The organism is Paracoccus aminophilus JCM 7686 (assembly GCF_000444995.1).
GTDB lineage: Bacteria > Pseudomonadota > Alphaproteobacteria > Rhodobacterales > Rhodobacteraceae > Paracoccus > Paracoccus aminophilus.
Genome location: NC_022041.1, coordinates 1,262,537 through 1,485,834 on the forward strand (window position 1 = coordinate 1,262,537; position 223,298 = coordinate 1,485,834).

The window sequence follows — 223,298 nt, forward strand, 5'->3', positions numbered from 1 at the left end:
GATTTTCGCCGATTGGCCGGCGGATGCAATGCGATTATCGGGATGCGCCTCTCTATTTCTGCGCTTTTTTGACCGGCATTGGCCTTCTCTTTGGATAAGACGGGTTCTGGACGAGCCTGCCGGGCCTGTGGCAAGGAGCGTCAAGCGCAGGAGGTCCGCGCCCGATCCGGGGCGGCAAGGAGAGAGAATGCCATTTACGATCGCCATCGACGGTCCCGCGGCCTCCGGCAAGGGGACGATTGCCAGGGCGCTTGCGCGCCAGTTCGGCTTCGCCCATCTCGATACCGGGCTGCTCTATCGTGCGGTGGGGGTTCAGGGCGGCGATCCGGTTCAGGTGGCGCAGGCTTTGGTCGCGGCGGATCTCGACCGGGCCGATCTGCGTAGCGCCGAAGCGGGGCAGGCGGCGTCAAAGGTCGCGGCCATCCCCGAGGTTCGCGCGGCCTTGGTCGCCTTCCAGCGCCAGTTTGCCCGGCAGGAACCCGGCGCGGTGCTCGACGGGCGCGATATTGGCACGGTGATCTGCCCCAGCGCCGAGGTGAAGCTTTACGTCATCGCCAATGACGAGACCCGGGCGGCACGGCGTGCGGCCGAACTTGGTGCTTCTGTCGAGGACATGCTCGCCCAGATCCGCGAGCGCGATGCGCGCGATGCGGCCCGCGATGTAGCGCCGATGGTGCAGGCCGAGGATGCCATCCTGCTCGACACCTCTCATCTCTCGATCGACGAGGCGGTGGCGCAAGCGGTGGCTGCCGTTCAGGCGGCGCGCGGCTGAGGCTTGCGCCAATTCCAGCGGGCAGCGGCGGAAACTGTTGCCTTCTTGCGGATTTGGGGCTATATGCGCGCCAAGTCAATCGGCAACATGGTCATAACAGACCGCTTTTAAGTTGGGTCGGGCTCTATAGCTACGACCCTTCGTTCTGCCCGAGAGGCGAATAAAGACCGGCGGAGACAACCGCATGGCCAGTAAACACGTGCAAAGGAAAAACTGTTCGCATGAGCACTAAAGCTGCAATGGACGAATTTGAAGCCCTCTTGAAAGAGAGCTTCGAGATTGACACCCCCGAAGAGGGTTCGGTTGTCAAAGGCAAGGTCATCGCCATCGAGGCAGGCCAGGCCATCATCGACGTCGGCTACAAGATGGAAGGCCGCGTTGATCTGAAAGAATTCGCAAATCCCGGCGAAGAAGCGCAAATCGCTGTTGGCGACGAAGTCGAGGTCTATCTGGACCGCGTCGAGAACGCCCGCGGTGAAGCTTCGATCTCGCGCGAGAAAGCTCGCCGCGAAGAAGCTTGGGATCGTCTTGAGAAAGCCTATGCTGCTGAAGAGCGCGTCGATGGTGCGATCTTCGGTCGCGTCAAAGGCGGCTTCACGGTCGATCTGGGCGGCGCTGTTGCCTTCCTTCCGGGTTCGCAAGTCGACGTCCGTCCGGTGCGCGACGCTGGCCCGCTCATGGGTCTGAAGCAGCCGTTCCAGATCCTGAAAATGGACCGTCGCCGTGGCAACATCGTTGTGTCGCGCCGCGCGATCCTCGAAGAAAGCCGCGCCGAACAGCGTGCGGAAGTCATCGCGAACCTCACCGAAGGTCAGACCGTCGAGGGTGTTGTCAAGAACATCACCGAATACGGTGCCTTCGTTGATCTCGGCGGCGTTGACGGCCTGCTGCACGTCACCGACATGGCTTGGCGCCGCGTTAACCACCCGTCGGAGATCCTGTCGATCGGCGAGACCGTCAAGGTCCAGGTCGTCAAGATCAACAAAGACACCCACCGCATCAGCCTCGGCATGAAACAGCTGCAGGCCGATCCGTGGGATACGGTTGCCAACAAGTTCCCGATCGGCTCGGTCCATCAGGGCCGCGTGACCAACATCACCGACTACGGCGCGTTCGTCGAGCTGGAAGCTGGTGTCGAAGGTCTGGTCCACGTGTCCGAAATGTCCTGGACCAAGAAAAACGTGCACCCCGGCAAAATCGTGTCCACCTCGCAAGAGGTTGAGGTCATGGTTCTGGAAATCGACGAAGCCAAACGCCGCGTCTCGCTTGGTCTCAAGCAGACCCAGCGCAACCCGTGGGAAGTCTTCGCCGAAACTCATCCGGCCGGCACCCAGATCGAAGGCGAAGTCAAGAACATCACCGAATTCGGTCTGTTCATCGGCCTCGAAGGCGATATCGACGGCATGGTCCACCTCTCGGATATCTCGTGGGATGTCCGCGGCGAGGACGCGATCCAGGACTTCCGCAAGGGCGATATGGTGAAAGCCGTCGTTCAGGAAGTTGATGTCGAGAAAGAGCGCATCTCGCTCTCGATCAAGGCTCTGGAAAACGACACCATGTCGGAAGCCGTTGATGGCGTGAAACGTGGCGATGTCGTCACCGTCACCATCACCGCGATCGAAGAAGGTGGCGTTGAGGTCGAGTATAACGGCGTCAAGTCGTTCATCCGTCGCTCGGATCTCGCCCGCGACCGTCAGGACCAGCGCCCCGAGCGTTTCAACGTTGGCGACAATGTTGACGCCCGCGTCACCAACATCGACACCAAGACCCGTCGTCTGGGCCTGTCGATCAAGGCACGCGAGATCGCCGAAGAGAAAGAAGCCGTCGAACAGTATGGCTCGTCGGACTCGGGCGCCTCGCTTGGCGACATCCTCGGTGCGGCTCTGAAGAACCGCAACTGATGACCAACCGGGCCGGAGCCATTTGCGCAATCCGGCCCGAACAGAACAGGAAGCCCGCTCTGGACCTCGTGACCGGGGCGGGTTTCTTTTTTTTGCTTCAAAAGAGTGCGGTTGGCCCGGATCATCTGCAACTATATGATCCGTCGCACGTTCATAATGAGGCTCAATCGTGGCGGCCAACGGTCTCCACACTCCATTCGGTTCCAGTCACAGGGTAGAAGATGATCCGTTCTGAACTGATCCAGAAGATCTCCGAAGAAAATCCGCATCTGTTCCAGCGCGACGTCGAGCGCATTGTGAACACCGTCTTTGAAGAGGTCATCAGCGCCATGGCCCGGGGCGACCGGGTCGAGTTGCGCGGCTTTGGTGCTTTTTCCGTGAAGCAGCGGGAGGCCCGCACCGGACGCAACCCGCGAACGGGCGATTCCGTTAGCGTCGAGGAGAAGCATGTTCCCTTCTTCAAGACCGGCAAATTGCTTCGCGACCGGTTGAACGGTCTGACCGAATAGGTCAGATTGGCCGCGCAGTGATCTGAGGGATTTTCCATGCGCGTGTTACGGCTGGCTTTCGTGATTCTCCTGGCCATCGTCCTGATCGGGGTGGCTCTGGCCAACCGGCAGATGGTCACGGTCAATCTGTTTCCGGCGCAGTTCGGGCAATATCTGGGCGGGACCTGGTCGCTGACCATGCCCGCCTTTATTGCGTTTCTGCTGGTCGTCATGTTCGGCGTCGTGATCGGCCTGATCTGGGAATGGCTGCGCGAGGCGGGAATGCGCGCCGAACTGAGCCGGCGCGCCGCGGAACTCGCCCGGCTTGAGCGCGAGGTCGGCCATTTGCGCCCGGCGCGCGCCGGCAAGCAGGATGAGGTTCTGGCGATCCTCGACACGGCTTCGACCAAACCTGCGGGCGCAGGCTCGACGGCGGTTGTGCCTGCGGCGGGGCGCTGATGTCTGCTGCCGTCAAGATCTGCGGGCTGTCCGAGCCCGAGTCGATCCGCGCCGCGGCTGAAGCCGGGGCGCGCTATATCGGCTTTGTTTTCTTTGCGAAATCCCCCCGAGCCGTCACGCCCGAACGCGCGGCAGAGCTGGCCGAGGTCGTGCCGGTTGGCGTCGCCCGGGTCGGGCTTTTCGTCAATCCCGAGGATGCGCTTCTGACCGAGGTGCTGGCACAGGTGCCGCTCGACATTATCCAGCTTCACGGCACGGAAAGCCCCGCCCGCGTGGCAGAGGTCCGCGCGCTGACCGGGCTTCCGGTGATGAAGGCGGTGGGCGTCGCGGGGCGCGAGGATCTCGACCAGCTTTGGGATTACGGCCTTGTCGCCGATCTGCTGCTCGTCGACGCCAAGCCCGCGCCGGATGCGGATTTGCCCGGAGGCAATGGGCTTGCCTTTGACTGGCGGCTGCTGGTCGGGCGGCGCTGGCTCAAGCCCTGGCTGCTGGCTGGCGGGCTGACCCCGGACAATGTCGCCGAGGCGATCCGCTTGACCGGCGCGCAGGGCGTCGATGTCTCGTCCGGCGTCGAAAGCGCACCGGGGGTCAAGGATCTGGGTAAGATCCGCGCTTTTGTCGCGGCGGCGCAATCATGATCTGGCGCGAGGGAACCGAGGCTGATGTGCCCGCTGTCGTTGCGCTTTTGCTCGATGATGAGCTTGGCAAATGGCGCGAGAATGCCGATCCGAGCGTCTATCTTTCCGCCTTCCGCACCATGCAATCGGAAGGGGCCAATCATTTGATCGTCGGCGAAGAGGGCGGCGAGCTGATTGCTTGTTACCAGATCACCTTCATCGCCAGCCTCTCGCTTGGCGCGACCCGGCGTGGCCAGATCGAGGGTGTGCGTGTCGCAGCCTCTCGCCGGGGCCAACGTATCGGTGAGGCGCTGATGAAGGACGCTGAGGCGCGGGCCCGCGCGGCCGGTTGCGCGATCTTGCAGCTCACCACCAACAAGATCCGCACCGACGCCCATCGCTTCTATGAGCGGCTTGGCTTTACCCCTTCCCATATCGGATATAAGAAATCCCTCTAGGCAGGTGGCAGATGCCAAGCCCGGATTTTCAAGACAGGATGCGCCATGGCGGATGATCTCGCGAACAGCTTTATGACCGGACCCGATGAGCAGGGTCGTTTCGGTATTTTCGGCGGGCGCTTCGTCAGCGAAACCCTCATGCCGCTGATCCTCGATCTCGAAAAGGAATATGAAAAGGCCAAGACCGATCCGGCGTTCAAATCCGAGATGGAAGATCTCTGGACCCATTACGTCGGCCGTCCCTCGCCGCTCTATTTCGCACCGCGCCTGACCGAGCGTCTGAATGGCGCGAAGATCTATCTCAAGCGCGAAGAGCTGAACCATACAGGCAGCCACAAGATCAACAACGTGCTGGGCCAGATCCTGCTGGCGCGCCGCATGGGCAAGACCCGGATCATCGCGGAAACCGGCGCGGGCCAGCATGGCGTGGCGACGGCGACCGTCTGCGCGCGCTTCGGGCTGAAATGCATCGTCTATATGGGCGCGACCGATGTCGAGCGTCAGGCGCCGAACGTCTTCCGCATGCGGCTTCTGGGCGCGGAAGTCGTGCCGGTCACCTCGGGCCGCGGCACGCTGAAAGATGCGATGAACGACGCCTTGCGCGACTGGGTGACCAATGTCCGCGACACGTTCTATTGCATCGGCACGGTTGCAGGCCCGCATCCCTATCCGGCGATGGTGCGCGATTTCCAAGCCATCATCGGGCGCGAGACCAAGCAGCAGATCCTTGCGCAAGAGGGGCGTCTGCCCGACAGCGTCGTTGCGGCGATCGGCGGCGGCTCGAATGCGATGGGGCTTTTCCACCCCTTCCTCGATGACCGCTCGGTCCGCATCATCGGCGTCGAAGCGGGTGGTAAGGGCGTCGATGAGCGCATGGAGCATTGCGCCAGCCTGACCGGTGGGCGTCCGGGCGTCTTGCATGGCAACCGCACCTATCTGCTGCAAGATGCCGAGGGTCAGATCCTCGAGGGCCATTCGATTTCTGCTGGTCTCGATTATCCGGGCATCGGGCCAGAGCACGCCTGGCTCAAAGAGCAGGGCCGCGCCGAATATGTCAGCGCGACCGATACCGAGGCGCTCGGGGCCTTCCAGCTTCTGTGCGAGACCGAGGGCATCATTCCCGCGCTCGAACCCTGCCATGCGATTGGCTATGTCCAGAAACTCGCGCCGACCTTGCCGAAGGATCACCTGATGGTGGTCAACCTTTCGGGCCGGGGCGACAAGGATATCTTCACTGTTGCCAAGCACATGGGGGTTCAGATCACCACCTGAACCGGGGTCACGATTGGGTGACGGATGCAACCCACGCGGCGGGCTCCGAGTTGCTTCAATGTCTGAAGCAGAAGGAGACGAGCCATGCTGAAGTCACCTCTTAAAATCGCTGCTACAATTCTCAAAGTCGGCGCTCTCACCGGTCTTATGGCGGGGGCGGCCTTTGCCCAAAGCACCACCGTTACGACCGAGGGAAAGGCTCCGGAATCCTCGGTGCCGCTGGCCTATAAGGGCTTGAGCGACGTTCAGATTACGGATTTCCTGACCGCGCGCGGCGTGACCGATATCAGCGTCGCCCGGGACGCCGGCAAGATTGTCGCGACCGGCCATCGGGACGGCAATGCCATCGAGCTGATCTATAATGAAAAGACCGGCCAGCTGGTGACCGTTGACGGCAATTCGCCCTCGGCCGAGGCCCATGCCGATTTCATGGCTCTGGGCGAAGCGCCCGATCCGGCACGCGATCCGGCTGGCGGCTCTCACGATCCGATCAAGAACTGAGTGGACCGGGCGCCTTTGGCTTCACCAGAGCCAATCCGCCCTTGCGATCAGGCCGACGCCGCAAGCGTCGGCCTTACTTTTTCGTCAAAAGCCCGCCATCGCTCAGGATCTCTTCCAGATCGCCCCGGCCAAGATAGCCAAAGATCACCCGATCTCCGATGACGAAGCTCGGCGTGCCTGCAATCCCCAAAGCCTCGGCCAGAAAGTCCGAGCGCTCGAAATGGGCGTAGATCTCGGGACTGTCGATGTCCTGCATCATCTGGGGCAGATCGAGACCGACCGCCAGTGCCGCTCGCCGGATCGCGGGCTCCGAGGTCGGTCCGTAGGTCGCCATCAGCAGCGCGTGAAATTCGGGGTATTTTCCTTGCTTTTGCGCGGCCAGAGCCGCGGCCGCGGCAAGGGTCGACTCCTCGCCAAAGATCGGCCATTCGCGGATCACCAGCCGCAGCTCGGGATGGGCGCTCAGAAGCGCGTCAAGCTCGGGGGCATTCTTGCGGCAATAGCTGCAATTGTAATCGGTGAATTCGACGATGGTGATCGTGCCGTGGGGGTTGCCGATCACCGGCGCATCCGGGTCGTTGAAAAGCTGCTGCGAGAGGCCCGAGATCGCGACCTTCGCATCCGGTTCAGGCGATCCGCCCCAAAGACCGGCCACGGCACCGCCAGCGCAGGCCAGTAGCAAAAACAACGAGAGGGCGCGCAACATGATCAGCTCCTTGATCGCGCCAGCATCGCAGGGGCCCCGACCCGCCGCAAGGACCATCGTCAGATCGGGTCCAACGCCCATGCGGGCAGGCCAAGCCGTCATGAGACCGACATGCGCAAAGGATAGGAGGCCGCGATGACCTCTGTGACCCTTGATCAGCTTCGCTTGACTTTCGGCCAGACCCGCGCGCTGGACGGGGTGAGCCTGACCATTCCCTCGGGCTCTTTCGTGGCGCTGCTTGGGCCTTCGGGCTGTGGCAAGACCACGCTTTTGCGCCTGATCGCCGGGCTCGAACGGCCTGACAGCGGTGAGATCGCCATCGCCGGTCGCCGGGTTGCGGGGCGGGGGCAGTTCACCGAGCCGCAGGATCGCGGCCTTGGTATGGTCTTTCAATCCTATGCGCTCTGGCCGCATCTGACGGTGGCGGGCAATATCGGCTTTGGCCTCAACCGGCTGGCCCGAGCCGCGCGCGAGGAACGGATCGCCGAAGCTCTGGCGCTGGTCGGGCTGACCGGGCTCGCGGCGCGCAAACCGCATGAGCTCTCGGGCGGTCAGCGCCAGCGCGTCGCCTTGGCGCGCAGTCTCGCCGCGCGTCCGTGGCTTTTGCTGCTCGACGAGCCTCTGGCCAATCTCGATACCCATCTGCGCCAGACCATGCTGGCCGAGTTTCGCCGCATCCACAGCTCGACCGGCTGCACGATGATTTTCGTGACCCATGACCAGAACGAGGCCATGGCGGTGGCGGATTTGGTCGGGGTGATGGATCGCGGCAGGCTAGAACAATTCGCCCCGCCCGCCGCGCTTTTCGACCGTCCGGCCAGCCAGATGGTGGCGCGCTTTGTCGGCAATGGGCGGACCTTGCCGGTCGAGGTGCTGCGCCGCTCGGGTGAGATCTGCGAGATCACGCTCGGCGGCAGGGTGCTGCGCCTGCCGGGCGTGGCGCCGGTCGGGCCGGGCTGGCTCTGCCTGCATTCGCGCGATCTGGCGGCGCAAGGCGCACCGGGCGAGGGCTTTGACGCCGAAGTCATGGCGGCGCGGTTCGAAAACGGCTTTCACATCCTCGAAATCATCCCCGATCTCGTGCCCGAGGCCGAGCCGCTTGATCTGCGCGTAGACCGCCCGCTCGCACCGGGGGCGCGCATCCGCTTTGCTTTGACCGGCGGCTGGGTCATTCCGCGTGCAGGCGATGCGGCCCTCACGACCGCCGCGCGACCCTTTGCCGCGCCCGTCTGAGCCGCGCCGCGCGGGGCCGCACGCGGAACTGTCACAGAGCTGTCAGGCCCTTTCGCTAGTCAGGCCCAGCCCTAGTGCGGGTGGCCCCGTCCGGTTCGGACCCGGGCGCGATGTCGAAAGGAATTCTCAATGCGCGCAATCAGCTCTCTGGCCCTTGCTTTGGCCGCACTCGCCGGTCCGGCTTTCGCCGCGCCCTCGGGCACGATCACGGTCTATACCTCGCAGCCGCAGGACCAGATGGCGCAGGTCGTCGAGGCCTTCAACAAGGATTATCCCGAGGTGAAGGTCGAGATTTTCCGCTCGGGCACGACCGAGCTGATGTCGAAGCTTCAGGCCGAATTCGCGGCGGGCTCGACCCCGGCGGATATCGTCTTGCTGGCCGATGAGGCCGCGATGACCCAGCTGAAAACCGACGGCCGCCTTCAGCCCTATGCCGATGCGCCCGTCGCCGAGATCCCGGCCAATCTGGTCGATCCCGACAAGACGTTTTTCGGCACCAAGCTGCTGACCACCGGCATCGTCTACAACACCGATCTGGTCAAGGAGGCGCCCAAAAGCTGGACGGATCTCAAGGCCGCGGACAAGGCGAAATCGCTGATCATGCCGAGCCCGCTTTATTCGGGCGCGGCGGTGATCCATGTCGGCACCATCGTCCAGCAGCCCGAATTCGGCTGGGGCTATTACGAGGATCTCGCGGCCCATGGCGCGGTTGCCGGACAGGGCAATGGCACAGTGATCGAGGCGGTCGCGCGCGGCGAGAAAGCCTATGGCATCATCGTCGAATATATGGCGATGAACGCCAAGGCGAAGGGCTCGCCCGTTGATTTCGTCTGGCCCGAGGATGGCGTCTCGACCATCACCCAGCCGGTCGCCATCGTCAAAGGCACGGATAACGAAGAGGGCGCGCGCGCCTTTGTCGATTGGCAGCTCGGCAAATCGGCGCAAGAGCAATCGGTCGAGCAGGGTTATTTCCCGATCTTGAAGGGGATGGAGCGCCCGGCGGGCTATCCCGACCCGGAAACGCTGAAGGTTCTGCCGGTCGATGTGCCGAAGCTCATCGCGGAAGACACGGCCAATAAGGAAAAATTCTCTGATCTCTTCGGTGGCTGAGATCCGGCTGAAGCGGCATCTGAGGGGCGGCGATCTGGTGATCGTCGCCCTGATTGCCCTCTATCTGGCCGCAACCGGGCTTTGGCCGATGCTGCGGCTGTTGATCGAGGCCTTAGCGCCGGGGCCTCAGGGCGAGACCTTTGGCCTTGCGCGCGAGGTGCTGGAAAGCCCGGCCTTCCTCAAGGCGTTTAGAAATACCGTGACCGTCTCGGCAGGCTCGGTCCTTGTCTCGGCGGGGCTTGGGATGGCGCTGGCCTATGCTTCGGGGCTGATGCGGCTGCCGGGACAGGTGGCTTTGGGCTTTCTGGCGCTGTCACCGCTTCTCATTCCCTCGCAGATCATGGCTTTGGCCTGGATCCAGCTGGTGGGATCATCCTCGCCGCTGCTGGGCCCGCTTGGACTTGCGCCTGCAGCGGGCCAGCCCAATCCGCTTTATTCAGGCGCGGGCATCGCCTGGCTTTTGGGGATCGAGCATATGCCTTTGGTCTTCTTGGCCGTTCGCGCCAGTCTCATCGCCATCCCCGGCGATCTGATCGAGGCCGCGCGGATCTCGGGCGCAAGCGGCGCGCGGATCACCGGTCGGATCATCCTGCCCTTGACCCTTCCGGCGGCGGCCGCGGGCGCGATTCTGGCCTTTGCCTCGGCGGTCGGCAATTTCGGCGTGCCAGCGCTGCTGGGCATTCCCGGGCGGTTTCCGATGCTGACGACGCTGATTTATCAGCGGCTGAACGGCTTTGGGCCGGGGGTGATCGGCAAGGTCGCGGTGATGGCTCTGGTGCTGGTTGTGCTGGCGGGGGCGGCCTTGGCGCTGCGCAATCTCTTCCAGCGCCGCTTTGGCGTGCCGCTCCCTGCCGGCAAAGGCTTCGAGGGCTCTGCCCAGAGCCATCTGCGCTGGCCTGTCGCGGTTGCCGCTTGGCTGATCGTCGCGCTGCTGGCAATTCTGCCGATGATTGCGCTTGGGGTCACGGCGCTGTCGCCCGCGATTGGCGTGCGTTTCGCGCTTGAGACCGCGACCCTCGAAAACCTGCGCGCGGCCTTGGCCAATCCGGCGATCCGGCGGGCCTTTGCCAATTCGCTGATGCTTTCACTCGCGGCGGCGGGGTTCTCGGCGCTGGTGGCAATCGGCCTTGCTTGGTTTGCGGTGGTCGGCAAAAGCCGCTTTGCGCGCGGGCTGAACCTTGTGGCCGATGCGCCTTTCGTGGTGCCGGGCACGGTTCTGGCGCTGGCGATGATCCTCGTCTATCTGCCGCCTCTGCCGCTGATCGGCTCGATCTATGGCACGGCGGCGATCCTGCTCATCGCCTATCTGGGCCGCTTCCTGCCGCTGGTTTTGCGTCCCGTCGAGGCGGCGATGCGCGCGATGGACCCCTCGCTTGATGAGGCGGCGCGTATCCATGGCGCGCAGAGCCTGCGTCGTATCCTGCGGATCGCGGGCCCCATGGTCGCGCCCTCGGCGCTCGCCGGGGCGATGCTGATCGTGCTGACGGCGATCAACGAGCTGACGGTTTCCGCGCTTTTGTGGTCGGCGGGCCATGAGACGGTCGGCGTGATGATCTTTTCGCTGCAATACGAGGGCAATTCGACCGGAGCCGCCGCGCTTTCGGTCATCTCGGTCGCGCTGGTGGCCGTGCTGGCGCTGGTTACGGATCTGGCGGGCAGGCGCCTGCCGCCCGGAACTTTACCTTGGCGCGCAAGATGAAAAAGGGGCCCTAAGGCCCCTTTTTTACAGCATTTTCGCGTGACGGTTCACGTCCTTGTAAAGCAGATAGCGGAAATCCGAGGGCCCGCCCGCATAGCAGCATTGCGGGCAGAAGGCGCGCAGCCACATGAAATCGCCGGGACCGACCTCGACCCAATCCTGATTGAGCCGATAGACCGCCTTGCCTTCGATCACGAAGAGCCCGTGCTCCATGACATGGGTTTCCGCGAAGGGAATGGTCCCGCCCGGTTTCAGCGTGACGATGGTGATATGCATATCATGGCGGATGTCATTCGGGTCCATGAAGCGGGTCGTGGCCCAACGTCCCTCGGTCTCGGGCATGGCGATCGGCGCAATGTCTTTTTCATTGGCGATGATGACATCGGGCTTCTCGAGCCCCTCGACCGCCTGCCAGCGCTTGCGCCACCAGTGAAAGCGCGAGAGATCGGCGGCGTTCTTGACGGTCCAGGCCGTGCCTGCCGGGATATAGGCAAAGCCCCCCTCGGTCAGATGATGGGTCTGGCCCGCGATCTCGACATCAACCGCGCCATTGGTGACGAACAGCGCGGATTGAACGGTCGGATCCTCCTCGGGGCGGTCGGAACCGGCCTCGCCTTTCAGCTCGACGATATATTGGCTGAAGGTCTCGGCAAAACCCGAGAGCGGGCGCGCGATGATCCACATGCGCATATTCGTCCAGCCGGGCAGGAAGCTCGTGACGATGTCGCGCATGGTCGCGGCGGGAATGACGGCATAGGCCTCGGTGAAGACGGCGGTATCGACCGAGAGATCGCTTTGCGGCGGCAGACCGGCCAGAGGACCGGCATAGCTGCGCGGGGTTTTGCTGCTCATGTTGGCTCCTGAATTTCGGGGCGGGCTCTTGGGGGCGGGGCTCAGGTCCCGCCCAGCATCTGCTGGAGGCGCAATTCGCCGATGCGGCTGACCTGCCGCTCGGCCTCGGCGCGTTCGGTCGCGGTGTCGTTGTGGATGCGGGCTTGCATCGCCTCGGTGATCCCGGCCTTGTCGTAATCGCGCACGGCGATGATGAAGGGGAAGCCGTGGCGCGCGACATAGTCGGTGTTCAAACGCGTGAAGGTCGCGCGTTCCTCGTCGGTCAGCGCGTCGAGCCCGGCGCTCGCCTGTTCCGAGGTGCTCTCGGCGGTGAGCTGCTTGGCGGCGGCGAGCTTGCCCGCAAGATCGGGGTGCGCGTTCAGAACGCCCAGGCGTTCCGCATCGCTGGCCGAGCGGAAGATCTGTGCCATGCGCCGCGCCAACCCGGTCGCGGTATCATGGATCGCGCCCATCTCGCAGTCCCAGACCCGCTCGGCGATGAAGGGCGAATGCTCATAGATCGAGCCGAATTTCTGCACGAAATCGGCGCGGCTCATCTCCGAGGGGCGCTCTTTCGCCTGATAGGGATGGGTCTCGGCCCAGTGGCGCGCGATATCGAGCCGGGTCGCGAACCAGACGCCCTCATGGCTGCGGGCATGGTCAAGGAAACGCTGCAGCGCAATCGCACGGCCCGGACGGCCCATCAGACGGCAGTGGAGCCCGATCGACATCATCTTGGGCGCGCCCGCCTGACCCTCGGCATAAAGCACGTCGAAACTGTCGCGCAGATAGTCGAAGAACTCGACCCCGGTGCCAAAGCCCTGACCCGAAGAAAAGCGCATGTCATTGGCGTCCATCGTATAGGGCACCATGAGCTGCGGCTTGCCCTTGTGGACATGCCAATAGGGCAGGTCATCGGCAATCGTATCGGCGAGATAGGCAAATCCGCCTTCTTCGGCCCCAAGCGCCACCGTATTCATCGAGGTGCGGCCCTGATAAAAGCCATAGGGCCGCTCGCCGGTGATGCGGGTGTGCAGTTCAATCGCCTGCCGGATATGCTCGGCCTCGGTCTCTGCCGGAACGTCGCGGTAGTCGATCCATTTGAGCCCATGGGTCGCGATTTCCCAGCCCGCGCGCTGCATGGCGGCGACTTGCTCGGGCCCGCGTTCAAGGGCCGTTGCGACGCCGTAAACCGTGACCGGCACGTCCTTGAGCATCCGGTAAAGCCGCCAGAAGCCCGCGCGCGCGCCATAATCGTAGATCGATTCCATATTCCAGTGACGCTTACCCGGCCAAGGCTGGGCGCCGATGATCTCGGACAGGAAGGCCTCTGAAGCCGCATCGCCATGTTCGATGCTGTTCTCGCCGCCTTCTTCGTAATTCATCACGATCTGCACGGCGATCTTCGCGCCGCCGGGCCATTTGGGATCGGGGGTATGCTCTCCGTATCCAATCATGTCGCGGCTGTAGCGCATCCGGGAATCCTTTTTGGAAATCGGCCGAAGCCCGGCCCTTGCAGATGAGGAACCACTTTGCCGGGAGGACAGCAAGTCGTCAAAATGAAATTCTGTGTTAAGGATTTGTATAAAATCAACCATGACCGAGGCGGGCGGTCAAGCCTGTCGCGAATCGACTTGCGCTCTGGCAGAGCGGTGTCGCGTTGGAGTTGCGCTGGCGGAGGGGCGACAGAGGCGCCTTCGAATTTTATCGCAGACATATTTGTATTATTGGTGGCAGACTGAAACGGAGCCGATCAACTGCCCGAAGGGCAGGACGGCGCGATACCGCCATTTTCTACCAGTTCTTAAGTTAGCCTTAAGTTTTTCGATAAAGTCGCCGGAGGTCCGGCCCGATAAGTTCCACGCAGCTCACCTTGGGGAGAGGTGGTGCCAAAGGGGGGAGATCACTTTGCAACCAACACAGAGCGCTCAAGGACAGTTGACGCGGCCCGAGGACGAGAGGCTCGGCCTTTTTGCCAATCTCGCTTATGGGATGCAGCATATCCTGACCATGTATGGCGGCATTGTCGCCGTGCCGCTGATCGTCGGTCAGGCCGCAGGGATGAGCCCGGCGGATATTGGGCTGTTGATCACGGCCTCGCTGTTTGCCGGAGGCGTCGCGACCATCCTGCAGACCATGGGCCTGCCGTTCTTCGGCTGCCAATTGCCGCTGGTTCAGGGGGTTTCCTTCGCAGGCGTCGCGACGATGATCGCGATTTCCGGGACTGGCGGGATCGAGGCGGTCTTTGGCGCGGTCATTCTGGCCTCGCTGATGGGGCTTTTGATCACGCCGGTCTTCTCGCGCATCACCCGCTTTTTCCCGCCACTCGTTGCGGGCATCGTCATCACCACGATCGGGCTGACGCTGATGCCCGTCGCGGGCGGCTGGGCCATGGGCGGAGACCGCAATGCCGCCGATTTCGGCAGTCAGGCCAATGTGCTGCTGGCCGGGGTGACGCTGGTGATCGTGCTGTTGCTGAGCAAAGTCGGCAATGCGGCGATCTCGCGGCTCTCGATCCTGCTGGCGCTGGTGATCGGCACTGCGATTGCCTATGCGGCGGGCATGACCGATTTTTCGCGGGTGAGCGACGGTCCGGTCTTTGCTCTGCCCAAGATCTTTGAATTCGGCTATCCGACCTTTGGCGTCGCGGCGACGATCTCCATGTTCATCGTCATTCTGGTGACGCTGGTTGAAACCTCGGCCGATATTTTCGCGGTCGGAGAGATCGTCGGGACCAAGGTCGATTCGCGCCGTCTGGGCGACGGGCTGCGCGCCGATATGCTCTCGAGCATGCTCGCGCCCTTTGTCGGCTCGTTCACGCAAAGCGCCTTCGCCCAGAACGTCGGGCTGGTTGCAGTCACCGGGATCCGCAGCCGCTATGTCGTGGCGACGGGCGGGCTCATCCTGATCGCGCTCGGGCTGTTGCCGATCATGGGACGCGTCGTCGCCGCCATCCCGAGCCCGGTTCTCGGCGGCGCGGGCATCGTCTTGTTCGGCACGGTCGCGGCCAGCGGCATCCGCACGCTGTCGCGGGTCGATTACGTCAACAACATGAACCTGATCATCGTCGCGACCTCGATCGGCTTTGGCACGATCCCGATCGTGATCCCGCAATTCTACCACCATTTCCCGGCCTGGGTTGAGACGATCTTCCATTCGGGCATCAGCTCTTCGGCGATTATGGCGATCACGCTGAACCTGCTGTTCAACCATCTCAAGCTCGGGAATTCGGATCAGCCTTCGGTCTTTGGCGCGGCTTCCGAGCGGACGATCCGTTATGCCGATATCGCCCAGCTGGAGGAGGGCGATTATTTCGCGAATGGCAAACTGTACAATGCCGATGGAAAAGAGGTGCCGCTGGCGGGATCTGGCGGACACTGAACCTCGGCTGGTTCGACGATTGTGGGCGCGCCTGTCGCAAGGGCGCGCCTTTTGCGTCCGGATCTGGCCGGTCAGTCGAGGCAGGCTTTGATTTGCTCGCCCAGCCAGCGCAAAGCCGGATCGCTGCGCCGCCTGCGATGTTGGATCTGGGTGAAGGCGATCTCGGGCAGGGCCAGCGGCGGCTCGGTGATGACCAGCCCGGGCGCCACAGTCGAGAGGCTGCGGCGCGCGACGGTCAGGATCAGATCGGTTCCGGCGATGACTTCGGGCGCGACGCTCCAATGCGGCAGGATCAGTGCGATTTTGCGGGCCTGACCGTGGTGGCGCAGCGCAAGGTCAAGCTCGGTCGCGGCCTCGCCATGAACCGCGACAAGGACATGGGGCGCCGACCAGTAAAGCGCGGCGCTCAGCCCGAGATAGGGTTGGGGCTGATGGCGCGGATCAAGCAGGCAGGCATAACGGTCGGTGAAAAGCGGCGCCGCATCGATCTGGGCGGGCAGGGTCGGGAAGACCCCAAGCGCCAGATCGACCTCGCCGTCGAGCACCGCGGCCACCATCGCCTCGCGGCTGCGCTGGGTCACGATCAGCTCGACCCCCGGCGCGATCTGGCGCAGATGGCGCATCAGCTTGGGCAAAAGCGCATGAGCGCCGTAATCCGACAAAGCGAGGCGGAAGACGTGGCGCGCCTCGGGCGCGAAATCTCCATCACCAAGCAGCGCCCGGATCTGGATCATCGCCTCGCCAAGCGGTCCGGTCAGCTCGAGCGCGCGCAGCGTCGGCACCATCCGACCGGCCTCGCGGGTGAACAAGGGATCGTCCAGAAGCTTGCGCAGCCGCGCCAAAGCATGGCTGACGGCAGGCTGGCTCATATTCAGCCGCGCCGCCGCACGGGACAGATGCTGTTCCGAGAGCAGCGCATCGAGCACGACAAGCAGGTTGAGATCGACGGCGCGCAGATTGGGGCTTTGGGTCATGGCCGCATCATGGCGCAGCGCGCGGGAAAATCAAATCCGGGCCGATGCGCGCGGGGCTGAGATAGCGGGTTTGGGCGCGCCGTTCTGTGGCCCAGGATAGAGGCGGCTTGGCGGAGGGCCCTTTCCCTGACGCGCGGCTCAACGAGGCGGGGAGAGATGGCAAAGAGGGGGCGCGATCTTCGCCCTGAAGAGCCTCGACAAAGCGCTCTTGCGTGACCGGCGGAGGGGCCGCCCGCCAGCACACTGCGGTCCCTTGCGAGGTCACCCATGCGACCGGCCCTTTGATCCCCAAGCCTTGAGGCACGAAGCAGATCGTCAATCTTTTGCATTTTCTTTTTATAATGGTTTCAGACCGCTCTGCCTTATTGCCGCGCCCTGAAACTCGTGCGAAGGCTCGGGAAAGAGTGGCACATCCGGCCGCCGCTCTGGCCCGCGCCGAGGGAAACGCCCAAGGCCAGTCAGGCGCGCGCCGGTCTTTCTGGCAGCTTCGACATGCAGGCGGATATCAGCAGGGACGGCCGGGCGCCTTGGGGCGCCTTGCTCGGGGTGAATGCGGCGATCGGGGCCTTCGGCTTTTCGCAAGGGCTTAGCTATCCTTTGTTCACGCTGCTGATGCAGCAACAAGGCATGTCGCCCGCCGCCATCGGCGCTTCGGCGGCGATGATGCCGCTTGGGCTGATCCTGTCGGCGAGCCTCGTACCGAGCTTGGTGCGCCTCTTCGGGATGCGGCAGCTCGCGGTCGGCTGCGCACTGGCGGCCGCGCTCTGCTTTTTCCTGATCGGGGTTTTTCAGAGCTGGGTCGGCTGGTTCGTGCTGCGCTTCCTCCTTGGGATCATCATCAACCCGCTTTATGTGCTCGGCGAGGTCTGGGCGCTGTCGCTGGCCCCCCCGGCGCGGCGCGGGCGCATGATGGGCGTCTTCAACACGGTGATGAGCGCGGCCTATGCCTCGGGCCCGCTGGCCCTCGCGATGATCGGGGTCGAGGGCTGGACGCCGTTTCTTGTGGGCGTCGGTGGCTTTTGTCTGGCAAGCGTCGGGCTCGCGCTGGTGTCGCGCCGTCTGCCGGTCCTGAGCTTCGATCAAGATGAGAGCGGCACGAACAAGGGCGTCTTCGCTTTCTGGACCGTCGCGCCCGCGCTGTTGACCGCCGTCTGTGTCTCGGCGGCGAGCTTGCAGGCGAATGTCGCCTTGCTTCCGGTTTTTGGCGCAGGCTACGGGCTTTCAGAGCTGACGCTGCCGCGTCTGGTCACGGCGCTGTCGGTTGGCAATATCTTCATCCAGCTTCCTCTGGGCATTGCCGCCGAACGGATCGGCCCGCGCTTCATGATTATCTTTTGCGCCAGCATGACGGTGGTTGCGGCGGTGCTTTTGCCCTCCTTCATCCTGACCCCGGCGGTCTGGCCGCTGCTGATGCTGCTCGGGGGGATGAGCTACGGCGTCTATACGATGGCGTTGATCGAGCTTGGCAACCGCTTCCACGGTCAGATGCTGGTCGCGGGCAATGCGGCTTTCGCGATGATGTGGGGCATGGGCGGGATGCTGGGCGCGCCCGGGGCGGGCGTGCTCATGCAGGCAATTGGCCCGGTCGGGCTGCCGGTCGTGATTACCGTGCTGATGAGCGTGTTGATCACGCTGGCGATCCTGCGCAAGATCCAACGCGAGCTGCGCTGACAAGGGCGGGCTCGGCAAGGACCGCCGCGCGGGGCTCGACCGTCTCTAGTTCGGGCTCGATTTCCGCAGCGAGTCCGTTCGCGGCAAGAATGCGCTCGGCCAAAGCCGCCGCTTGTATCCGCTGCTCGGGGATCGAGCTGGATTCCCACGCAACACCCCGCAAAGGATGGCCGATCGCCAAGAGATCCGGCTGCACCCTGCCGTCTTGCGCAATCACCTGCCCCTCGGGCGTCGCGTCGATGCCAAAGCCGGTGTCATGGGCGCGCACCAGACCCGAGGCCAACAACTGTCGCACAAGCGGCGCCTCGACACGGCGCCAGTCATGTTCTTGATGGCCCCGGCAATCGATCACCGCATCGACCTCAAGCACTTCGGGCGTGGTCCCGCCACGCGGGCGCAGGTGGGCGGTCAGCCTTGCGCCAGAGCTCAGGTCAAGAAGACGTGCGGCCCGCGAGCTGAACCGACCCTCGGTGCGGGCACGCTCCAGCGCCGCAAAAGAGGGCGGCGCGGCGCGGTGGAGCGTCACATCCCAAAGCGCGCGCAGATGGCGGATGAAGCGCAGCCGCTCGGCGCGGGGCGCGTTCAGCCAAAGCGGCAGGATATGCTCGCGCACGGCCGGGGCCAAAGCCTGCCAGTCGCCACCTGCCGCGCGCAGCGCCTTGCGCTCGCGATTGACCGCGCGCAGCAGTGCCGTCGCCGTGCGGGGCAGAGCTTCGGGGTCAAGAAAGGGCGGCCAAGGTTCGGGCACGCGACGGGGCTCGATCAAATGGCCACGCCGCGAAATGGCATGATAGCGCCCGCGTAATCCGCGCGCCTCAAGGCTTGCCACCATATCGATCATCGAAAGCGAGGCCCCGATCAGCAGGACATCTTTCGCCCCGACCACCGGATCAAGAACGCCTGACTGCCAAGGATTGCGGATATAGCGTGGATCATCGATGGGCGCGGCGGGTGCGGCGAAGGGAAAGACCCCGGTCGCCAACACGACCCGGTCGACGAGAAAACGCGCGCCGCTGTCGGTTTCGGCCTCGAAAGCCGCACCGCGCCGGCGCAGGGCGACGATTTCACTGCGCAGATGGGTGACCTCGGTGTCGGGCCGGGCGGTCAGTGCCGCGCGGGCGAATTCTTGCGCGACATAGGTGCCGAAAATCCGGCGCGGGATGAAGACCTCGCTCAGATCGCCCTCGGGCGGGGTCCAGTCGCCGTCGCGGCCATGCGCGCGCACCCATTCGGCGAGATGGTCGGGCGCGCTGTCGGGATAGAGCGAGAAATGCCCGGCCGGGCCATTGACCAGATGCACGCTGTCGTGACTGTCATAGGCGACACCCCGGCCGATCTCGGCGCGCGGCTCGGCGATGGTGAGCTGAAGATGGGGCGCCTTCTCAAGCAACCGGATCGCCAGCGCTGCCCCGGCAAAGCCGCCGCCGATGATGAGGATATGGGGCCCGCGCGGGGCGGCATTGATCGGCAGGGCATAGGTCATGTGCACTCTTTCGCGATGGGTCGGGGCGCGCCATCAGGCGGCATAGGTCCAGCTTGGCACTGCCGCCGTCTCTACCCGCAGCCATTTCAGCAATTGGGTGATTGGGGGCAGATGCGCGGGATGATCGGGGGTGACGAAGTAATAGGCCTTGGCCAGAGGCCAGGGCTCGCCAAAGGGCATGATCAGCCGTCCGCTGGCGAGATCAGCCTCGGCCAAACGCAGCTTGCCCAAAGCGATCCCCTTGCCCGCCGCCGCCGCTTCGAGCACCAGCGAGGATTGCTGAAGCCGGATGCCCACCCGCGCGGTTTCACTGGCGCGCAGCCCGTGGCTTTGCAGCCATTTTTCCCAATCGGGGCCAGTGGCATCCTGCTCGGGACCGGTTTCATGGAGCAGGGGGACAGGATCGGCCAAGGCCTGGGGGCCTCGGTCGAGAAGGGCGTGATCTTGCGCGAATTCGGGGCTGCACAAAGGTACCAAAGCCTCGGACATCAGATAATGCGCGGCAAGGCCGGGATAGGTGCCGTTGCCATAGCGGATCGCGCAATCGAGACGGCCCTCGCTGAAACTGGCCAGACTGGCCGAGGCTTCGATGATCAGCTCAAGCCCGGGCACGGCCTCATGAAGCGCATCAAGGCGCGGCATCAGCCATTTCATCGCGAAACTTGGCGGCACCGAAATCCGCAGGGCCGGGCTGGTGGTGCCGAGATCCGACAGCGCAGTGACCATCGAGGAAAAGGCCTCGGTCAGCCCGGGCAGGACGGTCAGGCCAAGCGCGGTCAGCTCGAGCCGCCCACGTCGGCGCAGAAACAGCGGGCCGCCGAGATGGTCTTCGAGCAGGCGCACCTGCTGACCGATCGCCGCCGCCGAGACATGCAGCTCTGCCGCCGCCGCGCCGAAGCTTTGCTGACGAGCCGAGACCACGAAAGCGCGCAAAGCGTTGAGCGGCGGCAAGCGGGCAATTGTCACGCGGCTGGCAGATCCGGACGCTCTCTCCGGCATGGGCTGACCTTTCCTGATGGCCTTGAACCTGATGTCTTTGGCGGGAAAACGCGGGCGGCAGAGCTCAGTAGGAAGCGCTCTACCCGCGCGATAATAGGGAAAAGCTAGGGGGTGGCGGGCTCTTTGCCCATTCCAAAGAAGCTGCGGAAAGAGGAAACGCCGCCCATGGATCCCGGTCTTGGGAGAATTACTCTATTAGACGAGTCGTGTATTTCTCGGCGCGCAAAGGCTTAGGTCGAATCGCGCGCTCTCAGCCCTTTGGCTTTTCGGAAGCGGCAATCGCTTTGGCCAGAGTGTCACGCTCGGGGCAGCCGGTCGGGCAGAAGAGATCGAGCATCCCGAGATTGGCCTTCGCGCCCGCGAGATCTCCGGTCTGAAGAAAGAGCTCGCCCTGATATTCAAGCGCGCCGCGATGGCTGGGGTCATAATAAAGCGCCTCGCGGTACCAGCGCGCCGAATCCTCGAGGCGGTCGAGCTTGCGGGTCGTATAGCCGAGCAGATTGTAAAGATCGGCGTGTTTGACGGTCTGCGAGAGCTCGGCCAGTCCCGTCAGCGCAGTTTCATAATCGCCGGAATAGATCTGGGCGCGGATCTGGGAGAGATCGGGCAGTTTGGTCGAGGGCGGTGTGTCCACCGCCCCCGCCACTGTCGCCCAGAAAAGAGCGATGCCAAAGGCCAGAGCCCTCATGCGACCTCCAACTCATATTCGCCCATCAGCGAGAGGATCTGGCGCTTGATAGCGATGAAATCCTGACCGGCGCGGTCGCGGGTGCGCGGCAGATCGACGGCGATTTCATCGACGATCCGGCCGGGGTCTGAATTCATCACGACTACCCGATCCGACAGGAAAATCGCCTCATCGACATCATGGGTGACAAGGATCATGGTCACGCCCTCGGCCCGCCAGATCCGCACCAGCTCTTCTTGCAGCCTGATCCGGGTCAGCGCATCGAGCGCGCCCAGCGGCTCGTCCAGCAGCAGAAGGCGCGGGCGGGTCACCAGCCCGCGCGCAATCGCGCCGCGCTGGGCCATGCCGCCCGACAGTTGGTGCGGATAGACCTTCTCGAACCCATGCAGCCCGACCAGACGGATGTGATCGCGCACCGTCTCGCGCCGTGCCTCGCGCGAGAGGCCAGAGTTTTCCAGCGCCAGCGCGACATTGCCCTCCAGCGTCAGCCAGGGCAGCAGACGGTGGTCCTGAAAAACGATGCCGCGATCGAGGCTCGTGCCCGCAATGCGCTCGCCATCCAGCAGGATATCGCCGGAATAGTCGCGATCCAGCCCAAGGATCAGTCGCAAAAGTGTCGACTTGCCGCAGCCCGAGGGGCCGACAATGGAAATGAACTCGCCCGGTTTCACATGCAGGTTGACATGGGACAGCGCGTCGAAGCGGCGCCCGTTAACCTCATATTGCTTTGCGACGTCACGAATATCGAGCGTGCCAACATCGGTGGTCATCATCATTCTCCTTGTCCGGCCTTAACCGTCGAAACCTTGTTTCCAGCGCAGGATGTAGCGCTGAAGCTGGAACATCAGGCGGTCGATGGCGAAGCCGACCAGACCGATGATGACCATGCAGACGACCAGTTGATCGGTCAGCAAAAGCCCCTGTGCGCGGAAGATGAGAAAGCCGATGCCCTCAAGTCCCGAAAGCCCCTCGGCCACCACGACCAGCGCCCAGGCGAGCCCCGCCGAATAGCGAAGGGACACCATGATCGAGGGCACCGCCGAGGGCAGAAGCACGCGCCGGATCAGCTGCCAGCGGTTCAGGGTCAGGACTTCGGCCAGCTCGATATAGCGTTTCTCGGCATTGCGAATGCCTTGCAGCGTGTTGAGAAACACCGGGAAGAAGACCGATTTCGCGATCACCACCACCTTCGCTGGCGCGCCAATCCCGAGCCAGAGCACGATCAGCGGCAGCCAGGCGATACCCGGGATATGGCGGATCGTGTCGAAGGTCGGGCCGAAGAACTCCTCGACCCGACGCGAGAGGCCTGCGGCGACGCCCAGGATCAGCGCCAGCACCGAGCCATAGACGAAGGCCTGCGCCACGATCGAGATCGAGACCACGAAATCGCGCGACAGGTTTTGCTTGGTCAGCATGGTCCAGAAGGCTTTGACCGTGGCCAGCGGCGAGGGCAGAAAGACCGGCGCGATCCAGGCGAGCGAGCTCGCGACCTGCCAGAGCGCCAGAATGGAGAGCGGCAAGATCAGCCCGATCAGCGTATCCTTGCCCGGATTGGGCCGCAGCCGCGCCAAAAGCTGACTGGTCCAAGTCGTGGGCGGGCCGGTCTCGATATTCGGAGAGGTGGTCATGTCATGATCCCTGACAGATGTCGCCCGTCCCGCAATCCCGCGCGGACAGGCGGCAATGTGGTTCAGTTGTAGACGGAATATTCGCCGCCCGCGAAGAAGCGCCCGTCGACGAAATCCTTGATTTGGGCGGAGCTGAGCTTGCGGTCGGTCAGGATGTCGTCGCCCTGATCGACATACCAGGCCTGGAAGCGCTCGATATTGTCACGCGCGCTGTCGGCATCGGTCTCGCCCTTCATGAACTCGAAGGTCGAGGGATCGGTGATCTGAAATTTCGCGATCTCGATTGGCACGCGGGTGCCTTCGGCGATCAGCTCTGAGGCTTCGTCGATATTGGCCGCGATCCAGGCCTTGGTGCGCTCATGCGCGATCAGGAAGGCATGGACCGCCTCGGGGTATTCGTTGACGAAATCGCGCATCGCGAAATAGGACACGCGGCCCGCGCCATTGACGTAAACCCCGTCATCGGGCGAGCGGCCGATGATCTTGACCTCACCCGACAGATAAAGCGCGGCGGCATTGTTGACGGCCAGATGCGCGGCGGTCGCGTCGATTGCGCCCGACAGCAGCGCGGCATTGGTCGCAGCCGAGTTGTCGATCGACTGATAGCGAACCTTGCCCGGTTTCTCGCGGCTGTCCAAAGGCAGACCCGCCTTGGCCAAGGCCTCGAACGGCGAGGTGAAATAGCACGAGATCCGCGACGAGCCGAAAAGCTTGCCCTCAAGGTCGGCAATGGAATTGATCTTGTCGTTATTGGCGCGGGCGAGGATCGGCGTGCGGTATTTGTCCGAAGGCTCGGACAGCCAGACGATCACCGCATCAAGGCCGTTCGCCTTGTGGATCGTGGCGGGATAGACCATGCGCTGCGCAATCGCGATGCCGCCATTGTTGAGCGCGGCGGATTCGGCGCCGACCAGCTCGGCGGTGCCAGAGGCGATCAGGTTGACCTTGGTCACGCCGATCTTGTCGAATTCCTCTTTCAGAAAGCCCTTCTCCTGCGCGACAACCGTCCAGGGTCGCAGTTGCAGGTTGATCGAGGTCAGGGGCTCTTTCGCCGCAGCGGGCGCAATGGCCGTCGCGGCGGCAAGGCTTGCGGCCAGCACGGTGCTGCGGGCAAGATTTCGCAGGTTGTAGGACACGAGACGACTCCGTGAGGGTGGGTTCACGAATATCTATCGGTCGAGTCGTCTTTTAAGATCAATCGCCCCGGCGGTCCGCATTTATTTGCCGCGCGGAAAGATATTCTTGCGCTGGCAAAAGCCATTGGCCGCAATGGCGCGGGGCAGGGCGAGAGCGTCGCACGACGCCGCCGGATTGGAATAATCTTCGCGATTTTGTGATCGAGGCCGGTTCCGAAAGAATTTCTTCCGCTTTCGTGAAGGTTTTATGCGTTTTCGGCTGGGCGGGCTTCTCGTTAGGCCGAGGGGACAACAGCAATTCCGGCTCCCTTATGTCCTCTCGCGCCCCTCTGATCCGACCGCTCGGCCTTGCCGTCGCCCTGTGCCTCGGCGCGCCTGCGCTCGCGGCAGAGCCGGGGACGAGCGCGCCGAATGAGGCGCTGCGCGTGGCGCTGCCGCCCGGTCCACCGGAGCCTGTGGGCGTCGAGGCGCGCGCCTATACCGAGGACGGGATTGCCCCGGCCTTTGCTCGCGATCTGGCCAAAGCTTTGGGGCGCAAGCTGCAATCCGTCCCGGTTTCTGAGGCACATCTGCGCCTCTCGCACGGGGCGAGCGAAGGCCTTGCGACCGGCTATCGCTCTGGCCTCAGCGTCGCGATGCGCAGCGATACCGATATTCGCAGCTGGGATCAGATCAAGGGCCGCACGGTTTGCTTTACCGAAACCAACAGCGCCGCGCGTCAGGTGATCCTGGATCGCGGTGCCGTCCCGATGCCGCAGCGCGCGCCCGCTTTGTCGCTGGTCAAGCTCCGCACCGGCGATTGCGATGCGGCTTTGCATGAGGCGGTGCTGCTCGACCGACTGTTCGCTCTGCCCGATTGGCAAAAATTTTCGGCGAGCTTGCCGCCGTTGGACGCGCGCCCTCTGGTCCTGACCGCGATCACACCCGAGGTCACGCCGCAGCTTTCCGAGGCGCTGACCAAGGTTAGCTCCGACAAAGCATGGCAGGCCCGGACCGAGAAATGGGCGCGCAATGTCGCCTTCGAGGTCTGGCTGGAACAGGATGCGCCCGATTGCCACTGACCTTTCGCCCCCTGATCGCTGCGCTTGCGTTCAGCCTTGCCCTTGCCGGGGCGGCCCCCGCGCAAGAGATCGGCGCGGATTTCTCGCTGCCCGCAACTGATGGGCGCCGCCTCGATCCCGAGGCCCTTCGCGGCAAGCCCTATCTCTTGTTCTTCGGCTTCACCCATTGCCCGGAAATCTGCCCGATGGCGCTTTCGGAAATCGCGCTTCGGCTGGATGAGCTTGGCCTTGAGGGCGATCGGCTCACGCCGATCTTTGTCACCGTCGATCCGGCGCGCGATACGCTCGCGCATCTGCGTGACTATCTCGGCTGGTTCGACCCGCGCCTGATCGGCCTTTCGGGTAGTGCTGCCGAGACCGAGGCCATCGCCCGCAGTTTTCGCGCCACCTATCGCAAGGTCCCGACCGAGGGCGGCGATTACACCATGGACCACAGCGCCGCGATTTATCTGATCGACGGCGCGGGGGAATTCTTCGGCCATATCGACTACCGCGACCCTCCCGAGAGCCAGCTTGCCGCTTTGCGCGCGCTCCTCGCGGCTGAAAAGGACAATCACCATGATTAGACAGCTTTGGACCGGCCTGGCCTTCGTGACCCTGATGGCGGGGGCGGCCTGGCCCGCCGCGCGCATCGAGATCGGCCAGCCCTGGTCGCCCGCCACGCCGCCCGCGGCCAAGGTCGGCGCGGGATATGGCACGATCACCAATCACGGCGCGGCGGCCGATCGGCTGCTTGGCGGCTCTAGCCCGATTGCGACCCGCGTCGAGATCCATGAGCTGCGCCAGAATGGCGATACGGCCGAGATGCGGCTGATCGAGAATGGCATCGAGATTGCGCCCGGCGGCACGCTCGAGCTGCAACCGGGCGCCTATCATCTGATGCTGATCGGGCTGAGCGCGCCTTTGACGGCAGGTGATCGCATTCCGGTGACGCTGGAATTCGAAAAGGCCGGTCCAATCGAGGCGGAATTCGCGATCCGCCCGGCGGGCAAGCAGGGCGCGGGCGGGCATCATGACGCGGCGGGCGCGCATCAGCATTAGGGCGGCGCTGGCGGGGCTTGCCTGCGTCGCGGCCCTTGCAGGCGCGGCGCGGCCCGAGGATCTGCGCGTGGTCTATGCCCGAGCGCAGGCCGATTGGCCCGCCTCGGCCCAAGCTATGGGACAGCCGCCGGGCGATCTCGCGCCGTCGGCCCTGTTGCCGCCACCTGATCCGGGGCTTGCCGCTTTGGGACGGGCGTTTTTTCACGACCGCCGCCTTTCGGCATCTGGGGCAACCTCCTGCGCCGATTGCCACCAGCCCGCGCATGGCCTGTCAGAGCCGCGCCCTTCGGTGCCGGGCGTCGGGCGCAAGACACCCAGCCTTCACGCGGTGATCCATCGCCGCTCATGGGGGTGGGACGGGCGTCACAAAACGCTGCGCGCGGCGCTGCTTGCTCCGCTGACCCATCCCGCAGAGATGGGGAATGCCGATCTGGAGGCGCTCATTCGTCGCGTCGAGCCCGACTATGGCGCAGAGCTCACGGCAGAACTCACGGCGGTTTTCGGGGATGCCAAGCTGAGCTCTAGCCGCCTTGCCGATGCTGTGGCGGCATGGCTTCAAAATCAGGACCTCCCATCGCGCCTCGACCGCTTTCTGACGGGCGAGGGCGAGCTCACCGATCAGGAGTTGCTGGGCCTTCATCTGTTTCGCACCAAGGCACGTTGCGTGATCTGTCACCACGGCCCGACGTTGAGCGATGAGCGCTTTCATAACCTCGGCCTCTCGTCCTTCGGCGAGGCCTCGCAGGATCTCGGGCGTTGGCGGGCCACGCAGGCCCCGGAGGATACCGGGCGGTTTCGCACCGCATCCTTGCGCGGGATCGCGGCCCGCGCGCCCTATATGCACAGCGGCCATTTCGCGACTTTAGCGGGGGTGGTGCGCTTTTATGCGCGCGGCGGCGGCGAGGTCCGGGCGCGCGGGGCGGCTGAGGCCGCGCGTCCGCTTTTTGCTGAGGCTGCCCGTCTTGCGCCCGAACTCCAGCCCCTCGATCTGAGCGAGTCCGAAATTGCCGCTCTGGTGGCGTTTCTGCAGGCGCTTTAGGTCTTTGGAGGCGCTTTTGCGCGCATGACGCGTGAGCGGTGCCCGAAGGGCGCCTGATTTAATGAGAGAAGAGAGGGAAATGGCTCCGGCGGTAGGGATCGAACCTACGACCAATTGATTAACAGTCAACTGCTCTACCGCTGAGCTACGCCGGAACATTTTTTGCCGTGAAAGGCGCGGTGTTTACATGGCTCCGGCGGTAGGGATCGAACCTACGACCAATTGATTAACAGTCAACTGCTCTACCGCTGAGCTACGCCGGATCATGTGAGGGGTGTATAGCCAGAGCTTCCGGTCTCGTCCAGAGGGGTTTGTCATTTTTTTGTCGACTTGGCTATTTCAGGTAAAATCTTGAATCCTCAGAGATTTCGTCATCATGTCTGACCGCGCCAAGCTCGTCCAAGGCGATGAGATGGGCAAGCACGTTGCGGCTGGCCGCATGAATCAGCGTGGGCCCCACGTCATAGATGCGCGCCGCCAGCTCGCGGGCATTTCCGGGCGCGCTCGCAAGCGCCTCGAGAATTTGGCGGGTGCGGTCGCGGCGATGGGCGACGAGCTCGGCGAGCCGCGCCGCGGGGGCCTCGATCGGTGCGCCATGGGCGGGATAAAGCCGCGCCGCGCCAAGGCATTGCAGACGCGCCATCGAGCGGAAGTAATCGGTCAGATCGCCATCGGGGGGCGAAATCAGCGTCGAGGACCAGCCGAGCACGAGATCGCCGCAAAAGATGTCCGAGCCCTGTTGGAAGCTCAGATGATTGCCGAAATGGCCGGGGGTGTGGCGCGCGGTGAGGCTCCATTCGCCCGTCGCGACGGTCTCGCCATCGGCCAGCAGGATGTCGGGCGTGAAAGCTGCATCCACGCCCTCGCCACCGCCCGCATAGCCCGCGGCGACGATCCGGCTCATGGCGGGGGAGCGTCCGGCGCCCGAGGGGCCAAAGGCCAGCACCGGCGCACCGGTCACGTGCGCCAGCGGACGGGCGAGCGGCGAGTGGTCGAGATGGGAATGGGTCACGAAAATATGGGTGATGCGCCCATCTGCCGCCGCTGCAAGGATCGCGTCGAGGTGCTCGGGAAGGTCGGGGCCGGGGTCGATGACGGCAAATTCACGGTCGCCGAGCAGGAATGTGTTGGTCCCCGGACCGGTGAGCGGTGAGGGGTTTGGCGCAAGGATGACCCTGGGGGCTTTTTCGAGAGCTGTCATGGCGCTAGCCTAGGGCGGAACGACAGGGGTTTCCATGAATTTCGACTGGCTCAAAAGACTGATGCCACGCGGGCTTTACGGGCGGGCGGCGCTGATTCTCTTTCTGCCGGTCGTCGTGGTGACGGCGGTGGTGACGGTGATGTTTCTTCAGCGCCATTTCGAGGATGTGACGCGGCAGATGACCTCGGGCCTCTCGCCCGAACTGGCGCTGATCTCGGCGCGGATCGAGGATGCGCCCGATCTCGCCACCGCGATTGCAGATGGCGAAGAGGTGGCGGCACCGCTGGGGCTGACGCTTGCCTTGCCGGTGGCGGTGCCGGGAGAGGACGGGCGCGGCGCGTTCGATCTTTCGGGACGGGTGGTGATCGCGACGCTTCATGATCTGCTGCCCGAAGTGCGCGCGGTCGATCTCTTGGACGGCAAGAATGTGATCGTGACGCTTGAGAGCCGGTTCGGCCCCTATGAGGTTAGCTTTTCGCGCCGCCGGGTTTCTGCCTCGAACCCGCACCAGCTTTTGGTGCTGATGGTCGGGACCTCGATCCTGATGTCGGTGATCGCCTCGATCTTTCTGCGCAATCAGCTGCGTCCGATCCGCCGGCTTGCGGGCGTCGCCGAGGATTACGGCAAGGGGCGGATCCTGCCCTACCGGCCCTCGGGGGCGATCGAGGTGCGCAAGGCCGGGCAGGCCTTTCTCGACATGCGCTCGCGGATTGAGCGGCAAAACGAGCAGCGCGGCCAGATGCTCTCGGGGATCAGCCACGATCTGCGCACGCCATTGACCCGGCTGCGGCTGGGGCTGTCGATGCTCTCGACCGATTACCCGCCCGAGCGTGACGAGATCGAGGGGCTGGAAAGCGATGTCGCGGCGATGGGGGTGATGGTCGATGCCTTTCTCGCCCATGCCCGCAGCGTGGCGCAAGATACGCCCCCGACCGAGATGGTCGCGCTGGATTTCGTGCGCCGCATTGTGGCCGACGCCCGGCGCGGCGGGCTTGCGGTCGAGATCGGGCTGTTTGATGGTGATCCCGAGGGGCTGGTGACCTTCCGCCCCGATTCCCTGCGCCGTGCCGTTGAAAACCTGATCGGTAATGCCGCGCGCTATGGCGATCATGTCGTGGTCGATGCGGCCTTGGGGCCGAGCTTCTTTCGGATCTCGGTCGAGGATGACGGCCCGGGCATCCCGCTCGAGCGGCGCGACGAGGCGTTGCGCCCCTTCACCCGGCTCGATCCGGCGCGCAACCAGAACAAGGGCGAGGGCGTCGGTCTGGGGCTGGCGATTGCCACCGATATCGCGCGCTCGCATGGCGGACAGCTGCGGCTGGTCGATGGCGATCGGCTGGGCGGTTTGCGCGCTGAGATTGTGCTGCCGCGCTGAGCGCGCAGTTGCGGGACCGCGCCGTTCTGGATAAGCCTTGCCAAAGCACAGAGAAAGAAAGGACGTTCCGATGCGCGCATTCGTATTCCCGGGACAGGGCGCACAAGTGATCGGCATGGGGCGCGACCTGGCCGAAGCCTATCCCGCCGCCCGCGAGGTCTTTGACGAGGTCGATGAGGCGCTCGGCGAAAAGCTGTCGGATCTGATCTGGAACGGCGATATCGAGACCCTGACGCTGACCCAAAACGCTCAGCCCGCGCTGATGGCGACCTCGCTTGCGGCCTTCCGTGCGCTCGAGGCCGAGGGCTTCGGGATCAAGGATGCGGATTATGTCGCGGGTCACTCCCTGGGCGAATATTCGGCGCTTTGCGCGGCGGGCGCCCTGACGCTCTCGGATACGGCGCGTCTGTTGCGCCTGCGCGGACAGGCCATGCAAGAGGCGGTGCCGGTCGGGCAGGGCGCGATGGCCGCAATCCTCGGGCTCGATTTCGCGGCGGTCGAGCAGATTGCGCGCGACGCGGCCGAAGACGAGGTCTGTCAGGCGGCCAATGACAATGATCCCGCGCAGGTGGTGATCTCGGGCCATAAGGCCGCAGTCGAGCGCGCCGCAGTTTTGGCCAAGGAGCGCGGCGCGAAACGCGCGCTGATGCTGCCGGTCTCGGCGCCGTTCCATTCTGCCTTGATGCAGCCGGCTGCCGCCGTCATGGCCGAGGCTCTGGCAGGCGTCGAGATTGGCGCTCCGGCAGTGCCGCTCATCGCCAATGTGCTGGCCGAGCCGGTGGTTGAGCCCGGGCTCATCCGCCGCTTGCTGGTCGAGCAGGTCACGGGCTCGGTGCGCTGGCGCGAGAGCGTGCTGTTCCTGCAGGGCGCGGGCGTCACCGAATATTGGGAGATTGGCGCGGGCAAGGCGCTGTCGGGCATGATCAAGCGCATCGACAAGGAGGCCGTGGCCAAAAACGTCGCGACCCCCGCCGATCTTGCGGCATTGAAGGGCTGAGGCTCGGGGCCGGGGTTTGCTTCCGGTCGAGGCCGGGGGCGCTGCCCCCGGACCCCCGGGATATTTGGACATGAAAGACGGAGAGACAATGTTTGATCTGACGGGCAAGAGGGCGCTGATCACCGGCGCGTCTGGTGGCATCGGCGGGGCGATTGCCGAGGTTCTGCACGGGGCGGGCGCGGAGGTCACGCTCTCGGGCACGCGGGAGGCGCCGTTGCGCGAGCTTGCTGACAAGCTTGGCGCGCGCGCTCATGTCGCAGTTGCGAATCTTTCCGATGCTGCGGCGGTCGAGGCTTTGCCGAAGACCGCGGCCGAGCTGATGGGCGGGGTCGATATTCTGGTCAACAATGCCGGGATCACCCGCGACAACCTGTTCATGCGCATGTCCGATGAGGAATGGGCGCAGGTGATCGAGGTCAATCTGACCTCGAGCTTCCGGCTCTGCCGGGCGGTTCTGCGCGGCATGATGAAGGCGCGTTGGGGGCGGATCGTGAATATCTCCTCGATCGTCGGCGCGACCGGAAACCCGGGGCAGGGCAATTATGCTGCTGCCAAGGCCGGTCTGGTCGGCATGTCGAAAAGCCTTGCTTTTGAAGTGATTAGCCGCGGGATTACCGTGAACTGCGTCGCGCCGGGCTTTGTCGAGACCGCCATGACTGGCAAGCTCACTGACGAGCAGAAAGCCCGGATCCTGACCCAGGTTCCGGCTGGGCGTATGGGCACCTCCGAAGAGATTGCCGCCGCCGCGCTTTATCTGGCGAGCCCGGAGGCTGGCTATGTCACTGGCACAACCCTGCATGTGAATGGCGGCATGGCGATGCTCTGAGCATCGGCGGATTTTGGTTTAACCAGTTGCAAGATCACAGGCTCGTGCTATATCCCGCGAACAAGCCGCAGGGAGAACCGCCTTCGGCTGTCGCCGGTATTGATCTGGCAACATCATGGGCGGATGCCCGCGAAAGTGAGGAAGAGATATGAGCGATATCGCTGATCGCGTGAAAAAGATCGTCGTCGAGCATCTGGGCGTCGACGAGGACAAGGTGACGGAATCGGCTTCCTTCATCGATGATCTGGGTGCGGATTCGCTCGACACCGTCGAGCTGGTCATGGCCTTCGAAGAAGAATTCGGGATCGAAATTCCGGATGACGCTGCCGAGACCATCCAGACCTTTGGTGACGCCGTGAACTTCATTCAGGGCGCGGTCTGATCTTTTCGGACTGACGGACTTTTGCGGCGCCTTCCCCAGCGGGAGGCGCCGTATTCATTTTCCGGCCCCGTTGGCGCGCGCTTTTTCGCGCCTTCTTTTCGCCGCAGTGCCGGGTCGCGATTGGACTTGGCGGGGAGATGTCCTAAATTCAGGGCATGACCCAAAGCTCTCCTCGATTCATTCACCTGCGCACCCATTCCGAGCATTCGCTTCTGGAGGGCGCGATCCATGCGGCCAAGCTGCCCGCGCTTGCGGCCGAGATGGGGATGCCGGCGGTCGCGTTGACCGACAGCAATGCGCTTTTCGCGGGGCTCGAGTTTTCGGTCAAATCGCAGGACAAGGGCGTGCAGCCGATCATCGGCTGTCAGGTCAGCGTCGTGACCGAGAAAGTGACCGGGCCGATCGTGCTTTTGGCGCAGAACCGGGCGGGCTGGCTCAATCTGATGAGCCTTTCGACGGTGCTTTACATGCGCGAGGGCACGGCACCGGTCCACGTCACTCTGGCCGAGCTGGAAAGCCGGACAGAGGGGCTGATCTGTCTGACCGGCGGGGCGCTTGGGCCCTTGGGCCAATTGGTCGGCCAGGGGCTTTTGCCCGAGGCGCGCGCTTTCGTCGAAGAGCTCAAGCGTTTTTACCCCGACCGGCTTTATGTCGAGCTGCAACGCCATCGCGACGGCTCGGGCCAACCCGTGGCTGAAGAGGTCTCGGCCGAGGGGGGCATGATTGATCTGGCCTATGCGCTCGATCTGCCATTGGTCGCGACGAATGATGTCTATTTCCCGAAGCCCGATCTTTACGACGCCCATGATGCGCTGATCTGCATCGCCGAGCGCGCCTATGTCGATCAGACCCAGCCGCGCCGCCGTCTGACGCCGTCCCATTACTTCAAATCCTCCGAGGAAATGGCCGCGCTTTTCGCCGATCTGCCCGAGGCGATCGAGAATACCGTGGAAATCGCGCGGCGCTGCTCTTTTGCCGTGGCCAAGCACAAGCCGATCCTGCCGCGCTTTGCCGATGACGAGGTGGTCGAGCTTCGGCGTCAGGCCGAGGAGGGGCTGGCGCGGCGCTTGGCGGTCATTCCTCATTCGACCACGGTCGAGGAATATGAAAAGCGCCTGCAATTCGAGCTCGATATCATCGAGCAGATGGGTTTTCCCGGCTATTTCCTGATCGTTGCCGATTTTATCAAATGGGCCAAGGATCACGGCATTCCAGTCGGGCCGGGCCGGGGGTCGGGTGCGGGCTCGCTCGTCGCCTATGCGCTGACCATTACCGATATCGATCCCTTGCGCTATTCGCTGCTCTTTGAGCGCTTCCTCAACCCCGAGCGGGTCTCGATGCCGGACTTCGACATCGACTTCTGCATGGATCGCCGCGAAGAGGTCATTCGCTACGTTCAGGACCGCTATGGCCGCGACAAGGTCGGCCAGATCATCACCTTCGGTGCGCTTTTGTCGAAAGCCGCGGTACGCGACGTGGGCCGCGTGCTGCAATTGCCCTTCGGTCAGGTCGATCGTCTGTCGAAGATGATCCCGGTTGAGGGAGTGAAGCCGGTTTCGGTGACGAAGGCGCTGGCCGATGAGCCGCGTCTGCGCGAGGCGGCGAAGGAAGAGGTCGTCGCGCGGCTGCTCGATTATGCGGCCAAGCTCGAAGGGCTTTACCGCAACGCCTCGACCCATGCCGCGGGGGTGGTGATCTCGCCCGATCCGCTCGATCAGCTGGTGCCGATCTACCGCGATCCGGCCTCGGACATGCCCGCGACCCAGTTCAATATGAAATGGGTCGAGCAGGCCGGTCTGGTCAAATTCGACTTTCTTGGCCTGAAGACACTGACCGTCATCCAAAACGCCGTCGATCTGATCCGGGGCGGTGGACGACATCTGCATATCGCGCCCGATGGCCGCACGCTTTATGCGCCGCCCGAGACCGAGATCGACGAAATCAACGCGATCCCGCTGGATGACGCGCCGACCTATGAGCTCTTCTCGGCGGCGCGCACGGTTGCGGTCTTTCAGGTGGAAAGCTCGGGCATGATGGATGCGCTGCGGCGCATGCGCCCGACCTGTATCGAGGATATCGTGGCCCTCGTGGCGCTTTACCGCCCCGGCCCGATGGAGAATATCCCGACCTATTGCGATGTGAAGAACGGCGTTAAACCGCTGGAATCCTTGCATCCGACGATTGATCCGATCCTGTCCGAGACGCAGGGCATCATCGTCTATCAGGAACAGGTGATGCAGATCGCGCAGGTCATGGCGGGTTATTCGCTTGGCGGCGCCGACCTGTTGCGCCGCGCCATGGGCAAGAAGATCGCCGAGGAAATGGCCAAGGAGCGCCCGAAATTCGTCGAGGGCTGCAAGGCGCAGGGGATTGATGCCAAGAAATCGGGCGAGGTTTTCGACCTGCTCGAAAAATTCGCGAATTACGGCTTCAACAAATCTCACGCCGCCGCCTATGCCGTGGTCAGCTATCAGACGGCTTGGCTCAAGGCGAACCATCCGGTCGAGTTCATGGCTGCGGTGATGAACTGCGATATCCATCTGACCGACAAACTTGCGATCTATAAGCGCGAGACCGACCGGATGGGGATCGAGATGGTGCCGCCTTGCGTGAACCGCTCGCTTGCCACCTATAGCGTGAAAGAGGGGCGCATCCATTATGCGCTCGGCGCGCTCAAAGGTGTCGGTGGCGAGGCGATGAATCTGATCGTCAAGGCGCGGGGCGAGACGCCCTTCCGCGATATGGTCGATTTTGCACGCCGGGTTGATATGAAGCGTGTGGGCAAGCGGCCGCTCGAAACTTTGGCGCGGGCCGGGGCTTTCGATCAGCTCGATCCGAACCGCTCGAAAGTGCTGCGTGCGCTTGACGGGCTGGTCGCTTGGTCGGCGGCGGTGCAAGAGGCCGCGCAATCGAACCAGAGCTCGCTGTTCGGGGGCGGCGAGGATCTGCCGCCGCCGCGCGCCGTCACCGCGCCTTTGTGGCTGCCGACCGAGAAACTGGCCGAGGAACATGCGGCGGTCGGCTTCTATCTCTCGGGCCATCCGCTCGACGATTATCAGACCGCGCTCAAGCGCAAGAATGTTTCGACCTTGGCCGAGATCACGCTGGCGGCGCAGGATGGCGCGATGGTTGCCTCGATTGCGGGCACGGTCTCGAGCCGGCAAGAGAAGAAATCGGCCAAGGGCACGCGCTACGCCTTTGTCAGCCTGTCGGACCCGACCGGGCTTTACGAGGTCACGGTCTTTTCCGACACGCTCGACGCGCATCGGCAGGATCTTGAACCGGGCGCCAATGTCGTCTTGCAGGTGCAGGTCGAGCCCTCGGGCGAATTGGTCAAGCTTTTGGCGCGCGGCGTCACGCCGCTCGAAGCCGCGATTGCCGATGCCGGGGCCGACCGTCTGGCGATCACGATTGCCGATCTTCATCCGGTTCCCGAGATCGCGGCCGCCCTGCAACGCATTCTGAGCGAGGTCAAAGCGCCCGCGCGGGCCCGCGGTCCGATCAGTCTGCGATTCCGTGACGGCGACGATTTGGTCGATGTCGAGATCGCTGCGGATGCCCCGCTCACAACCCCCGCGCGACAGGCCCTAAGGGCAATTCCCGGCGTGCTCGAAATCGTCGACGAATAAGTTCAGTCGCAGACAAATTAGACTTGGAATCGCCCTGAACTCTCTGCTTAATGCCGCCAACCCATCTTCTGTTGGAGGTTTTCGATGCGGTTTCCGAACATTGCGCAAAACGTGCTGCCCGGCTTTGACGGGGCGGTCACGCGCTATGTCTCGCCCGAGGTGCAGGACAAATCTTGGTTCACACCGCACAAGTCGGTGATCTTCGTCAACGGGATGGACAACGATCCGAACGACCATATGACCAGCGCGAACAACCTCTCGCTGATGCTTGGTTGCCCGGTGATCGGGGTCTATAACAAGAAGGGCGGTTTCTGGCCCGATGTCTGGCAATGCATCACCGACAAGGCCAGTCTGACCGGCGTTCAGACCGGCAATGCCAATTATAACCAGCGTGGGTTCGAGCTTTACGAGGCGCTTTATCAGGCGCAAAAGCGGAAGAACGTCATGCTGACCAAGGAAGATTTCACCTATGATCTTCTGAGCAGCAACGCCGCCTCGCAGGCGCTGTTCGCTTTGCTCGCTGCGCCGGGCGGTATGCTCGGGACGCCGCTTTACTGTCACAGCCAGGGCAATCTGATCGGCTCGAACGCGCTGTCGGCGGTCACGCTGGTCAAGGGCGCAGGCTCGGTTCAGGGGCTTGAGGTCTTCAGCTTCGGCTCTCCGGCGCGCGGCTGGCCCTCGGGGATCAAACGCGTCAACAACGCCTATACCTTCGATTTCGTCAGCATCCTTGATCTTACCGCCGATTGGTCGAGCTCGAAGGTTGGCTTCAAAGTCGCGCATGGCTTTGACAATTACATCGCCCAAGACGGTGAATTCGTCGTCAACCGCTTCCGCACCGGCGGCTGGGGCATGACCTTCAATATGGATGAGAAGGGGCTGGCCAAGTTCTGCGTGACGCTTGGCAACAACACCCGCCGCCTGCGCTCGATCTTCGACCGGCTGGAGAAGGCGCATTGGAGCGACAGCGACGATGTCGCGGTGGCTTATGTGAACCTGCTCAGCGACGACCAGCTTGCCGGTCTTCAGCGCACCGATCCGGTTTTCGTCGGCCAGCTGATCCGTCTGCTGAACGCGGGCTATACCGCCTCGGACGAAAAAGCCGCGATCCGGCGGTTGCAACATGCCCAAAGCGTTCCCGAGCCCGGCGTGCGCGTCTGATCCTTCTCGACCCGCTCGACATAAAAAAGCCCCGCGAAAGCGGGGCTTTTCTTTGATCGGGTCGCGCTTAGTTGCGCGCTTTGTCGACCATTTTGCCTTTCGAGATCCACGGCATCATTGCGCGCAGTTTCTCGCCGACTTTCTCGATCTGGTGCTCGTCGTTGATACGACGGGTCGCTTTGAACGAGGGCTGGCCGACAGCGTTTTCCAGCATGAAGTCGCGAACGAATTTGCCGGTCTGGATGTCGGTGAGGACCGCTTTCATGCGGGCTTTGGTCTCGTCGTAGGGCAGAATGCGCGGGCCCGAAACATATTCGCCGTATTCGGCGGTGTTCGAGATCGAGTAGTTCATGTTGGCGATGCCGCCTTCATAGATCAGGTCGACGATCAGCTTCACTTCGTGCAGGCATTCGAAATAGGCCATTTCCGGCTCGTAGCCAGCTTCGACCAGGGTTTCAAAGCCCATGCGGATCAGTTCGACCAGACCGCCGCAGAGAACGGCTTGTTCGCCGAAGAGGTCGGTTTCGCATTCCTGACGGAAGTTGGTCTCGATGATGCCCGAGCGGCCGCCACCGATGGCCGAGCAATAGGACAATGCGAGGTCCTGAGCTTTGCCGGTTGCGTCGTGGTGGACTGCGAAGAGGCAGGGCACGCCGCCGCCTTTGGTGTATTCGCCGCGCACGGTGTGGCCCGGGCCTTTGGGAGCCATCATGATGATGTCGACGCCCGGCTTCGGCTCGATCAGGCCGAAGTGGATGTTCAGGCCGTGAGCGAAGGCAATCGCGGCGCCTTCACGGATGTTGTCATGGACGTATTTCTTGTAGGTCTCGGCCTGCAGTTCGTCGGGCATGGTGAACATGATCAGGTCGGCCCAAGCAGCGGCTTCGGCGATGCCCATGACTTTCAGGCCTTCCGCTTCGGCTTTCTTGGCCGAGGCCGAGCCCTCGCGCAGGGCGACGACGACGTTTTTCGCACCCGAATCGCGCAGGTTCAGCGCATGGGCATGGCCCTGGCTGCCGTAGCCGAGCATGGCCACTTTTTTGTCTTTGATCAGGTTCACATCGCAATCGCGATCGTAGTAAACGCGCATCGGGGCGTCCTTTCATGTTTGCTGCATCGGTTTTAGCGAAGAATTTTCTCGCGTTCTGTTCATTTTTCGCGAATATTGCAGATAAATCGAAAAAATCATAACCAACTATCGAGAAATATCGAATAGTCATGCTTGATGAGACGGATCGCCGTATTTTGCGCCATTTGCTCGCCGATCCCGAGGCGCCCAATACGCTGCTTGCCGAACGGGCAGGGGTGACGGGGGCAAGCCTGTGGCGCCGGATGGAAAAGATGCGGGCCGAGGGCGTGATCCGCGCCATTCGCGGGCGCATCGACTGGCGCGCGCTTGGCTATGGTGTCGAGGTGAGCCTGCGCTTCACGCTCGACAAGACCGTCCCCCATGCCTTCGACGCCTTCACCGCCGCCGCGCGCGAGGTGCCCGAGGTGATCGAAATCCAGACCTTCCTCGGCTCGGTCGATCTGCGGCTGTCGGTGATTGCGCGCGACATGGGCCATTGGCAGCAGATCTACCGCGAAAAGATCCTGACCTTGCCCCATGTCGCCGACAGCGATGCGCTGATGCTGGTCTCGACCATCAAATCGACGCAGGAGATGCCGCTGTGAGCGTGGAAACCGATAGCACCGATCTCGCGATCCTGAAGCTTCTGGCCGAGGATGCGACGCGGGGGGCTGCCGAAATCGGGCGGGCGCTTGGCCTGACCCAGCCCGCCGTCTGGCGCCGCATTCGCCGCCTGACCGAGGCTGGCGTCATGGCCGGGCGCCGGATCGAGGTCGATCAGACGGCGGCTGGTTTCGGCGTCACGATCTTTCTGGGCATTCGGCTGGCGGCCAAAGGTCGCACCAGCATGGAGGATTTCGAGCGCGGCGTCACTGCGATCCCTGAGGTGCAGGTCGTTCAGCATGTGCTTGGGCAATTCGACTATCGCCTGCGCGTCGTCGCCCGCGACATTGCCGATTTCGAGCGCATCTTGCGTCGTCGGATCATGACCTTGCCCGGCATCGGTCAGGTCGAGGCCAATGTCATGCTGTCCGAAGAGCGCAGGCTCGGCCCGCTTTAGCCTTCACGGCGTTGTTGCCTTGCCTTTCGCTTGCGCGCACGCCAATCAGACAAAGACTTGCAAGAGGTGTCCGATGGCCAGCACGCCCCCGTTCTCGCGCTATGAATTCATGATCGCCTGGCGCTATTTGCGGGCGCGCCGTGCCGAAGGCGGGGTCAGTGTGATGACCTGGATCAGCCTGATCGGCATCACTCTGGGCGTCATGGCGCTGATCGCGACATTGGCGGTCCGCTCTGGCTTTCGCGAGGAGTTCGTCGATACGATCCTTGGCGCCAACGCCGATACCTCGCTCTATTATGCGCCGACCTATGTCATCAATGATCTGACGGATGAGACCTATTCGGTGCCCGGCACGATCTCGGATTACGACGCTTTGGCGAGCAAGGTCGCGGCGCTGCCCGGGGTCGAGCGCGCGACGGCGATCGTGCGTGGACAGGCGATGGTCAGCAATGGCGACCGGATGAATGCGGCTGAGATTTACGGCGTAACCTACGACGATATCAAGAAAATATCTCGGATTACCGATCCTGAAACCTCGCAAGGCAGCCTCGAGAACTTTGAGCACGGCATTGCCATCGGCGTCGGTATTGCGCGCGAGCTGGGGGTCAGTCTGGGCGACAAGATCCAGCTGATTTCGCCCAATGGCGCCAAGACGCCGGTCGGCGTGACGCCGCGGATCTCGACCTATGAGGTCACCTATATCTTCTCGGCCGGGCGCTATGACATCGACCGCACGCGCATCTATATGCCGCTGGCCGAAGCGCAAAGCTATTTCAACCGCGAGGGCGTCGCCGATGAGATCGAGGTCTATGTCAAAGACCCCGAGAAAGTTGACGACTGGACCCAGCCGCTGTTGAAGATCGGTGGCGAGAATGCGCAGGTCTGGACTTGGAAGGATTCCTCAGGTTCCTTCCTCAAGGCTTTGGATATGGAGGATAATGTTATGTTCATCATCCTCTCCATCCTCGTGCTGATCGCCTCGATGAACATCACCTCTGGACTGATCATGCTGGTCAAGAACAAGGGCCGCGACATCGGGATCTTGCGCACGATGGGGCTGACCGAGGGCGCGATCCTGCGCGTCTTCTTCCTCTGCGGCGCTTTTACCGGCGTGATCGGCACGATTGCCGGTGTGGCGCTTGGCGTACTCTTCGCGCTCAATGTCGATCACATCATGGCCTTCGTGAACTTCCTCTCGGGCGGCGGCGCCTGGGATCCCTCGGTGCGCGGCATTTATGAGCTGCCCGCGAAGCTTCGCGGCATCGACATCGCCAAGGCAGTCGGCCTTTCGCTGGCTTTGTCCTTCATCGTCACGATTTTCCCGGCGCGCCGTGCGGCTCGCATGAACCCGGTAGAGGCGCTGCGTTATGAATGATGTTCTCCGTCTGGAAAATATTTCAAAGACTTACGGCAAGGACGGCACGGCTGCCGTGCCGGTGCTCAAGGACCTGAACCTGCGCGTCGGCGCGGGCGAGGTTGTGGCGCTGGTCGCGCCCTCGGGTGCGGGGAAATCGACGCTTCTTCATATTGCGGGGCTGCTCGATACGCCGGATTCCGGTCGCGTTCTGCTCAAGGGGCGCGATCTGACGGGGCTTTCAGACAAGCTGCGCACCGCGGCGCGGCGCGAAGAGCTGGGTTTCGTTTACCAGTTCCACCATCTTCTCCCGGAGTTCACGGCGGAAGAGAATATTGTTCTTCCCCAATTGGCTAATGGCGTTTCCGAGAAAATTTCGAAGGAACGTGCGCGGGATCTTCTTGGGCGCGTCGGGCTCACGCATCGCGCCGATCACCGTCCGGCCCAGCTCTCGGGAGGAGAGCAACAGCGCGTCGCTTTCTGCCGCGCGCTTGCCAATGGTCCGGCGCTTCTGCTGGCCGATGAGCCGACCGGAAACCTTGATCCGGGCACGTCGGATCGGGTCTTCGACGTGCTGGTGTCGCTGGTGCGCGAAACCGGGCTTGCCGCGCTGATCGCGACGCATAACCTGCAACTGGCCGAAAGGATGGACCGGATCATCCGGCTGGGCGAAGGCGCCCGCGCAGAGATGTGACAGGCGCGCGGAAATCCGCAAATGCCCGCCAAATCTGCGTGTGAAACCCGCTCGATCCGCTTAGACCTGAAAGACGTTTCGTCCTGACGGGGAATGCATCAGATGAAAGCTCTCGCCCTGATTTGCGCTTGCGCGGTGGCAGGTCCGCCTTTGGCCGATCCGCTGGAAAGCTTCGGGACCGGGATGAAATATGGCTTGCCGCTTGCTGCGGCTGTCTGTGCTGCGGATCAACATCGGCTTAAGGATTTCGCGGTGCGGGGTGCGGTGCAGGCGGGCGTGGTGCTCGCGCTGAAATATTACTTCGAAGATGCGCCAATCGGGCGGCGTCCGACTGGCGCGGGCGGCGGCTTCCCCTCGGGCCATACTGCTGCGGCGGCCTTCGGCGCGGCGGATCTCGCGGGCAAATGCTTTGACGACAAGCCTTGGGCGGGCGCGCTCGCCTATGGCGCGGCGGGGCTGACCGGTTACAGCCGCATCCATGCCGGGGAACATACGCCCGAGCAGGTCTGGGCTGGCGCGCTGATCGGCTTTTCGCTCGGCGCGGCAAGCTTCGGCATCGGCAAGGATGGTGCGGATTTCAACGTGGGCTTGAAGTTCTGACGCCTCGCAAATGCCGATAGGGAACGGCAGATCGCTAAGATGATCACGATCTCGTCATTGACTTAAAACCCGACCCCATACAACTTTTCCGCGAGAGATGATTTGTATGAGGAATTAGATGCGTTATTCGGTGCTTCCCATCGTGTTCGGACTCGCGATCGGAGTTTCTGCATGTACACAGACCCAGATCCAGCCCATGAGCAAGGATACCTTCAAGGTTGCGACACATGCCGCGCCAGCTTGTGGGCCATCTGGCGCACGAAACGTTGCGTTCAAAAGTGCCGCCATCGAAGTGATCCGCAAGGGCGGCGATAAGTTCGTCATTCTGGGCGATCAGACCGATAGCGGCGTTTCGGGCGATATTTTCACCGGATTCCATCAGAACTACTCGCAAGGCATGGTTGTCCGGATGATCGCCGAAGGCTCTGCGGAAGCCAAATCTGCCCTTTCGGCGCGTGAAACGCTTGGCGCGGACTGGAAGAACGCCGTGGCCAAAGGGGCGCCGACGACCTGCAGTTGAGCGGGAGGATTTAATCGGGCGGCCTTCAGATGGAGTGCCAGCTACGCTTGCTCAGGCCGCCCGCGTTCCCATCAAAATCACCGCCATGCCGACCAGACAAATCGCCCCGCCAAGCAGATCCCACCGCGAGGGGATTTGACCTTCGGCGAGCCAGAGCCAGCCGACGGACGCCGCGATATAGACGCCGCCGTAGGCGGCATAGGCGCGACCAGCAAAGCCTGTATCGACCCGGGTCAAGAGCCAGGCAAAGAAGGCGAGCGAGATCATTCCGGGCAGCAACCACCACACTGAGCGCCCCAGACGCAGCCAGGCCCAGAAAGCAAAGCAGCCCGCGATTTCGGCGAGTGCGGCGACAAGGTAAAGCAGGATCGCGTTCGCGACGGCCATGTCAGTTTTTTCCTTCCATGCCGCTCCAACGGTCGATCTCTTCGGCGACCAATGCCTGAAGTTCCCAGATATAGCCGTCGTGGATACCAGCTTCCTCAAGGCTTTGCGCCGTGCGCAGCAGATATTCCGAGCCAGAGCCCGCCGCGCCATTGGCATGGGCCAACCGGCGGGCTTGCTCCTCGATCGGCAGATCGGTGAGCGTTACATCGACGGGATCGGCGTAGAAGGTCAGGGCCTCGCGCTCCATGCCGCCGGTCTCGACCTCGATCCAGCGGAAATTCGCGGCAAGCTCATGAGCGACCAGCTCGCGACGCAGGACAGCGCGCAGGGCCTCGGCCGTGGTCGCGGGCGCGATTTCCAAAAGCACGCCCTCACAGCTTCCGCCCGAGGCGAGCGCGAGCATGAGCCCGGGCTGCTCGGGTGAGCCACGAAAGTGCTCGAGGTCGATCGAAAATTGCCGGTGCCAGTTGCGCGCGGTCGCGCGCCGCCGCGCCGCAACCGGAAAGCCGGGGTTCCAGATCAGCGAGCCATAGGCAAAGATCTCGACGGGCGCGGGGCGGCCCGCGGTCAGGCGCTGCGCCAGCCGGTCGAGATCGTCATCGTCCATCAGACGCCAGTCTGGATTGTGGCGCGGCCCGTCGACCAGACGCGTAACCCGGCGAACATGGTCCTCGGTCAGACGCAACGGGCCTTGGGGTTTGAGCGCGTCCTTGTCAGACATCCAGCTCTTCGGCATCTGCGAACTGGGCGTTCTCCTGAATATATTGGAAACGCAATTCGGGTTTCTTGCCCATCAGCCGCTCGACCAGATCGCCGGTCTCGCCGCCTTCCTCGTCGTCGATCGAGACCCGGATCAGCTTGCGCGTCTTCGGGTTCATCGTCGTGTCCTTGAGGTCCTTGGCATCCATTTCGCCCAGACCTTTGAAGCGCTGCACGTCGATCTTGCCCTTGCCACCGATGCCCTTGGCCATCAGCAGCTCCTTCTCGGCATCATCCGAGACATAGATCCGATGCGCGCCTTGGGTCAGGCGGTAAAGCGGCGGGCAGGCGAGATAGAGGTGGCCCTTGTCGATCAGCGGCCGCATCTGGGTGAAGAAGAAGGTCATCAAAAGCGAGGCGATATGGGCGCCGTCGACATCGGCATCGGTCATGATGATGATCTTGTCGTAGCGCAGATCATCGACGTTGAACTTTGTGCCCATATTGACGCCAAGCGCCTGACAGAGATCGGCAATTTCCTGGTTCGAGCCCAGTTTCGACGAGGCCGCGCCGAGCACGTTCAGGATCTTGCCCTTGAGCGGCAAAAGCGCCTGAGAGGTGCGCTCGCGCGCCATTTTGGCGCTGCCACCGGCCGAGTCACCCTCGACGATGAAGAGCTCGGTGCCCTCGCGGTTGGTGGCCGAGCAATCGACCAGCTTGCCGGGCAGGCGCAGCTTTTTGGTGGCGGTCTTGCGGGCGGTTTCCTTTTCCTGCTTGCGGCGCAGGCGTTCCTCGGCGCGGAGGATCAGGAAATCGAGGATCGAGCCTGCGGATTTGGTATCCGCCGCCAGCCAGTTGTCAAAGTGATCGCGCACCGCGCCTTCGACCAGACGCTGCGCCTCGACGGTGGCCAGCCGGTCCTTGGTCTGGCCGACGAATTCCGGCTCGCGGATGAAGCAGGACACGAGCGCGCAGCCCCCGGTCAGCAGATCCTCGCGCGTGATATTCGCGGCCTTCTTGTTGTTGATGAGCTCGCCATAAGCGCGCACGCCCTTGAGGATCGCCGACCAGAAGCCCGCCTCATGCGTGCCGCCCTCGGGGGTCGGGACGGTGTTACAATAGCTCTGGATGAAGCCATCGCGCGCGGGCGTCCAGTTGATCGCCCAATCGACCTTGCCGGGCGTGTTGAACTTCTCGGTGAAATCGACCGAGCCCGCGAAGGGGCGGTCGGCATAGGTCGAGGATTTGCCAAGCGTCTCGGTCAGGTAATCGGCCAGACCGCCGGGGAAGTGGAAAACCGCTTCCATCGGGGTTTCGCCGTCGTCGATCTCGGATTTCCAGCGGATCTCGACGCCCGAGAACAGATAGGCCTTGGATTTGACCATTTTCATCATCCGCGCCGGTTTGAAGCGGTGCGAATGGAAGATCTGCTCATCGGCGTGGAAGGTCACCGTGGTGCCACGCCGGTTCGGCGCCGCGCCGATCTTGGTGACCGGGCCTTGCGGGATGCCTCGCGAAAAACGCTGCTCCCAAAGCTCTTTGTTGCGCGCGACCTGCACCACCATCAGATCCGACAGCGCGTTGACAACCGAGGCGCCGACGCCGTGCAGGCCGCCCGAGGTCTGATAGGCATCGCCCGAGAATTTGCCGCCCGCGTGGAGCGTGCACAAAATCACCTCGAGCGCGGATTTGCCCGGGAATTTCGGATGGGGATCAATCGGGATGCCGCGGCCATTGTCGCGCACGACAACGCTGTAATCGGCCAGCAGCTCGACCTCGATGCGGCTGGCGTGACCCGCGACGGCTTCATCCATCGAGTTGTCGAGGATCTCGGCGACAAGGTGGTGCAGCGCGCGCTCATCGGTGCCGCCGATATACATGCCCGGCCGCTTGCGGACAGGTTCGAGCCCTTCAAGCACCTCGATCGAGGAGGCGGAATAGGCGTCGCTTGCCGTTTCGCTGGAGGGGAAAAGGTCTTCGGCCATCGGATCACTGCTCTTGTTCTGATTTCGGGCTTATCTCACGCGAGCCGCCCCGGGGGCAAGAGCTTGGGGCGGCCTCTGGGCAATCCCCAAGCTATTGGCTTATTCGGGCTCGGCCTGCCGTTCGGCCCACATCTTGAGATAGGCCGGACGCGTCTGACAGTGCGCAAGCCAGGCCTTGGTCGCGGGGAATTCGTCGAAGAGCGGGGCATAGCCCTGGGCATAGCGCAGGATCTCGGCGGCATTGAGGTCGGCCACGGTAAAGCGGTTGCCGACCAGCCATTCATGCTGGGCGAGATGGGTCTCGAAGACCCGCATGGGGCGGATCAGCCGCTCGGCGGCTTGGGCCACGAGATCCTGATCCTCGCCGGGCTGCGCCTGACCGGGCCGGTGCAGCATCAGCAGCGTCAGCGCATCGGGCTCGATCCAGGTGCCGGCATAGAAGGACCATTGCAGCACCAGCCCTTCCTCGGCGAGATCGGCCGGGCCGAAGGGCAGGCCGTATTTGCGCGCCAAATAGAGCGTGCAGGCAAGAGATTCGGTCAGGATGAGATCGCCGTCCTGCAGCACCGGGATCGCGCCTGCGGGCGAGAGCTTCAAGAACTCGGGGCTCTGGGTGTTCAGTGGCGCATCCGGCGCGTCTGGCCAGGGCAGGCGATAGGCCTGAATGACCGGGATCTGGCGGAAATCCACGCCGATTTCGTGGCAAAGCCAGATGAGCCGCGAGGTGCGCGAGCGGGTAACGCCGTGAATGGTCAGCATGAAACCTCCTGAGTCGCAGCCAGATTCTGTCATGCCCGCGCGCATGGCAAGGGGGCTGAGGGGGCTCTGCGTGTCGGGGCTGCGCCTGCAAAGGCCTCGCAGCGCCCTATTGCGGCAGGTGCCCGATCAGAAAGGCCATCATATTGCCGCCCATGACCTTGGCAATCTGGTTGTCGCTCAGGCCTTCGTCAAGCAGCGCCTGCGTCAGCACGTCGAGATGCGCGGCATCGAAAGGCGCATCGACCGAGCCGTCGAAATCAGAGCCGAGCGCGACGTGATCTTCGCCGAGCAGCCGGATGGCGGCGGCGATGGAATGGGCGATATCGGCGGGGCGGCGACCGCAATTCACATCTGCCCAATAGCCGATCCCGACAATTCCGCCTTTCTGGGCAATGCCTTGCAAAAGCGCGTCGTCGATATTGCGATGGCTGCCGCATTGGCTGTGAATGCCGGTATGCGACAGGATCGGCGTGACATGCGGCATGGCCAGAACGTCGCGAACCACCTGCGGTGAGGCATGGGCGAGATCGACGATCATGTCGCGATCGGCCATTTCGGAGATCACCTCGCGCCCGAAAGGCGTCAGGCCCGCGCCCGCTCCGGCGCCGCCTTCGCCATGCAGGCTGCCGCCGAGCTCATTGTCGAAGAAATGGGTGACGCCAATAATGCGAAAGCCCGCGTCATACATCAGCCGCAGGTTCTCGATCTGGCCTTCCAGCGGATGGCCGCCCTCGGAGGCCAAGATTGCGCCAACGGTTTTCGCGCCCTGCGCACGCGCCGCCAGCAGCGCCTGCAGATCGGCGCGGCTGCGGATGACGCGCAGCTCGTCGGGGGCGGCGGCCGCATAGGCATTGAGCCGCGCCGCCTGATCGAGCGCCCGGGCGCGCAGGCTGAACCAGGTCTGCGGCGGGCGCAGCTGGCCGATCACCAGAGGGGTGATGTTGTCGGGCGCCGAGGCGCTGTTGTGGTCGTAATTCTGGCCGCGCGGGCTTTTGGTCACGGTGGCAAAGACCTGCACCGCGACATTGCCCGCGATCAGGCGTGGCACATCGACATGACCGTAGCTCGCCCGGTCAAGCAGATCGCGGTCCCAGAGCAGGGAATCGGCATGAAGATCGCCGATGATCAGATGTTTGTGCAGCTCCTCGGCCTCGGGGCTGACCGGCCAGGTGCCGTCGGGAGCGGTCACGACATTGCGGCTGCGCTCGACCAGGGCAGGGCCCCAGATGACCACGGCCGCCGCGGCGAGAAGGACAAGCAAAAGCAGGATCAGAACAAAGCGGCCGATGATTTTCATGCATCCCCCCTGAGGTCGCGGAGCAGGAGGTCGCGGCGCAGGATATGCTGGGGCCCGCGCGAGCCTCCGTAATAGATCTCTCCCAGATCGGCGAAACCGGCCTTGAGATAGGCGGCGCGGCCACTGGGGTTGAGCAGGTTCACGGTCAGAACGATCTGGCGCATGTCCGGATAATGCAGACGCGCATGATCGGGCAAAGCGCACATCGCCGAGGTGCCATAGCCCTTGCCCTGATGGGTCTCGTCGATCAGGACGCCACGCAGGCCGAGCTGGGTCTCGGTCGCGAAATCGTGGCGCTGATGGTAAAACGGATCGAGTTTGAACATGCCGATGAGGTCATCATCGGCATGGATCGCGTGAAAGCTGATCCCCGGCGTCGGATCGAGGATCATGGTCGCGCCGTGATCGGCATATTGGCCCGGTTTCTGGCGCAGCTTGTTCAGCTGCGCCAGATCGGTGTCACCAAGGCGCGTGAGGCGGATCACGCCTCCATGGCCTCCAGCTCGTCGATGAAGCCCTCGATCATCGAAAGCCCCTTGTCCCAGAAGGCCGGGTCCGAGGCGTCAAGGCCGAAGGGCGCGAGAAGCTCGGTGTGGTGCTTCGAGCCCCCGGCTTTCAGCAGGTCGAAATATTTCGACTGGAAGTCCGGCAGACCGCCCTCATAGGCCGCATAAAGCGCGTTCACCAAGCCGTCGCCGAAGGCATAGGCATAGACGTAGAAGGGCGAGTGGACGAAATGGGGCACATAGCTCCAGAAGGTCTCGTAGCCCGGCATGAATTCAAAGGCATCGCCCAGGGATTCGCCCTGAACCGACATCCAGAGCGCGTTGATATCCTCGGGCGTCAATTCGCCCTCGGCGCGCGCGGCATGAAGCTTGCATTCAAAGTCATAGAAGGCGATCTGGCGCACGACCGTGTTGATCATATCCTCGACCTTGCCCGCCAAGAGCGCCTTGCGCTGGACGGGATCGGTGGTCTTGGCCAGAAGTGCGCGGAAGGTCAGCATCTCGCCAAAGACTGAAGCGGTCTCGGCCAGCGTCAGGGGGGTCGAAGCCAGAAGCTCGCCCTGACCTGCGGCCAGACGCTGGTGGACGCCGTGGCCAAGCTCATGGGCCAAGGTCATCACGTCGCGCGGCTTGCCCAGATAGTTCAGAAGCACATAGGGATGGACCGTGACCACTGCCGGATGGGCAAAGGCGCCGGGCGCTTTGCCGGGCTTTACGCCCGCATCAATCCAGCCCTTGTCGAAGAAAGGCTTCGCCAGCGCGGCAAGCTCGGGCGAGAAACCGGCATAGGCGTCCAGAACCGTCGCCTCGGCCTCGGCCCAGTCGATGGTGCGCGGGGTTTCGGTCGGCAGGGGCGCGTTGCGGTCCCAGACCTGCAGCTTGTCGAGCCCGAGCCATTTCGCCTTCAGGCGATAATAGCGATGCGACAGGCGCGGATAGGCCTTGGTCACGGCATTGCGCAACGCCTCGACGACCTCGGGCTCGACATCATTGGACAGATGGCGCGCCGCCTGCGGCGACGGCATCTTGCGCCATTTGTCCTCGATTGCCTTTTCCTTAGCGAGCGTGTTGTGGACGCGGGCGAAGAGCTTGACGTTTTTCTCAAAGACTTTGGCCAAAGCCTTGGCGCCGATCTCGCGGCGGGCGCGGTCGTGGTCGGTCAGAAGGTTCAGCGTCGCTTCCAGACCCATTTCCTCGCCATCGACATCGAAGGTCAGCGCGGCAGTGGTCTCGTCGAAGAGCCGGTTCCAAGCAGCGGCGCCGACGACCGAGTTGTCATGCAGGAATTTTTCCAGCTCGTCCGAGAGCTGATAGGGACGCATCGCGCGCATCCGGTCAAAGACCGGGCGGTAGCGCTTGGGACCATCTTCGGCCGAGAACAGCTCGTCATAGGTCGCATCGGTGATGCGGTTGAATTCGAGCGAGAAGAACACGAGCGGCGTGGTGAAATTGGTGATCTTTTCCTGAAGATCGCCCAGCATCTTGGCACGCTCGCCATCGACGGTGTTCTGGTAATAGCGCAGCCCGGCATAGGACATGATCCGCCCGGCCAGCACGCTGATATGTTCATAGCGCTCGATACAGTCGCGCATCTGCGCCGGCGTCAGCTTGGCGAGACGACCTTCGTAATCGGCGGCAAAGCTCGCGGTCTCTTTTTCGAGCAGATCAATGTCGCGGGTCAGTTCCGGGGCATCCGGCGCGGGGTAGAGATCGCTCAGATCCCAATCAGGGAGCTTGCCGAGATCTGCAGCATCGGCAAGACCGGCGTCCTTGGCGCGAAGCAAAGCGGGCTGGAACAGCGGGAGGGGCGAGGCGGAAAACGTCATCTCTGGTCCTTTCATTTGACCAAGATTTGACCTTTCCCGCGCCGCTCTTCAACCCACTGAACGGAAATGGCGGATGGTTGCGTTAATGAACTGGCGCCGGATCGGCGCGCGCTCCATCAGGGGCTCGTGTTTCGAGCCGGTCAGCTCGACCAGTTCACAATCGTGCCAGCCCTCAAGACGGCGCCGGATCGCGGGGATCGAGACGACGCGGTCGGTCTGGCCAATGCCGATCAGCGTGGGCTGGACGGGCAGCGGCATGGCGAGGATATGATCGCATTCGCGCATTGCGGCCATCAGCCATTCGTTGCTGACCCCGCCCAAGGTCACCTCGGGCCAAGAGTTGGCCTCGGCGACCATGCGACCCCAGCGCACCCCGTCCGCGGTCAGCGGGTTTTTCTGGAAAGACGAGCGGAGCGTGAACGAGGTGTCATTGCCTGAGCCCGGGCAGATCCGCCCGCCGCGCCCCAGACGGTTGCCGCTCGATGCCAGCGCCGCGACGACGAAGCGCGGCACCGGGCCGAAATTGATCCCCCACATCGGCGCGGAAAAGACCGCCGAGGCGACCGGCATTTCGGAAATCAGCGAGGTATAGCCGATCGTGCCGCCCATCGAATGGGCAAGGAGATGCCAAGGTTGGGGCAGGTCGAGCGTATCAGCCGCGACCACCAGCTCCAGCACATCGCGCTGATATTCAGCAAAATCATGGATATAGCTTGGCCGCGGGTCTTCCTGCAGCCGGTCCGACAGGCCCTGACCGCGCCAGTCGATCGACAAGACGTCATAGCCCGCTTCATTCAGCTCGAGCGCGACGGCATTGTATTTCTCAAGATATTCAGAGCGGCCCTGAAACAGAAAGACCGTGCCAAGACCAACGTCCGAGGGCCAATGCGCGGCCCTCAGACGCACCCCATCCTCCGAGCGCAGCCAGAAGGCGCGCACTCGGGGAACAGGATCGCCCGGCAGTGTGTTGAACGGCGCAGGCGTCACGGAAGGCTCAGGACAGCAGCGTGCCCAGCTTCATCGCGACTCCCATCGAGCCGTCGATTTTGAGCTTGCCGGTCATGAAAGCCATGGTCGGGTTGACCGAACCGTCGAGCAGACCTTCGAAGGTCTCGCGGTTGGCGGTCAGCGTGACCTCGGTCTCTTCGTCGCCCGCGCGCACGCCATTGGCGTCGATCACGATGGCGCCTTCGTCTTCGATGACAAATTTCGCGGTCGAATCAAAATTCTGAACCTTTTTCGACAGGGCATCGACGGCGGCGTCCACAACCTTGCTCATATGCGTATTCCTTATTGGCTTTCACTGGAATTCGATCAGGTGACCGTATAGATAAGCTATATGCGCCTGATCGCTTTCAAAATCCACCGTGCCCTGACGGCCATGACCGCCGCAAGTCTGATTCTCGGCTTTACCGGGACAATGTCGCTGCCGGTTCACGCGCAGGGGGCAGGCGGAGGCGAGGGCGGATCACAGGTTCCGGCTTTGCCCGGCCTTCCGAATGGCAACGCCCCAGAGGGGAATGCGCCGGATGGGGCCGCTCCGAAAGGCGCCCTGCCGGATGGAGCTGCGCCTGATGCCTCGGGCACGGCAAGCGCGGATGATGTCGCCGCCGATCCAACCGAACCGGCCCCGACGGTCGAGGATATGGACCAGCTTTTCGCCGAGCTGGCCGAGCCGACAGGCGAGACCTGGCGGCGTGCGGAATCCGATATCTTGCGGATCTGGTCGCGCTCGGGCTCTTCGTCGATGGACCTGCTCTACAAGCGTGGCGAAGAGGCGCTCGATGCGGGCGATTTGCCCGCAGCCATCGGCCATCTGACGGCGCTGACCGATCATGCGCCCGATTTCGCCGCAGGCTGGCATCTGCGCGCCGTGGCCTATTATCTCGACGGTGAATTCGGGCCAGCGATTGCGGATCTCGCGACGACGCTGAAGCTCGAGCCGCGCCATTTCGGCGCGCTGACCCAGCTTGGCTCGATGCTGGAAGAGGTCGGCGACGACCAGCGCGCGCTTGAGGCCTATCGCTCGAGCCTCAAGATCAACCCGCATCAACAAGAGGCCGTGGACGCGGTCTCGCGCATTGAACAGAAGCTCGCGGGTACGGACGCCTAACATGCAAAATTCATCGCGGGTGACCGCTGTGCTGGGGCCGACCAACACCGGCAAGACCCACTATGCCATCGAGCGTATGCTCGCCCATCGCACCGGGGTCATTGGCCTGCCGCTGCGCCTGCTGGCGCGTGAGGTCTATGACCGCATCGTCAAGCAGCGCGGGCCGCGTGCGGTGGCGCTGGTCACCGGCGAAGAGCGGATCGTGCCCGACAAGGTGCAATATTGGGTGGCCACGACCGAGGCTATGCCGGATGTCGGGGCCGATTTCGTGGCCATCGACGAGATCCAGCTTTGCGCCGATCCCGAACGGGGCCATGTCTTCACCGACCGGCTTTTGCATATGCGCGGCCTTCACGAGACGCTGCTGCTGGGCTCGGATACGATGCGGCCTGCGATTGCCGCGCTTGTGCCCGGCGTGCAGTTCATCCGGCGCGAGCGGTTTTCGACCCTGACCTGGGCGGGCTCGAAAAAGCTCTCGCGGATGCCGTCACGCTCGGCGGTGGTCGGGTTCTCGGTCGATAACGTCTATGCCATGGCCGAGCTCTTGCGCCGCCAGAAGGGCGGGGCTGCGGTGGTCATGGGGGCGCTCTCGCCCCGGACGCGCAATGCGCAGGTCGAGATGTATCAAAACGGCGAGGTCGATTTTCTCGTCGCCACCGATGCGATCGGCATGGGGCTGAACCTCGACATCCATCACGTCGCTTTCTCGAATACCGAGAAATTCGACGGCCGCCGCACCCGCCCGCTTTTCCCCCATGAGCTCGGCCAGATCGCCGGGCGCGCTGGGCGTCATACCGCCGCCGGAACCTTCGGCGTTACCGGCGAGGCCGAGGTGCTCGAACCCGGGCTGATCGACGCAATCGAGAATCACCGCTTCGCGCCGATCTCGCGCTTGATGTGGCGAAATGGCGCGCTCGAATTCGGAACCGTTGAACGGCTGATCACCTCGCTTGAAGAACCCGCCTCATCCGAATGGCTGATGCGCGGGCGCGAGGCGGATGATTTGCGCGCGCTCAAAGCCTTGCGCGACATGCCTGAAATCAGCGACCGCCTGACCCATGCAAAGGACGTGCGCCTGCTCTGGGATGTGTGCCGAGTGCCCGATTTCCGGGGGATTTCGACGAATGAGCATGCGACGCTGCTCAGTCGGCTCTTCGGTTTCCTGCAGAGCGGCGGCATCCCCAACGACTGGCTTGCGCGCCAGATTGAGCGTATCGACAAGCCTCAAGGCGATATTGACGCGCTCTCCAAACGTTTGGCATTCATTCGCACATGGACCTATGTGGCTCAAAGAACGGGCTGGGTTCGGGACGAAAGCCATTGGCGCGCCGAGACTCGCGCTGTAGAAGACCGATTGTCGGATGCGCTGCACGCGGCGCTGACGCAGAGATTCGTGGACCGGCGCACATCAGTGCTGTTGCGCCGGCTCAAGCAGAAGGAGAGCCTTTTGGCCGAGGTGAACGATAAGGGCGAAGTGACGGTTGAAGGCGAATTCGCCGGCCGTCTCGAGGGATTCCGCTTTCATGCAGATCCCTCTGCTTCGGGTGACGAGGCGCGGACACTGACCCGCGCCGCATATGAGGCGCTCAAGCCTGAATTCCATCTGCGTGCGGATCGCTTTTATAATGCGCCCGACACCGAGCTCGATTTTACCGAGCAGGGTGGCCTGATGTGGGGCAGCTCCGCGCTTGGCAAGCTGGTGAAGGGGAGCGATCCTCTGAAACCGGGCGTCGAGGCTTTCGTCGATGAGGAAGCCGGGACGGATATCGCCGAGAAGGTGAAGCGCCGTCTTCAGCATTTCATCGACCGCAAGGTCGCGACCGGTTTCGAGGCGCTGCTGGCGCTGAAAAACGACGAAACGCTGACCGGGCTCGCCCGTGGCTTTGCTTTCCGTCTGGTCGAGGCGCTTGGCGTCTTGCCGCGCGAGCAGGTGGCGACCGAGGTCAAGGATCTCGATCAGGAAGCCCGCAGCGTTTTGCGCAAGCATGGCGTCCGCTTTGGTCAATATACGATCTTCCAGCCCGCGCTCTTGAAGCCCGCGCCGACGCGTCTGCGTCTGGTGCTTTGGGGGCTCGACAAGGATCTGTCGGAATTCCCCGAAAGCCCGCCGCCCGGGCTGGTCACCATTCCGAACATTCCGGATGTGCCCAAAGGCTATTACACGCTCTCGGGTTATCACCCGGCGGGCGAACGGGCGATCCGCATCGATATGCTGGAGCGTCTGGCCGATCTTCTGCGCGGGCAAGACAGCCGTGCGGGCTTTGAGGCAACGCCTGACATGCTCTCGATCACCGGGATGACGCTAGAGCAATTCTCGGGTCTGATGGGTGGCCTTGGCTATAAGGCCGAGAAGGGCGAACGCGCCAAGGCGCGCGCCGAGGCTCCGGTCCTCGTGCCTTCGATCGACCCCGAGGCGGCCGCTTCGGACAATCCGCTGACCGAAGAGGAAAGCGTGCTCGAAGCCGAAACGCGCGCCAAATGGGAGGCCGAGCAGGCCGCTCGCAAAGAGGCCGAGGCTGCGGCGCAGGCCGACGAGACCGGGGAAGCTCCGGAAGCACCGGCTGCTGAGGCCGAGGTCTTCTACACCTTCACCTGGGCTCCGCGTCCGCGTGGCGGCAACAACCGCCGGCCGAATCATGGGCAAAACCATGGTCAGCAGGGTCAGGAGCAGCAGGGTGATCGTCCGAACCGTGGTCCGCGTCGCGGCCCGCAAGGCGATGGTCAGGCTCAGGGCGAGCGGGGCGAACGTTCCGGCGGCAAGCCCCGTCATGCAGGCGGCAACAACCGTCGTCGTGACGAGGATGGCGAGGATGGTCGCAACAAGGGTGGCAAACCGCGCCATCCCAAAGGCGGCAACAAGGGGCATGAAGGCGCGAAATCCTTCTCGGCCCGTCCGCCGCGCGCCGAAAAGCCGATGGATCCCGACAGCCCGTTTGCGGTTCTGGCCGCGCTTAAAAACAAGTCGTGAGCGATAACGGAGCCGCGCTGACCATCCGCCTTGACCGGTGGTTGCACCATGCGCGGCTCTTTCGCACCCGAACGCTCGCGTCCGAGGCCATCTCGGGCGGGGGCATCCGATTAAACAGCCAACCCTGCCGCAAACCCGCCCAGACAGTTCGCCCCGGCGATCTGGTCACGGTCGCGGCGCATGGCAAGGTCCGGACATTGCGGGTTCTGGATCTCGGCGAAAGACGGGGACCGGCCGTGCAAGCTGCCGGACTCTATGAGGAAATTGATCCGTGATTCTCTGCGGATCGCGAGGATCGCCGCAGGGCAGCGCCGCGCAGGAAATTTGTTCTGCCAGCGTGACCGCCAAAGAACCAACATTCCTCGAAGCCCGCCAAGCCCCGGATCCCGGTCTTTTCCCGGGCATCGGTCTTGAATGATCTACCCACCGGGCGTAACTAGCCGGGCAGGAAACAGGAATTTAGCGCTATGACCTATGTCGTCACTGAAAATTGCATCATGTGCAAATTCACCGATTGTGTGGAAGTCTGTCCTGTGGACTGTTTCTACGAGGGTGAGAATACCCTGGTGATCCACCCCGATGAATGCATCGATTGCGGCGTCTGCGAGCCCGAATGCCCCGCCGATGCCATCCGTCCGGACACCGAGCCGGATATGGAGAAATGGGTCGAGTTCAACCGCAAATACTCGGAACTCTGGCCGGTGATCACGCGCAAGAAAGATCCGATGCCGGGTTATGATGACATGGACGGCAAGCCGGGCAAGCTGGAGCAATACTTCTCGGAAGCGCCGGGCGAGGGCGATTGATTCCATCACCTTTTCGCGTGCGGATGGAATGACGACGGATTTTCACCGCGGCGATATGTGATCTAATGGCCTGACTTCCAAGGACATTTCCTTGGGCAGAGAGGATATCGCCGCGCTGCCGCATAGCGCTATCTTCCGGGCAATTTTTGTGATATAAAGATGACATATTTCAGAATGAGCGGCCAACCTAGCGGCTGACCGTTCATTCTTTGCGTCAGGTCTCTCGCTGTCTGCCCAGGGAGAGCTCACCGGAAATGGATCACGCCCGGCGGGGAGAAGCTCTCTCTTCAGGGTGGTTTGTGCGGTTCTGTATCCGCCATTAGAGGAAGCCAAATGTCGAAATCGAAGAAGTCTGAGTTCCGCCCTGATGATTTTGTCGTTTATCCGACCCATGGCGTGGGCCGGATTGTCTCGATCGAAGAGCAGGAAGTGGCGGGCCTTCGGCTGGAAATGTTCGTGATTTCCTTTGAAAAGGACAAGATGACGCTTCGCGTCCCGACCGCGCGCGCCTCGGAAATCGGGATGCGTGGCCTGTCGACGCCCGATCTGATCGACCGTGCGCTCGAGACGCTGAAGGGCAAGGCCCGCGTCAAGCGCGCTATGTGGTCGCGTCGCGCGCAGGAATATGAACAAAAGATCAACTCGGGCGATCTGATGTCGATTGCCGAGGTCGTGCGCGACCTGCATCGCAGCGACGATCAGCGTGAGCAATCCTATTCCGAGCGTCAGCTTTATGAAGCGGCACTTGATCGTCTGACCCGCGAAGTCGCGGCCGTCAGCGGCATTGACGAAGCCGGTGCGCAAAAGCGTGTCGAAGAGGTTCTGGTCTCGCGCGCAGCCGCCTGATCGACCGAGCCTTTGCCCCGGCAGGGGCGAGCATGAAAAAGGGCGCCTCTTGGGCGCCCTTTCTGTTTTCGGGATCCGCAGCGATCAAGCCAAAGCGGCCAAGATACGCGCCCAGCTGCGCGCGCCTTTGGCGAAGCTTTCGACATCGTATTTCTCATTCGGAGAATGGATGCGGTCATCGTCTTTGGCAAAGCCGATTAGCATTGTATCCATCTTGAGGATCTGCTGGAAATCGCCCGCAATCGGGATCGAGCCACCCGCGCCGATATAGGCGGCATCGCGGCCCCATTCCTCGGTTAGCGCCTGTTTGGCGGCGGCAAAGGCCGGATCTGAGATGTTCATATGGCTCGCCGGACTGCCGCCATGCGATTTATAGCTGATCTCGCAATCGGCCGGGATAAAGCCCGCCATATAGGCGCGGAAGGCCTTCTGGATCTTGTCGGGGTCCTGTTGACCAACCAGTCGGAAGCTCACTTTGGCATTGGCCTCGCCCGGCAGGACGGTCTTGAAGCCCTCGCCGGTATAGCCGCCCGACATGCCGTTGATTTCAAAGGTCGGCTGGCTCCAGATCATCTCAAGCCCGCCGCGGCCCTTTTCGCCGATCGGATCTTTCAGCCCGACACCGCCGAGGAATTCCGCCGGATCGAAGCCAAGCGAGTCCCAGTCACGGCGCAGCGCCTCGGGCAGCTCGGCAACGCCGTCATAAAAGCCGGGCAGGGTGATGCGGCCATTGGCATCCTTGAGGCCCGCGAAGGCATTACATAGGATTTGCAAGGGGTTGGCGGCAAGACCTCCGAAAGAACCCGAATGCAGATCGCGGTCGGCGGCGCGCAAAGTGATCTCTTCGCCGTAAAGGCCACGGAGCTGCGTGGTGATCGCCGGGCGGCCATCCGAATAGCGGCTGGTGTCGCAGATCGCGGCGATATCGGCGTGAAGCTCGGCGGCATTGTCATGCAGGAAGGGGCGCAGGCTCGGCGAGCCGGATTCCTCTTCGCCCTCAAACAGCAGCACAAGACCCGGCGGCAGCTCGCCATTCACGGCTTTCCAGGCACGGCAGGCCTCGACAAAGGTCATGAGCTGGCCCTTGTCATCGGACGAGCCACGTCCGCGGATGACCTCGCCGGCAGGTGTGTCTTCGAGACGCGGCTCGAAAGGCGGATTGTCCCACAGGTTCAGCGGGTCGACGGGCTGGACATCGTAATGGCCGTAAAACAGCAGCTTGCGCCCCGAACCGGGCTGGGAATGGGCCACGACCATCGGATGGCCGGGGGTGTCGCGGATCGAGGCGTCAAATCCGAGCTCGACCAGATCGCGGCACAGCCATTCCGCCGCGCGACGCACGTCGGGCGCGAAGGCGGGGTCGGTCGAAATCGAGGGGATGCGCAGGAATTCGAGAAGCCGGTCAAGGGCTTGGGGCAGTCCTGCATCGAGCTTTTCGAGCACATGTTCGAGGGAGGGTGCGGGTGCCATTTTTCAGCCTTTTCTGAGTGTTTTCATAGGGAATATTCATGCTCCCAATGTCGGATTGCGACAATTTTACACTGTCCTTTCCCCGCCTTGAGCTTTATCAAAGCGGGACTCGCGAGATCGGACCATGATCTCCCCAGCGTGTAAGTTCAAGCAAGGCAAGGGACCAAGCGATGGATTATTCTGCCGCCCTCGATCAGGCGATCAGCAAGCTTCATGAAGAAGGCCGCTATCGCACGTTCATTGATATCGAGCGGCGCAAAGGTGTCTATCCTCAAGCCATCTGGACCCGTCCGGACGGCAGCGAGCGCGAGATCACCGTATGGTGCGGCAATGATTATCTCGGCATGGGCCAGCACCCGGTGGTGCTTTCGGCGATGCATGAAGCTTTGGAATCGACCGGTGCCGGTTCGGGTGGCACGCGCAATATTTCCGGCACGACGGTCTATCACCGCCGCCTCGAAACCGAGCTTGCCGATCTGCACCAGCAGGAAGCGGCGCTTGTGTTCTCGAGCGCCTATGCGGCGAATGACTCGACGCTCTCGACGCTGCGCAAGCTCTTCCCGGGGCTGATCATTTACTCTGACGCGCTGAACCATGCCTCGATGATCGAGGGGATCAAGCGTTTCGACGGGCCGAAGCGGATTTTCCGCCACAATGATCCCGCCCATCTGCGCGAGCTGCTGGCGAGCGACGATCCGGCGGCCCCTAAATTGATCGCATTTGAATCGATCTATTCGATGGATGGCGACTTTGCCCCGATCGGCGCGATCTGCGATCTGGCTGATGAATTCAACGCGCTGACCTATCTCGACGAGGTCCATGCGGTCGGCATGTATGGCCGTCGCGGGGGTGGCGTGGCCGAGCGCGACGGGCTTTGCGCGCGCATCGACATTTTCAACGGCACGCTCGGCAAGGCTTTTGGCGTCTTTGGCGGCTATATCGCGGGCTCGGCCAAGATGATGGATGCGATCCGCTCCTATGCGCCGGGCTTCATCTTTACGACCTCGCTGCCGCCTGCGGTGGCTGCGGGTGCGGCGGCCTCGATTGCCTTCCTCAAAACCGAGGCAGGGCAGGAATTGCGTGACAAACAGCAGCTTTACGCGCGCATCCTCAAAATGCGCCTGCGTTCGCTCGGGATGCCGATCACCGATCATGGCAGCCATATCGTTCCGGTCCATATCGGCCATCCGAAACACTGCAAGGCGCTGTCGGATATGCTGCTCGAACAGTATGGCATCTATGTCCAGCCGATTAACTTCCCGACGGTCCCGCGCGGCACCGAACGGCTGCGCTTCACGCCCTCACCTGTCCATGATCCCAAGCAGATAGACCATCTCGTTAAGGCGATGGATGACCTGTGGTCGCAATGCTCATTAAACCGCTCATCCGCCGTCGCTTGATTGCTTTCTAAGTGAATCGCTCTCGCAGCCGTGATAGTCATGGAATAAGTAGCAGAGAGACAACGTCGATTCGCGCAAACAAAGATCGACAGCATAGGGCAGGCACAAATGATCGGGCTGAGGGAAGCAACCCCGGCAGGAATTGAGGATACCCCGGTAGTTTCTCCGCCGGGGTACGAGGATACTGACGACATCCGTCTGGGCGATTTGATGAGGGGCGAGCGTGCGACCCTTGGAAAATCCCTTCTCGATGTGCAGCGTGAGCTGCGGATCCGCGCCTCTTTCGTTGCCGCAATCGAAAACTGCGATACCTCGGCTTTTGACGCTCCGAGCTTCATTCCGGGTTATGTGCGGTCCTATGCGCGCTATCTGGGCATGGACCCGGATTGGACATTCCAGCGCTTTTGCACCGAATCGGGCTTTCGCCCCGCGCATGGCCTGAACCCGGCTGCCTCGGGCGCGAAGCCGCAGCGCCGTCCTTCGGACCCGGCCGAGGCTTTGGCCAATCCCCATGCGCTCTTCCTGCCGCAGCAGAAAAGCTTCTGGTCCTCGGTCGAGCCGCGCGCGATCGGTTCCGTGATGGTCATGGTGATGCTTGCTTGCGGGCTGGGCTATGGCGGCTGGTCGGTGCTGCAAGAGGTGCAGAAGGTCAATCTGACGCCGGGCGATCATGCGCCGGGCGTGATTGCGTCGCTCGATCCGGTTCAGGACGCCTCGCAGCCTGACAATATTGATACGGCTGGTGTGAACCTGCCGCAGCCCGAGGGTCTGGATCGGATCTATCGCCCGCAAGTGCTCGAGGTTCCTGTGCTGACCGCACGCGACGGGCCGATTGCCGCGATTGATCCCGGTCTGACCGCATCGGGCAGCGTTGCCAGCGTCGTGGCTCAGGTCGCGCCGGCGCCTGCTGGGGTGATGCCCGCAGGGGTGGTGCAGGGCCCGATTCAGGCTGGCACTCTGCCGCTGCAGACCGCTGCGTTGACGCCCGGCGTCGCGGGGCCGGTGCTGCCGGAACAAAACGGCGTGCGCACGGTGGCCCCCGATCAGGCCGAGGTCGAGCTTTTGGCGACCCGCCCGGCCTGGGTGCGTGTGACCTCAGCGGACGGCACGGTGCTTTTGGAAAAGACCATGGATGCGGGTGAGCGTTTTGCTCTGCCGAAGCTCGAAGAGCCGCCGATCTTGCGGGCCGGGAATTCGGGCGCGGTTTATTTCGCGGTCAATGGCAAGACCTATGGCCCGGCGGCCAAAGGCGCGCAGGTCGTGAAGAATGTCGTGCTTTCCGCCGATTCCCTGACCGAGAAATTCGCCTTTGCCGATGTGACCAAGGATCCGCAGCTGGCTGAAATGGTTGCGCTCGCCTCGGCCGAGACGCCGCGCGCGGACAGCACCGAGACGGTTGCGGGCGGACGCTCGGAATAAGATGATCGCCACGCTGCGAACGCAAGCGTGAACTTTTGACTGCCGCCCCGGCTTGCTTGCCTCGGGCGGCAGGTCTATTTCATAGCCAAGCGAAAGAGCAGGCTCATGACCCATAATCCGATCCGCCCCTGGCGCAATGTCGAACGCCGCAAATCCCGTCAGATCATGGTCGGCAAGGTGCCGGTCGGTGGCGATGCGCCGATTTCAGTTCAGACCATGACCAACACGGACACCTCTGACGTGCGCGCGACGCTGGATCAGATCATCCGCGCCGCCGATGTCGGGGCCGATATCGTCCGGGTCTCGACCCCGGATGAGGCCTCGACGCAAGCCCTGCGGGAAATCGTGCGCGAAAGCCCGGTGCCGATCGTCGCCGACATCCATTTCCACTACAAACGCGCGATCGAGGCCGCCGAGGCGGGCGCGGCCTGTCTGCGCATCAACCCCGGCAATATCGGCGATGCCAAGCGGGTGCGGGAAGTGGTGAAAGCGGCCAAGGATCATGGCTGCTCGATCCGGATCGGCGTCAATGCGGGCTCGCTCGAAAAGCACCTTCTGGAGAAATATGGCGAGCCCTGTCCGGCGGCCATGGTCGAAAGCGGGCTCGATCACATCAAGCTTTTGCAAGACAACGACTTCCACGAGTTCAAGATTTCGGTGAAAGCCTCGGACGTCTTCCTGTCGGCGGCTGCCTATCAAGAGCTCGCCGATGCGACCGATGCGCCGATCCATCTCGGCATCACCGAAGCGGGCGGGTTGATTTCCGGCACGGTCAAATCGGCGATCGGGCTTGGCAATCTTCTGTGGATGGGGATTGGCGATACGATCCGGGTCTCGCTCTCGGCCGATCCGGTCGAAGAGGTCAAGGTCGGCTTCGAGATCCTGAAATCGCTTGGCCTGCGCACGCGCGGCGTTCAGATCATTTCCTGCCCAAGCTGCGCGCGTCAGGGCTTTGACGTGATCCGCACGGTCGAGGCTTTGGAAAAGCGGCTTGAGCATATCAAGATGCCGATGAGCCTGTCGATCATCGGCTGTGTCGTGAACGGCCCGGGCGAGGCTCTGATGACCGATATCGGTTTCACCGGCGGCGGCGCGGGCTCGGGCATGGTCTATCTTGCGGGCAAGCAGGACCATAAGATGTCAAACGAACAGATGGTCGACCATATCGTCGGTCTGGTCGAAGAGCGCGCGGCCAAGCTGGAGGCCGAGCAAGCAGAGACTGAAGCGGCGGAGTGATCCGCCGCTGTTGCGGGCCTCAGCTCTTGGCGCAACCGCCGGTAAAGACCGCCGAGGTCATCTTGCCATGGGTCAGCGCGTGAAAGCTGATCGCGAAAGCGCCGTTTTGGTTCAGCGTCACGAATGTATCGCCGCTGTAACCTTCCTTCCGCGTGGTTCCTTGTGAAAACCAGTTCGTGTGATCCGCATCCGAGCCCACCAGCTGCAAGGGCTGATCGGGGCTGTTCTTGGCGGTGAGCAGGCCCTTGCCTGCTGTGCGATCGAGCGACAGCGCAAAGCCCTCATGCGCGGGCAGCACCTTGCATTCGGTGCCGGAGCAGAGCTCATCGAGCTTGCAGCTCCAGCTTTCCGCCGCGGCCAGCCCGGCAGAGAGCAGGATCGCGGTAAGACTGATCGGCAGGGTCAGGGCTTTCATGATCTCTCCTTGAACGGGCAGAAGGGCGGGGCGCGCTTGCGCGCGCCTTTGCGTTCCTGCGATCAGCCCTGTTCGGCTTGCGATTTGCGCGCGGCCTCGACAGCGCCCGACATGCCATCGGGCGGCACACCGCGTAGCATCTCCGGGCCGATGATGAAGGTCGGCGTGCCCATGATCGCCATTTTCTCGGCGAGCTGGTGGTTCGAGCGGATGACGGCGGTCACCTCTTCGGTGTTCATGCGGTTGATGATCGGCTGCGGATCGAGACCAAGATCGGTCGCGACCTTGGTCAGGCTTTCCAGATTGACCGGCCCGCGCAAAGCCATCAGCTCGTCATGCGCCTTCTTATAGGCCTCCGGCCCCGAGACCTGCTGGACCGAGATGGCAAAGCGCGCGGCAATGTCACTTTCCTGCCCGAGGATCGGGAATTCCTTGAGGATGAACTTGATTTTGCCGTCCGATTTGATCAGCGCCTCGACATCCGGGTTCACCTTCTTGCAGAAGCCGCATTTGTAATCGACGAATTCGACCATGGTGATATCGCCGTCGAGATTGCCGCCGACCCAGCTATGGCCATCGTCAAAGATCTCGGCCTTGTTGTTCGCGACCATGATCTTGTCGTTCTGACCTTCCTGAGCGACACGGCGGGCCTCAAGTTCGTTGATCGATTCAACCAAAACCTCTGGATTGGCCATCAGGTAATCGCGGATGGCGGTGCCGAAGGCTTCCTTTTCCGCAGGCGACATCTTGGCCGGATCGAAGGCGGCGGCGGGCAGGGCGGTCGCGGCGCAAAGGGCGGCTGCGGTCAGAATGGCTTTCATAAGCTTTGGTTCCTCACTGGTTACCCGGAATTTGCCCGGCATGGCGCGGGGTTTCAAGCACACCTCTGCGTGATCTTTGGTCGCGGACCCGCGATTGCTTGACCCGGCTGGCCTCAGTTGGGATATGACGCTGAAAAGCGAAGGACAGGCCATGAGACAGTCGCAGCGCGGACAGGTTGATCCATTCATCGTCATGGATGTGATGGAGGCGGCGCGCAAAGCCGAGGCTGCGGGACGCTCGATCATCCATATGGAGGTCGGCCAGCCTGCGACGGCGGCGCCTCTGGGTGCCCGCAAGGCGCTGGCGGGCGCGCTCGATGCGCCGCTTGGCTATACGGTCGCGCTTGGTCTGCCCGAGCTGCGTCAGGGCATCGCGGGTCTCTACCGGCGCTGGTATGGCGTCGATCTGAACCCCGAGCGGGTGGTGGTGACGCCGGGCTCGTCGGGGGCCTTCATCCTGGCCTTTTCGGCGCTCTTTGACGCCGGCGACCGCGTCGCCTTGGGAGAGCCCGGCTATCCGAGCTATCGCCAGATCCTGCGCGCCATGTCGGTCGAGCCGGTCGCCTTCCAGACCCGCGCCGAGAACCGCTATCAGCCGCGCCCGGAAGAGCTTCCCAGCGATGTGCAGGGCCTGATCCTCGCCTCGCCGGGCAATCCGTCGGGGACGGTGCTCAAGAAGGACGAGCTTGCGGCGCTGACCGCGCGGGCGTCAGAGCTTGGCATGGCGGTGATCTCGGACGAGATCTACCACGGGCTGAGCTATGGCGCGCGCTGCCATTCGGCGCTTGAGGTCACCGATGATGTCTATGTCATCAACTCGTTTTCGAAATATTTCTCGATGACCGGCTGGCGGCTTGGCTGGATGGTGGTTCCCGAGGACCATATCCGCACGATCGAGCGCATTGCCCAGAATATGTTCATCTGCCCCCCTCATGCGAGCCAGATCGCCGCTTTGGCCGCGCTCGACTGCCATGACGAGGCCGAGGCCAATCTCGCGGTCTATGCCGAAAACCGCCGCGTGATGCTTGAGGAGCTGCCCAAGGCCGGTTTCACCAAAATCGCGCCGCCGGAAGGGGCTTTCTATATCTATGCCGATGTCAGCGATCTGACCGAGGACAGTCTCGCCTTCGCGGCCGAGATCCTCGAGAAAGCCGGGGTTGCGGTGACGCCGGGGCTCGATTTCGACCGGCGGCGCGGCGCGCAGGCCTTGCGCTTCAGCTATGCGCGCTCGACCGAGGAAGTGGCCGAGGGGCTGCGCCGGCTCAGGACCTTCATGGCGGAGCGGGGGTGATGCGGCGCTTCCTTCACGCCATCGGGCTTCTTCTCGCGCTCGCGCTGCCGCTGGCCGCGCAAGAGGTTCCGGCCGAGCCCGGCGCTGCGAAAATCAGCGTGAGCCAAAGCGCGATTGCCGCTGAGGGGCGTGATCGCGGCAAGCCGCGTCCGCTGGATATCACCGTCGCAACCAGTCGCGCCGTGCCGTTCCGCACCTATTTCCTCGCCGATCCACCGCGTCTGGTGGTCGATTTCCGCGATCTCGATTTTCGCGGCGCCAAGCCCGAGACCATGCCCGGGGCCGATCAGGTGCCGGGTCTGCGCTGGGGCAATTTCCGCGAAGGCTGGTCGCGGCTCGTGGTCGAGCTGGCCGGGCCCTATGCGATGAAAAACGCGCTGCAATCGGCCGAGAACGGCGCTTCGGCGCTGCATCTGCGCATCGAGCCGGTCAAGGACAAGGATTTCGTCGTGCGCCCCGATGCGCTGGCGGCGCTGTGGGATCTGCCGCAAAGCACCGTGCCCCCGGCCAAGCCGCGCGCGGCGACTGAGGCCTCGACGCGCCCGCTGCGCATTGCGATTGATCCGGGCCATGGCGGCATCGACCCCGGCGCGCAGGTCGGTGCAATCAGCGAAGCAGCGGTGATGCTTGGCTTCACGCGCGAGCTGACCGAGGTGCTTCAGGCCTCGGGCTTTGAGGTCATCCCGACCCGCATCGACGATTCCTTCGTGCCGCTGGAACGGCGCATGACCAAGGCGCGAGCCGCCGGGGCGGATCTCTTCCTGTCGTTTCATGCCGATGCGCTGCCTGCCGGGCAGGCGGCGGGGGCCACGATCTATATCTGGAACAGCGATGCCAATGACCGCGCGGCCGATGAGCTGGCCTCGCGCCATGACCGCGACGATATCCTCTCGGGCGTCGATCTGACCGGCACCGATGACGAGGTCGCGCAGGTCCTGATGGATCTGGCGCGGACCGAAAATCACCCGCGCTCGGAAAGCTTTGCCAAGATGCTGGCGGCGGAGCTCTCGCAGCAGGGCTTCGACATGCATCGCCGCCCGGTCCGGGGCGCGGCATTCTCGGTGCTGAAATCGCCCGACATCCCCTCGGTCCTGATCGAGCTTGGCTTTCTGACCGATGCCAGCGATCGCGCCAATCTCTTTGATCCCGATTGGCGGGGACGGATGTCACAATCCATCGCGCGGGCCATCGGCATCTGGTCGAAGGATGAGGCGAAACGCGCCGAACTGCTGAGAAAGTAGTGCAAGCTTGCTTTGACGCGGCGGGGTGCCGCGTCTATAGAGGCCCACGCAAATCCAGAGGCTGGCCCGTTGCTGCGTTTCCTGATGTCCTTCTTCGGCGCGATCTTTTCCCTGATCGTGACCGCCCTCGTTTTCATCGCGCTGACCGTGGGCGGCGTGCTCTGGATCTATTCGCACGATCTGCCGAGTTATGAGCAATTGGCGCAATATGCGCCAAAAACCGTGAGCCGGATCTATTCGGGCGAGGGCCAGCTCATCGACGAATTCGCCGAAGAGCGTCGCATCTTCGTGCCGATCGACGAGATCCCGCCGCTGGTCAAACAGGCCTTCATCTCGGCCGAAGACAAGAATTTCTACACCCATCACGGATTCGATCCGCGCGGAATCGGGTCGGCGGCGCTGGACTTTCTCAAGGGCTCGCGGCTGCGCGGCGGCTCGACCATTCCCCAGCAGGTCGCCAAGAACTTCCTTCTCTCGGGCGAGCGCTCGATCGAGCGCAAGGTCAAGGAGCTGATCCTTGCGACCCGTCTGGTGCAGGCTTTGCCCAAGGACCGGCTGCTCGAACTTTACCTCAACGAGATCTATCTCGGGCAGAACTCTTACGGCGTGGCCTCGGCGGCGCTGACCTATTTCAACAAATCGCTGGACGAGCTGAGCCCGGCTGAAGCCGCGATGCTGGCCTCGATGCCGCGCGAGCCTGCGCGCTCGCATCCGGTGCGCGATCACGACAAGCTTCTGCGCCGCCGCAATGAGGTGCTGCGCGAGATGTCGGAAAACGGCTATATCACCAAGGCGACCTATGAGGCCGAGGTGCAGACGCCGATCCGCTCGGTTCAGGGTGGCGATTACCCGAACTTCCGCACGACGCTGCCGCCGCGCGATTACTTCACCGACGAGATCCGCCGCCAGCTTTCGCGCGAATTCGGCGAGGAGGAATTCTTCAGCGGCGGTCTGACCATCCGCGCCACCGTCGATCCGCAATTGCAGACGGTCGCGGCCAAGGCGCTGCAAAAGGCGCTGGAGCAATATGACCGCAACCGCGGCATCTGGCGCGGCACCCGCAAGACGCTGCCGCTGGAAACGCTGTCGGATGAAGAGGCCTGGCGCGCGGCTCTGCGCGACACGCAAGTGCCGCGCGATATCGTCGGCTGGTCGCCGGCGGTGGTGCTGGCGCTGACGGCCTCGGATGCCCGCATCGGCATCGAGGGTGTCGAGACCAGCGCCGAGGGCGAATGGATCCCGGCGAAGGATGTGCAATGGGCGCGCAAGCGGCTTGAGAACGGCAAGCTCGGCAACAAGGCCAAGGTCGCCTCGGATCTGCTCGCCGTCGGCGATGTGGTTCTCGTGCGCAAGATGACCGACGACAAGACCGGCGCCTTCCTGCGCTGGACCCTGCGTCAGGTGCCCGAGATCGAGGGCGGTTTCATGGCGATGGACGTCAAGACCGGCCGGGTTCTGGCGATGCAGGGCGGGTTCTCCTACCAATCCTCAGTCTTTAACCGCGCCACGCAGGCGCAGCGCCAGCCGGGGTCGAGCTTCAAGCCCTTCGTCTATGCGGCTGCGCTCGACAATGGTTATACGCCTGCGACGATCATCGTCGACGAGCCGATTGCGGTGAACACGCCGCAGGGGCTGTGGACGCCGAAGAACTCCTCGGGCAAATTCTATGGCCCGACGCCGATGCGGATCGGGATCGAGCAATCGCGCAACCTGATGACCATCCGGATCGCGCAAGACATCGGCATGGATCTGGTCGCGAAATATGCCGAGGCCTTCGGGGCCTATGACAAATTCGGCCATTTCCTCGCCAACAGCCTTGGCGCGCAGGAAACCACTCTGTTCAAGATGGTCGCGGCCTATGCGATGTTTGCCAATGGCGGCATGAAGGTCGAGCCGACGCTGGTCGACCGCGTGCAGGACCGCCGTGGCCGCACCGTCTATCGCCACGATCAGCGCCAATGCGAGACCTGCGGCCAGCCGAACTGGCCCGCCAATACCGGACCGCTGATTGCCGCGAATGGCGTGCGTGTGCTTGATGCGATCACCGCCTATCAGGTCACCTCGATGATGGAGGGCGTGGTCAAGCGCGGCTCGGGGCGCGGTGTCAACCTGCCGGTGCCGATCGCAGGCAAGACCGGCACGACCAATGACGCCAAGGATGTGTGGTTCATCGGCTTTTCCTCGAATATCGTCGCGGGCTGCTATCTGGGCTATGACCAGCCGCGCACGCTTGGCGGCAATGCTTTTGGCGGCACGCTCTGCGTTCCAGTCTTCCAAGAGTTCATGCAACAGGCGATCAAGGAATATGGCGGCACGGCCTTCCAGGTGCCGCCGGGCGGCCATTTCGTCAACGTCGACCGCTTCACCGGTGCCCGTCTGGGCCCGGATGCCAAAGGCGCCAATGTGATCGCCGAATATTTCCGCAATGGCTCGGAAAACAGCGACAAGGTCATCGACGGCGGCTTTGGCCGGGTCGATCCGAACACCTTGCCGCTTTACTCGATGGGCTCTGACAAGGGGCAGGAGGTCACGACCTCGACCGGCCAGAAGAAGGTGATCCCGAAAAAGGCCGATTTCGGCACGCTCTCCTCGGGCGGGCTTTACTGACGGGTTTCTTGGCCGGGCGGGGTTCTTGCCGAACCCGCTTGCGCAGGTTATCTGAACGCTCTGACTGACAAGGACCACATCATGCGCGCCGAAACTCTGGCCACTCTCGAGACGATCCGCAAATCGCTGAAGCTTCTCGCGCAGCGGCTGGATTGGGAAACCGCCCCGCATCGTCTCGAAGAGATGAATGCGATGATCGAGGATGGCGATCTGTGGTCCGATCCGGCGCGGGCGCAAAAGCTGATGCGCGATCGTCAGAAGCTCTCGGATGCGGTCGGCACCTATAAGATGATCGAGACCGGTCTGAAGGACAATGTCGATCTGATCGAGCTTGGCGAGGCCGAGGGCGATCAAGAGATCATTGCCGAGGCCGAGGCCACTCTGAAGGAGCTGGCCACCGTCGCGGCGCAGAAAGAGCTTGAGGCTTTGCTGAATGGCGAGGCCGATGGCAATGACACCTTCCTCGAAATCAACGCGGGCGCGGGCGGCACGGAAAGCTGTGACTGGGCCTCGATGCTGGCGCGGATGTATGTCCGTTGGGCCGAGAAGAAGGGCTATGATGTCGAGCTGATGTCCGAAACTTCGGGCGATGAGGCGGGCATTCGTTCCGCCGCCTATAAGATCACCGGCCCGAATGCCTATGGCTGGCTCAAGTCGGAATCGGGCGTTCATCGTCTGGTCCGGATCTCGCCCTATGACAGCGCCGCGCGCCGCCATACCTCGTTTAGCTCGGTCTGGGTCTATCCGGTGGTGGACGACAATATCGAGATCACGGTTCCGGATAACGAAATCCGCATCGACACCTATCGCTCGTCGGGCGCGGGCGGGCAGCACGTCAACACCACCGACTCGGCAGTGCGGATCACCCACTTGCCGACCGGGATCGTCGTGACCTCCTCGGAAAAGTCGCAGCACCAGAACCGCGCCAACGCCATGGCCGCGCTGAAATCGCGCCTCTACCAGATGGAGCTTGACCGCCGCAACGCCGCGATCAACGCCGCCCATGAAGCCAAGGGCGATGCTGGCTGGGGCAACCAGATCCGGTCCTATGTGCTTCATCCCTATCAGATGGTGAAGGATCTGCGCACCGGCCATGAAACCTCGGACACGCAGGGCGTGCTCGATGGGGATATCGACGGCTTCATGGCGGCGACGCTGGCGATGGATGTGGCGGGTAAATCGCGCGCCGAGGCCAATGCCGAGGACTGATCCGCACGCTTTCGCCAATTGATCCGCGCCACTGAACCCCGCCTCTGGCGGGGTTTTTGCTGCACTGCAGTGAACCGCGGCAAGTCTGCGGCGTTCGCTTCAAAGCAAACGCTTGCACGGCGGCGAAGGAGCGACGGATGGTCAGACGCATAAACCTAGCCCTGCAAGGGGGCGGCGCGCATGGCGCTTTTGCCTGGGGCGTGCTGGACCGCCTGCTCGAAGAGGACGAGATCGAGATCGCGGCGATCAGCGGCACCTCGGCGGGTGCGCTCAACGGGGCGGGGCTCAAAGCCGGGCTCTCGATCGGCGGCATCGAGGGGCGGCGCGCGGCGCGCGAAAACCTCGATTACATCTGGGGTCAGGTCGGCGAGGCCAGCGACAATCTCTTCATGCGCTGGGTCTATAGCGTCTTTCCGACCCCGCGCCATGTCCGGCGCCTGACCGAGTTCTTTTCGCCTGCCGCCTGGCTTGATCAGGTGACGCGGCTGGTCAGTCCCTATGATCTCGGCCCGTTTTACAGCAATCCCCTGACCGCGATCATCCGCGATATGCCGCATCCGAAGCTTGACCGCCCGGGCGGGCCCGAACTGTTCGTCTCGGCCACCAACGTCCGCACCGGCCGCATCCGGGTCTTTCGAGACGGTGAAATCACGATTTCCACGATCCTCGCCTCGGCCTGCCTGCCAACGATCTACAAGGCGATCGAGATCCACGATCCGACCACGGGCCGGCGCGAGGCCTATTGGGACGGCGGCTATAGCGGCAATCCGGCGCTGTTTCCGCTCTATCGCCCCGAGCTGCCGCGCGACATCGTCATAGTCGCGATCAATCCGATGACCCGCCACAAGCTGCCGCGGACGCCCGGTTCGATTCAGGATCGCATCAACGAAATCAGCTTTAACACCGCGCTGATGAGCGAGTTGCGCGCGATCAAATTCGTCAAAAGCCTTCATGCCGAAAAGCGGATGGAGGGGCGCGAGATGAAGAACCTCCTGATCCATATGATCAAGGACGAGCGGCTGATGAATGCGCTTGGGGCATCGACCAAGATGATGCCGGGGCCGGGACTTCTGGCCAAAATGCGCGAGGCGGGGCGGGCTGCGGCGGGGCGCTGGATCGCGGAAGGCCTCGATTGCGTCGGCGATCGCGACAGCTACGATCTGTCGTCGCTTTTCTCGCTCGAAGTCGGATAGACCAGCCCCGCCGAGATCACCAGCTTGGCCGCATCCTCGACGCTCATGTCCAGAAAGATCAGCTCGCGCTCGGCGACATAGATCAGAAAACCGGTGGTGGCGTTCGGCGTATTGGGCAGAAAGACCGAGAGAATGCGGTCGTCGATCCCATCGATATCGGTCAACTCGGCCCGCGCCGGGCCCGAGACCAGCCCGATCCGATAGGCACCCCGACGCGGATATTCGACCAGACAGGCGCGCTCGAACTTCTCGTCTCCGGGCGTCAGGATGGTTTCCGAGATCTGTTTCAGCCCGCCATAGATGCTGCGCACGATCGGCATACGGTCAACGATGGCCTCGGCATTGCGGATCATCGCGCGCCCGATATAGCCGCGCGCCAGCCAGCCGATCAGCATGGTGAAGGTGACGATAATGACGACGCCCAGCCCGCGCGGATTGACGCCCAGCCAATTGTCGGGGCGCCAGCGCAGCGGAATGAAGGGCATGACCCAGCCGTCAATCCAGCCGGTCAGCCACCAGATCAGCCAGAAGGTGACGCCGATCGGCACCAGCACCATGGCGCCGGTGAAGAAGGAGGAGCGCAGGCTCGCCAACACCCCGGTCGGGCTCCGGCGCTTGCGACGCCGGGGCGGGGCCAGATGAGGCAGCTCGTGTTTCGGACCTTTGCGTACCATGCCCTATGGTTAGAGGGCATTTGTAACGATTCAACCGCTTATGCGGTCTCGGCCTTGGCAATTTCCGCGGCGAGCCGCGCATTGTTCAACACAAGCGCAATATTGGCCTGAAGCGAGCGGCCCTTGGTCAGCTCGAAAATGCGCTGGAGCAAGAAGGGGGTGACCGCTTTGGCCGCGATCTTTTGCGTCTCGGCTTGGGCGAGGGCTTGCTCGACCACCGGGACCATCGTGGCGCGCGGGATCTCATCGGCTTCGGGGATCGGATTGACGATGAGCTGGCCGCCAACCAGACCAAGCTCGCGCCGCATCCGGGCGGCGGCGGCGATTTGGGCCGGGTCGTCAAAGCGCAGGGGCGCCTTCAGCCCGGAATCGCGCGACCAGAAGGCGGGCAGGGCGTCCTGACCGTAGGCGATGACCGGAACGCCAAGGGTTTCAAGGACTTCCAGCGTCTTTGCCAGATCGAGGATTGCCTTTGCACCCGCGCAAACCACCGTGACCGGGGTCAGAGCGAGCTCTTGCAGATCGGCGGAAATGTCGAAGCTGAATTCCGCCCCGCGATGGACGCCGCCAATGCCGCCCGTCGCAAAGACCCGGATCCCGGCCAGAGCGGCGGCGATCATCGTCGCGGCCACCGTGGTCGCGCCGGTGCGCTTGGCGACAAGGCAGGCGGCGAGATCGGCGCGCGAGAGTTTCATCACCTCGGCGGAAGGCGTCTCGGCCAGCGTCTCCAACTGATCGGTCTCAAGCCCGATATGGATGCGCCCGCCCATGACGGCGATGGTGGCGGGCACTGCGCCCGCAGCGCGCACCGTTGCCTCGACAGACCGCGCAACCTCAAGATTTTGCGGATAAGGCATGCCATGGGTGATAATCGTCGATTCCAGCGCGACAATCGGCTGGCCTGCGGCTTTGGCCGCGGCGACTTCCTTGGAATAGCTGAGGGGCAGGTCGGTCATGACGGGTCCTTTCCAGAAACATAATCGGCCGCGGCTGCGGTGGCGGTGACAAGAGCAAGATCGCGCGGCGCTCCGGCGCTTTCGGCTTTGACATGGGCGGCCAAAAGCCAGTCGCCTGCGCCGGTCAGTCGGCGGATCTCTACCGGATGCGGTGTGGCTGAATGGGTCGGCGCGGCGCGCATCGCCTCGGAGGCGGGATGGGGCCCGTCGGTCACGATCACCCGCTCGGCGCCGCGCGCAATCACTGCCTCGGCGGCCTCGGCGCTGGAGGCGGCGGGGCGCCCGGCGATGGCCTCGGCCTCGGCGCGGTTGAGATAAAAGAGCGTCCGGGGCCGCGTCAGCAGCGGGTCCAGCCGTGCCACTTTCGAGGGGCTGGCCGGGACGATCCGCAACACCGCCGCCTGAAGCGCGGGATCGCTGGCAAAGCCCGCGAGGACTTCGGCGGGCGGATTGCTGTCGAGGATGATCATGCCCTCGAACGGCGCCTTGGCCGATCCGAGCCGCCCGTCGCGCAAAGGAGCCAGTATCGCCTCACCCGCCGCTTCAAGCGCGCGGGCATCGGCGACGGCGGCGACGAGATTCAGGCTGTCCTCGATCGCCATATAGATGTCGGTTCCATCGCAATCACGGTGCAGATAGCGGCAAACGACGCCCTGCCGCTCAGCCTCGCGCACCAGCATATCGCCCGAGGAATCGCGCCCGACCGCGCCGAGAATGGCGGGGGAGAGCCCGTTTTTCGCCAAAGCCAGCGCGACATTCAGGGCGACTCCGCCCGGGCGCTGCACGATGATACCGGCATGATCGCCGCCCAGCTCTTGGCGCACCGGGCTGCGTCCGATCACATCCCAGAGCATGGCGCCGAGGCAGAGAATGCGGGGCCGTAACGTCATCGGAGGGCTCGCAGCGGTCACGTTATGCCCTTTGCATCGCATGGCGGACGGGCTTTGTCGATCGATTTGCCGTTTGCCCGGGCAGAGTTGCGGCACGCCGGGCAGGGCGATGAAAGGACTTCCCCGACCACAGCCGGGGAAATCCGGCAGATCTTATTTCTCGACCTGCATCGGCGCATCCCAGGCCTTCAGTTCGGATTTGCGCCAAGTGCCATAGGCCGAGTTCGGCAGCACGATCCAGTCGCGCCCGAAATGCTCGGCCTGTTCGGCCACGAGCTCGCGTTGCTTGTCGACCGGGACCTTGCTCACGAAATCCTCCGAGAAGTCATGCAAGGTGTCGCCGAGTTGCAGGACGACCTTGTAATCCTTCTGCACGGCGGCGCGACGCTCTTGCTTGGGCGGGCCGAGCAGCAGGACGGTGTCGTTCGAGACCTTGGGCAGACCCAGCTTTTCCAGCGTGGCGAGGGTCTGCGGCTTGTTCTCGTCATAGCGATCCGAGATGTAATAGATCGCGACGCCTTTCTCATCGGCATATTTGAAGAACTCAAGCGCGCCGGGGATCAAAGCCGGGTCGCCATCACGCTCCCAATGCTTCCAGGTGTCCCAGGTGGTGAAGTCGTGGCAAGCTTGCATGTCGCGCACGAGAAGGGCGCTGTTGTCGATGACGGTCTCGTCGAGATCGGTGATGACGGCGAGTTTTTCGTCCGGCTTGGCGGCGGCGAGCGCCTCGTCGAGCCGGATCCGGGCAAGCGCATAGGCCTGACGCTGGATCGCATCGACCTCGGCGGATTGCTGTTGATAGCGTAGTCCCATGGCATAGGCTTCCTGCGCGCAGAGCGTTTTGGCTTCCTCGGCCTGAGCCCCTGTCGCGCAAAGCGCCAGGACCGTGCAGGACAGCAATACGCCCTTGAGATTGGTTCTGATCACGTCGGTCTCCTCCCGTTTTTGCGTTGAAGCGGCCTCCTCCAGACCGCTTTCGCAAATGAGCACTATTCTGATTGACCAATCAATCAATTTCCGGTGGCCGGTTGTGGATCGTGTGATCTTGGTTGCGATCAAGGCCTTGCAGAAGGGCTTTGCCTTGAGGGAAAGGCCGTCATGGCCGGTTGGACGCGCGCCAAAGCGCAGAATCAGAAAGGGCCGGGGAAGCCCCAGCCCTTCTGGTCTTTGGCAGGTTTGGCAGGTTTGGCTTGCCTTACTGAACCAGGGCCTTGCCGTTTTGCGCGTGACGCACGGCAAGTTTGCGGCCCATTCGACCCGAGGCGAGCAGGCGCGCGCCGGTCGCAACCTCGCCCGGCGTGCGATGACGCAGCTCGGGGAAAAGCTGGAAGATCTCTTCGCAGGCCGCCGAGCCAAGTGACTTCAGAGCCTCGTCGCCGGTGTAGAGCGATTCCGTCTCCGCGCCATTCGACAGGACGATCTCGTGCTGATCGAAGAGGAAGTGGAAATACTCGACTTCGATCTGGTCCTCGACGATGTCGATCCCCTCGATCTGCAGCAGTTGTTTGGCTGCCACGAGGATTTCCTCGGCACCGAACATCTTGAGTGCGATGCGCGAGCGCACGAGAATGCGGTGTTGCGGCGAGACCAGCAGATCCTGCGTCGGTGAGTTCGCGCCAAGAGCACCGGCGCGGATGCGGATCGGGCGGATCGCTTCATTTTGCGCCAAAACGGTGCTGTCCAAGTGACGCGAGCCGATCCAGCGGATGGGCTGAAGCCCGTTGTCCTTGGTCCAGACCTGCACGCCCTCGATCAGATCCTCGACCGGCATGGAACCGAATTCGGTCTCTATCAGCGTGCCGCGCGCAAAGCAGGGGAAGCAATGCGGCGTGGTGTGGATCCCGGTTTCGCAAGGGTCGTAATTCCCGGGATTGTCCGAGAAGGTGACCGAGACGATCGGGTATTTATAGACATCAAGCTCCCATTGCGTGGTTTTGTCATTGTCCGGCGGCGGCAGCAGAAAAACATTGCCGTCGGAATCCTGCATGACATGCAGCGATTGCGTCACAGTATAAAGATTGCCGTCCGGAAGCTGAATCGTGATCGCGCAATTCGAGACCGTAAAGGAGGTGTTCACCGTGTAATCGGCGGAAACCCCATCGGTCGTGTAGCTGATCGTTTCCGGGCCACCCGAGGGAATGAAGCCGTCGCCATTGGTGTCATTCAGCGTGACGGCGGTCATATTTTGGAACAGCGGCTGGTCAGCCGAGCCGAAGCTTTTCCCGGCGGTTACCTCGACCGCAGCATCGGGTCCTTCGGTTGATTTGTCCGGATCCATATTCGGCATTTTGCCGAGAGAGATCATGCGCTCAATCGAGAAGACGGGCGTATCTGCCATATCGTTACCCACACATCAGAAACCGCGAAAAAACAGATGCGGTTATCGGTTCGCCGACTGATGTATGGGAGCAGGGCTGTCGCTGAACACAGCGCATCCCTCATGCCAAAACATGGCAAAATCAACTCTTTAACATCACTACGACAGCGGCACAGACAACGTGCCGATAGGGAAAGACTGCCGTCAGTTGCAGGGTTCCACAAGATTTAAATTTTTCGTGGAATTTTTCGCTGCGCAGTAGTGCAAAGATGCCGCATCACCTGATTGTAGCAGATTCGCGAAGCTTTTCTTACGCTTGGGCGCGTTAATTAAGATGCTCTTCCTTGAGTTGATGTCGCGGTTTGGTCACGCGCCTAACAAAAAAGACAGATCATCGCGCCGGTGAACGACAAATTCTGAGCTTTTAAAGATGGTTAATGGTCGCGCTCGCGCGTGGTCTTTGATCGCAGTTTAACGATTCTTCGCCGATGATTCGCGACCACCGACAACCTGAGCGGTGCGAATTGATAGGCCTCAAGGGCATTTGTTCCGTCGCTTCCGGCCCGATCCAACCCATAGGGAAAAAAATCGCGCCGTTTGCCAGCCCGGATGCGAACAGCAGCCTTGCTGCGACTCGGCAAGGATCTAGCCGCGCGATCATTCCCTTCTCGAACCTTCCAGCGAGAGGGCAGGATCTGCTCTGTGCGGCGATGAATTCGAAAGAGGCGCTCCCTCGACAAATGCTTAAACGTCTATCAACATTGTAGACGATTAGAGGTGAGCAATGACGCAGTTCCGTTCTTCCCGTTCCGAAATGTCCCTTGGCCTGTTCCTGCTGGGCGCGGGCCATCACATCGCCGCCTGGCGGCTGCCCGAAGCGCCGCCCAACGCGGCGGTGTCTTTCCCGCATTATCAAGCGATTGCGGCCGAGGCTGAGGCCGCGAAATTCGACGCGATCTTCTTTGCCGATTCCGCTTCGGTGCGCGATTTCGGGATTTCGCCGATTGATCGCGACGAGCGCTCGATCCGGCTGGAGCCGCTGACGCTGCTCTCGGCGCTCGCGGTCTCGACCGACCGGATCGGGCTGATCGCCACCGCCTCGACCACCTATAACGAGCCCTATAACCTCGCCCGCCGCTTTGCCTCCCTCGATCTTCTCAGCGGCGGGCGCGCGGGCTGGAATCTTGTCACCTCGGCCAATGCGCAGGACGGGCCGAACTTCTCGCTCGAGGCTCATCCCGAACATGGCGTGCGCTATGATCGGGCGCATGAATTCGAAGAGGTGGTGCGTGGTCTGTGGCACAGCTGGGAGGGCGAGGATGCTTTCCCGCTCGACAAGACGGGCGGCCAGATCTTCCGCCCCGAGGCGCTGCACCCGCTGAACCACAAGGGCGCGCATTTCGCGGTGCGCGGCCCGCTGTCGGTGCCGCCCTCGGCGCAGGGCCATCCGGTCATCATTCAGGCCGGGGCGTCCGAGGCCGGGCGCGACACCGCCGCGCGCACCGCCGAGGTGGTTTTCGCCGCGCATCAAAGCTTTGACGAGGCTTTCGCCTTTTATCAGGACGTGAAGCGCCGCTTGGCGGCTTACGGTCGCGCGCCTGAGGATCTGAAGATCCTGCCCGGCGTCTCGCCCTTCATCGGGCGCACGCGGGCCGAGGCGCAGGCGAGCTTTGATGAGTTGCAGGATCTTGTGACGCCTGAGGTCGGGTTGAAGCTTTTGCAGCCCTTCGCAGGCGGGCTCGACCTGCGCGATTACGATCTCGACGGGCCGCTGCCCGATCTGCCGGTGACGACCAATGCCATCGGTCGCCAAAAGTTGCTGGTCGATCTGGCGCGGCGCGAAAACCTGACGATCCGCCAACTTTACCTGCATATCGCCGGGGCGCGCGGCCATTGGCAGCTGATCGGGACGGCCTCGGAGATCGCGGGCGAGCTGGAGCATTATTTCAAAAACGGAGCGGCGGATGGGTTCAACATCATGCCGCCCGCGCTGCAGCGCTCGCTTGGCCCGATCACCGAGCTTTTGCTGCCCGAACTGCGCCGCCGTGGCCTCTTCCGCAAGGATTACACCGGCACGACCCTGCGCGAGCATCTGGGCCTTCGTCGCCCGGACTTGCCCGCTTTCCCCCAATTCGCCGCCTGAGAGGGACCATGACCCGTCGCAAACTCGCCCTTGGGGCCTTCCTTCATCCCTCCGGCCACCATGTCGCCGCCTGGCGCCACCCCGACGCGCGCCACGACGCCGGGATCAATCTGCGAAACTATATCCGGCTGGCCCGCGTGGCGGAGGCTGCGAAATTCGATCTGGTCTTTCTGGCCGATCAGATCGCCGTGCCTTCGGCCAATCTCGACTATGTCAGCCGCACCACCCGTGCGACCTATTTCGAGCCGCTGACGCTGATCTCGGCGCTGGCGGCGGCGACCGAGACGATCGGGCTGGTGGCGACGGTCTCGACCAGTTTCAACAGCCCCTATAATCTCGCGCGCTATTTCGCCTCGCTCGATCAGATCTCGGGCGGGCGGGCGGGGTGGAACCTTGTCACCTCGGGCTCGACGCTAGAGGGCGAGAATTTCGGCTCGGGCGAGGGCTATTACAACCACGCCAACCGCTACCGCCAAGCCGCCGAATTCGCCGATCTGGTGCGCGGGCTCTGGGACACGTTCGACGAGGGCGCGGTTCTGGATGATCGCGCCAGCGGGCAATATCTCGACGCGCGCAAGGTTCATGCGCTTGGCCATGCGGGCGAATTCTTCCGCGTGAAGGGCCCGCTTTCGGTGCCGCGCTCGGCGCAGGGCCAGCCGGTTCTGGTGCAGGCGGGCTCGTCTGACGCCGGTCGCGATCTGGCGGCGCGCTCGGCTGAGGTGATCTTCACCGCCCAGCCGACTTTGGCGCAGGCGCAGGAGTTCTACGGCGATGTGAAAACCCGCGCGCGCGCCTATGGTCGCGATCCCGAAAGCATCCGCATCCTGCCCGGCGTCTTCCCGGTCGTCGGGCGCAGCGAAGAGGAAGCGCGCGAGAAATTCCAGACCTTGCAGGATCTGGTCTCGCCCGAGGTTGGACGGGAATATCTGTCGATCCATCTCGGCGGGATTGATCTTTCTGCCTACGGCGACAGCGATCCGGTGCCGCAGATCGAGGTTTCGGGTCGCGGCCATGTCTCGCGCCCGCTTTTGCTTTTGCAAAAGGCACGCGAGCGCAATCTGACGATCCGCGAACTTTACCTCGAAATCGCAGGCGCGCGCGGGCATTGGCAGATCGTGGGCACGCCGCAGTCGATTGCCGATGAGCTCGAAGCCTATTTCACCCAAGGCGGCGCGGACGGCTTCAATATCATGCCGCCCTCGCCAACCGGGCTTGATGATTTCGTCGAGCTGGTTCTGCCCGAACTCCGCCGCCGTGGTCTGGTGCGCGACGATTACGAGGCCCGCACCCTGCGCGGCCATCTCGGCCTGACCCCGCCGGAAAACCGCTTTGCCGCGGCGGCCAAAGGTCAATTTCACCCACATACCGAAAAGGAAAGCGCATGAAGCTTTTTCCGCTCTCTTTCGCGGCGCTGGCGACGGCTGCGCTGCTCGCGCTGCCGGTTCAGGCCGAGCCGATCACCCTGAGCTGGGGCATTCCGGCCGAGGCCTCGGATATTCTGACTGCGAACACGACCTCGGGCACGGCGCAGCTTTTGGGCACCAAGGTCTTTGACGGGCTCCTGAGCTACAACGACGATCTGACGCCGAAGCCGCAGCTTGCGACCGTTTGGGATGTCAGCCCCGACGGCCTGACCTATCGCTTCACCCTGCGCGAGGGGGTGAAGTTCCATGACGGCACCCCGCTGACGCCGCAGGATGTCGCCTTCTCGATTAATTATCTCAAGGCCAACCACCCGCGCGGCAATGTCACCTTCAGCACGGTCGAGCGGATCGAGACGCCCGATGCCCATACGGTCGTCCTGCATCTGACCAAGCCGACGCCCTTCCTTCTGTCGGCGCTGGCTTCGGCAGAATCGCCGATCCTGCCCGAACATGTCTTTGCCGATGTGAAGCCCGGCCTGCCGCCGCCGGATGACAAGCTGATCGGCACCGGCCCCTATCGCTTCGTCAAATGGCAGCGTGGTGATTACATTATTTTCGAGAAAAACCCCGATTATTGGGACAAGGGCAAACCGGAGGTTGATCGTCTGGTCGGGCGCTTCATCACCGATGCCGCCAGCCGCAGCGCGGCTTTCGAGACCGGCGAAATCGCCTTTGGCGAGATCAATCCCGCCGAGGCGCAGCGCTTCAAGGATCAGCCGGGCTTTCAGGTGATCGAGCTGCCCAAGGCCTATAATGGCTCTCACGCGCAGCTTGCCTTCAACCTCGACCGCGAGCTTCCCCGCGACATCCACGTCCGCGAGGCCGTCTCGCATGCGATCGACGTGCCGCGCATTTTGGACACGGTCTATTATGGTGCGGGCACCGTCTCGCCGACCCCGATCATCCCCTCGAAAGGGATCTATCACGACGCGGATCTGGGGCCGTTTGACTATGACCCGAAAAAGGCCGAGGCGATCCTTGATGCGGCGGGCTATAAGCCCGGCCCCGACGGGTTCCGCTTCAAGATCGAGCTGGCGCTGAACGGCTATCACGATCCCCGCCTGGGCAGCTTCATCCAGCAATCCCTGCGCGAGATCGGCATTGACGCTTCGCTGCGCCTGAACGATCCGGCCGCCTATATCAAGCGCGTCTATACCGACCGTGACTTTGACTTCGCGATTGATTTCCTTGGCAATTACTTCGATCCGGCGGTGGGCGTGCAGCGCGTCTTCTGGTCGAAGTCGATCCGTCCCGGCGTGCCGTTCGTCAACCCATCGCATTACAGCAACCCCGAGGTTGACCGCCTGCTCGAAGCTGCCGCCGACGAGCCTGATCAGGCCAAACGGGTCGAACTCTACCGCCAGTTCCAAGAGATCATCCGCAAGGACCTTCCGGTCATCGACCTCCTGGACCCGCCGACCTTCTATCTCGTCTCGGACAAGGTCACCGGGCTTTTCAACAGCGCGCAGGCCCAATCCGGCAATTTCGCCGATCTGAAGCTCGCCACGCCCGGCAAGTCGTAAGCGAAGGACGCAGATATGGCCCATTTCATCGACGCTTTGCCGCCCACCCCGCGCTATGAGGCGATTGCCGGCCCCTTCCGCCCCTTTCTCGAAAGGGTCCGCGCCGAGGCGGTTCTACGCGAAGACAGCCACCGCCTGCTGCATCCCGAGATCGCCGAGGCGAACCGCCTTGGCCTGACCCGGCTGCGTCTGTCCGAGGCGCAGGGCGGGCTCGGGCTCGATCTGGTCGAATTTTTCGCCGTGGTGATCGAGCTTGGCGCGGCGGATCCGAACCTCGCCAATGCGTTGCGCGCACAGGCCGGCACGATTGAAGAGGTCGTGACCCAGCCAGATGGCGAATGGAGCGATTTCGTCATCGCCGAGCTCGGCTCGGGCAAGCTTGCGGGCAGCGGCGCGTCAGAAGTCGGCGGCGCGACCAACCGCAGCTATGAGACTGAGCTGCGCCCCGATGGCGCGGGCTATCTCCTCAATGGCCGGAAATATTACACGACTGGCGGGCTTTACGCGCAATATCTCAACACCTTCGCACTGACCCCCGAGGGCAAGACCGTGGCGATGATGGTGCCGACGGATGCGCCCGGCGTCACCGTGCTCGATGATTGGGACGGTTTCGGACAGCAGCTTTCGGCCTCGGGCACGGCGATTTTCGAAAATGTCCATGTCAGGCCCGAATGGGTGCGGCCCTTCCCGGACCGCTTCCCCCATGCGCTCGGCTTCTTCCAGCTTTACCATATCGCGACGCTCGCCGGGATCGCGCGCACGATTGCGCAAGAGACCTCGGATCTCGTGACCGCCCGGACGCGCAGCTATCTTGGCCGTTCGAATACCGAGCGCAGCGCCGATGATCCGCAGGTGCTGCAGGTGCTCGGACGGCTCGCCTCGATTGCTTATGTCACCCGCGCGGCGGTTCTGCAGGCCGCGACCGGCTTGCAGGCGGTTTACGCCGAAAGCCTGACCACCACCGATCCCGCCCGCCGCGATGCCTTAAGCGGAATCGGCGAATTGCATGTCAGCCAGACCGTGACCGTCGTCACCGATCTGGTCTTGGAGGCCGCGACCGTGCTCTTTGACACGCTTGGCGCTTCGGCGGCCAAGAAGGGCTACGGGCTCGACCGGCATTGGCGCAATGCGCGTACGCTGGCATCGCACAATCCCCGCATTTTCCACGACCGCAACATCGGCACCTATGCCGCGCGCGGTGTGCTTCCTGAAACCTTCCTGCCGCGCGCGAGCGATCCGGCGGTTCGCAAATTCCCCGTCGTCGCCAATGGCTAAGGCCGGGCGCGTCTCTTGAAAGCTCACGACATGACCCATTCCCTCTCGACCCCCTCGCGCCGCCAGTTCCTGCTTTCGGCCAGCGCCTTGGCTGCCGGTTCGCTGGCCGCATCGGTGCTGCCGCAAAAGCTGTGGGCGGCGAGCAACAAGACCGTGATCCTCGCGATCTCGGCCGAACCGCCCGCGCTTTCGGCGCTGGCCCATACGGCGGGGCCGATTGTCTCGGTCTCGGCCAAGGTGACCGAGGGGCTTCTGGCCTATGATTTCGACCTGAAGCCGGTGCCGCAGCTCGCGACCGCGTGGAGCGTCAGCGATGACGGGCTGACCTATGATTTCACCTTGCGCGAGGGCGTGAAATGGCACGACGGCCAGCCCTTCACCGCCGAGGATGTCGCCTGGTCGATCAAGACGATCAAGGAGGTCCACCCGCGCGGGCGCAACACGTTCCTCAACCTCGAGAGCATTGAGGTGGTCGATCCGCTTCATGTCCGGCTGCATCTGAAAAAACCTGCGCCTTTCCTGCTGGGCGCCTTGTCGGCCACGGAAACCGCGATTGTGCCCAAGCATATCTATGACGGCACCGATCCGCTGACCAATCCCGCGCAGGGCGCGCCGATCGGGACCGGGCCCTTCCGCTTCAAGGAATGGGCGAAGGGCAGCCATGTCGCCTATGAGCGCAATCCTGACTATTGGAACCCCGGCGAGCCCAAGGCCGATCAGCTGATCGTGCGCTTCATCACCGATCCGAATGCGCGCGGGATCGCGCTGGAAACCGGCGAGATCCATGCCGCGCCGAGCTCTCCGGTGCCTTTGTCCGAGGTCGAGCGTTACCGCGCTTTGCCAAACCTCGCCTTTGAAACGCGCGGCTATGAGGTCCAGAATGGCGTCGTCCGGCTGGAGTTCAACCTCGAGGATCCGGTCTTCAAGGATATCCGCGTGCGCCGCGCCGTCGCCCATGCGATCAACCGCGACGAGGTGCTCCAACTTGCGCATTTCGGCTATGGCGTGCCGCTCTACACGCCGGTCAACCCGAACCTCAAAAACTTCTTCGCCCCCGATCTGAAAAGCTATCCCTATGATCTGGACGCGGCGGGCAAGCTGCTCGATGAGGCGGGCTATCCGGCCGATGCCAATGGCGAGCGGCTGCGCGTGACGCTCGATCCGATGCTGCTCGACGATTTCTATAAGCGTGGCGGTGATTACATCAAACAGGCGCTCGATCGCATCGGCATCAAGGTCGATATCCGCAATCAGGATTATGCGACCTATGTGAAGCGCATCTATACCGACCGCGATTTCCAGTTCACCTATAACGGCATGTCGAACCTCTTTGACCCGACGGTCGGGGTGCAACGGCTTTATTGGTCGAAGAACTTCAAGCGCGGCGTGCCTTTCTCGAACGGCTCGGGCTACAGCAATCCGCAGGTCGATGCCTGGCTGGAAGAGGCCTCGGAAAGCACCGATCAGGCCCATCGCGGCGATCTCTGGCGCTTGATTCAGGCGCAGCTGCAAGAGGATGTGCCCTCGATCTATACGGTCGCGCCAAGCTATCACACCTTCGCTAACCGCGCGCTTGTGGGCCATACCGTCGATTCCGCCGGTCTGAACGCCAATCTGGCGCAGATCGAGCTCACGAGCTGAGGAGGGCGCGATGACGTTGCAATATGCCCCGTCCGAGGTGAGGCCGCATTTTCCCTCACCTGCGGATTTCCCCAAAAGTCCGCTCGCACGCGCATTGCGCCAGCCGGTCCTGCTGGGCCTCTTCCTGCCGGTGCAGGCAGGCGGCTGGACGGATTCGACCCTGCCGCGCAGCACGGATTGGAGCTTTGACTACAACCGCGCCTTGGTGCTCGAGGCCGAACGGCAGGGCTTCGATCTTGTTTTTGCGCTCAGCCAATGGCTGCCCAAGGGCGGCTATAGCGAGGTACTGAACGGCCAAGCCCTCGACAGCTTCATGGCGACGGCGGCGCTCAGTTCAGTCACCGAGCGGATCATCCTGATCTCGACGATCCATGTCCTCTACGGGCCGTGGCATCCTTTGCATCTCGCGAAATATGGCGCGACGCTTGACCATATCAGCAAAGGCCGCTGGGGGATCAATGTGGTGACCGGCCACCGGGCGGTCGAGCATGAGATGTTCGGCTGGGAGCGGATCGAGCATGACCGCCGCTATGATCTTGCCGCCGAATTTCTGGAAACCGTCGAGCATCTGTGGACCGAGACCGAGAATTATTCCTATTCCGGCGCGCGCTGGCAGATGAAGGACGCCTTCGTGACGCCAAAGCCGCTCTATGGGCGGCCGATTCTGGTGAATGCGAGCGGCTCGGCGCCGGGGATCGAACTGGCGGCGCGCTATTCGGATATCATGTTCATCGCCTCTCCGGGCGGGGCGGATATCGCCTCGGCGCTGGAAACCTTGCCCGCCCATACCGCGCGGGTGAAGGCGGCGGCGCGGGCGCAGGGGCGCGAGATCCGGACGCTGCTCAATCCCCTGATCATCAGCCGTGACACCGAGGCCGAGGCTTACGCCTATGCCGATGCGATCCTTGCGCAGCACAGCCAGAACGGGCCGATGGGGCGCGGGAAGTTCGACAGCGATGCGCAGGCGTGGTCACAGCATGGCAAGAAGCCCGACCCCTATGCCAAGGTCGGCGGCAATGTCTATCTGATCGGCACGCCCGAACAGATCGTCGAGCGGCTGTTGCAATTGCGCGCGGCGGGCGTTGATGGCTTCCAGCTGTCGTTTTACGACTTCGCCCCGGATCTCGCCTATTTCGGCGAGCGGATCCTGCCCTTGATGAAGGCCGCCGGTCTGCGCCACGATCTGCCCTGACCCGCGACGGAACAGCGGAAACGAAAAGCCCTGCCAGATCGCTCTGGCAGGGCCTTTTGTTGTCAGCTTTGGGGCCGGTGGCCTTAGTCGCGGTTGCCCATGAACTGCAGCAGGAACATGAACAGGTTCAGGAAGTCGAGGTAGAGCTGCAGCGCGCCCATGATCGCGGCTTTGCCGAGGAAGTCACGGTCCGAATTCGCCATCGACAGATAGGTGTTCTTGATGTTCTGGGTATCGAAGGCGGTGAGGCCTGCGAAGATCAGAACGCCGAGCGCCGAAATCGCGAACTGCATCGCGCTCGATTTCAGGAAGAAGTTCACGATCGAGGCAATGACGATGCCGATCAGGCCCATCATCAGGAAGGTGCCCATGCCCGACAGATCACGCTTGGTAGTGTAGCCGTAAAGCGACAGGCCAGCAAAGGCGATAGCGGTGACCAGGAAGGTCTGGATGATCGAGAACGAGGTATAGGCCACAAAGATCCAGCTGATCGACACGCCCATGATGGCGGCGAAAACATAGAACATGGCGGTCGCGGCTTGCACCGAGAGACGGTTCAGCGCGGCGCCAAAGGCAAAGACCATCAAGAGGGGCGCGAACATCACGACCCACTTCAGCGGCGACAGGTAAAGCGTCCGACCGAACTCGGTCAGCGTGCCATTGGGCGCGATGGCAAGCTGCGACATCGCCCAAGCGGCGACGGCGGTAACCAGCATCCCGACGGCCATCAGACCGTAGACCTTGTTCATATAGGCGCGCAGGCCTTCGTCCACAGCAGCCGAACGCGTCGCGGACCCGGCCGTGCGGATGGTGTTGTAGTCTGACATAAAATGTCTCCCCGGTCAGAATTCGCGGTGCGCCGGGGTGGCTCACCGTTCCGCTCAAATATCGGGATTTCGCGGCTTCATTTCAATGCCGAAGCGCGCGAAGGCCCGAAGCAGGCAGGGAAATTCAGATCTCGACGATGACCTTGCCGATGGATTTGCGACTTTCCAGCAAATCATAGGCTTCGGGCAGCCGATCGAGCGGGTAGGAGGCGCCGGTGTGGGGGTGCAGCAGGCCCTTTTCCACCAGATCGAAAAGCTGCGTCATACTGTCGCGTAAGAGCTCTGGCGCCAGTTTGAGATAGCCGCCCCAGTAAAAACCATGAATCGCGATATTCTTGACCAGCGCATGGTTGAGCGGCAGTTTCGGCGGCTTTCCTCCGGCAAAGCCGATGACGAGAAAGCGCCCGCCGGGGCGCAAGGCCGCGAAAGCCGCCTCGCCGGGGGCATCCCCGACCGGATCATAGACGACATCGACGCCACCAAGCGCACGAAGCGCCGCCTTGAGATCGGGACAGGTCGCGCTGTCGATCAGCTCATGGGCGCCGGCTGCCGCAGCCGCTTCAAGCTTGTCCGCGCCGCGCGCGATCGCAATGACGCGCGCGCCAAGCGCAGCGCCGATCTCGACCGCCGTCAGCCCGACTCCGCCCGCCGCGCCCAGAACCGCAAGGGTCTCGCCTGCGCGAAGTCCGGCCCGCGCGGTCAGCGCGAGATGGCTGGTGCCGTAAGCGATCTGAAAGCCTGCGGCCGCGGCATAGGAGAGGCGCGCCGGGATCGGCAGGCAGTCGCTGGCGCGGAAGATGCCATATTCGGCCATCGTGCCCTGAGCCGAGATCGCGACGCGCGTGCCGGGGGCGAGATCCACGTCCTCGCCTGCCGCAATCACCTCGCCCGCGCCCTCAAGGCCGGGCACGAAGGGCAGGGGCGGGGTTTCCTGATAGCTGCCACCCGCCATCAACAGATCGGCGAAGTTGAGCGCCGCCGCCTTCATCTGGACGAGCACCTCCTTCGGGCCGGGGGTGCGGGCAGGCAGTGAAGCCGCGACAGGCCGCGCTCCTGCCGTTTCGATTCGCATCGCAGACCAGTTCTTGGGCATCACTTCTCCACTTTTTCGGGGGTTATGTACGTTAAGCTCTTGGCAAGCTCGGCAACACTTGTACAAATTGAGTATATCTTCGCCATGGAAGTGGCGAGTTTCGTTTTTTTGGTGAAACTTTCCTGCGTTGCGAACGTTTGGGTTGAGACGTGAGCAGACTGTTTGAGTGAGGTGCTGAAATGAAGCATAATGTGGACCTGCATGTGGGTAAGCGTATCCGCCACCGCCGCTGGATGATTGGTATGACCCAGCAGCAACTTGCCGAGAAGGTTGGTATCAAGTTCCAGCAGATCCAGAAATACGAAACCGGTATGAACCGGGTTTCTGCTTCGCGCCTTTGGGATATTGCACAAGCCGTTGACGTACCGGTCAGCTTTTTCTTCGATGGTTTGATCGAAGCGCGGACCCGCGACGAGGTCGAGGGGGATATCCTCGCCGATAAAGAAGCACTGCAGCTGGTGCGGGCCTATTATGCCATGCCCGAAGCACAGCGCCGCCAGATTTTTGAGCTTGCTCGCGTTCTTTCCGACGCCGCCTGACTTTCCTTGCCGCGTCAGGCAGTTTATGGCTGTCGCGTCCGGAACTTTCGGAGGCAGCCATGACCGACGCAGAACAGATTATCGCTACGGCGCATCGTTTGGCAGATGCGGCGCGGCGCGAGACGCTTGGCCTGTTCCGCTCGCCCTCCCTTCGCCCGGATAACAAATCCCTTCAGGGCTTTGATCCCGTGACCGAAGCGGACCGGGCGAGTGAGCGTGCCATGCGTGCGCTTCTGGATGAATTGCGTCCCGAAGACGCGATTCTCGGCGAGGAATATGGCCCGAAATCCGGTAGTTCTGGACTGACTTGGGTGCTCGATCCCATTGACGGCACCCGGGCGTTCATGTCCGGGGCGCCAAGCTGGGGCGTGCTGATCGCGCTTTGCGACGACAGCGGGCCGCGCTACGGCATTATCGACCAGCCCTATATCGGTGAGCGGTTCGAAGGCGGTTTCGGTCGGGCGCGCATGGTCGGGCCTCGGGGCGAAACCGCGCTTGGCGTGCGCAAGGGTGTCGCTCTGGCACAAGCAACGCTGATGTCGACCTATCCCGAGGTCGGCAGCCCGGAAGAGCGCGAGGCCTTTGGCCGCGTTGCCAAAGAGGTTCGGCTGACGCGCTACGGGCTTGATTGCTATGCCTATGCGTTGCTGGCTGCAGGGCAGATCGATCTGGTGATCGAGGCGGGGCTTCAGCCCTATGACGTTTGCGCGCCGATCGCGGTCATCGAGGCCGCGGGCGGCATCGTCACCGACTGGCAGGGCGGTCCGGCCCATCAGGGCGGTCGCATTCTTGCGGCGGCAACGCCCGAGCTTCACGCCGAAGCGCTTCAGTTTCTCCGAAGCTGATCTCCAGAAAACCGAGAAGGACGGCCCAATTGCCGGGCCAGCGGGCGGCGATTATGCTTTCCGCAGGACAGACCCATCCGCGCGACAGGAAGACCCAGATGAGCAACATCCGCGAGGCTGACACTCCCATTCAAGACGACGAGTTCAAGCCGTCACAGGATGTTATCGACCAGATCACCCAGGCGATCGACGACGGCGACAGCGCGGCGCTGGATATGCTGCTCGAACCGCTGCATGCGGCAGATGTCGCCGATCTCATCGAACAGCTGAACCCCGCGCGGCGGCGGACCTTTCTCGGCCTCTATTCCGGTGAGATCGACGGCGAGATTCTCTCTGAAATCGACGAGTCGATCCGCGAAGAGGTCGTCGATGCCTTGCCCCATGAGGTGCTGGCCGAGGCGGTGCGCGAAATGGACAGCGACGATGTCGTTGACCTGATCGAAGACCTCGAAGAGCCCGAGCAGCAGGCGGTTCTGGCCGCGCTCGACGATTCCGACCGGGCGGCGGTCGAGCAATCGCTGAATTACCCCGAACATTCGGCCGGGCGTCTGATGCAATCGGAAACCGTGACCGCGCCCGAACATTGGACCGTGGGCGACGCCATCGCCTTCCTGCGCAGCGAAGACTGGCTGCCCGATCAGTTCTATCACGTCATTCTGGTCGATCCGCGGATGCATCCAACCGGCTATGTCACGCTTGGCAAGATCCTGTCCTCGCGCCCGCAGGTGCCGCTTCGCGAAATCACCGAGGACAGTTTCCGCACGATTTCCGCGCGTCAGGACGAAGGCGATGTCGCCTATGCTTTCAACAAATATCACCTGATCTCGGCGCCGGTGGTCGATGACAGCGACCGGCTCGTGGGCGTCATCACCATCGACGACGCCATGTCGGTGCTTGATGAAGAGCATGAAGAGGACTTCCTGCGCATGGCGCGGGTGAGCGATGAAAGCCATGTCTCGGACGGGCCTTTCGAGACCGCGCGCCAGCGCCTGCCTTGGCTCATCATCAACCTCTTCACCGCGTCGATCTCCGCTTTGGTGATCTCGCGTTTCGAGGCCACGTTGAGCACGCTGGTCATTCTTGCGGCGCTGATGCCGATTGTCGCCTCGACCGGGGGGATTGCCGGGACGCAATCGCTGGCCGTCGCGGTCCGGGCGCTGGCGACGCGCGAGCTGACCAGCGCCAATGCGCGGCGCGTCGTCTTCCGCGAACTGGGTGCGGGGCTCTTGAACGGGATCGGCCTTGCGACCATCCTCTGTCTTGCTGGCACCTTCCTGCTTGGTAGCTTCCAGATCGGGCTGGTTCTCGGCATGGCCATGATCGCCAATCAGATCGTTGCGGCAATGGGGGGCGTGCTGGTGCCGCTGTCCCTGAGCCGCCTCGGGCTTGATCCGGCGCTGGCTTCGGGGACCTTTGTGACAACCATGACCGATGACATGGGCTTTTTCGCCTTCCTCGGTCTCGCTTCGTGGATCTTGATGTGAGCGTTGATTTAAAACAGGAATTGCGCCGTCAGGCTTTGCAGGCCCGCCGTGCTGGCGGAGATGCGGCCGCGCTGACCCGCAACCTTGGCAAGGTGCTGGCGCCCCATCGCGGCGCGGTGGTCGCGGGCTATTGGCCCATTCGCGATGAGGCTGATCCGCGCCCGGCGCTTGAAGGCCATGACGGCCCGCTTTGCTTGCCGGTCGTGCTGGCCCCGGCAACGCCCTTGCTCTTTCGCGAATGGGACGGCACCGAAGAGACGCTCGACACCGGCAGCTTCGGCACGCGCCACCCCAAGCCGGAGCTCAGCGAAATGCGCCCCGATGTCGTCATCGTGCCGCTTGCGGGCTTTGACCGGCAGGGCAATCGATTGGGTTATGGTGGCGGCTTTTATGACCGCACCCTGGCCGAGTTGCGCCGCTCTGGGCCGGTGATTGCTATCGCCTGCGCCTTCGCCGGGCAGGAGCTCGCGCTGATTCCAGCCGAGCCCACCGACGAGCCTTTGGATCTGATCGTCACCGACCGCGAAATCCTTGTCCCGACACGGGGATGAGCGATTTTTTTCCTGAGAACGTGGCGCGAACATCTGCGGGATTCGGTCTGTGGATAACTCTGTGGAAACCGTGTGAATGCCGCGAAAGAAACCCCGCTGAAATCTCACAAATCGGGTAAAAGTTCGAAGATTAATGAGACGTTAACCAAGGTTTAGAGCCCTTCCGGGCGGCTTTGACGGGCAGCATGACGCTGGGATGTCAAACGATAAAATTGGTTGCAACAGGGTTTTTCCCACGTCAGTTTGTGGATCCATAAAGTAGCGCTACCAGATCTTGTGGATCTCCCAAGGGAGGCTCGATCCGGTCAGACGCGGGGACAGTGAACAACTGCATGACAGAGAGAGGGCGCGAGGAGATCGCGACGCCGCCGCCTTTCGCGGAGGGCGCCTTTCGCTGCATGGCTGGGGAGATTGAGGATGCAGATCGCGCGGCGCTTCACGACGACAGAAAGCGGTGCTTACGGCGAGATCGCCTTTGGCTCGACCACGAGCGAGATCCGCAACCCGGACGGCCAGATCGTCTTTCGCAATGACGCGGTCGAGGTGCCCGAGGGCTGGAGCCAGGTCGCCTCGGATGTGATCGCGCAGAAATATTTCCGCAGATCGGGCGTGCCCGCCCGGCTCAAACGCGTGTCCGAGCCGGATGTGCCGGAGTTTCTCTGGCGCTCGGTCGCTGATGAGGCGGCCCTCGCCGATCTGCCCGAACCCGCGCGTTTCGGGGCCGAGACCTCGGCCCGACAGGTCTTTGACCGATTGGCCGGAACCTGGGCCTATTGGGGCTGGAAGGGGGGGTATTTTTCTGATGAAGAAAGCGCCCGCGCCTATCTTGATGAGATGCGGTTCATTTTGGCCCGGCAGATGGGCGCGCCGAACTCTCCGCAATGGTTCAACACCGGGCTGCATTGGGCCTATGGGATCGACGGGCCGTCGCAGGGGCATTTCCGGGTCGATTTCCGCAGCGGCGAAATGCTGCGCTCGACCAGCGCCTATGAGCATCCCCAGCCCCATGCCTGCTTCATCCAATCGGTCAGCGATGATCTGGTGAACGAGGGCGGGATCATGGATCTTTGGGTCCGTGAGGCGCGGCTTTTCAAATATGGTTCGGGGACGGGGACGAATTTCTCGAACCTGCGCGGCGAGGGCGAGCGGCTGTCGGGGGGCGGAAAATCCTCGGGGCTGATGGGCTTTCTGCGCATCGGTGATCGTGCGGCGGGGGCGATCAAATCGGGCGGCACCACGCGGCGCGCGGCCAAGATGGTGATCTGCGATCTCGACCATCCCGATATCGAGGATTTCATCAATTGGAAGGTGATCGAGGAGCAGAAGGTCGCGAGCCTTGTCGCGGGATCGAAGGCGCATGAAGAGCGGCTGAATGCGATCTTTGCCGCGATCCGCGATTTCACTGGCGCGCCGGAACTGGCGGTGGAGCCGCGCGAGAATGCTTTGCTGCGCGTGGCAATCCGCAGCGCGAAAAAGGCGATGATCCCGGAAACCTATATCAACCGGGTTCTGCAATATGCGCGTCAAGGCTTTGAGTCTATTGAGTTTCCGGTCTATGATACCGACTGGGATTCAGAGGCTTACCGCACAGTCTCGGGCCAGAATTCCAACAATTCGGTTCGAGTGACCGATGCTTTCCTGACGGCCGTGCGCGAGGATGGTGACTGGGCCTTGCTGCGGCGCACAGATGGCGGGGTCGCCAAGCGGGTGAAGGCGCGCGACCTCTGGGATCAGATTGGCCATGCCGCCTGGGCCTGCGCCGATCCGGGCGTGCAGTTTCACGACACGATCAACGCCTGGCACACCTGTCCGGCGGGTGGCGCGATCCGGGGCTCGAACCCCTGCTCGGAATATATGTTCCTCGATGACACCGCCTGCAATCTCGCCTCGATGAACCTTCTGAGCTTCTGGCGCGCCGGAGCCTTTGACGCCGATGCCTATGTCCATGCCGTGCGGCTCTGGACGGTGACGCTGGAGATTGCGGTGCTGATGGCGCAATTCCCCTCGAAGGAGATCGCGCAGCGCAGCTATGATTATCGCACCCTCGGCCTTGGCTATGCCAATATCGGTGGGCTCTTGATGAGCATGGGGCTGAGTTATGACAGCGACGAGGGCCGGGCGCTCTGCGGGGCTTTGAGCGCGATCATGACCGGGGTCAGCTATGCGACTTCGGCCGAGATGGCGGCGGAGCTCGGGCCCTTCCCGCGCTACAAGACCAATGCGGAGGACATGCTGCGGGTGATCCGCAATCACCGCGCGGCGGCTTTGGGGACGGGCGATTATCTCGGCGTGAATGTCGCGCCGGTCGCGCTCGATGCCGCGAATTGCCCGGACAAGCGGCTGGTTGCCTTGGCGCGCGAGGCCTGGGATGAGGCGCTGGCGCTTGGCGAGGCGCATGGCTACCGCAATGCGCAGGTCTCGGTGATCGCGCCGACCGGCACCATCGGGCTGGTGATGGATTGCGACACCACCGGGATCGAGCCTGATTTCGCGCTGGTCAAGTTCAAGAAGCTGGCGGGCGGGGGCTATTTCAAGATCATCAACCGCTCGGTTCCGGCGGCGCTGGAGACTTTGGGCTATGGCTCGGCCGAGATCGAAGAGATCATCGCCTTTGCCGTCGGCCATGCGAGCCTTGGCAATTGTCCGGGCATTAACCACGCGGCGCTGGTCGGACATGGCTTCGGCCCGCGCGAGATCGAGAAGATCGAGGCGGCGCTGCCTGCGGCCTTCGACATCCGCTTCGTCTTCAACCAATGGACGCTTGGAGAGGCGTTTTGCCGCGAAACTCTGGGGATTCCTGCGGCAAAGCTCGCCGATCCGGGCTTTGATCTGCTGCGCCATCTTGGCTTCACCAAGGCCCAGATCGAGGCGGCCAATGCCCATATTTGCGGAACCATGACGCTCGAGGGCGCGCCCCATCTCAAGCCCGCCGATTACGCGATTTTCGATTGCGCCAATATTTGTGGCAAGACCGGGACGCGCTTTTTGTCGGTCGAAAGCCATATCCGCATGATGGCGGCGGCGCAGAGCTTCATTTCGGGCGCGATCTCGAAGACGATCAATATGCCCAATGATGCGACGATCGCCGAGGCGCTCGCAGCCTATGAGCTGAGCTGGTCGCTGGGGATCAAGGCCAATGCGCTTTACCGCGACGGCTCGAAACTCTCCCAGCCCTTGGCCTCGGCATTGGTCGAGGATGACGAGGAGGCCGAAGAGCTGCTGACGCAGGGTTCGCCGGTCGAGAAGGCCACGGTTCTGGCGGAAAAGATCGTCGAGAAGATCATCGTCAAGGAAATCGTGCGCAGCCACCGCGAGCGGCTGCCGCAGCGGCGCAAGGGCTATACCCAGAAGGCGGTGATCGGCGGGCACAAGGTCTATCTGCGCACCGGCGAATATAACGATGGCACGCTTGGCGAGATCTTCATCGACATGCACAAGGAGGGCGCGGGCTTTCGGGCGATGATGAACAATTTCGCCATCGCGGTCTCGGTCGGCCTGCAATATGGCGTGCCGCTTGAGGAATTCGTCGAGGCCTTCACCTTCACGCGGTTCGAGCCGGCGGGGATGGTGCAGGGCAATGACTCGATCAAGAATGCGACCTCGATCCTCGATTATGTCTTCCGCGAGCTGGCGGTGAGCTATCTCGACCGAACGGATCTCGCCCATGTGAAACCCGAAGGCGCGAGCTTCGACACGCTTGGCGGCGGCGAAAGCGAGGGGCGTGCCAATGTTGCGGCAGTGGGGGAGAGCGGGTCGCGCTCGCTTGATATGCTCCGCCAGATCAGCTCGACCGGCTATTTGCGCAAGCGCGTGCCGCAAGAGCTGATGGTGCTGCAAGGCGGAGTGTCGGCGCTTTCACCGGGGGGCGCGGCATCCGAGGGGCTCGCGACAGGCGGGTTTGGCGAGACCGCCACCAGCGCGATTGCCCTTGACGTGCGGGCGCGCGCCAAGCTGCAGGGCTATGAGGGCGATCCTTGCGGCGAATGCGGGAATTACACGCTGGTGCGCAATGGAACCTGCATGAAATGCAACACCTGCGGTGGAACCAGCGGGTGTAGCTGAAACGGAATGGTGAACGGGTGCGCTCGTTCTCAGCGCTGAGATGGCCCAGGCAAAAAGCGATACCGGGCAGTCAACGAAGGAGCCTGATCAGCGAAACTCTCCCCCTGCCTTCGGGCGGGGGTTTTTTCTTTTGTAACCCTCTGCGCGGGCCGCGCCGGAGGCCCATGCGATGCGATTGCCCTGGAGTTGGAAAAAAGAGCTAAGTTTGGTAAAATGCTGGTTAAGCTCTCTTTATGCGCGAAATGCTTACCGCTATATTTCAACCTCTAGTTCGGCAGATTGATCGGAGCTTTCGCCTCCATGAGTGTTTTTTCACAGGATATGTCTGCCCGCAGCCCCACCGACGGCGGCATCTCTGTTGAAATCTGCATTCCGATCTATCGCGACGATCCCTCCGCACTGATTGCCCAGCTTTCGCGGCTGCGAGGTGCCGATGAGGCGATGCTGCGGATCTATGATGACGGCTCTGCTGACCCGGCGCTCACGGCGCGGATCGAGCAGGCGCTGCGCGCCTTTCCCGGGCAGACCGCTCTGATGACGGTGCCACAAAATCTGGGCCGGGCGGCGGCGCGCAATGCGCTGATGGCGGCGGCGCATTCGGATTGGCTTTTGTTTCTCGACGGCGATATGCGCATCGATCGCGAGGATTTTCTGCGCGTCTATCAGCAAGCTGCGCGCGCTGAAGGGCGACCCTGCTGTATTGTCGGCGGCTTCGGGGTTGATCGCCTGGCGGTGACCCGGGCGACGCGGCTTCATGCGCTGCAATCGGTGCGCTCGGAATGTCTGGACGCGGCGCGGCGGCGCGCGGATCCGGGGCGCTATGTCTTTACCGCGAACATCTTCTTTCACCGCCAGCTTTGCCGAGATGTGCCCTTCAACAATCGGTTCAGCGGCTGGGGCTGGGAGGATGTCGATTGGGGACTGAGCGTGGCCGATCATTACCCGATCCGCCATATCGACAATCCCGCCGTCCATCTTGGGCTCGATGAGGATGCGGCGCTTTTGGGGAAATACGAGGGCTCGGGCGGGAATTTCCTGCTTATGCTTGACGAGCATCCCGACAGCGTGCGGCGGATGCCGGTCTATCGCATGGCGCGCGCGCTGTCGCGGCTGCCGTTCCGGCGGAGCCTAACCTGGGCGATGCGGCGCGCGGTGCTCTCGGGGCGGCCGGTCCTGCCCGCGCGGTTGCGGCTGGTGGCGCTGAAGCTCTTCCGGGTGTCGGTCTATGCGCAGGCGCTTCATGCCCGAGACCACTGAGGGCTATGCTCCGGCGCGGTCCTTGGCGGCGCGGCTGCGGCGACGCTGGACCAATGTGCGCCGGGTTGCGCCGCTGACCGAACGGCGCGGCTTCCAGCTCTCGATCAGCTTTGACGATGTCCCGGACAGCGCTGCGACTTTAGGGGCCGAGGTTCTGGCGCGGCACGGGGTGCAGGCGAGCTGGTATATCGCGACCGGGCTTTTGGGGCAGGACAGTCCAAGCGGGCGTATTCTTGAGCCCAGGCGCATCCGCGAGCTGGCGGCGACGGGGCAAGAGATTGCGCTGCATGGTCATGCCCATCTCGACATGGACCGCGCGGGCCCCGAGGCTGCGCTTGCGGATCTGCAGCGAAACCGCAGGGAGCTTGAGGATATTCTCGGCACCGCACCGAGCCCGCATCTGGCCTATCCTTACGGCGAAACCAGCCTTGGGCTGAAGCGCGCGCTGCTGGGCGAAGTCGTCAGCGCGCGCGGCGTGCTTGCGGGCGTCAACTGCAAGGGCACCGACCGGATGCAGCTCGCGGCCTTCGATCTGCGCCCCGATCCGGCCCGGATCGCGCGGGCGCGTCAGGCGATGGCAGAGGCCGCGACGACGGGCGGCTGGGTGATCCTCTTTGCTCATGATGTCGCGCCCGAGCCCAGCCCCTATGGCATCACCCCCGAAACACTCTCGACGCTTCTGGCCGAGGCGCTCGCGCAGGGAGCCGAGATCCTGCCGGTCGGCGCGGTGCTGGGGCTGCGCTGAACCGCCGCTCCAGCCGCGCCCTGCGCCCGCAGGGCCAAGGGCGACGATCTGCCGCAAAGCGCCGCCGCGCCCCGCAAAAGCTGCGGTTTTGCGCGTCTCACCGGCGCTGTGACCTCAGGGCATGGGCCGCATCCCTTGGCTCTGGGGTTGTTTCCAGACGCGTGCGGAGTCATGGCTGAAGCCAACGCGACCATTGGCCTTCGGAGACAGATGGACAATCTCGAGGAAATGCGGCGGATCACCGCTCGGACGGCGCGCAAGAACCTTGCCTTGCTGATCCGGCTGCGCTGGATCGCCATCCTCGGCCAGATTGCCGCCATTGCCGTAACCCATAGCCTGCTTGACCTGAGCCTGCCGCTGGGGCGGATGATCCCGGTCAGCATGGCGCTGGTGGTGCTCAATCTGATTTCGGTCTGGTGGCTGCGCCATCAACGCGAGATCGGCAATCGGCTGATCCTGTGGTCGCTGCTGCTTGATGTCGCGGCGCTGACGATCCTGCTTTATCTTAGCGGCGGGGCGTCGAACCCCTTCGTGACGCTCTTCATCCTTCAGGTTATCCTTGGCGTCGTGCTGCTGCCGCCGGGGCTGGCCTTCATCGTCATGCTGGCGACCGTAGCGGCCTTCTTCTGGCTGTTGGGCAATGGTCGGCCGCTGATCCTGCCGATGCCTGCACGCGGGCTCGAGCCGAGCTTCATGGATCTGCATCTGCAGGGGATGTTTCTGGGCTTCGTCATGGCGGCGGGGCTCCTCTTCCGGTTCATGCTGAGCATCAGCGAGAACCTGCGTCAGCGCGACAATCAGATCGCGCATCTGCGCCGCCAGCTGATTGAAGAGGACCATCTCGTCCGTCTGGGCCTTCTGGCAAGCGGCGCGGCCCATGAGATCGGCACGCCGCTGACGACGGTCGCGGTGACGCTGGACGACTGGCAAACTCAGGGCCTGCCGCCCGAGGATGAGCTGCGGCTGGAAACCGCGCGGATGCTGGGCGAGGTGGCGCGCTGCCGGGCGATCGTCTCGGATATGCTGATGTCGTCGGGACAAGAGCGGCTGGACGAGGCCGGACCCGAGCTGATCGAGGATTTCCTCGAAGATCTGGTCGCCGATTGGCAGGCCTCCGATCCGACGCTTGCTGTGACGATCGAGGCCGATGAGGCCGAAAGCGTTCTGATCCTCGCCGATCCAATGCTGGAAAACGCTTTGCGCAATCTGCTGGATAATGCGGTCGAGGCCGGTGCGCGCCGGTTGACCATCTCCGCCCGTCCTTTGGGCGACGATCGCGTCCAGCTGCGGCTCGCCGATGACGGGCCGGGCTTTCCGCCTGAAATCATCGGCGCGCCCGGCCATCCGTTTCAATCGAGCCACGAGGATCCAGGGAGGGGACTCGGGCTTTTTCTGGTCAGCAATGTCATGCGCCGCATTGGCGGGGCGATGTCGCTTGAAAACCCGGCGTCGGGAGGGGCCGCCATTACTCTGGAGATCCAGTCGCTATGACCGATCCACACCCCGATCCGCTTTCGGGCGCGCAATCCCGCCCCGAAAAGACCATGCTGATCGTCGAGGATGACGCGCCTCTGGCCGAGACACTGGTCGCGGCCTTTCGGCGGCGCGGCTATCGCTGCCGTCACGCCCGCTCTGTCGAAGAGGCGATTGAATTGGCCTCTGCCGAAGTGCCGGGCTTTGCCGTGATCGATCTGAAGCTGCCGGGGCGCTCGGGGCTTGATTGCGTGCGCGCCTTCGCTTTGCTTGATCCGGTGCCGCTGATGGTGGTGCTGACCGGCTATGCCAGCATTGCGACCGCCGTCGAGGCGATCAAACTGGGCGCGCGGCACTATCTGGCGAAACCCTCGACCGCCTCCGAGATCGAGGCGGCTTTCGCGCGCGAGGAAGGCGATGCGACCGTGCCTCTGACCGCGCGGCGGGCGAGCCTGCGCACCCATGAATGGGAGCATATCCAGCAAGTCCTGCGCGAGGTCGATTTCAATATCTCCGAGGCCGCACGCCGCCTTGGGATGCACCGCCGCACCTTGGCGCGCAAATTGGCCAAGCAGCAGGTGAACTAAGACTCAGTGCGGCGCGCTGGGCCGTGAACTGGGCTGCCGGGCCTGCCAGATCAGAACGGCACCAAGGCCCGCAGCCAAGGCAAACCAGGTCAGCGCGTAGTTGAGGTGGTGGTTCGGGAAGCTGACCACCGTCAGACCGGCAATCGGCAGGCCCGTCGCGCCGCCAGTTGGGGCGCTTTCGTCGATGAAATAGGGTGCGACCGGGCCGAGGCCTTGCTTGGCGGCCATTGCGGCGACATCGCGGGAAAACCAGCGGTTTTCCTCGGGGCGGTTGCTGCGCAAGAAACCTCCGCCGGGCTGGCTCAGCCGCAAAAGCCCGGTCAGCGTGACCTCACCCGCGGGCGCGGGCCAAAGCGCGGGGTCGCGTTTGTCTTCGGGGATAAAGCCGCGGTTGATGTAAAGCGGCGCGCCGTTGTCAGGCCCAAAGGGCGTCATCACCCAAAAGCCGCGCCCTTCGATGGTGACGGCCTGAACCAGAACGTCCGTGCCGGGCAGGAACCGCCCCGAGACGGTGACGCGGCGGTATTCATCGGTATTGGCGCTGAGGCTTGGCCAGTCGCCGGGGCCGGGTGCCGGGGTTGGGGCGGCGGTAAGCCCCGCCTCGACCCGGGCAATCAGCGCGGTCTTCCACTGGAGCCGCTGGACCTGCCAGATGCCAAGCGCGATCAGCGCCAGCACGCCCAAAAGCCCGAGGGCGAAGAAGAAAGGGCCGGGTCGGCGGCCCTTGCTGGTGTTTGTCTCGCTCACGTTTCGCCTGTGCTTATGAGCCGAAGCCGCTCAGGGCCTCATGGTTCATCTGCGGCATCATATTGGTGTTCATGTTATACATGACCCAAAGCGAGCCCGCGAGCATGATGACCACGACGACGATGGTGAAGATCGTCGCGATGAAGTTCCAGCCCTCATCCGAGCGCGTGTTCATATGCAGGAAATAGACCATGTGAACCAGCACCTGCACGAAGGCGCACAGAAGCACGATGGTGATGGTGACGGCGCGGCTCTCGATCGCACCGCTCATCACCAGCGCGAAGGGAATGGCGGTCAGCACGACCGAGAGGATGAAGCCGCGCAGATAGCTGGCGTAGCTCCCGTGGTCATGGCCGCCGCCGTGCCCGTGATCGTGATCATGCGCGTGACCATGGATATCGTGGCTATGGTCCGACATCAGATGACCCCCAGAAGATAGACGAAGGTGAAGACGCCGATCCAGATGACGTCGAGGAAGTGCCAGAACATGCTCAGGCAGGTCATGCGGCGCATGATCGGGCCGGTGGCGCCATAGCGCTTGATCTGGACCATCATCGTGACCAGCCAGATCGAGCCGAAGGTCACATGCAGACCATGGGTGCCGACCAGCGCGAAGAAGGCCGAGAGGAACGCCGAGCGCTGCGGACCGGCGCCCAGATGGATCAGGTGGTGGAACTCGTAAAGCTCGACCGCAAGGAAGGCCAGACCGAAGGCGAGCGTCACCGCAAGCCAACCAAGCGCCGGGCCCTGCCGTTTGGCGTAAAGCGCGAGCATGGCGAAACCGAAGGTGATCGACGAGAGCAGCAGGAAGGCGGTGTTGACCGCCACCAGCCCGAGGTCAAAGAGCTCCTTCGGGCCGGGTCCTGCGGCAAAGCTGCGCCCCAAGACGCCATAGCCCGCGAACAGCACCGCGAACATCAGGCAGTCGCTCATCAGATAGACCCAGAAGCCGAGGCCGGTCGAGGCCCCTTCCTCATGGTGATGGGGCTTGGTGTCCCAGTAGGTCGCTTCCAATGGATTGGGAGATGCGTTGGTCATCGTGCTCATATCTCTCAGACCCCCGCAGCGGCGATATTGGCGTCGCGACGTGCTTCGGTCTCGGCGACCTCGGCGGCCGGGATGTGGTAGTCGCGGTCAAAGTTGAACGTGTGCCAGATCGCATAAGCCACCATGGCGATGAACGAGACCCCGGCCAGCCACCAGATCCACCAGATCATGGCAAAGCCGCAAAGCGTCGCCAAAGCCGAGAGGATGACGCCAGCGCCCGTGCCTCTGGGCATATGGATCGGGATATACGCGGCCTGGGGACGTGCGACGCCTTCCTCTTTCATCTCGGTCCAGGCGTCATGGCCATGCACGATCGGGGTGAAGGCGAAGTTGTAGTCGGCCGGCGGAGACGAGGTCGCCCATTCGAGCGTGCGCCCGTCCCACGGGTCTCCGGTCAGGTCGCGGTTCTGGTTGCGGCGCAGGATCGAGACGCCGAACTGGATGAACATCGCGGCAATGCCGATCGCGATCAGCACCGCGCCAATGGCGGCGATGATGAACCAGATCTTGAGATCGGGATCGTCGAAGACGCGCATCCGGCGGGTCACGCCCATCAGGCCCAGCACATAGAGCGGCGCGAAGGCGGTCCAGAAGCCGACGACCCAGAACCAGAACGAGACCTTGCCCCAGAAGACATCAAGCTTGTAGCCGAACGCCTTGGGCCACCAGTAGTTGATCGCGGCAAAGATCCCGAAGAGCACGCCGCCGATGATCACGTTATGGAAATGCGCGATCAGGAAGAGCGAGTTGTGCAGCAGGAAGTCCGCCGGCGGCAGTGCGAGCAGCACGCCCGTCATCCCGCCAAGCGTGAAGGTCAGCATGAAGGCGATGGTCCACATCATCGGCAGCTCATAGCGCACCCGGCCCTGATAGATCGTGAAGAGCCAGTTGAAGAGCTTCGCCCCGGTCGGGACTGAGATGATCATCGTGGTGATGCCGAAGAACGCATTGACCGAGGCACCCGAACCCATGGTGAAGAAGTGGTGCAGCCAGACGAGGTAGCTCAGGATGGTGATACAGACCGTGGCATAGACCATCGAGCTATAGCCAAAGAGCTTCTTGCCCGAGAAGGTCGCGGTGACCTCTGAGAAGACGCCGAAGAGCGGCAGAACAAGGATATAGACCTCGGGGTGACCCCAGATCCAGATCAGGTTGATATAGAGCATGGCGTTGCCGCCAAGGTCATTGGTGAAGAAGTTGGTGCCGATATAGCGATCAAGCGTCAGCAGGATCAGCGTCATCGTCAGGATCGGGAAGGAGGCGACAATCAGGATGTTGGCACAAAGCGAGGTCCAGGTGAAGACCGGCATCCGCATCAGGGTCATGCCCGGCGCGCGCATCTTGATGATGGTCACCAGCAGGTTGATGCCCGACAGCGTCGTGCCGACCCCTGCGACCTGGAGGCCCCAGATGTAGTAATCGACCCCGACCCAGGGGCTCGCGGCAATCCCCGACAGCGGCGGGAAGGCCAGCCAGCCGGTCTGAGCATATTCGCCAAGGAAGAGCGAGACCATGGTCAGCACCGCGCCGCCCGTCGTCATCCAGAACGAGAAGTTGTTCAGGAAGGGGAAAGACACATCGCGCGCGCCGATCTGCAGAGGGACAACGAAGTTCATCAGCCCGGTGATGAAGGGCATGGCGACGAAGAAGATCATGATCACGCCATGGGCGCTGAAGATCTGGTCGTAATGGTGGGCGTTGAGATAGCCCTCGGAACCGCCAAAGGCCCAGACCTGCTGAAGCCGCATCATGATCGCATCGGCAAAGCCGCGCACGAACATGATCAGGCCGAGCACCATATACATGATGCCGATCTTCTTGTGGTCGACGCTCGTGAACCACTCATGCCAGAGATAGCCCCAGAGGCGGTATTTCGTCAGGAGCGCCAGCACGACGAGGCCGCCAAGGACGACCCCCGCGAAGGTCGCCCAGACGATGGGTTCCTGCGGAATGGCGCTCCAGTTGAGGCGACCAAGCAGGGGGGAGGTGGAATAGTCGATATCGGCCATTGTCCCTGTCCGTTACAGGTTGGTTTCGCTGGCCGCAGACGGCAGCATTCTAGTGATCCGCGTGCCCCAGTCAGGGCTGAACGGGCTTGAGGGTGGGTTCATGCCCTGACCACGCAAGGGGGTGGGATCGCCCGGCTGGACGGTGGACCATTGCGGGCGGTTGCCAAACATCTGGGCAAGCTCTTCAGGCGTGCAAAAGCCGGTGACGAGGAAGGGCTGCCAGCCCAGCACCGGCTCGCGCGCGGCAGTGCGGGCATTCGGCCCCTCGGGCAGCGGCTGGAGGTTGGTCGTCCCGGCAAGGCCAATCCCGCCCTTGGCGTCCAGCGCCATCATCTCTGCCATGCAGATCTTGCCCGGCTCGACGCAGAGGTTGACGATGCGGTCGTAAAGCTGGGGGTCAACCGTGGCGAAACGGCGCGGCGGCACGTTCTCGGAGGGACGCTCCAGCGCCAGATATTCCTGACGGTCGAGATTGCTCTCGCCCGTGCGAGTGGTCTCGATCCAGTCATCGAAGCCCTTGGCGTTATAGACATGGGTCTGGAAATGCATTCCCGAGAAGCCCGCGCCCGAATAATGCGAGGCGATGCCCTTATAGGTGCCTTCTTCGTTGATAACGCCGTTCAGCGTCGTCTCCATCCCCGGCATGGCATAGATCATCCCCGCCATGGTGGGCAGATAGAAGGCATTCATCACCGAAGAGGCCGTCAGGCGGAAGCGGACCGGGCGGTCAACGGGCAGGGCAAGCTCATTGACCGAAGCCACGCCCTGTTCCGGGTAGATGAAGAGCCATTTCCAATCGAGCGCGACAACCTCGACCTCAAGCGGCTTTTGGCCATCAAGCGGCCTCTCGGCCGAGATCCGGCCAAGCGGGCGATAGGGGTCGGTCAAGTGGGTGCTGACCCAGGTCAGCGCACCAAGCGCCACGATGATGAGCACCGGAAAGCCCCAGATCGCCAATTCAAGCTTGGTCGAGTGGTCCCAGTTCGGCCGATAGGCCGCGCGTGTGTTCGAGGCGCGGTAACGCCAGGCAAACCAGCAGATCATGATCATCACCGGAATGATGATGATCAGCATGAGCAGGGTGGCAATGATCAGGATATCGCGCTGCTGAAGCGCGACATCGCCTGCGGGCGCAAGCACATCGGTCTTGCACGCGGACAGGAAAATGACGGGGATCAGCCACGCGAGCGGCCTGAGCAAAGGAGCTTTCTTCATGGTGTTCATTCGTCGCGACGCGATGCCCGATCGCTCGAGGAAAGGGGGATTCGTGGGCGAGGGGACCCTACAACCCTTCCCAAACCGGCCAACATTGGACAATTTGTCCAATGTCAGACCCGGTCCGGGACATGGCAGATAGCTCGCGTTCCGGGCTGAAACAGGCCCGACTTCCCTGCATTTTCGAATGAAGTCGCCGATGGAAACCACCCCTGCCGCTACCGCCAGCCGCCGTGCCTCTCGGGACGAGCACCATGATGTTTCTCCTTCCGATCTCGCGGTCGGAGTCATCATCGGAAGGACATCGGAGTTTTTCGATTTCTTCGCCTTCGCCATTGCCGCCGTCTTGGTCTTCCCGACCCGGCTTTTCCCCTTTCTGCCGTCATTGCAGGGGGTTTTGTGGTCTTTCGTGCTGCTCGCCGTGGCCTTTGTCGCGCGCCCCTTCGGCATGGCTTTGTTCAGCCGGATCGACCGCCGCGTCGGGCGTCTGCCCAAGCTGACCATCGCGCTTTTCCTGATGGGGACCTGCACCGTCGGCATGGGCCTGGCACCAACCTGGCAATCGGCGGGTTGGGGCGCCATCGTGGTGATGACGCTGTTGCGAATCGGGCAGGGGATCGCGCTGGGCGGGGCCTGGGACGGGCTGGCCTCGCTGCTGGCGGTCTCGGTTTCGCGTGAGCGGCGCGGGTTCTACGCCATGATCCCGCAGATCGGCGCGCCGATCGGGCTGGCGGTGGCCGCGCTGCTTTTCGCTTTCCTTGTCGCGACGCTCTCGGCGCAGGATTTCCTGGAATGGGGCTGGCGCTATCCCTTCTTCGTGGCTTTCGCGTTGAACGTCGTCGCCCTTTTCGCTCGGCTGCGCATCGTTGCCGCCCCCGAGATCGAGCGGCTTTTCGAGGAAAACGAGCTCAAGGCGACCTCGCTGCGCGCGACGGTTGCCAAGGATGGTCGTGGAATTCTCGTCGGGATCTTCGTGCCCCTCGCGACCTTTGCGATGTTTCACATGGTCACGGTCTTCCCGCTGTCCTGGATCTATCTCTACACCCGTGAATCGCTCGACAGCTTCCTGATCCTCGAGGCGATTGGCGCGGGCGTCTGCCTTGTCTCGTTGCTGCTGTCGGGCCTGCTGGCCGACCGGATCGGGCGTCATCGGATCCTGCTCGCCTCGGCGATTGCCATCGGGATCTTTGCGCTGGCCGCGCCGCAGCTTCTGTCGATGGGCCGCGGGGGCGAGGTCGCTTACATGCTGATCGGCTTCACCATCCTTGGCTTCAGCTTCGCGCTGTCTTCGGGCGCAATCGCCTCGCTTTTCGATCACCGCAACCGCTACACCGCGTCGGCGCTGGTCTCGTCGCTGTCGTGGATGTTTGGCGCGGGCTTTGCGCCACTGACGGCACTGCTGCTTTCAAGCTCGCTTGGGCTTTGGGCGGCGGGGCTCTACCTGCTGTCGGGCGCGGTCGCGACCGTTATCGCCTTGATCTTCCTGCGCCAATTGCGCGCACCCGGCCGGATCTGAACGCGCGCTTTGACGACAAACTGACAGAAGAGACCGGCCCGGATCAACCGCGCCGGTCTTTTTATTTGAAATGCTCCTTAACGCTTTGCTTTCTCATCGAATTATCTCGACAAAATCGTTGCCTTTGACCTAGGTCCGCGCAGAGTTGTCGCGTTCATCTTCAAAGGGAATTCGACGTGAATAGCATTTTCGTCCCGATTATGATCGCGGCCTGCCTGTTTGTCAGCGCGGCCAATGCCGAGAATCGTGTCATCACCTTCACCAACAACACCCAGACCTCGGTCGAGGCGCTTTATGGCTCGACCGTCGAGGTTGATAGCTGGCAAGAGGATCTCTTGGGCGACACGACCCTTGCCGCAGGCGAGGCGATTGATGTCGATTTCGACGATGGCAGCGGCGATTGTCGGTTCGATTTCAAAGCCTTGTTCAGCGACCATACGGATGGCTATCTCAAGGATGTCGATGTCTGCGAGGTCGGGACAATCTCGATCGAGTGAGCGGCGAAAGGGCATGGGCTCCGGCAGACCGCGATCCGCGCAATGGGGGAAATTGCCTTTCGGGAAATAATCTGACCATTTAGTCGGATCCATCGTTACTTTCTTGCTTCGCATATACCCCGCTGCTATGCAGCATGAAGCAGGACAGAGAGGATGCGATGGTGCTGGACAATTTTCCACGCGGAACAATCGTGATCGAGGATCTTGAGATCGGCATGAGCCGTCATCTGCATAAAGTGGTGACGGATCGCGATATCGAGCTGTTTGCCGAGGTTTCGACCGACCGCAATCCGGTGCATCTCGACGAAGATTATGCGCGCGACACCATGTTTCAAGGCCGGATCGCGCATGGGATGCTGACGGCAGGGCTGATCTCTGCTGTCATCGGCGAGCAGCTTCCCGGCCACGGCACGGTCTATCTCGGCCAGTCGCTCAAATTCATGGCGCCGGTGCGCCCGGGCGATCTGGTTCGCGCCGAAGTGACCGTCGAAGCGATTGACCATCAGAAGCGTCGGGTTACGCTTGCAACCCGCTGCTACGTCGGCGATACCGTCGTGCTGAAAGGTGAGGCGATCGTTCTGGCGCCAAGCCGGAAGTTCGACTGACAGGGCCCGAGACGGCCCACCGGGGGCCAGATTGCGCATCCATACCGATTGGAAAGGTTTGCCTGCGGAGGCGCGTGGCGCCACCGTCGCCATGGGCAACTTCGACGGAGTACATCTGGGCCATCGCTCGGTGATCGACCGGGCGCGCTCTGCCGCGGCAGCACCGCTTGGTGTCGTCCTGTTCGAGCCGCATCCACGCGAATTCTTTGCTCCCGAGGCTCCGGCCTTCCGCCTGATGAACCCCGAAGCGCGCGCGAACCGCTTGGCGCGGCTTGGGGTCGAGCATCTTTATCAGCTTCCCTTCGGCGCGGTTTTGGCCGGTCTTTCGCCGGAAACCTTCGCCCGCGATGTGCTGGTTGACGGGCTGGGCGTCGCCCATGTCACCGTTGGCGAGGATTTCCGTTTCGGTCACAAACGCGCGGGCGATGCCGAGACCCTGCGCAAGCTGGGTGTCGAACTTGGCTTCGGGGTGACGATCTCTCCGCTGATCGGGGATTGCGATCGCTACAGCTCGACCGCGATCCGTCTGGCGCTCAGCGAGGGGCGCCCCCGGGATGCTGCGCGGATGCTGGGCCATTGGCACCGGATCGAGGGCGAGGTGCTGCATGGCGACGCCCGTGGCCGCGAACTGGGCTTTCCGACCGCGAATATGGCGATCGACCGACTGCATCCGCCGAAATTCGGCGTCTATGCGGTTCTGGTCGATGTGCTGAGCGGCCCGTTCAAGGGCAGCTATCGCGGTGTTTCGAGCATTGGCGTGCGACCAATGTTCGGCGAAAATATTCCCAATCTTGAGACGTTTATCTTCGACTTCTCAGGCAGTCTCTATGGAGAACATCTCTCGGTGGCGCTGGTCGAGTATCTGCGCCCCGAGCTCAAGTTCGACGATCTTGACGCCCTGATCGCGCAGATGAACCTCGACAGCGCCGAGGCGCGCGCGATTTTGGCGGATGGCTGATGCGCAAGGACTTCTGGACGCTGCCGCTTGGTGACTTGGCCCGTGATGAATGGGAAGCGCTCTGTGATGGCTGCGGCAAATGCTGCCTCAACAAGATCGAATTCGAGGATACGGGCGAGCTTGCTTTCACCAAGGTCGCTTGCAAGCTTCTCGACGGGCACAGCTGCCAATGTTCGAACTATGCCGACCGTCACCGCTATGTGCCCGATTGCGTGGTGCTGACGCCGAAAAAGCTGGACGAAATCGCCTGGTGGCTGCCCGCGACCTGCGCCTATCGGCTGCGCGCCGAGGGCAAGCCGCTGTTTGATTGGCATTATCTGATTTCGGGCGACCGCGAGTCGATCCACCGCGCCGGCGCTTCTGTCCGCGACTGGACCGTCAGCGAGGTCACGGTCTCGGAAGATGATTGGGAAGATTACATTATTGAGGATCTGTCATGAATTTCGCTTCGGACAACACCGGCCGCGTTCATCCGAAGGTCATGGCAGCTCTGGCTGCTGCGAATGAGGGCAATCTGCCGTCTTACGGCACCGATGCGATCACCCGCGCGGCGCAGGATCGGCTGCGCGATGTGCTGGACGCGCCGGATGCGGCGGTTCATTTCGTCTCGACCGGCACGGCGGCCAATGCGCTGTCGCTCTCGCTGATGGCACCGGGTTGGGGGCGCGTCTTCTGCCATGAAAGCGCCCATATCCAGACCAGCGAAACCGGCGCGCCCGAGTTCTTCATGGGCGGCGGCAAGCTGCTTTTGGTCGAAGGCGAGGGCGGAAAGATGACGCCCGAGAGCTTCGCCGAGGCGCTGAAACGCGCCGGAGGCGACTCGGTCCATGCCGGGCAAAATGCCGGGCTGTCGCTGACCAATGCCACCGAATGGGGTCGGGTCTATCAAGCCTCCGAGGTCGCGGCCTTGGCCGCTGCCGCACGCGAGATCGGCCTCCCGGTCCATATGGACGGGGCGCGGTTTGCCAATGCGGTCGCGGGCCAGAACGCGTCGCCCGCCGAGATGACCTGGCGCGCCGGGGTCGATATCCTGTCCTTCGGCGGGACCAAGAACGGCTGCATGGGCGCGGAGGCCGTCGTGCTGTTCGATCCCGAGAAGTCGATGGAATTCGAATATCGGCGCAAGCGTGGCGGTCATCTCTTCTCGAAACACCGCTATCTGGCGGCACAGATGCTCGCGCTGCTTGACGGTGGACTATGGCTTGAAATCGCGGGTCATGCCAATACCATGGCGCGCGAATTGGCGAATGGGCTTTCCGGGATCGCCGGGGTGACGCTCGACCAACCCGTTGAATCAAATGGTGTCTTTGCGAATTTCCCGGTCGAGATGATCGAGCGTCTGGCCGAGGCCGGGGCCAGCTTCCATTACTGGCCGAACGAGCCCGAGGGCGAGGAAAGCCATGCCTCGCTGCGCTTCATCTGCGGCTGGGATACCCGCCCCGAAGAGGTCGAGGCGGTTCTGTCACTGCTCCGTCAGGGCTAAGGCCAGCAGGTCGAGCGCATGAGCGACAGTGGCGGCGCGGATCCCCGCGCGGCCAAGATCGCCGAAGTCAACCAGCTCCGTGCGCGTGCCCTGCGCATCCGAGATCCCGAAACAGACGCGGCCCACCGGCTTTTCGGGCGAGCCGCCGCCCGGGCCCGCGACGCCCGTGACCGAGACCGTAAGCCCAGCGCGCGAATGCTTGCGCGCGCCTGCGGCCATTTCGGCGGCGGTTTCCTCGCTGACCGCACCAAAGCGCTCGAGCGTCTCGGCGCGCACGCCGATCATCTCCATCTTGGCCGCGTTGGAATAGGTGACAAAGCCACGGTCAACGACATCGGAAGAGCCTGCGATCTCGGTCAGCGCGCCGACGATCAGCCCGCCGGTGCAGCTTTCCGCCGTGGCGATCATCACGCCCTTGCGGCGCGCAAGCTCTAGAACCGTTTCCGCGTTCATGTCGATCCTCAGCCCATCAGGAAGCCGTGTGCAGCACCCGCGGCCAGCATCGTCGCGATCCCGGCGAAAAGTCCAGCCCAAAGGTCATCGATCATAATGCCGTCGGCATCCCCGCGACGATCAGCCCGGCCGACGAGCCAGGGTTTCCAGATGTCGAAGAGGCGGAAGAAGATGAAGGCGGCGAGCCAGCCCGGATAGGGGAAGACATCCGAGGGCAGGCCCATGAGCCAGAAGCCCGCCGAGGGGAAACAAAGCGCCAGCCATTGGCCCGCGACCTCGTCGATGACGAATTCACGCGGGTCCTTGTCGGCATGGCCGACGACGGCGTGCCGCACCGACCAAAAGCCGAGGATCGTCACCAGAACGGTCGCCGCCGCCAGCAGTGGGAAATGACCAAGCCAATGCAGGCCGACGCCGACCGCGACGGCGACAGCCGAGGCCCAGGTGCCCGAGGCCGGGCGCAGATAGCCGAGGCCAAAAACGGTTGCGATCTGTTTGTGCATGGTTCAGCCTATCACAAGAGTTGCCGTTGCGATCGAGGCGATGCCTTCGCTGCGGCCGGTGAAACCCAGACGCTCCGAGGTCGTGGCCTTGACGCTGATGCGGTCGGGTTCAAGGCCCATGATCTCGGCAAGGCGCTGCTGCATCGCGCTTGCATGGGGCCCGATTTTCGGGAATTCGCAGATCAGCGTGACATCGGCATTGGCAAGGCGAAAGCCTTTTTCTGCCGCAAGATCAACCGCATGTTTGAGAAAGATCGAACTGTCCGCACCTTTCCACTTCGCATCGGAAGGTGGGAAGTGGCGGCCGATATCGCCCTCGGCCAAGGCGCCATAGATCGCATCGGTCAGCGCATGCATCCCGACATCGGCGTCGGAATGGCCGACGAGGCCCTTGTCATGGGCGATCTGCACGCCGCAAAGCCAGAGATGAGTGCCGGGGCCGAAAGCATGGACATCAAAGCCATTGCCAAGGCGGATATCGGTGATCGACATATCCTGTTCCAGAATTTTTTCGGCCCGGGCAAAGTCCTGCGGCCAGGTGAGTTTGAGATTGGTTTCGCTGCCCTCGGTCACGGTGACGACAAGACCGGCGCGGCGTGCGAGCTCGACATCATCGGCTGCGCCCTCTGGCGCGGCGCGATGGGCCGCGAGAATGGCGTCAAGCGCGAAGCCCTGCGGGGTCTGGGCGCGATAGAGCCCTTCGCGGTCGGCGGTGCCGGTGACCTTGCCGTCTTCGGCGCGCCACAAGGCATCGGTCACCGCAAGGGCAGGTGCGGCGGCGCGCGCACCCTCTTGCAGCGCGGTGACCACGCCCGCGATGACCTCGGGCGAGACCAGAGGTCGGGCGCCGTCGTGGATCAGCACATGGGTGACGCCGCTGCCCGCGAGGCTTTCAAGGCCCGCGCGCACACTTTCCGAGCGTGTGCCCCCCCCTGCAATCAGGGTGACGGCGCCGCCAAATTCGCGCAGGCCGCGGGCCATATCCTCAGGGTGAAGCGTGAGAATGATTCTAGAAAATCCGTGGAATGCTTTGATAGTGCGTGACAATACGCTTTCACCAGCCAAGGCCCTCCATTGTTTGGGAAGGCCGCTGCCAGCGCGTGTGCCGCGACCTGCGGCGGTGATAAGGACGGCGAATGTATCCGGGATCTGCATGGCGTATGATTAGGCGAGCCGCGCGCGCAAGGCAATTGCTGGCGGTGTCGCAGCGCGCACAGCCCCACGAGATCGCCAACGGCTGCGCTTCAAGGTGGCGTGAAGGGGCCATGACCCTTATAAGATCAGAAAAATTTCCCGGAGAGCCCCATGACCGCGACCCCCGTTTTTGATCCTGCCAAGGATGCCGCCGCCATTGCTGCGACCAAGCTGGTCCAGCCCGGAATGAAGCTTGGTCTTGGCACCGGATCGACGGCGGTGGTCTTCGTGCACCGGCTGGCCGAGCGAGTGAAGGCCGAGGGCTTTGCCTTGCGCTGCGCCTCGACCTCGAAAGCGACGGCGGAGCTTGCGCAATCGCTGGGGCTCAGCATCGAGACGCTGGACGAGATCGGCTGGCTCGATCTAACCATCGACGGCGCCGACGAGGTCGATCCGGCGCTCAATCTGATCAAAGGGGGCGGGGCCGCCCATCTGCGCGAAAAGATCGTGGCGACGGCCTCGGACCGCATGGTGGTGATTGCGGACGACTCGAAAGTGGTCGATCAGCTCGGCCGCTTCCCGCTGCCGGTCGAGGTCATTCCCTTCGGTTGGGAAGCGACGCGCCTGCTGATCGAGCGCGGTCTGGCCGGGCTTGGCTATGGCGGCCGTCCGGTCGAGCGCCGTGAAAAGGGCGGCGCGCCGGTGCTGACCGACGAGGGGAATTATGTCCTTGATCTCAAGCTTGAAGCCATCTCCGACGCGCCGGCGTTAGCGATGATGTTATCCTCTGTCGCCGGGGTGGTTGAACACGGGCTTTTCCTGAATATCTGCTCTATGGCCATCATTGGGCAAAAGGATGGCACTGTCGTCGAGTTGGGTGGTGAGGACAAAGCATGACCTTCGATTATGATCTCTTCGTCATCGGGGGCGGGTCCGGGGGCGCGCGCGCCTCGCGGATTTCAGCCGGAGAATATGGCGCGCGGGTGGCCGTCGCCGAGGAAAGCCGTATGGGGGGCACTTGCGTCATCCGCGGCTGCGTCCCCAAGAAGCTGATGATCTATGGCTCGCAGATGCCGAAAGAGATCGAAGAGGCGCGGGGCTATGGCTGGGTCGATGCCAGCGTCGGGCCCTTTGATTGGCCGATGTTCCGCGACAAGCTGAACCGCGAGCTTAACCGGCTTGAGGCCGCCTATACCAACGGCATGGTCAATGCCGGGGTCGATACCTACAAAAGCCGCGCGCGCATCGTCGACCCCCATACGGTCGAGCTGTCCGATGGCACGCGCTATACCACGAAGCATATTTTGATCGCGGTCGGCGGTCGTCCGGCGCTGCCGGGGATTGAGGGGGAAGAGCATGGGCTCATCTCGGACGATCTGTTCCAGCTTGAACGCCTGCCGGGCAAGGTTCTGCTGGTGGGCGGCGGCTATATCGCCTGCGAATTCGCGACCATTCTGAACGGCTTTGGCTGCAAGACCATCCTCGCCTATCGCGGCGATGCCCTGCTGCGCGGCTTTGACGAAGAGATGCGCGACCATGTTTCGAGCCAGGTCGTCAATTCGGGGATCGAGCTGCGCGTGCAAGTGACGCCGAAGCGTCTGGAAAAGGTCGGCGAGCGTGTGCTCGTGACCTTTGACGACGACCAGCAGGAAGAATTCGACGACGTGATCTTCGCGACGGGTCGCAAGCCCTACACGTGGGATCTTGGGCTCGAGAATGTCGGGGTCAAGCTGGGCCCGAATGGCCAGATCCTTGTCGATGAATGGTCGCAGACCTCGGTGCCCTCGATCTATGCGGTTGGCGATGTCACCGATCTCGTCAATCTGACGCCGGTCGCGATCCGGGCGGGGCACAATTTCGCCGATACCGTTTTTGGCGGCAAACCGAAGCCCTGCGATTTCTCGCAGGTGCCGAGCGCCGTCTACACCCGTCCGCATGAGCTGGCGACCATTGGCCTGACCGAAGAGCAGGCGGCGGCGCGCGGTCAGGTCGACATTTATTCCGGTGGCTTCCGCCCGATGCGCTCGCTTTTCGCGGGCTCCGAGGCGCGCTCGGTGATGAAGCTGATCGTTGACGTTGAAACCGATCTCGTGCTCGGTTGCCATATCTTTGGCCCGGATGCGGGCGAGATGTTGCAGATGGTCGCCGTGGCGATGGGCATGGGCGCAACCAAGGCTGATTTCGATCGCGCGGTGGCGATCCATCCGACGGTTGCCGAAGAGCTGGTGACGATGCGAAAACCGGTGCGCCGGGTCGGCGAGGCCAAGCCTGCGACCCTTCGGCACAGTGCGGTTTCTTGACATTCCGCGCATAAGCTCCAGTTTCTAAGACGAAGAAGATCGAAGGTTGAACGAGGCGAGGCGTATGGCAGCACAGGGCCCTTGGGGCGGTGGCGGAGACAATGGCAAGGGCGGCGACAAGAAGCCGCCTCAATCCGGGCCTCAGCGCCCCTGGGGGGAAGCGGGCGGCAATGATGATCGCAACCGTCAGCAACCGCCGGGTGGACCGCGCCGTGGTGAACAGATCCCCGAGATCGAAGAGCTGGTGCGCAAAGGTCAGGATCGCCTTCGCGTGCTGATGGGCGGTCGCGGCGGCTCGGGTGGTCCGGGCGGCGGCGGTCCGCGCGGGCAGGGGCCGCGTTTCTCGCTGGGTCGCGGCACTTGGGCAATCATCGGCATCGGTGCCGTGGCTGTCTGGGCGTTTTCGAGCTTCTATCAGGTCACGACCGGCGAACAATCGGTCGAGCTGTTGTTCGGCAAACCGGTCTCGATCGGCACGGAAGGTCTGAACTTCGCGCCTTGGCCGGCGGTGCGCGCCGAGGTGGTCAACGTCACCGGCGAGCGCGTGACCGAGATCGGCACCGGCAAGGCCGGACCGCTCGACAGCGGGCTGATGCTGACGCGCGACCAGAATATCGTCGATATGGAATATCAGGTGGTTTGGAACGTCTCTGACCCCGAGAAATTCCTGTTCAACCTCGCAGATCCGCGCGACACCATCCGCGCCGTCGCGGAATCGGCGATGCGCGACATCGTTGCCCGCTCTGAGCTGGCGCCGATCCTGAACCGCGACCGCGGCGCGATCGCCAGCGATCTGACCATGCAGATCCAGCAGACGCTCGATGCCTATGACGCGGGCATCCATGTGCTGCGCGTCAACCTCGACCGCGCCGATCCGCCGTCCGAAGTGATCGACAGCTTCCGTGAAGTGCAGGCCGCGCAGCAAGAGCGTGACCGGCTGGAAAAAGAGGCCGACGCCTATGCCAACCGCGTTCTCGCAAGCGCGCGTGGTGAATCTGCGGCGATGATCGAACGCGCCGAGGCCTATCGCGCCGAAGCCGTGAACAGCGCTCAGGGTGAGGCTGCGCGCTTCAACTCGGTCTATGACGAATATGTCAAAGCGCCGGAAGTCACCCGCCGCCGGATGTATATCGAAACCATGGAAAAGGTCCTCGGCGGCGCCAGCAAGATCATTCTTGACGGCAAGGCCTCGGAATCGGGGGTTGTTCCCTACCTTCCGCTCGATCAACTGCGGAAACTGCCCGTCCCGGGCTCTGATCAGGCCGGAGGGACCAACTGATGAAACGTGCACTTTCCGTTCTTGCTCTGCCGATTCTGGTCGTCGTGGCAGTCGTCGTCATGGCGTCGGTCTATATCGTCGATGTCCGCGAAAAGGTTCTGGTGCTGCGCTTCGGCGAGGTGGTCGAGGTTCGCGAACAGCCCGGCCTTTATGTCAAAGTGCCGCTGATCGACGATGTCATGCGCTATGACGCGCGTATTCTCGGCCTGCCGACCAAGCCGATGGAGGTCACGCCGCTCGATGACCGCCGTCTTGTGGTCGATGCCTTCGCGCGCTGGCAGATCGTCGATGTCGGCCGCTTCCGCCGCGCCACCGGCAATGGCGGGATCGATCTGGCGCAGACCCGGCTTGAGCCGATCGTGACCAATGCGATTCGTCAGGTGCTGGGTTCGGTGCCCTCGACCACGGTTCTGTCGAATGACCGGACCGGTCTGATGAACCAGATTCGCGACAAGGCCCGCTCTGAGGCCGAAGATCTTGGCGTGCGCATCATCGACGTGCGTCTCACCCGGACCGATCTGCCCGCCCAAAACCTCAACGCGACTTATGCGCGGATGCGGGCCGAACGTGAGCGTGAAGCCGCTGACGAAATCGCGCGCGGCGGTGAGGCGGCGCAGCGCGTTCGCGCAGCCGCCGACCGGACTGTGGTCGAGCTGACCTCGGAAGCGCGCAAGAAATCCGAAGTGGTTCGCGGTGAGGCCGATGCCCGACGCAACGCCATCTTTGCCGATGCTTTCGGTCGCGACCCCGAGTTCTTCGCCTTCACCCGCTCGATGACTGCCTTCGAGCGTGCGCTGAAATCGGAGAACAGCTCGATGGTGATCACGCCGGATGGTGAGTTCTTCGATTATTTTCGCAATGACGGGGCTGATCGCGCCAATCCGAACCCCAATCCGCGCCCGGCCGCTTCGACCGCGCTGGACACGGCTCCGACGACCGAAGGCGCTGACGCTCTGGCCCCGCCGGTGACCGACCGCGAGGGCAAGCCCTTGGGAGCGGACGCTGGTGTGACCCTGACGCCGATGCCGGAAGAGCTGGCAACGCCGCCGCAGGCGCCTGCGGTCGTCGCCCCCGGAGGGGCTGCGGCTCCGGCCAACTAAGCTCACGGAAGAGCGATCCTTTGTGAGAACAACTTTAAGCCGATCCCGGAACCTGGGGTCGGCTTTTCCGTTTCCTCTCGGGCTGGTCACGATCAGTTCACTGTCCGAGAGGGTGATTTATTTGCAACGGCGCGGATTTATCCTTTCATCGCACATATGTGGCTGACAGCTTTCGGGCTGACAGTCGAACCCCATGGAGCGGATCCTCATGAAGACATTTTCCCCCCGCTATCTCCTGACCGCGTCGAGCGTCGTTCTGGCGCTGGCGCTGAGCCCGGTGATCGCGCAGGAAGCGGCGAGCCATGCGCAAGGCGCCGCGAATGACAACAGCTCGCTCACGGACAAGGCGAGCCATCCGGTCCTGACAAGCTTCGCGGATCTGGTCGAGCAGGTCAGCCCGGCCGTGGTCAATATCACCACCACCGCGACTGTCGCCGCTCCGGCCGGCGGCAATCCCTTCTTCCCCGAGGGCAGCCCGTTTTCCGACCTCTTCCGTGACTTCGGCTTCCCGGGGCCGGATGGACGTGGTGGGCGACCGCAGGCCGAGCAGAAATCAAATGCGCTCGGCTCGGGTTTCGTCGTTTCGGCCGATGGGCTGATCGTGACGAACAACCACGTCATCGACGGCGCTGATGAGATCGAGGTCGAGTTCTATTCGGGCAAGCGCCTGCCGGCGAAGGTCGTGGGCAAGGATGACAAGACCGACATCGCCGTGCTCAAGGTCGAAAGCCCGGACAAACTGCCCTTCGTCAAATTTGGTGACAGCGACAAGGCGCGGGTCGGCGACCTGGTGCTGGCGCTCGGCAACCCGCTTGGGCAGGGCTTCTCGGCGACGACCGGGATCGTCTCGGCGCGCAACCGCGCTTTGACCGGCAGCTATGACGATTTCATCCAGACCGATGCGGCAATCAACCGGGGCAACTCCGGCGGCCCGCTTTTCAATATGGATGGCGAGGTCATTGGCGTGAACACGGCGATTTTGTCGCCGAATGGCGGCTCGATCGGGATTGGCTTCTCGATGGCGTCGAATGTCGTGGCCAAGGTCGTGCAGCAGCTTGAACAGTTCGGTGAGACCCGGCGCGGCTGGCTTGGCGTCAAAATTCAGGACGTGACGCCGGATATCGCCGATTCTTTGGGGCTGGCGGCGCAAAGCGGCGCACTGGTGACCGATGTTCCGGCAGGCCCGGCTGCGGATGCCGGAATGAAAGCGGGCGATATCATCACCAAATTCGCGGGTGGCGATGTCAAGGATATCCGCGAGTTGCTGCGCCATGTCGCCGATGCGCCGGTTGGCGAGAAGGTCGATGTGACCGTGCTGCGCGAGGGCAAGCCGGTCGACTTGCAGGTGACGCTTGGGCGGCGCGAGCTGGCCGAGGGTGGTCCGACGGCCAGCACCACGGTCGATTCGGCCAAGGCCAGCGCCTCGGATCTGCTCGGAATGACGGTCGCGCCGCTCACGCCCGAAATCGCGGCTGAACTTGGCGTGTCGAAGGACATGAAGGGTCTTGTCGTGCAATCGGTCGATTCGACGGGTGCGGCGTCTGACAAGGGGCTGGCTGCGGGCGATGTCATCACCGAAGCGGGCCAGCAGCCGGTCGCGTCTTTGGACGATCTGCAAAGCCAGATCTCGCAAGCGAAAGAGGCGGGCCGCAAGTCGATCCTGATTCTTGTGCGTCGCGCGGGTGAGCCGCGCTTTGTCGCGCTTTCGATCGACAGCGCCAAGTAATCGCGTTGCGCAGCCCGGTTCCGCAGATGCGGAGCTGGGCGACAGATCATCTGCGGATATGAAAAAGGGGCGCCCGACGGCGCCCCTTTCGCATCTTATCGCATGATTTACTGCGCGGCGGGTGCAGCCGGTGCGGCCGGAGCAGTTGCTTCCAGCTCTTTCATGATCGCGGTCACGGCATCCATGCCCGCGGTGAAGCCGGTGAGCGAGAGGTTCAGCTTGACGACCTGATCGGGCGGAGCACCGAAGGGCGAAACCGTGACCGTGGCGCCTTTGCCTTTTTTGAGCGTCGCAAGCTCGGCATCGTTCACGCCGACGCGGGCAATACAGCCCATCTGCGCGCAAACCATGAAGGGATAGGCCTGCGGCTTGTTCGCATCGACTTGAAGCACCAGACCGTGCTGGAGATCGGTTTCCAGCGGCGCAACCAAGGTGATGATGGCCGAAACTTTGCCCGAAACCGGCACGACCGAGGCCTCGGCCACGGCGCCGCCGTCCGAATCCTTCAGAAGCTGATAGAGCTCGCAGGGGTCTTTCCCATCGGGCGTCTTGATGCAGCGCAGGGCCCAGTCGCCATGGGTGGTCTTGACATAGGTCTGGCCGATCTGAGCGTCAGCGGCGCTGGTCGGAATCGCCGGCGCTGCCGGAGCAGCTGCCGCAGGGGCGGCCGGAGCAGCGGCAGCCGGAGCGGCTGCGGCAGGTGCGGCTTCGGTCGTCGCCGGAGCCGGGGTGGTTTCAGCAGGGGCGGCCGCTGCCGGAGCCTCAGGGGTGGCGGCAGGTGCGGTGGTGTCCTGAGCGAACGCCATTCCCGCGCTGCTGGCGATGGAGAAAACCGCTGCGATCAGCGCGGGGGAAGTCCTGTAAACCATGGTCCTCTTCCTTTGGTTTTTGCTCTTGCTCCGCTCCTAGCACGGCCCAAGAGCCTTGTCAGGGCAGAACGGCGCGGCTGCCTTCACAGATTCGCGCCGTTTCTGTCACGGGGCGCACGGAAACGCGGCCGCACAGGTGAATCTCGCAAAGGTCGGAAAAAGTTCCAAAAGATAAGGTCCAGCATTTCTGCTGGACCTTGTTTCAACCATCCCTGCCGGACTTGCCGGTCATTATTCATCAAAAGCTAGTTTCGTGTCGTGAAACCGTCAACTATCTGATTGGTTAGGTGCGCGGATGCCCGGTTGAGAGAAAAAAAGTCGCGCCCGAAGGCGCGACAGTCCAACAGGGAGGAAGTATCGCACCACATCACAAGGGTGCGATGGGACCAGATTGGCACAGATTGGTAAAGTTTGTATTGTCCAGTCTCTCTCTCTGCGCTTTTTTGCCGATCCGAGGTGCATAAATGCTCAAGGCCATCAATCTTGAAGAAGGAACCGTCTTTGTCGGAGGTGGGGGCGAGGGCTATCACAGCCCGCAAACGCTGCTCTTGAAATATGCCAACCGGCACGGGCTGATCGCGGGCGCAACCGGCACGGGCAAGACCGTGACGCTGCAAACTTTGGCCGAATCCTTTTCGCTCGCCGGGGTGCCGGTCTTTCTGGCCGATGTGAAGGGCGATCTCGCGGGGCTGAGCCAGATCGGCGGCGGGGATGCGAAGCTCGCGGCGAGCTTTCAAAGCCGCGCCGAGACCATCGGCTGCGAGATGGAGTATCAGGCCTTTCCGGTGACTTTCTGGGATGTCTGGGGCGAGGAGGGCCATCCCGTCCGCACCACGCCGACCGAAATGGGGCCCTTGCTGCTCTCGCGGCTGATGGGGCTGACCGATGCGCAGGAAGGGGTCCTGAACATCGCGTTCCGCGCCGCCGATGAGCAGGGGCTCGCGCTTCTCGATCTGAAGGACCTGCAATCCATGCTGGTCTGGGTCGGTCAGAACGCCAAAGAGCTGAGCCTGAAATACGGCAATGTCTCGACGGCCTCGGTTGGCGCCATCCAGCGCTCGCTGCTGGTGCTCGAAAACGAAGGCGGCCAGCTTTTGTTCGGTGAACCTGCGCTGGCGCTGGCCGATTTGATCCGGACCGATGGGGCGGGCCGCGGGATGATCAATATTCTCGCCGCCGAGCGGATGATGAATGCGCCGACGCTTTATGCGACCTTCCTGCTTTGGCTGATGTCCGAACTTTTCGAGCAGCTGCCCGAGGTCGGCGATCCTGACAAACCGAAGATCGCCTTTTTCTTCGACGAGGCGCATCTGCTGTTCAACAACGCCTCGCCCGCGCTGATCGCGAAGATCGAGCAGGTGGCGCGGCTGATCCGCTCAAAAGGGGTCAGCGTCTGGTTTATCTCGCAAAATCCGGCGGATTTGCCCGATCAGGTGCTGAGCCAGCTTGGCAACCGCGTCCAGCACGCGCTGCGCGCCTTTACCGCCAAGGATCAGAAAGCCTTGCGGATGGCGGCGGAAAACTATCGCCCGAACCCAGCCTTCGATACCGCCGCGGCGATCCAGCATGTCGGGACGGGCGAGGCGGTGACTTCGTTTCTGGAACCCAAAGGGGTTCCGGGCATTGTCGAGCGCACGCTGATCCGCCCGCCCTATGCGCGGTTGGGCACGATCACGGACGCCGAGCGCGCGGCGATTCTGGCGGCCTCGCCGATGGCGGCGAAATACGATCAGACGATCGACCGCGATTCCGCCTATGAGATTCTGGCGCGGCGCGCCCAGTCGGGGAGCGCAATGGGCACCTCTGCGGACGGCACGGGCCAAACTGGTGATGCGAGCGCCGGTCAAGGCGAGTTCAATCGCGGTCGCCGTTACGAGCCCGCCGGTCATTCCAGCGCAACGACAAGCGCCACGAAAGGCTCGACGCAAAGCGCGACGCGCGGCAGGCAGAGCGATTCCATCATCACCACCTTCGGCAAAAGCCTTGCACGACAGGCGGGCGCCGAGGCGGGGCGGATGCTCAGGGGTGCGCTCGGGACGTTTTTGCGGGGAAAATAAGCGTTGGGGCGGTCTCGGCTGCGAGCTCGCCCCGCTCCGCAAGAATCGCGATCAGGATCAGGATATGGCGGCGGAGTTGATAATCCGCCGCGCCGCTCTGACGCGCGCGATCCAGGCGCTGCTCTTCGGGATAAAGCCGGGCCAGGTTGGCCTTGGGCGAGGGGATATCCTCGCCCGGCAACAGGCGGCGCAGATCGCGGTTGCGCCGCCACAGGGGCAGGCCGTGGCGGGCGGTCTCGACCAGCAGCCGGGGCCGTCGCAGCGGGCGGGCAAACAGTTTCAGGCAAAGCGGATTGGTCTCGGGCATCACGCTCATCATGACCTCGTGGCTTGGGATGTCCGGCCAGTTAAGCGTGAGGTGGCGGGCGTTGCGCGGAAGGGGGCCGCAGCGCACGCAACGGCAGCAAGTCTTTAGGGTTTGTTAGGAATTGTTACGCAATTCGTAATGAGTTCCCGAGTGAACGGAACTCACGTTTTTAACCCGACAGAGACCGCTGCCACGGTCTCATGCAGGCCGGAAAAGGAATTTATCATGACAATACTGCCGGGCGATTTTGCCGCAGACACAAGTGCCTCCGGAATGCTCGTCGGACATGGCGCCGTGCCTGCGCCTGATATGGCCGGGCCGGTGAGCGCGATCCCCCATCTCGACGATTTGACCTATTATCTGCGCCATATCGAAGGTGGGGAAACCATTCGGGCCTTGGCGCGCGAGGCGGGCTGCCATGCCTCGACCATTTTGCGCCGTATTCGCCGAATCGAAGAGCGGCGCGATGATCCGGTCGTTGATCAGGCGCTGGAAAAGGCGCTGCACCAGCCGAATGCTGATCGCCAAGAGCCGCTCAAGCGGCGCGAGACCGAGCAATTGCGCCGGATTTTGCGTCGTCTGAGCGAAGCGCGTGCGGTGCTGATCGTCGCCGAGGGGATGGATAAGGCGATTGTCGCGCGTGACGAGATCCGGACCGCGATCCTTGACCGCAACCTTGCCGAGAAGATGGCGATGAACGGCTGGATCACGCTGAAGGCGCGGGGGCGGATGAGCCATTATGTGATCTCGACGGCCGGGCGCGAGGTGCTGAAGGCGGCAATTGGCGGGCATCAGGCGCGGGGGCTGCCCCGTCGCGCCGATTTCGACGAGGCGGTTCCGGTCGGTCAACCCGAGTCCGCCCCTCAGGCTGAGGGGGAGGACGAACAGCGTGCGGCGCAGCGTCTTTGGGGCGAACGCGTGCTCGAAGACCCCGAAGACGGCACCCGCCGCCGCTTTCGCGTCAACCTCGCCGAAAGCCCGCTGCGCCTGCTGGGCCGCCGCCTTGACGCCGATGGCCGACCGTTTCTGGCACCAGAGCTGATCGCGGCGGGCGAGCGCCTGCGCGATGATTTCGAGCTTGCCCAGCTTGGCCCACGCGTCGCCCAGAACTGGGACAGTTTTCTGACGGCGGGGACGCAAAGCTCCTCCTTCGGCCGGGGGTTCGGCGGCGGCTCGGACAGCGCGCGCAATCGGGTCGCCGCTGCCCTGCGCGAGCTGGGTCCGGGGATGGGCGACCTTTGCCTGCGGGTCTGCTGCTATCTCGAAGGGATCGAAACCACCGAGCGGCGCCTGGGTTGGTCGGCGCGTTCGGGCAAAATCGTACTTCGTCTCGCGCTCATCCGGTTGGACATGCATTACCGCAAGGAATATGGCGACGGCCTGCCGCTGATCGGGTGACCTGCAAGCCCGCGCGCGTCAGGCGGCGTTCTTGGCCGGATTATCGCGCAACCAGTCCAGGATCGACTGCGGTGAAGTCGCGCCATAGGGATCACTTGGGCAATCGTCGACCCGACCGGGCTCCTCGAACCAGGCCTCGATCACGCCGTCATTGACGATCGCGGCATAACGCCAGCTGCGGGCGCCAAAGCCGAGATTGTCCTTGCGCACCAACATGCCCATGCGCTCGGTGAACTCCCCCGAGCCATCCGGGATCACCTGGACCATATCGAGATCAAGGCTTTTGGCCCATTGGTTCATGACGAAGCTGTCATTGACCGAGATGCAGTAGATCTCATCAAGGCCAAGTGCCTTGAGACCGACTGCTGCGGCCTCAAAGCCGGGAAGCTGATAGGTCGTGCAGGTGGGCGTAAAAGCGCCCGGCAGCGAAAAAAGCAGCACGCGGCGGTGCTTGAAATAATCGTCGCTGGTCATCGGTTGCCAGCGATAGGGATTCGGACCGGGCAGTGAGTCGTCACGCACCCGGGTTTGGAAGGTAACAAACGGAACGGTTTCGCCGGTTTTCATCACTAATACTTTCGTCACATGGTCGGGCCCCGCGGTGGGGGCCGAAGATCCTGAGGAATGTCTTCATTCTGTCGTGGTGGCGGCGTTGATCAAGCGAAGAGAAGGTTCTAAGTTAATCGGAAATTATCCGAGGGAATTGCCATGGCCGACCTGCCACCCCAGCTGCGTCACCCTGAAAAGGCTCACCGACCGGATCAGGCCCAGCCCAAGAAGCCGTCCTGGATCCGCGTCAAGGCGCCGACGAGCGAGGGCTATAAGCAAACCCGCGACATCCTGCGCGAAAACCGTCTGTCCACCGTCTGCGAAGAGGCCGGTTGCCCCAACGTCGGCGAATGCTGGAGCCAGGGTCACGCCACCATGATGATCATGGGCGAGATCTGCACGCGCGGCTGTTCGTTCTGCAACGTCCAGACCGGCAAACCGAATGCGCTCGATGTCTTCGAGCCGGGCCGCGTCGCTCATGCCGTCCAAAAGCTCGGGCTGAACCATGTCGTGCTGACCTCGGTCGACCGCGACGATCTTGACGATGGCGGGGCCGAGCATTTCGCCCAGACCATCCGCGCGATCCGCCACCGCTCGCCGAAATCGACGATCGAGGTCCTGACCCCCGACTTTCTGAAATCAAAGCCGGGCGCGCTCGAAACCGTCGTCGAAGCGCGGCCCGATGTCTTCAACCACAACCTCGAAACCGTGCCGGGGCTTTATCCCACGGTCCGTCCGGGCGCGCGCTATTTCCATTCGCTGCGGCTGTTGCAGCGCGTGAAAGAGCTTGATCCGGCGATGTTCACCAAATCCGGAATCATGGTTGGGCTGGGCGAGGACCGTCAGGGCGTCTTGCAGGTCATGGACGATATGCGCGCTGCCGATATCGATTTCATGACCATCGGCCAATATCTTCAGCCGACGCCGAAACACCACCGCGTCGATCGTTTCGTCACGCCCGAAGAGTTCGAAAGCTATCAGCGCGCTGCCTTTGGCAAGGGTTTCCTGATGGTCTCGGCGACGCCGCTCACGCGGTCGAGCTATCATGCCGGCGACGATTTCGCGCAACTGCGCGATGCCCGGTTGAAAAAACTCGGTCTCGCCTGAGGAAGCTCAGCAAAGGGCTTGCCGAGCGCGGGGAAGCCCGTTATTTGCAAGCCATTGCACGCGCCACACTTTACGGCTCGGGCAAGCGCAAGCTCGGTTGAGTTTGGGGATATGGTGGAATGGTAGACACGGCAGACTCAAAATCTGCTGGCGCAAGCCGTATCGGTTCGAGTCCGATTATCCCTACCACATCAGACAAGTCGCAGAAGCACGGGGCCTCGGTCCCGTGTTCTTCTTTGCGGGGCAGGCTTTGGTCTGGCAGGTCCAAGCTTTGGACAATCCCGGACGCCAGTGATTGCAACCGCGCGGCGGCAGGAGCATTCTTTCGGACAAGATGAAGGAGCCTCTGATGACGATGTCTCACGCCTTGCGCAATCTGGTCCCGATTGATCTGCCGATTTTTCAAGCGCCCATGGCCGGGGTCTCCACGCCGGCACTTGCGGCGGCGGTTTCCGAGGCAGGCGGGCTTGGCGCGCTGGGGCTGGGTGCCTCAAATGTTGCGGCGGCGGGCACGGCCATCGCCGAGCTGAAGGCCCGGACGCAGGCGCCTTTCAACGTCAATTTCTTCTGCCACGAACCCGCCCGCCGCGATGCGGCGCTCGAGGCGCGCTGGATCGCGCGCATGGCGCCGCTCTTTGCCGATTATGGCGCGGTGCCGCCAGCGGCGCTGGCCGAGATCTATGAGAGCTTTCGCAGCACCGATGCCTTCCTCGAGCTTGTGCTCGCGACGCGCCCGGCGGTTGTGAGCTTCCATTTCGGTCTGCCCTTGCCCCATCAGATTGCGGCGATGCGGGGGGCGGGGCTGGTCATTCTTGTCAGCGCCACCTCACTGGCCGAGGCGCGCGCGATTGTCGCGGCGGGGTGTCATGGCGTGATCGCGCAGGGTTGGGAGGCTGGGGGGCATCGCGGCATCTTCGACCCCAATGGGCCGGATGAGCGGCTGTCCTGCGCCGATCTGACCCGGCTCTTGGTGCGTGAGATCTCGGTGCCGGTAATCGCGGCGGGAGGCATTATGGACGGCGCCGATATCCGTCGCGCCTTGGCTAATGGCGCGGCGGCGGCGCAGCTCGGGACGGCCTTTGTCGGCTGCCCTGAAAGCGCGGCTGATGCGGCCTATCGCGCGCGGATGGCCTCGGGGGGCGAGACGGTGATGACGCGGGTGATCTCGGGGCGTCCGGCGCGCTGTCTGACCAATCGTTTCACGGCTTGGGGCGAGGATGTCGCCGCGAGCGAGGTCGCCTCTTACCCCTGCGCTTACGATCTTGGCAAAAGCCTGAATGCGGCGGCGAAGGCGCAGGGCGAAAGCGGCTTTGGCGCGCAATGGTCGGGCACGCAGGCCGCGCGGGCGGGCAGCCGCCCTGCGGCGGAGCTGATGGCCGAACTCGGGCGTGAGCTGGCCGAAGCAGAGGCATCGGCGCGCCCGTAATCGCGGAGGAAGCGGAGTACTTCGGGCCGCGTAATCCGGGGACAAGAGATGAGCCATTCGGGCATAAGGCCGAAGCGTGAAGAAATTGTCTCGGAACTGTCATTCCTGACGCCTGATGGGGTTGCAGCCGCCGAAAAGCTTGTCTAGAAGCACCCTCAGTTGGGGCGTGGCCAAGTGGTAAGGCATCGGTTTTTGGTACCGTGTACCGTAGGTTCGAATCCTACCGCCCCAGCCAAATTTCTGAAAAACTGAACCAAGACAATCTGTTGACGCAGAGCCGGACCTGCTGGCCCGGGCTGTTCCGTTTGTCTTGATCTGTCCGCGAGACGCGTTGGGGCCTGCAAAGGCAAACGCCGGGCATCTCTCCCGGCGTCTTTTCATTGACCGCTCAGAATGAAATCGGCGCAGCGTTCGCCGATCATGATTGTCGGCGCATTGGTATTGCCGCTGACCAGCGCGGGCATGACCGAGCAATCCGCGATCCGCAGTCCTTTCATGCCCCGCAGCCTCAGTGTCGGATCGACGACCGCGAGATCATCGACCCCCATCTTCGCGGTGCAAGAGGGGTGGAAGACGGTCTTGGCAAAGCGGCGGCAATGCGCCTCGAGCCCCTCGGGCGTGTCACCGGCGGGGCCGGGCGCGAGCTCCTCGGTCAGAAGACTCGCCAAGGCAGGCGCCCGCAGGATGCGACGGCAGAGCGAGACCCCGCGCATCATGGTCTGGATGTCGTGATCGGTCGAGAGATTGTTGGCATGAAGAACCGGCAAAGCGCGCGGATCGGCACTGTGCAGGGTGACCACGCCGCGAGAGGTCGGGCGCAGACAGCAGGGGTTCAGCGAAATCCCATGCTGCTGGGGCGGCGCGCGGTCGGCATCACCGACCAGCACTGGCACGACATGGATCTGGACATCCGGGCGGCCCGTGCCCGCGGTATCCAGAAAACCGCCCGATTCAATCACATTCGAGGCGAGAATCCCGGTCCGCGTCAGCAGATATTGCGCCATCAGCCGGACCGCGCGCAGCCCGCGATCCGCGCCGTAAAGGCTGATCGGATCGCGCAGCCCGCCATAGACCGAAGCCGCGATATGGTCCTGATAATTCCGGCCAACCCCGTCGAGCCGATGGCTCTGCGCGATCCCATGCGGGGCCAAAGCCTCCTCCGGGCCGATCCCCGACAGCATCAGGATTTTCGGCGTCCCGAGCCCACCCGCCGAGAGAATGACCTCATGGCGCGCGGTAAAGCTCTGGACCTGACCATTGCTCATGCGGACCTCGACGCCGTAAACGCGGTCGCTCTCGATCAGCAGACGCTGGACCTCGGCGCCATGGCGCAAGGTCAGGCGCGGGTTCTTGCGGATCGGGCCGAGATAGGTCACCGCCGTCGATGCGCGCCGCCCGTTCTGCGTGGTCGATTGGAAAAAGCCCACGCCCTCTTGTTTCGCCCCGTTGAAATCCTGCGTCAGCGGCAGGCCCGCCTGTTGCGCCGCGCGCAGGAACGCATAGGCTAAGGGATGGCGATGCGCGGGGTCCGAGACGGTCAGGGGGCCTTCCGTGCCGTGGAACTCATCGGCAAGACGGCAATTCGCCTCGGCCTTGCGGAAATAGGGCAGGACATCGGCATAGGACCAGCCGGTTGCGCCGAGACCTGCCCAGCCGTCGTAATCCTGCGCATCGCCGCGAATATAGATCATCGCATTGACCGAGGACGAGCCGCCAAGCGTGCGCCCCTGCGGCACGTTCATCACCCGTCCCAAAGCGCCGGGCTCGGGCTCGGTCGCATAGGGCCAGGTGCGCTGCGAGCCGATGACGCGCACGAAAGTGCCGGGGATATGGACGAAGGGGGTGCGATCGCTCGGGCCTGCTTCGAGCAGCAGGACCGAGCGTCCGGCATCGACCAGACGGCGCGTGACAACCGCGCCGCCCGAGCCTGCGCCGATCACGATATGATCGAAGCTCTCCATCCGCTCAACCGTTCAGCTGCGAGACGAATTTGGTGGTGAGATAGGCCTGAATGCCTTCCGAACCGCCCTCTGATCCATGGCCCGAATCCTTGACGCCGCCGAACGGGGTCTCAGGCGCGGCAAGGCCGAAATGGTTGAGCGAGAGCATCCCGGTCTCGATCCCGCGCACCATCGCATGCGTGCGCTCGGTGCGATGGGAAAAGCCGAAAGCGGCCAGACCGAAGGGCAGGCGGTTCGCTTCCGCAATCGCCTCGGAGAGATCGGAGAAGCGGTTCAGGATCGCGATCGGACCGAAGGGCTCTTCGTTCATGATCCGCGCCGAGACCGGCACATCCGCCAAAACCGTTGGCTGGAAGAAGAAGCCGGTATTGCCGTGGCGCGCGCCGCCGGTCAGCAGCCGCGCGCCTTGCGCGACCGCATCATCGACCAGCGCCTGCATCGCATCGAGCCTCCTCGCATGGGCAAGCGGGCCCATGGTCACGCCCTCTTGCGTGCCCTCGCCAAGCGTGAGGCTTTGCGCGGCCGCGACAAAGGCCTCGGCAAAACCGTCAAAGGCGGCCTCTTGGATCAGGAAGCGCGTGGGCGAGGCGCAGACCTGCCCGGCATTGCGGAATTTCAGCCCGGCGCCGAGGGCCGCGGCCTTGGCGATGTCATAATCGTCGCAGACGATATAGGGGGCGTGACCGCCGAGCTCCATCGTCGTGCGCTTGAGATGGCGCGCGGCCATGGCGCCGAGATGCTGGCCGACTTGCACCGAGCCCGTGAACGAGACCTTGCGGATCACCGGCGAGGGGATCAGATGCGCGGAGATCTCGGCGGGCACACCAAAGACGAGGTTCAGCGCCCCCGCAGGCACGCCCGCCTCCTCAAAGCATTTGACCAGGATGATGATGCAAGAGGGGGTTTCCTCGGGTGCTTTGGCGATGATCGTGCAGCCCGCCGCCAGCGCGCCCGCGATCTTGCGCACGATCTGGCCGATCGGGAAGTTCCACGGGCTGAAGGCCGCGACCGGGCCGACGGGTTCGAGGATGGTGCTTTGCATGACTTCGGGCTGGCGGGTCGGGATGACGCGGCCATAGGTGCGGCGCGCTTCCTCGGCATACCAGTCGATGTGATCGCCCGCGCCGCCTGCTTCCATCCGCGCCTCGGCCAAAGGCTTGCCCTGTTCGCGCGTCATCGCCTGCGCCATCTCCTCGGCGCGCGCACGGGCCAAGGCGGCTGCGCGCTTCAGGATCGCCGCGCGCTCATAGGCCGAGGTTCGCGACCACGGGCCAAAGGCGCGCGCCGCTGCGGCCAGCGCGGCGTCGAGATCGGCGGCTTCGGCCAAAGCCACCTCGCCGATCTGCGCGCCGGTGGCGGGGTTCAGCACCGCGCCGCGACGATTGCCCGAACCGGCGGTCCAGTGGCCGTCGATGAACAGGGAGGGGCTAGGGGAAATCTCTGGGGAATTGCTCATGGGAAGGCTCCGGGCAATAGGGGGAGGAGGCGCGGCCACGACAGGCCGTACCGAGAGGAGATGGCGAATTTTGAGGAAAAGCGCGCCGCAGCGGGCGCGGGTCAGATCCGTGCCGGATCAGACTTCGGGCAGGGGTGCATATTCGGGCCGCGCCGGGGTGAAGACGTCGATATTGATGACCTCTTCATCGCCGACAACGACCGCATGATGCATGACATCGCCGGGGATGGTGACAATGCCGCCCGGGCCAAGGCGCACGATCTGATCGCCGATGTGAAAATCCGCCGTGCCCGAGACGATATAGGCAATCTGCTCGTTCGGATGTTTGTGCGGGCGCGGCTCATGGCCGGGCTGCAGGCGATGGAGCGCCAGCGTCGCGCCTGCGCCGGAAAAGGCCTTTTGCTCGACGCCCTTGCGGATTTCCTTCCATTCGAGGGTCGACCAGTCGATCTGATGGATGTTCATTCTTGTTCCTTTCAACTGTCGCGGCTGGCGGCCATGAGCCTGCGCGCGCCGCCTTGAAGCAGCCCCTGATCCGAGCCGCAGACGAAAACGGAAATGCCGCGCGCCCGCATCGGTGCGATCTGCGCGGGATCGCCGACGAAAAGCCCGGCCGCCTTGCCATGGTGCTGCGCGGCAGCGGCGACCTGATCGATGGCGGCCTGCATTTCGGGCGCATCGCCCGTGCACCCGAGCGAGAGCGCGAGATCCTGCGGGCCGATGAACAGGACATCGACCTCGGGCACGGCGGCGATCTCGTCGAGATGGGGGAGCGCCGCGGCATCCTCGATCTGGGCGAGAAAGACCGTCTCGGCGTCCGAGCGCGCGCGGTAATCGGCGGGGTTCATCCGGCCGTAATTCCCGGCGCGACCCGAGGGCGAAAAGCCGCGTCCGCGCGCATATTTCATTGCCTCGGCCACCGTCACCGCCTCGCGCGCGCTGCGGATATGGGGGACCATGACACCCGCGCAGCCCAGATCGAGCGCGGGCCAGATTGCGGGCCCTGCCGCATGGCTCGCGCGGATCAGGACCGGCAACCCGCTCGCCCGGCCCGCCAGCGCGATCAAATCGAGCGCCTCGATCCCGATGGGCGCATGTTCCTGATCGACGACGACGAAATCGACGCCGCCGCGCCCGAGAAGTTCGGTGACCTGCGGGCTCGGGGTCTTCTGGAACGGGCCGACGACCAGCTCGCCCGCCAGAATGCGCGCGCGCAGGCTCATGCGTCGAGCCCGGCGAGTTGGGCCGCATTGGTCGCGGTCATCAGCCGGATCTCGTCATCGCTGTGACCGAGCCCGATCAGCACCTCGATGATCTGGCGGAAGCCCTCGACCGGGGTCGGGTTGTTCTTCTGGCCAAGATCCGAGCCAAAGAGCGTGTTTTCCACGCCCGCCGCCGCAATCACCTCGCGCAGATGGTCAGTGTCGAAGATGTGGAAGGTAGAGGGCACGAACATGCAGATCGAATGTTCCATCTTCACGCCCATGGCGACGAGCTGGCGGATATCCTCCATCGAGCCCTCGTTGACATAGGTCGGATGGTTCAGAAAAAGCCGCGTGACGCCGCGCGCGCGCGCCTCTTCATAGAAGGGAAAGCATTCGCTGATATGGTGGTGACCCGCCGAGACGACCGCGTCATTTTCCGCGATCAGATCAAGAATCTCTTTGACCTCATCAAGCACCGCACCCTTGTCATCGACCAGAACCGTCGGAATAGCGGCGACGGTCTTTTTCGAATTGACCGGGAATTTGTTCTTGAAATCGGCCTCTTTGGCCTCGTGATCCATATGGTTCTTGGCATGGGCCGTCGCCATCCAGACCACGCGCGCGCCCTGTTTGAGCGCATAATCCACTGCCGAAGGGTTCAGCCCGCCGACGGGATTGTTCAGAACGATCGCGCCGATCGCCTGCGTCGTAAAGCCCATATTATCGTTGATCAGCCGGGTGACCGGCATGGTCGGGTAGTAGTGATCCTTGATCAGGACCGCGCGCATTCCCGCCTCATTGGCTTCGCGCACCACCTCGATATGATCGACCTTGCGCGGGTGAAGCGAGGGGCCGGGATGGGTGTGCAGATCGACCGCGCCTTTCATCAGCGCGTCGATGCGGGGGGTAAGATCGGTCATCAGAGGTCTCCGGTCAGAAGGTCGGTCCGGGCGTCGGGCAGCGCCGGGGGGATGAAGTTGCGCCATTGCGCATCGAGTTTCGGCATATCGGCAAAGCGCTTGCGGGCATCCGCCGCGCGGCCGGTGATTTCGGTGACGGTGACGTTTTTCTCGGCGCAATAGGCCTCGAGGCTTTCGACGGCCCCCGAGAGGACCGACCAGCCGCGCAGCATGACCGCTGACGAGAGGCCGACCGCCGAGGCCCCGGCGAGCACCATCCGCGCGACATCCGCGCCGTTTGTCGCGCCATTGATGCCGATGAGGGAGGCCTCGGGCCCGAGGAGCGCGCGCGTGGTCGCCAGCCAATGGCAGGTCAGCGGCAGGTTCCAAAAGCCGCCAACCCCGCAACTGGTCGAAAGGATCGGCGCCATCGTCTCGAGATCGGGGACCAGCCCAAGCGCGCGTCCCGCCATGACGACGCTTTCGGCCCCGGCCGCGAAGGCTGCGCGTGCAAGCTCGGGCACGCGCTCGCTTTGGCCGGTGATCTTGATCCAGACCGGGATCTTCACCGCCGCGACCATCATCGCGGTCAGGGCACCGACGCGCTCGGGCGAGAGCTCGGTTGCCACGGCACCCTTGGCGGCTTGGCTCGCATAGGGCGTGCCGATGTTGAATTCGAGCACGCGAAAGCCCGCCGCCTCGATCTGGCGGGCCATCTCGACCGCCGGTTCGGGGGCGGCAAGGATCAGCGAGGGCACATAGAGGCAGTCATGCGCCCGCGCGAAACGGTCCATCTCGACCGATTGCGCCAGCCAATCGGCAAAGCCCAAAGGATGAAGCCCCGAGCGGGTCAGCACCGTCGCCGGGGGCGCGTCAGCCCCCCAGGGCATGGGCCGCCAATCAGGCCCGAGTGCGACATATTCGGCGCGGGTCAGCTGATCCTTGGCCGCCTCGGATTCATTGGTCGATTTGCCGACCACCGCCCCCGCACCGGCCAAAATGGCCGAGCGGATGCCCTCTGCGTCAATCAGATGCTCGCCCGCCGCCGCAATCACCGGGTTTTTCAAACGCAACCGCCCGATCCGGGTTTCTAGTTTGCTCATCGGATTATCCCAAAAGGCTCGGCAGGAAGAGGACGACCTGCGGGAAGAGCGTGATGATGGCCAAGACGATCAGAGCAAGGCCCAGCATCGGCAAAGCGTGCAGCGCGATCTTTTCCATCGGTCTTCGGGTGACACCCGCAATGACGAAGAGACAAAGCCCGACCGGCGGCGTGACAAAGCCGATCAGCACGTTGAAGACCACCATGATTCCCAGATGCACCGGGTCCATGCCAAGGGTCGTGCCAATGGCGGTGAGCGCGGGGACGGTCAGGATCAGGACGCCGATCGTGTCGAGAAACATCCCCAGAACCAGCAGGATGATATTGACCATCAAGAGGATCACCAGCGGATTGTCCGAGATCGCGGTCAATCCGGCGACGGCCTTTTGCGGCAATTGCTCGACCGCGAAGATGAAGGCCACGACGTTCGCCATGCCGATCAGGACATAGATCGCCGAGCTCAGGATCGCGGTGTTGACCAGCGCTTTCTTGAGGAAGGGCCAGGTCAGCGCGCGATAGATGAAGCCCGCGACCAGCAGCGCATAGATCGCGGCAATGGCGGCGGCCTCGGTCGGGGTGAAGATCCCGCCACGGATGCCGACGACGATGATCACCGGCAGAAGCATGACCGGAAGCGCCTGATAGGCCGAGCGCAGGATCTCGGACAGAGGCATTGGGGCCGCGCGAGGATAGTTGCGTTTGCGCGCGATATAGATCGCATAAAGCGACAAAACGATCGCGAGCATGATGCCGGGAATGACGCCCGCGATCAGCAGCGCTGAAATCGAGGTGCCCGACAGCGCGCCATAAATGATCATCGCGATCGAAGGCGGCACCAGCGGCGCCATCAGCGACGAAACCGCGATCAGTGCCGCCGAATAATCGACATCATAGCCCTGACGTTTCATGTCCGGCACGAGCACGGTGCCAAGGGCCGCCGCATCCGCCGCCGCTGAACCAGTGACGCCGCCAAAGAGGAACGCGCCCCAGACCGCCGTCAGCGAAAGGCCGCCCCGGAACCGGCCGACGACCGAATTCGCGAGCCCAACGAGCTTTCGCGTCAACCCGCCGACATCCATGATATTGCCGGCGAGAATGAAAAGCGGGATCGCCAGCAGCACGAAGAGATCCATGCCCGCGATCATCCTCTGGGGCAGGGTGATCAGGAAGCGGGTCTGCTCGGTCGCCACGAAATAGCCAAGCGCGCTTGCGCCCAGCACGAAGGCGATGGGCATGCCGATCAGCAGGAAAAAGAAGAAGAAGGCGCCAAGCCAGATCATTCGTGGATCTCCGGCACTTCGGGCTCTTGAATGCCCAGAATTTCAACAAGGACGATATGGACCGCCAGCAGGACCGCGCCGACAACGATCGAGACGTTCACCCAAAAGAGCGAAAAGCCGAGCGTCGGCGAGAGTTGGAGCTGGGTCTTGATCGCGAATTTCCAGCCATACCAAGCGATTGCGCCCAGAAAGGCCAGCATGCCCGCCGCCGAGATCAGATCGCAGATCCGCCGAGCGAGCGGCGGAAGCGTCTCGACCAGAAAGCGCATGCCGAGAAACTGGCGGCGCGAATAGGCAAGCCCGGCGCCCAGCATGACGATCCAGATCATCGTCAGCCGCATGAGCTCTTCGGACCAAACCAGCGAATTGCCCGCGACATAGCGAAACCAGACCTGAAGCCCGCCGAGCACCGCGACCAGCGAGATCCCGAGCAGGCTGATGGTCTCAATCAGGGCGACATAGCCCTGCCAAAGCCGTTTCATGCTGCTGTCCCGATCATTGCTGCGCGGAAAGCTCGGTCGCTTCATCGGCGAAGGCCGCGATCAGCGGATCTTTCGCTTTGTAGCGATCGACGAGCGGAGCGAAGACGGCCTTCATCTCGGCATTGAATTCCGGGGTGGGCGTGATCACCGGGATATGGTGCTCGGCCAGATTGGCCTTGATCTTGTCGTCAAGCTCGGCGACGGCCATGACCTGCGGTTCGATAGTCTCGGCGGCGGCTTGGCGCATGGCTTGCTGCTGCTCCTCGTCCAGACCGTTGAAGACATCCTTGTTGACCAGCAGGAACGAGGGCCAGAAGTAATGCCCGGTCAGCGTGACCCCTTTGGCGACTTCATAGAATTTCTCGGAAGCGATCGAGGAGAGGTTGATCTCGACCGCATCAAGCGCCCCGGTTTCCAAGGCGGAATAGACCTCGCCATAGGCCATCGGCGTCGGATTGGTGCCAAGCTCTTTCCAGATATCGATGAAGAGCGGGACCGGCGCGACGCGGGTCTTGAGCCCTTTGAAATCCGCGATTTTCTCGACCGGGGCCTTGACGGTCAGGAAATGGCGCTGCCCACCGTCGTAAAGGCCAAGCGCGATCATGTCGTGATCTTCGAGCCTGTCCATGATCGCGCGGGCCGAGGGCGATTTGGCGAGTTTTGCGAAAGCGGCGTAATCGGGAATGATGCCGGGAAGCTGGAACGCATCGACCGCGGGGATCATCGTGGCGAGCGCCGAGGACGAGTTCACCGTCATGTCGATGGTGCCCATCTCGACGCCTTCCATCAGCTCTTTCACATCGCCGAGCTGGCGCGCCGGGAAAATCTCGATCTTCACATCACCGTTGGAAATCCGCTCGACCGCCTCTTTGAAGCGCACTGCGGTGTCGTGGTTCGGATGGGCCTCAAAGACGGCATGACCCAGACGCAGGGTCACCGGGGCTGCTTCCGCACCAAGGGCGGCCAGGCTGAGAACAGCGGCCAGCGCAAAGGAATATTTCATTTCTCTCCTCCCGTTGTTCTCCACACGAGAACACTGTTCTCTATAATCTTGATGTGCTAATCAAAGTCAATTGCAAGATGTGTGTTCTGCTTGGGGGAAGAGTTATGGCGGGATCTGAAGGGGTTAAGGCGGCGGACATGTGTCTGCGCATTCTGGAATATGTGGCCTTCTCGCCCGAGCCGGGGGGCGTGACCCAGATCGCCGATTCGGCGGGACTCGCCAAAAGCGCGGCCTTCAAGCATTTGCAGACGCTGATGGATCACGGGTTTGTGACGCAAGATCTGGTGACCAGCCGTTACCGGCTTGGCCCCAAGGCCTGGCTGATCGGGCAGCAGGCGCAAAGCCTGAATGACTTCACCGCGATCGCGCTTCCGTTCATGCTGGCGGCGCGCAATGAAACCGGGCTCGCCGTGGTGATGTCGACGCCGATGCCCGGTGCGGCCTTCGTGACGTTGACCTGCGCCAGCACCCATCAGATCGAGATCGGGGTCCGCACCGGCAGCCAGCTTGCGCTGCATGGCTCGGCGCAGGGCAAGATCTTCCTCGCCTTTGGCGCGCCGCAACAGCTTGAAGATCTGCGCGTGACACCGCTGACGGCGGTGACGCCCCATACGATCACCGATTGGAATGTGCTGGCCGCAGAGGTCGCGGCGGCGCGCAAGGCGGGCTTTGCCTCGGCCCCGCAGGAGGCGCTTTTGGGCATCAACACCATGGCCGCGCCGGTTTTCAACTACGATGGCAAGCTGATCGCCAGCGTGGCGTTCGTGGGCTCGATCCAGCATATCCCGACCGATCCCGATCCGGTGCTGGTCCAGCGCCTGAAGACCCTGACGCAAGACATTTCGCGCGCGCTTGGTGCTCAGGGCTGAGGAGGGCTGGGCGAAAGTCACGGGCGGTGGCCTGCCCAGTGGAGGGGCGTGCCGCTTGTCCGCGTGCATCTGAGCTTGGGATAAGATCAGGCTGGCGCAGCGCGAAAGGGCTGCTATTCTTGCACATCCTTCGCCGCGAATCCCATGATCCGGGGTGGGGGAAATGACGAGGTGAGCAAGGAAGCCAGCGGGAACAACAGGCGAACCGGAGACCATTGAACCGGTGCTGCAGGTTTCCTATCTAAGCATCCAGCAGGGATTGAATGCTGCCGCTTCCGGGGCTTTGATCCTTGGCGAGAAAGGACTGATTTTATGAACCAAATCGCTCATGAGACCCATCCCGTCCTGCCGCTTCGGGACATTGTGGTCTTTCCGCATATGATCGTGCCGCTGTTCGTCGGTCGCGAGAAATCCGTGCGTGCGCTCGAAGCGGTGATGGAACAGGACCGTCCGATCCTTCTGGCGGCCCAAAAGGACGCCACCGTCGATGAACCGGCAACGGACGGAATTTTCGAAACCGGCGTTCTTGCGAATGTCCTGCAGCTGCTGAAGCTTCCCGACGGGACCGTGAAGGTTCTGGTCGAGGGACGCGAGCGTGTGCGCATCACGAAATATATCGAGAACGAGAGCTATTTCGAAGCCAGCTCCGAGCCGCTCTCGGAAGTGCCCGGTGACGCTCAAAGCCTTGAAGCCCTGACCCGCACCGTCGCCGAGGAATTCGAGCGCTATGTCAAAGTGCGCAAGAATATCCCCGAAGAGGTGATCAACGCAGTTAGCGAGACCCGCGATCCGGCGCGTCTGGCCGATCTGGTCAGCGGTCATTTGGGCATTGATGTGACGAAGAAACAGGATCTCCTCGAGACCCTGAACGTCGCTGAACGTCTGGAAAAGGTCTATGGCCTGATGCAGGGCGAAATGTCCGTGCTGCAGGTCGAGAAGAAGATCAAATCCCGCGTCAAGAACCAGATGGAGAAGACGCAGCGCGAGTATTATCTGAATGAGCAGATGAAGGCCATTCAGAAGGAACTCGGCGAGGGCGAAGACGGCGGCAACGAGATCACAGAGCTTGAGGAAAAGATCGCTGCGACCAAATTCAGCAAGGAAGCCCGTGAAAAGGCCGATGCCGAGCTGAAAAAGCTGAAGTCGATGTCGCCGATGTCGGCCGAGGCCACGGTCTCGCGCAACTATCTCGACTGGCTGCTCAGCCTGCCGTGGGGCGTGAAGTCGCGCACCCGCAAGGATCTGAACAAGGCCGAAGAGGTGCTCGACGCCGATCATTATGGGCTTGAAAAAGTCAAAGAGCGGATCGTCGAATATCTGGCTGTCCAGAACCGTTCGGCCAAGCTGAAAGGCCCGATCCTCTGCCTCGTCGGTCCTCCGGGCGTGGGTAAAACCTCGCTGGGTCGCTCGGTCGCGAAAGCGACGGGTCGCGAATTCATCCGCATCTCGCTTGGCGGCGTGCGCGACGAATCCGAGATCCGCGGTCACCGTCGGACCTATATCGGTTCGATGCCCGGCAAGATCATCCAGGCGCTGAAAAAGGCCAAGACCACGAACCCGCTCATCCTGCTCGACGAAATCGACAAGATGGGGCAGGACTTCCGTGGCGATCCGGCTTCGGCCATGCTCGAGGTGCTTGATCCGGAACAAAACTCGACTTTCGTCGACCACTATCTTGAGGTGGAATACGATCTGTCGAACGTGATGTTCCTGACCACGGCCAACAGCTACAACATGCCGGGCCCGCTGCTCGACCGGATGGAGATCATTTCTCTCGCCGGCTACACCGAGGACGAAAAGCGCGAGATCGCGCGCCAACACCTGCTGTCCAAGCAGATCGAGGCGAACGGGCTGCGCAAAGGCGAATTCTCGGTAAGTGACGAAGCGCTGACCCATATGATCCGCTATTACACGCGGGAAGCCGGGGTGCGCTCGCTTGAGCGGGAGATCGCGAAACTGGCCCGTAAGGCTGTGACCGAGATCCTGAAAGGGACGGTCAAATCGGTCGAGGTCGATCCGGCGAAGGTCGAGGAATATCTCGGCGTGCGTCGCTTCCGCTACGGTCTGGCCGAGAAGGAAGATCAGGTCGGTGTCGTCACTGGTCTCGCCTGGACGCAAGTCGGGGGTGACCTGTTGCAGATCGAGGCTTTGAAGCTCCCGGGGAAAGGTCGCATGAAAACGACCGGTAAACTCGGCGAGGTGATGAAGGAATCGATCGAGGCGGCGTCCAGCTTCGTGCGCTCGATTGCTCCGGAAATCGGGGTGAAGCCCACGAAATTCGAGAGTGTGGACATTCACGTCCACGTCCCCGAAGGCGCGACCCCGAAAGACGGGCCTTCGGCCGGTCTTGCGATGGTGACCTCGATCGTCTCGGTGCTGACGCAGATCCCGGTCCGCAAGGACATCGCCATGACCGGCGAGGTGACCTTGCGCGGCAATGCGCTGGCCATCGGCGGCTTGAAAGAGAAGCTTCTGGCGGCTTTGCGCGGCGGCATCAAAACCGTGCTGATCCCGGCCGATAACGAAAAGGACCTGGCCGATATCCCGGCCAATGTGAAGGAAGGGCTCAAAATCATTCCGGTCAGCCATGTGCGTGAGGTTCTGCAACACGCTCTGGTCCGGATGCCCGAGCCGATCGAATGGGACGAAGCGGCAGAAGAAGCTGCCGAGGCCAGCCGCCTTGCCGCGCTTCGCGGTGAAAGCACCGGCGCGGCCGTGGCGCACTGATCGCGTTCTGGTTCGATGATAAAAACAAGGGAAGCGCGCGGGGGAAACTCCGCGCGCTTTTCATTTGGTCACCTTGGGCGCTTTGGTTGGGGCCGGGGCGAATTTAGTCACATCCCGATGACAGTTTTCCTCTTGCAGCCCCGGGCCGCGCCAGCTATCTAGCCCGCGTGGGGCGATTAGCTCAGCGGTAGAGCGCTTCGTTCACATCGAAGATGTCAGCGGTTCAAATCCGTTATCGCCCACCATTTCCTTCCGCAATTCCAATTGGTTATGGCATAATCTGCGCCTCTTACGAAGCGTGCCGCGGTCCGCTGAACCCAAGAGCGCGACCTGAGCTTTACGTAATCCAGCACTTTGGCGGCTTTCTTCAGGTGGTTCGGCGCGAACCGGCCATAGGGAGCAGAGGTGATTGCCGTGGCGCGGATTCGCCAGCAACCCTCTGCCTTCGGCAGGCTACTCGGAAGTGTTGCTGCGCTAGTGAAATCGCCTACCTGTCCGCCCGATCCGGCGCATTACCGGATTGCCGTGGCTTTTCGTCAGCTTGGAGGCTCAGGAAGCATGGGGGCGTTTCCTCGGAAAGGGTGATCCTATCTTGCTGGTATGGCCAGATAGATAGTCTCCGGGGCGCCAGATAGTTACGGAGCATTGCTGCTGAGTTCGGTCGCTATGCTGCCAGCCCCTCTTCGGGTTGATCTCATACGACGCGTTTGGTCTCGACCACGCCGAACGCGTTGAAACGCTCAATGAATGCGACACGGATAGAGACACCGACGATCAATGCGTCAGTGCAGATCTTCCAACTCGTTCTGCGGCAGCGACCAGCGTCAGGCTTGGTCCGACGCTCCAATTGCCTCACGGCTCCACGCTGGGATCTCGCTGCTAGGGGGCCTTTGCAAATCGCAACGATGCGAGACAGAGCCGCCTTTCAAGACCCCGCGTGACTCCCCGCCGCAACGGAGGCCTGCAGCCGGGCCGGAGCGCCGTCGCGCAAATCGACCGCCGTCGGCGCTGCAACGCAAATCTGAATGGTCGGATAGGAACGGAAAAATTGGTCGGATCGCACCGGCCATCGCCATGCGAAAGGCTTGGCGAAGGCGCTCCGGCCCGGCGCGCCGCCAATGGAGATAGAGACATGACGGGTTTGGCTGATTGGGCGGGTGTTCCCCGGCCCGAACGGAAAGTGCTCGAGGGGCAATATGTTTGGCTCGAGCCCTTCGATGCGGACAAGCATACGGCAGAGCTTTTCGCGGCTTCGAGCGGCGCAGGCACGGAAGACCGCTTCCGTTACCTCTTCGAAGAGGCTCCGGCCGACCTTGCGGAGATGGCCGCTTGGGGGGCGAAAGCGGCCCAAAGCACCGATCCACTTTTCTTCGCGGTCATCGACAAGAAGACCGGGCGCGTCGCGGGGCGTCAGACGCTGATGCGGATCGACACGACCCATGGCGTGATCGAGATCGGCCATATCTACTGGGGACCGGCGATCGCCCGCACACAGGCAGCGACCGAGGCGCTGTTTCTCTTCGCGGATTACTGCTTCGGCCTCGGCTATCGGCGGTTCGAGTGGAAATGCAACGATCAGAACGAGCCCTCGAAGCGGGCCGCAGCGCGGTTCGGCTTCACCTATGAAGGGCGGTTCAGGCAGCATATGGTCACGAAGGGCGCGAACCGGGACACGGCTTGGTTCGCGATCATCGACCAGGACTGGCCGCGACTGCGCGCCGCCTATCAGCACTGGCTCGAGCCCGCCAATTTCGACGAGACCGGACAGCAGCGCTCCAGATTAGCGACTGGCGCGTGAGCGACGCGCCGTTGCGGGGGGCGCTGCCCTCCGCCGCCATGTCGGCCAGGGCCGCCTTGCTTTCTGGTCGCATTGCTTTCTTGGCTCAACTCTGCTGCGACGAATTTCAGCCTGCGGCGGGCATAGACCTTCCGCGTGCTGTCCTTTCTAGACGCGGGTGATCTGCGTTCCCCGGCGCGGCAATCTCCACCTCTTCGCGTCATTGCGGATGCGCCTATCCCGGGCGAGCGGCCGACCGCAGCGGATCAGGTCGGCTTCGCGCTCGCCTTCGCGGCAGCGGTGATCGCGCTGACGCCAATGGAACGCAAGGCCGTATAGGAGCCAAGATCTCCGACCCGCGTCGGAAACTCGAACGGTTCAGAGAGCTGCATCAAGGCGAGGACGCCTTTGTTCTCCCAATCCGTGGGATGTGGGGTCCGCATGGCTGCTGACCGGCCTCGGCTTTGAGGCGCTGGCCACCACCAGCGTCGGCTATGAGTTCTCGGAGGGGGCGGCGCGATGCGCTTCTCGGTCTTGGCCGAGCGGAGATGCCGGGGCCGAGGTGGCGGCCGTCAGGGGCGGTGACATAGTGGCAAGCCGGATCTGACGAAAGCGTCGGGGTCAGGGCGCGGGTCTTCGCGCTCGCCATAGTGAAATCGCAAGACTGGCCGTGAGCTTTCGAGCGGTGCCAAAAAGCTGAGCCAGCCAATCCTGTAATGAAGATGGCACGACTAGCGCAACAACTCGCGGAACAGCTTTTCCAGCTTGCGGACGCCGCTTTCCAGCTCGGCCGGGGTGAAGGCGGCGAAGCCGAGCAGGAAGCCCGATCTCGCGCGCTCGGTGGCGTGAAGCCGGGTCAGCCCGGTCAGGCTGAGACCGACGCGCGCGGCGGCCTCGATGACGCGGACTTCGGGCAGATCGCAGGTCAGCAGGCACGGCATCTGAAGGCCGCCGACCGGCACGCGCGGCTCGACATATCCGGCGAGATGCTTCTCGGCCAGACGCACTAGCACTTGCAGGCGTTCGGCATAGATATTGCGCATCAGGCGGACATGGGCGCCGAAATGCCCGCCCTCCATGAACCGCGCCAACGTGAGCTGCGCGATCGAGGCGCTATGGCCGTCTTGCAGGGACCGCGCGATGGTGAAGGGCTGCACGAGTTCGGGGGGCAGGATCAGATAGGCGATCCTGAGACCGGGAAAGAGCGATTTGGTGAAGGTGCCGATATAGATCGTCCGGTCATTGCCATCGAGCCCCTGAACGCAGGCGGTGGGCTTGCCGGAATAATGGAACTCGCTGTCATAATCGTCCTCCATGATCCAGCCGCCCTGACGTTCGGCCCATTCGATCAAGGCAAGGCGGCGATCCAACGCCAGCGTGGCGCCCGTCGGAAACTGATGCGAGGGCGTCAGCGAGACGACCCGCGCCTGAACGGGGCTATCGAACATCTGGCCGACGAGAATGCCTTGCCGATCCAGCGCGATCGGCACCGGAACCGCACCAGCAGTCTCGAAAGCCTGCCGGGCACCGTGATAGCCGGGGTCCTCGACGAAGATCGGGTCGCCCTGATCGAGCAGCATCGCGGCGCAAAGCGACATTGCCTGTTGCGAGCTGGTGACGACCAGCACACGATCCGCGCTTGCCCGCGCCCCGCGTTCCAGATTGACGTAATCCGCAATCGCCTGTCGCAGTGGCTCTGCGCCTTGCGGATCGCTGTGGGCAAGCGCGCGGGTCCCGTATTCCTTCAGGACCTGCCGCTCGAGCTTCTCCCAAAGCTGGATCGGGAAGTTCCGGGTTTCCGGCACGCCTTGGGTGAAAGTGCTCGGGGGGCTGGTGCTGCGCAGGCCACCGCCCGCGACCATCGCCAGACCGCGCTTGCTCAGGCGCGGCGTAAGTGCCGTGCGGCTCGCCGGTCGCCGAGGCTTGCGATCGGCTGGCAGGAAACCCGAGAGCTCGGCCACGAAACTGCCGCTGCCGACCTTGCGCTCGATAAAGCCCTCGGAGTGAAGCTGGCCATAGGCGGCCTCGACCGTATCACGCGAAACCTCGAGCGACTGGGCAAGCACGCGCGTCGCGGGCAACGGCTTGCCTGCGCTGAGCGCGCCATCGAGGATCAGCTGGCGGATGGCGCGCTGGATCCGCGCATGAAGCGGCAGCGCGGCGAGATCGGGCCGGTTCAGCCAGGTCTTGACGGTTTCAAGTTGGGTGTGGCGAAACAAATGGTCTGCCTCTTGCCGAAAACTGGCCTGTCGAATTCCGCCATTCTAGACTAAAAGCCGCGAGACGTAAGGGCTCGGGCCGGGCAGGGGAAACGACGTGTCTTTCGAACTGATTGCTCTGCTTGTGGCTGGCGCGGCGGCGGGCGGGTTCATCAATGGACTGGCCGGTTTCGGGACTGCGCTGATGGCGCTTGGTCTCTGGCTTCAGATCCTGCCGCCCTGGCAGGCGGTGGCAATCGCGGCGGCCATGTCGGTGATCAGCGGGGTCCAGAGCATCTGGCTGATCCGCAAGGAGATGCGGTCCGGCATCCGGCGCGTGCCGCGCTTCCTCTTACCTGCGCTGATCGGCATTCCCCTCGGCGCCGCGGTGCTCGAACGGATCGATCCAACGCCGCTGAAGATCGCCCTTGCGGGATTCATGCTGCTTTACGGGCTTTTCTTCATGGCGCGGCGCGCTCTTCCGACCCTGCGACGGGAGCGGCCGCTTGCCGATGGGCTGGTCGGTTTCCTCGGAGGCTTTCTCGGCGGAGCCGCCTCGCTGTCTGGCGCGCTGCCGACGATGTGGTGCGCGATGCATCCTTGGAGCAAGGGCGAAACCAGCGCCGTCTTGCAGCCCTATAATGTGGTGATCCTCGGGCTGTCGACGGCGGTCTTTGCCTGGCGCGGGTATTACACGCGCGAGACGCTGCTTCTGATGGCGATTGCGCTGCCCGCGACGCTGATCTCCTCGCAGATCGGCACCTTGGTGTTTCGCAGGCTCAGCGATGCGGCGTTTCGCAGGCTGCTGATCTGGCTGCTCTTCGGCGCTGGCCTCTTGCTGGCGATCCGCGAGGCTTTCTGAGCGCAGCTTGGGCCGGTGCGCGGCGCCTGCGCAATGGTATGGCCATGATCGCTCAAATGGCCGGGTCCGCCGCGCCATTTCTCGGCTAGGTCCGGTCCGAGCCTTCGGCCCCGTGCCGCCCTTCCGAGAGATCCGTTTGCCATGTCCGCGAATAACCCTGCCCATAGTCCTGCCGCGCCGCTGCGCGCCAATGATCTGATCCATCCCATCGTCGCCGGACTGATCTCCGTCATCGTCAATTATGGCGGCACCTTCATTCTCGTCTTTCAGGCCGCGCGGATCGCGGGCCTCAGCGCCGCAGAGACTGCCTCTTGGGTGTGGTCGGTCTCGATCGGGGTCGGCGTGACCGGGCTGATCCTGAGCTGGCGTTACCGCGAGCCGATCATTACCGCATGGTCTACGCCCGGCGCTGCCTTTCTCGTCGCGACGCTTGGCACCACGAGTTATCCCGAGGCGATCGGCGCCTATATGCTCTCGGCTGCGGCCTTCGTCCTGCTCGGCGTCTCGGGCTATTTCGAGAAGGTCATCCGCCTGATCCCCGCAGCCATCGCCTCGGCTTTGCTGGCGGGCATCTTGCTGAATTTCGGGATCGGCGCCTTTGGCGGGGCGAGCACCGAGCCGCTGCTCGTCGGCCTGCTGGTCCTCTCCTATCTGCTGCTCAAGCGTTTCACCGCGCGCTATGCCGTGGTCGGCATTCTGATCATCGGCCTCGCCTGGCTTTTGCTGCGCGGCGAGGCGGGTCTTGCGGGGCTCGAGCTGAAACTGGCAGCCCCGGTCTTCACCTGGCCGGTCTTTTCGCTCAATGCTAGCCTCAGCATCGCGCTGCCGCTGTTTCTGATCACGCTCACCGGGCAATATATGCCGGGGATGCTGGTTCTGCGCAACGACGGGTTCAAGACGAGCGCCAATCCGATCGTCACGCTGACCGGGCTTGGCTCGCTGATCATGGCGCCGTTCGGCTCGCATGCCTTCAACGTCGCCGCAATCACCGCGGCCATCGTGACCGGGCCAGAGGCCCATGAGGACCGCTCGAAGCGCTGGATCGGCGGGATTGCGGCGGGGGTCTTCTACATCCTCGTCGGCGTGTTCGGCGTCACCTTGGCCGCGATCTTTATGGCCTTCCCCGCGAGCTTCATCACCACGCTCGCAGGGCTGGCGCTGCTTGGGACGATCGGCGGTAGTCTCGCAACTGCGCTGGCGGATCCCGCATCACGCGAGGCGGCGCTCATCACCTTCCTCGCCTCGGCCGCCAATATCCGAATGTTGGGCATCGGCGGCGCATTCTGGGGGCTGGTGATCGGCCTCATCGCCTATGTCGCGCTGCGGCAGGGGCCGCGGAGGACATGAGGGCTCGGGGTCTCAGGTCGCGCGGGGCAGGGAGCCCGCGCGGTACCCGCCGACGCGGCGAGGATCGTCAGGCCGAAAGCTCACGTCGGACGATCTTTGCCCCGGCGCTCAATGCCGCCAGCTTCCCGCTCGCCACGGTCCGCGACAGCGGCGCCATGCCGCAATTGGTGCAGGGGTAGAGCTTGTCGGCATCCACGAATTGCAACGCCTTTCGCAAAACATCGGCCACCTCTTCGGGCGTTTCGATGGTATCGGTCGCCACATCAATTGCCCCCACCATGACTTTCTTGCCGCGGAGAAGTTCAATCAGATCCATTGGCACACGGGAGTGCTGGCACTCGAGTGAAATTAGGTCGAGGGATGATTTCTGGAGCTTGGGGAAAATCTCCTCATATTGCCGCCACTCTGCGCCAAGGGTTTTCTTCCAATCTGTATTGGCCTTGATGCCATAGCCATAGCAGATATGAACGGCGGTCTGGCAGTTGAGGCCCTCGACCGCCCGTTCCAAAGCGGCGATCCCCCAATCATTCACTTCGTCGAAGAAGACATTGAAGGCCGGTTCGTCAAACTGGATGATGTCGACACCTGTAGCCTCAAGCTCTTTGGCTTCTTGATTGAGGATTTTCGCAAATTCCCAGGCGAGTTTCTCGCGGCTTTTGTAATGACCATCGTAAAGCGTGTCGATCATGGTCATCGGACCGGGCAGCGCCCATTTGATCGGCTGATCGGTCAGTCCACGCAGAAATTTGGCATCCTCGATAAAGACAGATTTGGGGCGAGAGACGGCTCCGACGACCGAGGGCACGCTCGCGTCATAACGATTGCGGATCCGGACGGTCTCGCGTTTCTCGAAATCCACGCCATCGAGATGCTCGATAAAGGTCGTGACGAAATGCTGACGCGTTTGTTCGCCGTCGCTGACAATATCGATGCCCGCCTGTTGCTGATCGCTCAGGGTGACGCGCAGGGCATCCTGTTTTCCTTCAATCAGCTCGTCGCCCTGAAGCTTCCACGGCGACCAGAGGGTTTCAGGCTGGGCGAGCCAAACCGGCTTGGGAAGGCTTCCGGCGGTCGAAGTGGGCAAAAGCTTATTCATGGTAATGTGACCTTGCATCGTCGTTGATCAGGCAGAGTATTGGGAGGACCATTTCTCGAGAATTTCTCGATATGGCTCAATGAAAGTGTCGCGTGCGCGTTGTCCTTGCTCGATCGCCAGCCGGCTGCGCTCATCGCGATCATAAGCGATCTGCGTCAGGGAATAATCCTGATGTTTCAAGCTTGGTTGGTAGGTTTTTCCAGCGATGGAATTGGCATTGTAGATTTCTGGGCGGTAGATCCTTTGAAAGGTTTCCATCGTGCTGATCGTGCCAATCAGTTCGAGACATGAGTAATCACTCAGCAGATCACCGGTAAAATAGAACGCCAAGGGGGCGACACTGTTTGGAGGCATGAAGTAGCGCACCTGCAAGCCCATCTTTTCAAAGTAAAGATCAGTCGCAGAGAAGGCATCCTGCCGATATTCAACGCCCAGAACGGGATGCGTGTTTTCGGTTCTCTGATAGGTTTTGCTGCTGGACACGCTCAGGCAGATGACCGGAAGCTTTTTGAAGGTCTCTTTATAGGCAGGAGACTTCAGAAAGAACCGGAAGAGATTCCCATGCAGATCACCGAAATGCGCTGGCGCGCTGAAACTTGATCGCCCGTCATTGTGCTGCGGTAGCAGGATACTGAAATCATAATCGCGGACATAGGACGAGAAATTATTCCCCGCAATTCCTTCGATGCGCTGGCCGTTTTTCCGATCAAGGATCGTCGGTTTCAAGATTTCGATCAGGGGGAAAGCCTCGGCGCTTTTGTTATCTCCGATGCTGATTTCCGCAGAGATGATCTCCAATTCGACCGAATAGCGGTCGTTTCCCGGATTGTCCCAATGCGCCAGAGCATTGAAGCGGTTGTCGATCATTTTGAAGGTGTTGCGCAGGTTTTCCTCGCGCCTGCTGCCTCGGGCGAGATTGGCAAAGTTGGTCGTGGTGCGCGTGTTCTCGGCCGGGCGATAATTCTCGTCGAACCGCGTGCTTTTGAGCGAATAGGTGAGGTCTGTTCTCATCCTGACATGCCTTCTGAGCGGCCTGAATCGACAGGCCGTGAAAACGAAATGACTCCCCGTGACGGAGTCACGAGGCGGCGATGTCACCTTGCGGATGGCCGCTCCCGACTGCCCACCGCAGCCGGAACAGGTGAGTGATCGAGGCAGGTTTCCTGACTTGCGGGTCGTCACCTAGTCTGGCCTTCCCGACGCGAACTCCGCGCCAGTGGCATGTCAGACAGGCTCGCCGCCTACAGTTGCGGGGGCAGTTCCGGATTCGGCGACAGCCTGACCGGATTCCCTTTTATCCGGGGCTTCCCCCGGCACCTTGATCCGATGGCAAGATCGGCCGGATGGGGGACGATGTCAACGCGGCTGGATCGTCGGAATATTCATGTTGAATATGAAGAATATGAGGGTTTGAGCAGTTCGCTGTGGCCTGATTACGGCATCGATTTCGATCTGCTGGCGGGCGGGCAAGCACGGGGTTTCGGGGAGCACAACGGGTTGCCTTGCTTCGACGTAGACCACATTGCCCTCGCCGCAACTGCGTCATTCCTGCATTCAAAGCCACGGCTCTAAAGCCCAAAAGCAGGAGGAACGCCTCCCGCCGTCAGTGTGGGAGGATGGTTTCTGCAGCGGCCTTATAGCCTTCCGCGCCATCGACGGTCTTCACGCCCGCAAGCCAAGTCTGGAGAAGTTCAGGCCGCTTGGCGATCAGATCCTTGGCCACATCCGAGGGGTCCGCACCGTCTTCGGTGATCGCGTTCATCCCGGTGTTTTCATAGGCGAGATCGAATTTCAGATTGTCGAGCAGCTTTGCCACATTGGGGCACTCTTGTGCGTAACCGGTGCGGGTAATGGTCCTGACGGTGGCGCCGCCAAAGTTCGGGCCATATTCCTCATCACCTCCGCTGAGATAGCTCAGCTTGTATTTGATGTTCATCGGATGGGGCTCCCAGCCAAGGAAGACGATCCAGTCACCGCGTCGCGTCAAACGATCCACCTGTGCGAGCGTCGCGGCTTCGCTCGATTCGACCAGCTCCCAATCGCCTAAGCCGTGGCGTCCGGCCTCGATCATCTCGAGCAAGGGTTTGTTGGCCCCGGCCTCGATACCGTAGATCTTCGACCCGAACTTGTCGGCGTGCTTGGCCAGATCGTCAAACGAGGTGACGCCCGCCTCGGCGACATAACTCGGAACCGCGAGGGTGAATTTGGCGCCGGTCAGATTCGTCGACAGCACCGCGACATCGCCATTGTCGAAATAGGATTTGAACTCAGTGCTTTGGGCAGGCAACCAGTTGCCGAGGAACACATCGACCTGATCGCTTTTCAGCGCCTCATAGGTCAGGTTGAGGCTGAGATAGATCTGCTCGGGTATATAGCCCAAAGCCTTCAGCAGCAGCGAGGCGGTGGCATTGGTCAGCGCGAGATCCGTCCAGCCAAGATCGGCGAGACGAACAGTCTGGCAGGCTTCCGCCTCGGCAGCCGCGCCAGCGTGGGGCGCGAGCAGCAGCAGGGCGAGGCTGGCGGAGAGGAGGTGCGATTTCATCTGCGTCTCAGTTTTTTATTGAACACGCCAACAAGAATAATTACTTTGTTGACGTGTTCAATAAAAAAATCCCAGACGGTCGAAACAGAGAGATGTGATGCCAAAACTTGGAATGCAGACGATACGACAGCAGCAGATCATCGCGGCAGCGATCGAGACGATCCATGAGCGCGGGATCGAGCAAAGCTCGATCCGGCAGATCGGCAGCCGAGCCGGCATCTCGCCGAGCCTGATCACGCATTATTTCGGCAGCAGGGACGAGCTCTACACGCTGGTTCTGCGCCATCTGAACCGCGAGCTGTCCCGCGCGACTGTGCGCAATCTGCGCAAGGCCTCGACCCCGATGGAGCGGCTCATGGCCATCGCCTCGGCGCAGTTCGACCCCGAGCAATTCCAGCCTGCCGTCGCCAGCACATGGTTTGCGCTCTGGGCCGCGCTGCGCGGCAATGCCGAGATGCTGCGCTTCCAGACGATCTATCACCGTCGGCTGGCCAGCAATATCGCGCATTGCCTCCGTCCGCTCATTCCGGCGGAGGATATTGATTTCGCGGTGAACTGCCTGTCGGCCATGATCGATGGTCTCTGGGTCGGGGCCGCGCAACCGACCGGCCATATCACCACAGAGACCGCGCTGCCGATCTTTCAGAAATACGTCTTGCAGCTGGTCGGCCAGCTCTCGCGGCGGGAGGCGAGGACATGGAACTGACGGAATATGCCGCAGCGGATGGCGTCGGTCTGGCGAGGCTGATTGCGGCTCGGGAGGTCTCGGCCCGTGAGGTCATCGAGGCCGCCATTGCCATGATCGAGGCACGCAACCCGGAACTCAATGCGGTGATCGCGACCAATTTCGAGGCGGCTCTGGCAGGTTGCGACAGCCTCCCCGGCGGCGTTCTGAGCGGCGTGCCGTTCCTGCTGAAGGACGCGAACCTTTATTCGTGCGACATGCCCACCACCTTCGGATCGGCTTTCTTCAAGGGGGATGCGCCGCGCCCTGACAGCCTCATGGTTGAGCGCTGGCGGACTGCAGGGTTGGCGATTCTGGGCAAGACGAATACGCCGGAATTCGCGGCGGAATTCGTGACCGAGCCACGCGCCTATGGCGTCACCCACAACCCCCATCGCCCCGGCATGACGGTCGGTGGCAGCAGCGGCGGGGCCGCCGCGGCGGTGGCCTCGGGTATGGTGCCGATCGCCCATGCGACCGATCTCGGCGGGTCGATCCGCATTCCGGCGGCCTGCACCGGCGTCTTCGGCTTCAAGCCGACGGCAGGGCTGAACCCGGTCGGGCCCTATTTCGACGCGATCGCGGGCGGGTTGAATTCCGATCACGTCATCACCCGCACGGTCCGAGACAGCGCGGCCTCGCTCGATATCACAGCGAATGGCGGCGGCTCGTTTCTCAACGCCCTGCGCAACCCGGTGCGATTTCGCATCGGCGTCGCGGACAAAGACCCAAGTGGTCGGGCGCCGGGTGCGACGGAGCGCGCAGCGGTCCATCGCGCGGCCGCGCTGCTGGCAGAGCTTGGCCACGAGATCGTCCCCTATGAATACCCGGGCGCACTCTCGACGGATTGGTTCGACTATCTGTGGATTTTCGACATTGTCTCGCTGGTCGAGCAGCGTGCGCGCGCGCTTGGCCGTGATCCCGAGCGCGACGAATTGGAGCCGCTGACCTGGCATCTGATGGGAAAGGCGGCGCAGGGCGGGCGCGCGGCATATCAATCCGCACAGACCGCGCGCGCCGCCTATAACAGGGCCTATCTGGGCTCGCTGGACCAGCTCGACCTGATCCTGACGCCAAGCCTCGCCAGCGCGCCTCCGGCCGAAGGAACCCTGTCCTATGTCAGTTTCGCCAATGTCGATGACTGGAACGACGCGGGCTACGGCTTTGCGCCCTATTCGATCCCCTCGAATATCTCGGGGCAGCCTTCTGCATCATGTCCGTGGTTTCGCGATGAGGACGGGCTGTCGGTTGGCGTGCAGTTGAGCGGAAAGCCGGGAGCCGATCTCGCCGTGCTGCAAACCTGCGCGCAGGTCGAGGAAGCCATGTCCTAGGTTTGGGGTTGCCGGGCAGGGCCACGGGCGTCGTCTGCGATCCTAAGCGCCGTGTTCTCCGCTAGAATAAGGACTGCATCATCTCGACGCCTTGCTTTTCAACCCCCACGCGCAACGCAATGGCTGCATGTCCTTGAAGGCAAGGTCCATCAGAGTGTTTCCATTTCAAGGGGCTAGCGCCCGAACGGGCCGATGCCGCGTTGCTTCAGACCGGCTTTCCTGTGCCACGCAACCTCGGCCTCAGTTCGAGGGTGGCGTTTGGGCACAGGCCGCGATGCTCCAGTCTTTGGCGATGACGCAGACCGCGCCATGTTTTCCGATCTCCATCGCCGAGACGCCGATCGGCTCGGCCCCGGCGGTTGTGCTGGCCATGGCCGTCCGGCAGGCCGCCGCATAGCCGGGGTTTGCGGAATAGGCCTTGCAGTCGTCGAACATGCCGAAGTCATATTTCAGCCGGTCCGCGGCGTATGCGTCGCTGGTCGCAGCCCCTTGCGGCGCGGCGAGAATGAAGGGCGTGATCTTCTCGACCGCGCCGCTCTCGCCTTTGAAAAGCCCAGAGACTTCCGGATGAGTTTTCTCCAGCGAGCCGACAAGCTTTTCGGAATTGCCCAAGGTCATGCCTTCGGCGGTGAAGTCGGGGCAATCCTCGTTCCAATGATCTGCAATCGTGCAGCCCTTCACCTCTTCGCGCCGGGCGGGCAAAAACCGGTCGCCGTCGGCGTCAAGCCATTCGATATGACAGGCGGTGCCCTGATCGCCACTGTGATCGGGCAGATCTTCGAACGGGCAGATTGCAAAGGCCATTTCTTGTGTCGTGGCCGCGAGCGGGAAAACATAGATCTCGGTGCTTGGATTGGCGGGGCCGGGATAATAGAGCCCCCGCATCCTGGACTCATCGGCGCCGATATAGCCCCCGGCCAAAGCGGCCCCAGCGAGGCATGTCGGGACGGCGAATGCCGCGAGAAAACGAACCATCATCTCAGCAGATCCTGTGGTGCATGTTGAGCAAAAGGCTGAGCGCGATCGATTGAGCAGCCTTGTCGAACATATTGTGCCCCGCTGGCAAAGCGGGCATCTCGCGCCGCAAATTGGCCTTTTTCCAAGCCTCTTTCTCAGTAGCGCCCGCAGGTTCGGGCGGGATGCCCCAGCGCGTACGGCTCGCGCCAATCTCTGCATTATATCCGGCGGTGTTCCACAAGCGGTCCCCGGATTCGACATTGATGAAATCGGCCTCCAGATAGATCGGCACGATCTGCTTTTTCTTGGGATCATTCGTGCCCAGATTGAAGGGGCTGATGTTGGCGAGCTGGCGCGCGCTCTCACCTTGCGCGGAGACGGCGGTCGGAGAGTTTTCGGCGGTTTGCAGGGTTGTCGCCAGATTCTTGCTGATGATGGCGCCAACAATCCGCGCATTTTGCACGGTCTTTGGCGGGGAATCCTTGTGGCCGCTATAAAGCAGCGTCGGCCCCCGCGACCCGGCTGATGAGGCCGCCGATTTGGGATAGCTGCCGCCCAAAAGCTTGCTGTCGATAGAGGTGAGGGTGACACTGCGTTTTTCGTCGACCACGCCTTTGACGCGGGTGATGTCGAGATGGACATGGGTGGTGCCGGGTGCCGCGTCGAAATGGCAGCAAAAGAAGAAATCGGCCCCCTTGTCACGAGCAACGCCAGCGCGGTCGGCCCCGGTCATATTGACATATTCATCCTCTTTCGTGAGGTGAACCTCGATGCTCTTGATGCTGGGTTGGGCCGCGAGGATGGTCCCCTTCATCGCATTCATATGATCGCGCACGAGCGGGATCAGCCGGTGGGTCATGGTCTTTTCAAGCGTATTGCTGACCGCGCCGAGGGCATTGTTCCACGAGAGGCCGCCAAGATCGAACATATTGTCATATTGCGCTTGGGTCATCTTGCCCGCCGCAACCGCGTCCTTATAGGGCTTGAGCTGCGCCGCCGTGGCGAAGGACGCCTTGGCCGCGCGTCCGCCATGGCCCGGATCCAGCACGAAGATAACCTTGGTCGAACAGGACGCGGTTGCCGAGACCTCGGTCGCGGGTTGCGCGCCGGAGGCGGCTTGGGCCTTTTGCCCTGCGGCCGAGGCGGTGGCCGGGGCCTGCGCGAGGGCGGCTGACGCGCCATTGACCTCGCTCTGGCAGGACGACGCGCCGAGCTCGCTGGGAACCACAACCGTATCGCCGGATTTGAGACCGCCCGGCAGGTCATCGGTGGCAAGGTTATAGGTCTTGCCGCCCCGCTCAACCCGCAGCGCCTGCCAGTTCGAGCCGCCGCCGGGAATGCCGCAGGACTGGGCGATTTTCCAAAGGCTGTCGCTGGGTCCAACGGAAATCTTGGTATCAGCCATCGAGTTGGCTCCCTATTTCGGGCAGATCACCGCGCGCCAAAGCGTCGGGGATCCAGGAAAACAAAGGATTGCGATCAAAGCCATAGCCCAGATAATGGGTGCAAATCAGCCAGTCGCGGAGGAAGGCACCGCTTTGCCCGGTCAGTCTCGGGTCGCGTTCGGCGGCGGAGAGCGCGGCATGGACGCGCGATGCGCCAAGCGCCTGAAACCGCCGGTGGTTGGCCGCGCGACAGATCTCGAACGCGGCGGGCAGAGGGGCAGGGTCGCCCGAAGCTCTCGTGGCCTGACAAGCCGCGCCAAAGCCCGGCGCCACGCCGTCTTTGCTTGCGCAAAGCCCCTCGGCGACCATCAGATCGGTGCTGCGAAACATGCGGTTCAGCCCGACATTCGGATGGACGCCCGCGTGGTTCCAGAGCATGTCGGCCCGGATGTCTTCGTAAAGGGGATCGCGGTCGAAAAAGAGGCCAAGATGCAGCGCGAGAAAGCTGTAGGTCACGATCTCGCCGCGCAGTTCGAAGCCCGCCGCTTCCGATCCCTCCATGGCTCGGCGAAAGAAGGCGCGCGTCTTCTCGGGGCCGCAGAGCGGGGGGATCTTGTCCAAAGAGGCGTCGAATATCTCTGCGACCTCGGCAACGAAGCTCTCGCGGTAGTTGGAATGGACCTGAGACAGATCAAATCGTGACATCGTTACAATACCTTACCGAGGACGCCTGATGTTGGGACCGGTGACAATCAGCCGTGCGGGATGGGGCAGGGGTTGGCGAATAGAGCGGTCGATCGCAAGAAGCAGGGGCTGCGCGATTGCGACACAGGCGGGATCGTAGAACCGGAAATAGAACCATTTTCCGGATTCGTCCTGGATCCGCGTGAATTTGCGGACATACCGCCAAAGCGCCTCCAGCGAGGCGCGCGAGCGGATATAGATGCCCGGCGCCTTATCCCAAAGCTGCCAATGCGCGGTCCCGCTGGTGAAGAGATGGCGGCAAAAATTGGCGTCCTCCTTCAGCTGCACAATCCAGGGCGCGACGTCTTTCAGCTCTTTGTAAGCGGTCCCGCGAAACAGACAGCGATGGGGGAGCCCGGACGCCTCGAGCATCGCGGGAAGCTCCGGCACCTTGGCACCGTCCAGAATCGCATAGGTTTGCACGGGCTGGCTCTGCTGCGCCTCGTCGAGGTCCGGCTCTCGCGCGGGATGGTCATCGAACAAAATCTCGCGCAGCACGTCCGGCACGGTCTTTTTCACGGCTAGGGCACGCTGATCGTCGAGCGGCTCGACCCCTTCGATGATCTCGATGGTCAAGGAGGCGCCCCCCGCAGCTTCCGGCGGCCGCGCATCGCGGACGGTCCAGATATCGTCTTGCTGTTCGGAGCCCCAAGGCAAGTGCAATTCTGAACTCCGACGCCAGCAACAAGGAAGCCATATAAACCTGTAATGTCTATGATTAACCTGTTTGATCGGGCAGGCAACCCGGCACATGAGCCGCGCCCGGATCTTTGGACGGTTTCTGGGCTTTTAGTTCTTTCGCTTGCCCCGGCTCACCGGTCGAAATCAACCGCAGCGAGCGATGTTGTGGGCGCGATCACTCTGACATTGATCCAACACCCGACGCTCGTCAGACATGAAGATCTGGTCTCGGATGCCGCCGTATTTCGCCTCCATCAGGGCGCTGCGCCGTCCGGCGAGGGTCAGCTTCTCGGTCAAGACAGGCGAGATTGCAAGCGCGCCGACCAATCCGCCCGTCTTCGCGGCATCCGCTTCGGCAATGATCTGGTTGTGCTTTTCGATCGCGGCGCTGATCCGGCGACCCGCGCTGGATCCGGAGGTCGCACCGGAACGGAACCAGCGCAGGTCCATCCCGCGTTGCGCCGGATTGGCATCCACATGATCTGCACATCTGATGGATGCAGCGCTGGAAGCAGATACCGCGGACCTCGTCAGCCCACCCAAGCAACGAGATGTGTGCATGACCGCCTGGTCCCGTGGTCTGCCCTGAGGACGAGCATTTACGAGGTCCGGGAGGGGCGGCCGCTTCGGGAATCCGGCCGCTTTGCCCTTGGCGGAGTTGACCGCCTGCGGCCCGGCGACTGTCTCAGTTTCCGCCCATCGTGACGCAGAAACGGCGGGTCGAGATCGGGTTCAGCCAGCAGCGGCTCTGCGCGTCGCTAACCGGATTATCCGTCCTGACCTCGTTCAGCCGCCAGATTCCGTCCCGGAGGTAGGTCACGCTGCGATCGCCGTCCGGCCAGACATAGACATTGAGCCCGATCTGCTCGCGCGCCTCCTGCATGTCCGGCGCGGCCTGATAGAAGATGAAGCTGCGGCAGGGTTTCTCGGAGGTGATCTCTCCGGTCGCGGTGCGGACCTGACAGGTTGCAGGGTCAAAGGGCAGATCGCCGGTGCTCCAGTCCTCCAAGAGCTGTTTATTCGCCGTGCAGGCTTGCGCGATCTTGTCCATGCAGCCCATGTCAAAGGCACGCGAGGCTTCGGAGAGGATCAGCGGCGGGGTCGGCTCCTCGCCATCTTCGCGATGGGCGAAGGCCAGAGGCTCGGCGGGTTCCTCGCCGCGTCGGACGGTGTCGATCAGCATCCGGCCATAATTCAGACAGGCTTCGCCATCGGTCGTGTGGACGCGGTGATGGAAGCAGCCGCGCTGATAGGCGGCGAGCGCGCGGGCAGGATCGGCGGGCTGACCCAATCCGGCGGAGAGGATATTTCCGGCGAGCTTGCAGCCGTAGGGGGCGACCGAAGCATCTGCCCCGTCGCAGGCGAACTCCGCCCAACGCAGGGCCTCGGGCAAGCGCTGCTCTTGGGAGAGCGCCAGTTTCGCCGCATCATAGCAGGCCCATCCGTCCTCGGTGGTCCCGCTCGAGATCAGCGCCTCGCAGGCCTGAGCCCGGACTTGAAGCGCCGCTTCAGGGTCTCCCGAGCCTGCCACCGCATCCGCAAGCCGGGCGCAGGTATTGCCGTCCTCCGCCGCGTCGCGCCCGGTGGGGCATCCCATGCGGAGCGCGGAGAGATAGGCATCAGTGTCGTTGCGGGCGGGAATGGATGTGGCTTGGGTTTCCAGATTGTCTGGGCCATAGATCTGAGCCAGCGCCCCGCAGCCCTTGAGATTGGCAGGGGAGCAGGCCTCTTTCAGCATGGCCTCGACCGTGTCCAGACCATCCGGTGCCTTGAGATCGGCATAGAGATGCAGGGCCTGAATGCAATCCTGATAAGAGCCGCCCTCGGGCGCTCGACAGGATTGCGCCATCGCGTCATATCTTGCGCGCAGGGCCGGACGCGCCTCGGCCACAGACGGATCAAGCGCCGCGCCAAGGCTTTCGCAGATGCTGTCCTTGTTCTCTTGTCCGTCACAAAGCGCAATGGCGCGGGCGGCTGCGGCCTGCCGCTCGGCGACGGGCCAAAACGCTGGCAGTTTGGACAGGGTGGCGCAAGCTTCCGGATCGCCCGCCGCACAACCGCTGGTCAGAAACGCGCTCGCCTGCGCGATGCGCGTTGCCCCCCGAGACTTTGGGTCGCCGTAGGTCAGGAAATCGCGGTAAAGGTAATAGGCGGGCGCGCAGCTGCGCTGATTGGGGGCGAGCGGACCTTGGGTGCAGATCCCGGCCTCGATCCCGGCCACAGCAAAGCGCTCATCCGGTGTTGGGCCGTCGTCCCGCGCCGAGGTGACAGCGGCGAACCCGTCTTGCAAGCTCTCGCAGATCCAGCCGATGCCTTGCTGACAGGCGGTCAGGTTGGCGGCAAAATTCGAGGCGGCCTCGACCAGCGTGGGGCTGCGATCCGGTGCGGTGCCTCGCGCCTGCAGGATGCAGCCGACCGGATCCCGCGCATCGCAGAGCTGTTTGGCAAGCTCGGTCGTCACCTGATCGCGTGCCGGTGCATGGCCGGAAAGCACCTGCTCCCGCGCCAGTTCGAGCGTATTGTCCTGCCGGTTGATCGCGAGTTTGCAGCCCTCGAGATCCTCGGCCATGCAACCCAGAAGGGCATAGCGGGTGACCACCGCCGGTCCGCGACCCTCCCCGTCCGGCGCGTCATAGATCGTCTTGGCAAATTCCGTGCAGGCCGCGCCGAGGCCCAGATCGCAGGCCTGTTTCATCCCGTCGGCCTTGCTTGCCTGTCGGGCTTCGGCCAGCAAGGCGGCAGCATCCGGCACGCCCGCGTGATCTGCCGGGGCAAAGCCCGCGCCCGCAGGCACCAGCACCTCGCTGAAATCGGCCCCCGAAACACAGGCGCTCCCTTTCGGCAACTGGTCCGAGAGGCGAAGGGCCCGCTCGCTCGCCCCGGTGCTGAGAAGGCCCAAAACCAGCGCATAGCCGCCCGCGCGCAGCCGATAGGCTGAAGCCGAGGGCGCAAACCCCGGAAGCGACGCGCGCAGATCGGCCAGCCCCTGCAGGCTCTCCGCATAGCCCGCGACGAGATGGCAGGTGTTGGGCGGCGCAAGGTAGCTCTGGATCGGCGCGCCGTTGGGGTGCGACGCGCCGGGGGGGCAGAAATGCCGGACCTGATTGATCGGCAGATACCCCAAAGCCCGCTCACGGCCTTTGCCGGTCGCATAATCCAAGCTGAACCATGCCGCGCCATCCGGCCCGAAGGTCACATCGCGCAAGACCACCGTCTCGCCCGCCGCCAGCTCCCGCGACGGCGCCCCGGCGGGCGCCTTGTAGATCGGTTGCGTCGCGCAGATATGGCGGGTTTCCAGCGATTGATGCGGGGGAAGATCTAGTGCCTGAGCCTGGGCTTGCGCAGCGGCTCCCAGTCCAAAGAGGAGCAGAGCAAGGGCGTGCAGGGTGATCTTGATCATCAGAACTCACCGGGGGTTAGATCTCGGGACCACGGTGCGGCACCGCTTGCGGCTATCTTGCAGGATCAAGCCGGAGGCGGCCAGATGCCAAGCGCATAGATCTGGCGTTTGGCGGGCTCTGGGCGAGCGACCGCCGCATGTCTCGGGCGAGGCCCCGGGGGCCGTTCCAGTGTCGCCGCCGCCCATTGCAAACGATGCGCGCCGTGGCGCCGCAGGTTCTGGTGCTTTCGCCGCTTTGATCGAGGGCATCGCGGCGCGGTCTGGGGCCGCTACTCCAGAATGAGATCCACCTCATCGAGGACTTCGCCATTCGGGAGATGGCAATAGACCTCGTCCGGCTGCACCTCCAACCGCCCCTCCAAGCGGGCGCAATCCTCGCGATCATGGTCAAGGGCTGTCATTTGGGGTTGAGGCTCGCCGCAGGCTGCGAGGATCAGGAGGGCAGGAAGGGCGAGGAGTGATTTCATCAGGGTCTCTCAGCTAGGATCGTCTGCGATGAGCTCTGGATGAAATAGACAAGATGACGGCAGACTTCGTCAAGGATCCGGCGCAGGGACATCGCGCTTCGCCAAGGGTGCGCGAAATCGGCTGCCGGACGGCGCGAGATCCAAGATCACCGCGCCGTTTTGCCCGCGCAGCCTAAGCCGAATAGATGTCGATCATGCGCTCGACGTTTTCCTTCACGGCCCCGAGTTTGACATGGACCATGTCATCTTCCCAAGTGGCGTCGGGATCCGAGACGGAGATGCTTTCGTAGCTTGGGTAATAGTCCGCACGGTCGAATTTATTGACCACCGCTTCGGCCGCAACGCGCAGCACGGATTTCGAATAGCAATTTGCCGTCAGCACGTCATCGGGGGCAAAGGTGCGCTGAAGCGGAATGGGAGAGACGGTCACCATGATATTGGTGTCCGCGCCGCCATGTTCGCGGATCAGCTCGACGGTTTTCGTTGCGCAATTGATCGCGTCGATCGGATCGAGGATCTCGAAATCAAACCGCTCCTGATGGGCACTGATCATCGACGGATAGGGCGTGGCGTTGAGGTAATTCTGGTTCGCGCGGTCCCACCATGCCTCGATCAAGCCGAATGTGATGATCACAAGTCCGGCGTCCTTGATCGCGGTCCGGTAGAGATCGCGCACCTCTTGCCGCCGCGCCAATGCGCGCTCCAGCGACACCGGCTTGTTCGAGTGACATTGGCCGTCGATCCACCCGCCTTGAACCTCGATCAGATATTCCGAGCCGTCGGTATCCCCAAAGGCAAAGGCAATTTCCTGCAACATGGATTGCGGCGTGTATTTGTTCAGAAAACCCGATTGCTGCTGGGTGACGCCGTAGAGCTCTTCCTTCGGAAGGCGGTATTCGAAGGCCGGAACCGAATAGCCACGGTTTTTCAGCGCGCTTTCGATGTTTCGCGCAAAGCAGGACCCGATGGTGAACACCGGCTGGTCGGGCTTGATCTTGAAGCTCGGACGAAGCTTCGGGAGAATGATGTCGCCGCGACGGACCTCGCTGCCGCGTTCCGGCCATTTCGACGCCCCGTTTTCCCGAGTGCAGCGAAATGCCTGAGATTGCGGAATCCTTACGGTCATGGGGTCAAGTCCTCACTCGAATCGTCACTTCGAGGCAGTCTATGTCCGACCTAAGCCACTGTGAAGTCTATGAATGTTACCCAAGGTTGAATTAATCTCAACGATTTGTCGCTTTGGGTGTGAAGTGGCTATTTAAGCTTGAGCCATCAGGCCAATCGCGCCGGTCGCTGGCGCATGGCCATCTGCGTCCCATGGCGCTTGGCCGGGCCATGCCTCGGGGATCATCGCAATGAAGCGCCGCACCTTGGACGAGACATGGCGGCGGATCGGATAGACGGCGCAGATCGGCGCCTCCTCGCGCGTGAGCTCTTGCAAGACCGGGATCAGGCAGCCTTTCGGGCTTTGATTGCGCTCGGCCAAAGTCACCTCGGCATCATCCACCTCGCACAGGATGCGCAGGGCGTGACCCTCGAAAAGCCGCCCCTCTTCGGTGAGGGTGATGCTGCGCGTGGTGCGGCGGATCAGCCTTGTGGCAACGGTCGTTTCCAACCGCGTGATGCATTTGCCTACCGCCGAGCGGGTCAGGTCGAGCTTTTCGGCGGCTTGAGTGAAGCTTGCGGTATCGGCCAGGCGAACGAAGGCCAGCACATCGCCAAAGTGATCGAGCATCGGGTCCAATTCGTCCCATCTGTTGCGCAGATCCGCCATCTTTATCCCGGATATGGAGCGAGTAGATAAATAGGGCCCGAACAGAGCGGCAGGCCACGGCCCGCCCGATCCGAAGGCGCATGTCATGGAAACCGATCCAGAAACACCGGCCCCGCGGGGCGGCAGTCGTCGCGTAAGCGGTGTAAAGACCATAGGTTTTAATAGATGAATGGCTTAGTGATGCGGCGATCACCCGAGAAAAGGAGGTGATCATGCTGGACGACGAAGTTCCGAAGAAGGTCGAAACAGTCTGGAGCATTGCACCTTGGGCGCAATTGAGATTAGCTGCCGCGCGTCTGGTGCCCGTTGCAAACCAACGTGGATAATCGGGAACACGGTTGAAATCCGTGACGTGCCCAACGCTGTGAGGTGGACTGGGCGGCAAGGCCACTGGTGCAAACCGGGAAGGCGCCGCTGCGGAGCGAAGCCAAGTCAGAAGACCGGCCAGACGAAACGGGCGTCTCCGCACGGACGGCGGCGGCGCTGCAGGTCTGTCAGGCAGGGGATATGTCATGCGACCAGAAGCTTTGAAACCGGCCGGAGAATTCTCCGAGGCCGAACGCGACGCGGTTTACCGCGCCATCCATGAGCGGCGCGATGTCCGCAGCGAGTTCCTGCCGGACGCGATCAGCGACAGCGTGCTGACCCGGATTCTGGCCGCCGCCCATGCCGCGCCCTCGGTCGGATTGTCGCAGCCATGGAATTTCATTCTCATCCGGGACAAAGGCGTTCGCGCCGCGATCCGTGCCGCATTCGAGCGCGCCAATGCCGAGGCGCAGGCCTTGTTCGAGGGCCCGCGTCAGGCGCAATATGGCAAGCTGAAGTTGCAGGGCATTCTTGAAGCGCCGCTCAATATCTGCGTGACCTGTGATCGCAGGCGCGGCGGCCCGGTGGTTCTGGGGCGCACGCATGACAATGACACGGATCTTTATTCGACGGTTTGCGCGGTGCAGAACCTCTGGCTTGCGGCGCGCGCCGAAGGGGTCGGCGTCGGCTGGGTCAGCATCCTGCACCAAAGCGACCTGCGCCGCATCCTTGGCCTGCCCGATCATGTCACGCCGGTTGCCTATCTGTGTCTGGGCAAGGTGCGCGACCTCTTCGATCGCCCCGAGCTCGAGGCGCGCGGTTGGGACAGGCGACGCGCCCTCGGATCTGCTGTGTTTCAAGACCAATGGGGCGTCTCGGGGTCGCTTCCCGAAGGTTGAAGACTGCCGCGCCCCGCCTGCTTATCGGGCGGGACGCGGCAGGGGCGTCAGCCTTTTTGCGGCAGATGGGAGGCGCGATATTGCGATTGGCGCTCGAGCATCCAGCCCGGATATTCCGCAGGCAGCCGGGTCACGGCGTCGAGCGCGGCCAGATCCTCGGCGTCGAGCGTCACTTCGGTCGAGCGGATATTGTCTTGCAACTGGTCGATCCGCTTGGCGCCGACGATGACGCTGGTCACCACCGGCTGATGCAGCAGCCAGGCCAAAGCGACCTGCGCCACGGTGCAGCCCTTGGCTGCCGCGATCTCGCGCATCACGGCAATCGCGGCATCGCCGCGCTCCAGATCGACTGGCGGGAAATCGAAGCTCGCGCGGCGGCCTTCGTTCGAGCTGGTGCCGTCGCTGTATTTGCCGGACAGGAAGCCGCCGGCGAGCGGGCTCCAGACCATCAGCCCAATGCCTTCGGATTGCAGCATCGGCACGATCTCGCGCTCAAGATCGCGCCCGACCAGCGTGTAATAGGCCTGCAAGGACAGGATCGGCGCGAGCTTCCTCGCCTCGGCAATGCCAACCGCCTTGACGATCTGCCAGGCCGCCCAATTCGACAGGCCGATGTAGCGGACATGGCCCTGCCGCACGAGCGTATCGAGCGCCTCGAGCGTTTCGGTGATCGGGGTCAGCGGGTCGAAGCCGTGGATCTGATAGAGGTCGATGTGATCCATCTGCAGCCGCGCAAGGCTCGCCTTGGCCTCGGCCATGATATGGGCGCGCGAGGCGCCGCGCGCATTCGGACCCTCGCCCATGACGCCGAGGACCTTAGTCGCGATCACCAGATCATCGCGCGGAATGCCAAGGTTGCGGATGGATTGACCGAGAATGCGCTCGCTCTCGCCGCCCGCATAGACATTGGCGGTGTCGATGAAATTAATGCCCGCATCGACAGCGGCCTTGACCAGAGCATCGGCCTCGTCTTGTTGCAGCTGGCCGATCTGGCCCCACATGCCCCCCGAGCCGCCAAAGGTCATCGTGCCGAGGCAGAGTTCGGAAACCAGAAGGCCGCTCGGGCCAAGAGTGCGGTAACGCATGGGATATTCCTTCTTGTCGGAGGTCACGCCGGGGCCGAGTGCCGCCGGGGTGAGACAAAGATAGGGCGGCCCTGCCGGATCCCGCGACGCTGATCCTCGCAAATCCTTGCACGATCCTCTCATCTGCGCGGATTTCGAGATGCGTCCTGCGTCACAGCGGCCTAGAGTGCCATCTATGGAAAACAACCATCTTGCCCCGCTGCGACACTTGATTGCGCGCCAATGGCGTGCGCATGGCCGCGAAACGCCGATCGACGGGCTGCTTTTGACCGAGGTTTCCGCGCCGACCAGCCCGATCCATGGCGTCTACCGCCCCTCGTTCTGCGTGGTGGCGCAGGGCGCCAAGACCAGTATGCTCGGCGAGCGCGCCTATCGCTATGATGCGGGAAAATGCCTGATCGCCTCGATGGAGGTACCGATCCGCGCCGAGATCACCCGGGCGACGCCCGAGCGGCCCTATCTGGCTTTCAGCCTCGCGCTCGATCCCGCGACGATCTCTGATCTCCTCTTGGAGATGGAAGATGCGGCGGATGCCCCGCCAGCTGCGGCGCTGACCGTGCATGATTTCGGGCCAGAGCTCGCTGATCCGCTCTGCCGTCTGCTCGCGCTTCTCGACCGGCCCCGCGACATTGCGATCCTTGCGCCTCTGATCCGGCGCGAGATCACCTGGCTGCTGCTGCACGGCCCGATGGGGGCGGCTTTGCGCCAGATCGGGCTCACGGGCAGCCATATGGCGCGGATCAGCCGGGCGATTGCCTGCATTCGGGACAGCTTTACCGAGCAGCTGAACGTGGGCAGGCTTGCCGATCTCGCAGGGATGAGCCCGGCGACGTTTCACCGCCATTTCAAGGCGGTGACGGCGATGACGCCGGTGCAGTATCAAAAGCAGCTGCGGCTGCAGGAGGCGCGTCGGCTGCTGCTTTCCGACAGCGCCGATGTCGCCCGGATCGGTTATTCCATCGGCTATGAAAGTCCGTCGCAGTTCAGCCGCGAATATCGCCGCCTCTTCGGCACGCCGCCGGGACGCGACGGGCAGGCGATCCGCAAGGTGCTTGCCCCGCAGATCGCGCTCTAAGATCCCCCGCAGCTTGCGTCAAAACGGCGACGCGGCGGGGCGGTTCAGATCCGCCGCTTACCTCAATATTCGTAGGGCGAGCGGGTCAGCAGTTCGTTTGCGTCCTTGCCGATGATGATGATGTCCTCGACGAAGGCCGACCCGATGCCGTCGAGGGCCAGAAAGGCCTCGACCCCGAACACCATATTCTCTTCCACGATATCCTCGGGCAGGGACATGCTGGTCGAGATGCGCGGCTGCTCGAAGGAGAGCCCGATGCCATGCCCGAAGAAGGGGAAGTTTTTCATGATGGCCGAGACATCGCCGCCGAAGGCGGCTGTCATGCGATCGCCCTCGGCCGCGACATCGAGAAGCCGGGTGCCCGGACGCATCATTGCCGAGAGGTGCTGCACGATCTCGGCGGTCGCCGTGATCAGGCGGCGTTGCTCGGGGTTGGCATGGCCGCGCACAGCGGTGCGGCCGGGGTCGAGGTAATAGCCCTGATAAAAGGCCGCGTGGACCGTGCCGCGCACCATGTCACCGGGGGCCGGGGTATCGGCTGATGAGCCGGTCAGTGGGAAGCGATAATCGACATCCATCGTCGCGCCGTGATTGGCTCCGATAGCCTGAATGCGCCCGCCGTTGCGCACGACGACACGGGCGGCCTCGCCTGCGGCCTCGCGCTCTGACATCCCCGAGATCAGCCCGCGCATCAGCACATCCGTGGCCTCGGTGGCCGAGGCGCCCGCGATCCGGTAGCAGTCGAGCTCGCGCGGGGATTTGATCGCACGAATGCGGCGGACGAGATCGTCGCAATCGACCCAGGTGATGGCGGGCGTGGCCTCGATCAGCTGGCGGTAATATTTCACCGGCACAAACTGGCTGCCGCAAAAGGCGACCGGCCCGGTGATGCCGCGCTGGTTCAGGGTGCGGGCGAGGCTGAGAAAGGGGTGGTTGTCGCAGACCACATTCTCGAGCGCGAGCAGATCCGGGCGTGGTTCGGGTTCGTCGATATGCAGCTCGGGCTCGTGGCCGCGCTGAAGGATCAGCCCCGAAAACGAGCGCGCCGACCAGATCAGCGAATCCGTGCCGCCGCTGACCGGATAATGGTTGGTGAGATAGAGGATATCGCCACAATTGTCGGTGGTGCCGCCGCCACGGCCGAAGATCACGGCGGTCTCAAAGCCGCGCGCCTGCATGAGCTCTTGCACCCGCGACCAGCGGAGATGGTATTCTTCTAACGGGAAATGACGCAGCATCAGTCGGGTCCTGTGGCGAGTTGGGGAGAGGCGCCGACGGGAGGAGGTCCCGCCGGCAGGTCCGGCCTTATTGCGGCAGGGTGCGGATCGGATCCTTGGGCGCGGGATCGACGCCGATCAGATCGGTCGTCAGCTTGGCATAGGTGCCATCCGCGATCATCTCGGCCAAAGCCTTGTTGATGGCGGCGACCAGATGGGGCTTGCCCTTCTTGATGGCAAAGCCTTTCTGGATCGTGCTGACCGGCTCTTCCACCAGCTTCAGCGGCAGGCGCGAGGTCTTGATCGCATAGGCGGCGGCGATGGAATCGGTGATGATCGCATCGACATTGCCATTGGCCAGATCCTGCATCGCATCGGATTCGGCCTTGTAGGTCTTGACCTTGGCGCCCAGCCCTTCGGCGAGGGTCGACCAGTTCGAGGCAACCAGCGCGCCCACGCTATGGCCCGCGACATCGGCGGGCTTGGTGATGTCGGAATCGTCGCGCACGACGATCCGGCCGCCCGATTCCAGCCAGCCATCGGCGAAGGTGACCTTCTTCTGACGCTCGGGCGTGATGTCCATGGCATCGCTGATGATGTCATATTGATCGGCTTCAAGACCGATCAGCACCGATTCCCATTTCACGAGAACCGGCTTGTATTGAAGATCCAGCCTGCGGGCGATTTCCTGCATGACCCGGATTTCAAGCCCGTCGAGCTGACCGCTCGGCGCGCGCATGGAGAAAGGCGGATAGGTGCCCTCGGTCGCGACACTGAGCTCTCCGGGGACCAGCAGTTCCAGCGCGTCGTCGGCCTGCGCCGCACCCGAAAGCGGCAGCAGCGCAAGGGTCAGCGCCATGGCGAGATTGCGAAGTTTCATTGGATTTTCCCTGTTGATTGTTGTTGCCGGGATAGAGTGCCGCCCGGTCGGAAGTGCCGTCATTGGGTCTTTTCCAGAACGGATGGCCGTCAGCTCAACCTGCTGTAGCGACGCTCAAGCCAAGCCGCGAGCTGGGTCAGGATCGAGGTCAGGACCAGATAGATGACCGCGACCGCGATGTAGAAATCAAAGGGTCTGAAGGTCGCCGAGATCAGGGTCTGCGCGTAAAGCGTCAGCTCGACCACGGTGATCGTCGACAGGAGCGAGGTGTTCTTCAGCACCGAGATCGCCTCATTGGTGATCGGCGGCAAGATGATGCGGAAGACCTGCGGCAGGATGACGGTGCGCATGGTCTCTGCCGGGCTGAAACCCATGGCAAGCGCGGATTCGGTCTGACCGCGCGGGATTGCCGACAAGCCCGAGCGCACGATCTCGGCGACGTAGGCGCCACTGTTGACGCCCAAAGCGATCACGCCCGCCGCGAAGGGCGAAAGCCGGATGCCAAGCTGCGGCATCCCGAAATAGATGATGAAGATCTGGATCAGGGCCGGGGTGCCGCGGATGAACCAGATATAGAAGGCGGCCACAGCCCGGACCACGGCCAGATCGGACCGCTGCGCCAATGCCGCGGCAAGGCCACAGATCCAGCTGAGCACGATCGTCAGGACGGTGAGCCACAAGACGAGCCAGGCGGCCTCCAGGAACCCCGGGCCATAGGCGGCAACATCGCTCCAGAATGTCATTGCAGAACTCCCGTGCCTGCGGCCTCGACCCTGACTTCATCGTGCAGGATGCGGTGAAGGAATTGGCGCAGCCTCGGGCTGGTCGGGTTTTGCAAGACCGCGCGCGGTGCGCCATCCTCGGCGATCACGCCCTGATCGAAGAACAGCACCCGCGAGGACACATCGCGCGCAAAAGAGATCTCATGCGTGACCAGAAGCATGGTCATGCCATCCGCCGCAAGCGAGGCCATGAGCGTCAGAACCTCATGCACAAGCTCGGGGTCAAGCGCAGAGGTGACCTCGTCAAAAAGCATCAGGCGCGGCTTCATCGCCAGGGCGCGGGCAATCGCCACGCGCTGCTGCTGCCCGCCCGAAAGGCGCAGCGGATAGCTGTTGCGCTTCTCATAAAGGCCGATGCGGTTAAGAAGCGCCTCGGCGATCTCGACCGCTTCGGCCTTCGAGCGCCCGAGGATCTTCATCGGCGCATGGGTAACATTTTCCAGCACCGTCATATGCGGCCAGAGATTATAGCTTTGAAAGACCATGCCAATGCGCGAGCGCAGCTCTTGCAGCTGGCGTGCGGTCGGATGGTTCGGCGCGCGCGGCGTGAAATCGAAGTCGAATTTCTCGAAGCGCATCGTGCCGCCATTCGCCGGCTCAATCGCATTGATCGAGCGCAGGAAGGTGCTCTTGCCCGAGCCGCTCGCGCCGATGATCGACACGACCTCGCCCGAGTTGACATCGAGGTCGATGCCTTTGAGCACCTCGAAGGCTCCGAAGCTCTTGCGGATGTTGCGCAGGCTCAGAAGTGGCGGATCCCGGGGATCAGTCATCGCGCGTTCCTGTTGGTTGGGGGCCCGACAGGCGGGCGTCATCTAGGGTGAAACCGATGTCGCGCGGCGTTTGATCGCCGCCATTGATCGGGGTGATGTCCTGAGGGCAGGCCGAGAGGATGACGGTGACATCCATCTCGGCGCGCAGGGTGACGGTATCGCCCGGGCGGCTCTCGGGCGGCAGGCGTCGCAGGCTGCCGTCCTCGGCCACCGGCACATTCATGAAGAGGTTGAGCGAGGCGGGCGCGAAGGGCAGCGCCAGCCCAACCGAGGCCAGCGCCTCGTGAAAGTTGTCGGTGCAGCTGCGGTGAGGCTCGGGCGTCAATTCGCGGTAAAGCTCGCAGCTGCACGGGCAAAGCTGGGTGTCATGGCGACCCGGCGAGCTGTCTTCGATCAGGGTCAGCATCGCCCGGCGGCGATTGCTGAAAACCGCCATACCGCATTCGACGAAAATGCTGCTGTTGCGCGACCGTGTGTGCTCCATCGCGCCATATTCCAGCGGATCGACCGCCGAGAGCGCCCAGAGATCGACGACCTGCGTGCCAGCAAGATTGATGATCGACAATACTTGGCCCTGACGCAGATGGACCGCCCGACCATGGCGGGCGGGCAGGATCTGGACGGGCGCCGCTGTGGCGATCCGGTCGGAGGGCGCGGTCATCTCGGCGCTCACACTGCCGCCGCGCGGCGGGTGTCGATATAGAGCTTGCGCAGATCCCGCGTCAGATCGCCGGGGCGGCCGTCGCCGATCTGGACCCCGTCGATCCGCGTGACCGGCACGACGAAATTCGTGGCCGAGGTGATGAAGGCTTCCCGCGCGGATTTGGCCTCGTCCGGGGTAAAGGCGCGCTCTTCGATGCGGATGCCGCGCGCGGCGGCGAGCTCCAGCACCGAGGCGCGGGTGATGCCGGGTAGCAACGCATGGGAGAGATCGCGCGTCACCAATGCCCCCTCGGCGCTGACGATATGGGCACTCGCCGCGCAAGCCTCGGTGACATGGCCGTCCTCGACCAGCCAGGCGTCATCGGCGCCGCGTGATTTCGCCTCCATCTTGGCCATCGAGGGATAGAGCAGTTGGATTGTCTTGATGTCGCGCCGGCCCCAGCGCAGATCCGGCAGCAGCGCCACCGAGATCCCGACCTCGGCTGCGTGATTTTCCAGCACATTTTTGGCTTGCGTGAACAGAACCAGCGTCGGCGGCGTCTCCTCGGGCGGATAGGCGAAGTCGCGGTCGGCGACGCCTCGGGTCAGTTGCAGATAGATCATGCCCTGATCAAGCTGGTTGCGCGCGGTGATTTCGCGGTGAACGGCGAGCAGCCCGGCCTCATCCAGCGGAATGCGCAGGCCAAGCTCGCGCGCCGAACGCTGCAGGCGCGCAGCATGGTTGGCATATTCGACGAGCTTGCCGTCGAGCACGCAGGTCACTTCATAGATCGCATCGGCCATCAGAAAGCCGCGGTCGAGCACCGAGACCTTGGCCTCGGACTCGGGCAGCCAGTCGCCATTTACATAGAATATCCGGGCCATTCTGTTCCTCAGGGTTTGGCGAAAGGCGCGATCTCGACGCCGTTTTCGATCAGGGATTGGCGCAGTTTGCGCAGGATCTCGACCGCGCCGGGGGTGTCGCCATGAACGCAAAGCGTGGCGGGATCGACTGGAAGGCGCTTGCCGCCGGTGGTCGGAATATGGCCGTTCACCACCATTTCCAGCACTTGGTCGAGGCTTTGGTTCGGGTCGTGGATCACCGCGCCGGGCTGGCTGCGCGGGGTCAACTCGCCGCCGTCGGTATAGCTGCGGTCGGCATAGATCTCGCAGGCGGTGCGCAGGCCGATCCGCTCGGCGGCGAGCATGGTCTCGGAATAGGGCAGCGAGACATAGATGAGCCCGGGATCGACCGCCTTGACCGCGCCGACACACAGCGCGGCAAGATCCGGATCGACCGCCGCCATATTGCCCAAAGCGCCATGGGTCTTCACATGGGTCATGGCGTGACCCTCGACCGCGCACATGCCTCGCATGGCCACGATTTGATAAATCAGCTGGGCCTCCAGATCGTCCGGGTTTTCGCCCGAGATCCGGCGACGGCCAAAACCGTAAAGATCGGCAAACGAGGGATGCGCGCCGACAGAGACGCCCTTGTCGCGCGCCATGCGGATGGTCCGGCGCATCACGCTGGGATCGCCCGCATGAAAGCCACAGGCGATATTGGCGCTGCTGACCAGATCCAGCATCGCCGCATCGTCGCCCATGACCCAGGCGCCGAAACTTTCTCCCATATCGCAATTGAGGTCGAGGGTTCTGGCCATGCGCCTGCGATTCCCTTGGTAAATTTGCAGCGGCTCCGCCTTTGGATTGACAAGCGAGCCGCCTTCCAGATACTAGAATACCGGTGGTATACTGAAATATCAATTCAAATTTACCGCTTCAAATCTGCTGCCGGAAAAAGGGTAGGGCCGTTCGGTGATGAAAGAGATCTTGGGCTCTCGTGAAGATCAGCCATGCGCAGGCGCTGCGCCGCGGTTTCTGCCTGCCGCAGACGGGGCTTTGGTCGTTGAGCTTGGGGCCGAAATTGACGCCGCGGTGAATGCCCAGATCATCGCACTGGCCACGGCGGTCGAGCGCGCGGCCGTGCCCGGCATTACCGAGATCGTGCCGACCTATCGCTCGCTGTTGTTGCGCTATGAGCCTCGCCTGATTCGCGGCGTGGCGCTGGAGACGCTCTTGCGCGGGATGCTTGACGATCTGCCGGAGGGCGAGGGGGTAGGGCGGCGCTGGTCTATTCCCGTGGTCTATGGCGGCGCGGTCGGCCAGGATCTCGACGAGATGGCGCGCATGAAACAGATGACCGTCCAGCAAGTGATCCAGCTCCATGCGGCGGCGGATTACCGGGTCTTCATGGTCGGCTTTGCGCCGGGCTTTGCCTATCTCGGCGGGCTCGACAAAGCGCTGCACACGCCGCGTCTGGCCAAGCCGCGCCAATATGTGCCCGCAGGCGGCATCGGCATTGGCGGGCAGCAGGCGAGCGTGAATTCGGTGGCGGGCCCCTCGGGCTGGCGCTTCATTGGCTGGACGCCGGTGCGCGTCTTCGATCCGACACGCGCCGAGCCCTTTTTGCTGCGCGCCGGAGACAGGCTGCGTTTCGCGCCGATCGACGCAGCGACGGGCGAAAGCCTTGCTGCGCGGGACCGGGCGGGCGAGCAGATCATTCGACCCGAGGTGCAGCCATGACGCTGACCGTGGTTGCAGCGGGGCCGATGCTCACGGTTCAGGACCGGGGGCGGCGGGGATATCGCGGTTTTGGCGTGTCGAATGCCGGGCCGATGGACCCGCCCGCCTTGGCCTTGGCCAATGCGCTTTGCGGCAATGGGGCCGAGGCGGCGGCGCTGGAATTCGCGGGGTTCGGCGGCAGCTTCACCTCTGACGCGCCGCTGCGCTTCGCCGTCATGGCGGGCGATGGGGCCGCCGATTGCGCGATCACGATCGACGGCGTCCCCCGCGCCTTTGGCGAAAGCCACCGTCTGCGCCCGGGCGAGACCCTGCGTCTTGGCGCCTTGCGCGGCGCGATGTGGGGCTATCTCGCGGTCTCGGGCGGGATTGGCCTCAAGCCGGTCATGGGCTCGCAGGCGACGCATTTGCGCAGCGGGCTTGGCGGGCTCTCAGGACGGGCGCTGATCGCGGGGGACGAGCTGCCTCTGGCGCAAGACGACAGCCCCGGCCGCTGCCTGCGCCTTGACCGGGCCCAGACCCCGGCGGCTGGACCGATCCGGGTGGTGCTTGGCCCGCAAGACGACAGCTTCGCCCCCGAAGTCCTCGCGCGGCTTCTCGAGCAGGACTGGCAGGTCAGCCCGCAATGTGATCGCATGGCCATGGTGCTGATCGGTCCGGATCTGCCGGCCGCGCACGGGCATGATATTGTCTCGGATGCGACCGTGCCCGGCTCGATCCAGGTGCCGCCCTCGGGCCAGCCCATGGTCCTGATGGCGGAAAGCCAGACCACCGGCGGCTATCCGAAGATTGCCACCGTGATCCAGAGCGATTTGCCGCGTCTGGCGCAGATGGCCATCGGCACGCGCTTTCGCATTCTCGCCGTCAGCCGGGACGAGGCCGAAGAGATCTGGATTGCCCATTCGGATGCGCAGGCCAGCCTCCTGGCCGATCTCCGGGTGAAACCCGAGGGCGTGATGAGTTCGAGCTATCTGCTATCTTGCGATCTCGTCGGCGGGATCTATGCCCCCGAAGAAATCGTCCGTCCCGTCGAGCCGCAGCCAAGGATCCTGCCATGACCACTGCTCCGAACCTCAGCCAAGAGGCCCATCGCCGGATCATCGGCATGATCCTTGAGGGCGCGCTCAAGCCCGGCGACGCGTTGCAAGAGGCCCCGCTCGGCGAGATGCTGGGCATGTCGCGCACCCCGGTGCGTGAGGCGATCAAGCGCATCGAAAGCGAGGGATTGGCTGAAACCTCGGGCCGCTTCATCCGGGTGAGCCGGATCGGCGCCAGCGAGATCGAAGAGATCTTCTTTCTGCGCCTCGCGCTTGAACCGGGCTGCGCGCAAGCTGCGGCCAAGGCGCCGCCCCCCGGCCTCGACGCGGTCGAGCGCCGGATCCGCGATCTGATGGCCCAAGACACCGGTGCCGATCTTGCCGATGCCCAACGCGAGGCCGACAACAGCCTGCATGATCTGCTGGCCTTGGCGGGCGGAAACCGCACCATCCAGGGTGCCTTGGCCGCGCTGCGCCACCGCACCTGTGTCTTCGATCATACGCAGGTGCCCGACCGCTTTCTCAAGGGCTGCGACGAGCATCTCGAGATTATCGCCGCGGTGCGCAGCGGGGACGGTGCGCTGGCGGCTGATGCGATGACCCGCCACCTCACCCATGCGCGCGACGCCATTCTCGCGCGGCTCGCAGAGATCCAGAACCAACCGGAACAGCCATGAAGACCTGCCTCATCGTTCAGCCGATCCATTCCGCCGGGCTCGACCTGCTGCGCCGCAACGGCATCGAGCCGCGGCTCGCGCCCACGCCCGATATGGCGACGGTCGCGGCCTTGCTGCCGGGCTGCGATGCGGTGATCACCCGCGACGCCGGGCTCAAGGCCGAGGCTTTTGCCGCCGCGGACCGGTTGCAGATCGTGGTCATTCACGGCACCGGACATGATAGCGTCGACAAGGCGGCTGCGGCGGCCAAGCGCGTGCTGGTCGCAAACACGCCCGGGGTCAATGCCCGCTCTGTCGCCGAGCTGGCGCTGGGGCTGGCGCTTGCGGTTGCGCGCGGCATTCCCGCCGCCGACCGCAGCACCCGGGCCGGGGCGCCGGGTTTTCGCGAGTCCGCTCGTTTCACCGAGCTCTCGGGCAAGACCGCGCTGATTGTCGGCTGGGGCGCGATCGGGCGCGATCTCGGGCGGATGCTCGATCAGGCCTTCGGGATGCGCATTCTGGTCCATTCACCGCGCGCGCCCGAAACCGGCGGCTATGCGCGGGTCTCGCTTGCGGAGGGGCTGGCCGAGGCGGATCTTATTTCGCTGCACACGCCAATGCGCGACGAGACCCGCAATCTGATCGGCGCCGAGGCCTTGGCGCAGGTCAAGCCCGGCGCAATCTTGGTCAATGTCGCGCGGGCCGGTCTGGTCGATGAGGCGGCGCTTGACCGTGCCTTGGCCGAGGGCCGCCTCGCAGGCGCGGGGCTTGATGTCTATAGCGAGGCCGCGCCGCAGGGACCGCTGGTGCGGCACGCGAATGTCATCTTCACCCCCCATCTCGGCGCGACGACCGAAGATGCCTTGCGCCGGGTCGCCGAGGCGGCGGCGGGCCATGTCATCACTGCGCTCGCCGGAGGCATGCCCGAGACCGCGCTGAACCCCGAGGTGCGGCCATGACCGCGCCCTCGGATGTCATCCGCGAGGTTCTCGCGCGGGTCATTGCGCAGGTGAACACACTGTCGGCGGGCGGGCCGGGCTGGACGCGTCCCTCGTATAGCGATCTCGAAAGCGCCGCCCATACGATGATCGAGGCCGAGGCGCTGGCTTTAGGCATGGCGGTCCATCGCGATGCGGCCGGAAACCTCTTTGCGCGCATGGCGGGGCGCGATCCTGCGGCGCCACCGCTTTACATGGGCTCGCATCTCGACACCGTCGCCGAGGGCGGTGCCTATGACGGGCAGGCCGGTGTCGCGGGCGCGCTTGCGGTGGCGGCGACCTTGCGCGCGCAGGGGATGACCCCTCATGCCGATCTGGTGCTGGTCGTGACGCGGGCCGAGGAAAGCGTGTGGTTTCCGGTGTCTTATGCGGGCTCGCGCGCGGGGCTTGGCCTGCTCTCGGCCGAGGAATTGCAGGCCTGTCGCGTCGATACCGGGCAAAGCCTCGCCCAGCATATGCGCGCTCAAGGCTTCGATCCTGAGGAGGTCATCGGTCTTCAGCCGCCCGCGCCCGCACGGTTTCTCGAGTTCCACATCGAGCAAGGACCGATCCTGGATGAGGCGGGCGAGCCTTATGGCATCGTCACCGCAATTCGCGGCGGTCTGCGCTACCGCGCCGCGCAGGTGCTGGGAAGCTGGGCCCATTCCGGCGCCGCCCCACGGGAAGGCCGCGCCGATGCGGTCGTGGCCTTTGCCCAGCTGGTTGTCGCCATGGACCGCGTCTGGAGCGCGATGCTTGACGAGGGCCATGATCTGACCGTGACCTTCGGGCGCGTCGATGCGGCGGGTCCGGCCCATGCCATGGCCAAAGTCGCCGGGCGTCTCGATTTCTGCCTTGATCTGCGCTCGTCTGACGCCGGGGTGCTCGATCTGGCCAATGCGCGCCTGCTGGCCGAGATCGCGGTGATCGAGACCGCGACGCCGGGGATCCGCTTTGCCCTCGGCATCCAAAGCCGCAGCCAGCCTGCGCGTCTTTCCGAGGCGATGGTGGACTTTGTCCGCACCGGCGCGACATTGCAGGGCGACGCGCCCCGGCTGATGTTGTCGGGGGGCGGGCATGATGCGGCGGCCTTTGCTGCGGCGGGATGGGAGAGCGTGATGGTCTTTGTGCGCAATTGGAACGGCAGCCATTGCCCGGAGGAGGCGATGGATATCGAGGATCTGGCCCGCGCGGTCGAGGCGGTCCACGCGGCCCTCTTGCAAGAGACGCGCGCATGACCACCGAAACCCTCGCGCAATCGGCCTATCGCCGCATCAAGCAAGACATCCTCGAGGGGCGGATTACGCCGGAAACCGCGCTGTCCGAACGCGAGCTCGCCGAGGCTTTGGGAATTTCGCGCACGCCCTTGCGCTCGGCACTCTCGCGGCTCGAACGTGAGGCGGTCATCAGCCGGCTGGGCAATGGCGTGTTGTTGGTTCGCGCGGTCTCGGTCGAGCAGCTGATGGAGATCGTGCAGCTGCGCCAGAACCTCGAAGCTGCGGCGGCGGCGCGCGCGGCGGGTTACGGGATGACGCCCGAGCTCGAAGCGGTGCGGCAGGTCATGGCCGATTATGTCGAGGGCCGCGATGCGGCTTTCGATGAGTTCTGGGCCGAGGATGACCGCTTCCATATGGCGGTCGCCCATGCGGCGCGGCTCTCGATCCTGCCCGCGATCCTTGCCGAGCAGCGCGCGATTGCGCGGCGCTGCACGATCACCCGCACCCATGATTGTTTCGCCGATCAGGCGCGCGAACATCTTGCGGTGATCGAGGCCATCGCCGCCCGCGCGCCCGAGGCTGCCTCTGCCGCCATGGCCGCCCATTTCGAAAACGTTCGCGCTCGCTTCCTTGGCTGGCTGGCGCGCTGACCCAAAGCTCAGAGGTAATCATGAATCTGCCCTCCCGCGCGCCCGATCCGGCCACCTCTGAGCTGGAATTTCCGCCGGATTTTATCGGAAGTCAGGCGGTGTTTCCGGCTGCGGAATTCGCGGGCCGTCTGAGCCGCATTCAACAGGCTTTGCGCGCAAATGGGGCCGAGGCTTTGCTTCTCACCGGCCCCGAGAATATCTTCTGGGCGACCGGGCGGCAGACGGCGGGTTATTTCGCCTTTCAGGCGCTGATCGTGCCGCAATCGGGCGAGCCAGTGCTTTTGGTGCGCCAGCTCGAACTGACCGGGGCGCGCGCCTCGTGCTGGCTCAAGCGGATCGAGACCTGGCAGGACGGGCAGGATCCGGTCGCAGTTCTGATCGCTCTGATCGCGGATCTGGGGCTGCGCGAGCTTGCGCTGGAGCGCGAGGGCTGGTTCGTCAGCCCCGCGCTTTATGGCCGGATTGAGGCGGGCCTTTCCGGCCTGCGGCTCAGCGACGGGTCGGGACTGGTCGAGGGGCTGCGCGCGGTCAAATCGCCCGCCGAGCTCGGCGCAATCCGGCGCGCGGCGCACTATGCCGAGGCGGGGATGGTCGCGGCTCTGGCCGCCTGTCGGGCGGGGGTGAGCGAAAACGACATTGCCGCTGCCATGCTTTTCGCCGCTGTCGAGGCGGGCTCTGAAGCCATGGCGATGGAGCCGTTGATTTCCTCGGGGCCGCGCTCTGGCATTCCCCATGCGACTTGGCGCAGGCGGGTGCTTGAGCCCGGCGACGGGGTGTTTCTGGAGCTCGCGGCCAGCCACGACCGCTATCACGCGGCGCTGATGCGCGCGGTCTGGATCGGGCCGCCGCCCGCGCTGGCGCAGCGGATGATGGATACCGCGCTGCGCGCGCTCGATGCCGCGCTGTCGAGTATGCGCCCGGGCGTTAGCTGCGCGACCGCCCATGAGGCGGCGCAGGCGGTCATTGACGATGCGGGCTATACCGCTGCGTTCCGCAAGCGGATCGGCTATTCCATCGGTGCGGCCTTTGCCCCCGATTGGGGCGAGGGCGCGATCCTGTCGCTCTTCTCGGGCGTCGACCGATTGCTGGAACCGGGCATGGTCTTTCACCTGCCCGCGACCCTGCGCAGCTATGGCGCCTTCACCGTCGGCGCCTCGGAAACAGTGATCGTCACCGAAACCGGCATTGAGCCGCTGTCGGATCTGCCGCGCGGGCTGACGATCTGCTGAGCGCGCGGAGGAAGAGGGCTCTCGCGACCTGAGGACGCGAGAGCCGGGCCGATCTGCTGCGCCTGTCTAGCCCGCAGCAGCGATGATCTGGATTTCGACCGGCGCACCGCCGGGCAAGGTCGCCACGCCCACCGCCGCGCGGCTGCCGATCCCCGCCGCGCCAAGCTCGGCGAAAAGGTAATCGGAGGCGAGATCGGCAAGCTTCGAATGCAGGGTGAAGCCTGCTTCCGCCGCGACGAAAACCGTCATGCTGACCACGGCGGTGATGCGCTCGGCGCCGTGCAATTGGCCGCGCGCCGCCGTCAGCGCATTGGCGCAGGCAAGCTCAACCGCCTCGCGCCAGTCCTCGGGGCTGTCCGCCGCGCGGACCGGGCCCTGAACCTTCAGGACCCCCGCTGCACGGGGCGTCATGCCCGAGGTAAAGATCAACCCGCCATGCCGGGTGGCGGGAAGGTAGCGGCCTTGCGGAACCGGAGCGCCGCTCATGCGCCATACCGCCGGGCGAGCTCGATCATGCGCTCGACTGCGTGAAGAGCGGCTCTGTGATCTTGCGAGAAATTGAGCCGGACCGAATGCGCGGTATGCGGGCTGAATTCAGTCCCGGGCGTCACGCTGACCCCGGCCTGTTGGCGCAGAATGCGGACGAACTCGCCCGGCGCGACCTCCAGCTTGGGCAGGCGCGGGAAGAGATAGCTGCCCGCCTGCGGCACCCGCGCGGGCATGCCCGCCGCGTCAAACCGGGCCAGAAGATCGTCGCGGATCGCCTGATGCAGCCGGATGCGTTCGGCCATCCAGCCCTCGGGCTCGGAGAACCAGGTCGAGAAGACCGCTTGACTATAGCCCGCCGCGCGCAACGAGACGATGGCCTGCAATTTCTCCATCCGCTCGATCAGCTTTGGCGCGCCGAAGGCCACGCCCAGCCGGTAACCGCTGAGCGATTCCGTTTTCGACGGGCCCATGATCGTGATCACATTTTCCGCCCCGATCCCCGCCGCGCGCAGATGGGTGTAATCGCTGCCCGAATAGCGCAGCCGCGAATAAAGCTGATCCACGATGACGGTGACGCCGTAGCTTTGGGCCAAAGCCGCGATCTGGCCGATCTCGGCGGCGGAATAAACCGCGCCGGTCGGATTGTTCGGGTTCGAAAACACCAGCACCCGCGCGCCTTGGCGGAAGGCATCTTCAAGCTGGTTCAGATCGAGCCCGGCCTCGGCCTGCGCGCCCAGATAGTCGAGCTGAACTGGAAGGATCTCGCCCTCGAAAAACTCGACGAGCTTGCGGTTCGCGAAGTAATCCGGCTGGACGATCGCGACCTTGTCGCCGCGCGAAACGGTCGCCGCCACCGCCAGAAACAGCGCGCCTTGCGTGCCGGGCGTCAGGATCATGCCATCGGTCGCATCGACCGGCGCGCCGGTGAATTGCGCGAGCTTCTCTGCCAGATCCGCCCGGATCGCCGCTGCGCCGCGATATTCGGTATAGGCCTGCGCGCCCCCTTTGCGCACGCCTTCGGCAAAGCTTTCGAACGCGCCCGGGGTCGGCGTGAAGGCATCGACATCGCCATGGGAGAAATCGACCGGCGTGCCCGGCAAAACATCGCCGCGCAGCTGCAGCCCATCGGTTTTCTGGCGCAACTCCTGCCCCGGCGCATTGTCGGTTCCAAGGCGGCTGAATTTTTCCAGCAATGACATCGCATGTCCTTTCGCGTCACAGTTTGGCTGGATTTTAGAGGCGTTCTGAAGCATATAAAATCTGTGTTCTTGTAATTTCAAACCATAGAAATTCTATCTTATGGATCTGCGTTTTCTCGAAAGCTTCGTCGAGGTGGTCGAATGCGGCTCGTTGGCGGCTGCCGCGCGGCGGCTCAATCTGACACCGGCTGCGATTGCGCAGAGGCTGCGCGGGCTCGAGCGGGAGCTGGGCCAGGCGCTGATCACCCGGGTCGGGCGCACGGTCAGGCCGACCGCCTCGGGGCTGGCGGTTCTGCCCTTCGCGCGCCGCCTGTTGGCCGATGCCCATGATCTGCGCGCCATTGCCGCTCATGACACGCCCGCAGGCGAGCTGCGGCTGGGCTCGACTGCGACGGCGCTGACCGGATTGCTGCCGCGCGTCATTCCGCATTTGCGCGCGCGTTGGCCGCAGGTCGAGTTCTTCGTGCGGCCTGGCTCGTCGATTGATCATTTTCACGCGGTGCTGACGGGTGAGCTCGATGCCGCCCTGATCGTCCGCCCGCCAGTGCCGGTTCCGAAAGCGCTGAGCTGGCTGACCCTGCGCGACGAGCCTTTGGTGCTGATCCTACCCGAAGAGATGGTGGGCAATTCGGCCTCCGAGATCCTGCGCGAGGCCCCGTTCATCCGCTATGACCGCAACCAATGGGGCGGGCAGATCGTCGAGCGGTATCTGCGCACCAACCGGCTGAAGACGCATGATTTTCTCGAGCTCGATGCGTTGGATGCAATCGCGGCTTTGGTCAGCCGAGGCGCGGGTGTCTCGATCGTGCCCGATTGGGCGCCGCCTTGGCCAGAAAACCTGCATTTGCGGAAGCTGCCCTTGCCGGATGCGGGGCTGCGCAGTGTCGGGATCTTGTGGAACCGCTCGGGCGCCCGCAGCGCTGCCGTGCGCGCCCTGGTCGACATCTGCCGCGAGACTTTTCTGACCGGGCCCGCAGCGGTGGATCACGGGAGGGTCTGACGGTCCGAGCGCCTGCTAAAGCCCGCGCCGGAACACGTCATTGGGATAGGCCGCGTCCCCGATCTGGAACTCGGTTGTTCCAACCTGTTCAAATCCCTGCCTGAGATAAAAAGCGATGGCCGGGGCGTTTTCGGCGTTGGTTGCCAGCCAAAGCGACGGCGCGCCGAAGGCGCGGGCATGGTTCATCCCTGCTTCGAGCAGCCCGCGCCCGATCCCTTTGCCGTGATGACGCGGTCGGACGTAAAGCGTTGATATCTCAAATGGGAAGCAATCGGGGACAGGTGCGGGCTTGCGCTGGCTCAGGCGGATGAATCCATCGAGGCCATCCTCATTTTCCGACACGATGAACTGTTCGTCAGGATTGTCGAGGAGAGCGGCGAACTTCTCTGATGTAAACTCAGACAACGCATACTGGGCGAAAAAAGCCGAGATCCCGCGCCTGATATAGGTGCCAAGCCAAACCTCGATCGAAAGCGCGGCGAGGATCGGGGCATCCGCGCGGCTGGCGGCTCGAAGTGTCATGTGAAATCTCCCCGAGGGATGCGGTAGCAGGATCGTGGGCTGCCGTGACCGGCGGCCACGGGGGTAAGCTGAAACAGCTCCTTTGGGCGCAGGCAAGCAAAGAGGAGCAATCTTTGCGCGGTCAGGTCCTCAAACCGCTGACCTGACCGCGCAAAGCCGCTTAGGCGGAGGCGTCAAGCGCGACGAGATGGCCGCCGCCGATATCGGTGAGTTGCAGCCGCGCCGGCTCCGATCCGGCGGGCCAAACCGGGCTTGGGATCTCGCCGGTCAGACGCGGGCTCGGCGCGCGGACCCGCGTCGGATCGGGCACCGGGACCGCCGCCAGAAGCCTGCGGGTATAGGGATGCTGGGGGTTTGTGAAAAGCTGGTCGCGACTGCCCATCTCGACGATCTGGCCTAGATACATCACCGCGACCCGGTCCGAGATGTTTTCCACCACCGCCATGTCATGGCTGATGAAGAGATAGGTGATCCCGGTCTCGCGCTGAAGATCGCGCAGCAGGTCAAGCACCCGCGCCTGAATCGAAACATCGAGCGCCGCCACGCTTTCATCGCAGACGATCAGTTTGGGTTTCAGCGCCAGGGCGCGGGCAATGCAGATGCGCTGGCGTTGGCCGCCCGAGAACTGATGGGGGTAGCGCTGATAGGCCGAGGCGGGCAGATCGACGCGCTCCAGCAGCTCGCGCACCCGGGCGCGTTGCTCGTCCGCCGTGCCGATGCCGTGGATGACCAGCGGCTCGCAGATGAGCTCGCCCACCGTCATGCGCGCATCAAGCGCGGCCATCGGGTCTTGGAACACGATCTGGAGATCGCGGCGCAGCGCCTTGCGACCCTTGGCGTCCAGCGCGGCCATGGACTTGCCATCAATCCGGATCTCGCCGCTATGGGGAACAAGGCCGACCAGCGCCTTGGCCATGGTCGATTTGCCGCAGCCGGATTCGCCGACCAGTGACAGGGTCTCGCCCCGGAAAATGTCGAGCGAGACCTTTTCGACGGCGTGAACCCGGGCGCTGACCCGGCCAAGCAGGCCCTGCCGGATCGGAAAGCCGACGGAAACCTCGTCATAGCGCACCAAAAGCTCACGCCCGGCGGGCTCGGGGCGCGCGGCGCCCTGACCGATGCGGGGCACGGCGGCGAGCAGTTCGCGGGTATAGTCCTCGCGCGGGGCGGCGAAAAGCGCGGCGACGGGCGCGGTCTCGACCACGCTGCCCTTGCGCATGACGATGACGCGATCGGCCATTTCCGCGACCACACCCATGTCATGGGTGATGAGGATGATCGCGGTGCCGAGCTCGCGCTGAAGATCGCGCAGAAGGTCCAGAACCTCGCGCTGCACCGTCACGTCAAGCGCCGTCGTCGGCTCATCGGCGATCAGCACATCGGGGCGCAGCGCAATCGCCATAGCGATCATCACGCGCTGGCGCATGCCCCCCGAGAGCTCATGGGGATATTGTTCGAGCCGCTTTTCGGGCTGCGACAGACGGACCGCACGCAAAGCCTCGAGCGCGCGCAGCCGTGCCGCGCGGATCGGCATCGGCTCATGGGTGCGGATCGCCTCGGTGAGCTGACGACCGACCGTCATCACCGGATTGAGCGCGGTCATCGGCTCTTGAAAGATCATCGCGATGCGCGCGCCGCGCAGCGGTTTCATCTGGCCCTCGGACAGACGGGTCAACTCGGTGCCGCCAAGATTGACCGAGCCGCCGGTGACGCGCACCGCAGGCTCGGGCAACAGCCGCATACAGGCGAGCGAGGTGATGGATTTGCCCGAGCCGCTTTCCCCGGCAATCGCGAGCGTCTCGCCGCGATGCAGATCGAAGCTTAGGCCGTGGACCAGCGGCACCAGACCGGCATCCGATCTGGCCGAGACCTGCAGGTCGCGCACCGACAGCACAACCTCGGCTGAGGCGGGATCAGCCGGACGGGCATCGCCAAGAACGGCGGGGGAAGACAGCGGCTCGGACATGCTCATTCGAAGACGGCCCTCGGGAAGTAGAAGCTGACGACGACATTCGGCATGTCGACGATTTCCGAAATGCGCAGATCGCCGCAGGTCGAGACCAGCATATAGGCATCGACCGGGTTCAGCTTCTGGGTCGCGCAGAGAAGATCGACCATATGGGCGACCGCATCGGCCGCAGCAGTCCACAGATCGGGGCCGATGCCGGTCGTGACCTCATAGCCCTTGGCGTCAAGATGGCGCGTGACCGGGCCGGGCGTCGTGAAGCGCGGCGTCTTGAGGGGCTGGTCCTTGATCAGATCAAGCGTCAGCACAACATCGAACGGGCTTTCGATCGCGGTGCCGCAGACCTCGCCATCGCCCTGCGCGGCATGGGTGTCGCCCACCGAGAACAGCGCGCCCGCGACTTCGACCGGCAGATAAAGCGTCGTGCCTGCCGCCAGATCGCGGATATCGAGGTTGCCGCCGACGCGGCGCGGCGGAACGACCGAGTGATGGCCTGCCTCGGCCGGCGCATTGCCGATCGTGCCCGCGAAGGGCTTCAAGGGCACGCGGCCATGTTGCCCGAAGAGCGCGGGTTCCATGCTGGTCGCGTCGAACTTCCACACCGTCAGCGCCGGCTCCTTGAACTGATCGGCGAGCAGGCCAAAGCCCGGAATATTCGCGGTCCAGCCAAAACCCGCGCCCTCGCGAAGCTGGGGCGTGAAGCTCTCGATCGTGACCTTCAAGACATCGCCCGGCGCGGCCCCGTCGACATAGATCGGACCCGAGACCGGGTTGATCTTGGCGAAATCGAGCGCTGCGACATCCTCGACCGTCGAGCGGGGGCCAAGCTGGCCCCCGGAACTGTCGAGGCATTGAAACAGGATCGTCTCACCCGGCGCAGCCGTCAGCGCGGGGGCAAAGGAATTGTCCCAGCCGAAGTGATGCTGATGGGCGTGGATCGTATGGTTGCAATGCTTGCACATGATGCGCAGATCACTCCTTGATGAAGACGTAGTCGTAATTGACCGGGATCGAGACCGGATCGACATAGAGCGCGTCAGCCCCGCCCATCCGTGCCGATTTGAGCGTGAAGCGCTGCTCGTTGAAGACCGGCGCCCAAGGCGCGTCCTTCATGACGTCCATGTAGATCTCGGACCATTTCGCAAGCCGCTCATCGGCCTTGGCCGGATCGACGATGGAATCGGCCTCGGTCGCTTTGGCGTCGAGATCCTTGTTGCAATATTTCGACCAGTTCCAGCCGCCCTCGACGGCGCCCGCGCAGCCAAGGATCGGGCCGTAGAAGTTGGCGGGATCGGGGAAGTCGGCGATCCAAGCCATGCCGCCCGACCAGATCATCGGTGCCGTGCCTGCGCCACCGGCCTCGATGACATTGGCCTGCGCCAGCGATTTGATCGCGGCCTTGATGCCGATTGCCTTGAGATCCTGCTGGATCGCTTGAGCGATGCGCGGGTTCGGATCGGTGTTCATCACGAAGAGCTCGGTATCGAAGCCATCGGCATAGCCCGCCTCGGTGAGAAGTTTCTTCGCGCCTTCCTGATCGAAGGGATAGCCCGCGTAATCCTTGGTATAGCCCGGCATCGAGGGCGGCAGCGGCTGGTTCGCGGGAATGGCGCGACCGTTGATGACCTGCACGATACGGTCCTTGTTGATCGCCATGTTCACCGCGCGGCGCACCTCGACCTTGTCGAAGGGCGGCTGGGTCACGTTCATGGTGACATAGCCGGTGTGCAGCTGACCGCCCTCGACCACCAGTTTCGCCTGTTCGGGATCGCCCATGACTTCAACGAATTTTGCGGGCGGGATGCCGTCGCCCGGAATGTCGATCTCGCCTTTTTGCGCGCGCAAAAGCGCCACCACCGGCTCTTGGCCGACCTCGACCGTGAAGCTGTCGAGATAGGGCACGCCCTTGATCCAGTAATCGGGGTTCTTTTCAAAGACGAGCCGCTGACCGAGCGTCCATTCCGCCAGTTTGAACGCGCCGGTGCCGACCGGCTTCTTGCCGAAATCCGCGCCTGCGGCCTCGACCGCCTCTTTGGGCACGACGTAAGAGAAGTTCAGCGCCATGATGTGCAGGAAGGTCGCATCCGGGCGCGACAGCGTGAAAACGACCGTGCCCGCATCCGGCGCGCTCAGACCCGAGAGCGGGCCTTTGCCTGCTGCGGCCTCGTCGAAACCGGCGATCATCCCGAAGAAACCCTGACCGGGCGATTGGGTCGCGGGATCGACCGCGCGGTTGATCGAATAGACCACGTCCTCGGCGGTCATCTCGCGGCCATTGTGGAACTTCACGCCCGGGCGCAGCTTGAACGTATAGGTCAGGCCATCGGGCGAGATCTCATAGCTCTCGGCAAGGCCGGGGCGCAAGGTGGTGGTGCCGGGCTCGTAATCCATCAGCCCGTCGAAAACCGATTTGATCATCGACCAGTTTTGCCAATCGTAGCCGATGGCCGGGTCGAGCGTCGCGACATCATCCTTGTAGGTCACGATCATATTGCCGCCGGCATGGGCCTCTTGCGCTTGGGCGGGGGCAAGGGCGGGCAAGGCGAGGATCGCGGCGAGCGCCGTCGAAAGAACCAGCTTTTTCATTCTTCTTCCTTCCTGTTGAGACGTCTTTTCATTGCAGTTTGATGCGGGGGTCGATCAGGGGCGCGACGAGATCGGCTAAGAGATTGCCGATGACGATGGCCACCGCCGAGACGAGGGTCACGCCCATGATGATCGGAATGTCGACGCGCTGGATCGCCTGCCAGGCAAGCTGGCCGATGCCGGGCCAGCCGAAGACGCTTTCGACCACGACGATGCCGGACATGAACATGCCGATGTCGATCCCGATCATGGCGATGATCGGCAAGATCGCATTGGGCAGCGCATGGCCCAGAATGATGCGTCCGCGGCCCAGCCCCTTGGCGCGCGCGGTGCGAATGAAATCGGCGCGCAAGACATCGAGCATCGACGAGCGCATGATCCGCGAATACCAGCCCGAGCCGAGGATCCCTAGCGTCAGCGCGGGCAGGACCAGATGGGCGAAGGTGCCGTAGCCGCCGATCGGGAACCAGCCGAGCTTGACCGAAAAGACGTAGAGCAGCAGCAAGGCCACGACGAATTGCGGGGCCGAGACGGTCACGAAGCTGCCAAGCATCAGCATATTGTCAAGCGCGCGGCCCCGGTAAAGCGCGGCGATCACGCCAAGCGTCAAGCCGATCGCCACCTCGCAAAAGATCGCGGCGACCATCAGCAGCAAGGTCGCGGGCAGGCGCGAGACCAGCAGCGCCGAAACCTCGGTCTTTTGCAGATAGGAGCGGCCGAGGTCTCCGTGCAGCAGGTTCCACAGGTAATGGCCGTATTGGACGAAAAACGGCTGATCGAGGCCAAGCTGGCGGCGAATGCTCTCGACCGTCTCGGGCGTGGCCGAGCGGCCCGCGATCTGGCGCACCGGATCGGCGGGCAGGACGTAGAGGAGCACGAAGGTGATGAACGAGACCCCAAGCAGGATCAGAGCCGATTGGATCAGGCGGCGCAGGATATAGGAAAGCATCAGTCACGCCCCTGCTGGGTCGGGTCAAGGATGTCGCGAAGCGCGTCTCCGACCAGGTTGAAAGCAAGCGCAAGCAGCAGGATCGCCGCGCCGGGAATGAAGACGAGCCAGGGCGCCGATTGGAAATAGGTCTGGTTCTCGAAGATGATATTGCCCCAGCTCGGCGTCGGGGGCTGGACGCCCACGCCGAGGAAGGAAAGCGTCGCTTCCAAGAGCACCGTCGTCGAGATCCCAAGCGTCGCCCAGACGATCAGCGTCGGCACCAGATGGGGCAGGATATGGCGAAAGAGCGTGCGCAGATGGCCCGCACCGAGCGTCTTGCCCGCGGCGATGAAATCACGCTCGGCCAGGGATGAGGTCTGGGTGAAGACGACCCGTGCGGTCTGAACCCAGTTCACGAAAGCGATGACCATCGCCACGATCCAGAGCGAGGGCGTGAAGATCGCAGCCAGACAGATCGCGAGCAAAAGCGCGGGAAAGGCCATCATCAGATCGGTGAAGCGCATCAGCACCGCGCCGACCGGGCCGCGGAAATAGCCCGCCGTGACCCCGATCAGCGTGCCGATCAACAGCGCCGCGCCATTGGCGACAATCCCGATCACCAGCGAGGTCCGCGCGCCATAAAGCAGCCGCGAGAACAGGTCTCGGCCCAGAAGATCGGTGCCGAGCCAATAGGTTGCCCCCGGCGGCATCGGCGCGCCCTCGATGGTCAGCCCGTCAAAGAACTGCTCATTCGGGTCGAAAGGCGCGATCAGGGGCGCGAAGATCGCGCCACCGATACAGATCACCATGATGACAAGACCCGCCAAGGCGAGCTTGCGCCGAAAGAGCCGCCGGAGGGCGGAGGGGCCGGTCTCGGGCTGGGCCTGCGGCTCAGGCGAGGTCGATGCGTTTGCCGTCATTCACGGATCTTTCACTGGCATGGCTGGAGACGAGGCGCTCAGCGGCGGTCTCGATGGTGACGCGCCAAGCCATCGCGGTCTGGCGCAAAAGTTCATAGGCTTCGGCTTCGCTTTTGCCGCGCAGAACGAAGATCATCACCGCCTGCACCACGGTCTGGCGCGCCGAGAGGCGGTTCTCGAGATCGGCGATCTGGGCAGCCGAGGCATGGGCGCGGTCGAAGTTGCTGCGCGCGACCAGCAGGGCGGCATAGACGCCCTTGTCGCTGACCGGCTTGAGCAAAAGCGCATGGGCGCCCATGGTCAGCACCCATTTGAGCCGACCCGGCGCCTCCGAGGCGACCATGGCGATCATCGGCATCGGTGATTGTCCCGCCGCCCAAGGGAATTGGGCATCATGGCCCGCATCGGCATCGTAGAAGATGAAATCCGCCGCAATCGCCTCGGCGGGCAAATCGGGCCAAGCCTCGCGCACATCAAGGCCGATGACGCGCAACTGGCGGATCAGGCCCTGAATGGCGGGATGGGGGCGATGCAGGATCCAGGCGGTCGCATTGCCAAGGTTCTCGGTCCTGATGCGGGTCATGACACCACCTTCAGCGCAAGGGCCGGGCGCTGTCCGTCCCGCCGCGTCAGATAGGGATCGGCCTCGCGCGCGGGCAGGCGCTGAAGCTCGCGGAAGCGGCCATCTTGAAGGCGGGCGATCACCACCGGCTGGCGCGCGTGGAAATGGTCGGGATGAAGCCGGGGCTCTAGCCCGCCCTGGCGGGCAAGGCGCAAAAGCTCGGCCAGCGGCAGGGTCTCGGCGCCGGGGCGGCCGTGCAAGAGCCGCGCGAGCTCATGGACCGATTGCCGCGCCATTTCCGCGAAAGAGCCGCCGCGCGCCGTGCCGGGTTCGAACCACGGCCCGGCGGCAATCAGCCCCTCGGCGGCGGGGCCTGCCGCAAGCAGCTCGCTTTCGGTGAAATTGCACGACAGGACCGGGGTCGTGGCCTCGGGTCCTGCGCCCGCCCGCAACCGCGCCAGAAAGGCATAGGAGCTTTCCCCGATCAGCGAATTCAGGATGAAATCAGGCCGCAGCGCCCGGACTTCATGCAGGATATGGTCGAGCTCGGTCTCGCCGACCGGCAGATAGCGATCGCCCAGAATCCGGCCCGAGGCGGCAGAGATTTCCGCCCGCGCGATCTGGGCCATTTCCCAGCCCCAGATGTAATTCGAGCCGACGAGATAGGCCGAACGCCCCAGAGCGGGGAGCGCCCAGTCGAGCAAGGGCAGCAGATGCTGGTTCGGGCAGGAATGCATATAGGCGACATGTTCCGAGGCCTCGAACCCCTCATAGGGGACCGGATACCACAGGACGCCGCCAAAGCGTTCAAGCTCGGGGATGACCTCTTTGCGGCTGGCCGAGGTGACGCAGCCAAAGATGTGCTGCACGTCCGAGCGGCTCAGAATGTCGCGGCAGAGCGGGGCATAGCGGTCGAGCCGACCCTCGGGATCGCGCTCGGTGACGCGGAAAGCCAGATCGAGACCGGGATCGGCATTGACCTCGGCCACGCCCTGCAAAGCGCCAAGCCGGCTCGTCTGCGACAAGGCCGCATAAGCGCCGCTGCGAGATTGCAGAATTCCGATGTCGACAAGCCGCTTCATCCGGTCCCTGAACGTAAAAAAGCCCCGTCTCGATCGCGGAGTACACGGATCGATGCGGGGCCCTGATGCCAATATTTGAAGTCAACCTAGCCGGTTTCGTTTGGGAAGGGAAGAACCTTAGGTTGAAGCCGTCACAATGCGCCATCCATGTCCGGAAATCGGGCAGGAACGCAATTTATGTGCGCGGCTTTTGGGCAGGCGTCACATCCGCGTGAGCGCGCGGGGAGGCATGCCCTTTGGCGTTGGGCGCGGGACCGCCTGCCAAAGAGCCACTTCTTTAGCCGTTATATTTCTCAAGAAACGCCTCGGCGGGCAGTTTGCGGAAATCGGGCAGGGCTTCGCGCAGGCGCTGGTGATCCCAGTCCCACCAGGCCAGCGCCATCAGCCGGTCGATCACGTTTTGCGAAAAGCGCATCCGGATGATCTTGGCCGAAACCCCGCCGACAATCGCGAAATCGGGCACATCCTTGGTCACCACCGCGCCCGAGGCGACGATGACGCCCGCGCCAAGCGTCACATCGGGCTTGATGATCGCGCCATGACCGATCCAGCAATCGGGGCCCAAAACCGTGCGGCGCGCGGCGCGGGCGGCGAAGAAATCGGCGTCATCCTGAGCATCCTCCCAATACCAGGACGAGCGGTAAAGGAAGTGGTGCTGCGCGGCATGGGCATAGGGGTGATCGGTCGGGCCGATCCGGGTCGCCGCGGCGATATTGGCGAATTTGCCGACGCTGGTATTGGCGATGTCGGAGAGCCGTTCGCAATAGGCGTAATCGCCGAAATCAGAGTTCAGGACACGTGCGTCCTGACCGACCTCGCAATAGGCGCCGAAGGTCGAGTTGGTGATCTGGGCACCGGAATGGAGGAAGGGCTCGGTTGGGCTGAGACGGGTCATGGGGTCGCTTCGTTGAGGTCAAGGTTGCGGTTGAGGGGGGACAAGCGGGCCGGTTGTTCGGCCCGCGAGGGGGCGCTTAGTCGCGCCAGAGCGGGTTGGCCCAGGCGCGATTGCCTGCCTCATCGGCGATGACAAGCCGCGCCCAACTGCCTGCGAATTTCTCGAGCGGCAGGCGCAAATGGGTCAGATCCATGCCGGTGACCGCGGCCGAGCGCGCCGCATGGCCGATCAGCCAGGCCGAGGAAATCGGGCTGGTTTCGACATTCAGATGATCGCCGTCGATCTCGACATGATAGATCTCGGGGCCTTGCGAGGCGTAATAGGCCCCGGCCTTCAGCGCGGCGAGGATCGCCTCGGGGCTGCGCTCGGCGGCTTTGACCATGACCCAGCTGCCGCCGAGATCGCCGTGATAGCGATGGGTGTCATCGGCGGCGACGACGCCGATGCGGCGGCCGGCATTCAGCATCTGGTCGATGAGATGGCCGCCTTCGCCGCGCCCGGTCTCTATCTGGCAGATGGTGTTCCAAGCCTCGACCGCATGGACCTCGGGCAGGGTCAGCGCATCTTCCGGGGTCAGCCCATACCAGGCGGGATGGGGGATCGACACGAAGGCCCCGGCATCGAGCGCGCGTTGTGCGAGCTCTACCCCGGTCTCCGTCTCGCCAAGCGGCGCGAAATCAATCGGCAGGCCATTGGCGACCAGATGCCAGATCTCGCCATTGCCAAGCGCGGGGGCGTGAAGTTCTGCACCCAGCAGCGTGGTGAATTCCGCGTCACGCCACGGCGTCGTATCGGTGACCGGATAGCCATAGCGCGCCATGAAATGGTCGGTCAGGCTGATGAAATCATAGCCCAAATCGCGGTAGAGCGCGCAGACGCGGGCAGGCGTCGGATCGCCGTCCGAGACCGAGGAATGGCAATGCAGATTGCCGCGCAGGAACAGGCCGGGGGTGGTGAAGGCACTCAGCATGAGGCGTCTTTCTTTCGAGGTGAGAGGGGGTCAACGGGCGGCGCTTAAAAGCGTGCCTAGCATGTCGGGAAGGGGTTCTGGCGGCGGCATCCCGCCCGCAAGGGGAGCGTCGGGCGTGACGAAAGCCAGCCGCCCGTCGCGATAGACCGAGACGCGGCGCGGCTTGGGGATCAGCCGCGCGCCCTCGTCAAGCGGCTGCCCGGCGGGGGCTTGAGCCTTGAGGCGGTTGCCGTCAGCGAGCATCAGATCGACCGACAGATGGCTGCCAAAATCGGTAACGCGAGTCACGCGCGCGGCGGGGGTGATGCCGTCGGGCGCAGGCGTGAGGGCCAAGTCTTCGGGTCGGATCGCCAGCCGCGCCGGGCCGTCCGGCAAGGGCAGGGTCAGCGGCAGGCCGCCGAAATTGGCTTGCCCGCCCCGGATCTCGATGTCGAAAAAGCTGATCTGCCCGATGAAACCCGCGACGAATTCGCTTTCGGGGCGGCGGTAGATCTGCTCGGGGCGGCCGATCTGTTCAAGCCGTCCGGCGCGCATCACCGCAATCCGGTCGGCAATCGCCAAGGCCTCGTCCTGCCCATGGGTGACGAAGATCATGGTGATGCCCAAGCGGCGCTGGATCTCGCGGACCTCGTCGCGCAGGTGTTCGCGCAGATGCTGGTCGAGGCTCGCAAAGGGCTCGTCGAGCAAGAGCACCTTGGGTTCCAGCACCAGCGAGCGCGCCAACGCCACGCGCTGTTGCTGGCCGCCCGAGAGTTTCGCAGGCGAGCGCTCGCCAAAGCCCGCAAGCCCGACCAGGGCCAGCACCTCATCGACCTTGCGGCGGATCTCGTCGCGGTTCAGACGGCGCAGGCGCAGGCCAAAGCCGATATTGCCCGCAACCGTCATATGCGGCCAGAGCGCATGGCTTTGAAAGACCATGCCGGTCGGACGACGCTCGGGCGGCAACGGCGTCATATCGCGGCCCTCGATCAGGATACGCCCGGCGCTGGCGGTCTCGAAACCGCCGATCATCCGCAGCACGGTCGATTTTCCCGAGCCCGAGGGGCCAAGTAGCGAGATCAGCTCGCCCGGCGCGATCTTGAGCGAGACCTCGTCCACCGCCGTGGTCGGGCCAAAGCGGCGGGTCAGGTTTTGCAGTTCCAATGCGGACATGAAGATCTCCGTTCAGGCGCCAAGCGCGCGCCCCAGCGCCTGCGCGCCGAGAAAGCGGCGCACGACGAGCAGCAAAAGGAAGGAGGGCAGCCACAGGATGACCGACAGCACCGCGCCATATTGCACGACCAGTTCCGAGTTGATGAAGCGGATCATCAAAAGCGGAACCGTGCGGACCTCTGGCGCGCCGATCAGCCAGGCGACCTCGGTTTCATAGAAGGTGTTGACGAAGGTCAGCAGCACCGCTGCCGAGACGGCGGGCAGAACCTGCGGCAAGGTGATCGACCAGAAGACCCGGAGTGGCCCCGCGCCCGCGTCCCGCGCCGCTTCCTCGAGGCGGCGGTCGACGTTTTGGAAGGCCGAGACCGGGATCCAGACCATGAACATCAGCGTGCCGACGAGCTGGATCAGCACGACGCCCCAGAAGCTGCCGATGAGGCCAAGCCCCATGAAGATCGTGGCGATGGTGATATAAAGCCCGAATTTCGGGAAGGCATAGACCGTCAGGAACGACAGGAAAAACGCGTTTCGTCCCGGAAAGTCGAGCCGGGCAAAGGCCCAGGCGGCGGGCAGGCAGATCACCGTCGAGAGCGCGGTGACGATGGCCGAAAGCGCGAGCGAAGTGCGCATCGCCTCCCAGACATCAGTGCGCCCGAGCATCTCTTGCCAGAAGCGCAGGCCGAATTTCTGCGGGATGACGGCCGGCCAACGCCAGATCTCGGTCAAGGACCAGACCGCGACCACGATCAGCGGCATCAGGATCGCGACGCTGAGCAGCGTGGCGATGACCAGGCCGCGCAGATCCAACTGGCGGAGAGGGGAAAGGCGGCGCGCGGCGAGGCTCATCTCTCATTCTCCCGGCGGTTGCGCGCGGTCGAGCGGACATAGAACCAAGCAAAGACCGCGCAGAAAAGGAAGGTGACGACCGCCTGCGTGCGCGCCTGCGTCGGCTGGTCCACGTCGATGATCGTGCGGCGCATGAAGGGGCCCATCATCTCGGGCACGGTCGGGCCAAGCAGCCAGGGCAGCGTGAAGGCCGAGAAAAGCCCCAGCACCACGAAACAGGCCGCGACCAGAAGCGTGCCGGTGATCCTCGGCAAGATGATATGGCGCAAAACGCTCAGCCGGTTCGCGCCGACATCGCGCGCGGCCTCGACCGCGGCTTGCGAGACATTGCCAAGCCCCGCCAGCACGATCAGCAGCGTCAGCGGCAGATTGTCCCAGACAAGTCCGATGATCGGCCCCCAAGGCGTCAGATAGGGCGAGGGGATCTTGGGCAGGCCAACCGCATTCAGAAGCGTATCAAGCGTGCCATTCGGTCCCAAAGTGCGGATCAGCGCATAAGCCAGCAGGATCGAGGGCACGAACAGCGGAAAGAGCGCGATGGTCTGGACATAGCCCGCGAGCCGCGAGTGCGAAAAGCGCAAGTACAGCGCGATCGGCAGCGACAGGCCGAGCAGCAGCCCGGTTGAGACCGCCGTAACCCAGATCGTCAGCCACAGATTGCGCAGGCTGAAGCCGTCGCTGAGAAAGAAGCGGTAATGGGCAAGGCTGAAGCGGCGGCCCTCGGGCGTCGTCACGCTCAGCGTATCGAGAACCGACAGCGCCACCGGCCACAGGATCAGCCCGACGACCAAAGCCACCGGAACGGCGACGAGAAGGAGGCCCCAGAGCCCCCTTCGGTCGTTTCGCACAGGCGCCTCGGCCGCGAGCAGGCTCGCCGCCGCGCCCGATGCGGGATCAGCGCTGGACATGGGGCGCCACGGTGCGGAACCAGCCATCGCTGATCGCCGAAACCCAAGGCCCGCCCGGGAAAACCGGGATCGAGGCGGGCTGGAGCGAGGCATATTTCGCCGAAAGCGCCTCGGGCAGATATTTCCACTCGATGGCCGGGAAGGCGCCGATCTCGGTCACGACCTTCGCCTGAATCTCGGGCGAGAGCACCAGATCGCAGAGCTTCATCGTCAGATCGAGATGGGCGGCATTGCTCGGCACCGTCATATCGGCAAAGCCACCGGCAAAGGCCAGATCGGTCAGCTGGATAAAGCCCGTCGTCTCAGGGAGCACGCCCTGATTGACGGCGGCGAGCGCCATATCCGACCAGACCGGCGCCATGGTCACGACGCCCTGCGCCAGCAGCTGGATCGATTGCATATTGTCGGCGGTGTAAGAGCCCGGCCCATAGACCGATGGCGCGATGTCTTTCAGAAGCTCAAAACCTTTGGCGAGCAGCGCATCGCTTTCGCCGGGCGTGTAATTGTCGATGCGGAAGATCGAGGGATCGCGGCCATTGGCCTCATGGATGGCGCGGCGCACGAAATTGCCGCCCGAGCCGCCTGTATCGGGGCGGTTATAGATGAACTGGCCGGGATTGGCCTTGATCCATGCGGTCAACTCGTCCCAGGTCTTGGGCGCATCGGCGAGCGCAAGCCGGGTCGTGTCAAAGGCCAGAACCACCTGCGTGCCGCGATAAGGCAGCCCGTAATCGCTTTCCTTGGTGACCGGGTTGATCTTGTCGTAATTCTCCAATCCGGCTTTCGCGAAATCGACCCAGAGCCCCTTTTCGATCGCGCCTGCGGGCAGGTTCGGATCGTTTTCGTCAAAGAGATTGACCTGCGGATCGGTCGAGCTTCCCAGAGCCGCCAGCGCCCGGTCGACGATCGGCGCGATATTGTTGCGCGCGCTGACCACATTCAGGCGATAGCCCGAATGCGCGGCCTCGAAGGCCGGTTTGATGATGTTGTTCCAGAAGTTGATGATGTTGGAATCGCCGGTGATATAGACATCAATCCGGCCGCTCTCGGCCAAAGCGATGCGCGGCATCAGGCCGACCAGCGCACCGGTGGCGCCAAACTGCAAAAGCTCTCTGCGGTTCATCTTGCTCTCCGTTTCAGGATGGGCAGCGCCCGGTGTTCGGCCGGGCGGAGGAAAAACTGGGGCGAGGACGCAGGCGGCGGCGCGCCGTGCTGAGCCATCTCGAAAGCCCGGGAAACCCGATCTCTCTGAGCCAGCGGATTAGGCGGCCATTGTGTAGAAGGGGTGACAGGTGTAGGTACAGCTCAGGGATTTTTGGGGATGCCCGCAAAGCGCGATCGCGGGAGGGCCAAAACAACGCAAGGCAGGCTCGGATGACGACACAATGGCGCGGGCTTTATGACGAGCTGGCGGCGGCGATCCAGAATGGCACACTGAAGCCCGGTCAGCGCCTGCCGACAGAGCATGAGCAATCCGCCAGCCGCGCCATCAGCCGCAATACCGTGCGCCGCGCCTATCTGGCGCTGTCGCAGGCCGGGCTGATCCGCATCGTCAACGGGCGCGGCAGCTATGTCATGCAGACTGGCCTCACCTATGAGATCGACAGCGATTCCCGGTTTCGCGAGGTGCTCGAGCGGCAGGGCGTCGCCAGTTCGATCCAGACGCTCTCGACCGGGCTTGGCCGGGCCGAGCCGAATGAGGCAGAGGCGCTTTCGATCAAGCCGGGCGCGGCGGTTTTGCGCCAGACCATGCTGATCTTGGGCGAGGGCACGCCCTTCATCCTGACGACGCGGGTCTTTCCTGCCGATCTCGCGCTCGATCTCGAGGAGCGGCTCTTGCGGCTGGGCTCGTTTACCGCGCTGCTGCGCGATCTGGGGCTGGGGCCTTTGCACCGCGTCTCGACCACGGTTGGCGCGCGGATGCCAGAGCCGAAAGAGGCGCGGCTTCTGTGCTGTCCGCTCAATGCGCCGGTGCTGGATGTGGTCGCTTTGGGCAGGCTGGAGAGCGGGCGGCCCGTGGAATGGCAACATGCGCTGATGAACAGCCGGCTGATCAAGCTGTCATTCCTCAGCCCGTAAGCGGGACGCAACCGTCAGGGTCGCGCCCCGGATCAGGCTTAGGGCGCGGTTCCGGCGATCAGCCAGTCGCGCATCGCGAGATTGGCGGCCATGACAGCCGCGCGCGGATCGGCGCCGCGCAGCAGAGCATCCAGCAGATAGCCCGCGAAACTGTCGCCCGCGCCGATCGAATTGCTGAGCGGCAGCGGATCGGGCACGGCGACCGGCGCGCCTCTTGCGCCCTCGCTCAAGATCTCGACCGGGCCTGCGCCATCGGTGACGATCAGGGTTTTCAGCCGAGCGCCCGCGCAAGCGTGGGCATGATCCCAGATCCCGGCCAGCGTCAGGGCCGGAAAATCCGCGCGTGAAGTCACGGCCAGATCGGCGGGCATCCGGCTTTCGGGGGCAATCGGCAGCTGGATCATCACCCAAGGGATCTGGTCAAGACAAGCGATCAGCCCTGGCCCGGCATGGCGGATATTGAGATAGGCCGCCGCCGGGCGCGGCTCGGTCTGGTCGAGGTCAAAGACCGGAGCCGCGCCAGGAGGTGCAAGGATCGTGCGCTCGCCATCGGGCGAGAGCAGGATCTCGGTCAGCCGCGTTTCGGCTGCGCTGCGGTCGAGCAGATCAAGCGTGAAACCGGTCTCGGCAAGCGTCTGATAGCTCGCCTCGCCACGTGCGTCCCGCGCCAGATGGGACAGCAGATCGACCTGCCAGCCCAGAGCGCAAAGCCGCATGCCGGTGAACCAGCCGCCGCCGCCCAGCCGGACCTCGCGCTCGCGCCAGCTTTGACGCTGACCCGCGACCAGCGGCGCCTCGAGCCGCCAGATCCGGTCATGGTTGATATGAGCGGCCAGCAGGATGCGGCTGGCCTTGGGATCAATCACAGGTCTCATCTCACTTATCCGCCAGTCCCGGAGCCAAGGCTTCGACAATATAGCGCTGCGCCATCAAAAAGACCGCAAGCACCGGGAGAACCGACAGAAGGCTCGTCGCCATCAAAGCCCCCCAAGGCGTCTGCGCGCCGTCGAGATCGGCGAACATCGCAATGCCGGTCGTCAGCGTCTTGCGCGTTGTATCCTCGAGCACCAATTGCCCCCAAAGATAGATGTTCCACGCGCCAAGGAAAGAGATCACCGAGAGCGCCGCGATCGAGCCCACGACATTCGGCAGGCCGATCTGGACGAATTGCTTCCAGATCCCGGCCCCGTCGATGCGGGCCGCCTCGAACATCGAGGCGGGGAGCTGACGGAAGCTTTGGCGGAAGTAGAAGACGTAGAAGCCGACATAGGGGATCATTGGCACGATCATTGCGCCGTAACTGTCGAAGGCGCCGAGCTTCACCACGGCGATATAGGTCGGGATGATCGCCAGAACCGAGGGGAAGGACATGGTCGCGACCACGATCCAGAAGGCGGTGTCGCGGCCCTTGAACTCCATCCGGGCGAAGGCATAGCCCGCAGGCAGGCTGAGCGCGAGCTTGCCAAGCGTGATCAGCCCCGCCGTCAGCATCGAATTGCCCAGCCAGAGCCAGATCGGATGACGCCGCGCGGCCTCGGTGAAATTGCCAAGCGTCGGATCTTCGGGCCAGAAGCGCAGGGCCTTGGCGGTGATCTGATCTTGCGGCGTGAAGGCCGCCGTCACCATCCACAGCAGCGGAAACAGCGTCACCAGACACAGGATCACCAGCACGACATGAAGCGCGAAGCGGTGCGGAAGAAAGCGGCTCATTCGTAATGCACCTTACGCTCGACCAGCGCGAATTGCGCCCATGTCACCAGCAGAACGGCGACGATCAGGATCATCGCCACCGCGCTCGCCTGTCCGAATTGGAAGAAGCCAAGCCCTTGTTGCCACAGGTAATATAGAAGGTTCGAGCTGCTGCCTGCAGGACCGCCTCCGGTCAGGACATCGACCACGCCGACGATATCGTCGAGGACCGAGAACAGCGTCGTCACCGCGATGAAAAACGCCGTCGGCGAAATCAGCGGCAAAGTGATGTTGAAAAAGATCCGGCGGGGACGGGCGCCGTCCAGACGCGCGGCCTCGATCAGGCTTTGCGGCACGGTGGTCAGCGCGGCCAACCACAGAAGCATATTCAGCCCGAAGCTTTTCCAAAACGTCACCAGCGAGACGCACAGAAGCGCAAGCTGCGGATCGGTGTGCCAGCGCGAGCGCGGCAGGCCGAGCGCGGAGAGCACCTCGTTGAACAGCCCGTTCACCGGGTTCAACAGCCACGACCATGCGACCCCTGCGACCGAATAGGCGACGATGGTCGGCAAGAAGAGCGCGCCGCGATAGATCGGCCCCATGCGCGAGCCGCGCACGCCATGGATCATCAGTGCAAATCCAAGCGGCAGCAGGATCTGCGCCGGGATCAGGACAAGGCAGTAAAGCAGCGTATTCCAAGCCGAGAGGCGGAAATCATGGCTCGCGGCGACGGCCTGATAATGGCGCGTCCCGGCAAATCCCACATCCGGGGAGAGAAGGTTCCAGTCCAGAAACGAGAGCACAAGAGAGGCGATCATCGGCCCATAAAGGAAGACGATGACCGCCACGACCGCTGGCCCCACGAAAATCCATGGGGCCAGCGTTTTCATCAGACCAGTGCGCATCAATCGGCCAGAACGGTGCTCAATTCGGCCGAGGCCTGTTTCAGGCCATCGGCGACCGACACATCCTTGGTCAGCATGCGCGAGACCCAGTTGCGCCAGATCGTCTGACCTTCCAGACCGCGCTTGCCGGGCCAGATCGTCTCGGCGGTCAGGCCATCGACCAGCTGGGCCTCGGCGGGTTTCATAAACTCGTTGATCAGCGGGATCTCATGGGTCGAGGTGTTCAGATAGCCGACCTCGGACCAGATCTTCTGACCCTCGGCAGAGGCGCAGAATTCAAGGAAGGTCAGAGCCGCTTCGGCGCGCTCTTGGTTTTTGGTATAGACCGCGAGGAAGTTGCCGCCGCTGTTCATGTTGCGGGCATGGCCGGGCAGGCCCGGGAATTTCGCGGTGATCGCTTTGGCGGGGCCTTGCGGGAAAGCCACGGCACGGGTCGAGGTGGTGGTGCAGATCGCAAGCGCGCCTGCCTCGAAAGCCGCGTCCTGCTCTTTGCCGCTGACGGGCAGCCACAGCCCCTCATGGGCGGGGGCGCAATAGGCCTCCATCCCGAGACGCGCGGCCTCGCTGTCGAGCGCGAGTTTGCCATTCGGATCGATGATGAAGCCGCCAGCGTTCTGGATGAAGCTCTGGCTCGTCCATTCATTGTTCGAGAGCGCCAGCGCCGAGCGATAGGTCGCATGGCCTTTGAGCGCCGCATCGAGCTTGCGCGCCGCGTCGTAAAGCCAATCGGTATCGGGGTTTTCTGGCAGATCGGCGGAAAGCCCGGCCTCGGCCCAAAGCACCGAGTTGATGAAGGTGATTGGCGTCGACATCGCCCAGGGCAGACCGATCAGCGCGCCGTCGATCGTGACCAAGGGCGCCAGCGAAGGCCGGAAATTCGCCATGATCGCGTTCACGCGCGCCGAATTGATCTCGCGCAGGTCGCGCGCGCCAAGGATGCGGCGGGCGAAATAGCCGAATTTCCAGCCGGTGATCATCAGATCGGGCTCTTTGCCCGCAGCGATCCCGGCCAGCGCCTTGGCGGTCGCGGTCTCGTAATCGCCGTCAAAGCGGTTTTCCACGGTGACGCCAAGACCCTTGGCGTTGAAGGCATCGACGACCTTCTGGAAGGGCTTGTCCGCACCCCAGATCGAGGAAATCGTCAGCCGTGCATCGCTGGCGCGCGCGCGCCCGGCCAGAAGGCCTGCGCCGATCATGGCGGCACCCGAGACAAGCAGGCTGCGGCGGGAAAGAGAGGTCATGTCAGGCTCCTTTGCGCCCATGGGCGCGTTTCGTCACGCCGGAACCTAAAGAGGATGCGTGACAGTGATGTGCCTGTTCCTGCCTGTTTCGGGCGTCATTTGCCCGGTTTCTGCCCGATCTGTCACATTTTCTGTGGCTTTGCTGTGGCATTCCTCCGCCATGCCCGGAAAAGGAGAATATTCATGGCCGTCAGCGGCACCGAACCCGCCAGCCTCGACCGGCGCGACCGCATCCGCGAGATCATCCTGCGCGAAGGGCAAGCAAGCGTCGCGCGGCTTGCCGCCGAGCTGAAGGTTTCCGCCGAAACCGTGCGCCGGGACATGAAGCTCCTCGAGGACAGCGGCTATATCGCGCGCATCCATGGCGGCGCCAAGGCCGCGACCGGCTATGCCTTGCCCCATATCGACCTGCGTATCGGACGCGACCGCGCCGCCAAGGAGCATATCGCTCATCTCGCCGCCCCTCTGGTCGAGCCGGGCATGTCGGTTTTCTTCTCGGGCGGCTCGACGGTGCTGGCTTTGGCATGGCGGCTGCGTGAAGGGCCGCGCATTGATGCGACGACGGTGATGGTCGATGTCGGGCTGGCGCTGGCCTCGGGCGGACAGACCGAAGTTTGCCTGTGCGGTGGGCTGCTGAACGCCGTGTCGCGCGCCTGCACTGGCTATGAGGCGAGCGAGATGATCGCGCGGCGCAGCTTCGATCTGGCCTTTCTGGGGGCAAGCGGGCTCGATCCGGGGCGGGGGCTTCTGGGCCCATCCGAGGGGCATCTGCAATCGGCCCAGACCGTGCGGCGGCAGGCGCGCAAGGTCGTCGCGGTCATGCCTCATAGCGCGCTTGGCAATGAGGATCGCTTGCAGATCCTGCCACTGAACGCGCTCGATATTCTCGTCACCGACCGTCCGCCGCCGCGCGATCTCTTCCGGGCGCTCGAAGGGGCTGGGGTGCGGGTGATGTTCTAGCGGCGGCGCTCCGCCGCGTCACTTTGTTCAGTCTTGACTAAACGAAATGGAATTTGTAGCCCGAGCCCATGACAGATCAGCTCTCGACCGCCCAAGAATTCGTGGAAGTCATGGGAATGCACTTCCAATCCTATCGAATGCCCCGCATTGCCGGGCGTTTGTTTGGGCTTTTGCTGATCGAGGGCGGGCCGTTCAGCTTTTCGGAACTGGCCGAGCGGTTGCAAGTCAGCCGCGCCAGCATCTCGACCAATGCCCGCACCTTGCAGGCTTTGGGGCTGATCGAGCGGGTGGCCAAGCCCGGTGACCGGCAGGACCATTACAAGATCGACGCGAACGGGCTGATCGCGATGCAGCGGCAGGAGATCCAGAAACTCAGCGAGATCCACCGCTGGTATCGCGAAACGGCGGCGAAGCTTGGGCCGACCCATGCCGGAGCGGTTCAGCGGCTAGAGATTGCCGCGCTGATTTCCGAGGCTGCGGTCAAGGGCATGGTTCAAGGCCTGAGCGGGGCCGAGGACATTCTGGCGCAGGTTGGGCAAAAGGACTGACCCGTCGGGTTGTCGGGATTTTTTGACCAAACTGTTCAATTCATACTGAATGAAGGAAATGAAAATGGCCGCACGCAGGTCGAAACGCCTCTGGATCGCCGGGCTCGCCCTGGGAGTTGCGGCCCTGGCCGGGGCCTATTCCCTGTCTCGGGGACCAGAGGGTGACGAAGGGGCCGGACTGGTCGCGGCGGTCTCGAACCCGGCCTCTGCCGCCGAGCCGGTCGGCTTTCGCAAAGAGCTTTCGCCCGCCGATGTGACCCTGATCCTGCCGCAGACCCTGACCGAGAAGATTGCGGTCAGCGGCGAGCTGCGCCCGGTCAACCGCACCATCATCAAGGCCAAGGTCACCGGCACCATCCGCACCGTCACGGTGAAGACCGGGCAATCAGTCAAGGCGGGCGAGGTGCTGGTCACCTTCGATACAGAAGATCTCGAATCGGAACTGCGCCGCGCGGAAAGCAATTTGAAGGCATCGCAGGCCCAGCTTGTGCTGGCGGGCCAGACGCTTGCGAAAACCGAGGAATTGCAGCGCCGGAATGCCGCGACGCTCAGCGCGCTCGAAAAAAGCCAGAGCGACGAGGTCGCGGCGCGCGCCAATGTCGCCTCGCTTGAAGCGCAGGTCGAAACCGCGCGCACGGCTTTGTCCCATGGCGAGCTGACCTCGCCGATCGATGGGGTCGTCGCCAGCCGCGCGGTCGAGCAGGGCGAAACCGTGGGCAATGGCGCCGATCTTCTCAGCGTGGTCGATGATTCCGTTTTCGAGGCACAGGTTCTGGTCGCGACCCGCGATGTCGCGCGGTTGAGCGTTGGTCAGCAGGCCGAGCTTTCCATCGACGGTCTGGGCGATCAGCGCCTGACCGCATTGATCGACCGGATCAGTCCGGTCGCCAATGAGGGCACGCGGTTCGTGCCGGTTTATCTGCATCTCGATGCGGGCGGTCTGCGCCTGTGGGGCGGGATGTTTGCCTCGGGCACGATTACCTTGCGCGCGGCCGAGGGCGTGATCGCGGTGCCGGAAAAGGCGCTGCGTGAGGATGAGCAGGGCCATTACGTGCTCGTCCTTGCCGATGGCGAGCTGAAGCGGCGGCCGGTCGAAACCGGCGAGAGCTGGCAAAATGGCCGGCTGACCGCGATCACCTCGGGGCTGGCGGCAGGCGAGACCGTGCTGACCGCGCCGATCCGTGGGCTGGTCGCAGGCACGCCTGCCGTGGTGACCGGGGCCAAGACCGACGCCCGATCTGGCGTGAAATAAGGACGGCGCGATGTTTCTCACCCGTATTTCCGTCGCCCGTCCGGTCTTTACCGTGATGATGATGGTGGCGCTTCTGGTCTTCGGGCTGGTGGCCTATCTGCGCATTGGCGTTGATCTTTATCCGAAGATCCAGGTGCCCGCCGTCGTCGTCGTGACCCAATATCCCGGCGCGACGCCCGAAACCGTCGAAACCGAGGTCTCGCGGCCGATCGAAGAAGCGCTGAATGCGCTCTCGGGGCTCGATGATCTCTCTTCGACCTCTTATGAGGGCACCTCGGTCGTCGTGGCCCAGTTCAAGCTGTCGATTGATGGCATGACGGCGGCGCAGGATGTCCGCGACCGCGTCGCGCCTTTGGAGGGCAGTTTCCCCAAAGGCGTCGAGAAGCCGGTGATCCAGCGCTTCAACCCCTCGGATATGCCGATCCTCTCGATCGCGATCAGCTCGAGCGCACAGACCTTGCCCGAGCTCACGACCATCGCCGAACAGCGTATCGTCAAAAGTCTTGCCACCGTTGCGGGCGTGGGCCGTGCCCAGCTCGTTGGTGGTCAAAGCCGTCAGGTCGATATCCGCATGGACGACAGCCGGATGCGCGCGCTTGGCATTGGCGCGGATGAGGTCGTGAACGCGTTGCGCGACGGCAACCAGAACCTGCCTGCGGGCAGCGTCGTCTCGCGTCTGACCGATCAGAGCCTTCAGGTGCAGGGCCGGATCGAGCAGCCCGCCGATCTTCTCGATATGATCGTCGCCCGCCGCGGCGGCGCGCCGGTCTATCTGCGCGATGTGGCCCGTGTGCTTGATGGGGCCGCCGATGCGACCAGCGCCGCGATCTATGACGGTCGCACCGCTCTGGCGGTCGATATCACCAAGACGCAGGACGCCAATACGGTCGCGGTCGCCCACGCCGTCAAGGCGCGGATGGAGCAGCTCAATGCCGAGCTGGCCGGGCAGGGCGTCGAGATGCGCGTGGTCACCGACAGCTCGGTCTCGATTGAGGAATCGGTCGAGGAGGTCCAGCGCACGCTGATCGAGGGCGCGGCGCTGGCCGTGGCCATCGTCTTCCTGTTCCTGAACTCCTGGCGCAGCACGGTCATCACCGGGCTGACGCTGCCGATCTCGATCATCGGCACGATTGCGGTCATTCATGTCATGGGCTTCACGCTCAACATGATGAGCCTTCTCGGCCTGACCCTGTCCATCGGCATCCTTGTCGATGACGCCATCGTCGTGCGCGAGAACATCACGCGACATCTGCAAATGGGCAAATCCCATATTCGCGCGGCGCTCGACGGCACGAATGAGATCGGGCTCGCGGTGGTCGCGACCACGGCGACGATCATCGCGGTCTTCCTGCCGGTCGCGCTGATGGAAGGGATCATCGGCCAGTTCTTCTATGAGTTCGGCGTCACCGTCTCGGCAGCCGTGCTGATCTCGCTTTTCGTGAGCTTCACGCTCGATCCGATGCTGTCCTCGGTCTGGTATGATCCGGATTCGCAGCCCAATGCCAAACGCGGGCTGATCGGGCGCGCGGTCGCGAAATTCGAGCATGGTTTCGACCGGCTGGGGCAGGGCTATCGCCATGTCATCACCTGGGTGCTGCGTCACCGCCTGGTCACCATGATCGGCACGACCGCGATTTTTATCGGCAGCCTGATGATGGTGCCGCTGGTCGGCGTCGAATTCGTCGCGGCCTCGGATGAGGGGCGGATGCAGGTCAAGATGACGACGCCGGTCGGCTCGTCTCTGGACTATACCACCGCGAAACTCGGGCAGGTCGAGGCGGCGCTGAAGGAATTTCCCGAGGTGACGACGATCTATTCGACGATCAACACCGGCTCGGCCGAGGGCAAGAACAAGGCTGTGCTGCAAGTCGAGCTGACGCCGGCCAAAGACCGCAAGGAAACGCCGACGACGCTGGCCGAGCCCTTCCGCGAGCGGTTGTCGCGCATTGCCGGGATCACGACCTCGATCGCGGTCGGCGGGCTCGACGGGGGCGAAAGCCCGATCAAGGTCAGCGTTCTGGGCGACGACCGCGAGGTTCTCAACAAGATCGCCGCCGATCTGGCCGAGCGCATTCGCGGCGTCGCGGGCGCGGTCGATGTCGACACGAGCGCCGAGGCGCCCGCCCAGATCGTCTCGGTCCGGCTCAAGGGCGATGCGGCGAGCGATCTTGGCATCAACGTGCCCCAGCTTGGCACGACGCTGAACACGCTGGTCGGCGGGGCCAAGGTCACGAAATGGACCGATGCGGCGGGCGAAAGCTTCGACGTGGTGCTGCGCCTGCCGCTCGAACAGCGCGCCGATGCCGATATGCTGCGCGATCTGATGATCTCGACCGGGCGCACCGATGCCCGCGGCGAGCCGGTGATGGTGCGGCTCGATCAGGTCGCGGATTTCGTGACCACCTCGACCGCCTCCGAGATCCGCCGCCTCGACCGCAGCCGCGAGGTGCTGATCACCGCCGATACCGCCGGTCGCCCGCTTGGCGATGTCACCAGCGACATTCAGGCCCTGATCGACACGACCGAGCTGCCGCCGGGCTATCGGCTGAGCTTTGGCGGGCAATCCTCGGATATGGCCGAGACCATGGGCCATATGGCGACGGCGCTGATCATGGCGGTGGTCTTCATCTATCTGGTGCTGGCCTCGCAATTCGGCAGCTTCCTGCAACCCATCGCGATCATGGCGGCGCTGCCTCTGTCGCTGATCGGGGTGATCCTTGGCCTGATGGTCGCGGGCAGCACGGTCAATATGTTCTCGCTCATCGGCTTCATCATGCTGATGGGTCTGGTGACCAAGAACGGTATCCTGCTCGTGGATTTCGCCAATCAGGAGCGCAAGCGCGGCCTGCCCTTGACCGAGGCGTTGGTCAATGCGGGCGTGATCCGCTTCCGCCCGATCATCATGACGACGCTCGCCATGATCTTCGGCATGGTGCCGCTGGCGATTGCCGTGACCGGCGGGGGCGCGCAGCGCGCACCGATGGCCCATGCGGTGATCGGCGGGCTGATCAGCTCGACCATCCTCACGCTGGTGATCGTGCCGGTGATCCTGTCCTATATCGACAGCTTCACCCGGCGCATCTCGCGCTTCCTGCCCAAAGCGCCCGACGATCACCATGAGGCCGAAGAGCCAGCCGCCTGAGCCTCTGGCGTGACGACGAAAAAGGCCCGCCCCGAAACGGGCGGGCCTTTGATTGCCCTGTCCGGCGTTGAGGCCCCGTCGTCAGGCCCCGCGTTATTTTACATCGCTCAAGGGCAGATCATTCGCGGTCCAGGCCTCGAGCCCGCCCCGATACCACGAGACCTTATAGCCCGCCGAGCCGATGCGCAGCGCCGCATTATAGGCCGCGCGATCTTGCAGCCCATCGCCAAAGACCACGATCGGCCGGCTCTTGTCGCCCTGGGTCAGCTCGTCAAGGAACGAGCTCACCCGACCTTGCAGGCTGTCGCTGAGACTGCCATCCGCGCCAATCCCCGGCACCATATCGGCCAGCGGCAGCGTCTTGACCGGCGAGGAGGCCCGGATGTCGAGGATCAGGAGGTTTTCGTTCTCTTTCAGAAGCTTGTAGAAATCGAGCGTCGTCACGGTATCGGCATAGGGGTTGCGCACCGGCGTCGGCCCCCGATAGGGCGAGGCAAAGAGCCGGGGGGTCTGGGGCACACCGCTGTCGGCCAGCTCGTCCAAAGCGTCCAGACGCAGATCGCCGCCGCTCTCGCCCGAGGCGGCTTTCGTCGCGCCGCCCGCGGGGCTCGCGCCAGCGCCATCGGAGGTTTTCGGCGCCGGGCTCCCGGACCCGGCCGGGGTTTCATAGCCCTGATGCGTGCCCATTTCGATATCCGAGATCATCACGGCGAAATGCTCGATAATGTCATAGCACATCGTGATCTCGCCTTCGCGCGGCGCATACCAGGCATTGAGCTGGCCGCAATCGCGATAGGTGATGCGCAGCGGGCGGGGCAGGGCGTAAACCGTGCCAAGCCGGGTGTTGCTCATCCGAAGCGCCTCGCCAAAGCCCTGCCGCACGAATTCGCCGATCTGACGTTTCGAGGGTTCAAACACCACCTCGATCGGCGCGCCGGGGGCATCGGCGGGCAGCTGGCCGCCCGGATCAAAGGTGCTGACCCGGGTATGGGGTGCAAGGATATTGGTCCAGGCGCGGTTTTGCTTCTGGAACTCGGATTCGCAGCGTTGCAGCGTCGATTCTTCCAGCCCGATCTTGGCCGCGAGATCCGCGAATTTGGCGGGAGCGGCACCATACATCACGCAGAACATATTGCGGAACCGCTTGAGATCGGCGGTATGCTCGTCCTGCCAAGGCGTATCGGGCGCGCCGGCTTCTTCGGACAGCTTGCCGCTGTAATACCACGACAGCGCGGCATAGGTCGCCGAATATTGCGCCATATTATCAAGGGACTGATCGCCCGAAGGGAAGAGCAACGGATCGACCATCTGGAGCGCCGAATAGATATCGACGGCATCTTCCTCGGGGCCGGTCGAGGGCAATTCCAGCTCGCCGATCAGCGCATGGCCCAGCTCATGCATGAGGATCGATTCGGAAATGCCCATATAGGCGCCGATGGTGCGGTCATTGTCATAGCCAAAGCGCGGCAGCGGGCCGGTCAGATCGTCGCCCATCGAAAACTCGGGGCGGCGCTGGTCGTCGGCACCGGCGGTCGCGGGCGGCGATTGCGGCGTGCTGGTGCCCGAAATCGGGCCCGAAGTCAGATGGTGGAAACCGAAAGTGCCGCGATCGGCGGCAATCAGGCTGAAATCGCCGCCCATTGAGGGATCGTCGACAACCTCGGCGATCTTCGCGCCGTTGAGAAAGCCCGCCATGGCGGTGCCGATTTCGACCACGGCCAGCGTGTCATTGCCGTCAAGCTTGGCCACGCCCTTCAGCCGACCGACCTCATTTGCGCGGTTGGCCTCGTCAAAGCACAGGAACACCCCGTCGCCGGACAGGGTCACCTGCACGGTGCAACTGTTCTTATTGCGCGGATTTTCCCAAAAAAGCCCCGCCGAAGCATAGCGGCTTTCGCCGTCGCTGCCCGGCGCGATCAGCCCGAGTTGCAGCTCGGTCACGCGACCCTCTGCGGTCACCTCGGGCAGGTTCAGCGCGAAAAGCCGCTCGTCGCCGCTCTCATTTTCATTGCCGGTCATATAGATCCCGTCCGAGCTTGCCTGAGTCCAGCCGCGCCGATCGGGCGTCCGGGCAAAGCTTTGCGCGAGCAGATCATCGCCGCCGGTCGCGGCAACCGGGCCAGATGCGGGCACCGTGTCGCTTGAGCTCGACCCCGAGCCCGACCCAGCGCCCGAGGCCGAGGTCTCGGCCGGGGCGGAATCTTCCTCTTTCGGCACATAGGTGCTGAAATGCGACAGACCGAAAAGCCCGCGCCCCGAGGCCAGAACGCCCATTTCACCATTCATCGCCGGGCGGTTCTTGATCGTGCCCATTTCGAGGTCGTTGACCAGAAAGACCGCCTGGCCGTCGCGCTCGACGATTTGAAGGCGGTCCTTGCCGTCCAGTTTGACCGCATCCGCCGTCCAGCCGAGCTGGTCGACACTCAGGCCCGAGATACAGTTAAGCTCGGCCTCTTTCGAGGCGCGGGCTTCTAGAATGCAGGTCTCACCCTGATCGGCACCGCCCATCGTCATCGCGACCGAGGCATTGGGATCGTCGCTGCGGATGGTGAAGATCAGAAGCGACGAGCGCAGCGGTTTCGGCGGCGGGCCGGCCTGATAGCTCAGGGTTTGCGCGGTCTTCGCCCCGTCGAGATTGTCGAGAATCACCAGATCCTTCTCGTCGGTGATCTTCCAGCCTTCCGCTGGCGGCTTGCTCAGCGCCGGGCCAAGCTCGCCCAGATCATGCGCCTGCGCCATGCCGCCCCAGCACGAACCGATCAGCGCGGCCAGCAGCGAAAGCCGGAAAACCGGGCGTTTCTGGGCGCGAACGGGCGGCTTTGCCCAAAGCTTGTCGATCACTGTGGACTCCTTCTCCGACCGGACCTGCCTTTGCGCCCCTTGTGGAGCGTCAGCACCCAGTCAGATCCCCTCCGCGGCGCGCTCCCTAGATGACTTTTGCGCCGCGTTTTGACAATGCTTCCGCGACGCCAAATGATCATTTCCTCTTTGAGGTGCGGCCTTGCGGCCAAAGCCTGATCCTCAGAGGGGCCGCGTCACATAATGACGCCCGAGCGGCAGCATCATCGGCCGCCCCGAGGTTGGATCGGTGATAATGCGCGCCTCAAGCCCAAAGACCGCGCGCATGTTGTCCTCGGTCAGAACGATCTCGGGCGGGCCCGCGACATGCAGCCGCCCGGCGCGCAGCGCGATCAGGTGATCGGCATAACGCGCGGCAAGGTTGAGATCATGCAGCACCATCACGATGGTCGTGCCCCGGGCGCGGTTCAGATCGACCAGCAGATCCAGCACCTCGACCTGATGGTTGATGTCAAGAAAGGTTGTCGGCTCATCGAGCAGCAAAAGATCGGTCTCTTGCGCCAGCGCCATGGCGATCCAGACGCGCTGGCGCTGACCGCCCGAGAGCTCATCAACCGCGCGCTCGGCAAGTTCGAGCGTCTGGGTCACGCGTAAAGCCTCGGCCACAGCCTCGTCGTCCCGCTGGCTCCAGCGCGCGAGGAGGCCCTGATGGGGATGGCGGCCCCGGCTGACCAAATCGGCCACGGTGATCCCCTCGGGGGCAACCGGCGTCTGGGGCAAGAGCCCCAGCTTGCGTGCGAGCTCTTTTGCGGGGGTTTTGTAGATCGAGCGCCCGTCAAGCAGCGCCGCGCCCGCAAGCGGAGGCAAGAGCCGCGACAAGGCCCGCAGCAAGGTCGATTTCCCGCAGGCATTGGCGCCGACGATCGCGGTGATCTGGCCCGGCGGCAGGCTCAGATCCAGCGCCTCGATGATCGGACGCTGGCCATAGCCTGCCGAAAGGCCTTGCGCTGAAAGGGAATGTTGGGTCACGCGGGTCACACAGAGCCTCCGCCACGATTCACGCGGATAATCAGATAGATCAGATAGGGCGCGCCAAGCGCCCCGGTCACGACGCCGACCGGATAACGTCCGGGGAGCAGGTTCTGCCCCGCGAAATCCCCGGCCAGAACCAACAGCGCGCCGATCAGTGCCGCCGGGATCAGCGTCGAACCATTCTGGCCCAGAAGACGCGCGGCGATCGGGCCAGACAGGAAGGCCACGAAGGCAATCGGCCCGGTGATCGCGGTGGCGCAGGCGATGAGGGCCACCGCCGACAGGATCACGGTGATCCGCGTCCAACCGACCCTGACCCCCAAAGCGGCGGCGGAATCATCGCCCATGCGGATCGCCTCGAGATCACGGGCGCGGCTCAGGAGCAGCCCGCCAAAGACCGCCAGCGCGACCAGAAGCGGGGCGGATTGGTCAAGCTGGGCACCGTTGAGGCTACCGGTCAGCCAGCGCATCGCCTCTTGCAGGCTCCAGGCGGGCGCGCTCGACAGGATATAAGCGACAGCGCTGTTGAGCATGGCCGAGACGCCGATGCCCACGAGGATGAAGCGCGTGCCCGCCGCCTGACCTCGGGCCGAGAGCAGGAAGATCGCGAGCGCCACGCCAAGCCCCGCCACGACCGCAAGGATCTGGACCATGCGTCCGTCGAGCGACAAGACGACGATGGCAAAGACCGCCGCCGCGCTCGCGCCAGAGCTGATCCCGATGATGTCGGGGCTGGCCAAGGGGTTGCGCAGCAGGATCTGGAAGGCGGAACCGGCAAGGCCGAAGCAGAGCCCCGAGAGCACGGCAAGCGTCGCGCGCGGCAAGCGCAGCTCGGCCACGGTGAAGCTCACGCCGGGCAGATCATGGCCGCGCAGCACCTCAAGGACCAGTGCGGGCGGCACGAAGGACTGCCCGACCATCAGGCTGAGCGCAAAACCCAGAGCGACCAGAAGCAGCAAAACGCCGAGGATGAGCTGACGACGACGGGCACGGCCACGGCGGTCCGCCGCGATCCAGCGCGCGCCGTCGGAGGGCGCAAGGGCGGTCATATCGCGCGGACCTTGTGACGCCGGGCGATCCAGATGAAGAAGGGCGCGCCGATCAGCGCCACCAGAACGCCAACACTGATCTCGCCCGGCCGGGCCAGCACGCGGCCCGCGACATCCGCGCCGATCACCAGCACCGCGCCACCAAGCGCCGAGAAGGGCAAAAGCCAGCGGTGGTCGATGCCGACAAGCTGGCGGCAAAGATGGGGCACGACCAGCCCGACAAAGCCAATCGGCCCGCAGACCGCCGTCACCCCGCCGCAGAGCAGGATCGCGCCAAGCGCGGCGCTCGCGCGGGCAAAGGCCACGGATTCACCAAGGCCCGCCGCCAGCTCATCGCCAAGCGCGAGCGAGTTCAGGCGCTTGGCCGAGAGCAGGCAGATCGCGAAACCTAAGGCGAGGAAGGGCACCACCGGCATGATCCGCGCCATGGTCGCGCCGCCGACGCTGCCGATCTGCCAGGCTTGCAATCCGCCCGCGATATCGCTGCGCGGCAAGACGATCGCGATCACCAGCGAGGACAGCGCAATCGAGGTCGCCGTCCCCGACAGCGCCAGCTTCAAGGGCGTGGCGCCGCCCCGACCGAGCGAGGCGATCGCATAGACGAAAACCGCCGCCACCGCCGCGCCAAGGATCGCGCTCCAGATATAGGCCTGCGCCGTGGCGATATTGAACCAGGCGACCGCAATCACCACTGCCAGAGCCGCGCCGGTATTCACCCCGAGAATGCCGGGATCGGCAAGCGGGTTGCGGGTAATGCCCTGCATGACGGCTCCGGCAAGGCCCAGACCGGCCCCGGCGAGGGCCGCGAGCAGGGTGCGCGGCAGACGCGCGGCCACGGCGGCCTCGGCGATGGTCTCGGTCTGGCCATTCAGGGCGGCGATCACATCGGCCAAGGCGACCTGACGCACACCAATGGCCACCGACAGCCCGCAGAGCAGCACCAGAAGCCCGCTCAAGGCCAGCAGCGCCGTCAGCCGCCGGGCAGAGCCGGGCGCGCGGACCCGGGCGCGGTCCTGTTCCGTGAGCGCGAGGCGAAAACTCATGGTGCGGGCGTGGCTTCCGCGCCGGAAGCGGCCTCGGCCTTTTGGGCGGCCTCGCCCAGACGAGCCACGTAATCGTCGAGCACCCAGGAAATCGACAGCGGCGTCGGGTTGGCGGCGGTGCCGAAGGCATCATTGGGCAAAAGCACCACCGCGCCCTTGGCAATCGCGGGCATATGCGAGAGCAGCGGATCGGCCTTGATCGCCTCCATCAACGGCGCGCCGCCATAGGTCACCAGCAGGTCGACATCGTCGAATGTGTCGATCCGCTCGGCGCTGACCTGACCGGAGAACTGACCGGGCTGCGAGGCCTCGATCACGCTTTTGGGCGAGGCAAGCCCCAGATCGCGGAAGAACTTCACCCGCGTGTCATTCTCGGTGTAAAAGCTCACCCGGCTCAGATCGGTGGTGTCGAGGTGGGTGATGAACATCGCCGTCTTGCCCTTGAGCTCGGGATGGCGGGCCACGGCTGCGGCGATCTCGCCCTCAATCTTGCCGATCAGCGCCTCGCCTTCGGGCGCAAGCCCAAGCCCCGCGCTGTCGAGCCGGATCATCTCGCGCCAATCGGTCGCCCAAGGCGCCTCGGGATAGGCAATCGTCGGCGCGATGCGGCTGAGCATGTCATAATCCGAGGCGCGCAGACCGGAATAGGCGCCAAGAATGACATCGGGCTGGGTGGCTGCGACCGCCTCGAAGTCGATGCCATCGCCTTCATCGAAGAGGGTCGGGGTCTCTGCGCCAAGCTCGGCCAGACGCTTTTCGACCCAAGGCAAAAGCCCGTTGCCCTTCTCATCGGCGAAATTCGCGCGGGCAAAGCCCACCGGCACAATGCCAAGCGCCAGCGGCACCTCGTGATTGGCCCAAGCGACCGTCGCCACGCGTTTGGGCTTTTGCGCGACCGTGGTGGTGCCAAGCGCATGGGGGATCGTCACCGGAAAACCCTCATCGGCCTGGACCGGAGCAGGGCTCAGCGCAAGGCCCATCGCCAGCGCCAGCGGTGCGGTGACAGCGATGGCAGAAGGCGCGATCCTTGCGTCTTGAAGGGCGCGGCGCAGGGGCGGCAGCTGGAAAAGAGGCATCGCAAACGGGTTCCGGGGTAGTTGATGCTTTCACTTGGGTTTCCCCTGCCGCAGCGTGGGCGTCAAGGGATCGGGCGGGATTGCTGCGCCCTTCGAGGCGCTTTCCCGTAGATTCCGACAAAAACGATAGGAATCTACAAGACGGCCCCCGCAACGCTCCTTAAAAGCGCGGATCAAGGTCCGGAGGGCTGCGGTTTCGGTCACGGACCGCCGCGCGCCCGCTGAAGACCACTCGACCCAAGCCACCGCCGCCACCGAAAGCATCCGCTGCGGAAGCCAATAAAAACAACAATTCAAGATCTGGAATCGCATCGTGTCCATCCTCTCCGCCAAGGATCACCGCCCGAGCGGGCGCCGCAAGTTTTATGCCACTTTGCTCGGCTGCGCGTCGGCACTGGCCTTTGTCCCGGGATTTGCCTTGGCCCAAGCGACCAGCGGCGCGGTCGTGCAGCTTGACACGGTGGTGATCGACGGGACCGCCGGCGATGACGATGCGGGCTCGATTGTCGCGAGCCGCACCACCAGCGGCGGCAAGATCGCGACCGAGCTGCTCGACACGCCCGCCTCGGTCTCGGTTATCACCTCGAAAGAGATCCAAGAGCGCAATGCCCAGAATGTCGAGCAGGTCCTGAGCTATTCCGCCGGGGTCACGACCGATTTTTATGGCTCGGACGACCGTTTCGATTTCATCAAGATCCGGGGCCTCGATGCCTATGCCTACCGTGACGGCCTGACCCTTGGCCGTCCCTTCGGCGGCGTGCGCGAAGAGGTCTTTGCCTTCGAGCGGGTCGAGGTTCTGCGCGGCGCCAATTCGACCACCTTCGGCGTCTCGGACCCGGGTGGGGCGGTGAATTACATCACCAAACGGCCGCGCGACATCCGCTTTGGTGAGGCCTATGTCACGGGCGGCTCGAACAATCTGGCCGAGGTTGGCGTCGATTTCGGCGACAATCTGACCCCGGATGCGACGCTCTCTTATCGCGTCACCGCCAAGGTCCGCAAAGCCGATGCCGAATATGACCATTCCCGCGACAACGAGAAATTCGTCATGGGCGGGCTGACCTGGCGCCCCGATGCCGCGACCAGCCTGACCATGGTGGTCGATTACCTGAAAAAGGACGGCGTGCCCGGCAGCGGCGGCCATCCGGTCGGCTCGGACCTGCCGCGCCACCGCTTCTTCGGCGAGCCCGATTACAATTATCGCGGCACCGAGCGCACGACGCTCAACCTGATGTTCGAGCATGATTTCGGTGGCGGCTTGAGCTTCAGTTCGAACGCGCGCTACAGCGACGCCAAGACCAATTTCGGCTATGCCTATGTCTCGGGCAGTGCAGGCGATGGCAGCACCACCGTCAACCGCGCTTTCTTCGGCAATGATGGCACCGACCGCGAGTTCATCGTCGATGCCCGTCTGCAATATGACAGCCGCTTCAATGGGATCGACAGCCAGACGCTGGTTGGGGTCGAATATCGCGATGCGACCTCGACCGATATCACCGCTTGGGGTCCGGCGCCGAGCATCGATTGGCGAAACCCGATCTATACCGGGCGTCCGGCCAATGTGCCGGTGCTGAGCAGCTCGAAAAGCGAACAGAAGGGCAAGGCGCTCTATCTTCAGCAGAACCTGACCTTCTCGGAGAAATGGATCGCGACGCTTGGGCTGCGCCATGACTGGATCGACACGACCAACACGGACCGGCTCGCGGCGACCAGCCAAAGCGGCGAGTTCAGCGAAACCACCAAACGCCTTGGCCTGACCTATAAGCTGAACGAGGACCTCTCGCTTTATGGCAGCTATGCCGAGTCGGTTGTGCCTGCCTCGCTGACGGTCGAGCCTGAAGAGGGCGATCAGCTGGAATTCGGCGTGAAATATCGCCCCGCCGGCACCAATGCTCTGCTGACCGCGGCGGTCTATGATCTGACCAAGAAGAACATGACCCGGATCGATCCGATCACCAATCGCCCGGCCACCATCGGCGAGGTTCGCGTGCGCGGGCTTGATCTCGAGGGCAAGGCAGAGCTCAGCGACCGGATCAGCCTGATTGGCAGCTATTCCTATCTGGATTCCGAGATCACGCGGAACGGCACTTTGGGCAATGAGGGCAAGCGCCTGACTTTCGTTCCGCGCCACACCGCCTCGGTCTGGGTGAATTACACGCTTGCGGGCAATGAGAGCCGGGGCGACATGACCTTTGGTCTGGGCGGGCGCTTCACCGGTTCCTATTACTTCAATGATGCGAATACGGTCGGAACCGGCAGCAATTTCACCGTCGATGCCGCCTATAGCTATCAGCTCGAGAAAAACACGGCACTGGCACTGAATGTGAGCAATCTCTTCGACCGCAAACATATCGACTATGGCGGGTTCGGGGCGGATTTCTACAATCCGGGTCGTGAGGTCTCGGTCTCGCTGCGCCGCAGCTGGTAAGGAAAACCGCCTTGCCCGATTGCATGTCGGGCAAGGCAATCAGCCCAGATCAACCGATCCGGCGCATCCGCCGCCAGGCACCCGGCGTCTGGCCCGCGACCTGCCGGAACGCCTTGGTCAGATGGGCCTGATCGGAAAAGCCAAGCTGGGCCGCGATGCCCGCGACGCTTTGCTCGGTCTCGTTCAAGAGCTTCTGCGCCTGCTGGACGCGCTCGCCCAACTGCCATTGCTGCGGCGTCTTGCCGGTGGTCTGCTTGAAGGCATGGGAGAACCAGCTTTCGGAGAGGCCGACGATCTCGGCCATTTCCGCCACGCTCAGACGCCGGTCCATGCCCCCATGAAGCCGCGCGGTCAGCTTGTTCAGCTGGGCCTGCGTCAGCCCGCCGCTTACGCGGTCCTGATCCTCGGCGGGCAGATCCAACAGGCCCGCAGCAATACTGCCCGCGAGGCTTTCGGCAAAGACGCCATGGCGCGAGGGCGTCGCAAGCTCTTGCACCAAAAGCCCGGCCAAGCTCTCGATCGCGCTGATCTCCTCGATCTCGACCGGACGAGCCAAGGCGGTCAGCGCCGCCGATTGGCCAACCGAGGGCGCCAGGAAGCGCAAAAGCCGGTCCTTGTGGATATGCAGATCGAGATGGGAAAAGCGATGCGCGCTGGAAAACCGCGTCCACATCGGCACGCCCGCAGGCACATAGATCGCGCGCGTCATCCCCCGACACCGCCGCCCGAGCTCATCCGAGCGGTTCGCCATGCGGATATGGGGGGAGACTTCGTTGAAGAACAGCATGATGCGCGGATCGGGCGAGAGATAATAGCCCTGCGCGCCCCGCTGGCCCTCGGCCTCCCAATAGACCCCGACCAAACCGTCGAGTCCGCGCCATTTGACCGGCTCGGTCGCGCGGATGCCCTCGGTCGAGCAGATCATGGAATGCTGGAATGTCATGGCATCCGGCCTCGCTCTTCAGTGGCGTCGAAGATTGCTTGCCTGCCTGCCTTGGCGCCCGAGCCCCAAGTAGCCAAGGGCGGGCGCCGTTTGATGGGAGCGATCCACGGGCAAGGTTAATGGACCAAAGGCGCGACCAATGCAACCGGCAGCGGCGTCGCGGGCCTTGACCGGGCGTCAGCCCGCCGCTTTGTTGCGCTGCGTCAGCGCGGCAATGCCGCTTGCAACGACGACCAGCGAGCCAAGGATTGTCCATTGATCGGGACGTTCGCCAAAGAGCAGGAAACCGGCGATCATGGCAAAGACCAGACGGGTGTAGCGGAAAGGGGTGACCGCGCCGATTTCTCCGGTGCGCATGGCGATGGTCAGCGCATTATAGGCGATCAACCCGGCGCAGGATCCGGCCAACAGCTTCGCCAGCGCCAGAGCCGAGGGCCAGACCGGGGGCGGGCCGAAGGGCAGGGCGATCAGCCCCGAGATCACCAGCATGGTAAAGCCAAGCACGCCCAACTGGCGATGCGAGAGGCCGCGCGGCGCGGCGCGCGTCGCCAGATCACGCCCGGCAAAGCCCAAAGTCGCGATCACGGCGAGAAGCGACAAAAGCCCGAAGCCCTCCGAGCCCGGCCGCAGGATCATCAGGACGCCGATGAAACCGGTGCCGACCGCAAGCCAGCGCGCCATCCCGGTTTTCTCGTGAAAGAACAGCGCCGCGCCCGAGATCACCACCAAAGGCGTCGCCTGCAAGATCGCCGAAGCGGTCGAGAGCGGCGTCAGCGCAATCGCGAGCATGAAGAAAAGCCGCCCCGTGATCTCAAAGACCGAGCGCAGAAGCATCGCGCGTCCGAGCATCTGGCGCGAATAGGGCGGCTCTTTGGCGCGGCGGGCGAGCGTGGAAAAGACCAAGACGCCGAAAACCCCGAAGGTGAACAGGACCTGACCGACCGGCAATTCGCGCGCGGCAAGCTTCATGAAGCTGTCCTCGACCGCGAAGCAGCCCATGGCGAGGATCATGAAAAGGGCGCCGCGCAGATTCCAGGCTGCATCAAGACGGGAGTTCTGGGCGTCCATTCTGTCGCTTCATCCGTTGAGAAAAACGCCCGAGACATCAGCCATTCCGCGCGCGGCGGCAAGGGCAATCGGCGTGAAAAGCGATCTGCAAAAGCGATCTGCGCGCGCGGGCCGATCCAGCTTGTCCTACGCGCTTTCGGCCGGGCAGGGGAATTGCGCTCCTGTGCAAAACCTGCCCTAGCGTCAGGCAAAAATCTTACAACCCAGGCGGATATGTAACCAAAACATCACAATCCATCCGCAATTCCGTTACAACTTTTTTCTAGGTTCCGCGCATCACTCTCCGGAAGGAACCGACATGAAAACGACTCTCTCCACCCTCACGGCGCTTGCGCTGACCGCCTCGGCCGCTGCGGCAAATCCGGTGCAGATCAGCTGGTGGCATGGCATGGGCGGCGCCAATGAGCAGGTGATCAACGAGGTCGCCCAGAAATTCAACGCAGCCCAAACGGCTTGCGCGATCACGCCGGTTTCCAAAGGCACCTATGAAGAGGCTCTGTCCTCGGGGATCGCGGCCTTCCGCTCGGGAGAGCAGCCGAACATCCTGCAGGTCTTTGACGCCGGTGCGGCCACGATCATCAACGCCAAAGGCGCGACGATTGCCGCCGAAGACATCCTGACCCAGAACGGCCACAAGCTCGACCGCGACGCCTTCATCAACGGCGTGCGCTATTTCTACGCCGATGCGGATGGCAAGTTCATCGGCATGCCGTTCAACTCCTCGGCGCCGATCATGTATATCAACACCGAGGCGCTTGCGAAGGCCGGTGTCGAGGCGCCCAAGACCTGGGAGGATTTCGAGAAAATCGCGCCGAAGCTGAAAGAGGCGGGCTACACGCCCCTGACCGCCTCGCAGCTGACCTGGATGTTCTTCGAGAACTTCTATTCGCGCAACAACGTGCAGATGGCCAATAACAACAACGGCTATGACAGCTTTGACGGCACCGAGCTGCGCGCCACTGCGCCCGAAATGATCGCCTTCTGGACCAAGCTGAAGGATTGGCACGACAAGGGCTATTTCGGCTATTACGGCGCGGGCTGGTCGGACAACCAAAAGCCCTTCGAAGAGGGCAAGGTTGCTCTGTGGATCGGCTCGTCGGGGTCGTTCGGTGGTCTGGCGAAAACCGCCACCATGCCCTTCTCGGCCGATTTCATGCCCTATGAAGCCTCGATCGAGGGCGGCAACAAGGCCAGCTTCATCGGCGGCGCGGCGCTGTTTGCCATGGCTGGCAAGGCGGACGACCAGAACAAATGCACGGCTGACTTCTTCAACTTCCTGACCACGACCGACATTCAGGCTTTCTACCATCAGGCCACCGGCTATGTCGCGATCACCAAAGCCGCTTACGAGAAATCGAAAGCTGACGGCTGGTATGACAAGAACCCGGTCGCCGAAGTCGGCATCAAGCAGCTCTCACTCGAGCAGGGCGAATGGTCGAAAGGCTATCGTCTGGGCTTCTATCCGCAGATCCGCGTGATCGAAGAGCGCGAATTCAACAAGATCTTCTCGGGTGAAACCACCGTCGAAGACGCGTTCAAAGCCATCGAGAAAGAGGGCAACGAGCTTCTCGCCCGCTTCGCCAAAACCTCGGGCTGATCCCCGTTTACCGATGCCGCCGGGCCGCGTTTTCGCGGGCCCGGCGGTTTTCAATTCATGGAATCCGCATGAGTGACATGACCGTTCCCCGGCCCCGCCCGGGGCTGATCGCCCGGCTGAAAGCGCGGCTTTCGGCGCGACCCGAACCGGCCAAGCGTGTCCAGTTCGACCGCCCGCTGCTGCCGTGGCTTTTCCTTGCGCCACAGCTTGCCGTGATCTTTGTCTTCTTCTACTGGCCCTCGGCGCAGGCGATTTCCTCGTCTTTCTATATCGAGGATCCCTTCGGTTTCGGCTCGACCTTCGTGGGGCTCGACAATTACCGGGACGCGCTTGGATCAAGCGAATATCGCCGCATCGCGGGCTTTACCGCGGTCTTTACCGTTCTGGTCACCGGGCTCTCGCTAGGGCTGGGGCTTTTGCTGGCGGTCAAGGCCGATCAGGTGATCCGGGGACGATCGAGCTATCGCACGGCGCTGATCTCGGTCTATGCGATCGCGCCGCCGGTCGCCGGGCTGATGGGGATGATGCTTTTTGACCAGCATATCGGACCTTTCGTGAAGCTCGCCTCGTGGTTTGGCTGGGATATGAAGGTCGGGTTGAATTATTACGACACGGCTTTCGCGATGATCCTCGTCTCGGTCTGGAAGCAGGTGCCCTATAACTTCATCTTCTTCCTCTCGGGGCTGCAATCCATCCCGCAGAGCGTGCGCGAGGCTGCCGTCATCGACTGCCGCAATGGCGCGCGCCGCTTTTTCACCGCGATCCTGCCTTTGCTGGCGCCGACGGGCTTCTTCCTGCTGATCATCAACATCACCTATGCACTGTTCGACACGTTCGCGGTCATCGACGTGATGGTGAAGGACAAGCCCGCCAACAACCCGTTTACCTTGGTCTACAAGGTCTATCTCGACGGGTTCCGGGGCAATGACATTGGCGGCTCGTCTGCGCAGTCGGTGATCCTCATGCTGATCGTGCTGGTGCTGACTTTGGTGCAGTTCCGCTGGCTTGAACGCCGCGTCCATTACGGGTGAGACCATGAACCGCATCCGACCTCTCGACCATCTGATCCTGATCCTTGGCACGCTTTTCATGGTGATGCCGGTGATCGTCGCGATCATGACCTCGACCCATACCGCGGCCGAGATCCATATGAACGGCTTGGCGCTTCTGCCGGGCGACAATGGCCTTCAGACCTATGAGACCGTGCTGACGCGCCAAGGCGGCTTTACCGGGCAAGTGACCGGCGCGCGCATGATCATGAATTCGCTGATCCTCGGCCTTGGCTTCGCGGTTGGCAAGATCGTTCTGTCGATGGCTGCCGCCTATGCCTTGGTCTATTTCCGCTTCCGCTTTGCGACGCTGATCTTCTGGATCATCTTCACGACGCTTCTGCTGCCGTTGGAAGTGCGGATCATGCCGTCCTATCAGGTCATGTCCGAGCTGAAGCTTCTCAACACCTATACCGGGCTGATCGTGCCGCTGCTCGCCTCGGCGACCGGGACCTTCTATTTCCGGCAATTCTTCAAATCCATCCCGGATGAGCTTTTGGAAGCCGCCCGGATCGACGGCGCGGGGCCCTTCAAGTTCTTCTGGGACGTGATCCTGCCTTTGTCGAAAACCATGATGGCCGCGATCTTCATCATCATGTTCGTCTATGGCTGGAACCAATATCTCTGGCCGATGCTGATGACGACCGAAGAGCGGTTTTTCACCCTGATGCGGGGCATCAAGCAGATCCTTCAGGTTTGGATCGGCAGCCAGATCCCCGATTACAACGAAGCCTTCGCCCTTGCCGTGCTGGCACTGCTGCCCCCCGTTCTGGTGGTGGTGGTCTTCCAGCGCTGGTTCATCAAGGGCCTGACGGAAAGTGACAAATAATGGCCTCCATCGACATCAGCCAAGTCTCGAAGACCTATCCCGGCGCGCCGGTCCCCTCGGTCTCGGACATCAACCTGCAGATCAAGGATGGCGAGTTCATCGTGCTGGTCGGGCCTTCGGGCTGCGGGAAATCGACACTGTTGCGCATGGTCGCGGGGCTTGAGGAAATCTCTGGCGGTGAGGTCCGCATCGGGGATCGCATCGTCAACAAGGTCGATCCCGCTGATCGCGACATCGCCATGGTCTTTCAAAACTACGCGCTCTATCCGCATATGACCGTGCGCGAGAATATGGCTTACGGGCTCAAAAACCGCAAAACCCCGAAGCCCGAGATCGAGGCGCGCGTGGCAGAAGCCGCGCGGATGCTGGAACTTGGCCCCTATCTCGACCGCAAGCCGCGCGCTCTGTCGGGGGGGCAGCGCCAGCGCGTCGCCATGGGCCGCGCAGTGGTGCGCCAGCCTGCGGCGTTTCTCTTCGACGAGCCGCTCTCGAACCTCGATGCGAAGCTGCGCGTGACCATGCGCGGCGAGATCCGGCGGCTGCAAAAGCGGCTGGGCACGACCTCGCTTTACGTTACCCATGACCAACTTGAGGCGATGACCTTGGCCGATCGGCTGGTCGTCTTGAACGCAGGCCGGATAGAGCAGGTCGGCGCCCCCTTGGAGATCTATCACCGCCCGGCCTCGACCTTTGTCGCGAGCTTCATCGGCTCTCCGGCGATGAACCTGCTTGATGCCGAGATCATCGGCAGCCAGCTCTGCGTCGGGAGCCATGCCATTGCGCCGGTGCAGGGCGCGCGGATCGAGGGCTCGGTCACGCTTGGCGTCCGGGCCGAGGATCTGCGCCCCGCCGCCACTGGCCTGCCGTTCCGGCTCGATTTCATCGAGGAACTCGGCGCGCAACGTCTGGTTCATGGCCATGTCGATGGTCAGCCGCTGGTGCTGTCGCTTGAGCCGCAGATCCCGGTGCAGGACAAGATGCATCTCGCCGTGGCCCCGGATCGCCTCCATCTCTTCGATACGGTCAGCGGCAAACGGATCGAGATGGCTCAGAGCCAACGCGAGCTTCGGGACGTTTTTGCATGAGCACCCCGACTTTCGCCACGACCTCCTGCTTGCAACCCCTGTCGCAAGAGGAGCGGGCCGAGATTGCGATGCTTGATCGCACGGTCGCGGCGCATGACGCCCATCTGGCCAGCCTGCCCGCCATGACCGAGGTCGAGACGGGCGGGACGGCCCCCGAGGCGCCGCTGGCCTTTCCGCTGACCGTCGTCACCTGGAACCTTGAGCGTTGCCTCTTCCCGCGTGAAAGCGCGGCGAAGATCGCGGCGAGCGGGGCCGATGTCGTGCTCTTGTCGGAAATGGACAAGGGCATGGCCCGCACGGCGCAGCGCCATACCACGGCAGAGGTCGCGGCGGCGCTCGATATGGCCTATGTCTATGGCACCGAGTTCATCGAGCTTGGGCTTGGCTCGGAAACCGAGCGCAGTTTCTGCACCGAGCCGGAAAACGCCCTTGGCTTTCACGGCAATGCGGCTTTGGCTGCGACGAGCCTGCAACGGCCCTTCCTGCTGCGCCTGCCGGGCAAGCGCTTCTGGTTTCTCAGCGGCGGCGATCAGCCGAGATTGGGCGAGCGCATGGCCATTGGCGCGATGGTCTCGACCCAAGCCGGGCCGATCGTGATCGTGTCGACCCATCTGGAAAGCAACGCCGATGCGCCGCAGCGTCTGGCGCAGATCGCCGCACTGATCGACGCGCTCGACGCGGCTTTCCCGGGCCTGCCGGTGCTGATCGGCGGCGATCTGAACACCGGCAACCAGATCGCGGGCGACTGGCGCGATGAGACGCTGTTCGCCCATGCCGAGGCGCGCGGCTTTTCGACCCATGGCGCGCCTGAGGGCGTGATGACCACGCGACAGAGCCTGATCACCCGTTGGCCGGACCGGGCGATGAAACTCGATTGGTTCCTCGCGCGCGGGCTGCGGATTTCAGCCGCGGATTGCATCTCGTCGCTGGATGAGACCGGACGACCGCTGTCGGATCACGACATGATCCGTGTGCGGATCGAAGGGCTGCTGGTGAACTGACTTTGCCGCCGCCCCGGATGTGCAGGGGCGGTGGCCTTAGCCCTGCCGAATGGGCAGCTCGCCGCGCGCGAGGGCGCCATTGATCCAGGCGACGCCGTCCACGAGCCCGCCGAACGGGTAAAGATGGATCGCGGTCCGTCCAAGATCCTTGCCCGCCATCGCCGCCGTCAGCCGGTCCAGAAAGGCCTCTGGCCCGACCGGATCGAGCAGATTGGCAAGGGAAATCCCATAGCGGCGCAGAATGGCGGCGCTCGCGCCAACACCGAACTGGCCGGCGAAGCGCAGAAGCTTGCCGGCACTGGTCGGACCAGGAATGCCGATGCGGACCAGCGCGTCGATGCCCTGTTGGCGCAGCTCGGTGATCCAGCGGACAATCGCCTCGGCATCAAAGCCAAATTGCGTGGTAATCTCGAAATCGACGCCACGCTCGCTCAGAAAGGCGCTTTTCCAGCGCAAAGCCTGCCACAAAAGCTCGGGCGCGATGCGGGGATGGCCCTCGGGATAGCCCGCGATCTTGACCCGGGTGATGCCGTGGCGCGCCAGCACCTCAGAGCCCAAAAGCGCCAGCGAGTCACGGTAGGGCCCGGCTGGCGCCTTGGGGTCGCCGCCGACGAACATGAAGCGCGCGGGCGCCGCCGCAGCAAGATAGCCCGCAATCAGCCGGTCGCCATCCGCGACTGAGGTCAGGCGGCGCGAGGAAATGATCGGCACCGGCTCATAGCCCGCCTGACGGATCAATTCGGCGACGCGGATGCGCTGATCGTGGCTTTCATTGCCAAGAAAGGCGATATTGATCTCGGTTCCCGCGGGCAAAAGACCATGCAGAGCCTCGATCGCCCCGATGTCCTTGCCGGTGATTTCCAGCGCATAGGGCATGTCTCGCTCCGTCCCGTCGTTGCGGGGGCAGTCTGCCAATTTCAGGCAGACGCGCAAGGCCATCTGCGCCGAGATCGCGCGACGCTTGAAGGAGAGAGTTTGCCGATTTTCGCCTACAAAAGTAGGCGTCCAATCGGATCTTCAATCTGTTTCGAAAAGGAAAAGATTGGCTGGGGCGGTAGGATTCGAACCTACGGTACACGGTACCAAAAACCGATGCCTTACCACTTGGCCACGCCCCAACTGTGCGGCAGTATCTAGCCAAGGCGCTCGGCGCCTGCAAGTCCAATTTCGGGAAAAATCTTGTCGAAATCCACGCAGCTCGTTATGCGGCGCGGATGGATCATGTTGATATCGCAATTCTTGGGGCAGGGGCTGCCGGTCTTTTCTGCGCGGGCTCATTGGCTGGCAGCGGACGGCGCGTTCTGGTGCTCGATCATGCCCGCGCGCCGGGAGAGAAAATTCGGATCTCGGGCGGGGGGCGGTGTAATTTCACCAATCTCGCAACGAGTTACGACCGGTTCCTGTCGTCAACGCCGCGCTTCGCGGCCTCGGCGCTGGCGGGCTATCGGCCGCGCGATTTCGTCGATCTCGTCGATCGCGCGGGCATTGCTTGGCACGAAAAGACGTTGGGACAGCTCTTTTGCGACGGCAGCGCGAAAGAGATCGTGTCGCTGCTACTCGATCGGATGCGCGGCACCGAATTGCGTCTGGGCGTCTCTGTCACCGGGCTGCGCCAGGACGGTGGTCGCTTCGTCGTCGAGACCTCGGCAGGGCCGGTCAGCGCAAGTCAGGTGATCGTCGCTACGGGCGGCAAATCCATTCCGAAAATGGGCGCGACCGGCATCGGTTATGAACTGGCGAAGTCTTTTGGCCACCATCTGATCGAGCCGCGTCCGGGTTTGGTGCCGCTGACCTTTGCCGAGCAGGATCTGGATCTCAGCCGCCCGCTCGCGGGGGTGGCGCTTGATGCGGTGACCAGCCATGGCAGCGGCAAAAGTGCCACGCGCTTCGCTGACGCCGTGCTTTTTACCCATCGCGGGCTTTCGGGGCCAGCGATCTTGCAGATTTCGAGCTTCTGGCAACCGGGCGACGAGCTGCGCGTCGATCTGTTCCCAAAGGGCGATCTGGCGGCGCTGTTGCGAGAGGCGCGCGGTCAGGGCGGACGGGTGCAGCTGCGCACCACTTTGGCGCGTTGGCTGCCCGCGCGGCTTGCCGATGCGGTCGCGGTCGAGCTCGGCCTAGCCGAGGCGCGGTTAGCTGATCAGGGCAATCCGGTGCTTGATCGGGTGGCGGCGCGGATCAGCGATTGGCGTCTCAAACCCGTAGGCTCCGAGGGCTGGCGCACAGCCGAGGTCACCGTGGGTGGCGTCTCTTGCGCCGAAATCCACGCCAAGACCATGGAAAGCCGCCTGCAGCCTGGACTTTATTTCATCGGCGAGGTTGTCGATGTGACCGGCTGGCTCGGCGGCTATAATTTCCAATGGGCTTGGGCCTCGGCCGAAGCCGCCGCCCAAGCGATCGTGAAGGCGCCTTAAAGCGCCATCACCGGGTCCTCTTTGGCGAGGCGGTCGAAGGCCATCAGCGAGGCGATCAGCTTGGGCATCCGCTCGAGATGGATCATGTTCGGGCCATCCGAGGGCGCGTGATCGGGATCCTGATGGGTCTCGATAAAGACGCCCGCGACGCCAAGCGACACCGCCGCGCGGGCCATGACCGGCGCAAATTCGCGCTGTCCGCCCGACGAGCCACCCTGACCGCCCGGCTGCTGCACGGAATGGGTCGCGTCCATGATCACCGGATAGCCGGTGCGGGCCATGATCGGCAGGCTGCGCATATCGGCGACGAGGGTGTTATAGCCAAAGCTCACCCCGCGTTCGGTCAACAGGATCTTCTCATTCCCGGTCGAGGCGACCTTGTCGGCGACATTGGGCATGTCCCAAGGCGCGAGGAACTGGCCCTTTTTCACATTCACGACCGCCCCAGTCTCGCCCGCAGCAAGCAGAAGATCGGTTTGGCGGCAGAGGAACGCCGGGATCTGGATCACATCGACGACCGCACCCGCCGCGCGGGCTTGCTCGATATCGTGGATGTCGGTCAGCACCGGGCAGCCAATCCGCTCGCGCACGGTTTCAAGCATCCGCAGCCCTTCCTCCATCCCGATGCCGCGACGGCCCGACAGTGAGGTGCGGTTGGCCTTGTCGTAGCTGGCTTTGAAGATGAAGCCGGTGCCGTTTGCCTCACAGGCCTTGGCCAGCAGCTCGGCGATCATCAGCGCATGGTCGAGCGTTTCGAGCTGGCAGGGCCCGGCGATCAGTCCAAGCGGCAGGTCATTGCCAAGGGTGACGTTGCGGATGGAGACATGTTTGGTCATGTGGATACCTGTTCACGCAGGATCGAGGCGGTCAGCGACAGCATCAGATAGATGCCAGCGAAGATCAGAAAGGCCACGATCGTATTCGGGAAAGCACGGGGATAGGTCGGGCGGTCGGGTGGGATCGGAGCGACCGAAAGCGACAGGTAGCGCACCTGTTTGTTGGCCTCGATCCGCGCGGTCTCCATCTGGGCAGCAGCGTCGGAGAGAAGCTGCTGGCGGGTCTGTAGATCAGATTCCGCAATGCGGATTTCACCCGCGATCGAAGCCAGGGACCCGCGCGTTTCGCTGCCCTCGGTCAGGCGCGAGCGCGTTTCATCAAGCATCTTCTGCAGCCGCGCCATATCGCCCTGCACACCGGCGACGCGGCTGCGGTTCGGGTTGGGGTTGGCCTGCAGCTGGCCGAGCTCCAGCCGTTTGGAGTTGAGCTGGCGTTCCAACTCGCTCACCTGGCTCATCACGACCGAGCTTTCCGCATTGGGGTCCAGAACGCCGAGCTTTTGCTGCAGGTCGAGCACGCGCAACTGGGCATCTTTGACCTGCTGCTCGGCTTGACGATAGCGGTCCTCTGTGCCCGTCATCTGGTCCGAACGTAGGCGTGCGGTCATCTGATCGACCTGGCCCTCGGCATATTT

The 223,298-nt window shown here is 63.4% G+C and carries 205 protein-coding genes, 6 tRNA genes and 2 riboswitches (1 of these 213 cut by a window edge); of the genes, 105 read left to right on the forward strand and 106 right to left on the reverse strand.

Annotated elements, in window-relative coordinates:
* Nucleotides 1-187 precede the first annotated feature (187 nt).
* From JCM7686_RS06325 to JCM7686_RS06360, 8 genes are all read left to right on the forward strand, one after another.
* Nucleotides 188-772: a (d)CMP kinase gene (locus JCM7686_RS06325; RefSeq protein WP_020950025.1), complete on the forward strand. Its 585-nt coding sequence runs from the start codon at nt 188-190 to the stop codon at nt 770-772.
* 221 nt (nt 773-993) lie between these two features.
* Nucleotides 994-2,673 carry a 30S ribosomal protein S1 gene (gene rpsA / locus JCM7686_RS06330; protein WP_020950026.1) on the forward strand — a complete coding sequence of 560 codons (1,680 nt, stop codon included), beginning with the start codon at nt 994-996 and terminating at the stop codon, nt 2,671-2,673.
* A 221-nt stretch (nt 2,674-2,894) separates the two neighbouring features.
* The gene (gene ihfB / locus JCM7686_RS06335) at nt 2,895-3,182 is read left to right on the forward strand and encodes an integration host factor subunit beta (RefSeq protein ID WP_020950027.1); all 288 of its coding nucleotides are present in this window, start codon (nt 2,895-2,897) and stop codon (nt 3,180-3,182) included.
* Between the two features lie 36 nt (nt 3,183-3,218).
* On the forward strand, nt 3,219-3,620 hold the full coding sequence (locus JCM7686_RS06340; RefSeq protein WP_020950028.1) for a LapA family protein: 402 nt from the start codon (nt 3,219-3,221) through the stop codon (nt 3,618-3,620).
* Entirely contained in the window at nt 3,620-4,258 is a 639-nt protein-coding gene (locus tag JCM7686_RS06345) for a phosphoribosylanthranilate isomerase (protein WP_020950029.1), read from the forward strand. Before JCM7686_RS06340 ends, JCM7686_RS06345 begins: the two co-directional genes overlap by 1 nt.
* On the forward strand, nt 4,252-4,695 hold the full coding sequence (locus JCM7686_RS06350) for a GNAT family N-acetyltransferase (protein ID WP_041527177.1): 444 nt from the start codon (nt 4,252-4,254) through the stop codon (nt 4,693-4,695). Before JCM7686_RS06345 ends, JCM7686_RS06350 begins: the two co-directional genes overlap by 7 nt.
* 45 nt (nt 4,696-4,740) lie before the next feature.
* Nucleotides 4,741-5,967 (forward strand): tryptophan synthase subunit beta, encoded by a 1,227-nt coding sequence (gene trpB, locus JCM7686_RS06355; protein WP_020950031.1) that lies wholly within the window; start codon nt 4,741-4,743, stop codon nt 5,965-5,967.
* 84 nt (nt 5,968-6,051) lie between these two features.
* A complete protein-coding gene (locus JCM7686_RS06360) occupies nt 6,052-6,468 on the forward strand; it encodes a hypothetical protein (protein WP_020950032.1) in 417 nt (138 codons plus the stop codon).
* Between the two features lie 73 nt (nt 6,469-6,541).
* Here the strand turns inward: JCM7686_RS06360 and JCM7686_RS06365 are convergent, their stop codons facing one another.
* Nucleotides 6,542-7,276, reverse strand: a complete 735-nt coding sequence (locus JCM7686_RS06365) for a DsbA family protein (RefSeq protein WP_084621036.1) — start codon at nt 7,274-7,276, stop codon at nt 6,542-6,544.
* A gap of 33 nt (nt 7,277-7,309) precedes the next feature.
* Between JCM7686_RS06365 and JCM7686_RS06370 the strand changes: the two genes are divergently transcribed.
* The 3 genes from JCM7686_RS06370 to JCM7686_RS06380 all read left to right on the forward strand — a co-directional run bounded on the left by JCM7686_RS06370 (nt 7,310) and on the right by JCM7686_RS06380 (nt 11,216).
* Nucleotides 7,310-8,407, forward strand: coding sequence for an ABC transporter ATP-binding protein (locus JCM7686_RS06370; protein ID WP_020950034.1), 1,098 nt, complete (start codon nt 7,310-7,312; stop codon nt 8,405-8,407).
* 129 nt (nt 8,408-8,536) lie between these two features.
* Nucleotides 8,537-9,517, forward strand: coding sequence for an ABC transporter substrate-binding protein (locus tag JCM7686_RS06375; protein ID WP_020950035.1), 981 nt, complete (start codon nt 8,537-8,539; stop codon nt 9,515-9,517).
* The gene (locus JCM7686_RS06380) at nt 9,510-11,216 is read left to right on the forward strand and encodes an ABC transporter permease (RefSeq protein WP_051201524.1); all 1,707 of its coding nucleotides are present in this window, start codon (nt 9,510-9,512) and stop codon (nt 11,214-11,216) included. The genes JCM7686_RS06375 and JCM7686_RS06380 overlap by 8 nt, the downstream gene beginning before the upstream one ends.
* Before the next feature lie 24 nt (nt 11,217-11,240).
* Here the strand turns inward: JCM7686_RS06380 and JCM7686_RS06385 are convergent, their stop codons facing one another.
* On the reverse strand, nt 11,241-12,068 hold the full coding sequence (locus JCM7686_RS06385; protein ID WP_020950037.1) for a bifunctional allantoicase/(S)-ureidoglycine aminohydrolase: 828 nt from the start codon (nt 12,066-12,068) through the stop codon (nt 11,241-11,243).
* Nucleotides 12,069-12,109: 41 nt separating this feature from the next.
* Nucleotides 12,110-13,522 (reverse strand): allantoinase PuuE, encoded by a 1,413-nt coding sequence (puuE, locus tag JCM7686_RS06390; RefSeq protein WP_020950038.1) that lies wholly within the window; start codon nt 13,520-13,522, stop codon nt 12,110-12,112.
* 463 nt (nt 13,523-13,985) lie between these two features.
* Between puuE and JCM7686_RS06395 the strand changes: the two genes are divergently transcribed.
* Nucleotides 13,986-15,428, forward strand: coding sequence for a nucleobase:cation symporter-2 family protein (locus JCM7686_RS06395; protein WP_236635875.1), 1,443 nt, complete (start codon nt 13,986-13,988; stop codon nt 15,426-15,428).
* Nucleotides 15,429-15,499: 71 nt separating this feature from the next.
* Here JCM7686_RS06395 and JCM7686_RS06400 read toward each other — a convergent pair whose 3' ends face one another.
* Nucleotides 15,500-16,402 (reverse strand): LysR substrate-binding domain-containing protein, encoded by a 903-nt coding sequence (locus JCM7686_RS06400; RefSeq protein WP_020950040.1) that lies wholly within the window; start codon nt 16,400-16,402, stop codon nt 15,500-15,502.
* 492 nt (nt 16,403-16,894) lie between these two features.
* Between JCM7686_RS06400 and JCM7686_RS06405 the strand changes: the two genes are divergently transcribed.
* Nucleotides 16,895-18,073 carry an MFS transporter gene (locus JCM7686_RS06405; RefSeq protein ID WP_020950041.1) on the forward strand — a complete coding sequence of 393 codons (1,179 nt, stop codon included), beginning with the start codon at nt 16,895-16,897 and terminating at the stop codon, nt 18,071-18,073.
* Here the strand turns inward: JCM7686_RS06405 and JCM7686_RS06410 are convergent.
* The 6 genes from JCM7686_RS06410 to JCM7686_RS06435 all read right to left on the reverse strand — a co-directional run bounded on the left by JCM7686_RS06410 (nt 18,030) and on the right by JCM7686_RS06435 (nt 24,007).
* Nucleotides 18,030-19,556, reverse strand: a complete 1,527-nt coding sequence (locus JCM7686_RS06410) for an FAD/NAD(P)-binding protein (protein WP_020950042.1) — start codon at nt 19,554-19,556, stop codon at nt 18,030-18,032. The genes JCM7686_RS06405 and JCM7686_RS06410 overlap by 44 nt on opposite strands.
* A gap of 33 nt (nt 19,557-19,589) precedes the next feature.
* Nucleotides 19,590-20,522 carry a LysR substrate-binding domain-containing protein gene (locus JCM7686_RS06415; protein ID WP_158442341.1) on the reverse strand — a complete coding sequence of 311 codons (933 nt, stop codon included), beginning with the start codon at nt 20,520-20,522 and terminating at the stop codon, nt 19,590-19,592.
* 283 nt (nt 20,523-20,805) lie between these two features.
* Entirely contained in the window at nt 20,806-21,243 is a 438-nt protein-coding gene (locus tag JCM7686_RS06420; protein WP_020950044.1) for a tetratricopeptide repeat protein, read from the reverse strand.
* Nucleotides 21,240-22,013: an ABC transporter ATP-binding protein gene (locus JCM7686_RS06425; protein WP_051201625.1), complete on the reverse strand. Its 774-nt coding sequence runs from the start codon at nt 22,011-22,013 to the stop codon at nt 21,240-21,242. Before JCM7686_RS06425 ends, JCM7686_RS06420 begins: the two co-directional genes overlap by 4 nt.
* A 21-nt stretch (nt 22,014-22,034) precedes the next feature.
* Nucleotides 22,035-22,871 carry an ABC transporter permease gene (locus JCM7686_RS06430; protein WP_020950046.1) on the reverse strand — a complete coding sequence of 279 codons (837 nt, stop codon included), beginning with the start codon at nt 22,869-22,871 and terminating at the stop codon, nt 22,035-22,037.
* Nucleotides 22,872-22,933: 62 nt separating this feature from the next.
* Entirely contained in the window at nt 22,934-24,007 is a 1,074-nt protein-coding gene (locus JCM7686_RS06435; RefSeq protein WP_020950047.1) for an ABC transporter substrate-binding protein, read from the reverse strand.
* A 311-nt stretch (nt 24,008-24,318) separates the two neighbouring features.
* Between JCM7686_RS06435 and JCM7686_RS23365 the strand changes: the two genes are divergently transcribed.
* Genes JCM7686_RS23365 through JCM7686_RS06455 form a run of 4 tightly spaced genes read left to right on the forward strand, consistent with a single transcriptional unit; the run spans nt 24,319 to nt 27,148 of the window.
* Nucleotides 24,319-25,068, forward strand: a complete 750-nt coding sequence (locus JCM7686_RS23365; RefSeq protein ID WP_020950048.1) for a type 2 periplasmic-binding domain-containing protein — start codon at nt 24,319-24,321, stop codon at nt 25,066-25,068.
* Nucleotides 25,059-25,634, forward strand: coding sequence for an SCO family protein (locus tag JCM7686_RS06445; protein ID WP_051201525.1), 576 nt, complete (start codon nt 25,059-25,061; stop codon nt 25,632-25,634). The genes JCM7686_RS23365 and JCM7686_RS06445 overlap by 10 nt, the downstream gene beginning before the upstream one ends.
* A complete protein-coding gene (locus JCM7686_RS06450) occupies nt 25,627-26,109 on the forward strand; it encodes a copper chaperone PCu(A)C (protein ID WP_020950050.1) in 483 nt (160 codons plus the stop codon). The genes JCM7686_RS06445 and JCM7686_RS06450 overlap by 8 nt, the downstream gene beginning before the upstream one ends.
* On the forward strand, nt 26,081-27,148 hold the full coding sequence (locus JCM7686_RS06455) for a cytochrome-c peroxidase (RefSeq protein WP_020950051.1): 1,068 nt from the start codon (nt 26,081-26,083) through the stop codon (nt 27,146-27,148). The genes JCM7686_RS06450 and JCM7686_RS06455 overlap by 29 nt, the downstream gene beginning before the upstream one ends.
* An 80-nt stretch (nt 27,149-27,228) precedes the next feature.
* Here JCM7686_RS06455 and JCM7686_RS06460 read toward each other — a convergent pair.
* From JCM7686_RS06460 to JCM7686_RS06470, 3 genes are all read right to left on the reverse strand, one after another.
* Nucleotides 27,229-27,303, reverse strand: a tRNA-Asn gene (locus tag JCM7686_RS06460).
* Between the two features lie 33 nt (nt 27,304-27,336).
* Nucleotides 27,337-27,411 (reverse strand) — tRNA-Asn (locus JCM7686_RS06465).
* Nucleotides 27,412-27,482: 71 nt separating this feature from the next.
* Entirely contained in the window at nt 27,483-28,349 is an 867-nt protein-coding gene (locus JCM7686_RS06470; protein ID WP_041527180.1) for an MBL fold metallo-hydrolase, read from the reverse strand.
* Between the two features lie 34 nt (nt 28,350-28,383).
* On the opposite strand from JCM7686_RS06470, the gene JCM7686_RS06475 reads away from it, so the two are divergent.
* The 6 genes from JCM7686_RS06475 (at nt 28,384) to JCM7686_RS06500 (ending at nt 36,719) form a co-directional block, all read left to right on the forward strand.
* Complete coding sequence (locus JCM7686_RS06475) at nt 28,384-29,724, forward strand: ATP-binding protein (protein ID WP_020950053.1); 1,341 nt, start codon at nt 28,384-28,386, stop codon at nt 29,722-29,724.
* Between the two features lie 70 nt (nt 29,725-29,794).
* Complete coding sequence (fabD, locus tag JCM7686_RS06480; RefSeq protein ID WP_020950054.1) at nt 29,795-30,721, forward strand: ACP S-malonyltransferase; 927 nt, start codon at nt 29,795-29,797, stop codon at nt 30,719-30,721.
* Between the two features lie 88 nt (nt 30,722-30,809).
* Nucleotides 30,810-31,547 carry a 3-oxoacyl-ACP reductase FabG gene (gene fabG, locus JCM7686_RS06485; RefSeq protein WP_041527181.1) on the forward strand — a complete coding sequence of 246 codons (738 nt, stop codon included), beginning with the start codon at nt 30,810-30,812 and terminating at the stop codon, nt 31,545-31,547.
* 148 nt (nt 31,548-31,695) lie between these two features.
* Nucleotides 31,696-31,929, forward strand: a complete 234-nt coding sequence (locus JCM7686_RS06490) for an acyl carrier protein (RefSeq protein WP_020950056.1) — start codon at nt 31,696-31,698, stop codon at nt 31,927-31,929.
* Between the two features lie 155 nt (nt 31,930-32,084).
* The gene (gene dnaE / locus JCM7686_RS06495) at nt 32,085-35,558 is read left to right on the forward strand and encodes a DNA polymerase III subunit alpha (protein ID WP_020950057.1); all 3,474 of its coding nucleotides are present in this window, start codon (nt 32,085-32,087) and stop codon (nt 35,556-35,558) included.
* Nucleotides 35,559-35,642: 84 nt separating this feature from the next.
* Entirely contained in the window at nt 35,643-36,719 is a 1,077-nt protein-coding gene (locus JCM7686_RS06500) for a hypothetical protein (protein ID WP_020950058.1), read from the forward strand.
* 67 nt (nt 36,720-36,786) lie between these two features.
* Here the strand turns inward: JCM7686_RS06500 and ilvC are convergent, their stop codons facing one another.
* Nucleotides 36,787-37,809 (reverse strand): ketol-acid reductoisomerase, encoded by a 1,023-nt coding sequence (gene ilvC, locus JCM7686_RS06505; RefSeq protein WP_020950059.1) that lies wholly within the window; start codon nt 37,807-37,809, stop codon nt 36,787-36,789.
* Between the two features lie 128 nt (nt 37,810-37,937).
* On the opposite strand from ilvC, the gene JCM7686_RS06510 reads away from it, so the two are divergent.
* The 6 genes from JCM7686_RS06510 to JCM7686_RS06535 all read left to right on the forward strand — a co-directional run bounded on the left by JCM7686_RS06510 (nt 37,938) and on the right by JCM7686_RS06535 (nt 42,016).
* Nucleotides 37,938-38,393, forward strand: a complete 456-nt coding sequence (locus JCM7686_RS06510) for an Lrp/AsnC family transcriptional regulator (protein WP_020950060.1) — start codon at nt 37,938-37,940, stop codon at nt 38,391-38,393.
* Nucleotides 38,390-38,848: an Lrp/AsnC family transcriptional regulator gene (locus JCM7686_RS06515; protein ID WP_020950061.1), complete on the forward strand. Its 459-nt coding sequence runs from the start codon at nt 38,390-38,392 to the stop codon at nt 38,846-38,848. The genes JCM7686_RS06510 and JCM7686_RS06515 overlap by 4 nt, the downstream gene beginning before the upstream one ends.
* 73 nt (nt 38,849-38,921) lie before the next feature.
* Entirely contained in the window at nt 38,922-40,223 is a 1,302-nt protein-coding gene (locus JCM7686_RS06520) for a lipoprotein-releasing ABC transporter permease subunit (protein WP_020950062.1), read from the forward strand.
* Nucleotides 40,216-40,896 carry an ABC transporter ATP-binding protein gene (locus tag JCM7686_RS06525; RefSeq protein ID WP_020950063.1) on the forward strand — a complete coding sequence of 227 codons (681 nt, stop codon included), beginning with the start codon at nt 40,216-40,218 and terminating at the stop codon, nt 40,894-40,896. Before JCM7686_RS06520 ends, JCM7686_RS06525 begins: the two co-directional genes overlap by 8 nt.
* Nucleotides 40,897-40,998: 102 nt before the next feature.
* Nucleotides 40,999-41,496 carry a phosphatase PAP2 family protein gene (locus tag JCM7686_RS06530; protein WP_020950064.1) on the forward strand — a complete coding sequence of 166 codons (498 nt, stop codon included), beginning with the start codon at nt 40,999-41,001 and terminating at the stop codon, nt 41,494-41,496.
* A 196-nt stretch (nt 41,497-41,692) separates the two neighbouring features.
* A complete protein-coding gene (locus JCM7686_RS06535) occupies nt 41,693-42,016 on the forward strand; it encodes a hypothetical protein (RefSeq protein WP_041527182.1) in 324 nt (107 codons plus the stop codon).
* A gap of 51 nt (nt 42,017-42,067) precedes the next feature.
* On the opposite strand, the gene JCM7686_RS06540 is transcribed toward JCM7686_RS06535, so the two are convergent.
* The 9 genes from JCM7686_RS06540 to JCM7686_RS06580 form a co-directional block, all read right to left on the reverse strand.
* Nucleotides 42,068-42,403: a YnfA family protein gene (locus tag JCM7686_RS06540; RefSeq protein ID WP_041527183.1), complete on the reverse strand. Its 336-nt coding sequence runs from the start codon at nt 42,401-42,403 to the stop codon at nt 42,068-42,070.
* A gap of 1 nt (nt 42,404) precedes the next feature.
* A complete protein-coding gene (locus JCM7686_RS06545; protein ID WP_051201526.1) occupies nt 42,405-43,124 on the reverse strand; it encodes a gamma-glutamylcyclotransferase in 720 nt (239 codons plus the stop codon).
* Nucleotides 43,117-45,087, reverse strand: a complete 1,971-nt coding sequence (gene parE, locus JCM7686_RS06550; protein ID WP_020950067.1) for a DNA topoisomerase IV subunit B — start codon at nt 45,085-45,087, stop codon at nt 43,117-43,119. Before parE ends, JCM7686_RS06545 begins: the two co-directional genes overlap by 8 nt.
* Nucleotides 45,088-45,186: 99 nt before the next feature.
* Complete coding sequence (locus JCM7686_RS06555; protein WP_041527184.1) at nt 45,187-45,846, reverse strand: glutathione S-transferase family protein; 660 nt, start codon at nt 45,844-45,846, stop codon at nt 45,187-45,189.
* A 106-nt stretch (nt 45,847-45,952) separates the two neighbouring features.
* Nucleotides 45,953-47,143 (reverse strand): dipeptidase, encoded by a 1,191-nt coding sequence (locus JCM7686_RS06560; protein ID WP_020950069.1) that lies wholly within the window; start codon nt 47,141-47,143, stop codon nt 45,953-45,955.
* Nucleotides 47,140-47,628, reverse strand: coding sequence for a GNAT family N-acetyltransferase (locus tag JCM7686_RS06565; protein ID WP_020950070.1), 489 nt, complete (start codon nt 47,626-47,628; stop codon nt 47,140-47,142). Before JCM7686_RS06565 ends, JCM7686_RS06560 begins: the two co-directional genes overlap by 4 nt.
* Nucleotides 47,625-49,475 (reverse strand): M3 family oligoendopeptidase, encoded by a 1,851-nt coding sequence (locus JCM7686_RS06570; RefSeq protein ID WP_020950071.1) that lies wholly within the window; start codon nt 49,473-49,475, stop codon nt 47,625-47,627. Before JCM7686_RS06570 ends, JCM7686_RS06565 begins: the two co-directional genes overlap by 4 nt.
* A 48-nt stretch (nt 49,476-49,523) precedes the next feature.
* Complete coding sequence (locus JCM7686_RS06575) at nt 49,524-50,462, reverse strand: alpha/beta hydrolase (protein ID WP_020950072.1); 939 nt, start codon at nt 50,460-50,462, stop codon at nt 49,524-49,526.
* A gap of 7 nt (nt 50,463-50,469) precedes the next feature.
* Nucleotides 50,470-50,754 carry an SCP2 sterol-binding domain-containing protein gene (locus JCM7686_RS06580; RefSeq protein WP_020950073.1) on the reverse strand — a complete coding sequence of 95 codons (285 nt, stop codon included), beginning with the start codon at nt 50,752-50,754 and terminating at the stop codon, nt 50,470-50,472.
* Nucleotides 50,755-50,814: 60 nt separating this feature from the next.
* Between JCM7686_RS06580 and JCM7686_RS25115 the strand changes: the two genes are divergently transcribed.
* From JCM7686_RS25115 to JCM7686_RS06605, 5 genes are all read left to right on the forward strand, one after another.
* On the forward strand, nt 50,815-51,588 hold the full coding sequence (locus JCM7686_RS25115; RefSeq protein WP_020950074.1) for a tetratricopeptide repeat protein: 774 nt from the start codon (nt 50,815-50,817) through the stop codon (nt 51,586-51,588).
* Nucleotide 51,589: 1 nt separating this feature from the next.
* Nucleotides 51,590-54,556 carry a helicase-related protein gene (locus JCM7686_RS06590; RefSeq protein ID WP_020950075.1) on the forward strand — a complete coding sequence of 989 codons (2,967 nt, stop codon included), beginning with the start codon at nt 51,590-51,592 and terminating at the stop codon, nt 54,554-54,556.
* The gene (locus JCM7686_RS23905) at nt 54,553-54,831 is read left to right on the forward strand and encodes an RNA-binding S4 domain-containing protein (RefSeq protein WP_020950076.1); all 279 of its coding nucleotides are present in this window, start codon (nt 54,553-54,555) and stop codon (nt 54,829-54,831) included. The genes JCM7686_RS06590 and JCM7686_RS23905 overlap by 4 nt, the downstream gene beginning before the upstream one ends.
* A 192-nt stretch (nt 54,832-55,023) precedes the next feature.
* Nucleotides 55,024-55,362 (forward strand): ferredoxin FdxA, encoded by a 339-nt coding sequence (gene fdxA / locus JCM7686_RS06600; protein ID WP_020950077.1) that lies wholly within the window; start codon nt 55,024-55,026, stop codon nt 55,360-55,362.
* A 333-nt stretch (nt 55,363-55,695) separates the two neighbouring features.
* Nucleotides 55,696-56,208: a CarD family transcriptional regulator gene (locus JCM7686_RS06605; protein ID WP_020950078.1), complete on the forward strand. Its 513-nt coding sequence runs from the start codon at nt 55,696-55,698 to the stop codon at nt 56,206-56,208.
* 84 nt (nt 56,209-56,292) lie between these two features.
* Here JCM7686_RS06605 and JCM7686_RS06610 read toward each other — a convergent pair whose 3' ends face one another.
* Nucleotides 56,293-57,678 carry a M20/M25/M40 family metallo-hydrolase gene (locus tag JCM7686_RS06610; RefSeq protein WP_020950079.1) on the reverse strand — a complete coding sequence of 462 codons (1,386 nt, stop codon included), beginning with the start codon at nt 57,676-57,678 and terminating at the stop codon, nt 56,293-56,295.
* Between the two features lie 170 nt (nt 57,679-57,848).
* Between JCM7686_RS06610 and hemA the strand changes: the two genes are divergently transcribed.
* From hemA to ispG, 3 genes are all read left to right on the forward strand, one after another.
* A complete protein-coding gene (gene hemA, locus JCM7686_RS06615; RefSeq protein ID WP_020950080.1) occupies nt 57,849-59,078 on the forward strand; it encodes a 5-aminolevulinate synthase in 1,230 nt (409 codons plus the stop codon).
* Between the two features lie 108 nt (nt 59,079-59,186).
* Complete coding sequence (locus JCM7686_RS06620; RefSeq protein ID WP_020950081.1) at nt 59,187-60,497, forward strand: helix-turn-helix domain-containing protein; 1,311 nt, start codon at nt 59,187-59,189, stop codon at nt 60,495-60,497.
* 105 nt (nt 60,498-60,602) lie between these two features.
* Nucleotides 60,603-61,733, forward strand: a complete 1,131-nt coding sequence (ispG, locus tag JCM7686_RS06625; RefSeq protein WP_020950082.1) for a flavodoxin-dependent (E)-4-hydroxy-3-methylbut-2-enyl-diphosphate synthase — start codon at nt 60,603-60,605, stop codon at nt 61,731-61,733.
* A gap of 19 nt (nt 61,734-61,752) precedes the next feature.
* On the opposite strand, the gene JCM7686_RS06630 is transcribed toward ispG, so the two are convergent.
* Together JCM7686_RS06630 and JCM7686_RS06635 are read right to left on the reverse strand one after the other, a co-directional pair.
* Nucleotides 61,753-62,148 (reverse strand): hypothetical protein, encoded by a 396-nt coding sequence (locus JCM7686_RS06630; protein ID WP_020950083.1) that lies wholly within the window; start codon nt 62,146-62,148, stop codon nt 61,753-61,755.
* A 62-nt stretch (nt 62,149-62,210) separates the two neighbouring features.
* Entirely contained in the window at nt 62,211-62,969 is a 759-nt protein-coding gene (locus tag JCM7686_RS06635) for a DsbA family protein (RefSeq protein ID WP_020950084.1), read from the reverse strand.
* A gap of 151 nt (nt 62,970-63,120) precedes the next feature.
* On the opposite strand from JCM7686_RS06635, the gene JCM7686_RS06640 reads away from it, so the two are divergent.
* The 5 genes from JCM7686_RS06640 to JCM7686_RS06660 all read left to right on the forward strand — a co-directional run bounded on the left by JCM7686_RS06640 (nt 63,121) and on the right by JCM7686_RS06660 (nt 70,510).
* Nucleotides 63,121-64,260, forward strand: a complete 1,140-nt coding sequence (locus JCM7686_RS06640; RefSeq protein WP_020950085.1) for a pyridoxal phosphate-dependent aminotransferase — start codon at nt 63,121-63,123, stop codon at nt 64,258-64,260.
* The gene (locus tag JCM7686_RS06645; RefSeq protein WP_020950086.1) at nt 64,260-65,501 is read left to right on the forward strand and encodes an N-acetylmuramoyl-L-alanine amidase; all 1,242 of its coding nucleotides are present in this window, start codon (nt 64,260-64,262) and stop codon (nt 65,499-65,501) included. The genes JCM7686_RS06640 and JCM7686_RS06645 overlap by 1 nt, the downstream gene beginning before the upstream one ends.
* 69 nt (nt 65,502-65,570) lie before the next feature.
* Nucleotides 65,571-68,108, forward strand: coding sequence for a penicillin-binding protein 1A (locus tag JCM7686_RS06650; RefSeq protein ID WP_020950087.1), 2,538 nt, complete (start codon nt 65,571-65,573; stop codon nt 68,106-68,108).
* A gap of 81 nt (nt 68,109-68,189) precedes the next feature.
* Complete coding sequence (gene prfB / locus JCM7686_RS06655; protein ID WP_020950088.1) at nt 68,190-69,317, forward strand: peptide chain release factor 2; 1,128 nt, start codon at nt 68,190-68,192, stop codon at nt 69,315-69,317.
* Nucleotides 69,318-69,454: 137 nt separating this feature from the next.
* A complete protein-coding gene (locus JCM7686_RS06660) occupies nt 69,455-70,510 on the forward strand; it encodes a patatin-like phospholipase family protein (RefSeq protein ID WP_020950089.1) in 1,056 nt (351 codons plus the stop codon).
* Here the strand turns inward: JCM7686_RS06660 and JCM7686_RS06665 are convergent.
* From JCM7686_RS06665 to JCM7686_RS06685, 5 genes are all read right to left on the reverse strand, one after another.
* Nucleotides 70,471-71,184 (reverse strand): DUF502 domain-containing protein, encoded by a 714-nt coding sequence (locus JCM7686_RS06665; RefSeq protein ID WP_020950090.1) that lies wholly within the window; start codon nt 71,182-71,184, stop codon nt 70,471-70,473. The two genes, JCM7686_RS06660 and JCM7686_RS06665, sit on opposite strands and share 40 nt — an antisense overlap.
* Before the next feature lie 38 nt (nt 71,185-71,222).
* The gene (locus tag JCM7686_RS06670) at nt 71,223-72,140 is read right to left on the reverse strand and encodes a pseudouridine-5'-phosphate glycosidase (protein WP_020950091.1); all 918 of its coding nucleotides are present in this window, start codon (nt 72,138-72,140) and stop codon (nt 71,223-71,225) included.
* Nucleotides 72,137-73,030, reverse strand: a complete 894-nt coding sequence (locus tag JCM7686_RS06675) for a PfkB family carbohydrate kinase (protein ID WP_041527186.1) — start codon at nt 73,028-73,030, stop codon at nt 72,137-72,139. The genes JCM7686_RS06670 and JCM7686_RS06675 overlap by 4 nt, the downstream gene beginning before the upstream one ends.
* A 153-nt stretch (nt 73,031-73,183) precedes the next feature.
* Nucleotides 73,184-73,957 (reverse strand): 5'-nucleotidase, lipoprotein e(P4) family, encoded by a 774-nt coding sequence (locus JCM7686_RS06680; protein ID WP_051201627.1) that lies wholly within the window; start codon nt 73,955-73,957, stop codon nt 73,184-73,186.
* A 268-nt stretch (nt 73,958-74,225) separates the two neighbouring features.
* The gene (locus tag JCM7686_RS06685; protein ID WP_020950094.1) at nt 74,226-75,368 is read right to left on the reverse strand and encodes a Hint domain-containing protein; all 1,143 of its coding nucleotides are present in this window, start codon (nt 75,366-75,368) and stop codon (nt 74,226-74,228) included.
* Between the two features lie 763 nt (nt 75,369-76,131).
* On the opposite strand from JCM7686_RS06685, the gene JCM7686_RS06690 reads away from it, so the two are divergent.
* Genes JCM7686_RS06690 through JCM7686_RS06715 form a run of 6 tightly spaced genes read left to right on the forward strand, consistent with a single transcriptional unit; the run spans nt 76,132 to nt 84,545 of the window.
* Complete coding sequence (locus tag JCM7686_RS06690; RefSeq protein ID WP_020950095.1) at nt 76,132-77,490, forward strand: LLM class flavin-dependent oxidoreductase; 1,359 nt, start codon at nt 76,132-76,134, stop codon at nt 77,488-77,490.
* Between the two features lie 8 nt (nt 77,491-77,498).
* Nucleotides 77,499-78,875 carry an LLM class flavin-dependent oxidoreductase gene (locus JCM7686_RS06695; protein WP_020950096.1) on the forward strand — a complete coding sequence of 459 codons (1,377 nt, stop codon included), beginning with the start codon at nt 77,499-77,501 and terminating at the stop codon, nt 78,873-78,875.
* Nucleotides 78,872-80,437, forward strand: a complete 1,566-nt coding sequence (locus JCM7686_RS06700; RefSeq protein ID WP_020950097.1) for an ABC transporter substrate-binding protein — start codon at nt 78,872-78,874, stop codon at nt 80,435-80,437. The genes JCM7686_RS06695 and JCM7686_RS06700 overlap by 4 nt, the downstream gene beginning before the upstream one ends.
* Nucleotides 80,438-80,452: 15 nt before the next feature.
* Nucleotides 80,453-81,712, forward strand: a complete 1,260-nt coding sequence (locus JCM7686_RS06705; RefSeq protein ID WP_020950098.1) for an acyl-CoA dehydrogenase family protein — start codon at nt 80,453-80,455, stop codon at nt 81,710-81,712.
* 30 nt (nt 81,713-81,742) lie between these two features.
* Entirely contained in the window at nt 81,743-83,353 is a 1,611-nt protein-coding gene (locus JCM7686_RS06710) for an ABC transporter substrate-binding protein (protein WP_020950099.1), read from the forward strand.
* A gap of 10 nt (nt 83,354-83,363) precedes the next feature.
* Nucleotides 83,364-84,545, forward strand: coding sequence for an LLM class flavin-dependent oxidoreductase (locus JCM7686_RS06715; RefSeq protein ID WP_020950100.1), 1,182 nt, complete (start codon nt 83,364-83,366; stop codon nt 84,543-84,545).
* 83 nt (nt 84,546-84,628) lie between these two features.
* On the opposite strand, the gene JCM7686_RS06720 is transcribed toward JCM7686_RS06715, so the two are convergent.
* Together JCM7686_RS06720 and JCM7686_RS06725 are read right to left on the reverse strand one after the other, a co-directional pair.
* Entirely contained in the window at nt 84,629-85,372 is a 744-nt protein-coding gene (locus JCM7686_RS06720) for a Bax inhibitor-1/YccA family protein (RefSeq protein WP_020950101.1), read from the reverse strand.
* 124 nt (nt 85,373-85,496) lie between these two features.
* Nucleotides 85,497-86,465, reverse strand: coding sequence for an NADPH:quinone oxidoreductase family protein (locus tag JCM7686_RS06725; RefSeq protein WP_020950102.1), 969 nt, complete (start codon nt 86,463-86,465; stop codon nt 85,497-85,499).
* 179 nt (nt 86,466-86,644) lie between these two features.
* Here JCM7686_RS06725 and JCM7686_RS06735 point away from each other — a divergent pair, with 179 nt between their 5' ends.
* From JCM7686_RS06735 to JCM7686_RS06775, 9 genes are all read left to right on the forward strand, one after another.
* Nucleotides 86,645-87,004, forward strand: coding sequence for a helix-turn-helix domain-containing protein (locus JCM7686_RS06735; RefSeq protein ID WP_020950103.1), 360 nt, complete (start codon nt 86,645-86,647; stop codon nt 87,002-87,004).
* Between the two features lie 59 nt (nt 87,005-87,063).
* Nucleotides 87,064-87,849 (forward strand): histidinol-phosphatase, encoded by a 786-nt coding sequence (gene hisN / locus JCM7686_RS06740; protein ID WP_020950104.1) that lies wholly within the window; start codon nt 87,064-87,066, stop codon nt 87,847-87,849.
* A gap of 98 nt (nt 87,850-87,947) precedes the next feature.
* Nucleotides 87,948-89,333 carry a magnesium transporter gene (gene mgtE / locus JCM7686_RS06745; protein ID WP_041527188.1) on the forward strand — a complete coding sequence of 462 codons (1,386 nt, stop codon included), beginning with the start codon at nt 87,948-87,950 and terminating at the stop codon, nt 89,331-89,333.
* On the forward strand, nt 89,330-89,884 hold the full coding sequence (locus JCM7686_RS06750; protein ID WP_084621134.1) for a 5-formyltetrahydrofolate cyclo-ligase: 555 nt from the start codon (nt 89,330-89,332) through the stop codon (nt 89,882-89,884). The genes mgtE and JCM7686_RS06750 overlap by 4 nt, the downstream gene beginning before the upstream one ends.
* A gap of 417 nt (nt 89,885-90,301) precedes the next feature.
* On the forward strand, nt 90,302-93,946 hold the full coding sequence (locus JCM7686_RS06755) for a vitamin B12-dependent ribonucleotide reductase (RefSeq protein WP_020950107.1): 3,645 nt from the start codon (nt 90,302-90,304) through the stop codon (nt 93,944-93,946).
* Nucleotides 93,947-94,267: 321 nt separating this feature from the next.
* On the forward strand, nt 94,268-95,203 hold the full coding sequence (locus tag JCM7686_RS06760) for a glycosyltransferase family A protein (protein WP_051201527.1): 936 nt from the start codon (nt 94,268-94,270) through the stop codon (nt 95,201-95,203).
* The gene (locus JCM7686_RS06765) at nt 95,187-95,948 is read left to right on the forward strand and encodes a polysaccharide deacetylase family protein (protein WP_041527189.1); all 762 of its coding nucleotides are present in this window, start codon (nt 95,187-95,189) and stop codon (nt 95,946-95,948) included. Before JCM7686_RS06760 ends, JCM7686_RS06765 begins: the two co-directional genes overlap by 17 nt.
* A gap of 210 nt (nt 95,949-96,158) precedes the next feature.
* Complete coding sequence (locus JCM7686_RS06770; RefSeq protein WP_020950110.1) at nt 96,159-97,439, forward strand: ATP-binding protein; 1,281 nt, start codon at nt 96,159-96,161, stop codon at nt 97,437-97,439.
* On the forward strand, nt 97,436-98,008 hold the full coding sequence (locus JCM7686_RS06775; protein ID WP_020950111.1) for a response regulator transcription factor: 573 nt from the start codon (nt 97,436-97,438) through the stop codon (nt 98,006-98,008). The genes JCM7686_RS06770 and JCM7686_RS06775 overlap by 4 nt, the downstream gene beginning before the upstream one ends.
* Before the next feature lie 3 nt (nt 98,009-98,011).
* On the opposite strand, the gene JCM7686_RS06780 is transcribed toward JCM7686_RS06775, so the two are convergent.
* The 5 genes from JCM7686_RS06780 to cyoA are packed head-to-tail and all read right to left on the reverse strand — an operon-like array spanning nt 98,012 to nt 103,026.
* Nucleotides 98,012-98,755 (reverse strand): SURF1 family protein, encoded by a 744-nt coding sequence (locus JCM7686_RS06780; protein ID WP_020950112.1) that lies wholly within the window; start codon nt 98,753-98,755, stop codon nt 98,012-98,014.
* A 13-nt stretch (nt 98,756-98,768) separates the two neighbouring features.
* Nucleotides 98,769-99,173 (reverse strand): cytochrome o ubiquinol oxidase subunit IV, encoded by a 405-nt coding sequence (gene cyoD, locus JCM7686_RS06785; protein ID WP_020950113.1) that lies wholly within the window; start codon nt 99,171-99,173, stop codon nt 98,769-98,771.
* Complete coding sequence (cyoC, locus tag JCM7686_RS06790) at nt 99,173-99,793, reverse strand: cytochrome o ubiquinol oxidase subunit III (protein ID WP_051201628.1); 621 nt, start codon at nt 99,791-99,793, stop codon at nt 99,173-99,175. The genes cyoD and cyoC overlap by 1 nt, the downstream gene beginning before the upstream one ends.
* 14 nt (nt 99,794-99,807) lie before the next feature.
* Nucleotides 99,808-101,811, reverse strand: a complete 2,004-nt coding sequence (gene cyoB / locus JCM7686_RS06795; protein WP_020950115.1) for a cytochrome o ubiquinol oxidase subunit I — start codon at nt 101,809-101,811, stop codon at nt 99,808-99,810.
* A gap of 12 nt (nt 101,812-101,823) precedes the next feature.
* On the reverse strand, nt 101,824-103,026 hold the full coding sequence (gene cyoA / locus JCM7686_RS06800) for a ubiquinol oxidase subunit II (RefSeq protein ID WP_201769419.1): 1,203 nt from the start codon (nt 103,024-103,026) through the stop codon (nt 101,824-101,826).
* A gap of 199 nt (nt 103,027-103,225) precedes the next feature.
* On the opposite strand from cyoA, the gene JCM7686_RS06805 reads away from it, so the two are divergent.
* The 6 genes from JCM7686_RS06805 (at nt 103,226) to JCM7686_RS06830 (ending at nt 108,085) form a co-directional block, all read left to right on the forward strand.
* Nucleotides 103,226-104,542: an MFS transporter gene (locus tag JCM7686_RS06805; protein ID WP_051201629.1), complete on the forward strand. Its 1,317-nt coding sequence runs from the start codon at nt 103,226-103,228 to the stop codon at nt 104,540-104,542.
* A gap of 176 nt (nt 104,543-104,718) precedes the next feature.
* Nucleotides 104,719-105,039, forward strand: a complete 321-nt coding sequence (locus tag JCM7686_RS06810; RefSeq protein WP_020950118.1) for a hypothetical protein — start codon at nt 104,719-104,721, stop codon at nt 105,037-105,039.
* A 161-nt stretch (nt 105,040-105,200) separates the two neighbouring features.
* Nucleotides 105,201-105,644: a MaoC family dehydratase gene (locus JCM7686_RS06815; protein ID WP_041527668.1), complete on the forward strand. Its 444-nt coding sequence runs from the start codon at nt 105,201-105,203 to the stop codon at nt 105,642-105,644.
* A gap of 31 nt (nt 105,645-105,675) precedes the next feature.
* A complete protein-coding gene (locus tag JCM7686_RS06820) occupies nt 105,676-106,602 on the forward strand; it encodes a bifunctional riboflavin kinase/FAD synthetase (RefSeq protein WP_020950120.1) in 927 nt (308 codons plus the stop codon).
* Nucleotides 106,602-107,042, forward strand: a complete 441-nt coding sequence (locus JCM7686_RS06825) for a YcgN family cysteine cluster protein (RefSeq protein ID WP_020950121.1) — start codon at nt 106,602-106,604, stop codon at nt 107,040-107,042. The genes JCM7686_RS06820 and JCM7686_RS06825 overlap by 1 nt, the downstream gene beginning before the upstream one ends.
* A complete protein-coding gene (locus JCM7686_RS06830; RefSeq protein WP_020950122.1) occupies nt 107,039-108,085 on the forward strand; it encodes a threonine aldolase family protein in 1,047 nt (348 codons plus the stop codon). Before JCM7686_RS06825 ends, JCM7686_RS06830 begins: the two co-directional genes overlap by 4 nt.
* Here JCM7686_RS06830 and JCM7686_RS06835 read toward each other — a convergent pair.
* Genes JCM7686_RS06835 through JCM7686_RS06845 form a run of 3 tightly spaced genes read right to left on the reverse strand, consistent with a single transcriptional unit; the run spans nt 108,065 to nt 110,196 of the window.
* The gene (locus JCM7686_RS06835; RefSeq protein WP_020950123.1) at nt 108,065-108,538 is read right to left on the reverse strand and encodes a CinA family protein; all 474 of its coding nucleotides are present in this window, start codon (nt 108,536-108,538) and stop codon (nt 108,065-108,067) included. The two genes, JCM7686_RS06830 and JCM7686_RS06835, sit on opposite strands and share 21 nt — an antisense overlap.
* Before the next feature lie 8 nt (nt 108,539-108,546).
* On the reverse strand, nt 108,547-109,041 hold the full coding sequence (locus tag JCM7686_RS06840; RefSeq protein ID WP_020950124.1) for a phosphatidylglycerophosphatase A family protein: 495 nt from the start codon (nt 109,039-109,041) through the stop codon (nt 108,547-108,549).
* Between the two features lie 3 nt (nt 109,042-109,044).
* Complete coding sequence (locus tag JCM7686_RS06845) at nt 109,045-110,196, reverse strand: bifunctional 2-C-methyl-D-erythritol 4-phosphate cytidylyltransferase/2-C-methyl-D-erythritol 2,4-cyclodiphosphate synthase (protein ID WP_041527191.1); 1,152 nt, start codon at nt 110,194-110,196, stop codon at nt 109,045-109,047.
* Nucleotides 110,197-110,346: 150 nt separating this feature from the next.
* Between JCM7686_RS06845 and rpiA the strand changes: the two genes are divergently transcribed.
* From rpiA to JCM7686_RS06870, 5 genes are all read left to right on the forward strand, one after another.
* Entirely contained in the window at nt 110,347-111,072 is a 726-nt protein-coding gene (gene rpiA, locus JCM7686_RS06850; protein ID WP_020950126.1) for a ribose-5-phosphate isomerase RpiA, read from the forward strand.
* The gene (gene gorA / locus JCM7686_RS06855) at nt 111,069-112,475 is read left to right on the forward strand and encodes a glutathione-disulfide reductase (RefSeq protein WP_020950127.1); all 1,407 of its coding nucleotides are present in this window, start codon (nt 111,069-111,071) and stop codon (nt 112,473-112,475) included. The genes rpiA and gorA overlap by 4 nt, the downstream gene beginning before the upstream one ends.
* A 64-nt stretch (nt 112,476-112,539) precedes the next feature.
* Nucleotides 112,540-113,754, forward strand: coding sequence for an FtsH protease activity modulator HflK (gene hflK, locus JCM7686_RS06860; protein ID WP_020950128.1), 1,215 nt, complete (start codon nt 112,540-112,542; stop codon nt 113,752-113,754).
* Complete coding sequence (hflC, locus tag JCM7686_RS06865; protein ID WP_020950129.1) at nt 113,754-114,854, forward strand: protease modulator HflC; 1,101 nt, start codon at nt 113,754-113,756, stop codon at nt 114,852-114,854. The genes hflK and hflC overlap by 1 nt, the downstream gene beginning before the upstream one ends.
* Before the next feature lie 208 nt (nt 114,855-115,062).
* Nucleotides 115,063-116,580 carry a DegQ family serine endoprotease gene (locus JCM7686_RS06870; RefSeq protein ID WP_020950130.1) on the forward strand — a complete coding sequence of 506 codons (1,518 nt, stop codon included), beginning with the start codon at nt 115,063-115,065 and terminating at the stop codon, nt 116,578-116,580.
* Between the two features lie 107 nt (nt 116,581-116,687).
* Here JCM7686_RS06870 and JCM7686_RS06875 read toward each other — a convergent pair whose 3' ends face one another.
* Nucleotides 116,688-117,449 (reverse strand): invasion associated locus B family protein, encoded by a 762-nt coding sequence (locus JCM7686_RS06875; protein WP_020950131.1) that lies wholly within the window; start codon nt 117,447-117,449, stop codon nt 116,688-116,690.
* A gap of 464 nt (nt 117,450-117,913) precedes the next feature.
* Between JCM7686_RS06875 and JCM7686_RS06880 the strand changes: the two genes are divergently transcribed.
* Nucleotides 117,914-119,506, forward strand: coding sequence for a helicase HerA-like domain-containing protein (locus tag JCM7686_RS06880; protein ID WP_020950132.1), 1,593 nt, complete (start codon nt 117,914-117,916; stop codon nt 119,504-119,506).
* On the opposite strand, the gene JCM7686_RS06885 is transcribed toward JCM7686_RS06880, so the two are convergent.
* Nucleotides 119,469-119,822, reverse strand: coding sequence for a DUF6477 family protein (locus JCM7686_RS06885; protein ID WP_020950133.1), 354 nt, complete (start codon nt 119,820-119,822; stop codon nt 119,469-119,471). The two genes, JCM7686_RS06880 and JCM7686_RS06885, sit on opposite strands and share 38 nt — an antisense overlap.
* Before the next feature lie 216 nt (nt 119,823-120,038).
* On the opposite strand from JCM7686_RS06885, the gene JCM7686_RS06890 reads away from it, so the two are divergent.
* Nucleotides 120,039-121,211, forward strand: coding sequence for a DUF6456 domain-containing protein (locus tag JCM7686_RS06890; RefSeq protein WP_020950134.1), 1,173 nt, complete (start codon nt 120,039-120,041; stop codon nt 121,209-121,211).
* An 18-nt stretch (nt 121,212-121,229) separates the two neighbouring features.
* On the opposite strand, the gene JCM7686_RS06895 is transcribed toward JCM7686_RS06890, so the two are convergent.
* Nucleotides 121,230-121,778: a peroxiredoxin gene (locus tag JCM7686_RS06895; RefSeq protein WP_041527192.1), complete on the reverse strand. Its 549-nt coding sequence runs from the start codon at nt 121,776-121,778 to the stop codon at nt 121,230-121,232.
* Between the two features lie 141 nt (nt 121,779-121,919).
* Here JCM7686_RS06895 and lipA point away from each other — a divergent pair, with 141 nt between their 5' ends.
* The 4 genes from lipA (at nt 121,920) to JCM7686_RS06915 (ending at nt 124,528) form a co-directional block, all read left to right on the forward strand.
* Nucleotides 121,920-122,867, forward strand: a complete 948-nt coding sequence (gene lipA / locus JCM7686_RS06900; RefSeq protein WP_020950136.1) for a lipoyl synthase — start codon at nt 121,920-121,922, stop codon at nt 122,865-122,867.
* Nucleotides 122,868-122,972: 105 nt separating this feature from the next.
* Nucleotides 122,973-123,056 (forward strand) — tRNA-Leu (locus JCM7686_RS06905).
* 160 nt (nt 123,057-123,216) lie between these two features.
* The gene (locus JCM7686_RS06910; protein WP_020950137.1) at nt 123,217-124,293 is read left to right on the forward strand and encodes an NAD(P)H-dependent flavin oxidoreductase; all 1,077 of its coding nucleotides are present in this window, start codon (nt 123,217-123,219) and stop codon (nt 124,291-124,293) included.
* A 160-nt stretch (nt 124,294-124,453) separates the two neighbouring features.
* Nucleotides 124,454-124,528: transfer RNA gene (locus JCM7686_RS06915), tRNA-Gln, on the forward strand.
* Nucleotides 124,529-124,670: 142 nt separating this feature from the next.
* Here JCM7686_RS06915 and JCM7686_RS06920 read toward each other — a convergent pair.
* The 9 genes from JCM7686_RS06920 to JCM7686_RS06965 form a co-directional block, all read right to left on the reverse strand.
* Nucleotides 124,671-126,254, reverse strand: a complete 1,584-nt coding sequence (locus JCM7686_RS06920) for a GMC family oxidoreductase (RefSeq protein ID WP_020950138.1) — start codon at nt 126,252-126,254, stop codon at nt 124,671-124,673.
* A gap of 4 nt (nt 126,255-126,258) precedes the next feature.
* The gene (locus JCM7686_RS06925; RefSeq protein ID WP_020950139.1) at nt 126,259-127,710 is read right to left on the reverse strand and encodes an NAD-dependent succinate-semialdehyde dehydrogenase; all 1,452 of its coding nucleotides are present in this window, start codon (nt 127,708-127,710) and stop codon (nt 126,259-126,261) included.
* A 117-nt stretch (nt 127,711-127,827) separates the two neighbouring features.
* Nucleotides 127,828-128,175 carry a cupin domain-containing protein gene (locus tag JCM7686_RS06930; protein ID WP_020950140.1) on the reverse strand — a complete coding sequence of 116 codons (348 nt, stop codon included), beginning with the start codon at nt 128,173-128,175 and terminating at the stop codon, nt 127,828-127,830.
* Between the two features lie 11 nt (nt 128,176-128,186).
* Nucleotides 128,187-128,933, reverse strand: coding sequence for an HpcH/HpaI aldolase family protein (locus JCM7686_RS06935; protein WP_020950141.1), 747 nt, complete (start codon nt 128,931-128,933; stop codon nt 128,187-128,189).
* Complete coding sequence (locus tag JCM7686_RS06940; RefSeq protein ID WP_020950142.1) at nt 128,930-129,835, reverse strand: DUF6282 family protein; 906 nt, start codon at nt 129,833-129,835, stop codon at nt 128,930-128,932. Before JCM7686_RS06940 ends, JCM7686_RS06935 begins: the two co-directional genes overlap by 4 nt.
* Nucleotides 129,835-130,917 carry a beta/alpha barrel domain-containing protein gene (locus JCM7686_RS06945; RefSeq protein WP_020950143.1) on the reverse strand — a complete coding sequence of 361 codons (1,083 nt, stop codon included), beginning with the start codon at nt 130,915-130,917 and terminating at the stop codon, nt 129,835-129,837. The genes JCM7686_RS06940 and JCM7686_RS06945 overlap by 1 nt, the downstream gene beginning before the upstream one ends.
* A 4-nt stretch (nt 130,918-130,921) precedes the next feature.
* Nucleotides 130,922-132,196: a TRAP transporter large permease gene (locus JCM7686_RS06950; RefSeq protein WP_020950144.1), complete on the reverse strand. Its 1,275-nt coding sequence runs from the start codon at nt 132,194-132,196 to the stop codon at nt 130,922-130,924.
* The gene (locus JCM7686_RS23370) at nt 132,193-132,678 is read right to left on the reverse strand and encodes a TRAP transporter small permease (protein WP_020950145.1); all 486 of its coding nucleotides are present in this window, start codon (nt 132,676-132,678) and stop codon (nt 132,193-132,195) included. The genes JCM7686_RS06950 and JCM7686_RS23370 overlap by 4 nt, the downstream gene beginning before the upstream one ends.
* Nucleotides 132,679-132,691: 13 nt before the next feature.
* Nucleotides 132,692-133,681, reverse strand: a complete 990-nt coding sequence (locus JCM7686_RS06965; RefSeq protein WP_020950146.1) for a TRAP transporter substrate-binding protein — start codon at nt 133,679-133,681, stop codon at nt 132,692-132,694.
* Between the two features lie 137 nt (nt 133,682-133,818).
* Between JCM7686_RS06965 and JCM7686_RS06970 the strand changes: the two genes are divergently transcribed.
* The 4 genes from JCM7686_RS06970 to JCM7686_RS06985 all read left to right on the forward strand — a co-directional run bounded on the left by JCM7686_RS06970 (nt 133,819) and on the right by JCM7686_RS06985 (nt 139,075).
* Nucleotides 133,819-134,550 carry an IclR family transcriptional regulator gene (locus tag JCM7686_RS06970; protein WP_041527194.1) on the forward strand — a complete coding sequence of 244 codons (732 nt, stop codon included), beginning with the start codon at nt 133,819-133,821 and terminating at the stop codon, nt 134,548-134,550.
* Between the two features lie 312 nt (nt 134,551-134,862).
* Entirely contained in the window at nt 134,863-137,277 is a 2,415-nt protein-coding gene (gene lon / locus JCM7686_RS06975) for an endopeptidase La (protein ID WP_020950148.1), read from the forward strand.
* 170 nt (nt 137,278-137,447) lie between these two features.
* A tRNA-Val gene (locus tag JCM7686_RS06980) sits at nt 137,448-137,522 on the forward strand.
* A gap of 887 nt (nt 137,523-138,409) precedes the next feature.
* Complete coding sequence (locus tag JCM7686_RS06985) at nt 138,410-139,075, forward strand: GNAT family N-acetyltransferase (protein WP_020950149.1); 666 nt, start codon at nt 138,410-138,412, stop codon at nt 139,073-139,075.
* A 245-nt stretch (nt 139,076-139,320) separates the two neighbouring features.
* Here JCM7686_RS06985 and JCM7686_RS24665 read toward each other — a convergent pair whose 3' ends face one another.
* Nucleotides 139,321-139,497 (reverse strand): hypothetical protein, encoded by a 177-nt coding sequence (locus JCM7686_RS24665; protein WP_158442342.1) that lies wholly within the window; start codon nt 139,495-139,497, stop codon nt 139,321-139,323.
* A gap of 288 nt (nt 139,498-139,785) precedes the next feature.
* Nucleotides 139,786-141,273, reverse strand: coding sequence for a MocR-like pyridoxine biosynthesis transcription factor PdxR (gene pdxR / locus JCM7686_RS06990; protein ID WP_020950150.1), 1,488 nt, complete (start codon nt 141,271-141,273; stop codon nt 139,786-139,788).
* A gap of 97 nt (nt 141,274-141,370) precedes the next feature.
* Between pdxR and JCM7686_RS06995 the strand changes: the two genes are divergently transcribed.
* Together JCM7686_RS06995 and JCM7686_RS07000 are read left to right on the forward strand one after the other, a co-directional pair.
* The gene (locus JCM7686_RS06995) at nt 141,371-142,114 is read left to right on the forward strand and encodes a sulfite exporter TauE/SafE family protein (RefSeq protein ID WP_020950151.1); all 744 of its coding nucleotides are present in this window, start codon (nt 141,371-141,373) and stop codon (nt 142,112-142,114) included.
* 141 nt (nt 142,115-142,255) lie between these two features.
* The gene (locus tag JCM7686_RS07000; protein WP_020950152.1) at nt 142,256-143,461 is read left to right on the forward strand and encodes a benzoate/H(+) symporter BenE family transporter; all 1,206 of its coding nucleotides are present in this window, start codon (nt 142,256-142,258) and stop codon (nt 143,459-143,461) included.
* Nucleotides 143,462-143,528: 67 nt separating this feature from the next.
* Here the strand turns inward: JCM7686_RS07000 and JCM7686_RS07005 are convergent, their stop codons facing one another.
* On the reverse strand, nt 143,529-144,557 hold the full coding sequence (locus tag JCM7686_RS07005) for a methionine synthase (protein WP_020950153.1): 1,029 nt from the start codon (nt 144,555-144,557) through the stop codon (nt 143,529-143,531).
* 27 nt (nt 144,558-144,584) lie between these two features.
* The gene (locus JCM7686_RS07010) at nt 144,585-145,568 is read right to left on the reverse strand and encodes a DUF1852 domain-containing protein (protein WP_041527195.1); all 984 of its coding nucleotides are present in this window, start codon (nt 145,566-145,568) and stop codon (nt 144,585-144,587) included.
* A gap of 125 nt (nt 145,569-145,693) precedes the next feature.
* Nucleotides 145,694-145,893, reverse strand: a riboswitch (cobalamin riboswitch).
* A 17-nt stretch (nt 145,894-145,910) separates the two neighbouring features.
* On the opposite strand from JCM7686_RS07010, the gene JCM7686_RS24320 reads away from it, so the two are divergent.
* Nucleotides 145,911-146,129: a hypothetical protein gene (locus JCM7686_RS24320; RefSeq protein WP_148292585.1), complete on the forward strand. Its 219-nt coding sequence runs from the start codon at nt 145,911-145,913 to the stop codon at nt 146,127-146,129.
* 31 nt (nt 146,130-146,160) lie between these two features.
* Here JCM7686_RS24320 and choX read toward each other — a convergent pair whose 3' ends face one another.
* Nucleotides 146,161-147,099: a choline ABC transporter substrate-binding protein gene (choX, locus tag JCM7686_RS07020; protein WP_020950155.1), complete on the reverse strand. Its 939-nt coding sequence runs from the start codon at nt 147,097-147,099 to the stop codon at nt 146,161-146,163.
* A 97-nt stretch (nt 147,100-147,196) separates the two neighbouring features.
* Here choX and betI point away from each other — a divergent pair, with 97 nt between their 5' ends.
* Both betI and JCM7686_RS07030 read left to right on the forward strand, forming a co-directional pair.
* The gene (betI, locus tag JCM7686_RS07025; protein WP_020950156.1) at nt 147,197-147,805 is read left to right on the forward strand and encodes a transcriptional regulator BetI; all 609 of its coding nucleotides are present in this window, start codon (nt 147,197-147,199) and stop codon (nt 147,803-147,805) included.
* Nucleotides 147,796-149,154, forward strand: a complete 1,359-nt coding sequence (locus JCM7686_RS07030) for an amidase (RefSeq protein WP_020950157.1) — start codon at nt 147,796-147,798, stop codon at nt 149,152-149,154. The genes betI and JCM7686_RS07030 overlap by 10 nt, the downstream gene beginning before the upstream one ends.
* Before the next feature lie 240 nt (nt 149,155-149,394).
* On the opposite strand, the gene JCM7686_RS07035 is transcribed toward JCM7686_RS07030, so the two are convergent.
* The 9 genes from JCM7686_RS07035 to JCM7686_RS23910 form a co-directional block, all read right to left on the reverse strand.
* A complete protein-coding gene (locus tag JCM7686_RS07035) occupies nt 149,395-150,132 on the reverse strand; it encodes a hypothetical protein (RefSeq protein WP_020950158.1) in 738 nt (245 codons plus the stop codon).
* A gap of 1 nt (nt 150,133) precedes the next feature.
* Nucleotides 150,134-151,516: an N-acetylmuramoyl-L-alanine amidase gene (locus JCM7686_RS07040; protein WP_020950159.1), complete on the reverse strand. Its 1,383-nt coding sequence runs from the start codon at nt 151,514-151,516 to the stop codon at nt 150,134-150,136.
* A complete protein-coding gene (locus tag JCM7686_RS07045) occupies nt 151,509-152,201 on the reverse strand; it encodes a hypothetical protein (RefSeq protein ID WP_020950160.1) in 693 nt (230 codons plus the stop codon). Before JCM7686_RS07045 ends, JCM7686_RS07040 begins: the two co-directional genes overlap by 8 nt.
* Before the next feature lie 12 nt (nt 152,202-152,213).
* Complete coding sequence (locus JCM7686_RS07050) at nt 152,214-152,816, reverse strand: DUF4123 domain-containing protein (RefSeq protein WP_158442343.1); 603 nt, start codon at nt 152,814-152,816, stop codon at nt 152,214-152,216.
* A 249-nt stretch (nt 152,817-153,065) separates the two neighbouring features.
* Complete coding sequence (locus JCM7686_RS07055; protein ID WP_148292586.1) at nt 153,066-153,371, reverse strand: hypothetical protein; 306 nt, start codon at nt 153,369-153,371, stop codon at nt 153,066-153,068.
* Nucleotides 153,372-153,606: 235 nt separating this feature from the next.
* The gene (locus tag JCM7686_RS07060; RefSeq protein ID WP_020950163.1) at nt 153,607-156,321 is read right to left on the reverse strand and encodes a sel1 repeat family protein; all 2,715 of its coding nucleotides are present in this window, start codon (nt 156,319-156,321) and stop codon (nt 153,607-153,609) included.
* A 269-nt stretch (nt 156,322-156,590) separates the two neighbouring features.
* Nucleotides 156,591-156,788 carry a hypothetical protein gene (locus JCM7686_RS07065; protein WP_020950164.1) on the reverse strand — a complete coding sequence of 66 codons (198 nt, stop codon included), beginning with the start codon at nt 156,786-156,788 and terminating at the stop codon, nt 156,591-156,593.
* Nucleotides 156,789-156,960: 172 nt separating this feature from the next.
* Nucleotides 156,961-157,914 (reverse strand): GSCFA domain-containing protein, encoded by a 954-nt coding sequence (locus tag JCM7686_RS07070; RefSeq protein WP_020950165.1) that lies wholly within the window; start codon nt 157,912-157,914, stop codon nt 156,961-156,963.
* 132 nt (nt 157,915-158,046) lie between these two features.
* Nucleotides 158,047-158,562, reverse strand: a complete 516-nt coding sequence (locus JCM7686_RS23910; RefSeq protein WP_020950166.1) for a LysR family transcriptional regulator — start codon at nt 158,560-158,562, stop codon at nt 158,047-158,049.
* Nucleotides 158,563-158,842: 280 nt separating this feature from the next.
* A riboswitch (cobalamin riboswitch) is annotated at nt 158,843-159,025 on the forward strand.
* Between the two features lie 49 nt (nt 159,026-159,074).
* Here JCM7686_RS23910 and bluB point away from each other — a divergent pair.
* On the forward strand, nt 159,075-159,767 hold the full coding sequence (bluB, locus tag JCM7686_RS07080) for a 5,6-dimethylbenzimidazole synthase (protein WP_020950167.1): 693 nt from the start codon (nt 159,075-159,077) through the stop codon (nt 159,765-159,767).
* Between the two features lie 47 nt (nt 159,768-159,814).
* Here the strand turns inward: bluB and JCM7686_RS07085 are convergent, their stop codons facing one another.
* Complete coding sequence (locus JCM7686_RS07085; RefSeq protein WP_041527199.1) at nt 159,815-160,852, reverse strand: aldo/keto reductase; 1,038 nt, start codon at nt 160,850-160,852, stop codon at nt 159,815-159,817.
* Between the two features lie 175 nt (nt 160,853-161,027).
* Between JCM7686_RS07085 and JCM7686_RS07090 the strand changes: the two genes are divergently transcribed.
* A complete protein-coding gene (locus JCM7686_RS07090; protein ID WP_041527200.1) occupies nt 161,028-161,927 on the forward strand; it encodes an AraC family transcriptional regulator in 900 nt (299 codons plus the stop codon).
* 62 nt (nt 161,928-161,989) lie between these two features.
* Here JCM7686_RS07090 and JCM7686_RS07095 read toward each other — a convergent pair whose 3' ends face one another.
* The 7 genes from JCM7686_RS07095 to JCM7686_RS07125 form a co-directional block, all read right to left on the reverse strand.
* Nucleotides 161,990-163,165 carry a M24 family metallopeptidase gene (locus tag JCM7686_RS07095; RefSeq protein WP_020950170.1) on the reverse strand — a complete coding sequence of 392 codons (1,176 nt, stop codon included), beginning with the start codon at nt 163,163-163,165 and terminating at the stop codon, nt 161,990-161,992.
* 67 nt (nt 163,166-163,232) lie between these two features.
* Nucleotides 163,233-164,024 (reverse strand): transporter substrate-binding domain-containing protein, encoded by a 792-nt coding sequence (locus JCM7686_RS07100; protein ID WP_020950171.1) that lies wholly within the window; start codon nt 164,022-164,024, stop codon nt 163,233-163,235.
* A gap of 89 nt (nt 164,025-164,113) precedes the next feature.
* Nucleotides 164,114-164,767 (reverse strand): amino acid ABC transporter permease, encoded by a 654-nt coding sequence (locus JCM7686_RS07105; protein WP_020950172.1) that lies wholly within the window; start codon nt 164,765-164,767, stop codon nt 164,114-164,116.
* Nucleotides 164,764-165,579 carry an amino acid ABC transporter ATP-binding protein gene (locus JCM7686_RS07110; RefSeq protein ID WP_020950173.1) on the reverse strand — a complete coding sequence of 272 codons (816 nt, stop codon included), beginning with the start codon at nt 165,577-165,579 and terminating at the stop codon, nt 164,764-164,766. The genes JCM7686_RS07105 and JCM7686_RS07110 overlap by 4 nt, the downstream gene beginning before the upstream one ends.
* Nucleotides 165,572-166,240, reverse strand: coding sequence for a DUF1989 domain-containing protein (locus JCM7686_RS07115; RefSeq protein WP_020950174.1), 669 nt, complete (start codon nt 166,238-166,240; stop codon nt 165,572-165,574). The genes JCM7686_RS07110 and JCM7686_RS07115 overlap by 8 nt, the downstream gene beginning before the upstream one ends.
* Nucleotides 166,241-166,248: 8 nt before the next feature.
* Nucleotides 166,249-167,106 carry a D-amino-acid transaminase gene (locus tag JCM7686_RS07120; RefSeq protein WP_020950175.1) on the reverse strand — a complete coding sequence of 286 codons (858 nt, stop codon included), beginning with the start codon at nt 167,104-167,106 and terminating at the stop codon, nt 166,249-166,251.
* Between the two features lie 8 nt (nt 167,107-167,114).
* Nucleotides 167,115-167,885: a LamB/YcsF family protein gene (locus tag JCM7686_RS07125; RefSeq protein ID WP_020950176.1), complete on the reverse strand. Its 771-nt coding sequence runs from the start codon at nt 167,883-167,885 to the stop codon at nt 167,115-167,117.
* Between the two features lie 157 nt (nt 167,886-168,042).
* Here JCM7686_RS07125 and pxpB point away from each other — a divergent pair, with 157 nt between their 5' ends.
* The 7 genes from pxpB to JCM7686_RS07160 are packed head-to-tail and all read left to right on the forward strand — an operon-like array spanning nt 168,043 to nt 174,570.
* Nucleotides 168,043-168,807, forward strand: a complete 765-nt coding sequence (pxpB, locus tag JCM7686_RS07130) for a 5-oxoprolinase subunit PxpB (protein WP_020950177.1) — start codon at nt 168,043-168,045, stop codon at nt 168,805-168,807.
* The gene (locus JCM7686_RS07135; protein ID WP_020950178.1) at nt 168,804-169,862 is read left to right on the forward strand and encodes a 5-oxoprolinase subunit C family protein; all 1,059 of its coding nucleotides are present in this window, start codon (nt 168,804-168,806) and stop codon (nt 169,860-169,862) included. Before pxpB ends, JCM7686_RS07135 begins: the two co-directional genes overlap by 4 nt.
* Nucleotides 169,859-170,518, forward strand: coding sequence for a GntR family transcriptional regulator (locus JCM7686_RS07140; protein WP_020950179.1), 660 nt, complete (start codon nt 169,859-169,861; stop codon nt 170,516-170,518). The genes JCM7686_RS07135 and JCM7686_RS07140 overlap by 4 nt, the downstream gene beginning before the upstream one ends.
* Nucleotides 170,515-171,456, forward strand: coding sequence for an NAD(P)-dependent oxidoreductase (locus tag JCM7686_RS07145; protein ID WP_020950180.1), 942 nt, complete (start codon nt 170,515-170,517; stop codon nt 171,454-171,456). Before JCM7686_RS07140 ends, JCM7686_RS07145 begins: the two co-directional genes overlap by 4 nt.
* Nucleotides 171,453-172,712, forward strand: a complete 1,260-nt coding sequence (locus tag JCM7686_RS07150) for a hydantoinase/carbamoylase family amidase (RefSeq protein WP_020950181.1) — start codon at nt 171,453-171,455, stop codon at nt 172,710-172,712. Before JCM7686_RS07145 ends, JCM7686_RS07150 begins: the two co-directional genes overlap by 4 nt.
* Entirely contained in the window at nt 172,709-173,341 is a 633-nt protein-coding gene (locus tag JCM7686_RS07155; RefSeq protein WP_020950182.1) for a GntR family transcriptional regulator, read from the forward strand. Before JCM7686_RS07150 ends, JCM7686_RS07155 begins: the two co-directional genes overlap by 4 nt.
* A gap of 20 nt (nt 173,342-173,361) precedes the next feature.
* Nucleotides 173,362-174,570 (forward strand): M24 family metallopeptidase, encoded by a 1,209-nt coding sequence (locus tag JCM7686_RS07160; protein ID WP_020950183.1) that lies wholly within the window; start codon nt 173,362-173,364, stop codon nt 174,568-174,570.
* A 66-nt stretch (nt 174,571-174,636) separates the two neighbouring features.
* On the opposite strand, the gene JCM7686_RS07165 is transcribed toward JCM7686_RS07160, so the two are convergent.
* Both JCM7686_RS07165 and JCM7686_RS07170 read right to left on the reverse strand, forming a co-directional pair.
* Nucleotides 174,637-175,056 carry a RidA family protein gene (locus tag JCM7686_RS07165; protein WP_020950184.1) on the reverse strand — a complete coding sequence of 140 codons (420 nt, stop codon included), beginning with the start codon at nt 175,054-175,056 and terminating at the stop codon, nt 174,637-174,639.
* Entirely contained in the window at nt 175,053-176,258 is a 1,206-nt protein-coding gene (locus tag JCM7686_RS07170) for a pyridoxal phosphate-dependent aminotransferase (protein WP_020950185.1), read from the reverse strand. The genes JCM7686_RS07165 and JCM7686_RS07170 overlap by 4 nt, the downstream gene beginning before the upstream one ends.
* A gap of 100 nt (nt 176,259-176,358) precedes the next feature.
* Between JCM7686_RS07170 and JCM7686_RS07175 the strand changes: the two genes are divergently transcribed.
* Nucleotides 176,359-177,258, forward strand: coding sequence for a LysR family transcriptional regulator (locus tag JCM7686_RS07175; protein ID WP_020950186.1), 900 nt, complete (start codon nt 176,359-176,361; stop codon nt 177,256-177,258).
* Between the two features lie 15 nt (nt 177,259-177,273).
* Here the strand turns inward: JCM7686_RS07175 and JCM7686_RS07180 are convergent, their stop codons facing one another.
* The 14 genes from JCM7686_RS07180 to JCM7686_RS07245 all read right to left on the reverse strand — a co-directional run bounded on the left by JCM7686_RS07180 (nt 177,274) and on the right by JCM7686_RS07245 (nt 191,721).
* Complete coding sequence (locus JCM7686_RS07180) at nt 177,274-177,780, reverse strand: GNAT family N-acetyltransferase (RefSeq protein WP_020950187.1); 507 nt, start codon at nt 177,778-177,780, stop codon at nt 177,274-177,276.
* 160 nt (nt 177,781-177,940) lie between these two features.
* Nucleotides 177,941-179,746 (reverse strand): ABC transporter ATP-binding protein, encoded by a 1,806-nt coding sequence (locus JCM7686_RS07185; protein ID WP_148292659.1) that lies wholly within the window; start codon nt 179,744-179,746, stop codon nt 177,941-177,943.
* Nucleotides 179,747-179,748: 2 nt separating this feature from the next.
* Entirely contained in the window at nt 179,749-180,708 is a 960-nt protein-coding gene (locus tag JCM7686_RS07190) for an acetamidase/formamidase family protein (RefSeq protein WP_041527201.1), read from the reverse strand.
* A gap of 10 nt (nt 180,709-180,718) precedes the next feature.
* Nucleotides 180,719-182,332 carry an ABC transporter substrate-binding protein gene (locus JCM7686_RS07195; RefSeq protein ID WP_020950190.1) on the reverse strand — a complete coding sequence of 538 codons (1,614 nt, stop codon included), beginning with the start codon at nt 182,330-182,332 and terminating at the stop codon, nt 180,719-180,721.
* Nucleotides 182,333-182,360: 28 nt separating this feature from the next.
* Nucleotides 182,361-183,281, reverse strand: a complete 921-nt coding sequence (locus JCM7686_RS07200; RefSeq protein WP_020950191.1) for an ABC transporter permease — start codon at nt 183,279-183,281, stop codon at nt 182,361-182,363.
* Nucleotides 183,281-184,183 carry an ABC transporter permease gene (locus JCM7686_RS07205; RefSeq protein ID WP_020950192.1) on the reverse strand — a complete coding sequence of 301 codons (903 nt, stop codon included), beginning with the start codon at nt 184,181-184,183 and terminating at the stop codon, nt 183,281-183,283. The genes JCM7686_RS07200 and JCM7686_RS07205 overlap by 1 nt, the downstream gene beginning before the upstream one ends.
* Nucleotides 184,155-184,766 (reverse strand): ANTAR domain-containing response regulator, encoded by a 612-nt coding sequence (locus JCM7686_RS07210; RefSeq protein WP_020950193.1) that lies wholly within the window; start codon nt 184,764-184,766, stop codon nt 184,155-184,157. The genes JCM7686_RS07205 and JCM7686_RS07210 overlap by 29 nt, the downstream gene beginning before the upstream one ends.
* Nucleotides 184,763-185,827: a transporter substrate-binding protein gene (locus JCM7686_RS07215; protein WP_020950194.1), complete on the reverse strand. Its 1,065-nt coding sequence runs from the start codon at nt 185,825-185,827 to the stop codon at nt 184,763-184,765. The genes JCM7686_RS07210 and JCM7686_RS07215 overlap by 4 nt, the downstream gene beginning before the upstream one ends.
* Nucleotides 185,828-186,104: 277 nt before the next feature.
* A complete protein-coding gene (locus JCM7686_RS07220) occupies nt 186,105-186,722 on the reverse strand; it encodes an LbetaH domain-containing protein (RefSeq protein ID WP_020950195.1) in 618 nt (205 codons plus the stop codon).
* Between the two features lie 76 nt (nt 186,723-186,798).
* Nucleotides 186,799-187,692 (reverse strand): CehA/McbA family metallohydrolase, encoded by an 894-nt coding sequence (locus JCM7686_RS07225; protein ID WP_020950196.1) that lies wholly within the window; start codon nt 187,690-187,692, stop codon nt 186,799-186,801.
* Nucleotides 187,693-187,722: 30 nt separating this feature from the next.
* Nucleotides 187,723-188,844 (reverse strand): ABC transporter ATP-binding protein, encoded by a 1,122-nt coding sequence (locus JCM7686_RS07230; RefSeq protein ID WP_020950197.1) that lies wholly within the window; start codon nt 188,842-188,844, stop codon nt 187,723-187,725.
* A 12-nt stretch (nt 188,845-188,856) separates the two neighbouring features.
* Nucleotides 188,857-189,690: an ABC transporter permease gene (locus JCM7686_RS07235; protein ID WP_020950198.1), complete on the reverse strand. Its 834-nt coding sequence runs from the start codon at nt 189,688-189,690 to the stop codon at nt 188,857-188,859.
* Entirely contained in the window at nt 189,687-190,598 is a 912-nt protein-coding gene (locus JCM7686_RS07240; protein WP_041527202.1) for an ABC transporter permease, read from the reverse strand. The genes JCM7686_RS07235 and JCM7686_RS07240 overlap by 4 nt, the downstream gene beginning before the upstream one ends.
* Nucleotides 190,585-191,721: an extracellular solute-binding protein gene (locus JCM7686_RS07245; protein ID WP_020950200.1), complete on the reverse strand. Its 1,137-nt coding sequence runs from the start codon at nt 191,719-191,721 to the stop codon at nt 190,585-190,587. The genes JCM7686_RS07240 and JCM7686_RS07245 overlap by 14 nt, the downstream gene beginning before the upstream one ends.
* A 251-nt stretch (nt 191,722-191,972) precedes the next feature.
* Between JCM7686_RS07245 and JCM7686_RS07250 the strand changes: the two genes are divergently transcribed.
* On the forward strand, nt 191,973-192,677 hold the full coding sequence (locus JCM7686_RS07250; RefSeq protein ID WP_020950201.1) for a GntR family transcriptional regulator: 705 nt from the start codon (nt 191,973-191,975) through the stop codon (nt 192,675-192,677).
* Between the two features lie 38 nt (nt 192,678-192,715).
* Here the strand turns inward: JCM7686_RS07250 and JCM7686_RS07255 are convergent, their stop codons facing one another.
* From JCM7686_RS07255 to JCM7686_RS07270, 4 genes are read right to left on the reverse strand one after another with little or no spacing between them, the layout of a single operon-like run.
* The gene (locus JCM7686_RS07255) at nt 192,716-193,552 is read right to left on the reverse strand and encodes a PfkB family carbohydrate kinase (protein WP_020950202.1); all 837 of its coding nucleotides are present in this window, start codon (nt 193,550-193,552) and stop codon (nt 192,716-192,718) included.
* 1 nt (nt 193,553) lies between these two features.
* A complete protein-coding gene (locus JCM7686_RS07260; protein ID WP_020950203.1) occupies nt 193,554-194,387 on the reverse strand; it encodes a carbohydrate ABC transporter permease in 834 nt (277 codons plus the stop codon).
* A complete protein-coding gene (locus tag JCM7686_RS07265) occupies nt 194,384-195,256 on the reverse strand; it encodes a carbohydrate ABC transporter permease (protein WP_041527684.1) in 873 nt (290 codons plus the stop codon). The genes JCM7686_RS07260 and JCM7686_RS07265 overlap by 4 nt, the downstream gene beginning before the upstream one ends.
* 14 nt (nt 195,257-195,270) lie before the next feature.
* On the reverse strand, nt 195,271-196,512 hold the full coding sequence (locus JCM7686_RS07270; RefSeq protein WP_020950205.1) for an extracellular solute-binding protein: 1,242 nt from the start codon (nt 196,510-196,512) through the stop codon (nt 195,271-195,273).
* A gap of 183 nt (nt 196,513-196,695) precedes the next feature.
* On the opposite strand from JCM7686_RS07270, the gene JCM7686_RS07275 reads away from it, so the two are divergent.
* The 4 genes from JCM7686_RS07275 (at nt 196,696) to JCM7686_RS07290 (ending at nt 202,414) form a co-directional block, all read left to right on the forward strand.
* Complete coding sequence (locus JCM7686_RS07275; RefSeq protein WP_041527203.1) at nt 196,696-197,472, forward strand: DeoR/GlpR family DNA-binding transcription regulator; 777 nt, start codon at nt 196,696-196,698, stop codon at nt 197,470-197,472.
* Nucleotides 197,473-197,540: 68 nt separating this feature from the next.
* A complete protein-coding gene (locus JCM7686_RS23375; protein WP_020950207.1) occupies nt 197,541-198,020 on the forward strand; it encodes a GbsR/MarR family transcriptional regulator in 480 nt (159 codons plus the stop codon).
* Between the two features lie 64 nt (nt 198,021-198,084).
* On the forward strand, nt 198,085-199,272 hold the full coding sequence (locus JCM7686_RS07285) for an efflux RND transporter periplasmic adaptor subunit (protein WP_020950208.1): 1,188 nt from the start codon (nt 198,085-198,087) through the stop codon (nt 199,270-199,272).
* Nucleotides 199,273-199,282: 10 nt separating this feature from the next.
* Nucleotides 199,283-202,414, forward strand: a complete 3,132-nt coding sequence (locus tag JCM7686_RS07290; RefSeq protein WP_020950209.1) for an efflux RND transporter permease subunit — start codon at nt 199,283-199,285, stop codon at nt 202,412-202,414.
* A gap of 93 nt (nt 202,415-202,507) precedes the next feature.
* On the opposite strand, the gene JCM7686_RS07295 is transcribed toward JCM7686_RS07290, so the two are convergent.
* The 5 genes from JCM7686_RS07295 to JCM7686_RS07315 all read right to left on the reverse strand — a co-directional run bounded on the left by JCM7686_RS07295 (nt 202,508) and on the right by JCM7686_RS07315 (nt 209,317).
* Nucleotides 202,508-205,255, reverse strand: coding sequence for a DUF4344 domain-containing metallopeptidase (locus JCM7686_RS07295; protein WP_020950210.1), 2,748 nt, complete (start codon nt 205,253-205,255; stop codon nt 202,508-202,510).
* 180 nt (nt 205,256-205,435) lie between these two features.
* The gene (locus tag JCM7686_RS07300) at nt 205,436-206,242 is read right to left on the reverse strand and encodes an ABC transporter ATP-binding protein (protein WP_041527688.1); all 807 of its coding nucleotides are present in this window, start codon (nt 206,240-206,242) and stop codon (nt 205,436-205,438) included.
* 5 nt (nt 206,243-206,247) lie between these two features.
* On the reverse strand, nt 206,248-207,294 hold the full coding sequence (locus tag JCM7686_RS07305; protein ID WP_020950212.1) for a FecCD family ABC transporter permease: 1,047 nt from the start codon (nt 207,292-207,294) through the stop codon (nt 206,248-206,250).
* On the reverse strand, nt 207,291-208,337 hold the full coding sequence (locus tag JCM7686_RS07310) for a FecCD family ABC transporter permease (RefSeq protein WP_020950213.1): 1,047 nt from the start codon (nt 208,335-208,337) through the stop codon (nt 207,291-207,293). The genes JCM7686_RS07305 and JCM7686_RS07310 overlap by 4 nt, the downstream gene beginning before the upstream one ends.
* On the reverse strand, nt 208,334-209,317 hold the full coding sequence (locus JCM7686_RS07315; RefSeq protein WP_051201631.1) for an iron-siderophore ABC transporter substrate-binding protein: 984 nt from the start codon (nt 209,315-209,317) through the stop codon (nt 208,334-208,336). The genes JCM7686_RS07310 and JCM7686_RS07315 overlap by 4 nt, the downstream gene beginning before the upstream one ends.
* 409 nt (nt 209,318-209,726) lie before the next feature.
* Between JCM7686_RS07315 and JCM7686_RS07325 the strand changes: the two genes are divergently transcribed.
* Nucleotides 209,727-211,841, forward strand: coding sequence for a TonB-dependent siderophore receptor (locus JCM7686_RS07325; RefSeq protein ID WP_020950215.1), 2,115 nt, complete (start codon nt 209,727-209,729; stop codon nt 211,839-211,841).
* Between the two features lie 49 nt (nt 211,842-211,890).
* Here the strand turns inward: JCM7686_RS07325 and JCM7686_RS07330 are convergent, their stop codons facing one another.
* Both JCM7686_RS07330 and JCM7686_RS07335 read right to left on the reverse strand, forming a co-directional pair.
* The gene (locus JCM7686_RS07330; protein WP_020950216.1) at nt 211,891-212,784 is read right to left on the reverse strand and encodes a helix-turn-helix domain-containing protein; all 894 of its coding nucleotides are present in this window, start codon (nt 212,782-212,784) and stop codon (nt 211,891-211,893) included.
* A gap of 177 nt (nt 212,785-212,961) precedes the next feature.
* Entirely contained in the window at nt 212,962-213,852 is an 891-nt protein-coding gene (locus JCM7686_RS07335; RefSeq protein ID WP_020950217.1) for a DMT family transporter, read from the reverse strand.
* A gap of 298 nt (nt 213,853-214,150) precedes the next feature.
* Between JCM7686_RS07335 and JCM7686_RS07340 the strand changes: the two genes are divergently transcribed.
* The 5 genes from JCM7686_RS07340 to JCM7686_RS07360 all read left to right on the forward strand — a co-directional run bounded on the left by JCM7686_RS07340 (nt 214,151) and on the right by JCM7686_RS07360 (nt 219,413).
* Entirely contained in the window at nt 214,151-215,449 is a 1,299-nt protein-coding gene (locus JCM7686_RS07340; RefSeq protein WP_020950218.1) for an extracellular solute-binding protein, read from the forward strand.
* Between the two features lie 68 nt (nt 215,450-215,517).
* On the forward strand, nt 215,518-216,480 hold the full coding sequence (locus JCM7686_RS07345) for an ABC transporter permease subunit (protein ID WP_020950219.1): 963 nt from the start codon (nt 215,518-215,520) through the stop codon (nt 216,478-216,480).
* A gap of 4 nt (nt 216,481-216,484) precedes the next feature.
* Entirely contained in the window at nt 216,485-217,327 is an 843-nt protein-coding gene (ugpE, locus tag JCM7686_RS07350; protein WP_020950220.1) for a sn-glycerol-3-phosphate ABC transporter permease UgpE, read from the forward strand.
* The gene (locus tag JCM7686_RS07355; protein ID WP_020950221.1) at nt 217,327-218,412 is read left to right on the forward strand and encodes a sn-glycerol-3-phosphate import ATP-binding protein UgpC; all 1,086 of its coding nucleotides are present in this window, start codon (nt 217,327-217,329) and stop codon (nt 218,410-218,412) included. The genes ugpE and JCM7686_RS07355 overlap by 1 nt, the downstream gene beginning before the upstream one ends.
* Nucleotides 218,409-219,413, forward strand: coding sequence for an endonuclease/exonuclease/phosphatase family protein (locus JCM7686_RS07360; protein WP_020950222.1), 1,005 nt, complete (start codon nt 218,409-218,411; stop codon nt 219,411-219,413). Before JCM7686_RS07355 ends, JCM7686_RS07360 begins: the two co-directional genes overlap by 4 nt.
* 36 nt (nt 219,414-219,449) lie before the next feature.
* Here the strand turns inward: JCM7686_RS07360 and JCM7686_RS07365 are convergent, their stop codons facing one another.
* Both JCM7686_RS07365 and JCM7686_RS07370 read right to left on the reverse strand, forming a co-directional pair.
* A complete protein-coding gene (locus tag JCM7686_RS07365; RefSeq protein WP_020950223.1) occupies nt 219,450-220,289 on the reverse strand; it encodes a methylenetetrahydrofolate reductase in 840 nt (279 codons plus the stop codon).
* Nucleotides 220,290-220,456: 167 nt separating this feature from the next.
* Nucleotides 220,457-220,531, reverse strand: a tRNA-Gln gene (locus tag JCM7686_RS07370).
* 96 nt (nt 220,532-220,627) lie between these two features.
* Here JCM7686_RS07370 and JCM7686_RS07375 point away from each other — a divergent pair.
* On the forward strand, nt 220,628-221,827 hold the full coding sequence (locus JCM7686_RS07375) for a BaiN/RdsA family NAD(P)/FAD-dependent oxidoreductase (RefSeq protein ID WP_020950224.1): 1,200 nt from the start codon (nt 220,628-220,630) through the stop codon (nt 221,825-221,827).
* Here JCM7686_RS07375 and kdsA read toward each other — a convergent pair.
* Both kdsA and JCM7686_RS07385 read right to left on the reverse strand, forming a co-directional pair.
* A complete protein-coding gene (gene kdsA, locus JCM7686_RS07380) occupies nt 221,824-222,663 on the reverse strand; it encodes a 3-deoxy-8-phosphooctulonate synthase (protein ID WP_020950225.1) in 840 nt (279 codons plus the stop codon). The genes JCM7686_RS07375 and kdsA overlap by 4 nt on opposite strands.
* Nucleotides 222,660-223,298 carry the end of a capsule polysaccharide export inner-membrane protein gene (locus JCM7686_RS07385; RefSeq protein ID WP_020950226.1) on the reverse strand. Its footprint extends 1,095 nt past the window's final position, so only the last 639 of its 1,734 coding nucleotides appear in the window; its start codon lies off the right edge, out of view; it ends in the stop codon at nt 222,660-222,662. The genes kdsA and JCM7686_RS07385 overlap by 4 nt, the downstream gene beginning before the upstream one ends.

What these genes read in the sequence shown, in the direction of transcription:
- JCM7686_RS07005 (WP_020950153.1), bottom strand. Translation starts at nt 144,557, where the DNA reads ATGAATAAGCTTTTGCCCACTTCGACCGCCGGAAGCCTTCCCAAGCCG.
- betI (WP_020950156.1), top strand. Translation starts at nt 147,197, where the DNA reads ATGCCAAAACTTGGAATGCAGACGATACGACAGCAGCAGATCATCGCG.
- JCM7686_RS07140 (WP_020950179.1), top strand. Translation starts at nt 169,859, where the DNA reads ATGACCACTGCTCCGAACCTCAGCCAAGAGGCCCATCGCCGGATCATC.
- JCM7686_RS07305 (WP_020950212.1), bottom strand. Translation starts at nt 207,294, where the DNA reads ATGACCGCCCTTGCGCCCTCCGACGGCGCGCGCTGGATCGCGGCGGAC.
- JCM7686_RS07275 (WP_041527203.1), top strand. Translation starts at nt 196,696, where the DNA reads ATGGCCGTCAGCGGCACCGAACCCGCCAGCCTCGACCGGCGCGACCGC.
- JCM7686_RS07045 (WP_020950160.1), bottom strand. Translation starts at nt 152,201, where the DNA reads ATGTCACGATTTGATCTGTCTCAGGTCCATTCCAACTACCGCGAGAGC.
- JCM7686_RS06500 (WP_020950058.1), top strand. Translation starts at nt 35,643, where the DNA reads ATGCGGTTTCCGAACATTGCGCAAAACGTGCTGCCCGGCTTTGACGGG.
- JCM7686_RS06605 (WP_020950078.1), top strand. Translation starts at nt 55,696, where the DNA reads ATGTCGAAATCGAAGAAGTCTGAGTTCCGCCCTGATGATTTTGTCGTT.
- JCM7686_RS06610 (WP_020950079.1), bottom strand. Translation starts at nt 57,678, where the DNA reads ATGGCACCCGCACCCTCCCTCGAACATGTGCTCGAAAAGCTCGATGCA.
- JCM7686_RS06455 (WP_020950051.1), top strand. Translation starts at nt 26,081, where the DNA reads ATGACGCGGCGGGCGCGCATCAGCATTAGGGCGGCGCTGGCGGGGCTT.
- JCM7686_RS06885 (WP_020950133.1), bottom strand. Translation starts at nt 119,822, where the DNA reads ATGAGCGTGATGCCCGAGACCAATCCGCTTTGCCTGAAACTGTTTGCC.
- choX (WP_020950155.1), bottom strand. Translation starts at nt 147,099, where the DNA reads ATGAAATCGCACCTCCTCTCCGCCAGCCTCGCCCTGCTGCTGCTCGCG.
- JCM7686_RS07035 (WP_020950158.1), bottom strand. Translation starts at nt 150,132, where the DNA reads ATGATGGTTCGTTTTCTCGCGGCATTCGCCGTCCCGACATGCCTCGCT.
- JCM7686_RS06645 (WP_020950086.1), top strand. Translation starts at nt 64,260, where the DNA reads ATGCGGCGCTTCCTTCACGCCATCGGGCTTCTTCTCGCGCTCGCGCTG.
- JCM7686_RS06630 (WP_020950083.1), bottom strand. Translation starts at nt 62,148, where the DNA reads ATGAAAGCCCTGACCCTGCCGATCAGTCTTACCGCGATCCTGCTCTCT.
- JCM7686_RS06665 (WP_020950090.1), bottom strand. Translation starts at nt 71,184, where the DNA reads ATGGTACGCAAAGGTCCGAAACACGAGCTGCCTCATCTGGCCCCGCCC.
- JCM7686_RS06510 (WP_020950060.1), top strand. Translation starts at nt 37,938, where the DNA reads ATGCTTGATGAGACGGATCGCCGTATTTTGCGCCATTTGCTCGCCGAT.
- JCM7686_RS06670 (WP_020950091.1), bottom strand. Translation starts at nt 72,140, where the DNA reads ATGACCGACCTGCCCCTCAGCTATTCCAAGGAAGTCGCCGCGGCCAAA.
- rpiA (WP_020950126.1), top strand. Translation starts at nt 110,347, where the DNA reads ATGACCGCGACCCCCGTTTTTGATCCTGCCAAGGATGCCGCCGCCATT.
- lon (WP_020950148.1), top strand. Translation starts at nt 134,863, where the DNA reads ATGAACCAAATCGCTCATGAGACCCATCCCGTCCTGCCGCTTCGGGAC.
- JCM7686_RS07170 (WP_020950185.1), bottom strand. Translation starts at nt 176,258, where the DNA reads ATGTCATTGCTGGAAAAATTCAGCCGCCTTGGAACCGACAATGCGCCG.
- JCM7686_RS07315 (WP_051201631.1), bottom strand. Translation starts at nt 209,317, where the DNA reads ATGGGCCTTGCGCTGAGCCCTGCTCCGGTCCAGGCCGATGAGGGTTTT.
- JCM7686_RS06345 (WP_020950029.1), top strand. Translation starts at nt 3,620, where the DNA reads ATGTCTGCTGCCGTCAAGATCTGCGGGCTGTCCGAGCCCGAGTCGATC.
- JCM7686_RS06580 (WP_020950073.1), bottom strand. Translation starts at nt 50,754, where the DNA reads ATGAGCAAGGTTGTGGACGCCGCCGTCGATGCCCTGTCGAAAAAGGTT.
- JCM7686_RS06895 (WP_041527192.1), bottom strand. Translation starts at nt 121,778, where the DNA reads ATGAAAACCGGCGAAACCGTTCCGTTTGTTACCTTCCAAACCCGGGTG.
- JCM7686_RS06375 (WP_020950035.1), top strand. Translation starts at nt 8,537, where the DNA reads ATGCGCGCAATCAGCTCTCTGGCCCTTGCTTTGGCCGCACTCGCCGGT.
- JCM7686_RS06410 (WP_020950042.1), bottom strand. Translation starts at nt 19,556, where the DNA reads ATGACCTATGCCCTGCCGATCAATGCCGCCCCGCGCGGGCCCCATATC.
- JCM7686_RS06590 (WP_020950075.1), top strand. Translation starts at nt 51,590, where the DNA reads ATGCAAAATTCATCGCGGGTGACCGCTGTGCTGGGGCCGACCAACACC.
- JCM7686_RS07095 (WP_020950170.1), bottom strand. Translation starts at nt 163,165, where the DNA reads ATGCTGCGTCATTTCCCGTTAGAAGAATACCATCTCCGCTGGTCGCGG.
- JCM7686_RS06365 (WP_084621036.1), bottom strand. Translation starts at nt 7,276, where the DNA reads ATGACGGCTTGGCCTGCCCGCATGGGCGTTGGACCCGATCTGACGATG.
- JCM7686_RS06570 (WP_020950071.1), bottom strand. Translation starts at nt 49,475, where the DNA reads ATGACGTTTTCCGCCTCGCCCCTCCCGCTGTTCCAGCCCGCTTTGCTT.
- JCM7686_RS07145 (WP_020950180.1), top strand. Translation starts at nt 170,515, where the DNA reads ATGAAGACCTGCCTCATCGTTCAGCCGATCCATTCCGCCGGGCTCGAC.
- JCM7686_RS06920 (WP_020950138.1), bottom strand. Translation starts at nt 126,254, where the DNA reads ATGGAGAGCTTCGATCATATCGTGATCGGCGCAGGCTCGGGCGGCGCG.
- ilvC (WP_020950059.1), bottom strand. Translation starts at nt 37,809, where the DNA reads ATGCGCGTTTACTACGATCGCGATTGCGATGTGAACCTGATCAAAGAC.
- JCM7686_RS06535 (WP_041527182.1), top strand. Translation starts at nt 41,693, where the DNA reads ATGAGCAAGGATACCTTCAAGGTTGCGACACATGCCGCGCCAGCTTGT.
- JCM7686_RS07030 (WP_020950157.1), top strand. Translation starts at nt 147,796, where the DNA reads ATGGAACTGACGGAATATGCCGCAGCGGATGGCGTCGGTCTGGCGAGG.
- JCM7686_RS25115 (WP_020950074.1), top strand. Translation starts at nt 50,815, where the DNA reads ATGCGCCTGATCGCTTTCAAAATCCACCGTGCCCTGACGGCCATGACC.
- JCM7686_RS06925 (WP_020950139.1), bottom strand. Translation starts at nt 127,710, where the DNA reads ATGAGCAATTCCCCAGAGATTTCCCCTAGCCCCTCCCTGTTCATCGAC.
- JCM7686_RS06560 (WP_020950069.1), bottom strand. Translation starts at nt 47,143, where the DNA reads ATGAAAATCATCGGCCGCTTTGTTCTGATCCTGCTTTTGCTTGTCCTT.
- JCM7686_RS06775 (WP_020950111.1), top strand. Translation starts at nt 97,436, where the DNA reads ATGACCGATCCACACCCCGATCCGCTTTCGGGCGCGCAATCCCGCCCC.
- hflK (WP_020950128.1), top strand. Translation starts at nt 112,540, where the DNA reads ATGGCAGCACAGGGCCCTTGGGGCGGTGGCGGAGACAATGGCAAGGGC.
- JCM7686_RS06845 (WP_041527191.1), bottom strand. Translation starts at nt 110,196, where the DNA reads ATGCAGATCCCGGATACATTCGCCGTCCTTATCACCGCCGCAGGTCGC.
- JCM7686_RS06825 (WP_020950121.1), top strand. Translation starts at nt 106,602, where the DNA reads ATGCGCAAGGACTTCTGGACGCTGCCGCTTGGTGACTTGGCCCGTGAT.
- JCM7686_RS06325 (WP_020950025.1), top strand. Translation starts at nt 188, where the DNA reads ATGCCATTTACGATCGCCATCGACGGTCCCGCGGCCTCCGGCAAGGGG.
- JCM7686_RS06720 (WP_020950101.1), bottom strand. Translation starts at nt 85,372, where the DNA reads ATGTCAGACTACAACACCATCCGCACGGCCGGGTCCGCGACGCGTTCG.
- JCM7686_RS06400 (WP_020950040.1), bottom strand. Translation starts at nt 16,402, where the DNA reads ATGACCCAAAGCCCCAATCTGCGCGCCGTCGATCTCAACCTGCTTGTC.
- JCM7686_RS23910 (WP_020950166.1), bottom strand. Translation starts at nt 158,562, where the DNA reads ATGGCGGATCTGCGCAACAGATGGGACGAATTGGACCCGATGCTCGAT.
- JCM7686_RS06705 (WP_020950098.1), top strand. Translation starts at nt 80,453, where the DNA reads ATGGCCCATTTCATCGACGCTTTGCCGCCCACCCCGCGCTATGAGGCG.
- puuE (WP_020950038.1), bottom strand. Translation starts at nt 13,522, where the DNA reads ATGCGCTACAGCCGCGACATGATTGGATACGGAGAGCATACCCCCGAT.
- mgtE (WP_041527188.1), top strand. Translation starts at nt 87,948, where the DNA reads ATGAGCAACATCCGCGAGGCTGACACTCCCATTCAAGACGACGAGTTC.
- ugpE (WP_020950220.1), top strand. Translation starts at nt 216,485, where the DNA reads ATGAACCGCATCCGACCTCTCGACCATCTGATCCTGATCCTTGGCACG.
- JCM7686_RS06970 (WP_041527194.1), top strand. Translation starts at nt 133,819, where the DNA reads ATGTGTCTGCGCATTCTGGAATATGTGGCCTTCTCGCCCGAGCCGGGG.
- JCM7686_RS23370 (WP_020950145.1), bottom strand. Translation starts at nt 132,678, where the DNA reads ATGAAACGGCTTTGGCAGGGCTATGTCGCCCTGATTGAGACCATCAGC.
- JCM7686_RS06700 (WP_020950097.1), top strand. Translation starts at nt 78,872, where the DNA reads ATGAAGCTTTTTCCGCTCTCTTTCGCGGCGCTGGCGACGGCTGCGCTG.
- JCM7686_RS07225 (WP_020950196.1), bottom strand. Translation starts at nt 187,692, where the DNA reads ATGCTGAGTGCCTTCACCACCCCCGGCCTGTTCCTGCGCGGCAATCTG.
- JCM7686_RS07010 (WP_041527195.1), bottom strand. Translation starts at nt 145,568, where the DNA reads ATGAGAACAGACCTCACCTATTCGCTCAAAAGCACGCGGTTCGACGAG.
- bluB (WP_020950167.1), top strand. Translation starts at nt 159,075, where the DNA reads ATGCGACCAGAAGCTTTGAAACCGGCCGGAGAATTCTCCGAGGCCGAA.
- JCM7686_RS06950 (WP_020950144.1), bottom strand. Translation starts at nt 132,196, where the DNA reads ATGATCTGGCTTGGCGCCTTCTTCTTCTTTTTCCTGCTGATCGGCATG.
- JCM7686_RS06755 (WP_020950107.1), top strand. Translation starts at nt 90,302, where the DNA reads ATGCAGATCGCGCGGCGCTTCACGACGACAGAAAGCGGTGCTTACGGC.
- JCM7686_RS06385 (WP_020950037.1), bottom strand. Translation starts at nt 12,068, where the DNA reads ATGAGCAGCAAAACCCCGCGCAGCTATGCCGGTCCTCTGGCCGGTCTG.
- JCM7686_RS07085 (WP_041527199.1), bottom strand. Translation starts at nt 160,852, where the DNA reads ATGCGTTACCGCACTCTTGGCCCGAGCGGCCTTCTGGTTTCCGAACTC.
- JCM7686_RS06490 (WP_020950056.1), top strand. Translation starts at nt 31,696, where the DNA reads ATGAGCGATATCGCTGATCGCGTGAAAAAGATCGTCGTCGAGCATCTG.
- JCM7686_RS07165 (WP_020950184.1), bottom strand. Translation starts at nt 175,056, where the DNA reads ATGAGCGGCGCTCCGGTTCCGCAAGGCCGCTACCTTCCCGCCACCCGG.
- kdsA (WP_020950225.1), bottom strand. Translation starts at nt 222,663, where the DNA reads ATGACCAAACATGTCTCCATCCGCAACGTCACCCTTGGCAATGACCTG.
- JCM7686_RS07210 (WP_020950193.1), bottom strand. Translation starts at nt 184,766, where the DNA reads ATGACCCGCATCAGGACCGAGAACCTTGGCAATGCGACCGCCTGGATC.
- JCM7686_RS06710 (WP_020950099.1), top strand. Translation starts at nt 81,743, where the DNA reads ATGACCCATTCCCTCTCGACCCCCTCGCGCCGCCAGTTCCTGCTTTCG.
- cyoC (WP_051201628.1), bottom strand. Translation starts at nt 99,793, where the DNA reads ATGACCAACGCATCTCCCAATCCATTGGAAGCGACCTACTGGGACACC.
- JCM7686_RS07235 (WP_020950198.1), bottom strand. Translation starts at nt 189,690, where the DNA reads ATGAGCCTCGCCGCGCGCCGCCTTTCCCCTCTCCGCCAGTTGGATCTG.
- hisN (WP_020950104.1), top strand. Translation starts at nt 87,064, where the DNA reads ATGACCGACGCAGAACAGATTATCGCTACGGCGCATCGTTTGGCAGAT.
- JCM7686_RS06360 (WP_020950032.1), top strand. Translation starts at nt 6,052, where the DNA reads ATGCTGAAGTCACCTCTTAAAATCGCTGCTACAATTCTCAAAGTCGGC.
- JCM7686_RS06805 (WP_051201629.1), top strand. Translation starts at nt 103,226, where the DNA reads ATGGAAACCACCCCTGCCGCTACCGCCAGCCGCCGTGCCTCTCGGGAC.
- JCM7686_RS23375 (WP_020950207.1), top strand. Translation starts at nt 197,541, where the DNA reads ATGACAGATCAGCTCTCGACCGCCCAAGAATTCGTGGAAGTCATGGGA.
- JCM7686_RS07000 (WP_020950152.1), top strand. Translation starts at nt 142,256, where the DNA reads ATGTCCGCGAATAACCCTGCCCATAGTCCTGCCGCGCCGCTGCGCGCC.
- fdxA (WP_020950077.1), top strand. Translation starts at nt 55,024, where the DNA reads ATGACCTATGTCGTCACTGAAAATTGCATCATGTGCAAATTCACCGAT.
- JCM7686_RS06545 (WP_051201526.1), bottom strand. Translation starts at nt 43,124, where the DNA reads ATGTCTGACAAGGACGCGCTCAAACCCCAAGGCCCGTTGCGTCTGACC.
- JCM7686_RS06695 (WP_020950096.1), top strand. Translation starts at nt 77,499, where the DNA reads ATGACCCGTCGCAAACTCGCCCTTGGGGCCTTCCTTCATCCCTCCGGC.
- JCM7686_RS07115 (WP_020950174.1), bottom strand. Translation starts at nt 166,240, where the DNA reads ATGACCGCGCCCTCCGACCGGATCGCCACAGCGGCGCCCGTCCAGATC.
- JCM7686_RS07100 (WP_020950171.1), bottom strand. Translation starts at nt 164,024, where the DNA reads ATGAAACTTCGCAATCTCGCCATGGCGCTGACCCTTGCGCTGCTGCCG.
- cyoD (WP_020950113.1), bottom strand. Translation starts at nt 99,173, where the DNA reads ATGTCGGACCATAGCCACGATATCCATGGTCACGCGCATGATCACGAT.
- JCM7686_RS07150 (WP_020950181.1), top strand. Translation starts at nt 171,453, where the DNA reads ATGACCGCGCCCTCGGATGTCATCCGCGAGGTTCTCGCGCGGGTCATT.
- JCM7686_RS06835 (WP_020950123.1), bottom strand. Translation starts at nt 108,538, where the DNA reads ATGAACGCGGAAACGGTTCTAGAGCTTGCGCGCCGCAAGGGCGTGATG.
- JCM7686_RS06690 (WP_020950095.1), top strand. Translation starts at nt 76,132, where the DNA reads ATGACGCAGTTCCGTTCTTCCCGTTCCGAAATGTCCCTTGGCCTGTTC.
- JCM7686_RS07345 (WP_020950219.1), top strand. Translation starts at nt 215,518, where the DNA reads ATGAGTGACATGACCGTTCCCCGGCCCCGCCCGGGGCTGATCGCCCGG.
- JCM7686_RS07135 (WP_020950178.1), top strand. Translation starts at nt 168,804, where the DNA reads ATGACGCTGACCGTGGTTGCAGCGGGGCCGATGCTCACGGTTCAGGAC.
- JCM7686_RS06475 (WP_020950053.1), top strand. Translation starts at nt 28,384, where the DNA reads ATGAATTTCGACTGGCTCAAAAGACTGATGCCACGCGGGCTTTACGGG.
- JCM7686_RS06425 (WP_051201625.1), bottom strand. Translation starts at nt 22,013, where the DNA reads ATGACCACCGATGTTGGCACGCTCGATATTCGTGACGTCGCAAAGCAA.
- pxpB (WP_020950177.1), top strand. Translation starts at nt 168,043, where the DNA reads ATGAAAGAGATCTTGGGCTCTCGTGAAGATCAGCCATGCGCAGGCGCT.
- JCM7686_RS07060 (WP_020950163.1), bottom strand. Translation starts at nt 156,321, where the DNA reads ATGATCAAGATCACCCTGCACGCCCTTGCTCTGCTCCTCTTTGGACTG.
- JCM7686_RS07375 (WP_020950224.1), top strand. Translation starts at nt 220,628, where the DNA reads ATGGATCATGTTGATATCGCAATTCTTGGGGCAGGGGCTGCCGGTCTT.
- JCM7686_RS07200 (WP_020950191.1), bottom strand. Translation starts at nt 183,281, where the DNA reads ATGCTTTCCTATATCCTGCGCCGCCTGATCCAATCGGCTCTGATCCTG.
- JCM7686_RS07065 (WP_020950164.1), bottom strand. Translation starts at nt 156,788, where the DNA reads ATGAAATCACTCCTCGCCCTTCCTGCCCTCCTGATCCTCGCAGCCTGC.
- JCM7686_RS07185 (WP_148292659.1), bottom strand. Translation starts at nt 179,746, where the DNA reads ATGTCCGAGCCGCTGTCTTCCCCCGCCGTTCTTGGCGATGCCCGTCCG.
- JCM7686_RS07365 (WP_020950223.1), bottom strand. Translation starts at nt 220,289, where the DNA reads ATGCCCTATGCGCTGGAAATCACCGGCAAGGACATCGGGGCGATCGAG.
- JCM7686_RS06540 (WP_041527183.1), bottom strand. Translation starts at nt 42,403, where the DNA reads ATGGCCGTCGCGAACGCGATCCTGCTTTACCTTGTCGCCGCACTCGCC.
- JCM7686_RS23365 (WP_020950048.1), top strand. Translation starts at nt 24,319, where the DNA reads ATGTCCTCTCGCGCCCCTCTGATCCGACCGCTCGGCCTTGCCGTCGCC.
- JCM7686_RS06910 (WP_020950137.1), top strand. Translation starts at nt 123,217, where the DNA reads ATGACGATGTCTCACGCCTTGCGCAATCTGGTCCCGATTGATCTGCCG.
- JCM7686_RS07285 (WP_020950208.1), top strand. Translation starts at nt 198,085, where the DNA reads ATGGCCGCACGCAGGTCGAAACGCCTCTGGATCGCCGGGCTCGCCCTG.
- JCM7686_RS07240 (WP_041527202.1), bottom strand. Translation starts at nt 190,598, where the DNA reads ATGTCCAGCGCTGATCCCGCATCGGGCGCGGCGGCGAGCCTGCTCGCG.
- JCM7686_RS07220 (WP_020950195.1), bottom strand. Translation starts at nt 186,722, where the DNA reads ATGACCCGTCTCAGCCCAACCGAGCCCTTCCTCCATTCCGGTGCCCAG.
- JCM7686_RS07355 (WP_020950221.1), top strand. Translation starts at nt 217,327, where the DNA reads ATGGCCTCCATCGACATCAGCCAAGTCTCGAAGACCTATCCCGGCGCG.
- JCM7686_RS07230 (WP_020950197.1), bottom strand. Translation starts at nt 188,844, where the DNA reads ATGTCCGCATTGGAACTGCAAAACCTGACCCGCCGCTTTGGCCCGACC.
- JCM7686_RS06450 (WP_020950050.1), top strand. Translation starts at nt 25,627, where the DNA reads ATGATTAGACAGCTTTGGACCGGCCTGGCCTTCGTGACCCTGATGGCG.
- rpsA (WP_020950026.1), top strand. Translation starts at nt 994, where the DNA reads ATGAGCACTAAAGCTGCAATGGACGAATTTGAAGCCCTCTTGAAAGAG.
- JCM7686_RS07120 (WP_020950175.1), bottom strand. Translation starts at nt 167,106, where the DNA reads ATGGCCCGGATATTCTATGTAAATGGCGACTGGCTGCCCGAGTCCGAG.
- JCM7686_RS06830 (WP_020950122.1), top strand. Translation starts at nt 107,039, where the DNA reads ATGAATTTCGCTTCGGACAACACCGGCCGCGTTCATCCGAAGGTCATG.
- JCM7686_RS06530 (WP_020950064.1), top strand. Translation starts at nt 40,999, where the DNA reads ATGAAAGCTCTCGCCCTGATTTGCGCTTGCGCGGTGGCAGGTCCGCCT.
- JCM7686_RS06880 (WP_020950132.1), top strand. Translation starts at nt 117,914, where the DNA reads ATGCTCAAGGCCATCAATCTTGAAGAAGGAACCGTCTTTGTCGGAGGT.
- hflC (WP_020950129.1), top strand. Translation starts at nt 113,754, where the DNA reads ATGAAACGTGCACTTTCCGTTCTTGCTCTGCCGATTCTGGTCGTCGTG.
- JCM7686_RS07175 (WP_020950186.1), top strand. Translation starts at nt 176,359, where the DNA reads ATGGATCTGCGTTTTCTCGAAAGCTTCGTCGAGGTGGTCGAATGCGGC.
- JCM7686_RS07330 (WP_020950216.1), bottom strand. Translation starts at nt 212,784, where the DNA reads ATGACATTCCAGCATTCCATGATCTGCTCGACCGAGGGCATCCGCGCG.
- JCM7686_RS06945 (WP_020950143.1), bottom strand. Translation starts at nt 130,917, where the DNA reads ATGAGCAAACTAGAAACCCGGATCGGGCGGTTGCGTTTGAAAAACCCG.
- JCM7686_RS06340 (WP_020950028.1), top strand. Translation starts at nt 3,219, where the DNA reads ATGCGCGTGTTACGGCTGGCTTTCGTGATTCTCCTGGCCATCGTCCTG.
- JCM7686_RS06965 (WP_020950146.1), bottom strand. Translation starts at nt 133,681, where the DNA reads ATGAAATATTCCTTTGCGCTGGCCGCTGTTCTCAGCCTGGCCGCCCTT.
- JCM7686_RS07255 (WP_020950202.1), bottom strand. Translation starts at nt 193,552, where the DNA reads ATGAGACCTGTGATTGATCCCAAGGCCAGCCGCATCCTGCTGGCCGCT.
- JCM7686_RS06520 (WP_020950062.1), top strand. Translation starts at nt 38,922, where the DNA reads ATGGCCAGCACGCCCCCGTTCTCGCGCTATGAATTCATGATCGCCTGG.
- JCM7686_RS07310 (WP_020950213.1), bottom strand. Translation starts at nt 208,337, where the DNA reads ATGAGTTTTCGCCTCGCGCTCACGGAACAGGACCGCGCCCGGGTCCGC.
- JCM7686_RS07205 (WP_020950192.1), bottom strand. Translation starts at nt 184,183, where the DNA reads ATGACGGCAAACGCATCGACCTCGCCTGAGCCGCAGGCCCAGCCCGAG.
- dnaE (WP_020950057.1), top strand. Translation starts at nt 32,085, where the DNA reads ATGACCCAAAGCTCTCCTCGATTCATTCACCTGCGCACCCATTCCGAG.
- JCM7686_RS07250 (WP_020950201.1), top strand. Translation starts at nt 191,973, where the DNA reads ATGACGACACAATGGCGCGGGCTTTATGACGAGCTGGCGGCGGCGATC.
- JCM7686_RS07195 (WP_020950190.1), bottom strand. Translation starts at nt 182,332, where the DNA reads ATGAAAAAGCTGGTTCTTTCGACGGCGCTCGCCGCGATCCTCGCCTTG.
- JCM7686_RS06370 (WP_020950034.1), top strand. Translation starts at nt 7,310, where the DNA reads ATGACCTCTGTGACCCTTGATCAGCTTCGCTTGACTTTCGGCCAGACC.
- JCM7686_RS07340 (WP_020950218.1), top strand. Translation starts at nt 214,151, where the DNA reads ATGAAAACGACTCTCTCCACCCTCACGGCGCTTGCGCTGACCGCCTCG.
- JCM7686_RS06405 (WP_020950041.1), top strand. Translation starts at nt 16,895, where the DNA reads ATGCAGGCGGATATCAGCAGGGACGGCCGGGCGCCTTGGGGCGCCTTG.
- JCM7686_RS06635 (WP_020950084.1), bottom strand. Translation starts at nt 62,969, where the DNA reads ATGAAAGCCATTCTGACCGCAGCCGCCCTTTGCGCCGCGACCGCCCTG.
- JCM7686_RS06935 (WP_020950141.1), bottom strand. Translation starts at nt 128,933, where the DNA reads ATGAGCCTGCGCGCGCGCATTCTGGCGGGCGAGCTGGTCGTCGGCCCG.
- JCM7686_RS06840 (WP_020950124.1), bottom strand. Translation starts at nt 109,041, where the DNA reads ATGCACAAACAGATCGCAACCGTTTTTGGCCTCGGCTATCTGCGCCCG.
- JCM7686_RS07180 (WP_020950187.1), bottom strand. Translation starts at nt 177,780, where the DNA reads ATGACACTTCGAGCCGCCAGCCGCGCGGATGCCCCGATCCTCGCCGCG.
- JCM7686_RS07125 (WP_020950176.1), bottom strand. Translation starts at nt 167,885, where the DNA reads ATGGCCAGAACCCTCGACCTCAATTGCGATATGGGAGAAAGTTTCGGC.
- ispG (WP_020950082.1), top strand. Translation starts at nt 60,603, where the DNA reads ATGACCCATAATCCGATCCGCCCCTGGCGCAATGTCGAACGCCGCAAA.
- JCM7686_RS06985 (WP_020950149.1), top strand. Translation starts at nt 138,410, where the DNA reads ATGACGGGTTTGGCTGATTGGGCGGGTGTTCCCCGGCCCGAACGGAAA.
- JCM7686_RS07360 (WP_020950222.1), top strand. Translation starts at nt 218,409, where the DNA reads ATGAGCACCCCGACTTTCGCCACGACCTCCTGCTTGCAACCCCTGTCG.
- JCM7686_RS07270 (WP_020950205.1), bottom strand. Translation starts at nt 196,512, where the DNA reads ATGACCTCTCTTTCCCGCCGCAGCCTGCTTGTCTCGGGTGCCGCCATG.
- JCM7686_RS06430 (WP_020950046.1), bottom strand. Translation starts at nt 22,871, where the DNA reads ATGACCACCTCTCCGAATATCGAGACCGGCCCGCCCACGACTTGGACC.
- gorA (WP_020950127.1), top strand. Translation starts at nt 111,069, where the DNA reads ATGACCTTCGATTATGATCTCTTCGTCATCGGGGGCGGGTCCGGGGGC.
- ihfB (WP_020950027.1), top strand. Translation starts at nt 2,895, where the DNA reads ATGATCCGTTCTGAACTGATCCAGAAGATCTCCGAAGAAAATCCGCAT.
- JCM7686_RS06875 (WP_020950131.1), bottom strand. Translation starts at nt 117,449, where the DNA reads ATGGTTTACAGGACTTCCCCCGCGCTGATCGCAGCGGTTTTCTCCATC.
- JCM7686_RS07090 (WP_041527200.1), top strand. Translation starts at nt 161,028, where the DNA reads ATGGAAAACAACCATCTTGCCCCGCTGCGACACTTGATTGCGCGCCAA.
- JCM7686_RS06660 (WP_020950089.1), top strand. Translation starts at nt 69,455, where the DNA reads ATGGTCAGACGCATAAACCTAGCCCTGCAAGGGGGCGGCGCGCATGGC.
- JCM7686_RS06715 (WP_020950100.1), top strand. Translation starts at nt 83,364, where the DNA reads ATGACGTTGCAATATGCCCCGTCCGAGGTGAGGCCGCATTTTCCCTCA.
- JCM7686_RS07040 (WP_020950159.1), bottom strand. Translation starts at nt 151,516, where the DNA reads ATGGCTGATACCAAGATTTCCGTTGGACCCAGCGACAGCCTTTGGAAA.
- JCM7686_RS07215 (WP_020950194.1), bottom strand. Translation starts at nt 185,827, where the DNA reads ATGAAGCGGCTTGTCGACATCGGAATTCTGCAATCTCGCAGCGGCGCT.
- JCM7686_RS07160 (WP_020950183.1), top strand. Translation starts at nt 173,362, where the DNA reads ATGAATCTGCCCTCCCGCGCGCCCGATCCGGCCACCTCTGAGCTGGAA.
- prfB (WP_020950088.1), top strand. Translation starts at nt 68,190, where the DNA reads ATGCGCGCCGAAACTCTGGCCACTCTCGAGACGATCCGCAAATCGCTG.
- JCM7686_RS06940 (WP_020950142.1), bottom strand. Translation starts at nt 129,835, where the DNA reads ATGACCGATCTTACCCCCCGCATCGACGCGCTGATGAAAGGCGCGGTC.
- JCM7686_RS07110 (WP_020950173.1), bottom strand. Translation starts at nt 165,579, where the DNA reads ATGACTGATCCCCGGGATCCGCCACTTCTGAGCCTGCGCAACATCCGC.
- JCM7686_RS06735 (WP_020950103.1), top strand. Translation starts at nt 86,645, where the DNA reads ATGAAGCATAATGTGGACCTGCATGTGGGTAAGCGTATCCGCCACCGC.
- JCM7686_RS07290 (WP_020950209.1), top strand. Translation starts at nt 199,283, where the DNA reads ATGTTTCTCACCCGTATTTCCGTCGCCCGTCCGGTCTTTACCGTGATG.
- JCM7686_RS06620 (WP_020950081.1), top strand. Translation starts at nt 59,187, where the DNA reads ATGATCGGGCTGAGGGAAGCAACCCCGGCAGGAATTGAGGATACCCCG.
- JCM7686_RS06725 (WP_020950102.1), bottom strand. Translation starts at nt 86,465, where the DNA reads ATGCCCAAGAACTGGTCTGCGATGCGAATCGAAACGGCAGGAGCGCGG.
- JCM7686_RS06890 (WP_020950134.1), top strand. Translation starts at nt 120,039, where the DNA reads ATGACAATACTGCCGGGCGATTTTGCCGCAGACACAAGTGCCTCCGGA.
- JCM7686_RS24665 (WP_158442342.1), bottom strand. Translation starts at nt 139,497, where the DNA reads ATGCGGACCCCACATCCCACGGATTGGGAGAACAAAGGCGTCCTCGCC.
- JCM7686_RS07105 (WP_020950172.1), bottom strand. Translation starts at nt 164,767, where the DNA reads ATGACATTCTGGAGCGATGTTGCCGCCTATGGCCCGGGGTTCCTGGAG.
- JCM7686_RS06765 (WP_041527189.1), top strand. Translation starts at nt 95,187, where the DNA reads ATGCCCGAGACCACTGAGGGCTATGCTCCGGCGCGGTCCTTGGCGGCG.
- JCM7686_RS07055 (WP_148292586.1), bottom strand. Translation starts at nt 153,371, where the DNA reads ATGGACCTGCGCTGGTTCCGTTCCGGTGCGACCTCCGGATCCAGCGCG.
- JCM7686_RS07335 (WP_020950217.1), bottom strand. Translation starts at nt 213,852, where the DNA reads ATGGACGCCCAGAACTCCCGTCTTGATGCAGCCTGGAATCTGCGCGGC.
- JCM7686_RS06870 (WP_020950130.1), top strand. Translation starts at nt 115,063, where the DNA reads ATGAAGACATTTTCCCCCCGCTATCTCCTGACCGCGTCGAGCGTCGTT.
- JCM7686_RS06525 (WP_020950063.1), top strand. Translation starts at nt 40,216, where the DNA reads ATGAATGATGTTCTCCGTCTGGAAAATATTTCAAAGACTTACGGCAAG.
- hemA (WP_020950080.1), top strand. Translation starts at nt 57,849, where the DNA reads ATGGATTATTCTGCCGCCCTCGATCAGGCGATCAGCAAGCTTCATGAA.
- JCM7686_RS06675 (WP_041527186.1), bottom strand. Translation starts at nt 73,030, where the DNA reads ATGACGTTACGGCCCCGCATTCTCTGCCTCGGCGCCATGCTCTGGGAT.
- JCM7686_RS07245 (WP_020950200.1), bottom strand. Translation starts at nt 191,721, where the DNA reads ATGAACCGCAGAGAGCTTTTGCAGTTTGGCGCCACCGGTGCGCTGGTC.
- fabG (WP_041527181.1), top strand. Translation starts at nt 30,810, where the DNA reads ATGTTTGATCTGACGGGCAAGAGGGCGCTGATCACCGGCGCGTCTGGT.
- JCM7686_RS06930 (WP_020950140.1), bottom strand. Translation starts at nt 128,175, where the DNA reads ATGAACATCCATCAGATCGACTGGTCGACCCTCGAATGGAAGGAAATC.
- parE (WP_020950067.1), bottom strand. Translation starts at nt 45,087, where the DNA reads ATGGCCGAAGACCTTTTCCCCTCCAGCGAAACGGCAAGCGACGCCTAT.
- JCM7686_RS06770 (WP_020950110.1), top strand. Translation starts at nt 96,159, where the DNA reads ATGGACAATCTCGAGGAAATGCGGCGGATCACCGCTCGGACGGCGCGC.
- JCM7686_RS24320 (WP_148292585.1), top strand. Translation starts at nt 145,911, where the DNA reads ATGTCAACGCGGCTGGATCGTCGGAATATTCATGTTGAATATGAAGAA.
- cyoA (WP_201769419.1), bottom strand. Translation starts at nt 103,026, where the DNA reads ATGAAGAAAGCTCCTTTGCTCAGGCCGCTCGCGTGGCTGATCCCCGTC.
- JCM7686_RS07070 (WP_020950165.1), bottom strand. Translation starts at nt 157,914, where the DNA reads ATGACCGTAAGGATTCCGCAATCTCAGGCATTTCGCTGCACTCGGGAA.
- JCM7686_RS06640 (WP_020950085.1), top strand. Translation starts at nt 63,121, where the DNA reads ATGAGACAGTCGCAGCGCGGACAGGTTGATCCATTCATCGTCATGGAT.
- trpB (WP_020950031.1), top strand. Translation starts at nt 4,741, where the DNA reads ATGGCGGATGATCTCGCGAACAGCTTTATGACCGGACCCGATGAGCAG.
- JCM7686_RS06760 (WP_051201527.1), top strand. Translation starts at nt 94,268, where the DNA reads ATGTCTGCCCGCAGCCCCACCGACGGCGGCATCTCTGTTGAAATCTGC.
- JCM7686_RS07260 (WP_020950203.1), bottom strand. Translation starts at nt 194,387, where the DNA reads ATGAGCCGCTTTCTTCCGCACCGCTTCGCGCTTCATGTCGTGCTGGTG.
- JCM7686_RS06420 (WP_020950044.1), bottom strand. Translation starts at nt 21,243, where the DNA reads ATGAGGGCTCTGGCCTTTGGCATCGCTCTTTTCTGGGCGACAGTGGCG.
- JCM7686_RS06555 (WP_041527184.1), bottom strand. Translation starts at nt 45,846, where the DNA reads ATGCTGACCATTCACGGCGTTACCCGCTCGCGCACCTCGCGGCTCATC.
- cyoB (WP_020950115.1), bottom strand. Translation starts at nt 101,811, where the DNA reads ATGGCCGATATCGACTATTCCACCTCCCCCCTGCTTGGTCGCCTCAAC.
- JCM7686_RS07190 (WP_041527201.1), bottom strand. Translation starts at nt 180,708, where the DNA reads ATGTGCAAGCATTGCAACCATACGATCCACGCCCATCAGCATCACTTC.
- JCM7686_RS07265 (WP_041527684.1), bottom strand. Translation starts at nt 195,256, where the DNA reads ATGAAAACGCTGGCCCCATGGATTTTCGTGGGGCCAGCGGTCGTGGCG.
- JCM7686_RS06470 (WP_041527180.1), bottom strand. Translation starts at nt 28,349, where the DNA reads ATGACAGCTCTCGAAAAAGCCCCCAGGGTCATCCTTGCGCCAAACCCC.
- JCM7686_RS06685 (WP_020950094.1), bottom strand. Translation starts at nt 75,368, where the DNA reads ATGGCAGATACGCCCGTCTTCTCGATTGAGCGCATGATCTCTCTCGGC.
- JCM7686_RS07155 (WP_020950182.1), top strand. Translation starts at nt 172,709, where the DNA reads ATGACCACCGAAACCCTCGCGCAATCGGCCTATCGCCGCATCAAGCAA.
- fabD (WP_020950054.1), top strand. Translation starts at nt 29,795, where the DNA reads ATGCGCGCATTCGTATTCCCGGGACAGGGCGCACAAGTGATCGGCATG.
- lipA (WP_020950136.1), top strand. Translation starts at nt 121,920, where the DNA reads ATGGCCGACCTGCCACCCCAGCTGCGTCACCCTGAAAAGGCTCACCGA.